The organism is Haloferax marinum (assembly GCF_009674625.1).
Classification (GTDB): domain Archaea; phylum Halobacteriota; class Halobacteria; order Halobacteriales; family Haloferacaceae; genus Haloferax; species Haloferax marinum.
On the sequence record NZ_WKJQ01000001.1, the window covers coordinates 1 to 225,961 of the forward strand.

A 225,961-nucleotide genomic window follows, 5' to 3' on the forward strand; every position below is an offset into this window, starting at 1 on the left:
ATGACCGACCTGCCCGGCGGGTGGACGCTCTGGAACGACGAGCCGCAGGGACGACGAATCCTCGCGTACCGTCCCGACGTGTTCAACGAGTCGTCGTTCCCTGCGGAGTGTATGCCGACCATCTTCGTCTGGAACGGGTCGCGGGCCAAGCGCCCCGGTGCCTCGCAGATTCGCACCGAAACGTGGCACGCGGTCCTCTACATGGAACCCGAGATAGAGGCGTACGTCGAAGCGTTCGACTCGCGCGAGGCGGCCGTCGAGGGAGCGACCGAAATCGCCCGTCGCTTTGCAGCAGGCGAAATCGAGTATCGGAGCGCCTACCAGATTCCCCGCGAGGAGTACTTCGAGAAGCTCGACGAGTTGACCGGGCGGGAGCCTTAACCCCCCCGCGACTGAACGGAGTGGCATGACCTCCGTCACACTCATCGGGGCCCGCCTCACCGACCCGGGCACCGAATTCGTCTATCGCGGTGAATCGAGCGCCTGTGAGGGCTGTCCCTACCGACGACAGTGTCTCAACCTCACAGAGGGAGTTCGGTATCGCGTCATCGGCGTCCGCGAGAACACACAGGTTCTCGACTGTGCCGTCCACGAAGAAGGCGTCCGTGCCGTCGAAGTCGAAACCGCGGCCGTGCGAGCGAACGTCCCGTCGAAGGGAGCATACGCCGGGAGCAAAGCGAGTCTCCAAGGGTCGTGTCCCCACACGGAGTGTCCGAGCCATCAGTACTGCGTCCCCGAAGGTGCCGACTTCGACCAGGAGTACCGCATCAGCGAAGTCATCGGCGACCCGCCGCACGAACACTGTTATCTCGACCGGAACTTGACGCTCGTCGAATTCGAAGCGGCCGACGAGTAGACCGACCATTTTCACGCCACTACCATCTCGGATTCCATGACGACAGCAGTGTACTTCGACCTCGATTTGACGCTCCTCCAGTACACCGACGACTTCGAGACGATATTCGAGCGGTCGGTCCCGGACGCACCCGACGGTGCCTACGAGCGATACGTCGAGGTACTGTTCGAGACGTTCGACGACCTCTCGTCGACGCCGTATCGTGAGGCGTTCTCGGCCATCGTCTCCGAGTTCGGCGTCGATTCCGACCCGAATACACTAGCGACGCGGCACCACGAACGTGAACTCGAGGCCACGACCGTTCCCGAATCGACACGGCGTGCACTGGAAACCGTCGCTGCTCGGCGACCCACTGGAATTCTCACGAACGGAGCGCTAGCGATGCAACAGGCGAAACTGTCACGGCACGATATCGGCGACTGTGTCGATGCAGTCGTCGTGTCGAACGACCCCGACGTCGCCGCTCGAAAGCCCTCGACTGAAATCTTCGACGTCGCCGAAGCGGCACTCCCCGCCGACGAGTACATCTACGTCGGTGACACGTACGACGAAGACATCGTGGGGGCACGCCGTGCTGGGTGGGACGCGATTCACGTCGGTGACGACGGTCCAGCGGGCGACGCTGCGCGGGTCGAGTCGGTCGAAGACGCCGTCGCTCGAATCCTCGGGTGAGCGGCGAAAAGAGGATGGAGTGGGCTACGGAAGCGTGCCGACTTTCTCGCCGGCGTATCCGAAGATATCGCTGTACCCGTACGCGGAGAGTAAGATGGGATAGAAGTCGTTCTCTGCTTCGAACGCCTCGTCGTCGGCGCGGGCGAACAGTTCGCCCGCCTCGACGGGTTTGAAGTTGGACGCGAGAACCTCGTACTGCGTCGCGTCCGGTTTCGGGAGTCGTTCGAGCAGTTTGAACACGTCGAGGCTGTTCTCCTCGGGCGCGGCGAGTTTCAGTCGGTCGTCTTCCGTCTGTGACTCGACGGTACTGCCACCGTTGCCAGCGCTACCGGCGATGACTGGCGCAGGCAACACGTTCGTCGCCGTGAGGAACGCTCGGATGAGCCAGTAGGCGTTTTCGGCCGCCTCGTCCGACTTCTGGAGGCCCGCTTCGACTTCGATGGTGTGAGCGTGCTCGATGAGTCGGCCTTCGGCGAAGTTGTTGGTCTCGACGGCGACGTCGACCGGGAGACGGGGGAGAATAGACCGAGCGATCGCGTCGACGGTGTCGACGATGGCGAACGGTTCGGCGTACGACTGTGTCGAGTGGATAGAGAAGGCGGTCGTGCCGCGAACCTCACGTCCCAAGTCGTGAGCGAGTCGCCGTTCGTGGTTGTCGGCGTGTGGGTCGCCAGGGAACGCACGGTTGAGGTCTTCGTCGAGATATCGGACGTCCTCTTCGAGTGCTCTCTCGTTGGCGATGATGAGTTTCACCGGGCGTTCGACGTCTGGGTCTTCCGCAACGAACCGTTCGATGGCGCGTGCACCACACGGTTCGTCACCGTGAATCGACCCGACGACCGACACTTCCGGGGTGCCGTCACCGAGTTCGTAGATTCGCATTGCCCGTTCCTAGAACTAGAAGGTAAAGGCCTTTTAGATTTGGTCGACTGTCGTCTCGCTAAGACATTCTCGTCGAAATGAGTCGTCGTCTACCGGTCTTCAGTGGTCGAGTTGCGCGGCGTACTCGTAGTCGACAGGGTACGCCGTCGCCTGCTGGCCGTCGAGTGTGATGTGCCACCCGTGGAGTACCGACGGGTCGTCGAGCGCCGCCCGGAGCGTCGCTCGAACGTCGTCGACGTTCACGCCGTAGAAGTCGCTCGGGGTGCCGCGGAGATACTGTAAGGCGGTTTCGAACAGCGAACGCATGCCGACGTCGTTCTCGAAGTCGAAGTGTTTGTACGCGCCTGCTGCGACCTGTACCATCCCGTGGAGGAAGGCGCTCTCTGTGGTTCCCGCGCCGTAGTTGTACCACTCGTCTTCGAAGCAGTCGTGACTCTCGTGAAAGTCGCTCGCGTTGAAGAGGCGGACACCGTGTTCGACTGCCCGTCGAAGCGTCGCGTGCTCCCACATCCGGGTGTCCGCGTTCCACCCCGAGGGGTTCCCGAGTGGCGGGGCAACACTCGGGTCACGGGTGTGTTCGTCCATGGACGAAGTCAGGTCACCAATCCCAGTAATTCCATCGGTGGGAGGATGTGTGCGCGGCGGGTTTTAGATGGTTGCAGACCCACGTTCGAGTATGAGTGAGTCCGTGACTGAGTGCGCGTACTGTGGCTGTGACGTCCACCGACACGACCCGGTGTTCGTCGAGGAAGTAGACGGGGGAGAACGCGTTTCGGCAGGTGCATTCTGCAACTACGCCTGTCTGTCGTCGTACATCGACGCCGAAGGCCTCACTATCGGAGCGACGTGCGAGGTCCCGTCCGAGTGACCGCCTGCTGAGTGTCCACAGTCGCCCGCCGCGATGCACGCCATATTTAGGGACAGTCAGGAGAGTGTACGGCGATGGCACTCGCATCAGCGCTCGTGGCGGGCGGCATCGTCGGCATCCGGCACGCGCTGGAAGTCGACCACCTCACCGCCGTGACCACGATGGTCGAAGACGACGGACAACCGAGTTTCGTCGGTGCTTCGTGGGGAATCGGCCACTCGCTTCCAATCGTCGTGGTCGGCCTCCTGTTCGTCGCACTCGGAGTGCGATTACCGGCGTCGGTGACCCACTTCTTCGAACTCACCGTCGGTGCGGTGTTGGTCGTCCTCGGCGTGCGGATGCTCTTTCGCGCCGCGGGCGTGTCGGTGCCGACGCTCCGCGACCACGACCACGACGAGCGACGGCACAACCACCTCTCGTTCGGTGACGTCGCCCTGGGGACGAAGCACACGCACGTCCACGACGAGTCGTTCGCAGTCGGCGTCCTCCACGGATTCGCCGGAAGCGGGGGGCTCGTCGTCGTGATGGTCTCTGCGGCACCGGGGATGGGGCAAGCCATCGCGTTCCTCGCGGCGTTTTGCCTCCTGACAGTCGCGACGATGGCGACGGTCTCGGTGTTGTGGCAGCGCTCGATGGCAATCGGCGGAACCAGACTCCTCCGGGCCACAGCAGGAGTCGTCGGTATCGCCGCAGGGGGACTGCTCGTCGTCGAGCAACTCGGCGCGTTGGGCTGACGAGAATCGAGTTACCTGGTGTCAATTGCCACGGTTCGAGGTCCCCAAAATCGGGTAGTTAGGATGTTCCTACCGGCCGAATCGACGCCTCAACCCTCAGTATTTTCAGAGATTCTTAGTTGTAAAACTTTCTTGGTTTACAGATTATCTGCCAAAAATGACATTCTTCTAATCGATACATAACGAAGTATCAACGCGTTGACGAGCAACTACTGACCACCGCACCTGACTACCTGGGCAACTCGGGTCACGGGTTGCACGAGGGGCGTGGTGTCAGTGGAATTCACTATGACGGAAAAACCAACCCCGGAAACGGACGACCGACTGAAGATCGACCGACGCACGATGCTCAAAGGCGGCGCAGCAGGCCTCGGCCTCCTCGCGCTCGGCGGCATGGGCGCTGGCTCGGCAGTCGCAAGCAACGGTGCAGACAAGATCTACGTGGGCGGGTCTGTGTTCGAAGAGCACTCGCTCGACACGAAAACCGACGGGAAGACTTCAAGTGGCCCGTTCACGCTCCTCTCTGGCTCGATCAAGACGTCGACCCCAACCGACCTCATCCTAATGGTGCAGGTCGAAAGCGCCCTCTGGACGAACATCAAGACGACTGGCAAGGACACAGAATCACAGGCGAAGGCAGGGCTGACCTGCTGGATAGAAATCGACGGCACGCCCGTTCCGGTGTCCGACGATTACATGGTCGACTCACCGTACAATCCGGTCTACGGTGACAGACAGGCGGCCAGCGAAGTCGTGTTCAACAAACGCGACTTCAAAGTCGAACAGAACTTCCTCGGTGCACTCGAAGAACTGACTGAAGAGGATGTCGAGTACTATCTCTCGCTCTTCATGGAAACCCGGAGTTCACACGGATTCAACTGGGTGGCTCTGAACATCGATTCGGAGTACTTCCCGGCCAACGATGGCAAATTCCACGATATCGAACTCAAAGGCCGCCTCGACGTCTACCGCGACGACAACAACGCGTACGCGAAGGCAGTCGTCGGCCCGCGAACCATGATTGGGTTCCCCGCCAAACTCGCCAACGACGCGTCCATCTAATCGCCAACCAGCACTCGACACGAGAGTGGCGAACGACCACCCCGTCCTGACATACGACGGTCGGTCCCCCTTGCCCCCGAGTCTGGCGATATGCGGCATTCACTTTTGAGCGACAACTTATCTAACGACGCTGAGCGAACAGCTCGTCCTCCTAGCAACACGAAACTGGATAGTATCGCCTCCGTAGTTTCCACCGATTCGCGTTCGAAAACGGCTTTCGTACAACATTTATAATAGCAAAGACTGAAAATCAAATACGACTCGCTCAGAGTCGAAACCGCACTGTCGCGGTCACGCGCGAGGGTAGCTAAGTCAGGAAAAAGCGGCGGACTCAAGATCCGCTCTCGTAGGAGTCCGTGGGTTCAAATCCCTCCCCTCGCACTTGTGCCGACGAATGAAATGAGGAGTGCCAAGTGCGGACGAGGGATTTGAACGTCGAGACGAGCGTCTATGAGTCTCGGAAGTTCAAATCCCACCCCTCGCACTTCTCTCGAACACCAACCTCCGAGAGACCTCCGGGTCTCTCGGTCTGGTGAGAGTGGATGCGTCCAGGGGGATTTGAATCAGGGAGAAACTCGGTTCGACCGAGGTTCACGCGAACGAAGTGAGCGTGAGCACGTGAGACAACCGTCTCACGAAGTTCAAATCTCTCCCCTCGCCTCCCCGCACTCACTCTACGGAGCCGTCGAGCCCTCGCCCAGCACCCACGCTACTGCATACATCTCAGAAGTATTACCACCGTGTAGAAGCGCTCGGTCTGCTGAATGTGGGTATTAGTGGCACACCGAGACACCGCCCGGCAGTGGGGGTTCGTCATTCGTCACCAACAGACCGGGTTTCTCGTGAAAACCGACTCACTGCGCACCCCTGGCGACCACAGGTAGACACACAGATTCACACGAGACCAAGACGACGAAGACCAGTTGAGAGGTCTAACTTTCGTTCAGACCGAACATTCAGGAGTTTATCAGAAACATTCATTATGTTATCGCGCATACTATAGTGTTGCCGGAAGCGCAAGGACGCACCGGATGACCAAACCGAATCCATTGGATGGCGGGATAACCGTCAACGATGGTATGCATCGCAAGATGCAGAGGAATGGGATCGACACGAACACCGAGTCTTTCGTAAAAGGAAGACGAGGTCAAAGTGCCGAAGAGGAACCGAAACGACCCCGATAACCACTCTGCGAGTGAGTGGCAGGAAAGCCAAGTACCGGACCACGAGGAATCGGAGTTCGGGAAGTCGGTGGAAACCGAAAAAGGCTGTGAGGGTTGTGGAAAACGTCTTCCGTCCGGGTTCTAATTGCGGATTCTGGCGTTTTACGTTATCTGACTCCCGAGCGACGGGTCCGTTTTTCAGTCGTCGTCAGACGGCTCGAGCAGTTCTGCAAGTAAGCGAAGGTACTCTGAAGCGACGACTGGTTCGTCCGCCGCGGTCCGTTCGGCGGCGTCGATACCGTGTTGGAGTCGCTCGAAAACGGGACCCGGTGGCACTTTGTGTTCGACGGTCCGAGACGCGCTGGCGAGACGTTCCAGTGCAGTCTCCGTATCACCACGCCGGACGGCGTCCCGTGCGTCGTCGAACGCTGCGGTGAGCGAATCACGGACGCTCACCGGGAGGTCACTTGTATCGTTCACCACGTATCGGTAGACGATTCAGCCAGATAAACAAACGGGCCGGCGTCACGGGGGCGGCGGTCACTGGACTCCGGCGGTCACTGGACTACTGTCGGCCACGGGGCCGGCACGCAGGCCGCCGACACGCTGGAATCGTCGACAGTCGATGGTTATACCACACTGCCGAGTACTGTCACGGGTATGAACGAAATCGATGCCCGTGCAGACCGTGCCCAGCGCGCGGCACGTGATGGCGGTGCAGTCGCACGGCGTGCGTTCCGAACGGGCGTCCCCGTCGAGACGAAAGATGGAAAGACGGACGTCGTCACCGAGGCCGACCGGGAGGCACAGCGCCGCGTCGTCGAGCGTATCCGTGGCGCGTTTCCGGGCGACGCAATCGTCGGTGAGGAAGAAGACGAACTGAAAGACGTTCCAGACGAGGGGCCATCGTGGATTATCGACCCAATCGACGGGACGAACAACTTCGTGCGCGAGACTCCGGTCTGGGCGACTGCCGTCGCCGCCGTTCTCGACGGTGAACCCGTCGCCGCCGCGAACTTCCTCCCCGCGTTCGAAGACTTGTACGCCGCCGACGACGAGTCTGCGTACCGAAACGGCGAACAGATAACCGTGAGCCAACGCGACGACCCCGAGACGTGTACCGTCTGTCCGACGTTCTGGTGGGATTACGACGCCCGCGACGAGTACGCCGCCGCGACCCGCGCTATCGTCACCCGGTTCGGTGACCTGCGACGGTACGGAAGCATGCAAGTCGCGCTCTCGTTCCTCGCGGATGGTGCTCTCGACGGCGTCGTCACCAACAAACGAGCGAATCCGTGGGACTCCGTCGCGGGTGTCCACCTCGTGCGTATGGCTGGTGGGACAGTCACCGACCTCGACGGCAACGAGTGGAGGCACGACGCAGCGGGACTCGTCGCGTCGAACGGTCACGTCCACGACGCAGTCCTCGAATCTGCCCGCGAAATAGCAGACTCGTGACTATTCGTACACGTTCGGTCGTATCCGCAAATTCGAAGTGAATCCCTCCAGTACTGGAGGTATGGAACTCGACGCCACGGACCGGGCTATTCTTCGTCTCCTGATGGAGGACGCGCGAACGCCGTTCAGTGAGATTGCTCGCCAAATCGATATGTCGAGTGCGACCGTCCACGACCGAGTTGGACGGATGGAAGAGGCAGGTGTCATCCAGGGATATCACGCTCACGTCGACCCGCGGAAGGTCGGTCTGGGGACGTCTGCACTCGTCGGTTTCCGCGTCAAACAGGGGCGCGAGAAAGAAGCACTCCAACAGCTCCGCGAGATCGAAGGCGTCCAAGAGATCAATCTCACGACCGGTGAGTGGGACGTGATGCTTCGGGTCTACGCCGAAGACACCGACGCGCTCCGCGAACTGATGTTCGACCACATCGCAGAACTCGAGGGCTTTTCTCGCTCGCAGACGATGGTCATCCTCGGAACCGAGTACGACGACCCCGTCTTACCAATCGACGAACCCGACGACGAACCCTGACCGCGCGACCGACCGTGCCCGACTGTCTCGAGGCACCATCTCGAGGCACCATCGACCTGGGCGAGGAAATGCGTCGAGACTGCGAGAGACCGGAACCCTAAACAGTCCCGCCGTCGGGGTTTCGGCTATGTCAACGGTAGCAGAGCAAACTGGTCTCGACCCTGAGCGTCTGTGGGGCGCTGGCGTCGTGGCTATTCTCGTCGCACTCGTCGGCGGGTCGCTCGCGTTCCCTCGCGTCGTCTACGACGGCTTCATCTGGAAATACTTCTGGGGGCCGGTTCAAGCCGACGCGAACTCGGCCGTCTGTGCAACTCGAGCGACCGGCGTCACGGAGTACCTCGGTAGCTCGTCGGCGTGCGCTGCAGCGGCCCAACCGGTCGCGTATCCCGGCTACACACTCGTCTCCGAGGTCGGATACATGGTCACGCTCGTCATCGCACTCACGGGCGTCGTCTTCTTGCTCCGTCGCCTCGAAATCGGTGAACGACCACGGTTCTTCTACTCACTCATCCCGTTCATGTTCTTCGGCGGTGCGTTCCGCGTCGTCGAAGACGCGAACGACACGCCCGGAACCGTGGACGCGCTCATCTCCTACCCAATCAACACGCTGGTCATCAGCCCGGTCATCTACGTGACCGTCTTCGCGATTACGCTCGTCGCCGTCGTCGGAAGCGTCTTCGCTGAACGCGCGGGTATCGTCGACGACTACGTGAAACCGCTGTTCGGTGCCGGCACTGCCGTCCTCGCAGTGACACTCGCGTACCTCCTGTTCATCGGTATCACGGGCACGAACGGCGCGACCTTCTACCCGCAGGTGCTCGTCGTCATCCTCCTCGGCGCGACGGTCGTCGCCGCCGTGACGTGGGTCCTTCTCGAACGCTACGCGCCCGAAGTCAACGCCGGGACCGGACTCATCGGACTCGTCATCATCTGGGGTCACGCCGTCGACGGCGTCGCAAACGTCATCGGACTCGACTGGATGACTGCGCTCGGTGCTGGAAACAACCTCGTTCCGAAACACCCCGTGAACAAAGCCGTCGTCGACTTCACCGCTTCGACGCTCCCGGAATCCATCCTCGCCATCACTGGCGACGCGTGGCCGTTCTTACTCGTCAAACTCGTCGCGGCGACGGCCGTCGTCTGGGTGTTCGACGAACAGATATTCGAGGACAGTCCGCGCTACGCCATCTTGCTCCTCATCGCCGTCCTCGCCGTCGGTCTGGGGCCAGGGACGCGTGACATGCTTCGCGCGACGTTCGGGGTCTGAGGCTCGACTATCCAGACGCTCGCTGTTTTTCGACCCGACGAAGGTTCATATACGAAACCGCGGCCAGCAAGCCTATGCGCTAACGCTCAGCGCGCGACGACTCGCGGGTGTCCGACACACCGTCGCGCGACTCGAATCGTGTCGGCTGTCAGCCTTTCTCCTTACGGGAACGGGTGGAACTCCCGGTCTAACCGAGGTTCGAAGCCGAGTTCGCGCGGGACGGACTCGGCGCGGTCGGCGAAGAACGGGTCACCGATGAACAGTGGTTGGGCGTCCGGAATCAGCACGCGCACTGCCTCGAAGCCCAGGCGTTCGACGTCTCTCGGCGTGGTTCGGGCGACGTAGGCGTCGAGACCGGCGTCAGCGACGCGTTCGACGACGGCATCGAGTTCGTCTGTCCCGTCGGGGAGCTCGTCCGGTCCAACCGAGTCGGCAGGGAGGGTCGCGTCGGGTGTGACGAACTCCTCGGCGGCGTCTGGAAAGTCGGCGTACGTCGCGATTGCACCGCCCTGTTGTGCTGCCTGCTTTGGACCCATCGCACGGAGTTCGGTCCAGTTCTGGAGTGCCTCGGCGAGTGCCGACCGAGCGGCACTGGTTGCGTCGAGGTTGGCACCAGACCCCATCGCGAACTTCGGCCACTCACCGTCGCGGTGGACGGCGACGGCGACGACAGGCACGTCCACGTCCTGTGTCACCAACAGCGCCGTCACGTCGAGGTCTTCCGACCGTGCCCGTGCGGCCAGCGTCTCGAATCCCTCGTCGCTCACGTCGAGGCCGAGTGGGTCGAACGACGAGTACCACGCGAGCATCGTCGCGTCGCGCTCGATGGTCTCGTAGAGGCCAGAGAGAATCGCTTCGGTTCCGGAGTTTCCGAGGCCGAGCCCCGTCGTAATCGACGGCTTGTGTCGGTCGTTCGGCGGGGGGTAGTGGACGAACTCCGCGGGGAGCGAAACCGTCTGTTCGGTCGCGAGATGTTCGCCTTCGACCCACTGAATCGGTTCGTTCGGGTCGGGAGCACGATAAGAATCTGGACGGACGAACCGACTCGGTGGAACAGCCCCTGGTCGAGAAGCCGCAGGTCCGACGGCGAACTCACTCGACCGGTAGACACCCGCCGAGTAGCGTTCGAGGGCTTCTCCGAGTGCTTTCATGTACGCGTCGTCCCACCCTGCGGCCGCGCCACCGGCGAGTTCTGCCGCGCGGGTATCCGAGTACACTGTGGTGTCTGCGGTCTGCGCCATGTAGTACGGAAGCGGGAACGACTCCCGCTCGCCGACCTGTGTGACGATTCCGAGGCGGTCGTCGACGGCCATCTCCGCGCGCGAGAGTGCGTCGTCTAACTCGACTGCACGAAAGTCTCGGCGGACGGTTCGGTCGCAGTCTGTCGGCGATGGCGCTGGCAGAAACGAGCGCTCTCGGCCGGGAACTTCGACGACGGTGCCTGCGATGTCGTCGCCAGAGAGGAGCGAGACGCCGCGTCGGCCGGCGATGGCACCAGCGAGTCGAACCGCCGCCCGGTCGCCCGATGGTCGGCCACTCGATTCAGTCGTCGACGCGACGCGAGCGCGAAGGTCGTCGAATCCACCACTCGTCCGGTCGAACGCCGAGACGGCGGCGTCGAGGTCTGAGACGACGTGTCCGCCGACGCCGCCGATTTCGACCGCGATCCACCGCTCGGATGCGGCGTCTGCCGCGTCGAACGCGTCGTTCCCAACCGGTGCGACGACGAATCCGAGGTCGAACTCGTCGAACGATTCAGGGGACGTCTCGGAGACTGTGGCGTCGATGTCGGAACAGGCCGCGCGAATCGACTCGGCGGCGGGCCCGCTCCCGACGAGTCCGATGTTCATGGGAGCGACGAAGAACGGCGGAGAGAAAAAGCGAGGGGTCTCGCGGTTGTGTCGCCTCCGAGTGGATTACGCTTCGAGGAAGTCCAGTGCGACGTCAGCGAGTTCGTCGATGTCGGCGTCGGCGAGTGTGTCGTCTCCGAGTTTCAGACGGAGGCGTGGACGGCCAACGTCGATGGGAACCTTCTCGGTGTCGATGAGGCCGAGTTCTTCGAGTTTCGTCTTCGTCCGGGAGAACGTCGCCTTGCTCGCGATGCCGACGTCTTCGCCCCACTTGGAGATGTCGTAGAGAAGCACTTCGTTGCGTGCGGCGACGAGGAGCGAGATGGTCACTTCGTCGAGGCCGTCGCCGTCACCGCGGGCAGACGAGAGTGACGAGAGAACGGCGTCGAAGTCGTCGAGCGTCTCTTCACCGATGTCTTCTCCGAGCGTCTCGCGGACGCGGGAGAGCGGTGGCGTGCGGAGTTTGAACTCGGGTGCGTCTTCCCAGTGAGACCGGTGTGCCTCGAGTGCCGTGTGGACGAACTCTTCGTCGTCGGTGACGAGACCAGCGACCTTTCCGCCTGCGCCGACGAGGGCGACGACGGTGTTCGGCGTGACGAACAACGTGTTCTCGACTTCGTCGTGGGCGGTCCGCATCGAGAGCACGTCTTCGGCGACGAGGTTCGCTGCGTTGGAGGCGACGATGAAGTCGTCCATGACGTTTTTCAAGACACTCTCTTCGGCGACGAGACGAATCTTGGGGATGTCTGTGCCGAGGGAAGTCGAGACGGTCACGAGTCCTTCGATGACGTCGGCAGTCGGGTTGGCGACTAAAACTTCGTCCGCTGTCGAGGTGAGGACGGATTCGATGATATCCTCGACCCCCTCAGCGAGCAAATTAGAACGAATAGCCATGGTTTGAATATCGCCACAAATCTATTTAATATTAACGCAAATTCACTCTCAGTATGTATGCGGTATCGTATTGTAACAACTATTTCGCAGGCGAATTGAGCGTCTCGTCTCAGAAATTTTACTTCTGAACGGTGTAGGAAAATTAACCCTGCTATCGGGTGCGATTCCGTGGACGACTCTGCCGGGTCCACGCAGGTGTCTCCTATCGAGTACGATGACGAGACAGGTCAGTATTCGACGAGCTCTACGCGTTCGTGTATTTGTCACCTCGTGTCACGGTCGACATGTGCAAATCGGTGCAACACAACACCGGCAGGTGCGGCCAAATGGGACACATTTATGCCCTAATTGGGCAGGTACTACACATGGACTACAGCCACGTCCGCGACGTCGACCCTGCTGTGGCAGACGCCCTCGAAGGAGAGGTCGAACGCCAGCGCGACACCCTCGCGATGATCGCATCCGAGAACCACGTCAGCGAAGCGGTCCTCGAGGCACAGGGGAGTGCCCTGACGAACAAGTACGCCGAAGGATACCCCGGCAAGCGCTACTACGCTGGCTGTGAGTTTGCCGACGAGGTCGAGAATCTCGCCATCGACCGCGCCAAAGAACTCTGGGGTGCAGAACACGTCAACGTGCAACCGCACTCCGGGACGCAGGCGAACATGGGGGTCTACCTCGCGATGCTCGAACCGGGCGACAAGATTCTCTCGCTCGACTTGACCCACGGCGGCCACCTGAGTCACGGCCACCCCGCGAACTTCACGGGGAAACTCTACGACGTCGAACAGTACGAAGTCGACGCCGAGACGGGATACATCGACTACGAGCAACTCGCGGAGAAAGCCGAGGAGTTCGAACCGGACATCATCGTCTCCGGGTACTCCGCGTACCCGCGCGCCGTCGAGTGGGAGACGATTCAGGACGTCGCCGACTCGGTCGACGCGCTCCACCTCGCAGACATCGCCCACATCACGGGTCTCGTCGCTGCGGGTGTCCACCCCTCGCCCGTCGGCATCGCCGACTTCGTCACGGGGTCGACGCACAAGACCATCCGCGCCGGCCGCGGTGGTATCATCATGTGCAAAGAGGAGTACGCCTCGAAGATAGACAGCGCCGTCTTCCCCGGTGGGCAGGGCGGCCCGCTCATGCACAACGTCGCCGGCAAGGCCGTCGGCTTCAAGGAAGCGCTCCAACCCGAGTTCGAAGAGTACGCCCAGCAAGTCGTCGACAACGCGAAAGTCCTCGCCGAGACGTTCGAAGACCACGGTCTCAGCGTCGTCTCCGGCGGCACCGACACCCACCTCGTCCTCGTGGACCTGCGTGACTCCCACCCGGACCTCACCGGCGGCGACGCCGAAGAGGCACTCGAAGCGACGGGCATCGTCCTCAACGCGAACACCGTTCCCGGCGAGACGCGCTCGGCGTTCAACCCGAGTGGCATCCGCGCCGGCACGCCCGCACTCACGACCCGTGGCTTCGGCGAAGACGAGATGCGCGAAGTCGGCGAACTCATCGTGAAGGTCGTAAACGCTCCCGAAGACGACGACGTACTCGCTGAAGTCTCCGAGCGCGTGCAGGAACTCTGCGACGCCCACCCGCTGTACGAGTAACGTCGCTCGTCGTTTCGTTCTCCGTTTTTCTCTCGTCTCCAGTGAGTCGTGTGTCGCCCCCGACACACCGACCCGCCTTTTTGTCGATTCCAGTCGTATCTGGACTATCCCGATGCGAAGACGCACCCTCCTCAGTTCGTTCACGGTGGCGCTCGCCGCAGTGGCCGGTTGTACGTCTCCAGGTGGGACCGAAGATATGACCGACGACGAGACGACAGCAGCGACCCAGACGCCCGACGAGCCCTCAGACGACCCGGCTACTACTTCAGAGACGACCGAACCCAACGGTGGCACCACCACGGACGACACCGGCGGCGGCACGGACGACACCGGCGGCGGTTCCGACGAACTCGACCTGCGCGAGGCGAACGTGATGGGCGTCTCGCTCGAGCAGTCGGGCAGCGACTACCGATTCTCGGTGACGCTCCTCCACGACGACGACGGAGAGGATGGCTACGCCAACTGGTGGGTCGTCGAATCACTCGACGGAACCGAACTCGGCAGGCGAGAACTCTTGCACGCCCACGGGACACAGGAGTTCACTCGCTCGGAGACCATCGCGATTCCGGAGGAGACGACGTGCGTGGTCGTCCGCGGTCACGACCAGACCCACGGCTACGGTGGCCAGGCGATGCTCGTGAACCTCGAAACTGGGACGATGCGGACGGAACGACAGGGGTCGGAACCCAAGTCGTTCGCCGACGCGACGTGTTGAGTCGCCATCGACCGGACGAGTTGTAGAACATCTTCGCAGAGTAACACTATTACCTGCCGGACCCAACGTTCGCCAGACTATGGCACCGATTCGTCGCCTCGTTCTCGACGTGTTGAAACCGCACGCACCGTCGAAGGTGGAGTTAGCCCGTGAAGTGGCGTCTGTATCCGGTGTCAGCGGGGCGAACGCCTTGCTTCTCGAGACAGACCGCGACGTGGAGAACGTCAGACTCGTCGTCGAGGGCGACGACATCGACGTCGAGGCAGTCGAACACCGAATCGTCGACCTCAGCGGGACAGTCCACTCCATCGACGAAGTCGTCGCCGGCGAACAGATGGTCGATTCACGAGATATCCCGCAGGACTGGTTGCCACCGTGACGCCGCAGCGACTCGTTTCCGTACTCGGACAAGAGCAGGTTCGTGCCATCTCTCGTCGCTACTTCGTCTCCAACGGATTCGACGGTGCACTGACCTGCATCGGTGTCGTCATCGGCGCGTTTCTCACTGGCGTCACCGACGGCCAGATAGTGGTGAAAATCGGCCTCGGCGCGGCCATCGGCCTCACCACGTCGGGCGTCTGGAGCGTCTGGGAGATAGAACGCGCCGAGAAGTTGGCCGAACTCGACCGCATCGAAGACGCGATGTTGACCGACCTGAGCGGCACCGCGGTCGAACGCGACAAAGTCATCGCCCGCGGAATCAACGCCGTCGCCAGCGGACTCGGACCACTCGTCAGCATCGTCGTTCCACTCCTTCCGTTTCTCGCCGTCGGGTCGCTGTTTACCATGCTGACGGCGACGGCCACCTCCGTCGCACTCGGGACCGGGATTCTGTTCACCTTCGGGTCGTACATGGGGTCGATTTCGGGGCAGCGATGGTACGTCGCAGGGGTTCGAATGGCACTCGCGGGCGTCGCGGTGGCCGCCGTGAACCTGTTGTTCGGCGGGTGAGTCACGGGGAAAATAGGCACGAATGTGGATATTTACTCTGTTTTGAAACGTAGAATAGGCACGATTCCGAATCTTTGAAATGGTCGGGCCTCACACCCACAGGCAATGACGACCATCATCGACGGGAACGCCGTCGCAGAGGAGATCCGGTCCGGGCTGACCGACGCCATCGACGCCCTCGACGACGCCGGCGTGAAACCGGGACTCGCGACGGTGCTGATGAGCGACGACCCTGCGAGTGAGACGTACGTCGCGATGAAACAGCGCGACTGCGAAGAAGTCGGTATCGAGGCGTTCGACCACCACCTCGACTCGGACACTCCTGCGGACGAACTCTACTCGCTCGTCGACGACCTGAACGAGGACGACGACGTGCACGGCATCCTCGTGCAGATGCCCGTCCCCGACCACGTCGACGACCGGACGGTCCTCCGCCGCATCGACCCCGCGAAAGACGTCGACGGCTTCCACCCCGAGAACGTGGGCCGCCTCGTTGCGGGCGACGCGCGCTTCAAACCCTGCACACCCCACGGAATCCAGAAACTTCTCGCTTCGGTCGACGTCGAGACCGAGGGGGCAGACGTGGTCGTCGTCGGCCGGTCGGACATCGTCGGCAAGCCGATGGCGAACCTGCTCATCCAGAAAGCAGCAGGTGGCAACGCCACGGTGACCGTCTGTCACTCCCGCACGAAGGACCTCGCCGCGAAGACACGACAGGCCGACATCGTCATCGCCGCCGTCGGCGTCCCCGAACTCGTCACGGGTGACATGCTCTCGGAGGACACCGTCGTCATCGACGTGGGCGTCAACCGTGTGGACGCGGACAACGAGAAAGGGTACGAACTCGTCGGTGACGTGGAGTTCGACTCCGCCAAGGAGAAGGCGAGCGCAATCACGCCCGTCCCCGGTGGCGTCGGCCCGATGACGCGCGCGATGCTCCTCTGGAACACCGTCAAAGCGGCCGCAGAAGCCGAAGACGTCGATATCGACCTCCCCTGAGTCGGATGGAGAGACAGATGGGGGCACCGCCGGGTATCGATGGCGAGTGGACGATAGACGACGACGGTGTCGTCCAGCGTCGCAACCGCCGTGACCTCGACGCCGACACGTTCGACCGCCTCGCCACACGAATCCGTGACGGCCTCGACTGGGGCGTCGCCGGGTTCTGTGACCGAGATGGGTCGATTCTCCTCGTCCGGCAGGACGGCAAGTGGGTCCTCCCCGGCGGGGGCGTCGAATCGGGCGAGTCGAAGACAGACGCACTGGTTCGAGAGATTCGGGAGGAGACCGGTCTGGAGGCGACTATCGAGACGCTTCGAGTCGTCACAGAACAGACGTTCACGCACGGCGACGACGCCGTGACGTTCCACTTCGCAATCTACGACGTCGCCGTCGACGGCGAACTCACCGACGACCCCGGACTCGAAGACGAGGCGATAGCCGACGTCTCGTGGTTCGAGACACCTCCCGAAGACACGCTCGACCGACCGCTAGTCGCGTTTTTACGGTCCCGCTGACGCAGGCGTTCTCCTCCGGCACATCTTCTCCTCCGGCACATCTTCTCCTCCGGCACATCTTCTCCTCCGGCACATCTTCTCCTCCGGCACATCTTCTCCTCCGGCACATCTTCTCCTCCGGCACATCTTCTCCTCCGGCACATCTTCTCCTCCGGCACATCTTCTCCTCCGGCACGTCTTCTCCTCCGCTTCGTTCTCGTATCCTATCGTCGATTGGTACTCTCGTATCCTGTCTCTGGTCGGTGCGACTGCTACTCGTGTGTCGCGATGAGCAGTCTCTCGTCTTCACGGCGGACACAGAACCGGACGTCGGCGTCGATATCGAAACTGTGTGCCGAACGCTCGGAGACGAGCAGTTGCGAGAACGCCTCACCACAGGCAGGGCAATCGACACCGTCGCGGTTCTCGACGAGCATGGTGTCGCCGTCGTCGCGGAGCAGTTTCACACGGTGGCGGACCTCGTGGACGTCGAATCCTGTGGGCATCGTCTGCGAAGAGTCGTCTGGGGGCAAAAGCGTTCGGTGAACAGCGGGAGCGTGAGCCGATTCACGCCACTCTTGGCGTCGCTCGCGGTGGTTAGAGGAGCGCCGAGAGTTGGTCGCGTGCCGACGCGAGGGCGTCCAGGTCGTCCTCCGTGAGGTAGGTGTGGATACCGCGAGCGACGTCGACGAGCGTCTCGGACTCCGAAATGGAGATGTCTCCTTCGAGCGCCTCGACGCGTTTGAGGTGGTTCGAGAGCGTTCCGAGTGTGGTTCGTGCTTCTGGGTCGGGGTGCTCGTCGAGCCACGTCGTCAGGTCGTGATGGTATGCTTCGATGGCGTTGGCGTAGGCGAGCCCACGGGCGTCGGCCAGTGAGTTCGGAACAGAAGTCGGGTCTGGACGAGTGCCTTCGTCGGCCCCGCGAAGCAGGTCGATGACGAACAGTTGCTCGTCGTCGGTCGGCCGGTTCGACCGTGCGACGACGTCGACGGCGTGGAGGAGTTCGTGGGCGGCCAGCGAGGCGTCGTCGAGCGGGAGGAGTTCGCCGCCGTGGATGTAACCGACTTTTCGTACGTACTCTCTGAGGTCGGATTTCAGCGCCGGTGCGGCGTCACGGATGGTCCCGTCACCCACTGCGCTCCGGTGTTTCGAAAGGTCCAGCGTCGCCTGTGCGGCGGTGTGGTGTTTTCTGTCTCCGACGCCGACGCTCCGCATACTCCCACAGTTCGGACACGACACGCTCCCAGTCTCGTAGTAGGACCACCGCCGACCGCAGTCCTTGCACTCTCGGTCGCCGCGTATCTCCATATCGCGCTGTTCGTTCCGCCGGCGCAAAAACACGACGACACTCGGCCGAAGCGGGCCGGGAGTGGCATCGGTTCACGAGAACACAATAGTTAGAAAATTAACATGAATGGCGAGGCTACATACGGCAGGGGGACCAGAGGCGACACATGCGCAGCGAAGCGGAAGTCCGAGAGCAGTACGAATTTCTGAAGGAAGAACTGGAGTCCGAGGATATGCGACACGAGGGCGTTCGGAAACTTCTCACGCATTATCGGCGAGCGCTCGGGTGGGTTCTCGAAGAAGAGCACATGTGACGTCGGGAGAGACGCGGGGGACGGGACTGTTCGTACCCGGTTTGTATGAGGTACGCATCGGTCACGTCGATATCGTTACCGTGTACGTATCGTTCGTATCGATATCGTCACCGTGTACGTATCGTTCTGTTGTCAATGATTGTCACGCGTCGTTATCTTTAAGTAAAACCGAACGGAAGCGGTAAGTGACGCTTCGCTTTGGAGGGCCGAAGCGTCAGCGGGGACCAATTCAGGGCGGCATGCCGTGCCGGGTTTTTCCGGCACGGCTTGCTTTCCTTCTACACGAAACCTACTGACCAAGAGCTCCTACGCTTCTCAGAGCCCCTGCGTCTATTCAGTCTCGACGACGCTCGACCAGCGTTCGACGAGTTCCATCACAGACCCCAAATCGTGATACGTCGTGGCATAGTTTGACAAGAGCCATCCACTCACGAACATATCCAGAAGTCGAAACTGAAATTCCAAATAATTGGTAAACGGTGATACACAATTCGAAGACTCATTTTCGGAGTCTAGAGGCCGTAGTTGTACTGAATCTTCGATTGATGCCGATATATTTATTTGAATTAGACAAGAACATACGGTTCGAAATTACCGATGTACGACCTGACAGGATTCCAGCGAGACCTTCTGTACGTCATCGCGGGACTCGAAGAACCCCACGGCCTCGCTATCAAAGAAGAACTCGAAGCGTATTACGAAAAGGAGATTCACCACGGCCGTCTCTACCCGAACCTCGACACGCTGGTCGAGAAGGGACTCGTAGACAAAGGACAGCGTGACCGACGAACCAACTACTACACGCTCACGCGTCGTGGTCGCCGTGAAATCAAAGCACGAGACGAGTGGGAAGCAGAGTACATAACTGAAGACTTCGAAGCCTGACGTCGTTCGACGGTCGTTCAGCCGTCGAGACCGGCATCTGACGGCGGCCGGGAGTCCCGACTCGCCCGTTCTTCACCGCGGTCAGCCAACTCGTCGGTAATATCGAAGTCGTTCTCGCGGTCTTCTTCTCCCGACCGATTTTCGTCTTCTGACGAGTCGTCGGCGTCTCGGTCCAGTTCCATCGAGGGTCCACCGACGAGATAAGCCGGGTCGACCATGTACGGCCGGATCGGTTTGCCGGCCAGCAACTCTGGAAGGACGAGTCGTGCGAAGTTCACGAGCAACACGAGAATCATCGGCATGAGGAAGATACCGTACCAACCGAAGAGGAGCGGACCGAACGTATAGGCAATCATCACGGCACCGACGTGGAGACTCCGTCCGGAGACGTACGGTCTGAGCACGAGGTCCGGAATCGTGTCGACGACGACGAACGAAACGGCCGCAAAGAGAACGACGAACCACAGTCCGGGTGGGTTCGCAACGAACGCCTGACCGGCCATATACAGCGTGACGGGGACGTAGACGAGTTTCATCCCGACGACGGGGATGAGACTCGCGATGCCGGCGAGCAGTCCGACGAGTGCCGGTGCAGGAATGTTCACACCCGGTGGTGCGGCGACGTTCAGAAGCGAGTACGCGATGACGCCGATAGTCCCCGTGAGAACTGCGTTGAGGATGTTTCCGAAGAAGATGTTGTTGAAGTCTCGGTCGACGGCGCGGAGATACGCTTCCAAGATTCCTTCGTCGTCCGCGAACACCGACCGGCCCCACCGACCGAGTTTGTGTCCATCACGGAGCAGATAGAACGCGAAGGCGATCATGATGAACAGGTGGACTGCACCGATTCCGAGGAAGGCAACGGTGTCGGCGGCGACGGTGAGGGAATCGAACACCGACGAGGCGGCACTCGGCGTGAGGAGTGACTGAAAGTCGTACGCCAACAGCGCCTGTGGACTCGCGATACTCTCGACGATTTCGGGGTCGATACCGTAGGCGGCGAGGCTAATCTGAGCGTCGTCGGCAGAGAGTTGGTTGGCGTATTTGACGAACTCACGGAGCGCGATGGTTGCGGAGTACGCCATGAGTCCCAACACGGGAAGGGCGAGTGCGAACATCGCCACCGTCGCCGCGAGACTTGGTGGCCGAACTCGCCGTCGGATGCGGCGGTAAATCGGGCGCGTCGCGTAGTAGATGAACAGGCCGAAGACGAACGTGCCGATAAACGAGTAGACGATGTAGATGAACGCACCCGCGAGGGCCGCGGCCACGGACCACCACATTACGCGAGAACGTTCTATGTCACGAAGCGCCATAGAGTATGTCCGACAGGGAAAGGCCAAAAGCCTATCGTGGACCCGACAGGTTCCGTCACACGGCCCTCAGCGACGCCGATGACTGCCGAACTGGGCGTGTCGAAACCGGAAGACGTCGGGGTGCTGTCGCCGATTTTGCCCCATTAATAACGAATATCTTAACATACGGGTCTCCGTAGCGGCCCGCATGGACCGAGAGACGGTGGTCCCCCACGTCGATTCGATGCCCGGCGAACGGGCGAAAGAGTGGGCCTCGTACCACCAGGAACACGCCGCACCGAGTACATACGTCTACGACTTCGTCTGGGACATCACCGAAGACGCAGAAGGCCCCTTCTGTACCGACGTAGATGGCAACGTCCTCCTCGACTTCACGAGCCACGTCGCTGCTGCGCCCCTCGGTTACAACAACCCAAAGCTACTCGACCGGATGGCGGAGTTCGACCTGGTCGACCCGACCAAAATAGCTGGACAGGACTTCTACGTCAGCGACGGGTCGTCGCCCGGCGAAGAGGAGTTGCCCGGTCCCGCCGCTCTCATGGACAAACTGGCGGACCTCACGAGTCACTACGGGATGGACACGGTGTTCCTCTCGAACTCCGGTGCCGAGGCCGTCGAGAACGCCATCAAAATCGCCTACGACAACTCCGGTGGCGCCAAATACGGCATCACGTTCGAGGGCGCGTTCCACGGCCGAACGCTCGGCGCGCTCTCGCTCAACCGGTCGAAATCTGTCTACCGCCGCAACTTCCCCGAAATCTCCGGTGTCTTCGACGTGCCGTTCTGTGACGACCGGTCGTGTACGGCCGAAACCTGTTCGTGTGGTTTCTTCCCCGACCCCGAGTCGGCCGTCTCGAAACTCCGACAGAAACTCCACCCCAAGAAGGGCAACGTCGACGCCTCCGAAGTCTCCTACGTCATCGTCGAACCGATTCAGGGCGAAGGCGGCTATCGCTTCCCGTCGGACGCCTTCGCCGACGAACTCGCGTCAGTCGTCGAGGACTACGACCTGACGCTCATCGCCGACGAGATTCAGACTGGCGTGGGTCGAACCGGTGAGATGTGGGGCGCAGACCACTACCCGATGGAACCAGACATCATCACCGGCGCGAAGGGACTCCGCGTCGGCGCGACCATCTCGAACTCGGACATCTTCCCCGAAGAGAAGAGTCGCCTCTCCTCGACGTGGGGTGCCGGCGACATCCTCTCCTCCATGCAGGGTGTGTTCACCCTCGAAGCAATCGAAGAGTACGACCTGATGGACAACGCCGTCGCCCGTGGGCGTCAGTTCAAAGAGACGATGCGGGACGCTGCACCCGATGCGGTCGTGGACGTCCGCGGCAAGGGCCTCCTCCTCGGTGTCGAGTTCGACACCCACGAGCGCCGCAACGCCGTGCTCGAAGCGGCGCTCAAACGCGGTCTCCTCACCCTCGCGTGCGGATACAAGGTCCTCCGTATCCTCCCGCCGCTCGACGTGACCGAACGCGAAATCGACATCGGTGCAGAGATGCTCCTCGACGCAATCGAGGACGTGTCGTAAGCCGGCAGACTCGTCTTTAGCCGCTCGTTTCGACGCGAAGCAGTGGGTCGACCACGTCGCCGAGATTACGCATCATTTCCCCGCCGACGAGGTAGTACACGGACGACTCGACGCGGTCTTGCCACGCGGGCCTCCCGTGGTCGAACCTCCCCGTGAGTCCCACGTCGCCACCGCGGATAATGCTCGCCGCCTCACTCGCGACGACGCCTGCAAAGTTCGAATCGTACTCGCTTCGCGTCGCCCGAAAGTCGCGCATCGCCCGTCGCTTGGCCCGAAACGTTTGCCCGGAGTCGTAGTCGGTGTCGTCGGGGTCCACGTCGAGTTCAGAGAGGGCGACGTCGTGGGCCTGTCGCGCGAGGAGTGCGTTTGCAGTCTTCACGACGCGAAGCACAGTCAGGTCTCGGCGGAAGTCCTCACCGTAGGACCGGAAGTCGTTGTCGAAACACAGCGTGTACAACTCCCAGCGGGCAGCCCCGTAGGGCGACGACTGGTCGAGTTCGAGTTCGTCTTCGAATGTCGCCCGCATCTCGTCGCGCCTCGGATACCGGTCGAGTTCGGCGAGGAGGCCGAGCACCGCGTCGTCCAGTCGCTCTCGACGTGGTTGTGGGTCGTCTCCGAGGCCCGAACGATACTGCTCGCGGTAGTGGCGTGCGTTCTCGAGTCGCTGTTCCGCTTTCAACTGTGACCCCCACGTGCTCGCGAGTCCGTGCGGTGAGTAGTCCTCGACCGAGTCGGGGTCGCCGCCGGTGTACGTCCCACTCCAGTTCGAACTGACGCGGGCAAATGACAGTTCACGTTCGATAGCGTAGAGATACCCGAGGTCGCGGCCGGGGTCGGTGACGCGGTACTCGGAGATGGAGTCGGCGACGTCGTCGGTCGCCTCTCGCAGTTCACGGCCGCGTTCGAGACGGGCGTTCGGGTTCGCTTCGCCGAGCACAATCTTCGCGTAGCCGACGGTCTCGCCGGCGTACAGGAGTCCGGAGGTCGCCGAACGGAGTCGGTCGCGGGCGCTTCGTTCGTCTCTGGCGGATTCGAGGTGACCACCCGCTGGCGACCCGCGAAGGTGAAAGCGCATATCCTCGTCGACCGAATCGAGGTCGACTCGCGAACGCAACTCCTTCGCCCGTTCGACCGTCTCCTCGAGTCGTTGTACCGCCTCGTCGGCGTGTTCGTCGCTCACGGGTGGCCGCCAGACGTAGTTACTCGACGGGTCTGGATACATCGTCGTCAGCGTGTCAGTCACCGAGTCGGGGAGCCATTCGGGGGCGAACCAACCGACTCCGGCGAGGACACTTCCGCCACCGAGGAGGCCGAGGAGTTGGCGACGTGAGAGTAAAGCCCGATGGTCGTCGTCTGGGGAGGTGGGAGGACGTTGCTCGTCGGGGGTCATACGGCGAATCTCGAAACAAACTCGTGTAAATGTGTTGGCTCTTCGTCAATTCTCGGAGGGTGACCTACGTCCAGCGGTCCAATCCGGTCTGCGTGACCGACTCTTCGATACGCTCGAATCCTCGTTTGACTTCGTCGGCGTCGACTTCCCAGGTCTCGGTGACGTACTCGCGGGCGGCGGCCACGTCCGGGTCGATATCGGTGGTGTAGTCGTAGTCGTCGGTGACTGGTGGGTCGAGGAAGAACTCGCGGACTCTGTCGGCGTTCGGGATGGTGTCGCCGCGTGCTTCGAGGACGGCCCACAGGTCGCCGTGTTCCTTGACGAGTTTGACGGCCGTCTTCGGGCCGACACCGGTGATTCCCTCGTTGAAGTCAGTCCCACAGAGCATGGCGATGTCCACGAGTTGCTCGTAGGTGATGTCGTGTTTGTCGAGGGTTCCTTCGAGGTCCATCAGTTCGGGGTTCCCCTTGCTCGTGAGTTGCCGGAGCGTGTACGGTGCGCCGAACAAGAGCGTGTCGTAGTCCTCGCTGCCGACGTAGTCGGCGTCGCCCTTCCGGGCCATGTAGGACGCCTGTGCCTCGCCTTCGGCGGGTGCTTCGACGACAGGGACGTCGAGGAGGCGAAGCAGTTCCCTGCTGGTGTCCTGAATCGTCTGGGTGAGTCGTTGGGTTCGAGCCTCCATTCGCGCGGCCTCGACGGCATCGCCTGCCTCACGCGCTTCTTCGAGGCGTTCTTCGGCTTTCTCGCGCTGTTCGCGTCGCTTGGCAACCTCGTCGTCTTTCATCTCCGTGACGCCACCGTCGAAGACGAACACCGGCGTCAAGTCGTGTTCGAAGAACTTGGGAAGCCCCTGGACGATACCGACGAGGTTGGCGACTTCTTCGCCCTCGCTCGTCGTGTACTTCTCGGAACTCGTCCACTTGACCGTCGTCGTGAGATAGCGGTACAGCCAGTTGTGGGCGTCCACGGCGACGACGCTCCCAGCAACCTCGTCGAACGAGATATCAGAGAGTGCCGCGAGCGTCCGCAAGTCTGCGTTTCCCATTTGCCGGACGTTCGGGGGGCGAGGGTTTCAATGGTACGAGTGCCGGTGGCTGAAAAACGAGTGTCGGCGAGTGGGCAGCCGTATTCAGGAGTCTTCAGACGGTATCGACGGTGGGTCAGTCCCTTCACGGGTTGCGAGAAACGACCGCTGTCTGTCGTCCAGGTCACGGGCGCGGTATCGGTCCAGTCCTGACTGGTACGTCTCCCGTGAGACCGACGCCGGTGTGTCTGCTGGCCGTTCGAGTACCAGTTCGGCCATCCCCGTCTCGCGTCCCGTCCACCCGAACCCAGCTTTGTGACACGCCTCGTAGGCAAAGGGATTGTTCGTGGCGATACGGACTGTCTCGTACCCCTGTTCTGCGATAGCGTCGGCAGTCTCTCTGAGCAGTTCGGGGCCGAGTCCCGCACCTCGTCTGTCGCGTCTGACGGTGACGTACCGAATCCACAGGGTCGTCGGGTCGGTTCGGTCTTCGTTGAACGCGACGGCCGCGACGACGTCCTCTGCCAGCGGTGGGAGCGAATCTGGGCCGCCAGTCGGCGACGGTCGTTCGTCGTCGAGCGGTGGGAGTGGGTCGTCGTCTCGGAGCACTGCCTTGCCAGTCTGTGCCGTCACGAACTTGCCGGCGTACGCGAACCGTCGGTAATCGAGGCGAAGGCGCGGCCCGTCGTCCGGCCATCCGAGTACGACAAACTCCATAGGTAACCGAGTCGCTCGTCGCGCAAGAACCTTCCCCGGTCGGTGTGTCTGTGTGTTCATGCACGGTGTCGGCGACGTCCGATTCTTCGACCGAATCGCCCCCCTCTACGACCTCGTGATGCCCGCCGCCGAGGCGAAGACACTCAACGAGGCACTCGAACGCGCCGACATCCCCGTCGAACGCGTCGTCGATATCGGCGGTGGCTCTGGTCGGGCGACACTCGCACTCGACGTCACCGACCGTGTCGTCTTCGACGTCTCCGCAGGGATGCTCAGGCGGGCACGCGGGCGTGGCCTCGACTGTGTCCGTGGGGACGCGCGTTCGCTCCCGTTCGCCGACGATTCGGTCGACGCGGTGACGGTCGTCGACGCGTTCCACCACATGCCGAACCAGCAGTCAGTCGCCGAAGAAGTCTACCGTGTTCTCGAACCCGGTGGCGTCTTCGCAATCAGCGAGTTCGACCCGGAGACCGCCCTTGGACGCGGACTCGTCCTCGCCGAACGCGTCGTTGGGTTCGGGTCGACGTTCTTCGCACCACCTGCGCTTACGCGGCTTCTCGAACGAGTTGGTTTCGACGCGACGGTGCTGGAAACAGGATTCGAGTACACGGTCGTCGCGAAAAAGCGGGAGAGCCATTAGGGGGGCCACGAATTCACGCATATGGCAACTTCGACGTCCTTCCTCGAGGAGCGACTCGATGCCGGGGCCTTACCGCTCGCCGTGGGCGACATCCTCGTCATCTTCCTCCTCGTGACCGTCGGCGTGATTCAACACAATGGCGTGTCGTACCTCTCGACCGACCCCGTCGCGTGGGTCCTCACTGCCGTGCCGTTCATCGTCGCGTGGGGCCTCGTCGCACCGCTCCTCGGTGCGTACTCCCCTGGTGCGGCCGAGTCCGCGAAGTCGGCCGTCCCGCTGGGCATTCGCTCGTGGCTCGTCGCCGCGATTCTCGGTGCCGTGATTCGCTGGACGCCGCTGTTCGACGGCGGTGCAGACCCCATCTTCATCGGTGTGATGCTCGTCCTCGGGTCGATTGCACTGGGTGTGTGGCGAACCCTGTACTTCCGTCTCGTCTAACGAAAAAGTCGAATTTTGGCCGTCGCTTCCGTGTCAGGCAGGCGCCGGCCGTTTCCGTAACAGCGTCAGACCGAGGAGCGCCGCCACCGTGGCGAACCCGGCGAGGACGACGAAGAGCGCTGTTGGCGTCGCGACGGCGAGGATGAATCCCGCGACTGCCCCACCGAGTGCGCCGACGCCGAAGACGCCGAGATACGTGAACCCGTAGGAGAGGCCACGGAGCCCCGCCGGCGTGTACTCGGCGACGGTTGCTTGGTAGAACGGTTGGACCATGAAGAGGAAAAAGCCCAACAGGGCGCAGATGGCGAGCAGTGGGAGGGTCCCGAGACTCGCGACGGGGAAGAACGCGAGTGCGACGACTGCGAGTGCAGAGAATCCGACGACGAGACCACGTTCGGTTCTGATTCTGTCGGTGAGCTTTCCGCCGACGTACTGCCCGAAGACACCGACCGTGAGGAGTCCAGCGTAGACGTAGAGTTCGACGTCGAGCGTCGGCGTCGCGCTGGCCGACCCAGCGAGGAGCGAGGCGGGCAGCAGCGCCGAAATCGGAATCGGTTCGATACCGAGAACAGACCCGATGAGGTCGGGGAGGAACGTCGTGACGCCACGGTAGTAGAGGCCGGAGAACATCACCAGCGTGAAGACGAGGGCGAACCCGCTGGCGAAGAGAAGTTTCGACTGTGAGACGAACTCACTGAACGAGGAGACACCCGTCTTTGCTTTGTTGGCGGCGTTCCCACCGTCGGCAGTGGCGACGGCCGCTTGCTCTTCGAAGTCGGCACGAGTCGCGAGCACGGCGGCGAGAATCGCCGGAACGGCGAGGATGCCAGCGACGAGATGCCAGTCGAAAAAGAGCAACAACAGCGCCGTCAGAAACGGACCGAACCCGATGCCGATGTTTCCAGCGATGCCGTGGTAGGCGAATCCAGTCCCTCGTTCTTCGACACCCGTACTGATGAGACTGAGGCCTGCCGGGTGGTACACACTCGCTGCAGCGCCCCAGACGAGGAGTGCGATGGCGACGACGACGAGGTTCGGGGCCGCCGCGAGGAGGACGAACGAGCCAGCCATCCCGACGAGACAGCCGACGATGAGTCGCTTCGACCCGAGGCGGTCGACGAGAACACCTCCCGGAAGCGCACCGAGGCCGAACAGCGCAAAGCCGAGGCCAGCCATCACGCCGAGGGATGCAGTCGTGACGGGGATTGCTGTGAGACCGAGGTCGATAGTGGTGTACTCGCGAAGCCAGATAGCGACGAAGATGGGGATAGACAGTTCGTACGTGTGAACCATCCCGTGGGCGAGCATCACTAGAGCGGTGATTGCGCGGTCGTTTCGATTCACGTGGACTCGCACGAGTCCAACACGGTTAACGGTGTGTAGTCGCGGCAGATGTGTCCCGCTCGAAAGGTGTGTACTGAATGTTCAAACGATGCAAGACAGATTTTTTCACACTCCTGATTATCATTATTATTTATAATACCGTCGCAGTATAGCGATTATTTTCTCATAAGTTATGAGAATGTGTTATCGAAGCCATGCCAAGAATATCAATCATCTATGGAAAAGAACTATACCAGTTACACTCGTATAATAATATATATTATGACCGGATATTACGACTACATTCTTGGGCTCATCCCGCTCGCACTCGTCGGCATCACCGCATCACTCGTCGTGTTCGGGTTGCAGTTGACCACGGCAGTTCCGATGGCAGCGGGAGTTTCGGCGCTCCTCACCGGACACGCACTCTTCGTGAACGGCCCGACGTCTCCGACGCCGATTGCCCGACACACCGACCAATCCGGTCCTGCTGACGCAGCTCCCGCATCGCCCGTTCTCGACGCAGACTAACTCCAGACGCTGCACCGGCCATCCGATGGCACGGCCCGCAGGGTTTTGACCGCAGGTCTCGTTTTACCGAACATGACAGAGACGTTGTTTCTCACGAGCGACGACGTGAGTGGGCTGGCGACGCCAGCAGAGTACGTCGAGGCCGTCCGAGAAGGCTATCGACAGCGGGGAGACGGCGCGCCTGCTGAACCCCGGACGAAGTTGCTGAACCGCGACCCGCCGGGGATGTTCACGACGTACGCAGCGGTGCTTCCGGATACCGGGGCGATGGGTGGGTACATGTACTCTGCCGGGTTCGGTGCGACGGACGCGTGGTTCATGACGCCGCTTTTCGACGCCGAGTCGGGCGAACCGCTCGCACTGCTCGACGGCGCGAGTATGAACCCGTTCAAGACCGGTGCTGCGGGTGGTGTCGCGGTCGATGTACTTGCCCGCGAAGACGCCTCGTCGGTCGCACTCATCGGAAGTGGCGCACAGGCACGCGGCCAAATTCGAGCAATCGACGCGGTTCGTGACCTCGAATCCGTCTGGGTCTACTCTCCGACGAAAGAAAGCCGCGAACAGTTCGCCGGCGAGATGGACCGTCATCTCGACGCCAGCGTCGCCGCCGTCGCCTCCAGTGCCGCCGCCGTCGAAGGGGCAGATATCGTCGTCACGGCGACGACCGCGTCTGAACCGGTGTTCGACGGTGACTTGCTCGAACCGGGGACACACGTCACCGCCATGGGGCAGTACCATCCGAACAAACGCGAACTCGACACGACGACCATCGAGCGGGCGAAGTACGTCCCCGACCTGCGCGAACGTGCGACGATGGACGCCGGGTCGTTCCTCGCCGCCGTGGAGGAAGGCGTCGTCGACGAAGACCACATCTACGCCGAACTCGGAGACGTCGTGGCCGAAACAGTCCCCGGCCGAGAAGACGACGAGGAGATAACCGTCTTCGACAGCGGTGGAACTGGTATCGAGACGGTCGCTGCCGCCTACATGCTCTACGAGAAGGCACGCGACGAAGGCCTCGGGACGGCTATCGACTTCTCACCCGCGAGCGAATCACTCACCGGTGAGTGAGGGAACACCCGGTGGAGAGTTTCCCGTGTACTCAACTCGGTGGAGAGTTTCCCGTGTACTCAACTTGGTGGAGAGTTTCCCGTGTACTCATATCGTAACGCGGGCAGTTCGCTCGACGGCGTCGATGACGACCGGTACCAACGCCAGTGCGCCCGTCACACCGATTACGGGCAGGATGATGCCCGCCCAGAACCACCCGAACTCGGCCTGCATAGCCGCGCCGACGAGTGCAGTTCCACCGACGACGAGACTGTAGTACGCAGACCGAACAGGGAGTGTCGGCAGATGTCCGGGTCGGGGCCACGTCCCCGTCGAGACGTACTCACCTCGGTAGGTCCCGACTGCTGCGGCGCTCGCGACGAGTGCCGCGGTTCCTGACAAGGACACCGCTTCTGGAGGCGTCGCGGCCAAGAGCAACCAGAGCGTCGGAATCGCGAGCACCGACACTTCCCACGCGGCGAAGAACACCTGGTCGAGCCATCGGTCGACCCGTTTGACGGTTTTCGTGAACGTACCCGATGCCACACTAGACTCTCGGTGTCAGCCGTCTAAACGGTTACTTCGAGAAAAGTGAGCGTCAGCAGAGACGGGAGAATTTGGTGTTTACTGTAGAGACAATTGGGTGCTCACTGTAGAGAAGATTGGGTGCTTACTGCAGTCGATAGCGCAGAATCGCGGCGATGCCGCCGAGGTTCTTCAACTGCTCGCCGGGTTGGAACTCGGCGGAGAACACGGTCACTTCGCCGCCCTTCTGTTCGACCGAATCGATGATGTCGTTGACGTCGATATCCCAGTCGCCTTCGCCCTGCCGTTCGGCACGGAGCCGTGAGTCGAGGAGGAGGAGGTGCTCGATAGCGCCGAAGTCGGCCGCTTCTGCGACCTGTTGGACGCCGTAGGCCGCTTTCGCACCAGTCGAGATGTTCTCCATCAACTCGTCGATGAGGTTTGCCTCCTCTGCGATGCGCGTCTGTTTCTGCACGTCGTCGACGGCCCCTCGTTTGAGTACCTCGTGGACGCCGCGGTCACCGACACCGGCGGTGTCGACGGTCGTGACGATGGTTTCGGCCACTGCGGCGTAGTTCTCTTCGAGATAGTCCATCGCGTCGTTCTTCGTGAATCCGGGTCCGGCGAGGATGATGGCGTCTACATCGAGGTGTGAGAGGGCCGACCCGAGTTCGTCGAACAGTTCCGAGCGCGGCCGGGCGTACTCACCTTTCCCCGTGGGTTTCGTCAGTGAGGCGTACTCCTCGGTGCCGTACTGGGCGACGGTGTGGATGTAGGCCGCGCCTTCTTCGACCGTCGCGATAGCCACGTCTGGGTTCTCGGCGGCCGCTTCGGCCGTCTCGATGCGGTCGATTTGGTCGGCTTTGAAGTGTTTCTCGATGGTAATCTCGGCCCGCTCTTCGACGTTGAGCGTGTGGTGGTGACCGAGTTGGTCCTCACGAGAACACGAGACGATGACGCCACCGACACGGAGACGGTTGGCGAAGCGGGCGAACTCGATGTCATCGACTTCGATGGTCACGTGGAGGTGTTCGCGCTCGCCGCCGGTGTCTCGCATCTGGTCGTCGGCGCGTTGGATGCGGCGTGTGGTGTCACCGGAGACCAAATCACCCGGTTCGAGGACGTACGAGAGGTGCCAGAGGTCGTCGACGTTCTCGGGAACGAGCGTGATTCGCTCGCGCCCTTCCTCGCCCCGACCGCGGCTAGAGATGCGCATATACGTCCGGTCGTCGCGGAACGGAAAAGAGTCCTGCTATCGCGGTTACAGCGCTGACTGCTTGGCGAGACCGTCCGCGTAGCCTCGTGCCCAGAGGTAGTAGGTCGTCACCTGAACGTAGAACAGGATGAAGACGCCGACGAGAACGAACGAGAGGAAACTCCCAATCGTCCCCAGCACCGCTGAGACGACGATTGCGAGGACCCACGCGATGGCGTATTCGGACGTGAATGCGCCTTTGAATATCGTTCGGAAGTCGAACCCTGCGCCGAGACGACCTTCGAGTGCGAAGTTCGCCCCCGCAGCGGGGACGAAGTACGCGACGAGAAGGGAGAGGGCGAACACGAGCAGTGCTCCGACGACGGTGAGGAGAACGAGACCGATATTGAGGCCGGGGTCGGGTTGTGGTGCCGGGACTGTTCCCGCTTGCGTGGTCGTCTCGGCGATAGAGAACGTGCCAACAGCCAAGAGTACCGCGAAGATGGTCGTCGGGATGATGGCGACGAGTGACCACGCGAGCGTCACGGCAAACAGTTTCACCCCATCGACCACGAGGCCACCCCAGTCGGTGAACGACGGTGCCGCTCTCTCGCCTTCAGCGGCCGCCCGCATCGCCCGGACGAAGTAGCCTTGGAGGATAAACAGCGGAACGATGAGAAAGAACAGGAGCGCGAGGACGCCACCGATGATGGTGGTTGCGACCCAGTCGTCGCTTCGCTTGACAAACTGCAGTGCGTCGGAGAGCATCGTGCGAAGATGTCGCTCCGCTATCGGCTTAGATATTCCGTCGAAAATGTGAGTTCTTACTGACCGGTCAGACGGCGGGTTGCTGGCCGGGCATCTCGTCTTCGCCCATCATCTCGATTTCGTGGAGTTCGCCCCACGTCTTGCCGATGATGTAGTAGGCGGCCACAGCGGCGTAGAACGTCACGAACGCGCCGACGACGAAGCCGAGTACCGGGATGATGTTGAGGATGCCGACGACGATCGACGACGCGAACAGCACCACGAACGCCATGAGCCAGGCAGTTGCGTACTTACCCGAGGTGAGGATGGGGCGGAGCGTGTTGAACTCGAACGCCGCACCCATGCGGTCGGTCTCGGCGTAGTTGGCGAGTGCCGCTGGGATGAGGTACAGCGCGATGATGCTGAGGAAGAACGCCACCAGCAGGCCAAGCAGCGTCACGATGCCGCCGAAGGCACCCGCGACGTCAGAGCCGCCGCCGGCGACGATACTGACGAAGCCGGCGAAGCCGAACACCAGTGCGATGATGGCTGGGATGAGTGCGTACACGAACGCGATGGCAAAGCCCTTGACGCCGTCTACGAGCATGTCTCCCCAGTCGTCGAACTCTGGCGGGGTTTCGTCGCCGCGCATGGTCGTTCGGACGACCCGGAGCAGATAGCCGATGACGATGAACGAGGGGATGATGAGGATGCTCAGCAGGCCGAGTACACCGCCGATGAGGACTGTCTTGACCCAGTCTTCTCCGTTACGGAGGTAATTGATTGATTCTGAAATCATTGGAATTCACCGAGCGCTGTAACCCGCTGCCGATCGTCGGACCGGCCGGTCACGTGGGGTTCACATACACTCGAAGATACATTACGGCGAGTAAGTATATAATATTGCACACTACGTTCACGAATAATGTACAATTAACCACTGATTCACGGGTTTTTCACTACTTCACCGAGACAGTGCATATCAGGGTGCGCGCTTTCACTCCCTGTCGAGGACATCGTCGTTGACGTCCACTCCAATTCGACTCGTACCACTCCACAGCACCCTACTCTCGACACTCGGCAGTCCTACTCGGAGGCTATCGGCGAGTTCCTCAGAGAACGTGTCTACAGTGGCGCGGTTGGAGATGTCGCGTAAGAACGAACGTCGACTGTGGCCCAGTACGCGCAGCGTTATTCTTCGACGATGTCGCTTCCACCCGGCGGGAGGAACTCCTGAATCTGGTCAGGGGACGCAATTTTTCTGACGAACGATTTGTCTTCGAACCGCTCGCGGAGTCGTCGGTAGCAGAGCTTCGCCGCGTCGTTTTGCGCGTACTGACCGGGTGTGAGCGTCAGCATCGTCTCTGCACGCGTCTCGATTGCCGACGGCGGACCGCCGATGACGCGCGTCTCGTCTTCGCACTGGATGCCGACGGCGACTTTCGCGGGAATATCCTCGAAGTACCGCCGGTCGCCACGGATGACGAAACTCCCTTTTTCTATGTACTCGCCCGACTCTGGCGTCTTCGACACCTGTGACGGTTCGACCATGTAGGCGTCGTCGGCGAAGCGCCCCTCTTTCCAGATAGAGGAGTACGACACGGCGAACTGCGCGGCCTCACGGAGCGTCTCCTCTGAGAAGTCGACCTTCTGTCCGGGTTCGCTCGGCCCGGTCGCTTTCAGAAGCGTCACCGGCCCACCGTGTGCCTGCGTGTGGAAGAAGCGGTCGTGTTTGTCCATGTACTTCTTCACTAACTCCTCGTTCTGGTCGGCGTTGCGTCCGCCGACGACGAGGTAGCCATCCGAGGTGTGGAACCAGCGGAAGCGCTCGTACCACTGCTCCGAGGATTTCACCGGGACCGACCGGAGCGACAACCAATCGGTCTCTTCGGGTTCGTCGTCGTCGTCCTCGTCCTCTTCGTCGTCGGCCGACCACTCGTCGCGGCGACGTTTGACCTCCTCGAGTTCCTCCCGCGTATCTTCGATGGCCGCGAGCGCACCCTCCTTTTTGTCTTGAATGCGCTTTGCTTCGGTGTACAGACGGTTCGCGTTCTTTTCGACACCCATCGACACGTCGAGCGTCACGGACGTGTCGTCGAGTGCGATGGTGACCGTCCCGTTCGCACCGTCTACGTCGGTGACTGCCTCCGCTTCCGGAATCCCCTGTTCGGCCCCGTCTTCGAGCGTCGTCGCGATGTCGTCCCACGGGACGCCCTCTTCTCGCGCAGAGCGAACCGTCGAGAGCACGTCGTCTACCAGGTCGTAGTTCGCATAGAGGAGTTCTGCGCGCTGGCGCTCCTCGTTCGCTTGCTCGTCGAAGCCCTCGATAGCCTGTTCTTGCTGGTCGATGATGCGCTGTTGTTTGGCGATTTGTTCTTCGAAGTCCGGGCGGTTCGAGGTGGCTTCCTGCTCGTCTGCGGTCAGGTCGAGACGGAAGAAGTACTCGTCGAGTGCCTCGTTGAAGGTGTCGTAGGCCTCTTCGTCGAAGCCCTCGTTTTGGTGTTCTTCGAGCGGGAACGGCGTCACGTCGACGACTGTCTCGTCGTCGTCGAGGTAGATTCGCGGGTCGAACTCGCCGGAACGAACCTGATGGCGGAGTTCGACGATGGCGTCGTAGATGTCGTCGTAGTCGTCGCTCGTCGCGTCTGCGATGTCGAGCGTCTTCTCGACGCCTGCGCGAGTACAGATTTCTTCGGCGTAGAGTCCGCCGAGGTTGAGTTGGGTCGCGATGGTCCGGACCACGTCGGTGTCGGACTGGTCCATGTGGCGGCCGAGCGCGTCCCGACTGATGGTCAGGGGGTCGAGTCGAGAGGAGGGATACTCGTACTGCGACCCCGGTGCGACGGTTCTGGACTTGAGTCGAACCGTCTCCAAACTGCGGACGACTTCGCCCGTCTCGTCGAGGATGGCGATGTTCCCCTGCCCGAAGAGTTCGACGACGATTTTCGTGTTCTCGTCGCCGCGTTCGAACGTGAACGTGAGGATGCGGTCGAACTCGTACTGTTCGACGCCCGCGAAATCGGCCCCGCTGAGTCGGTTGCGGAGCATCATCGCGAAGTTCGGCGGCCGACCGGGTGCGTCCGGGACGTGTTCCTGTGCGGCGAGGTGTGCGCGCTTTATCTCGCCGACTTCCAAGAGGAGTTCCAGACGACCACGGTCGAAGTCCCGCATCTTGAGGCGAAGCAGGTCGTCGCCGTAGAGGTACGCCTTGTCCACCTTCGCTCCCTCGTACCGGTTCAACTCGGTGACGAGGGCCGCGAGGTCGACGCTCGTGAGTTCCCGCTTCGGGTCCATGGACTCGCTTTTTGCCGGCGAGGGAAAAGGGGTGTCGTTTCGGCAGGTCGGTTCGAAGAGGAGAAGACACTTATCACCGAGACGATATGTGACGGACGAATGAAGTCTCGCGTCTTCCTCGTCGCCCTCCTCGTCCTCACCGTGCTCCCTGCGGTGATGGCCCCAACCGCTGCCAGTTCACCTCCAGAACCGGTCTGTGGTGTGTGTAGCGACCCGTTCGAAGGTGCGGCCGAACGTGCCGGTATCGACCTCACCGTCGAATCCAGCCATCTACACGTCTCAGTCGATGACGACGGAACGGGTCACTGGACTGCCCTCGTCGAAGTCGACGAACAGTCTGCTGAAAGCTTCCACGAGAACCCCGACCAACTCGACAGCGTCGTCCGCCAGACGCTCGAGAGCCATCGTGTGTTCGTCGACGACCCACAGAACCTCGACAGTCGAATCCACGACCGAACTGTCATCGTCACCTTCGATATCCCCGAGATGGCGTATCGAGCCTACGGCGACGTACTACTCATCGATTACTTCAACGCCGACGGCAACACGCGGTCCGTCTACGTCGACGCCGACGAATTCACCGTCCAGGGTCCCGACGGAACCTTCCTCGTCAACGACCCGCCGAGACTGCACACTGGCTTCGAGAAGTCAGTGACGTGGATTGGTGGACCGGAAGACAACCTGTACATCGACGACGAAACCTACCTCGCCTTCGGTCCAGACTACAGTCTCTCGACACGGATTGCTGCCGACGCGAGCATCGTCGCCGACTCGTCGTCGTACCTGATTCCGGACCTCGTCGGTGCCGCGTTGGTTCCGACGTTTTTGATGGGCCTTGGTGTCGTGGGTATCCAGTATCTCACGCGACGATTCGACACAGGTTCGAAATCGGTTCGCTCGCTCGGCTATCTCATCTCGGGGCTCGGAGCGGTCTGGGTCGCGTTAGTCGCGCTCGGGATGTCCACCGACGGTCTCAGCGCGATCGCGTGGACCCTCGGCTTGCAGTTCGTGGTCTTGGGTCTCGTCGCTGCAAGACGGCCAGACGTGGTCACGTTCTGGCGACTCGTCGCCGCTGTCGTCGCCCCGCCCGTTGCAGTGGCCGCGCTCGTCTCACTCTCCACGGAGACATCCCAGCTGTGGGGCGTTCCGAGTGCGCTCTCACTCGGGATGACGGCCGCGTTATTCCTCCCGTTCGGATACGCTGCCCGGCGAGGACTGGAGTGGCGTCCATTCACTTTCGCTATCGTCGCCGCGCCTGTCGTCTTCACAATCCAAACGCTTCCAATCGGTGGCTATGGCTCTGCACCGGTATTCATGGCGATACTTCTGTCCGGGTGGGCGCTCCTCACACTCGCCACGGGAACGCTCGTCTACCGACTCGGATGGGCGCTCGGTGAGGAGACGTCCGAAGGGTCGACTCCGCAATCGTCAGGTACTCGCCCGCAGAACCACCAGACATGACCGAGACAGAGGTCCGCGTCGCGACCACCGACGCGGAACGCGAGGACGCGTTCGCCGTCCGGAAAGCCGTCTTCGTCGACGAACAGGGCGTCGACGAGGAGTTGGAGTGGGACGAGTACGACGACCCGGAGTCGGACGCCGTTCACTTCGTCGGCTATCGAGATGGCGAGGCAGTCGGTGCCGCACGACTCCGCGAGTACGAATTGGGTGTCGGCAAAGTCGAGCGCGTCGCAGTCCTCGAATCAGCTCGTGGTGAAGGATGGGGCAAGCGACTGATGGAGGCGCTGGAAGCAGAAGCCCACGAACTGGGATTCGAGCGACTCCTCCTCCACGGACAGACCTCTGCCGAGGGGTTCTACCACGGACTCGAGTACGAGACGACGAGCGACGTGTTCGACGAGGCGGGGATTCCGCACGTCACGATGGAAAAGTCGCTGTAGGCGACAGTTGGAGACGAAGGGGACGGCAGTCGAGTCGTCAGTCTTCGTTCGACACCGATTTTCTGACGGGTTGGCTCCGGCGTTCGTTCCGAAGTTGGAACCCGTCTGCTTCTTCTCGGGCGAGGAGTTCGCGCTGGGGGAACGGGATTTTGATTCCTTCGCGGTCGAACGCCAGTTTGACCTTTCGGAGCACTTCGGCTTTCGCCCGCATCCGTCTCGGGGCCGAGGGGTTCGTAATCCAAAACAAGAGTTGCAGGCCGATAGACGAGTCCTCGAAGGCCTTCGGCATCACCTGTGGTTCCGGAACGCTCTCGACGAACTCGAGGTCGGTCAGCGCCTCTTTGGCGACCGTCTCTGCGTGTTCGATGTCGGTCTCGTAGTCGATTCCGACGTCGAGTCTGAGGCGGAGGCGGTTCCGTTTCGTCCGATTCGTAATCTTGGCGTTCGTCACTCGGTCGTTGGGGAAGACCACCGTCTCACCGTCGGCGTTGCTCAATCGCGTGTTGATGATGGTGATGTCGGTGACGATGCCCTCTGCGTCGTCGATTTGCACCCAGTCTCCGAGTTCGAACGGGCGCGAGAACATCAGGACGAACCCGGCGATGAGAGAGCCAAGTGTCTGTCTGGCGGCCATACCGACGACGATGCCGAGGAACCCAGCACCGACGAGGAGGCCACCGATTTCGAACTGCCAGACGGTGAGCGTCGCCATCGTAACGGACAAGAGGACGACGACTTGCAGGACACGGAAGGCGATTCCCTGCTGGTGAGCGTTGATTTGGTCGGAGTTCTTCGCGTACTGGTCTAACTGGTCTTCGAGGATGTTCGTCCCGGCTATCGCCCCTGCGAAGAGGACGAGTGTCACGCCGATTTTCGCGAGGTTCGGAATCGCAATCGTGAGAATGGACGCGACGTCGTCGGCGAGCCCGGTGAACCCCCACAACAACAGCAGCGACAGACCCATACCGACGAAGATACCGGCTTGAAGCGTTCGCACCACGACAGTGGCCGGGAACATCCACGCCACGTCTGAGACGGCGTCTGGAACCTTCGGATGTGCGAGAACGCGATTATTGAACTCTCTCCGCAGTCGTGAGACGAGGCGCGGAGCGAGGAACAACGCGCCCCCCAATGCGAGTCCGACGAGTGCGGCCGAGATGCCGATTCGTTCCTCTGTCGAGACGAACTGTGCAAGTGTCGAACGCAGATTGTCTACCCACGTCACCATACTGCCCTGTGGCCCCCCTTCTCAGCCATCATACCAGTCAGGCTTGTGAGACAACAAAAACGTGGCGGAGCGTCACCAAACAGTGAACATCACAGATGCCGACTTTCCCCGCCCTCCGGCGCTACCGAACGGCTCACAGCGCTGTCGCCGAACACTTTCTTGGCAATATACTGTTCAATTTATCTGATATTTCAGACACTAACCGAGTTGTAACTAAGCACTCGACACCAGTACATCAGGTGCTCGTCGAAGAGCGAGAAACCCATGAAAGACGTCACAAACTCATTATCGAGACGGAGTGTTCTCCGAAAAGGCGCGATACTCTCGAGTGCAGCAGTACTCGGTGTCGGCGCAGCGGGGACTGCCGCCGCCGATGGACACAAGCCGGACTTCAGCCCGCGGGTCTGGGGCGATGGAGTCCCCTGGGGGACGAAAGTAACCGGCGAAATCAAGAACCCAAACGAGAACTCACTCGACAAGTTCTTCGTGATAACGAATCCGGTGACCGGTAACCTTCCTGCTGGGACCGCACCCGTGTCCGAAGCAGCACCGAGGAACCCGGATTACAACGGTGGTCGCTGGTGGACACACACCGTCGAATGGACAGAAGCAGGAGCCGATTTCCACGGTCCGACACCACCGCTTCTCACCCGGTACGGTCCCGACGACGACCCAGAATCGATTCTGTTCCACTACAATCTGGGCCACCTCACCATCAGTGAGGGGTCACCTGCAGGTGGGCCACCGGACTACTTCCGGTGTCCACTACTCCCCAACAAAGAAGAGTAAGAGACCGCTGGTCTCTCTTTGCTGTACGGTCCCGATACGAAGTACAACCCCACTTTTCCCGAGGTTCGCGTCGCTCACCTCGCAAAACCGACCCTCGTGAGCGATAGCAAACGAAGGCTCGTGAGACGCACGTGTCTCACGGTGGAGAAAAAACCGCCACCGAAGCGACAACTGCTGTTACAACCGCTTCGACACGTAGGGGCCGTCCTGATGGTAGCCGAGTTTCTCCTTGTAGTACTGCCGGACACCGATTCCTGAGATGACCGAAATCTTGTCGAACCCGGCGTCTCGGGAGAGTTCTTCGGCGTGAGCGAGGAGTTTCTTCCCGAAGCCTTTGTGCTGCCACTCACCCTGGTCGCCGATGCCGACCTCGGAACCGTAGACGTGGAGTTCACGGACGAGCGCGGCGTTCTGGAGTTCCCGACGGACCGGGTTGCCGGGGAATCGCAGGCGACAGAAGCCGATGAGGAGGTCCTCGACGGGGTCTTCGAACGAGATGAAGTGTTCGGTGCCGCCGGCCGCCTCGTAGGTCATCACGTCGAGTTCGACGCGGTCCATATCTGGGTTGGCCTCGTTCATCCCGACTTCGCGGGCACGGATGTCACGGGGGACGATGCCCTTCTCTTCGGCCCGCTGGGAGGCGAGTTGACGAAGGTTGGACTTCCAGACGCCGGCGTCGATGAAGTCCGCGGGGATGTCGCGCTGGACGCGCTGGAGACGCGTGTACTTCGGAATCATGCCCATGACTTCGGCGACGATGTCGGCCGCTTCCTCGTTGTTCAGTGGTTCGTACTCGCCGCGACGCCACATGTCGTAGGTGATGGTGTCGCGGACGATGAGCGTCGGGTAGATTTTGAGGTAGTCCGGCCGCCAGTCGCTGTTTTCGAACAGTTGACGGAAATCTTCGAGGCACATCTCGCGGGTCATCCCCGGTTGGCCCGGCATCATGTGGAAGCCGACCTTGAACGCCGAGTCGCGGAGACGACGGTTGGCGTCGATAGACGCCTGCACCCCGTGGCCGCGGTGCATCTCGCGGTTGATGCGCTCGTAGGTCGTCTGGACGCCGACTTCGACTTTCGTCGCGCCCAAATCGAGCATCCGGTCTATCTGTTCGGGGTCACACCAGTCGGGTTTGGTCTCGAACGTCGTCCCGATGTTGCGGATGTCGTTCGTCTCGTTCTCCGCGATGACGTCTTCGATGTACTTGAACTCGACATCCTCGGGGTCGGGTTTGAACGACTGGTTCTCTTTGGGGGCTGGTTCTTTCGAGAGGTCGTAGTCGTTCATCGCTTCGAGCGCCCGCTTGACGAACCACTCTTGGTAGTCGTGACTGCGGGCAGTCATCGTCCCGCCCATCAAGATGAGTTCGACTTTGTCCACCGGGTGGCCGATGTGTCGGAGCTGTTCCAGGCGGAGTGTCACCTGCCCGTAGGGGTCGTAGTCGTTCTGGACACCACGGGCAGCGGCGGGTTCGTGACCGGTGTACGACTGCGACGAGGAGAACTCGCTCGCCGGCCCACCGGGACAGTAGAGACACTTCCCGTGCGGACACATGTGCGGCGAGGTCATGATGGCGACCGGCGAGACCCCGGAGGCGGTTCGAACGGGCTTGCGCCGAACGACTTCTTTGACCTCTTCGCGGCGGTCTTTTGGGGCGTGCTGCAGAATCTCGGTGTTCTTCGGAACCTTCGGCGAGGAGTGCTCCGAACACGCGTCGAGTTTGGCTGATTCGAGGTCGTCGCGGTCGACTTCGCCCGCGAGGATGCGCTCGACGAGCGCTTCGCAGGTCCGTTCGAACGCCTCGGATTCGGTCTCGGCGCTCACGGACTCACCTCCCGAGTGGCGACGTGGTGACGGTTCATGGGCGCGAATCAGAGCGTTTCGTGAATAAGCGTGTCGCTCACTCGGTGGTGTGGACGTTGATAGCCCGTGGTCCACGGCCGGCGACTTGCAGTTCGAAGGCGACACGTTGTCCTTCGTGAGGGAACTGACCGTGGACGTCTGAGCGGTGGAAGAACACGTCTTTTCGCGGACCGTCGCGACTGATGAACCCGAAATCTTTCCGTTCGTGGAAGAACCGAACCGTTCCCGTTTGCATACCGAGACCACAGACGCAACCGATATAGTTCTGTTACCCAACGGTTATATGACACGTTTGAAATACATAGTAGATAGTGGCAGACGTGACGACGTGTACATATTTTGAATCGGCACACTGGAACGAGCGACTTCGAGTGCACGTTGACACGGCGTGGACGATCGAGACGGTCCTCTACTCGGTTAGTGAGGTCGAAGATCCCGAGGCGACGCTTCAGACCGTTGCCGAGACGCTCACCGACGGGGAGATGTCGGAGTTACTCGAAACGCCGGTCTCGACCGTTCTCGACCACCCAGAATGTCCGCTAGACATCACGACAACGACTGCCGTAGACGTGTGGGAAGAGACGGTCGACCTCCCGGAGACGTGTGAACGGACTGTGGTCGAAGACGGTCTCTGCGCAATCCACACGCCGGCAGACCACGGTTGCAACACCGAAGGGGTCGTGCAACAGGTCGAAAGCGGCCAAACGACGTTCGTGGGAGGTCGATTCGACACGCTCGACTTTTCCGACCAACGGCTCAGTACAGACGATGCCTCGACACTCGACTTCGGGTTCTCGACAGTGGGCGTGGTCGATTTCTCGGGGAGCATCGTCGAAAACGACCTCTCGTTCGATGGCGCGCGCCTCGGACAAATAGACGCGATGGATGCGAAGTTCGTCGGAAACGTTTCGTTCGTCCTGGCTGACCTCGGTGTCGACGACGGTGAAAAAGAACTCCAGTTCGGAGACAACTTCGCACAGTTCGCGGGTGACGTACGGTTTCACGAAGCGACGTTCGAGCGGAAAGCCGACTTCAAACACGCCCGGTTCCACGGGGCGACGAATTTGAGCGTGGCGACGTTCCGGAAGGACGCGATGTTCAACGGTGCAACGTTCGACCGCGACGCGATATTCATGGGGAGTCGGTACGATGGAAAGGCCGACTTCAGTAAAGCGGTCTTCCACGGGTTGGCAGACCTCGTCGCCCGTTTCCGGTTCAACGCGATGTTCAACTACACTCGTTTCGAGTCACGGGCCAACTTCAGTGACAGTCACTTCGCTGGAAAGGTCGACTTCTGGGCAACGGTCTTCGGTGGGAAGGCGACGTTCGACTACGTCGAGTTCGACGGTTACGTCAGTGCCAAAGAGGTTCGGTTCGAAGACGCGACGAGTTTCGAGGGCTCTTCGTTTCAGGAGGTCACGTTCGACAGTCCTCTCACGGTCGAGACGTTGAACCTGGCGCGGACCACGATTTCAGACGGCCGGTTCACGTTCGACCCGGACGTGCATGCAGTGGTCGATTTGACCAAGGCAACGTTTGGTGACGTCGATGTCGAGTGGAATCGCCCCCACGAGGAGTCACCACTCGAACGGCTCCATTTCGACCGAACCACCTTCGACGGTTTCGATTTTTCAGCGTATCACGACGGCCTCAGTGCCAACTGGGATTTCATCCGCCCCTCGATGCTGGGAAGAGACACCGACAAACCGGAGGTTCGCGAAGAGACCTTCCTCAAGGCCAAGAACGGGGCCAAAGCGGTAGGTGATGACCGGGCAGCAAGCGAGTTCTACCTCCGTGAGATGCGGGCACGGCGAGACGGATATTGGACCGTGATGTTTGGAACCGGCCCGTTGAAAAAGCGCGCTGCAGCAGGAACGAAATGGGCGGGGAACCGCTTTTTCGACATGGTGAGTGGGTACGGAGAACGACCCTCGAGAACTGTACTCACCTCGGTTGCTGCGGTGTGTCTCTTCGCGGGCGCGTACTGGAACCTCGGCATGGAACTGCCAGGGGAAAGCGTCGCGTCATATCTGACGTTCAGTTTCCAGACGTTCGTCGCACTCCTGTTTGGTGGTGTCCCCGAGGCACAACCGGTCGTAATCCGGTTCGTCGTGGCAGTCGAGGCGTTCACGGGCGCGTTCGCGATCGCACTGTTCGTGTTTGGCCTGACGCAGACGATGCGACGGTAACCACCGAGAGGGAGTCTCGGGACAGATGGTTCGCTGAGGCCGCGCGTAGGTTCGACTACGACGCTTTCGCCGGGGGCTACAGTTCGACCCGCCGAATCACCTCGACGTCGTCGAGAGCGTACTCCGTGAGCGGGAGCGACACGAGTTCGAACGCGGAGATGGTCGTCGTCGGAACGTCGACCGCTCGGTTCTGTTCGACCCACGACAGCGCGCGCTCGAATCCCGCAGTGGTCTCGAAGTGCGCGAGCGAGACGTGTGGGACGTAGTCGTCGCCTTCGTACTGAAACCTCGGCACGTCGTCGAGTGACCGAATACGGTCGTGAATACACCTGAACTGACCGTGAGCGTGTGGTTCCGCGAAGACGACCGACGGGAACGCGTTGAGTCCCCGAATGGAGACGTCGAACGGGTCGATATCCGCCGTCACGTCTTCGATTCTGTCTGCGACGGTATCGAGCGTCTCAGCAGTGATTTCGTCGGGTTTCTCACCAGACTCGCTCGGCCCGAAGCCGACGAGTTTGAGCGTCACGTGGAGCGTGTCCTCGTCGTCGAGCGAGACACCCGGAATCGACCCGAGTTCGCTGCGAAGGGGTGAGAGTGCATCGAGAACAGCGTCGTCGTCGATACGCACCCAGCAGATGTACTCCTCGGAGAGACCACGTGCACGCTGGTCGGCAACGCTACCGCTCTGGAGGATAGGGTCGGTCGTCTGTGTTCGCGACCAGACGGCGTCGTAGTCGGGAGAAGACGAATCCTCGGTCATCTTCGGGGAGAGGCCCCGAACGGGCAAAAAGATGAGGAGGAAGTCTGGATTAGGACTTAGAACTGCTCGGCCGCGGCGTCGAGGACTGCTTCGAGGGCCTCGTCGCGTGCGCCCGAGAGGAACTCGATGCGGCCTTCACGGATGCCAGCGGCGGCGAGGCCGGCGGCAGGTGCCTTTTCGACGGCCGACTCGACGACTGCGCGGAAGTCGAGTGCGCCCGTGGCACGCAGGTAGAGTTCGTCGGTGCCGAGCGTGACGGTCACGAATCGGTCACCGTCGCGGGTGCGGCGGTGGAGTTCGTCGACGAGGAGTTCCGTCGGCGGGAAGTCGAAGCGGTGACTGTAGGCGTCGGAGTCGAGGACTGCGACGGAGATCCCGTCGACCTCGCGGTGTTCGAGGTTCGCCTGTGCCGTCTCGATTTCGTCTTCGAGTTTGATGCGGAACTGTTCGGAGACGTGGCCAGCGAGGGCCTCGTCGGCGTCGAACAGGAGGTCGGCGATGAGTTCGCGCTTGTCCTGGTACGACTGGTAGTAGGCTTCGAGTGCGATGGCCTCGCGGAGTTCGCGGACGAGGTCGGCGTCGAAGCCGTGGTCTGCAGCGAGGTCGAGATACTGCTGTGGGCAGTTCTCCCAGTAACTGACTGCGGGGAGGTGCGAGACGTCGTCGCGGACGTCGTCGTTGATGGCGGCGGCGAGCGTCGCGGTCAGCGCACCAACGGAGAGGTCGCTCGCGTCGGCACCTTCGCGGGCCGGGTTGACGAGCACGTCGACTTCGTCGACGACTTCCTCGTCTGCGGGAGCGGCGTCGACGACGACGCGCTCTGCTCCGTAGACACCGAGCAGGCCGAGACCGTCGAGCGATTCGGCAGTCGAACCCGCACCGAGGAGAAGCACGAGTGGCAGTTTCTCGTCGTGGCGGTCACGGTCTTCGAGCATCCGCGTCACGTCGTTCGTGGCGGCGTCCATGCCGTAGACGGCCTCTTCGAGCGGTCGGCGAGTGAAGTAGTGGTACTCTGCGTCGTCGCGAGGGTGTTCTGCGCGGATGAGCGGGAGCACAGCACGTTCGACGGCCGCGCCGGCGACGTAGCCGTCTGCGGTCGCCGTGTGACGGACGACGATGGGGCGCGATTCGAGGACTGCACGGCGAATCGCTTCGGCGGCGTCGAGCAGCGACTTGCCGACGGAAGCGACCGGTTCGTGCTCGACGAGCGGGGCGATGGCCTCGGGTCGTGCCTCGTCGGAGAGAGCGTCTGCGAGACGCTGAGAGACCGTCTCGGCCTCGTCGCCACCGAGAATGGTCAGTTCTTCGGTCTCGATTTGGAGTTCGCCGCGGCGGCGTTCGACTTCGCCGTCGATGCGGACGAAGTCACCCACTTCGACGCTGGGGTACGCGCGGACGCCTGCTTCGACGAAGGCGGCACAGTCGGCAACGGCCGTCTCGTCGCGGAGTTCGAACACCGTCGGGCCGCCAGTCTGACGGACGCTGGCGATCTCGCCCTCGACGCGGACGACGTCGCCGACGTGGTTCTCGATGTCGTCGAGTGGCACGCGTTCGATGTCGGCCGCTTCTTCGGTCTCGACTTCGGGAGCGGGTTCGGCTTCGACGGCCTCGTCGGCCTCGTCGGCCTCAGACTCTGCGATGTCGTCGACGACGTCTTTGGCGGTCGGCGCACGACCTTCGGCAGACTCGTCGGCGGCCTCAGTGGCCTGTTCTGGTTCCGGTTCTGGTTCCGGTTCTGGTTCCGGTTCAGGTTCGGGTTCAGGTTCCGACTCTTGTTCGACGGAGTTCGTCACCGCGCCGGCGGGCTTTGTCTTCTTGCCCGCGACTGGCTTCGTCTTGATGACTGCCGAACCGCCGCGGCCACGTTCTTTCTCGATGGGTTCGCCGTCGTGGTCGCCGTCGGGGTCGTGAATGCGAGCGCCGCGGAACTCGGATTCGGTCTCTCGAATCGACCAGCCGAGGTCCACGTTACCGTTGTCGCGGACGTTCTTGACCTGGACGAACACGTCGTCGCCTGGTTCCCAGGTGAGTGATTCTAAGCGTCGGTCGAGTTCGCTACGGTGAAGTAATCCAGTGACGTTGGGTGCGAGGTCCACGAAGACACCGAAGTCGGCGTACCCGTCGACGGTGCCTTTGTAGAAACGGCCGGGGACGAGTTGGTGGGGACTATTGCCCCGGAACTCGAACCAGACGTCCTCCTCGTGCGTAATCCAATCCATTGGATTTAGCAAACAACCCCTAACTAAAACGATTGTCGAAAAGCGCTCAGGCTAGACAGACGCGCGTGTGACCCAAATTCTGGGGGTCGACCCGTGAAAACTACGCCAGAGAGAGCGCCGCGACGAGATTCGAAAACGCCCGAAATCCGCCGAATGCGTAGCCAAAGACGACGCCTGCCGGGACAGCAGACCCCAGCGCCGCCTTGGCGAGCGACGTCTGGTGGACTTCGCTGATGCCGATTGCAAGCAGTGTGGCACCATACACCGCACAGACGAGGCGCAGTCCTGGCAGCGGAACGCTGGCGAGTGCACACGGTGCGGCGGCGTACGCGATGACCTGCACCGTCTCGCTCACCCCCGCTCGTCGCGAGAGAAGCGGGATGAGAAGCGCCGTCTGAATCGCGGCCGTCAGGTGAAGCAACGCCGGTGCGACGAACAACGCGACGACGAGGAGCGCAACCACCGCAGAGATGACGGGACCACCCTCGATGGCGGGTATCGACGCCGGGACGAAGGCGTACTGGAGGCCCTGATAGACGAGCGCGACGGCGATGGCGAACAAGAGCCCCGGTGCTTGGTCGCCGGGGGCGACACCGTCACGGAAGAACTGACGGGGGCGGACGAGGACGGCGACCCACGCACGAAGGATGCCGGTGACGCCACGGTCACGGCCTTCTCGGGGAGTTTCGACCCAAGTAGTCACGCTAGCCTCTAGTCACGCCGGAGTGTATGACAGTTCCGGCATCGGGCCTCGTAGGACTCTTCGGCACCGACGAGAATCGTCGGGTCGTCAACGTGGGCGGGTTCGCCGTCGATGAGGCGTTGGTTCCGCGACGCGGGTTCCCCGCAGATGGTACAGATTGCCTGTAACTTGTCGACGTACTCCGCGAGTGCCATCAGTTGTGGGAGTGGTTCGAACGGTTCAGCGCGGAACGTCTGGTCGGTTCCAGAGACGACGACGCGCTTCCCGTCGGCCGCCAGTTGCTCGCAGACGTCGACTAACTCGGTAGAGAAGAAGTTCGCTTCGTCGATGGCGACGACGTCCTCCCCGTTGAGTTCGTCGACGATTTCCCAGACGTCCTCACCCTCGGACGGGACGATACTCGCTTCCCACGAGCGCCCCGCGTGCGACCCGACGGTCGTCTCGCCGTATCGGTCGTCGAGTGCAGGTTTGAAGACGGAAATCTCCTGGCCGGCGATTTCCGCCCGCCGAAGGCGTCGAAGCAGTTCCTCTGTCTTCCCCGAGAACATGGACCCAGAGATGACCTCGATCCATCCACTCTGCGTGATGGCGTGCATACGTCCAGAGGGAGACAGGCAGGGTCAAAACGATTGTTCATCTCCGGTGACCATCACAGTAGACTGACAGTCTGTCGTGGTGTAGTGTCGAAACCGTCGAACACGAACACCGGCCGTAGTCCGGGCCTAACACGACGAGAATAGAGAACGCGAGAGTCGGTATCTCGTGGCCGAGGGTCGGTATCTCGTGGCCGAGGGTCGGTATCTCGTGGCCGAGAGTCGTGTCTTCAGTCGTCGGCACCAACGTTCTCGTCGCTCTCGAACGTCGATGGTTCGGGTTCGATGTTGGCGTACTGGACGGTGTCGCGGCCGAGGCGTTCGATTCGGTCACGCAGGTCGTCGTCTGTGAGTTCGTCTCCATCGAACTTCGACGAGACACGTGGAATCGCGGCCTGGTGCGGGAGTACCCACGCGTTCAGCGACCGGCAGACAGACCGAAGATGGTCGAGCGCCGTGACGGGGAACGACCCGCCGGCGACGGCGAGGAGACCGACCGTCTTGTGGCCGAACTCGTCGAACCCGCAGTAGTCGAGGGCGTTCTTGAGGACACCCGAGTACGACCCGTGATACACTGGTGTCGCGAGGATGACTGCGTCTGCCTCGTCGACTTTCCTGACGAACGCGGCCGAGTCACCTTGTTCGTCGTAGTCGGCGTTCAGCGGCGGGAGGTCGTACTCACGGAGGTCGATGAGTTCGGTGGTCGCACCGACGTCCGCCGCGCCGTCGAGGGCGTACTGGAGCGTCATTCGAGTGAAACTGTGGTCGCGGAGACTGCCCGAAATGGCGACCACGTGTGTCTGGTCCATGTGCACTCTCATCGGGCCGGGGGTAAAAATGCCGTCGGCCAACTGCACGGGTGCCACACGGGCACAACAGGCAGGTTCCTCGGCGACGAAGGTGTCGTATGAACGTCGTCTTCCACGTGTCCAGCGGGACCCTCGCAGAAGTACGCCACGCGACGAACAACGTCCGAAACCTCCTCGGAGACGAGACGACCGAGACCGAGACGGTGACGCTCCTCGCCAACGGTGATTCAGTCTACTTCTTTACCGCAGACTCACCCATCGCCGACTCCGTCGAATCGCTCGTCGAAGTAGGTGTTCGCGTTCGAGTCTGCCGAAACTCTATCACGGGACGCGACATCGACGCCGGTGAACTCGTGGAGGGAATCGAACTCGTCCCGTCGGGTGTGGGTGAGGTCGTAAAGCGACAGGCCGCGGGCGATGCGTACGTGAAAGTGCCGTGACCGAATTATCGACGAAGTTGAACAGTCGTCTCGTCGTCGCGTTCCGCGAGTTCGACCAAGCCGTCGTCGGCCAAGTCCGCGAGCAGTCCGCGAAGCCACTCCTCGCCGGTCTTACCGCCGTAATCCACCCGAACACGTGGACCGAGTTTTTCTAAGGTCAACTCGTCGTACTCGCCCAGAATCCGCACTACCCGTCCGCGCATCTGCCGTCTGCTCCCTTCGAACTTCGGCTGTGTCGGCACGTCTGGAGCGGTGAAATCGCCCGTCTCGTAGGCGTGGCAGAACTGTCGCCACGGACACCCGGATTCGTCACACGTCGGCGTCTTTCCGCAGGCCACCCCGCCGAGTTCCATGATGGCGTTGTTCCAGACACGAGATTTCCCGTCGGGCATGAGTTCCGACGCTGCCGACTCGAACGCCACGTCGTCGTCTGGGACGGCGAACGCTCGGTGGAGGACGCGCTTGACGTTGGTATCGACGACTGCGTCGCCGTTGTTGAACGCGAAAGAGGCGACTGCGTTGGCGGTGTACGGGCCGACGCCCATGAGTTCCGAGAGGCCGTCTGGAGACTGCGGATACTCGCCGTCGAAGTCCTCTACGACCTGCTGTGCGGCCTCGTGGAGATACTTCGCCCGGTTGTTGTAGCCGAGACTGTGACTCGTCCAGAAGGCGACGACGTCCGCTCTGTCGGCGTCTGCGAGGGCCGTGACTGTCGGCCACTCGTCGAGGAACGCCTCCCACGCTTCGACGACGCGCCCGAGTTGGGTCTGTTGGCTCATCACCTCGGAGACGAGAATCTCGTAGGGGTCGTCGGTACGCCGCCACGGGAACTCCCGGTGGTCGGCTTCGTACCACTCGACCAGCGCCGTCTGGACTGCGTTGCGGTCGAGGTCGGAGGGGAGTGGAGACTCCGCGTCGCTCATCGCCCCGGCTTAGGACGGGGTGCGTTTAGCCGTGGCGATGCCGGGTGGAGGTTCGTCTGCCGAGTGGTCGGTGAATAATTCGACTGAAGGCCAGACGACTGAGTTTACGAAACCCACTTCGTAGGTGTCGCCTTCGTAAGTCACGATTACCCCCCGTCGGGAGAGTCGTTCGTCGTCGGGAACTGAGTATGTTCGCTCTTTGAGCCCACTGAACCCCTCGGAAAGTGGCTCACATTCGGTCACTTCCTCGTCGAGTGCTTGCTCGAACACCTCGCGTTCGGCATCGGGAAGGCCATCGAACGAAACGACGAACTGCTCGCGGACGAACGCAACGAACGCAGGCTGGTCGTCGGCGACCTCGTCGAGCGTGTACCTGAACGTCTCCTCTTCGACCGATTGGGTCTCACCGACAGTGACACGGTAGGGTGCTCCGTCGTAGCGAACCCAGACGGTCCCGGAACTAATCAGCCGAGACTCGGCGTCGTCGGGATAGACGTGGGGATATCCACCGACTGTAAAACCGTGTACGCCGTCACTCCCGCCGACTTTCTCGTTCGGATACGCGGCGAGGAACGCCTTTTGGTCCGACTGGGGGAGGCCGGGGAATGCGATGACAGTGGCACCGAAGGGAGGCGATGTTTCCCGGTCGTACTCGATGCGAACCTCTCGAGCAGTGCGTTCTCTCGTCGCCGTGACGGTGCGTTCGACGCGGTAGTACGACCCCTCGTGTTCGACGTAGATTCCCTCCCGCAATGGCGGATGGTGGTAGGTCGTATAGGTGGTCTCACCTTCGCGTGCGGCGGTTACGATGATTCGGGAGGCGGCATCCGCGTGTTCATCTCGTGGTTCTTCAGTGGCTAACTCAGCGAGTTCGCTATCCGTGAGCGGTCGCACAGAGAGGGAGTAACTCGATGTGCAACTTCCACCGCCAGAGGAGAGAACCCCTGCACACCCGGCGAGTAGAGAAGAACTGGCAGCAACGCTGCCCAGGAGAGCGCGACGAGATAGTGTCGGAGGCATAGGAGCCAGTACCGCCATCGCGCATAAGTGTCTTCTGTGGAACAGAAATGTGACCAGAGGAGGATGGAGAACATCTCTGAGAAGGTTGTGGTGTTGTGGAAAAGAGAGGGAAAATTGGTGGAACGGGCCGAGTGCCGGGGGATAGGGGAGGACTGCGCCTTACATCACCGAGACGATTGGGCAGTTGACCGTCGCCGCACCGGCGGCGAGTTGTTCTGCCATCGTGGCCGAGTCGAGGTCCGAGACGCTGTCGAACTCGGCGTTGTCGTAGATGCTCACCAGCCACAGCGGTGAGTATCCAGCGTCACCAGGCACCGTGGCGACGACGTTGTGGGTCTGGTCGCTTCCGTCCTCGGTCACGAATCCGGACGCGGGTCCGCCACCGTCCTCGCCGGGGTTCACGTTGAACGTGACGTAGATGGGTGAGAGCGGCACGCTCTCACCACTCAGCGTGAGCGGTGCTTCCGTGAACTGGAAGTACGACACGACTTTGCCCTGGTACCAGCCTTCGACGAGGCCTGCGTCTTCGTCGCCGTATCGCATCGAGGCAGTCGACCCATCCGGGACGACTGGGCAGTTCACGAGGATGTCGGTCGCTTCCATCTCGTAGCCCGCCGCGCCGATATCTGCCAGACTCGTCACGGTGTTCGCTTCGTAGTCTTCGGGAACGGTCACTTTGTGGACGTGCCAGAAGTCGTTGTAGCCGTCGTCACCCGGAATCACGTCGATGACGTTGAGTTGCCCCTCGACTGGCGTGTCTTCTCCCTCGCGGAAGAGTGCGTAGATTGGTGCCGGCGTCGTGGACTGGACGTCGAAGTTGTAGTAGCGGACGACTTCGCCGTCGGGGCCGAGCCCCTGCGTGATGAAGGGGCCGTGGTCGAAGTCGACCGCTTCGTCCGCTCCTGGGAGGCCGTTTTCGTCGGTCCGAACCATCAGCGTGCCCGCCGCTTCACTGAATCGGTCGACTGTCGCCCGTGGTGCTGACGCGGGGTCGGTCGGCATCATCCCGTCCATCGACCCGCTCTGTGTCGTGGTCTCTGTCGTCGTCTCGGTGGTCGTCTCGGTCGTTCCACCGTTTCCACTACCGGTCGAGCCAGTACAGCCTGCCAGTAGGGTCGTTCCCGCCAATCCTGCGGCGACGAGGAACCGTCGTCGTGTCGTGTGTTGTGACATCGTCGAGAGAGCAGAGTTCCCCACGAGGGATATCGATTTTTTCAGTTCTGACCGCAGTTCAGACAGAATCGGTACGTACTCTCTTTCGACTCTCTACCAAATTCGTCTCCGAACACGTCGTCTGACTCACTTCCGTCGAGTCGGTTCGCCCACGCTCGGTCGAAACGCGTATCCCCCTGACGAACCCATCGCCGGGCGATGACACTCGACGAACTCACCGACGACGTCGAATCGGCGTACAGCGACCTCGGGACCGACCTCGAGGTCTCGTTGGACCGCGAGACGCGCCACGAACTCGCCATGCTCGTCGCGCTCTACGACACCGACGACGTGAGCGAACTCGTCCGCCGTGGGATTCACGCGCTCTTTCAGTCGGAACTCGACCGTGGCAAACTCGACTTCCACTTCCGACAGGGCTACGACGTCACCTACGACGAGTATCTCGCCGGCATGACCTACGACGAGATGACCGGCCAGTCGCAGGCCCCGCCGCGAGACGACGTTCGTCGCTACCAGATGTAGGCGTCGCTCGTCGCTACCAGATGTAGGCGTCGCTCGTCGCACCCGACGCGAATCCCGTTGTAGCGGTCGGTTCAGCGCATCTCGATTTCGACCGACACGTCGCCGGTTCTGACGTAGCGAGTGGGGTCGCCGGCGACGACGTCGAACGTCCGCAGGAGTATCACCAGTCGCTGTTCTCCGACGGTCGCTCGAAGGACCACGCCCTCGCCAGTCACGACGACGTACGGCGGTGCGGCCACTGGTGGTGCCGCCATCGGTCGCCCGGTTGCAGTCACCGCGTCGGCGAGCGCCCGTGGAAGTCGTGAGAGAGCACCGGACCCGTCGAGCGCGTGGGCGAACGGCGGGACGACTCGGTCACGGTCGGCCACCGAATCACCATCCCACTCGGCGGCGACGGCGTCTGCGCACTGTCCGACGACGCGCAGGAGTCGGTCGTGTTTCTCGTGCAGAACTCGCTCCGCCTCGTCGAGGCTCGCCGAGAGTGGTGTCGTCCCGTCTGTCACAGGTCGGGGTGGGGTCGGCATGGAATATAAACCTCCGGCCCTGGCGATGGCACGATACACTGGTCGACTCGGGCGGCGAACGCAAAAACAGCGTGTCGTTACGCTCGGTGCGTAACCACCGTGGTCATCTCCGGCGCGCCAAGAACACGGTCAAGACGAGCAGCGCACCGACAGCCCCGACCACTCCGAATCCGGGGACAGACCCGAACGTTGGCTTGTCACTCACTGCGTAAATCCGGTTATCGTCGAACGCGTCTGAGCCACTTTCGTGCCACTCTGCGGTATTGCCGTCGACCGAGTCAGCGTTCGAGTCGGTGATTTTACCGGGCATCGTCAAGTAGTAGTCCACAGCAAGTCCACTCGACAGAGATTTCTCGAAATCCGTCTCCTCCTCGGCAGCAGCAGTTTCGTTGACGAACGTCGTGTCTTCGTAGACTATCTTCCCGTCCTCACTCGTTATCTCGATACCACTGTCCCCATCGGGAACGAAGTTCCGTCGCGTCATCGTCAGCGTGACTCGGTCACCACGATACGCTTCGCTAACTTCGACGTCCTGTCGCTCACTTTCGTCGAACTCTGCGAGCATCGATTCTGTCACGTTGTCGTAGCCATCCTCCTCAGCAGACTCTTCGAGATAGCCGTACGCGGTTCGTGACATGTTGATTTGGTACGTCAACTCCGAGACCTCACCGTCTGCAGTGACCTCAGAGTGGACGGTCACCTGTGCACAACCCGCGAGAACCAGTAAGAGTGCAAGACCAGCGAGACCTGCCAACTCCCTGTTTGAAACAGTCATATCGTCGATTTTCTAATCGTACAAACATAAGATGGACGATATTTCTCGTCGGTCGATAACTCAACTACGGACAACCGTGGTGCGTCGGACCAGTAGCCACGACTCGGGGTGAGCCTCCACGTCGGGGTGTAGACGACACACCACAGCGTTCCCGGACGATTTTTCCCGTCGCACACCCCGAATACGAACATGGATATCGCAGACATCGAGGAACTCATCGAGTCGAACGTCGAAGACGCCGAGGCGACCGTCTCGCGTCCCCGGTCGTACGACGAGAACCACGAAGACGACCACTACGCCGCGCTCGTGATTTCGCCCGCCTTCGAAGGCAAGTCGCTGGTCCAGCAGCACCAACTCGTCTACGACGCCCTCGGCGACCACATGACGACGGACATCCACGCGATGGAGCTCAAGACCTACACGCCCGAAGAGTACGAAGCACTCGAAGAGTAACCCCAGTCGGGCCGACGTCGATGACGGGGCGAGAGCTATTCGTTTGTGAGTGAATTCCGCCGGTTCGTGCCAATAACAGGCATGGACCAATGGATTTTACCTGACGCCACGACGACGCCCAAATCATGGGAGACGATGATTACCGAATCGAACAGGACAGTCTCGGAGAGATGCAGGTTCCGGCGAACGCCTACTGGGGTGCACAGACCCAGCGCGCAGTCGAGAACTTCCCCATCTCGGGGATTACGTTCGGCCGACGGTTCGTCCGCGCACTCGGTGTCGTAAAGAAAGCGGCCGCACAGGCCAACCGCGACCTCGGCATGATCGACGACGACGTGGCCGACGCCATCGTCGAGGCGGCAGACGAAGTCATCGCCGGCGAACTCGACGACCAGTTCCCGGTCGATGTCTTCCAGACCGGTTCTGGTACCTCGTCGAACATGAACGCCAACGAAGTCATCGCCAACCGTGCCGCCGAACTCATGGGCAAGGAGATCGGCGACCGCGTCGTTCACCCGAACGACCACGTCAACTTCGGCCAGTCTTCGAACGACGTGATTCCGACTGCGATGCACGTCTCTGCGCTCGAAGCAGTCGAGAAGGACCTCCTCCCCGCGCTCGAGACGCTCGCCGCCGCCCTCGGTGACAAAGAAGACGAGTTCGACGGCGTCGTCAAGACCGGCCGGACACACCTCCAGGACGCCACCCCTGTTCGTCTCGGACAGGAGTTCGGTGGCTACCGCACGCAGGTCGAAAAGGGCATCCGCCGCGTCGAGAACGTCCGCGAACACCTCGGCGAACTCGCACTCGGTGGCACCGCCGTCGGGACGGGACTCAACACCCACCCCGAGTTCCCCGCGAAAGCGGCCGAGTATATGACCGAAGAGACCGGCGTCGAGTTCCGCGAGGCCGACAACCACTTCGAAGCGCAGGCCGCCCACGACGCGATGGCCGAAGCACACGGCGCACTCCGCACCGTCGCTGGGTCGCTCAACAAGATTGCGAACGACCTTCGCCTGCTCGCCTCCGGTCCGCGCAACGGACTCGGCGAACTCGAACAACCAGAGAACCAGCCTGGGTCTTCGATTATGCCCGGCAAGATCAACCCGGTCGTCGCCGAGGCAGTGAACCAGGTTCACAAGCAGGTCGTCGGTAACGACGCCGCCGTCGCCGCGGGCGCGTCCGAGGGCCAAATCGACCTCAACCTCTACAAACCCGTCCTCGCGCACAACTTCCTCGAGTCGGCGAAACTCCTCTCGAACACCTCTGAAGTGTTCGCCGAGCGCTTCGTCGCCAAACTCGAAGCCAACGAAGACCACTGTGCCGAACAGGTCGAACAGTCGATGGCGCTGGCGACGGCGCTCAACCCGGCTATCGGCTACGACAAGGCGTCGAAAGTCGCCAAGAAGGCACTCGCAGACGGGAAGACGGTCCGGCAGGTCGCCGTCGACGAAGGCTACCTCACCGAAGAAGAGGCCGACGAAGTCCTCGACCCCGAGAAGATGACCCATCGGGGCATCCTCGGCGACGACTGAACGCGACACCGCCGACAGTTTTTTGACAGTTGTTTTGCGCGGGCAGTGCATCCACCCGGTCTCAGTTTCGAGACAGGTCTGTCGCTTGTTTAGGCTGTTCAGCCGTTGTTTTTACTCGGTGTGCGGTAGCAATCACCATCCCGCGTCTCCGTGTCAGTCGTGAGCGGGGCATGAACTGTCACGAAATCTCGAAAATCGGTATTTTGAAGCCTGATTTCGACGATTATACGAATATGGCCGGACTGCAAGAGCAGCGGGCCCGCGGGCGAGACATGTTGGAGTGTCGAGGTTGTGGGGCCGTATTCCCGGAGGCAAGAGCGACGAACGATGGGTGGACGTACGTCTGTCCGGAGTGTGAGCAGGTCGAAGGCATCGGTGAAGGCCTCCGCAGACTGTAACTGACGCGGAACACACCGACGGCAGACTGAATCCTTTTTTACTCCCCCCGTACCGAAGGAGTACCAATGAGCGAGTACGACTACGAGGACCTCGGTCTCGTTGCGGGGCTGGAGATTCACCAGCAACTCGACACCGCGACGAAACTGTTCTGTGGGTGTCCCACGGAGCTCCGAGAACCTGACGACGCGGCGCGGACGTTCACGCGCTTCCTGCACCCGACGAAGAGTGAACTTGGCGAACTCGACGACGCCGCCCTCGAAGAGAGTCGCGTCGAACGCGAGTTCGAATATCTCGCCTACGACACGACGTGTCTGGTCGAAGAGGACGACGAACCACCGCACAGTCTCGACAGCGAGGCACGCACGGTCGTGATGCAAATCGCGTCGCTCCTCGACATGGACGTCGTCGACCAGGCGCACGTCATGCGAAAACTCGTCATCGACGGGTCGAACACGTCTGGCTTCCAGCGGACCACCCTCATCGCACAAGAAGGAGAGATTCAGACGAGCGAGGGTCCAGTCTCTATCGTGGACCTCATGCTCGAAGAGGAGTCCGCCCAGCGCGTCGAAGAACGCGGCGACGACGTGCTCTTCAGTCTCGACCGTCTCGGAATCCCGCTGGTCGAAATCGGAACCGGCCCGGACATCTCGTCGCCCGAACAGGCACGCGAAGCAGCACAAACCATCGGCATGCTCCTGCGCTCGACTGGCAAGGTCAAACGCGGCCTCGGGACCATCCGACAGGACGTCAACGTCTCCATCGCGGAGGGTGCGCGCGTCGAAATCAAAGGTGTCCAGGCGCTCGACCAAATCGACGAAATCGTTCGGTTCGAAGTCGGGCGACAGGCCGAACTCGTCGAGATTCGCGACGAACTCCAGTCCAGAGACGCATCCGTCGGCGACGTGACCGACGTGACCGGCGTCTTCGAAGACTCTGACTCCGGTGTCATCCGCGGCGCACTCGACAGCGGTGGCAAGGTGATGGGCGTCAAACTCGCTGGCTTCGACGGCCTCGTCGGCCGCGAACTCCAACCCGACCGCCGCCTCGGCACCGAGTTCTCCGACCACGCCAAGCGTCACGGCGCGGGCGGTATCTTCCACACGGACGAACTGCCGGCCTACGGCGTCACCGACGCCGAAGTCGACGCGCTCCGCGAGGCAGTCGGTGCAGGCCCGGACGACGCAGTCGCTATCGTCGCAGACGACCCCGAGACAGCCGACCTGGCTATCGACGCCGTCGCCGAACGCGCGGAAGTCGCCATCGAGGACGTCCCCGAAGAGACGCGCGGTGCCAACGACGACGGGACGACGCGCTACCTCCGTCCGCTCCCCGGTGCGGCCCGCATGTACCCGGAGACGGACGTCATCCCGGTCGAACTCGACCCGAGCGACGTCGAGACGCCCGAACTGCTGACCGAGAAAGTCGACCGCTATCAAGCGGAGTTCGGCCTCGACGCCGGCCTCGCCGAACAGGTCGCCTATGGCCGCAAGATGCCGCTCTTCGAGCAGGCAATCGACGAAGGCATCGACTCGACGTTCGCGGCGGGCTTGCTGGAATCGACGCTCACCGAACTCCGCCGTGACGACGTCGCAGTCGAGGAACTCTCTGACGACCACCTCCTCGCCGTCATGCACCTCGTCGAAGACGGTGACCTCGCCAAAGAGGGTGTCAACGACGTGCTCTCGACCATCGCCGAGAACCCGGACCTCTCGGCCGAAGAAGCGGTCGAAGAAGCAGGTCTCTCCGGGGTCTCCGAGGACGAAGTCCGCGAGGCAATCGCAGAAGTCGTCGAGCGCAACGCCGACCAGGTAGAAGAACAGGGAATGGGCGCGTTCTCTGCGCTCATGGGCGAAGCGATGGGCGCACTCCGTGGCAAGGCCGACGGTGGCGTCGTGAGCGACGTCCTCCGCGAAGAGATTCAAAAGCGAGCCTGATTAGGCGACACGTTCGACGAAGCAACTCGTCTTCGTCCTGCTGGAATTGTTTTTCTCCCAACGTGCGCACGCTTAATTGTCTTTTTCTTGTCCAAATGTCCGGTACTGTCTGGGAATTCGTGACATGTCTATAACTCCTTTTCACACCTATCATACGCGGGATATGACTACTCCAGAAATTACCCGACGAGGAGCACTGCGGCTAACTGGTGGACTTCTCGCACTCGGTGCGATGAGTGGGACTGCAACCGCCAGAGACCACCACTACGGGAACGGAAACGGCGTCGGAGCGTTCCTGAACGCGAAAGCACAGTTCAAAGACAGTCCGATTTGGACCTCTGGCGTCGCGAACATGAAGCGCCAAGACGTGGTCGAAGTCGACGTGGGCGTATTAACTCCGCTCGACCTGCCGGAAGGCTTCGCACCGCCGGATGTCGATGTCGAAGGGCCGTTCAAATTCGGACCCGAAGCGATTCTGGTCTCAGCGGGGACGACAGTCAAGTGGGTGTGGACTGGAAACCCGTTCGAGTTAGTCGACCCGAACAACCCGTGGGCCCACGACGTGGTGTCACTCGAGATGGTCAACGGAGCTCCCCTGTTCCAAAGCCCATTCCAGGGGACTGGAACCTACGAATACACGTTCGACGAACCGGGAACCTACCTCTACTACTGTACCCCACACGGATACCCGTACGAGGACGACAGCGGGTTCGAACTCAACCTCATCGGAATGCGCGGGGCAGTCATCGTGACTCGTCGGTAATCCCCCGTCTCTTCTTCACACGCCCGGTCCACACGCGCCGGGCGACGTACTCGACTCCCGTGACCAGCAGAACGACGGCCACGAACGTCGGCCCGAAGAAGACGAACATCCCCAGCGCGTCGGACTCGCCGCGGACGTGGAGGAACGACCACCAGACGAGTTCGGCTTCGACGCCGGTCTCGCAGAACAGTGTTTTTACTCGTCCGACTGACAGTAGATAGTCAGCGTGCCGGATGAAGAGTAGTTCACTGACTGGAGAGACTCGACTTCGTCAAGCGGCCCATCGTGGTCGAGGTTTAGGCTGAGTGCGTACTCAGGAGTGATGTAATAGACCGCTCTCCCATAGTAATCCGCGTGTAGGCCGTCCTCTTCCTCAGTGTATCCAGAGTGCTGGATACCAACCAGATAGCCGTCACCTGCTGGCTCAGTGAGCCGAGACAGCGTTGTTGCACCGATAGATATCGTCGTATTCTCGGTGGAATGCGTGAGAATCTCGTTGTATACTAGTGCATAGTGGTAGTTCACAACGAAACCTTCCGCACTCTCTGCAGTCACAGTGCCCGGATACGCTGGATAGGGTTCCGGCTTCAAATCCCCCTTCGGTGATGGCTGGGGAGGCTCGAAGGACTGTGTGCACTCACCGGGACCGGGTGTCTCGAACGGGAGTGTCGGTTGGTCGGGTGTCGACGAGTCGGTCGTCTGTGATGGCGACGACGCCACATTTGGGCCGCCGCCACCCGTACACCCTGTAAAAAGCACCATCGCAGCAACCACGAGCGAGAACCAACTCGGAGAATACATCATTCATCTAACAATGTGGGTCTTGTAAGTGCCTTCTGGTCGCCAGGATACTACGATTCCTGAGAGGCGGATGAGTACAAAGACACACCTCACTCTCTCACGTCACAGAGCGCTCACGACCACGAGTCGCCCGATTCCAGAGTCGCCGCCCGACGTACTCGATTCCGGTCACGACGAAGACGAGAATCACGAACACCGGCCCGAAGAAGACGAACATCCCCAGCGCGTCGGACTCGCCGCGGACGTGGAGGAACGACCACCAGACGAGTTCGGTCACGAGAAAGAGGCCGACGAGCGGGACGACGAGTCCGTATCGGGTGTACAACCGCGCAGTACCGTAGACGAACCCAGTCAGGACGAGGAGTGAAAACACGAGAATTCCGACCACGGCAGTCGGATTTTCGGTGACTGCCGGCGGGAACGTGTCGGTGAGGGCTCTGGCGATGGCCCAGACGGTGAGTGTCGCGGTCGCGTAGACGACGCCGAGGAGTGCAGGAAGGAGTCGGTCGCGGGCGATTCGCTTCTGGTTCACATACACGACCGCCACGAGAACGAACCCGACAGCAGACGCGACTGCGTGGGTCGCAATCTGACTGCCGAGCACGGGGTCGGGCGTTCCGGGCATCTCACTGCACCTCGATTCGCGTCGCAGACCTGTTGGCAATCGCGTTCAGTCGCTCGACACGCTCGTCGGTCGAGGGGTGCGTCGAGAGCAGTTCCGAGATGGGGTCTTCCATCTCGACTTCGCCGTAGACCCACAGCGGCGACATCCCCCACTGGGGTTGTGCCGCGCGCTCGAGTTTCCTGAGTGCCGACGCCAGTGCCAGCGGTTTCCCAGTGACTGCGGCGGCCCGCGCGTCGGCGGCGAACTCTCGTTTTCGAGATTGCGAGCGGACGAACACGGTGAACCCGAATCCGAGGAAGCCGACGATGGTGTCCACTCCGATTCGGATTCGCCCTGGAAGCGTCCGATGCCACTCTCTGGGTCGGCCGCGAATCCACGCCGTCCCCAGCGCGATTCCCGTCGCGAAGAACGTCACCGGCGAGACGAAGAAATAGCCGATGCCGACGAGTGTCTGGCCCATACTGGCGACGAGCGACTGCGAGAGGCCGTCTTTGCGTTCGAGGTGGGCGAGTTCGTGCGCGAGCAACGCCTCGAACTCGTCGACGTCGAGGAGGCGAAACAGCGCGGTGTCGAGGACGATGACGTCGCGGCCGAGTGGGTCGAGCGCCATCGCGTTGGGGGCGGTGAACCGCGCGAGTTTGATCTCCGGCGGTTCGACGCCCATCTCGTCGGAGAGTCGGTCGAGGAGGCGGTAAATCGCAGGCGACTCCGACCGGGTCAACTCGCGGGCGTCGAGTTGGCCGAGCAGTTGGAGCGTCCCGAACCGGAAACTCAGGTAGCCGAGGACGACGACGACGGCTCCGCCGACGAGTGCGCTCGTCACTGGGTCGGGGCGGAGACGCCACAGCGTCACCACTGCAAACGCACTCAGTGCGCTGAGGAGGAGGTACGAGACGAGGACAGCGAGGCCGATGAGCACCATCGGCCCGCGTGACCTGCGGGGAGACGAGGCCATTCGGGGAGTACCTACGCTCGCCAGGCGCAAACCGTTATCGGGCGTCGCGGTTGCACACACCGCTACTTTCTCGACACCCCCGGACGAAGCGGAACGCATGCGATTCTTCGAAGACCTCTCGGTCGGCGACATCTACGAGTACGGTGAGTACGCGGTGACCGAAGACGAGATTCTGGAGTTTGCCGAGCAGTACGACCCACAGTGGTTCCACACCGACCCCGAACGCGCCGAAGCAGAGTCGATGTACGGTGGCGTCATCGCCAGCGGGTGGCACACGACGGCGATGACGATGCGACTGAACGTCGATGGCTTTCTCGGTGATTCGGTCGCACTCGGTGCGAAAGGCGTCGACGAACTTCGGTGGTGGAAACCGGTCTATCCGGGCGACACCCTCAGTATCGAAAACGAGGTCGTCGACAAGACGGTCGAAACCGAAGACCGGGGGCTCGCGAAAATCAAGACGACCACCTTCGCGGAACGCGAGTCTGGCGAAGTCGAGAAGGTCTGTTCGTTCGTCGGACTCGTGATGGTCGCGCGGCGTCCAGAGGAGTAACAGAACGTCGAGACTGGACGCGCTCAGTCGTCGGTGAAGCGTTCGGGGTGCCGGGCGCGTTCTGCGGCACGACGAAGCACGCCGGTCAGCGTCGCCGCCTCGCGTTCAGTCGGGTGGGCACGGCCGACGAGTCGGCGCATCATCCGCGACGTCTTCTCTCGTTTGTGTTCGCGGTAGTCGATTGCGTCGAGTAAGTCGTCGAAGAATTCGTAGATGACGTCTATCTCGGCCTCGGAGGCGCGTTCGCGCTCCACGTCGGGGAGTTGCGTCTCCTCGACGGTGAACCGGCGGAGTTCGTACATGAGGATGGTCGCCGCCTGGCCGAGGTTGAGCACGGGATACCGACCGTCTGCAGGGATACAACACACTTCGTCGAGCATCGCGATCTCCTCGTTGTCGAGGCCGGTGCCTTCGCGGCCGAAGACGAGCGCCGTCTTGGTCTTCACCGTCTCGAGCGAGTCGGCGAGTTCGGCGGGGGTCTTGAACGGGTAGCGGATGTGCCGGGTGGAGTCTTCGTGCGAGATTGCAGTGGTTCCGACGGTGTGGAACTCCTCGACGACTTCCTCGAGCGTCGTCTCCGTCGCGTTCGGGAGGACGTCCTCACGGGCGTGGCCGGCGAATCCGTACGCCTCGCCGTCGGGGTCCAGCGGTGGCGGGTTGACGAGTCGGAGGTCGTAGATGCCGAAGTTCTTCATCGCCCGAGCGATGGTTCCGACGTTTCCCGGCGTCTCGGGTTCGACGACGACTACGACGAACTCGTGGTCGGAATCGGTGTCGTGTGTGTCGCTCATTTCGTCGGGTAGTCCGTGTCTAAATCGAGGTCGTCGAGGTCGTCTTCGTCGATGAGGTTCGAGTCGTCGGCGTCCGCGTCTGGGCCGTAGTCGCGGAGGTTGATGCGCTCACCTTCGAAGCCTTCGACGAGTCGCTGTTGAATCTCGGCAGGGTCCGGTGGCGACGGCAGGTGGTCGGGGTCGGTATCGACGTACTCCAGTCCGGCGTAGCCTTCGGGGGCGCGGCCACCGTCTGCGAACCACTCGTGGAACGCGTCGGCAAAGACGTCGTCGCCGACGAAGTCGCGGCCACCCTCCTCGCGGAACCAGTAGAGGAAGTCGGGTTCGTGGTGGTCACACAGGAGGACTTCCTCGCCGGGTTCGCCGTAGACGATTCGTGCCTGTCGGCACTGTCGAATCTCCTCGTCACCGTGGACGAGATAACACCCATCGCACGGTTCTTCGACGAGCGTGACGAGTCGGACGAGGCGCTTGCGAGCGTCCTCGGGGATGTCGTCGAGCGGTTTGAACTCCCCGTCGTCGGTGAATATCTCGGACTCCTCGAATCGCCATCCACGGAGTCCCACGCTGACCTTCGCCATAACTCGGGGTAGCCAATCGGCGGATAAAAATGGCGTGATGCGACCTCACGTCGCGAGACAGTCCCGAACAGCGGTCGTCGCCGCATTCGTCTTCCCGAACAGCGGTTGTCGCCACGAACAGAAGTCGTCGCCACGGGTGTCTTCGACTTCCCGCCAAGCGTTCCGCGACCGGTCGGCATATGTTCGTGTGGTCCAACCGACGAGTATGCGAACCGTCGATGCGGCAGGACTCAAAATCGGCGACGACTATCCGCCCCGAATCATGGGCGTGCTCAACGTCTCCAACGAGTCACCGTACAAGCCGAGCGTGTTCAACGACCCGACCGAGGCCGCCGAATACGTCGACCGGACCCTCATCGACGAAGGTGCCGACATCGTCGATATCGGCCTCGAATCGGCAAACAAACGCCTCGACGTGCTCTCGGCCGACGAGGAACTCGAACGCCTCGACACGGCGCTTTCGGTCCTCGACCACGTCTCCGGTGACGCCGTCTTCTCTATCGAGACGCGGTATCACGAAGTCGCAGAAGCGGCCCTCGAAAACGGATTCGACATGGTCAACGACATCTGCGGGTTCGCCGACCCCGAGATGCCGAGGGTGTGCGAGGAGTACGACGCCGCCGTCGCCAAGATGGCGAGTCCCCCGGACCTCACTCGCCCCGGTGCTATCGAGGAGGTAGACGACATCTACGACGCACTCGAACTGAACGGCTTCACCGACAAGACCATCGTCGACCCGGCGTTCGGCGGCTGGTCCGAAGCCAAGACACTCGCACAGGACCGAGAGACCTTCGACCGCCTCCGCGAGTTCCGTGGCTACGGCTATCCGATTTTGGTCTCTATCAACCGGAAGAACTTCCTCCGCGACGTCGCCGGCCGGTCGACCGAAGACGCACTTCCAGTCAGTCTCGCGGCCACGTCGATGGCCGTCGAACGCGGCGCACACATCGTTCGAACCCACGACGTACAGGAGACGCGCGACGCGGCACTCGTCGGCCACGAGTTCAAACGCCGTCGCGTCCGCGAACCGGGCGACGTGTCCGTCGAAGAACTCGACGTGACGACACCTGGCGAGGCGAGGCGGCATCTGGACCGACTCGGCGCACGGAACGACGTCGCAGACGAGTGTGTCACCCACGTGTTCGAACTCGAAGGTCTCTCGGACGAAGAGCGAGAGAAACTCGCAGGTGTCGCTGGCGACGCGGGAGCGATCTTCGTCAGTGCGGAGACAGGCGGCCTCCTCGTCGGGACACCCGCCGCACTCGGCCGCATCTCCGGCCTCGTCAACGAGGCGTCAGACGCTCTCGAAGGCGCGTTCGACACCATCGAACGCAGCCTTCACAGGTAGTAAACGACCAACTGAACGTCGATTCACACGGGCCTCGTGTGGATGTCTCACAATGGCACAAATCGGTCGATTTGTATGACGTTCGGCATACTTTGACCGTTCGACTAAGAGAAAACTTATACCATCCGACTCTAAAACGGTCCTGTGGACGCCGGAAGGGCACGCGGGTAGGGGTACACGAGTGCCATTCCGGCCCATACAGTTACACTCCAGAGCTACAGCACTGTGAGTATCAACTATGCGATTTACAGAGTGGGACCCCGTTTACACGCAGATTCTCGACAGTTTCGGGTTCGGCAGGGAGGGTGACGAAACGGCCCGCGACGTCCTCGCGTCGTTCGTCTCACCGTTCGACAGGTCTCGTCTCGCGTGGGAAGGAAAGACGGTTGCAATCTGCGGCGCGGCCCCGACACTCGACGACGAACTCGCACGCGTCGAGGATGCGGATATCGTCGTCGCCGCCTCGACGGCCGCCGATACTGTCCGTGAGGCGGGCTACGACCTGGACTTGATGGTGACCGACCTCGACAAGAATCCTGAGACGGCAGTCGAGTTGACCGAATCTGGGACTCCGGTCGCCGCCGCCGCCCACGGCGACAACATCCCACAGATTCGTGAGTGGGTGCCGAAGTTCGACACCGACCACGTCCTCGGAACCACACAGGCCGAACCCCGTGGCCCCGTGGTCAACTGGGGTGGCTTCACGGACGGTGACCGGGCGGCCTTCATCGCAGACGAACTCGGCGCAGCGAGACTCGTCTTCGCTGGTTGGGACTTCGACGACCCCACTGTAGACGAGATGAAAGCACAGAAACTGGCGTGGGCCGAGCGCCTATTAGGCTGGCTCGAACACCGTCGAGGGGAGCAGTTTTCCGTTCTCGACGGAAGACGAGACGATATCGAGCCACTGCCGTAGCGTCTCGACTACGGCAGCCAACAGACGCTACCGCGTGTTGTGTGGCGGTGTTCCCGCCTCGGTATCGGTGCTGGAGACGGTTGGCGTCGTCTCGTCTACGACTGCGTCGAAGAGTTCGGCGTCACACGCCAGACAGGTGACCGTGACGTGGCGCTTTTTCGTCGTCCCCGCGTCGCTCACTCGCTCGGTGTCCACGTCGACAGACCCCTCACAGGTCGGGCACCGGTGGAGACTGAGACGAAGCGCACCAAGGACGCGGTTTCGGTCTGCCGTCGAGAGCTCCCACCACTCCGGGTAGTGGCGCCGGAACGTCATGACCGCGGTCAAGTCGGCGACGAAGGCGGCCCGAGACGTCCACCGACCGATATTTCCACCGTCTAGTTGTGCGAACAGTCCTCGTTCGTCCCATCCCATCTCGACGCGGGCGCGCTCGACACCCAACAGGTCTGCGAGGGCGTTCCGGTCGTGTTCTCGCCCATCCATCCCGGCCATTCGTCGCTGCCAGTCATTAGAAAACCGGCTCGAGAGGGCGAGGTCTCCGGAGGTCCCCTCGGTGAAGATTCCTGCGGCGTGGAGGTCTGAGACGAGGTCGACCTCTCCGTCGAGGGCGAGCGGTGGAGAGGACTCTGCTGCCGGCAGTTTCGGCAGTCGCGACCGCCGGAACTCGAGCACTGCAAACCCGAACACGACTGCTGGTGGGAGCACGCCGAAGGCCACACCGTACGGTGACCACACGAGCCATCCGAGTGTTCCACAGACAACTGTCAAGAATAGTAGAGGTAAGGCGATTGGGCTCCCGAGCAGTGGCTGGTGTATCTCGAGGCCAAGGGAGAGTCGTCGCCCAGACATACTGCATAGAAAGTGTTCTCACCGTATAGGTATGGACTGGGTACATCAGATATGAAGAATGTAAATGTGTGGACTTATCTGAATTCAGTTCATAATAGTACGTTACCGCAGAGCGTCAGCGTTACGTACTACTATCTGTCGAGGGTCGTCCGGTTAGACACTGAACAGGGTAGTTCTCTCGGTGGGAACGCAGCAAAGTAGGGGGGCATTTGTGGATAAATTCCAGCGTAAGTCCGTGCCTGCCGCTACATTAACGGTTCTTCCGTCCTGAAGCGCGGTTATGCACCTGTACTGGCACCGGCGTGATTTACGAATCGCCGATAATCGAGGATTGTCGAACGCCGCCAGCGACGACGTCGCCCCGCTCTTCGTGTTCGACGACGCGGTTCTCGAACACGCCGGTTCGCCACGCGTCAGGTATCTACTCGACGCACTCGCCGAACTTCGCGCGTCGTACCGTGCTGCTGGAGGTGACCTCCTCGTCGCCCGAGGCGACCCGAAGACGCTCGTTCCTGAAATCGCGACGGCACTCGGCGCAGACCGAGTGGTCTGGAACGAAGACTACTCTGGAGTTGCCAGAGACCGTGACGCCGCGGTTCGGCTCGCACTCGACGATGCCGGTATCGCTCGCGAATCAGTTCACGACGCCATATTCCACCCTCCAGGGTCGATTACCACGAACGCAGGCGACCCCTACTCGGTGTACACCTACTTCTGGAAGAAGTGGCGTGACCGTGAGAAACCCGACCCGTACCCAGAACCCGACGACGACGTAATTGCCGACGTGGAGACGCTCCAGTCGGTCACACAGTCGGTTCCGGACGTCACTGTCGGTGACCTCCCGACGATGGCCGACCTCGGCTTCGACGAACCGACTGCCGACGTGATTTCGGCCGGAACCGCGGCCGCACGCCGGCGACTCGAGGCGTTCTGTGACGACGCAATCTATCACTATGCAGCTGACCGAGACTACCCGTCTCGGGAAGGCACCTCGAAACTCTCGACGGACCTGAAGTTCGGGACCATCGGTATTCGAGAGGTGTACGCCGCCACCGCCGAAGCCAGGGAAGGTGTGGGTGGCGAGCGAGACGAGTCCGTAGAGGAGTTCCAATCACAACTCGCGTGGCGCGAGTTCTACACACACGTCCTCAGGTTCAATCCACACGTCGTCTCGGAGAACTACAAGGAGTTCGAATACGACATCCAGTGGCGCGACGACCCTGCCGAGTTGGAAGCGTGGAAAGACGGTGCGACAGGCTATCCAATCGTCGACGCCGGGATGCGCCAACTGAAGGCCGAGGCGTACATGCACAACCGCGTTCGCATGATCGTCGCCTCGTTCCTCACGAAGGACCTGCTGTGTGACTGGCGACACGGCTACGCACACTTCCGCGAACTCCTCTCGGACCACGACACGGCGAACGACAACGGTGGCTGGCAGTGGGCCGCCTCGACAGGTACTGACGCCCAACCGTATTTCCGCATCTTCAACCCGATGACGCAGGGCGAACGCTACGACCCGGACGCCGAGTACATCAAACAGTACGTGCCTGAGTTGGAAGGCGTATCCGCCGATACCATCCACGACTGGCACGAACTGAGCGACACAGAACGCGAGCGTGTCGCACCCGACTATCCTGCACCCATCGTGGACCACGCCGAACGACGTGAGATGGCACTCTCGATGTTCGAAACGGCCAGAGGCGGCGACTGACCACAGTCGTTCGGTCGCAGTCGTCACGACCGGTGGCGAAACGCTATCGTCTCGCCCCGCGAGTGGCTATCCATGCACGTCGCTATCCTCCTCTACGACGGGTTCGACGAACTCGACGCAGTCGCCCCGTTCGAAGTGTTCCAGAACGCGGGGGCGTTCGGTGCTGACTGTACTGCCGAGTTCGTCACACTCGACGAACGCGAGTTCGTGACTGCGAGCCACGGCATGCGCGTCGGTGTCGATAGCGTCCTCGACCCGGAAACCGACCACCCTGACCTCCTCGTCGTTCCAGGCGGCGGGTGGAACTCCCGCGCCGACCAGAGCGCCTGGGCAGAAGCCGAAAAGGGTGAGATTCCCGAAGCGATAGCGACGCTTCACGAAGGCGGCAGTATGGTCGCCGGTGTCTGTACGGGTGGGATGCTCCTCTCTCGAGCGGGTATCCTCAGTGGGCGACCGGCAATCACACACGCGGGCGCACTGGACGACTTGCGTGAGACGGACGCTGAAGTGGTTACCGCCCGCGTCGTGGACGATGGTGACGTCCTCACCGCCGGTGGTGTCACGTCCGGCCTCGACCTGTCGTTACACGTCGTCGAACGAGAGTTCGGGAGCGAGGTCGCCACTCGTGTCGCCAGCGAGATAGAGTACGAACGCCGAGACACCCCGTTCGACGGCTGACACGTACGGGAATTACCGGCAATCTAATCTGTCGAAATCGGCAGACTGCGGGGTGCGAGGCCTTGTTCTGTGCTACCATACCTCTCCTCAAGTTTTAACAGGATTCCGCCCTACCCTCAGTACGGAGGTTATTACACAATGAGCTACGAACTCGACCCGCTTCCGTACGACTACGACGCGCTCGAACCCCACATCTCCGAACAAGTCCTGACCTGGCACCACGACACCCACCACCAGGGCTACGTAAACGGATGGAACGCCGCTGACGAGACGCTCGAAGCGAACCGCGAGGCAGGCGAGTTCGGTTCGTCCGCCGGCGCGCTCCGCAACGTCACCCACAACGGCTCCGGTCACATCCTGCACGACCTCTTCTGGCAGAACATGTCGCCGGAAGGCGGTGCCGAGCCGTCGGGTGCACTCGCAGACCGCATCGCGGAGGACTTCGGTTCCTACGAAGCCTGGAAGGGCGAATTCGAAGCCGCAGCAGGCGCTGCCGGTGGCTGGGCACTTCTCGTCTACGACTCGTTCTCGAACCAGCTTCGGAACGTCGTCGTCGACAAGCACGACCAGGGCGCACTCTGGGGCAGCCACCCCATCCTCGCGCTGGACGTCTGGGAACACTCCTACTACCACGACTACGGCCCGGCCCGCGGTGACTTCATCAGCGCGTTCTTCGAGGTCGTCGACTGGGAAGAGCCGTCGGCCCGCTACGAGCAGGCCGTCGAACTCTTCGAGTAGACCCGCACATCCTGACAAACCTTTTTAGAGAGTCGCAAACTCCCGACCAGCGGGTGCGCTGTCGTGCGAAGAGACTCACGAGAACAAGAAGACAGAACAGAGCGAGAAGACAGACCCGACCAGTCAGTCGAGTGCTTCGGCAGGAGTGGTGAGACGCGAGAAATCGAACTCGTTCGACAACGCCTGGATGCGGTCGTTCAGCGTGGCAAAGTCACGGCCCGAACTCCCCCGGTCGAAACTGGCGAACATCCCGACTGGACCGTCACCGACGAACGTCCGAAACTGTTCGAACGTATCGAATCCTCTCACCGTGTAGCCGTAGTCGGCGTAGTAAAGCGCCTCGTACGTATCTCTGGTGACGTAACCGAACCGTTCGTTGTCGATGAACTTCGCGACGTCGACGGTGTCGATCGCGTCGGCCACGTCCGCTCGGATGTACAGATGTTCGTATCCCTGTCGGTCGAAGACCCACAAGTCTCGAAGTGCGTCTCCACCGAACGCGCGGACGGTTTCGACGATTCGTGAGGCGGCATCACTCATCGCTCTCGTGTCCCACTCACCATTGATAAGCATTGGCATGAGAACGGCTCTCCCGCTATCGAAGTTTACTCGTCTAGTAGTTGCCAGTTCCACGCCGTCGTCTCTCGGCGGAGGGTCGTCGGGGTTTTGCCGGTCCGCAGAGAACCAGTCTGTATGCCCAAGCCGAAAGACGAGTTCGATACTCTCTATGGCTACCTGTTGTACGACCCAGAAGACGTTCTCGACCCCGACTACATGTACACTGTCGACGAAATCGCTCGGATGTTACAGGGTCTCGACCCGACCACCGAGCTCAGCGAGGAGACCGAAGACCGCCTCATCGAGTGGACGATTCCGTGGATTATCCAACACGAAGAGAAGTTCGTCATCAACGACCCGCGCGGCGACGACCCAGGATACTTCGGTCTTCACCCAGACGCCGTCGCTGAAGACGACGAAGAGTAGAACGAGCGATTCGGCCTGCGCCGTCGCCACTCAGCGATTCACTCGAGCGGCCTGCGACGCCAGTTCGAGGTCGTCCTGTGGTCGAGTGACGATACTCGGACCGTGACCGGTGTGTATCTCGGTCACTTCGTCGCCCGCAACCTCTCGAAGGCGGTCGATGCTCTGGATGAGTACCTCACGGTCGCCTTCTGGAAGGTCGGTGCGGCCGAATCCGCCGTTCGCAAAGACGAGGTCGCCGGCGAAGCAGACGCCCGACCCACGCGAGAAGAAACAGAGGTGGTCGTCTTTGTGACCCGGTGTGTGGATGGCTTCGTACACGTCGTCGCCGATTTGGATGCGCTCGCCGTCTTCGATTCGGTTGTCGACGGCGAGATTACCTGCGTCGTACCCCCACGTCTGGACGTCGAACGCCTCGCGGAGGGCGTCGACGTTCCCGACGTGGTCGGGGTGCGTGTGCGTGAGATAGACGGCGTCGAGGTGGTCGGTCACGTCGCTGACCGCCGAGACGATGTCGAAGTTTGCACCCGCATCGACGAGCGCCGTCGTCTCTCCCTCCACGAGAAAGGCGTTGCTCGTGAAGACGCGAATCCCCTGTGCGAGGTTGCGAATCATAACACATGGTAAGACGAGTGGGGCCTTTCCTGTTGTGGGCCGAAACCGAATCATCGTCGCTTCCAACCATTCTGTCTGAACAGGAGTTTTCCCGAAAATCTATAGCCTGCCATACCATGGTATGGTATAATGAGCGAAGCCCGTGCCCCAGACAACTCCAAAGACACCGTCACAATCGTCAAGGACGGGGATTGGTTCGTCGCGACAGACGAGTCTACGGGCGTAGCCAGTCAGGGAAAGACTCGCCCTGAAGCACTTGCAATGCTTGCTGAGGCAATAGAGCTCCACGAGTCGCCGCTCCCTGCTGATGTCGATGAAGAATCTCTCGAAAGTTCTGACGCACCCTGGTTCTGATGAGGACTCGCTCGCGCGTGCGTGATTTTTAGTACCCACACCTATTGGCATACTATCGTGTCACGACGGACCTACAGCGGCCAAGAAGTCGTCAAGGTCCTCCGGAAGATGCGATATCGTCCTGCTGGACGAACCGGGAGCCACGTCCGTCTCGTGTACAAGCACCCAGATGGGGATGTCCGCCGTGTGACCGTGCCGATGCACAAAGAGATTGCAGTAGGCACGCTGCGGAAGATTGCGGAACAGGCCGGCGCAAAGGACTTCGACAAGTTCTGCGAGTGGATTGACGACCTCTCGTAGTCGGTTCGTCTGTTAGAGCACACCACCGGCAATCACGAACGGATGGAATGCCTTTAGTAGGACTCAACCAAGACCAAGAACCGACTCTGGGGACCCCACATGCGCCAATACCTCGACCTCGTCACCGACGTTCTCGGCACCGGCACGCACAAACCCAACAGAACGGGTGTAGACACCATCTCTGGGTTTTCGAAGCACTACGAAGTCGACCTGCAGGAGGGCTTTCCGCTTCTCACCACGAAAGACCTCTCAGGGTTCCGCTGGAACTCGCTCATCCACGAACTGCTGTGGTATCTCTCCGGCGAAGAACACATCAAGAACCTCCGCGAGGAGACCGGTATCTGGAACGCGTGGGCGGACGACGAAGGGCACCTCGATACGGCTTACGGGCGCTTCTGGCGACGGTATCCGGTCCCCGAAGACGGCCTGCCGGGTGAGGCGTGGCCCGACGCCGACCAGCACTGGATGAACGACGAAGGAACGTTCGACCAACTCGCGTACGTCCTCGACACGCTCGAAGAGAACCCCAACTCCCGGCGGATGGTCATCAACGCGTGGCACCCCGCGAACGCCGCCGTCTCGACCCTTCCGCCGTGTCACTACACGTTCGTCTTCAACGTGCAGGGCGACGAACTCAACCTTCACCTGACCCAGCGCTCGGGCGACATCGCCCTCGGCGTCCCGTTCAACCTCGCGGCGTACGCCATCCTCGCGCAGGTCGTCGCCCAACAGACCGGGTTCGAACTCGGCAAGTTCGCCCACACTATCGTCGACGCACACGTCTACTGCGGAACCGGCGAGCGCGGTGCGTGGTACGGCGACAACCTCGACGAACTTCAGGCCCGTCTCGCAGACGTCGAATCCCGCGAGGAGTACCTCGACGTGCGTGACTGGTTGCTCGACGCCGCACCTGCCGAAGCAGAAGGCGAGGAGGACTACGACCACGTCCCCGGACTGCTCTTGCAGGCCGCAAGAGAACCGCGCGACTGCCCGACGCTCGACGTCGCCGACGTCCCTCTCTCGGACCTCACGTTCGACGATATCGTCCTCCGCGACTACGACCCCGCCGACGGGATTCGCTTCGCGGTGGCCGAATGAGCGACGAAGACGGCGACCAGTCGGCGACGGCGAGCGAAGATTCGATTCAGTTCGTCCTCGTCGCCGCCGTCGCAGAAAACGGCGTCATCGGACGCGACGGCGACATGCCGTGGCACCTGCCGGAAGACCTCAAACACTTCAAAGAGACGACGATGGGCCATCCCGTCGTCATGGGACGAAAGACCTACGAGAGCATCGCTCGGCAACTCGACGGCCCGCTTCCAGGGCGGCAGAGCGTCGTCCTGACGAGTCGTGACCTCGACCTGCCGGACGGTGCACAGACTGCCGCGTCGATAGCCGAGGCAGTCGACGCGAGCGTCACCGTCGCGAACGAGATGGGCGTCGAGACGGTGTACGTCGTCGGCGGTGCGACGGTGTACGAGCAGTTCCTCGACCGCGCGTCGAAGCTCGTCCTCACCGAACTCGACGACACGTACGAGGGCGACACGCGCTTTCCCGACTGGGACCGAGACGAGTGGGTCGAAACCGACCGCGACACCCGAGACGGGTTTTCGTTCGTCGAATACGAACGCCGTGAGGCGCAGTCGTGAGCGACGCCCACGAGACGCGGTGGGAGTACAAAATCGTCCGAACGGCCGACGGTGGCCTCTTCAGCGGCGACACCGCACCGATGGAAGACGCACTCGACTCGCTCGGTGGCGACGGCTGGGAACTCGTCGATACCATCTCCGACTCCCGCGGTGCAGGCGCGGGAAGCGGACAGACGGCGCTCGTGTTCAAACGGCCGAAGTGACGCGATTGACTGGTCGAGTTAGCCTTCGAGCGGCCGGTAGAGCGGATTCGACCCGTCGTTCTCGATGGTCACCATCTCCTCTCCGTCGAAGACGATGGTCAGCGACTCGTAGTCGCTCGGAATCGAGACGACGGCGTCCATCGTCGTCCGCGGCGTGCAGTCGTCTGACGGCGGCTTCTGACTGTCTTCGTCCGGACCCGTCGTCAGTCGGTAGACGTACTCGCCGTCTGCGACCGTCTCGACGGTTCCGTCGATTCTGACGCTCGGCGTCTCGTGTGTGAACGTCCGGTTGAACGCGAACGTCGTCTGCTCACCAGCAGGCATTCGGACGACCCACGACGACGGGGCAGTCTCGTCGGGGGCGAGACAGCCAGTGGCAGCAGAGATGGAGGACGTGGGTGAAGTCGTAGTCTCCGTCGGCGTGACGAACGCGACAGAGGCACCGCCGAGCACGACGCCGACGACGAACACCGCGACGAGGGCGGTCAGAGAGTAGGAAGACATACGTAATCTGACGGCTCGGAGACGAATAATAACAGAGTGAGGGACGGTATCGAGGAACTAGCCGAGACTACCCTCCATCTCGAGTTCGACCAGTCGGTTGAGTTCGACGGCGTACTCGATTGGGAGTTCTTTCGTGATGGGTTCGATGAACCCCGAAACGATCATCTGCTTGGCTTCCTCGTCGTCGAGGCCGCGAGACTGGAGATAGAAGATGTCTTCGTCGCCAATCTTGCCGACGGTGGCCTCGTGTGCGACGTCGACTCTGTTCTCGTGAATCTCGATGTGGGGCATCGTGTCCGACGTCGAGACGTTGTCGAACATCAACGCGTCACACTCGACAGAACACGACGAGTCGGTCGACCCGTGTGCGATTCGGACGAGACCGCGGTAGTTGGTCCGGCCGCCACCCCGTGAGATAGATTTCGAGACGATGGTGGATTTGGTCTCCGGAGCGTTGTGGTAGACTTTTGCGCCGGTGTCGATGTTCTGGCCCTCACTGGCGAAGGCGATGGTGATGTGGTTGTCCGACGCACCGCGACCGTTGAGAATCGTCGCGGGGTAGAGCATCGTGACTTTCGAGCCCATCGACCCCGAAATCCACTCCATCCGTCCGTTCTTGCCGACGATAGCGCGCTTCGTGTTCAGGTTGTACGTGTTCTTCGACCAGTTCTGGACGGTCGAGTACTGCACGTGCGCCCCCTCTTTGACGAAGACTTCGACACACCCCGAGTGGAGGTTGAACGCGGAGTATTTCGGTGCGGAACAGCCCTCGATGTAGTGAACCTCTGAGTTCTTCTCCGCGACGATGAGCGTGTGTTCGAACTGGCCCATCCCGGCGGAGTTCATGCGGAAGTACGCCTGGACCGGCATGTCGACGGTGACCCCCTCGGGGACGTAGACGAACGACCCGCCGGACCAGATTGCACCGTGGAGTGCGGCGAACTTGTTGTCACTCGGCGGGACGCACTTCGTCATGAAGTACTCCTCGACCAAGTCGGGGTGTTCCCGGACGGCTTTGTCCATATCCATGAAGATGACACCCTCTTTTTCCCACTCCTCGCGCATGTTCTGGTAGACGATTTCGGACTCGTACTGGGCTCCGACGCCCGAGAGGGCGTTCTTCTCGGCTTCTGGGATGCCCAGTTTGTCGAACGTGTCTTTGATATCCTCTGGCAGGTCGTTCCAGTCACGAACTCCGCCGCGGACTTCGACGTCGGGGCGGATGTACGGGACGATGCTGTCGACGTCTACTTCCGAGAGGTCGGGTTGCCCTGGCCACCCAATCGGCATCGGCATCGCGTCGAACATCCGCAAGGCACGGAGGCGGCGCTCCAGCATCCACTCCGGTTCACCCTTGTCTTCGGAGATGACCCGGACGGTCTCTTCGTTGAGACCCTTTTCGGCCACGAACGCGGCCTTCTGTTCCTTCTTGAAGTCGAAGCGGTTCTGGACGTCCGCCTCCTCGAAGTGCTTCTCTTGGCGAGTACTCATAACACCAGTCTAGGGGTTCTCTGAGGATATGAGGGTGCCTCCTACGTGTAGGCCGGAAGAGAGTCTCTCCCGCCAGAATAACCGGTATTTGTGGGACAGAAGACCGCGACACGCACCTACATTTATCCTGTTAACCGTCGTAATATCGACACCCTCGACCGGAGACCTCCTATGACAGCTTCAACACTCGTCGACCGGATTCGCCAACCCGAATACACCGGTGAGAACCGATGTATGCCCTGTACCATCGTGAACGTCGTCATCGCGGCCGGACTGAGCCTCCTGCTCGGATTCGTGTGGGCACCGCTCGTCGTCATCTCGTTCGCCATCTTCGTCGCCGCCATCTACACCCGTGGCTACCTCGTTCCGGGGACGCCCACGCTCACGAAGCGGTACTTCCCGGACCGCGTCCTCAGGTGGTTCGACAAGGAGCCGTCGCCCACCGAGATGGGCGTCCAAAGCGACGTCGGACTGGGTACTGGCGAGAAACCATCGTTCGACGTCGAGGCAGTGTTGCAGGAGGCCGGCGCGCTCGAACCCTGTGAGGACATCGACGACCTGTGTTTGACCGCCGACTTCGAATCCGAGTGGGCTCGAGAAATCGAGCGAACGGACGACGCGGCCGTTCGGAAGCGCCTCGCGTCCATCCTCGGCGTCGACGAAGAACAGGTCACACTGAAACAACGGGACCGATGGTTCGCCGCCGCCGTCGACGGAGTATACGTCGGTCAGTGGGATTCACACGCCGCGCTCACCGCCGACGTGGCGACCGACGTAGCCCTCGAACCCCGACTCGACGGCTGGGACGGGTTCGGCAACGACCAACGAAGCGCGCTGGCGAGGGGACTCCGAATCTACCTCGATTCGTGCCCTGACTGCGGTGGAAACGTCGAGTTCGGAGAGGAGACGGCAGAGTCCTGCTGTCGGTCGTGGGAGGTCCTCGTCATTCGATGTGACGACTGTGGAAGTCGGTTGTTCGAGATCGACCTCTCGGAAGTCGAAGAAGCACCAGCCTGACGGTATCCGACCGACCCCGCTGCCGTCTCGTCGCGACGAATTACCCACACCCAGCGGTGAAGATTTGCCGCAGTGACACCTATCTCTCCGTATGAGCAAAGCCCGCTTCGAAGTGTACACCGACGCCCACGGTGAGTACCGATGGCGTCTCGTCCACGACAACGGAAACATCCTCGCCGACTCCGGTGAGGGCTACGCGTCGAAACAGAAGGCCAAACAGGGTATCGAGAGCCTCAAACGCAACGTTCCAGAGGCCGCCGTCGTCGAAACGTGACACTGCAACTGCGGAGCGGTCACGTGAACCCCACTACACTGCCGGGTGTGGAGGCTTTTTCCGCCTCCGGAACCGACCACGTGGTAATGACGAACATCGCCTTCCAGAACGAGGTCGTCGTTCGATGAACCGAAACGACAAACAGGCGTACGACCGCGGTACGTCGCTGTTCTCTCCAGATGGCCGAATCTACCAGGTCGAGTACGCCCGAGAGGCGGTCAAACGTGGTGCGCCGGTCGTCGGCATCCGGACGACCGATGGCGTCGTCCTCGTCGGCCAGCGGTCGTCTCCGTCGTCGCTCATGGAGACCAAGAGCATCGAGAAGATTCACAAACTGGACGACCATCTCGGTGCCGCCAGCGCCGGCCACGTCGCCGACGCCCGCAAACTCATCGACTTCGCCCGAACGACTGCACAGCGTGAACGACTCCGCTACGGCGAACCAATCGGTGTCGAAGTGCTCACGAAGGCAGTCACCGACGACATCCAAGAGAGCACGCAGTCCGGCGGCAGGCGTCCGTACGGTGCGGCGCTCCTCATCGGCGGTGTCGAGAACGGACGAGCACGCCTCTTTGCGACCGACCCCTCCGGGACGCCGCAAGAGTGGAAGGCAGTCGCCATCGGTGGCCTCCGCAACGACATTCAAGAGGCACTCGAAGCGGGCTACACCGACGACATGACGCTGCAAGACGGCCTCGCACTCGCCCTTTCGGCGCTTCGAGAGGCGAACGACGAACTCTCCGCAGAAGACGTGAACGCCGTCATGCTCTCCGAAGACGGCTACACGGAACTCGACGACGAAGCGGTCGCCGAAGCGTTCGCGGACGCCGCTCCCGACGAAGACGAGGCGTAGATGCCGGACGGGGGCGTGGTGACGCTCGACCGCATCGCCGTCTATCCGGTGAAGTCGCTCGACCCCGAGTTCGTCGCGAGCGCCGACGTCGTCGAAAACGGTGGTCTCTCCGGCGACCGAGAGTACGCTCTCTTCGACGACGACGGTAACTACGTCAACGGAAAACGAGAGCGGTCGATTCACCGAATCCGAAGTTCGGTCTCACTCGACGACGGGACGATTCGACTCACGGCACCCGACTGCGACGACTATCACGGCCCGATAGACGCCGCAGACGAATGGCTCTCAGACTACGTCGGCTATCCAGTCGAACTTCGCCGCGACCCGGCAGGGGGGTTCCCCGACGACACCATCGCCAGCGGCCCGTCTATCATCTCGACAGCGACTATCGAAGCAGTGGCGTCGTGGTTCGACGGTATCGACACCGCCGAGATGCGTCGCCGTCTCCGGCCGAATCTCGAACTCGACGCACCGGCCCCGTTCTGGGAAGACCACCTGTTCGACGGGCGAGCGACGCGCGTCGAATTCGAGGTCGGGGCAGTCTCGTTCGAGGGCGTCAACCCGTGCCAACGCTGTGTCGTTCCAACCCGTGACCCCGACACCGGCGACGGAACGCCGGGGTTCCGAGAGACGTTCGTGACGAAGCGCCGTGAGACACTCCCCGACTGGTCCGGTGGTGACTGGTTCGACCACGACTTCCGCGTCATGGTCAACACTGTCGTCCCCGAGTCGTCGTGGGGCGAGACGCTCACCGTGGGCGACGCCGTCGTCGTCGGCGACGTCGTCGTAGAGTGAAAGCCCCGCCTTCACCTCGTATCGACGCCGCTCTCACCACCCACTAAACTTGTCGCGCCGGTAGAGGTCGAGTTCGCTGACAGTCGAGTCGTCTTGCAACGCCGCGAACCGAATCGCGTTCGCAATCTCTTCTGGTTCGGTGACTTCGCCGGCCTCGAACCGTACTTCGAAGGCTTCGCCGTCTTCGGACCCGAACTCGGTTCGCACTTCGCTCGGATTGACGACGGTGATACCGACACCAGCGTCGCCGACCTGTCCTTCGAGACTGTGTGCGAAGCCTCGGACCCACCACTTCGACGCGGCGTACACCGGGTTGAACGGGCGTGGATACTGGCCGGCAAAACTCCCGACGAAGATGAGGTTCCCTGCGGTCTCGCGGAGGTGCGGCAAGGCGGCCCGCGAGATGTAGAAGACGCCGTCGACGTTCGTATCCATCATCTGGCGGTACTCGGTAGTCGTCATCGACTCCACGTCGGACCCGCGTGCGAGGCCGGCGTTGTTCACGACGACGTCGAGTCGGCCGAACTCGTCGAGAGTCTGGTCGAACGCCGCCTCGACGGCGTCTTCGTCGCGGACGTCCGTCGGAACGACGAGTGTCTCGACGCCGTACTCGGATTCGACGGCTTCCGCGATGCTGAGCAGTCGGTCTTCTCGACGGGCGAGGAGGACGAGGTTCGCGCCCACCTCCGCGAGAGCGTGTGCGGTGGCTTCGCCGATACCCGCGCTCGCACCCGTGACGAGTGCAACTCGGTCTGTGAGATCGTCGCGCATACGAGTGGATGTGATGGGCACGACAATCAACGGTTCCCTCGACGTGGCCGTTTGCCGCCACTTTCGACCGACACGACCACTCCGGAACCGACCGCCGGCACCAGCGTCTTTACGTCGTCTCGGTCGGTTGAGAGAGGCATGTTTACACTCACCGGCGGTCGGGTCGTCGACGTCGATGGTTCCCGCGTCGCCAACGTCGTCGTCGACGAATCGACTGGGCGAATCGAGTCGGTCGGAGACGACGTCGAAGGCGAGGTACACGACGTCTCGGGGTCGGTCGTCGCACCCGGACTCGTCGACGCACACGTCCACCTGATGATGGATGGTCGCCCCGACGTCGCTTCGTATCGGCGTGACACGGTCGAACGCGCGTGTTTCCGAGCGACTGCAAGCCTCCGACAGACCCTCGAAGCAGGCGTGACGACGGTCCGTGACCTCGGGTCGGCCGGGAACCTCGCGACGAGTGCCAAAGTCGCCGTCGCCGATGGCGACGTTCCCGGTCCGCGCATCCTCGCAGCAGGCGAGAATATCGTCATGACCGGCGGCCACGGCCACTGGTTCGGCCGCGAGGCAGACGGCCCAGACGAAGTCCGAAAGGCCGCTCGAGAGCAACTCAAACGCGGTGCAGACGTGGTCAAGTGCATGGCGACCGGCGGCGTGCTCACGGAGGGTGCCGTCACTGGCGCGCCCGAACTCACCGAAGACGAGATGCGCGCGCTCGTCGAGGCCGCGAGTGCCAAAGGCGTCCCGACGGCGGCCCACGCTCACGGGGAACAAGGCATCAAAAACGCCACCCGCGCCGGCATCACCAGCATCGAACACGGGATGTTCATGGACGAAGAAGCAGCGGCGCTCCTCGTCGACAACGGTACCTACTGGGTTCCCACGGCCTCTGCAGTCCGCGAAATCGTCGAGCACGGAACCGAGGCCGGAATCCCTGCAGAGGCGGTCGCCAAAGCCGAAGACGCCGCCGAGCGGTTCGAAGTCGCGTGGGAACACGCCCTCGACGCCGGCGTGAAGATTGCGATGGGGACCGACGCCGGGACGCCGTTCAACGACCACGGCCAGAACGCGCTCCGCGAGATGGAACTGATGGTCGAATACGGTCTCTCACCTGCCGAAGCACTCGAAGCGGCGACGGTCAGCGCCGCCGACTTACTCGGGCTGGACGACGTCGGAAAGGTCTCCGAGGGCTACGTGGCCGACCTCGTCGTCCTCGAAGCCGACCCGAGCGAAGACGCGTCTGCGTGGCGGACCGTCGAGCAGGTGTACCGCGACGGGTCGAGAGCGGTCTAATCGCAACACGGCAGTGGGTGTCACGGTTCCCCAGAAACGACAACCTTTTACGAAACCACGCGATAAATGAGAATGTACCAACGTGCTCTGTTGGTGTAGTCCGGCCAATCATATCACCCTCTCACGGTGATGACCAGGGTTCGAATCCCTGACGGAGCACTTCTCTCGAACACAACCCTCCGAGAGACCTCTGGGTCTCTCGGGCTTGTGAGAGTGAATGCGGAGGAAGGGATTCGAATCAGGGAGCGACCGCAGTGAGCGACCGTGGTTCGAATCCACGTCGGGTCCGTTCGATATTCGACCTCACTCCCTCGACGACGTCCCACTCGTCACTACCCGTAGAAATCCCGTCACACCCGTGAGCGGGTGTCTCTGACCAGTATCCACAGTTCTGGATGCGCTAGTCTCGTCGAAAAAACAGGGCGTCGCACAGGTTCGAATGCCCGCGTTCGACCGACTCACCCCGTGACCGACACCGGGACGTCCGATTCGAGGATGACCGTCTGTGTGACGCTCCCGAAGATGGCTTTTCCGGCGGGCGACCGCTTGCGCCCGCCCATGACGATGTGGTCTGCGTTGACTTCGTCTATCAAGTCGAGAATCCCGTCTTCCGGCGGGGCACTCGCCTCAGCGATAGTGACGTTCACGTCGTAGTCTTCGAGGTGTTCTCTCGCTCGTTTCACAGTCGTGACGCGACTCGGCGTCTGCATCGCGGGCGGTGCCTGTCTCTCTTCGCCGTGGAGGACGTGCGTCAACACGACTTCGACGTTCGAGAGGTCGTACGGTTGGTTGGTGACGAACCTCGCTTGCCGAAGCGCTCGATTCTCGTCGTTGTCGATGGGAACGAGTACGCGGTACATACTGTGAAATGGTGTCCGTTGGTCCGTCCATGGGTACCCTCGAAACCGGGGGCGATTTTTAAACCCCGCCGGAGCATCGCCGTAGTGCTCGGTTCCGCAGATATTTGACCACGGCGCAACTACGCAAACGAGGATGTTACTCGTGGGAACGGTGGTTGCGGACGCAGCCACCATCATCGAAGACGGAGCAGTGGTCGTCGACGGCGACCACATCGTTGCAGTCGGTGACCGAGCGGCGCTTATCCAGACGTATCCGACTCACGAGCGCCGCGAGTTCGATATCGTCGCACCGGGACTCGTCGGCGGGCACGTCCACTCCGTCCAGTCGCTCGGGCGGGGAATCGCAGACGACACCTCGCTGCTCGACTGGTTGTTCGACCACGTCCTCCCGATGGAGGCCGGCCTCGACGCCGATGGAATGCGCGTCGCCGCCGAACTCGGCTATCTCGAATGCATCGAGTCGGGGACGACGACGGTCATCGACCACCTCTCTGTCCGCCACGCCGACCAAGCCTTCGAAGCGGCGGGTAAGATGGGAATCCGCGGCCGTATCGGGAAGGTGTTGATGGACGCGAACTCGCCCGACGACCTGCAGGAAGACACCGACGCGGCACTCGCAGAGTCCGAGCGACTCATCGAGCGCTACCACGACTCCTTCGGCGGCCGTCTTCAGTACGCTGTCACACCACGATTTGCCATCACCTGCTCGGAGGAGTGTCTCCGTGGCGTGCGCGAACTCGTCGATGCCCACGAGGGAGTTCGAATCCACACCCACGCGAGCGAAAACCGAGAGGAAGTTGCAACCATCGAAGCTGAGACCGGGATGCGCAACATTCACTGGTTGGACGAAGTCGGCATCACCGGCGACGACGTCGTCCTCGCACACTGTGTTCACACAGACGAGAGCGAACGTGAAGTGCTCGCAGAGACTGGCACACACGTCACCTACTGCCCGTCGTCGAACATGAAACTCGCGTCGGGCATCGCACCCATCACCGACTACCTCGAACGCGGCATCAACGTCGCCCTCGGCAACGACGGCCCACCGTGTAACAACACGCTCGACCCCTTCACGGAGATGCGACAGGCCAGTCTCCTCCAGAAAGTCGACTCACTCGACCCGACGAACACACCTGCTGCGACGGTCTTCGAGATGGCGACCCGAAACGGTGCGAAAGCCGCCGGATTCGACCGTGTTGGACGCCTCCGCGAAGGGTGGAAGGCAGATATCGTCGGCCTCACGACCGACCTAACGCGCGCGACGCCACTGCACGACGTCATGTCGCACCTCGTCTTTTCGACCCACGGCGACGACGTGGTCTTCACGATGGTCGACGGCGAAGTGCTCTACGACGACGGCGAACACGTCCGTGCAGACGCTGACGATATCCGTCACCGCGCACGCGAGTACGCGGCGACTATCGAGTCGGTCGCACCCGAACACTGACGCCCTGGGGACCGACTGCAGTCATCGTCGCTCTGTCCTCTACCGTCGTTCTGCCCATTATCGTCGCATCTATCTCTCCCCACGTCACCACCCACTGTATGGCCGTTCGCCTCCGCGCCGCGACGGAGTCCGACCTCCCTGCTATCCGCGCTATCTACGAACCGTTCGTCGAACAGACCGCGATTACGTTCGCCACCGAACCGCCGACTCTCACCGACCTCGAAACCAAACTCCGGAAGAAGACACACCACCCGTGGTTGGTCTGCGAACTCGACGGGTCGGTCGTCGGATACGCGTACGCGGGGCCCATTCGAGAGCGTGCGGCCTACCAGTGGGCGGTCGAGACGTCGGTTTACGTCGACCCCGACTTCCAGCGCCGCGGCGTCGCTCGTGGGTTGTACACGGCGCTCTTCGAGATTCTCGAGCGACAGGGCTACGTCACCGCCTACGCCGTCATCACGACGCCGAACCCGCCCAGTATCGCCTTCCACGAGTCGTTCGGCTTCGAACGCGCCGGCCGCTTCGAGCGCATGGGCTACAAACACGGCACGTGGCACGACGTGGAGTGGTGGGCGCTCGAACTCTGTCCGCACCCCGACGACCCGGACGAGCCGCTCTCGGTGGAGACGGCACAGACTCGTCAGTGGTGGAACGAAGCGCTTTCGCGCGGTGTCGACGCGGTCGGAGACACCACACAACAGTAACGAGTTGTCGACAGACTCGACAGTGAGTTACGCGCGTGCTTCGGCCGACTCGCTCTCTGTGTCGGGTTCGTCGCTGTCGGCGTCGGTAGTTCCCGTCCGTTCGAGGACGTAGCGTTCGACTGCGGCAGAAAGCATCGATTGCCAGTCGTCGAACTCGGTGTGTGTATCCACGTATCGGTCCCACTTGTGGGTCGGAATCGACTCGAACGACTCCTGGTCGGAGACGTCGAATCCGCTGTCGTCGACGAACTTGTCGATAGATGTCGAATCAGTGTGTGACTCGACCCACGTCGGCGGGAACAAGTCTGCGAGTGTCACTTCGCCGCCGAGACCCCCTATCTCGACGTCGAGTGACGCTGCTGACGTTTCGGCCTCACCCATACACCGCCCCTGAAGCCGAGTGTATAACGGTGTTACGGTTGCGGTCAGTGAAGGTCAGTTCGTAGAGATAATCTCGACCACGTCACGGTGCCCAAGTTCGTGGTCTGACCCGATTTGGCGCTTCGAATGGCAGTCGATGCCGTGGAGGAGTCCGTCACCGATGTCGGAGTGGAGGTGGTACGCGAAGTCTTCCGTGGTCGACCCGTCGGGGAGGATGAAGCAGTCGCGGAAGACACCCTGCGAATCGGACTTCCCGTTCGCACTACCGGGGAAGATAGCGATTGCGCCCATCACGTCGAACAGCGCCTTCTCGAGGGACTGTTGGACGCCCGTGCCGCCGTACTCGTTGATGAACGCACGAATCTGTTCGAGACCCGCTTCCTGTTCACCGCTCACGTCACCGACGATGTCGAAGTCGTCGGCACCGGGCCGGTACTCGACGACGCCACCCTCGTCAGCGTTCTTCAGCGCTTTCTCCGCGTGCGCGCTCGTCGGCGTGAACGTGAGGTGGTCGTACGCTGGGTCCGCGGTAATCTCCTCGAAGTTCTCCTGCGACACTGGCTTGTCCATCTTGTTCGCCGCGATGATTATCGGTTTCGTGCGCTTGCGAATCTCGCGGGCGAGGGCTTCTTTGTCCTCGTCTTCCCACTCGTCGGGGTCGAGACCGATGTCCAGCGAGAGGATGACCTGCTTGATCTCGTCTTTGTTCGTCTTGAACGCGGACATCTGCTCTGCGAGGTCGACTTCGATATCTTTCTCCTCGCCGTGGTAGCCAGAGCGGTACCGCTCGATACCCTTCTCGAGGACGCCCAGATACCACATGTCGAGTTCGTCCTCGAGGAAGTCGATGTCTTCGCGAGGGTCGTGACCCTCGGTTGCCTCGCCTTCGATGTCCGTCTCGCCGGAGAAGTCGACCACGTGAACCAGCACGTCCGCCTCGTTGAGGTCGGTCAGGAACTGGTTACCGAGGCCCTTCCCCTCGTGTGCACCGGGGATGAGGCCCGCCACGTCCACGAGTTTGACTGGGACGAACCGCATCCCGTCGTCACAGTACCCGACCGAGGGCGTACACGATTCGTCGAACTCCGGGGCCGCACACTCGACGCGAACGTAGGCTTCACCGATGGAGGGGTCGATCGTCGTGAAGGGGTACGCGCCTTCCGGCACGTCGTTCATCGTCGCCGCATTGAAGAAACTGGATTTCCCGACGGAGGGTTTTCCGACGAGACCGATCTTGTAACTCATTCGTTGGTCGGATTGCCGAGTCCAACGCTAATAACGGTTCGACGTTCGACCGCGCTATGCGTGGAATTATCACACTTGCAGGGCCGTAGGAGGCGGTTCTGGGAACTCGACCCCGAGGGACGACAACCCAACGACCGGGTTGCAATTCGACTCGGCAGCGTTTCGGAGGCTCAGCCGAGACTACAGCTCTCTCCGTCCGGTGCACATCCCTCTCCGTCTGGTGCACGTCTCTCTCCGTCCGGTGTGCATCCCTCTCCGTCCGGTGCATCTTTGTCCTCACGTCTCTGACTCCCGCTGATGACCGATTCGGACGAGGCGAGGACGGACGACTCGACGACGGCCGACGAGACACAGGCCGCAGACACCTTCGGCGTCGGCATTCAGGTCACGGAGACCGAACTCCGCTTCGTCGTCAACGTCCCGTCCGACATCGACTCCGGATGGACGGACCCCGACGCCTTTCAGCGACTCGTCGAGCGCATCACGTGGGACGTCCTCGACCAACAGAACGTCCTCCGAACCATCGCCTCGAACGCACCCGACGGTGAGACAGTGTTTCTCGGGACTGTTACGCTCCGCTCCGACGAGACTCTCGTAGACCATTCGCTTCGGTCTCCGTCGTTCGACGAAGCGTGACCACCCAGTTTTCGAGATAGCCGTGAACGACCCAGAACCGACGACCGAAACGGCGATTCGAGCGATGCAAGACGCGGCGCTCTCGCGTGGACTGACAGACCAGACGCAGGCGAGACAGTCGTTCGCCCTCGCGGGGGCACTGGAGACCGCCAGACGGGAAGCGACCACTGCGACGTTCGACAGCGGCGGTGTGACGCTCGCGGCGTCGCTCGCGTTCGTCTCGACGGTATTCGCCGAACGGAGACTTCGGGACTCGCTTCGCTCTGCGGTCCGTGTGACCGACGACTCGGCGTGGTATCCGAGTGGTGTCCCTGCTCGTGTGGACGACGAACTCGTGGTCGTCGGTGCGACGCTCGCAGTCGAGCGACTCGACGTGTCGGCGTCGAGAGTGAGTACACTCGGCGATATCGACGTCGAAAAGATAGAACCGGCCGAGTAATACTCTCGGCCGGGAAAAGGGGGCGTCCGAAGTCGAACCGTTAGTTTTCGTTGCCGTTGCCGCTACCGTTGCCGTTGTTCGACTTGTCTTCGTCGGTGTTCGACTTGTCTTTGTTCTTGTCGTTGCCCTTCTCGTCGTTGCCTTCTGCGTTAGCGCCCTTGTTCGCTTTTTCCGGTGGGCCCTGCTTGTCGTTGCCCTTGTCCTTCTTTCCGGCGTTGTCTGGACGTTTTTCGTCCGCCTTACCTGGGTTGTGCTCGGTCACGTACTCCGAGACTGCCTGTCCCATCGGCCCTTCGATGGTGTTCTGCTTGAGACGCTCGATGAACTTGGTGACGAGGTCACCGAACGGGTCGTCTTCCTCGACTTCACCGCCTAAGACGACCGTCTTCGAGACGGTTGCGCCCTCGTATTCGGCGGTCACTTCGACCGTCGTGTTGTTCTGGAGTGGGGCAGCGAGTTCGACCGTCCCGTTCCCGTCGGTCTCGTAGTCGCCAGCCTCCGTGTAGTCACCGCTGACGGTGACGTTCGCACCCTCGACGGCCACCTCGTCTTCGGTGACGTCGATGACGACGGTCGTGTTGTCGACCTCTTCGACCGACAGTGCGAGGTCGTCGCCCTCGACACTGACGGTGGTCTCAGCCGTCAGGTCACCACTCGTCGCGGCGAACGTGAGGTTCGTCGTGTTCGCCGGTTCGGCGACTTCGACGGTGCCGTTCGAGTTGGTCTCGTACGTGTCGTTTTCGTAGTCGGTCCCGTTGACGTCGACCGACGCACCTTCGACTGGTTCATCGTACTGCGTGACGGTCGCAGTCAGCGTGTCGTTGGCGTCGTCCTGTTCGACGGAGACGTCGAGAGACTCGTTGAGCGGGATGAGCTCTCGGGAGAGTTCTGTCGTGTTGTTCCCGTCTTCCGTGGTCACGTTCAGCGTGACGGTCACGCGCTCGGACGGGTTCGGGAGTTCGAGGGCGCCCTCGGCGTCCGTATAGTGCGTGCCGTTTCCGCTGTAGTTACCGCTCGACTCGACGACGACCGTTGCGTTATCGACGGCCGTCTCGTCTGTATCGTTCTGTGTCACGGTCACTGTCGCGTTGCCCGTCTCAACGTCCTGCGTGACGTTGACCTGGAGGGACTGCTCGTCGCTTTCTGCGGCGACGGCCCCGGGGACCATCGCGACGGTCAGCATCGCAATGACCATGACTGCCGTGGTGAGTTTGCTGCCGCGCATGCAACCCCTTCTTCTAACCCCGATACGGTAAAAGGGGTCAATCGTGACTTCGGTTTTCGCTGAATTTCACGTTATTTTACCAGTGTGGAATCGGGCTTTCGTCTGTCGATTTCGCTCATTTTCGCTCCCGATTTCGTCGAACGAGGGACGGCACCCTGGGTTCTAGGCCGGCCGTCGGTTGGTCTCGGACTGACGTCGGTTGCACACGGCCTGATTGCACATATCCCGACCACCGCCTGCGCATCTCTCGACGACTGTCGGACGAACCTGTCTGTTTGGGTCGTCGAGGACGCGACAGAGTGGGAGGGAGAGAGATGTCTCTCAGAGAGATGTGTACGTTGTCGGTTGTCGGAGACGACTCTCTGTAGGCTGTCGGAGACGACTCTCTGTAGGCTGTCAGAGACGACTCTCTGTAGGCTGTCAGAGACGACTCTCTGTAGGCTGTCAGAGACGACTCTCTGTAGGCTGTCAGAGACGACTCTCTGTAGGCTGTCAGAGACGACTCTCTGTAGGCTGTCAGAGACGACTCTCTGTAGGCTGTCAGAGACGACTCTCTGTAGGCTGTCGGAGACGACTCGCAGTTACACTCGTCGTGACCGCGTGACGGCCTCTCGTCGAGACCGCGTGCTGCGGCTCACGGATGAGTGATACGCGAGTGGAGATTCCACTCGCCATAAATGAAGAAAGCCCACCGGAGGAATCTCCGGTGGGCTTTCTGAGTATGAATAGGGGCGGCGAACTGGATTTCCCAGAGGATCGCTCACTCCAGTACTGACCAGAACGCAGGTGAGCTTAACTGCCGTGTTCGGGATGGGTACGGGTGGAACCTCACCGCTCTGGCCGCCTTAAATCCGATCGACGGAATCGAACCGTCGCCATACCAATATCGGTGGCGTCGAATCTGACTTAATGTACGTGCAATCCAGTTTGCGCCTGGACCCGTTCCCGGATCTCAGTGCGTATGAATGTGGCTTGGTCTGTTAGTGCTCGCGGGCTGAACGTCTCGTTGCCTCGACGCGTACACCCCGAGTCTATCGAACTCGTCTTCTACGAGTGACCTCAGTGGAACTTCTTTTCCGTGTAGGTTTCGAGCTTAGATGCTTTCAGCTCTTACCCTGCGGTGCGTAGCTGCCCGGCAACTGCCCTCTCGGACAACCGGTACACCAGTGGCACCCATTCGTAGTTCCTCTCGTACTATACGAACGTTCACGTCATGTTCCTAAACACCCCCAATAGATAGCAGCCGACCTGTCTCACGACGGTCTAAACCCAGCTCACGACCTCCTTTAATAGGCGAACAACCTCACCCTTGCCCGCTTCTGCACGGGCAGGATGGAGGGAACCGACATCGAGGTAGCAAGCCACCGGGTCGATATGTGCTCTTGCCGGTGACGACTCTGTTATCCCTAAGGTAGCTTTTCTGTCATCTACGGGTCCCATGAATGAACCTCGTAGGTTCGCTAGACCACGCTTTCGCGTCAGCGACACTCGTTGGGAATGTCACTGTCAGACTTCCGTATGCTCTTGCGCTCTTCCACGAGTTTCCGACTCGCGTGAGGAAATCTTTGGGCGCGCTCGATATCTTTTCGAGCGCGTACCGCCCCAGTCAAACTGCCCGGCTACCGGTGTCCTCCGCCAGGAGTGAGAGTCGCAGTCACTAACGGGTAGTATTTCAATGTTGCCTCGGTGGCCCGCTGGCGCGGGTACCTGTGTATCGGCTCCTACCTATGCTGCACATTAGCGACCACGTCTCAGCGACAGCCTGCAGTAAAGCTCTATAGGGTCTTCGCTTCCCCTTGGGGGTCTCCAGACTCCGCACTGGAACGTGCTGTTCACCGGGCCCAACGTTGGGACAGTGACGCTCTCGTTGATCCATTCATGCAAGCCGCTACTGAAGCGGCAAGGTACTACGCTACCTTAAGAGGGTCATAGTTACCCCCGCCGTTGACGGGTCCTTCGTCCCATTGTAATGGGTGTTCAGATACCCGCACTGGGCAGGATTCAGTGACCGTACGAGTCCTTGCGGATTTGCGGTCACCTATGTTGTTACTAGACAGTCGGAGCGTCCGAGTCACTGCGACCTGCTCGATCAAGAGCAGGCATCCCTTATCGCGAACTTACGGGACTAACTTGCCGAATTCCCTAACGTCGGTTGATCCCGACAGACCTTGGCTTGCTCTGCCAGCGCACCTGTGTCGGATCTCGGTACGATTATCTTGCTCGTCTTTTCACGGGCTCTAGGTACCGCCGAGTTTCCCTATCTCACCATTCTTTCGCTTCGTGCCATTACGGCTTCCACGAAGTTCGGTGATTCGACGGGGCGAAGGCCCCGCTCGGTGTTCCCTAAAGCGTCGACTTTTAATGCAAGATAGTACTGGAATATTAACCAGTTTCCCTTTCATCTAATTCGAGTTACGGTTAGACTTAGGATCGACTAACCCTCGGCTGATTAGCAGTGCCGAGGAACCCTTGCGCGTAAGGTCGTCGGGGTTCACACCCGACTCTCGCTGCTACTGAGACCATGATTTTCTTTGCTGCTCGGTCCACACGAAGTCTCCCCCGTGCTTCCACCCAAACAGTATGCCAACCTACGGAATCGTACTATGAGTACGCCGCTAGGTCTCGGAGATGGATTTGAGCCCCGATCATTTTCGACGCCTCGAACCTCGGCCGGTAAGCTGTTACGCTTTTCTTAGAGGGTAGCTGCTTCTAAGCTCACCTCCCGGCTGTTTAGGGCTCGAGACAATCTTCAATCGCACTTAATCCATACTTTGGGTCCTTAACCTAGCTCTGGGTTGTCTCCCTCACGGTGCACAAGCTTACCCCGCACACCGGACTCCCTGAGTCTACGACGTCTGTAAGTTCGGAGTTTGACAGGGAAGCGAACTCCTCTCGGAGTCCGGATTCCCAATCGGTCGCTCTACCTCACAGACTATCTCATCAGAGGTCATGCTTCGACATGTTTCGGTTGGAACCAGCTGTTGCCAAGTTCGATGGGCCTTTCACCCCTACACCAGAGTCACGAGAGGGTATTGTAGGACACCAACTCTAACGGGCCTCCACGCAGCTTTCGCCACGCTTCACCCTGCTCCGGCGTAGATCACTTGGTTTCGGGTCGCATCCGGTTGGCTCCCCGCCCTTGAAGACGGTGGCCCTGGTCAAAGACTGCGGCCGTATCGGTTTCCCTATGCCTCCGGGGGTTCACCCCTTAGACTCGCCAGTCAGATGCACTCCATGGTTCGTTTTTCAAAACGTACGACGTAACATCGGCTTCGTCTGAGTCTTACTGTGAGATCGCTCTCGGTTCATTCGTCAGACGACCTTGTATGCTACATCGCTCTATCGCCAACTGATTTCAAGCCCTATTGCACCGCCCTTTTCGGGGTGCTTTTCAGCGTTCGCTCACGCTACTTGTTCGCTATCGGTCTCGAGGAGTGTTTAGTCTTCGCAGTTGATGCCTGCGTAATTCACGAGGGATATCCAACCCCCGCTATTCTGGAACAACCCCGGAATCGTTCACTCACACTACGGGGTTTTCACCCTGTATCACGCTCTGTTCCAAGAGACTTCGTGTGAGATCCAGATTCGTTATGGGTAGTCCGTACACCACATTGCCCGAAGGCTTCGGTTTGGACTGTGTCGCTTTCACTCGCCGTTACTCACGATATCGCGGATTGCTTTCTTTTCCTGCTCCTACTAAGATGTTTCAATTCGGAGCGTTCCCCATTGCGCAAGGCAATTGCGTGGGGATTCCCATTCGGAGATCCTCAGTTCTTTCCCTCCATGCGGGTCCCTGAGGCTTATCGCAGCTTGGCACGTCCGTCATCGGCTCTCGAGCCGAGCTATCCACCAGCTGGCACAGTAGCCAGTTGATATAGTCACTGTGACCCGGAGAACGGGTCCAGTGGACGCCTGGATTGCACGTACATACGGTTTCATCAAACGCCCAGTAGTCTTCTGGCGCGTTTTCGACCCTTCCCAACCACGCTTGCGCGGGATGGTGCATCAGTCGTCAATGTCCATCACATCGTATCGTCGTCCCACACTTAAGGGGCACGATTCAACGAGCGTTGAACATTGCTTACCATGGACCCACAGGGATTCGAACCCTGGGCATCCTCCTTGCAAAGGAGGCACTCTACCACTGAGCTATGGGCCCGTGTCAGCCCTAGTAGTTCTAAGGTGTCCGAACGGATGTGTTCGAACTCGGAAATCGAAAGTGAGCCACCCCGTCGGGGTGGTCTCGGTCGTTAGGAGGTGATCCAGCCGCAGATTCCCCTACGGCTACCTTGTTACGACTTAAGCCCCCTTGCGAAGCCCAGATTCGACTATCGTGTGATAGCCTCATCCGGACCTCACTCGGGTGCTTTGACGGGCGGTGTGTGCAAGGAGCAGGGACGTATTCACCGCACTCTTATGAAATGCGATTACTACCGAATCCAGCTTCATGAGGGCGAGTTTCAGCCCTCAATCCGAACTACGATCGAGTTTCGGAGATTAGCGTCCTCTTTCGAGGTAGCAACCCATTGTCTCGACCATTGTAGCCCGCGTGTAGCCCAGCTCATTCGGGGCATACTGACCTACCGTTGCCCGTTCCTTCCTCCGCTTTAGCAGCGGCAGTCCTTCTAATGTACCCAGCCAGTCGAAACTGCTGCTGGCAATTAGAAGTGCGGGTCTCGCTCGTTGCCTGACTTAACAGGACGCCTCACGGTACGAGCTGACGGCGGCCATGCACCTCCTCTCTATAGCGTCGTGATAAGGTCATCAACCTGATCGTCATCACTATAGTCGGAGCTGGTGAGATGTCCGGCGTTGAGTCCAATTAAACCGCAGGCTCCTCCGGTTGTAGTGCTCCCCCGCCAATTCCTTTAAGTTTCATCCTTGCGGACGTACTTCCCAGGCGGCTCGCTTCTCGGCTTCCCTACGGCACAGCACAGGCTCGTAGCCTGTGCCACACCTAGCGAGCATCGTTTACAGCTAGGACTACCCGGGTATCTAATCCGGTTCGAGACCCTAGCTTTCGTCCCTCACCGTCGGATCCGTCTTCTCGAGGTGCTTTCGCCATCGGTGGTCCGTCCAGGATTACGGGATTTCACTCCTACCCCGGACGTACCCCTCGAGCCTTCCGGTCCCAAGCCACGTGGTTTCCACCGGACGCCCGCCAGTTAAGCTGGCGGATTTCCCGATGGACCTTCGTGGCCGGCTACGGACGCTTTAGGCCCAATAATATCGGTCATCACTTGAGCTGCCGGTATTACCGCGGCGGCTGGCACCGGTCTTGCCCAGCTCTTATTCCCCGACCGCCTTACAGTCGGGAAAAGCGAGGACTATATGCCCTCGCACTTGGGGTCCCCTTATCGCACTTGCGTGCAGTGTAAAGGTTTCGCGCCTGCTGCGCCCCGTAGGGCCCGGAATCTTGTCTCAGATTCCGTCTCCGGGCTCTTGCTCTCACAACCCGTACCGATTATCGGCACGGTGGGCCGTTACCCCACCGTCTACCTAATCGGCCGCAGCCACATCCTACGGCGCCTGAGCGTTTGGGAGAGTCGGCATTCCAGCGTGACTCCCCTATGAACTATTAGCCTCAGTTTCCCGAGGTTATCGTTCTCCGTAGGGTAGTTTGACCACGTGTTACTGAGCTTTCCGCAACGAGTCTAAGCTCGTACAACTAGCATGGCTAAATCGGACCCCAATAGCAATGACCTCCGGCAGGATCAACCGGAATGGGTCGCGACCATTTAAACCTGGTCGCGGGGTGTTGGCGGGTGAATGGCAGCGTATTGCTGTCAAATCACCGTTCAAAGGTCCGAGTTCGGGGACATCCGTTCGGATGTCACCGAACTACTAGGGCTAACATCAGATACCGTCTTGCGGCGTACCGCAGGGGCGGAATCCTCATTTCCTTCGGATTTGAATCGAGGTGGTTCGAGGGTATAAACCCGTCGAACCGCGCTCGACCCAACCCGTGAATCGGGACGCGTTGAAACGCCCCGAAATCGCGTTGTGTCTTTCGCATTCTTCCGAAATGCCTTGGACCACTTAAGGCCGTCGTATCATCGGCGCACCGGGAAGGTGTGTCATCCCGGAGTGCGCCAGACGACCTTGGGTCGGGTGGCGTTCGGACGAAGCCTTCGGGGGGAGTGCCCCCGTGCGCTTCTTCACATTACTTCGAATGGCACGGTTGCATTTAACGCCGTTGATTTAGTGGCTCTGTGAGAAAAATAGACACGAGGGGAGTGATAACTTCACACGCGCACAGTTCTGACATCAGCTTGGTGGGCCAAGTGAAATCAATTCTGCGTCGAGTGAAAACAAGTATTAGTTTCGCGCGCGTGCGATAGAGAGACGGAACGGACTCAGTTGAAGTCGGTTTATAACGGGTCGATTTATAAGGAAGGAGGTATGATTAAAAAGCGAGCAATGAGTGGGCCGGCAGACTCCATCGAGATTCAGAACGTAGTCGCATCGACCGGGATCGGTCAAGAGCTCGACCTCGAAGCCCTTGCCGACGACCTTCCCGGTGCTGATTTCAACCCAGACAACTTCCCAGGCCTCGTCTACCGGACGCAGGAACCGAAAGCAGCGGCGCTTATCTTCCGCTCTGGGAAAATCGTGTGTACCGGTGCAAAGAGCATCGACGACGTGCACGAAGCACTGGGTATCATCTTCGACAAGCTCCGGGATCTGAGCATCCCTGTCGACGAAGAGCCCGAAATCACAGTTCAGAACATCGTCTCCAGCGCAGACCTGGGCCACAACCTGAACCTGAACGCACTCGCTATCGGCCTCGGTCTCGAGGACGTCGAGTACGAACCCGAACAGTTCCCCGGCCTCGTCTACCGCATGGACGAACCGAAAGTCGTCATCCTGCTGTTCGGTTCCGGGAAGATCGTCATCACGGGCGGCAAGCAAACCGACGACGCAGAGACGGCCGTCGAAGAGATCGTCGAGCGAATCGACGCACTCGGCCTTCTTGGGTAACGCGCTCGGACGAACTCACTTTCTTCTGACCACGCTCCGGTGAGCCACAGGTCCAAAAGTGTAAAAAGTCCAACAACCAAATGGCTCAGTATGAGTGCGCGGGAGGACGTGGCGTTTCTCGTCGGGTCACAGAGCAGAGTCTCGATACTACGAGCACTAGCAAACGGGCCACGACGTCCGACGAACCTCGCGAAAGCGTGCAACTGTGCCCGTGAAACCGCACAGCGGACACTCGCAGGGTTTCGTGAGCGCGGGTGGGTCCAGAAGTCCGACGGGTTGTACCGTCTCACTCCTGGTGGGGAGATGGTCTTCGAGCGGTACGACAGTCTCATCGACACCGTCGAATGTGCAGACCAGATGAGCGAATTTCTGACGAACGTCGGTGGTATCTCCAACGAATTGCCACCCGACGTCTTCCAGCAGTTGAACGTCACCACCGCCGTCGACAACGACCCTCACGCGCCCATCAATCGCTACCTTACAGTCCTTGGTGACGAACCAGTAGACCAGTTCCGTGGTGTCTCACCTATCGTGAGCCGTATCTTCAACGAGGCAGCAGAGCAAGTAATTGGGCCGCAGACGGAGATGGAACTCATCATCGACCGGGATGTGCTCGAACGGTCGATCGCAGAGTATCCCGATGCCTACGAGCTCGGGAAAGAACTCGACCAGTTCTCCCTCCAGGTCGTAGACGAAGAAATCGAGTTTGGCCTCCTTCTCGTAGATGGCCACGGAGCGGTGGCCTCACACGACGACTATGGGAACGTCGTCGCTCTCGTCGACGGCGACACTCCCGAAGTCGTGACCTGGGTCGAAGGGCTGTACGAGTCACTTCGTGCGAAGGCGTCTCCCGTAGAGTACGACGAGTTAGCAACGTAGCGAGGGAGACGAAGACACGACTCATCGACTGTGACACCCCCGGTCACACGTGATATTTCCAATCACATCCTCTTGCAATAAAATATAAGGTGGCGCTCGTCTGAGAAGTAAGTGCCGCGTCGCAGAAGTCTCCATTGGCGATTCGGCTCTCCACGGAGACCGGGTGGTGGATGCCCCTGCCCCTTCAGACGTCCGCGCCTTCGGTGAGGACGTCTTTCACCACGTCCGGGTCTTCGAGAAGTTGGTGTTTGGTGTAACTCCCCTCGGCACTGCCGCCGCTGTGTTTGGACTGCTCGATGATGTCGAGAAACGCGTGTTCTTTCAGCAGGTCACGGACGCGCCGGAGTGAGAGACTATCGGAGCCCTGCTGTCGGCAGATGTTCTCGTAGACTTCGTACACTCGACTCGTTCGGAAGCCGTCTTGTTGCTGGTTCGACAGCGAGAGAATCGCGAGAGCCTGCAGAACGTACCGTGAGTGAGGAGTCGAACCTCGGATGAGTTCACGGAATCGGTCGGTCTCCGCGCGCTGGCGCGCCTGCGTGACGAAGTTCTCTTTGACGGTGTTGGCACCCATCGACTGTGCAATCTCACCGGCGTAACGGAGGATGTCGATAGCCTTGCGAGCGTCTCCGTGTTCGCGGGCGGCGAGTGCTGCAGCGCGAGGTATCGTCGACGGGTCCAAGACGCCGTTTCGGAACGCGTCACTGCGTGCGTCCATGATGTCGCGAAGTTGGTTGGCGTCGTACGGTGGGAAGACGAACTCACGCTCACAGAGGCTGGATTTGACGCGTTCGTCCATCCGGTCTTTGTACTGAATCTTGTTACTGATGCCGATGACGCCGAGTTTGCACCCCGAAATCTTTCCAGCCTCGCCCGCCCGCGACAGTTGCATGAGGATGTCGTCGTCGCTCAGTTTGTCGATCTCGTCGAGGATGATGAGGACGACGTCGTAGAGTGAATCGAGGATACGCCAGAGACGCTTGTAGTACGTCGACGTCGAGAGCCCCTTGTCGGGGACTTTGATACCCGTTACGGCGGGGTCGTTGACGCTGTCGGCAATCGTCTGGACCGCCTGCGTCTCGGTGGTGTCCTGTGCACAATCGACGTAGGCGAACGTCGCTTTCACCCCCTCTTCTTCGGCAGTATCGACCAGTCGTTGAGAGACGTACTTCGCACAGAGCGACTTCCCAGTACCCGTCTTTCCGTATATCAACACGTTACTCGGACTCTGTCCGAAAATCGCAGGATTCACCGCCGTCGCGAGGTTCGAAATCTCGTCGTCGCGACCGACGATGCGACCCTCTCCAGGGAGATGGTTAATCTCTAACAACTCCTTGTTGGCGAAGATGGGGTCCTCCCTGGTGAAGAGGTCGTCGCTGGCGTTAGGCATGTTCGCAACACACCACGTTTCCGGTGAAAGGACTTACCATTTGTCGCAGGACACACACACCACATTTCCGGTGAACGGTGACGAACCTCCGTTTCCCGTCCACACGAAACCGAGGTTTGGGTTCACCGGAAACATGGTGTGGTGAGGGGTTTGAAATATCATCACTGCTTGGAGGGGGCCCACGTTACTCGAGGAAAAGACGAATTCGGGCGAACCTACCCACTGTTCTGGAGACCGGCCACAGTACAGGGAGACCGGCCACAGCACAGAGACGTCTCGACGACAGCCGAGACGAGTCAGACGTAACTGATGAACAGTTTCAGACGACTCAGTAAGTCGCAGTTCGGCGTTGCCGCAGTGCGTACAGACGTCACGAGACGAGAGTAGCATCGGCCGGAAGAACTGGGTACTTCGAACCCTAGTCAACTACCCTCGTGTGGTCAACCGCCCTCACCCTCGTGTAGCCAACTGCCCTCGGAGGTACACAGACAACCCCAAAATCGCGTCCCTGCTTCGATTCGAGCATTACTCGAGAGTCGAGTAATTATCTGTCTGCGAGTGTATCAATGGACTTTTACACAAATAAACTATTTAATAGTTTCTAGACTCTCTCCAAAACAGCCTGTGCTGAGGAACGTGACTCCGCCCATCGTCGCACACACAGAAGCGATTGAGAGACGACAACACCCACCGGAAACGTGGTGTCTTCCGAGGACCGACACACCTTACGAGAATCCCTACGCTGGTGGTCTGTAAGAGACGATTTCACCGGAAACCCGGTGTGCAGCATATAAGTGGTGCGATTCGACGTGAGAAGACCATCTCCCAGCAAGCGTTCACGCTGGACAACCGCTGATTTCGGTCGTCTTCGGCCCCGAGTTGCCCGCTCGTCCATTCACCGGAAACCCGGTGTGTCTGTTCCCGACCGCGCACAGCCGATTCCCGATATCTTCCCAGTCCCCTTCGGCGGTTTCACCGGAAACCCGGTGTCTGTCAGCGCTATAACGTTCTTCACCCGCGGCCGGTCCGACACACGACGTCTCGACTCACGGTGAACGGGCGATTCATCGGAAACGTGGTGTCTCTGCCCCTCTCCCGTCACTCTCGCGTTTCACCGGAAGCGAGGTGTGGTGAACCGTACCGAAATCGCCCGAACGATTGCTTTCGGGCCGAACGGATACCCGACATCCTCTCGAGTCGATTCACCGGAAACGTGGTGTGGAACCAACTGACGTAGAATCGTGATTCTCAGTCGTGACTGATAGTGCCGTTCTCGTGGCGTCAATGCAATTACCCTACAGTGCGAACTCACTGTCATGCGTGCACTCGGCCGGGCGTGGGCGCGCCTTCGCGAGGCCCTCAGCAAGACAGATGGTGGTCAGGCGTGGTCACTCGAATGGTCACGTCGAATCGAGACTCGGTGGTCGTGTGGGGAGGAACTCATCGACTGCTTCCGGTTCGACGACGGGTACGTCACCACTGTCCAGTACAAACGACAGGAGGTCAAGTGGCAACTCACGCCTGGACAGGTTCCACTCGCAAGTGCTCTCGCGATGGCCAGACTCTATCTCGAACACCGACTGACTCCACAGACCGACCGTGACGGCCGACCGTTTATCGGCCTCGCGGACCACGGTCCGGTCCAGGTGTTCGAGGAGATTCCACCGGAACCCGTCGAGTACGTCTATCTCGACGGGATTCGGACGCTCGAAGAGTTCCCCGACTTCATCACCGTCGACGAGAATCTGCGGTCAGTCTTCGAACGGATGGTCCCTGCCCAGTCGAGAACCCCGCGGTAATCGGCGGAAGTGTGTTCCATTCGGTGTGAACGTCTCACAGCAATCTCGCTCAGTTCTTCCGCTCTCGTGTCGCAAGCCGTTTCCCCGTCGCGTTCGTACCCGAGTTGATGACTGCCGAGGACGAGGAACCGACTGTCCATCCAACCGAGCAGGACGGGTCGGACGCGAGTTCCGAGGGGTCGGACACGAGCGCAGATAGTAACGAAAGTTCCGACGACTCTGGTGCGAGTGCCGACGACCTCGCCGCGAACGCCGACACCGTCACTCCCGTCGGTGCTGGCGGCAGTCCCGACCACGACGTGCTCGACCGACTCAGCGACGTGACCGACGCCGAGGTTCCGAACGACACCGAACAGCAGGCCGACGGTGTTTCACTCGCGTCGTTCTACGACGCACTCGAAGCAGAAGGGCGACCAGTCGTGACGGCACAGCAAGTCGCCCGTCGACTCGAGGTGTCGCAAGCGGACGCGATGGACGGATTGGACGCACTCGTCGATGCCGGTCGAGTCGAGAGAGTGAACGTCGAGACCGACCCGCTCGTGTGGTACCCGACCGAGTGGGGAAAACTCGCGTCTCGCGAGCGCGTGGTCTTGTTCCCGAAGCGACGCGAACTCGTCGTCGACAACCCCACACAGTACACACGCGCGCGACTCTCGCAGTTCGCCCATCTCGTGGACACGACGGGTGACCGCGAGGGCAGAGGTCGGGGATATCTCTACCGAATTCGACAGGAAGACGTGTGGCAGGCCCCCTTCGACGATGTCGGTAACCTCATCGCCATGCTCCGCTCAGTGGTTCCCGAGCGGTCGCCGCACCTCGAAGCGTGGATCGAAGACCAGTGGAAGCGTGCCCACCAGTTCCGCCTGTACACCCACGAAGAGGGATACACCGTCCTCCAAGCGGCGACTGAGAGCCTCATGGGCAACGTCGCCCTCCAGAAACTCGACGAAGACCAAATTTACGCACCGATTTCAGATACCGAAGCGTGGGTCAGAGACGAGAACGTCGCGGCCATCAAACGAATTCTCTACGACGCAGGCTACCCAGTCGAAGACGACCGCGACCTCGAGGAAGGCGACGCGCTCGACGTCTCGCTCCACGTCGAACTCCGTGAGTACCAACGAGACTGGGTCGACCGCTTCCTCGACCAGCACTCCGGCGTCCTCGTCGGTCCGCCCGGTGCAGGAAAGACTATCGCCGGTATCGGCGCGCTCGCTGCAGTCGGTGGCGAGACGTTGATTCTCGTCCCGAGTCGCGAACTCGCTCGACAGTGGCGCGAAGAACTCCTCACCCACACCGACTTCGACCCTGACCAAATCGGGGAGTACCACGGCGGAAGCAAAGAAATCCGCCCGGTCACCATCGCGACCTACCAGACCGCAGGGATGGACCGCCACCGCTCCCTATTCGATTCGCGTCGTTGGGGACTCATCATCTACGACGAGGCACACCACATTCCCAGTCGTGTCTTCCAGCGCAGTGCCGACCTGCAGTCCAAACACCGACTCGGCCTCTCTGCGACGCCAATCCGCGAAGACGACAAAGAAGCCGAGATATTCACTCTCATCGGCCCGCCCATCGGCACCGACTGGGGGAAACTCTTCGACGCAGGCTACGTCCAAGAGCCGGAAGTCGAGATTCGCTACGTCGGATGGGAAGACGACATGGCCAGAAACGAGTGGGCCTCTAGCGACGGCCGAGAACGCCACATGCTCGCCGCGATGAACCCCGCGAAGGTCTTCGAGATACGTCGACTCCGCGCTCGCCACCCCGACTCGAAGACGCTCGTCTTCGTCGATTATCTCGACCAAGGAGAAGAGATCGCGACGGCACTCGACGTTCCGTTCGTCAGCGGGGAGACGCGCCATCACCGCCGCGAGGCGTACTTCGAGGCGTTCCGCGACGGTGACCTGCAGACGCTCGTCATCTCCCGCATCGGTGACGAGGGCATCGACCTGCCGAACGCCGAACTCGCTATCGTCGCGTCCGGTCTCGGCGGGTCACGCCGACAGGGGTCCCAGCGCGCCGGGCGAACTATGCGACCGGCCGGGAGCGCACTCGTCTACGTGCTGGCGACTCGCGGCACCAGCGAGGAAGACTTCGCCCAGCGTCAGATGCAGCACCTCGCGGGGAAGGGCATTCGCGTTCGTGAATCGAACTCTGGTGAGTCCGCCCACGACGACGGACTCGGTGGGGAGGCCAGCGAACCGGTCGGTGACGACTCGGACCACGATGACTCGGACCACGACGACTCGGACCACGATGACTCGGACCACGACGTCGACGCGGGCCAAACTGAGTAATCGCGGTGGGGAAGACTCTCGAATATCGACGTTCTGTCGTGCAGTTATCCGCGTGGAATGAGAATTCTTAAGTCTAATCGTAGATTCAGACTCTCTTACCCGCTCTTAGCTCAGCCTGGCAGAGCAGCCGACTGTAGATCGGCTTGTCCCCCGTTCAAATCGGGGAGAGCGGACTTCTCCTGCGAACAACGTGAGCAGTGAGACGTCCACCTCGACACGATTTGAGCAGCGAGCAACTCTCTGAGTTGCGAGTGAGTTCAAATCGGAGGCTCGCGATGCTCGCCACGAGCACTCGCTCGTTTCACTCACGAGTGTGGGGAGAGCGGACTTCTCACGGAACTTCCTTCAAAAATCGTCGCCGGCGACTCAGACGGCCGAGAGCTGTTTCTGCTCGGCCAGTTCGAGGTACGACAGCTCTGCATCGGGCATCTTCGGTCCAGTCAGTTCTCCCTGGCGTTTCAGATAGTCGGTCCACCCGCGTGCGTTTTCCACCGAGTCGAACTCGATGACCACCACGATTTCGTTCGGGTTGTCGGCTGATTGAAACAGTTGGTATCCCTTCCCGCCGTGTTCAGCACGAAGCGTGTGATACTCGTCGAACGAGGATTTCCACGCGTCGTAGTCGTCGACAGTCGATTTCACGTGTAGGTATGCCATCCACTCCACCGTGTTAACAGTGGACGCGGGAGTGGATATACGTAGCAGGTTCCGTCTCAGGAGGCTAGCTACTCCTCTGGAAGTCTGCAGACGTTCGGTGCGTCGTCGCCGATTTGGTTGTCTTCGACGACGTTGCCAGTCGATAGGTCGTCGATTCTGATGGGCAAGTCGCCGTTCTCGCGGATGACGTTCTCGCGGATGACGTTGTTGTCTGAGCCCCCGCTCTCGACTCCTGAAACCTCTCGGCCTTGGAGTTCGATTCCATCGCCGCCGTTCTGTCGGATGAGGTTCCCGACGATTTGGTTCTCGTCGGCATCGAGGAGGAACACACCGTCCTCGCCGTTTCCGATGATGCGGTTTTTGGAGATGGTAGAGCGATCAACACGGAACTCGAAATTGATTCCATCTCCCCCATTTCGTAAGATGTCGTTTTCTTCGATGACAATCTCTGTCGAAATCCCGTCGACAGCGACTCCGTATCTCTCGTTTTCGATGAACCGGTTCTTTCGAACGACGTTACCTAATGTTTCGAAGATGAACAGGCCACCCCCGTTTTGATAGAAGAGATTATCCACGACTGTGGCATCCTGACAGAAGAATAATCCCAGTCGGCTGCCGTTGTAGTCGAAGCGGTTGTCCTTGAACAGGAGGTCGGGGGCGAACTCGAAACCAGCGATGCCCTCGTTTCTGGTGATTCGATTCCGCAGGACTCGAGTCCGTCTCGCACCTTCGTCTTGGAAGAACACGATGTCGTTCTTCGCGATGACGTTGTCTGCGATGGTGAGGTCAGTGACACTGTAGAGCCGCAACGCTGCCTCACAGTGAGTAATCTTCACGTGAGATATCGTCCCGTTTCTGTTGTCGCTGTATTCGATACCGGTTTCGAATCCCGTCACGATGAGATTCTTGACCGTGCAGTTGAGTGTGTCATCACTGAGGTAGAGACCAGCTCTGATACCGGTGCTCTGGTAAACGTTTTTCCCAGGTCCTTTGATGGTGTGGCCGTGGCCGTCGATGGTGACATCGGGTACCCCCTCTTTGACGACGATGACGGTCATCGGATTGTTCACGACGATATCCTTCGTAAGCACGTAGTACCCTGGCTCGGTAATCTCAGTCGGGCCATCGATTGGAATCGCGTCGCTCGGCACCCCACCACCGCCATCTCCTCCTGCGGCCGCACTCCCAGCAACACCTGACAGTCCCAGACCAGCAAGTGCAGTCGCAACTGCCCCCCTGCGAAGGACATCTCGGCGTGACAATCCACGATTCTGTGTCGAGCGTTCAGAACCCATTCGTGTAGAATGCGGCCGCAACCGCATTGTTATAATTGAGTTTTTGACAATTAGTGGTGTCTGAAGAATCTTACTCGGCGAATAACTGTGGTACTGGTATGTTACCGGAGCGTGACGCTCTCACGGGCACGTATCTCTGTCATCCGCAAAACTCGAAGCCGAGTCGAAGCCTGCAGGCCAGAACGGACTCACGCTCCAACACTGACTGGAGTAATCATACCAGAACATATCAGTATTACAACTGCTTATCACAGATGCGTGCGTAATCGCACGTATGACTACCCTCTCTTTGACACCGGAGTTAGTGACGGTACGAACAGAAATGAACGACCACAGGACGATGACCGTCGAACTCCACGAGACGAACGAGACGCGCCACCTCGTCGAGTACGAGACCGAACAGATTCGGGACACGCTGGCGTCGCTTCCCGTTGGGTCTCGAATCCCTGTCGAGATGGTCCGTGCTGGCTCACGCTCGAACGTCTGGAAAGTCGTCGGTCTCCACGGCCGCCGCTCCCACGGCCGTCGGTCCCCCACTGCCAACCACTCTCTGACGACTGCTAACTAACCGCTTTCAGACACGGCGGACCCGAGCCCAACCCGTTCGTCTCTGTTTCCTGACTCCATTTCCGACGACTGAATCGAGAGCGCTCCCTTCATCGCAGAGTCGCTACTTTCTATCGCCGAACTGCCGGCCTTCGTCGCCGAACCACTATCATCCACCCTCGAACCACTATCGTCCACCCTCGAACCACTATCGTCCACCCTCGAACAACCATCACCCACCGTCGAACCGCCGGTGCTATATCCTTCGCCCGTCTCCCGAACGCCAATGACTGTCGTCGCCGAGATAGCCATCCGATTCCGCGACCACGACGCCTTTGGCCACGTGAACAACGCCGTCTACGCGACCTACTGCGAACAGGCACGCGTCGAGTACTTCGAGAGAGTCCTCGACGTTCCCGTCTCAGAACTCGACATCGTCGTCGCACACCTCGAACTCGACTACCGGGCACCCATCGAGGGAGTCGGAACTGTCGAAATCGAAATCGAGGCAGGCGAACCTGGTGGAAAGAGCTTCCCGCTGTTCTACGAACTCTCCTACGAGGGCGAGGTGGTTGCGACGGGAAAGACCATCCAGGTTGCGATGGACGAGTCGGGCACTCCCACACGCGTCCCGGACTCGTGGCGTGAAGCGATAGCGAATCAATCCTAACTCGCCCCAATGATCCGGGCGACGTGACTCCGTCTCTCTGAGCATCCCGTCTCTCTGAGCACCCTATTTCTCCGCGTTGACCCGGTATTCTCGACAATCCGACGCGACGTAACCCAAGAATCGGACGACAATGTCGAGTCCGCGGAATTAAGTAGTCTGCCAGTAATCTCAGAGTATGCCCCAGGGAGCACTCAAAGAGCGTCCATCTGTCGGCGATGCGGTCGACCTGCAAACTCGAGCAGGGGAACGCGTCCTCTACATCGGTCGCGACCGGCCGATTCGTATCAGCACCGGACACCGACTCCTCCACCACGATGGGAAGTGTAGTCGTCCCCACGGCCACAACTACGAAATCGCCGTCCGCGTGGTCGGAGAACTGACCGACGAGGGATGGGTCGTAGACAAAGGTGCGGTCACCGACGTCATCGACGAGTGGGACCACCGTTTCCTCCTCGAATCGGGTGACCCCCTGGTCGAAGCGTTCGAACAGTCGGGCGACGCCGACGGAACCATCGTCCTCGACGCGCCGCCGACGGCCGAAGTGATGGCTGTCGTTCTCGAAGAGAAACTGGAAGCGGCGCTTCCAGACAACGTCTCGGAGGTTTCGGTCGAAGTGCGCGAAACCGCGGAACTCTGCGCTGGCTACTGATGCCCGTCTCAGATTCGGTTTCGCGACCCGACACCGACGCCGACGGCCAGCGCCTGCCTATCAACGAACTGTTCGCGTCGCTTCAGGGCGAGGGAAAACTCGCCGGCGTCCCGAGTACGTTCGTTCGGACGAGTGGGTGCAACCTCCGGTGTTGGTTCTGCGACTCGTATCACACCTCGTGGGACCCGACACACGCGTGGATGGCCCTCGACGAAATCGTCGCAGAAGTGGAGACGCTCGCTCCGACGCACGTCGTCGTCACCGGTGGCGAACCGCTGATTCACGGCGAGACGGCAACGCTCCTGTCGGAACTGGCCGACGACTACCACCTGACCGTCGAGACGAACGGGACGCTCGAAACCGACGCACCAGTCGACTTGGCGAGCATTAGTCCGAAACTTGCCTCGTCGACACCGACGGCCGAAAACGCACCGACAGACACCGACACTAGCGTCTGGACGGAGCGTCACGAGTCGGCCCGTATCGACCTCGATTCGCTGGCCTCGCTGGTCGAACACGCCGAGGACTTCCAACTCAAGTTCGTCGTCACCGGCCGCGACGACATGGCCGAAATCGAATCACTCGTCGAAGACGTCCGAGGCGTCGCGAAACGAGAGATTCGAGATAGCGACGTACTCCTGATGCCCGAGGGACAGACCCAAGCCGCGCTGGCGCACACGCGAACGGCCGTTGCCGAACTCGCCGCCGAGTTTGGCTACCGATACACGCCTCGCCTACACGTCGACCTGTGGAACGACGCGCCCGAGACCTGATTGCTCCCACATTTACTCCTGAAACTCACTACTATGACAGACGACACAACTCACGACGAGAAACGCGCCGTCGTCCTTCTCTCCGGCGGCATGGACAGTGCGACGACTGCCTTCGAAGCCAAGGAGCGTGGCTACGAGATTTACGCGCTCCACACGTCCTACGGCCAGAAGACGGAGTCGAAAGAGTACGACTGCGCCCGTGCACTCGCCGACGAACTCGACGCCCGTGACTTCCTCCACATCGAGACGAGTCACCTGAAACAAATCGGTGCTTCGTCGCTGACGGACGACTCGATAGACGTCGAGGACGCCGACATGGACGCAGACGAGATCCCAACCTCGTACGTCCCGTTCCGAAACGCCAACCTGCTGTCGATGGCCGTCTCGTACGCCGAAGCCAACGAGTGTGAGGCCGTCTTCGTCGGCGCTCACTCCGAAGATTACTCGGGGTACCCCGACTGCCGGCCAGAGTTCTTCGAGGCGTTCGAGGCGATGGTCGACGTCGGCACGAAACCCGACACGCACATCTCGCTCGACGTCCCGTTCGTCCACGACTCCAAGACCGACATCGCCCGACGCGGCCTCGACCTCGACGTCCCGTTCGAACACACGTGGTCGTGTTACCGCGCCGAAGAACCGGCCTGCGGGACCTGTGACTCCTGTGCGTTCCGTTTGCAGGCGTTCCAGAACCTCGGCGAGCGCGACCCGATTCCGTACGCTGAACGACCCGACTACGTCGACGCCGCGTAACCCTCACTTTTGACGCTTTCGGACGAACTGCCGGGTATGAGCGACGAGAAACGTCGGACTGCGAGCCACTTCGGCGCGGCCGCCGAGTCGTATTTCGAGAGCGACGTCCACCGACTCGGAGCGGACAGACGGACGCTCGCTGCGTGGTGTCGAGACGCGACTCGAGCACTCGACGTCGCAACCGGCGGGGGTCACACAGCGGGTGCAATCGCCGAGATGGGCGTTCCCGACGTCGTCGCCAGCGACGCGGCCCCCGAGATGGTCGCCACTGCGGTCCGTGAGTATCCTGTCGTCGGTGTCGTCGCGGACGCCGAGCGACTCCCGTTCGGAGCGCAGACGTTCGACGCCGTCTCCTGTCGCATCGCGGCACACCACTTCCCCGACCCGGAAGCCTTCGTCGCGGAGGTTGCTCGCGTTCTCGAACCCGGCGGTGTCTTCGCGTTCGAAGATAACGTCGCACCCGAAGACCAGGCGCTCGCGACGTTCCTCGACGGTATCGAACGCCTCCGCGACCCGACGCACGTCGAACTCTATCCGGTCTCGCAGTGGCGACAGTGGTTCGAAGACGAAGGGTTGGCCGTCGAAGCAGTCGAGACGGCGAAACTCACGCTCGACTTCGACGACTGGACCGACCGAACTGGCGTCTCACCCGACGACGAAGCAGAACTCGAACGTCGCTTTCGGGAGGCATCGCCGGCGGCAACCGACCTGTTCGAAGTCGAGTTCGACGGCGACGCTGTCGTCTCGTTCGCCAACCCGAAAGCACTGATTCGGGCGCGAAAACGGTAACCACGAGGGAGGCCGGTGTGCACTCGCCCGCGACAGGCCCAAACTCTCACTTCGCTCCAGAACGTCATGTTATACCATGGCACGAGTAATCGTGGTCGGTGGTGGTCCCGCAGGACTCTCAGCAGCCCTGTTCACGGCGAAGAACGGGTTGGACGTCCGGTTGTTCGACACGGACAAGACGTGGCTCCACAGTGCGCACCTGTTCAACTACCTCGGCATCGAGTCGAAAGACGGAACCAAGTTCCTCGAAGACGCCCGCGAACAGGTCGAAGGGTTCGGCGCGACACTCCACGACGCGGAGGTGACCAAAGTGGTGCACTCCGGCGATGGTTTCGTCGTTACTGCCGATGGTGAGGAACACGAGGCGGAGTACGTCGTCCTCGCGACAGGTGCGAAGCGTGACCTTGCAGAAGGAATCGGGTGTTCGTTCACGGGCGAAGACGTCGTCGAGGTAGACGTGACGATGGAGACGAGCGTCGAGAACCTGTACGCTACGGGGGCGATGGTCCGCGCCGAAGAGTGGCAAGCCATCATCTCGGCGGGTGACGGGGCCGCCGCGGCGCTCAACATCCTGACGAAAGAGAAGGGAGAACACTTCCACGACTTCGACACGCCGGACGACGCCGAGTAATCGGCCAGAGCGGTGCGTCTAGGACTCGACGAGCAAGACCCCGATGACGACCAACGCACCGCCGGCGAGCGTCACGACCGTCACGGGTTCGCCGAGAACGATTGCACCCAGAGCCAACGTGCCCGCGGGTTCGATGGTGCTGACGACGCTCGTTCGACTCGCACCGATACGTGACAACCCGGCGAAGAAGGCGAGTATCGGGACGACGGTCGCGACGACGGCGATTCCTCCGATGACGAGCCAGGACTCTCCGGTCGTCGGAATCGAGAGTTGTCCGGTCGCGCTTCCGAAGGCGAGGAACGAGACAGTCGCCGCCGGGAGGACGTGCGCGGTGAGCGTCTGTGAATCGACCGTCGAGAGCGTCTTCCGACTCACGACGATGTACGTCGCATAGACGATGGCGGCGAGGAGAACGATGAGGACGCCCCGTGGGTCGACGCCCGCTGGCTCTGCACCCGTGATGAGGACGACACCGGCGAGTGCGACGACGAGTGCCGAGATGGTCCGTCGCGTGACGGGTTCGTCGAGAACGGCGACGGCGAGCGCCACGACGAACACCGGGTAGGTGTAGAGGACGATACCGGTGAGGCCGGCCGTCAGGTACTCCAACCCGACGAAGTAGAGGAGGCTCATCGTCGCGTAGCCGAAGCAGCCGAGTCCGAGGCCGACGACGAGGGCACGCCCAGAGAGCAGGCGGAGTTTTCCACGCGCACCGAGCCACACCCAGACGAGTACCGTCGCCAGCAGGAACCGAAACGTCAACACCGTCGGAATCGACAGCCCTGCCGAAGTAGCGAGTTTTCCGAAGATACCGAGCGTGCCGAACCCGAGTGCCGAGAGAACGACGAGTGCAGTCCCGAGTCGGTCGGTCATTACCGACCCACGAATTGCCCACGGCTAAAGCAATTCGCAAGCGGTAAGCGTCCACCCTCCATCGTGCGGTGTGTGACCGCGTCTACACACGACGCCCCTATCTCGCCGTTTACGGGTCTCGGCGTCGCGATTCTGGCCGTCAGTACGAGCGCGATTCTCGTCCGCTGGAGTAGCGCACCGAGTCTCGTGAAGGCGTTCTATCGCGTCTTGTTCACCGTTGGCCTCCTCGCTCCGGTGGCGGTCGTCCGTCACCGAGATGCTTTGGCCAGCATCTCCCGACGTGACCTCGTGGCGGCGAGCGGTGCGGGGGTCGCACTCGCCGCACACTTCGCGTCGTGGTTCGAGAGTTTGAATCACACCACGGTCGCTGCCAGCGTCACACTCGTGCAGGCGCAACCGCTGTTCGTCGCCATCGGTGCGTGGGCCTTCCTCGACGAGCGCGTGAGTCGCAGGACGACCATCGGCATCGGTGTCGCGCTCGTGGGGATGGTGGTGATGTCGCTGTCCGACCTGCTCACCGCGAGCGGTGCGCCCAGACCACTGTTCGGGAATGCGCTGGCCGTCGTCGGTGCGGTGACGGCCGCCGCGTACGTTCTCACCGGTCGGAGCGTCCGGAGTCGAGTCGCACTCGTTCCCTACGTCGTCGTCGTGTACAGCGTCTGTGCGGTCGTTCTCCTCGTCGTCGCCGTCGGTCGAGGCGACCCACTTTCGGGCTATCCCACTCGCGAATGGCTCTTGTTCTTCGGGATGGCTATCGGCCCCGGTATCTTCGGCCACACGGTCATCAACTGGGCGCTCGCACACATCGAATCGAGCGTGGTTTCCGTGTCGCTTCTCGGAGAACCGGTCGGAAGCACCATCCTCGCACTGTTTCTCCTCGGTGAGATTCCCACACTCCCGACTATCCTCGGCGGTGCTGTGGTTCTCGCTGGAATCTACGTCACCGCATCGTGACCGAACACCCCGGTTTCTCGTACTGTAGCCCACATTGAAATCTGACTTCTCCCTGTCCTTACCTCAGTATTTGGGGCCGGTCACTCTCGTCTGTTATCGGAGCTGATAACCGCGACACAACGCTCAAGGACGTGACTGAGTGGTACACTGTATGGACGACGGCCAGGGTGTAGACGTACGTGTCCTCCACGTCGACGACGAACCGAGTCTCACCGACCTCGTCTCGATATTCCTCGAACGCGAAGCGGGCGACGTAGACCTCTCGGTGACGACGTCGAACTCTGGAACTGACGCGCTCGAGCGACTCCGCCAAGAGCGAATCGACTGTATCGTCTCGGACTACGACATGCCCGGTCTCGATGGGTTAGCGTTTCTCCGAGCGGTTCGCTCCGAACACCCCGACCTCCCGTTTATTCTGTTCACTGGCAAGGGCTCCGAAGACGTGGCCCGCGACGCCTTCCAGGTCGGCGCGACCGACTATATGCAGAAAGACACTGGCACCGACCAGTACACCGTGCTCGCGAACCGAGTAATCAACGCCGTCTCTCAGTACCGTGCGAAAGCTGCCTCCGAACGATACGGCACGGCCATCGAAGTGCTCGATAGCGGCGTCTACTCGCTCGACAGCGATGCGCGGTTCTCCTCGGTCGACGGCGTCTTCTGCGACCTCACTGGATACGCTCGCTCGGACATCCTCGGCAAGCGGTTCACCGACATCGTCGACGATTCCGCCGACGAAATCACCGAGGCGTTCGAGACTGTCGCCGGTTCCGACGGCCCCGACACGGAACGGTTCGAGGTCGCTCTCTCGCCCGGTCCGAACTACCCATACGACGACTTACTCTGTGAGGGGCATCTCGCGGCGCGACCCTCGGAAGACAACGAAGTAGGCGTCATCGGAACGCTTCAGGACGTCACAGAGCGCCGACGAAGTCGTGACAGAATCTACTACGAGACGCGCCTCAAGGACGCAGTCTTGGACACGTCGACGTCGCTCATGGGGGCCGAAGCGGACGAACTCGGCACGAAAATCGAGTGGACGCTTCAGACGGTCGGTGAGGTCGCCGACCTCGACCGGTGTTCGGTCTACCTCTACGACGACGAGACGAACGTCGCGGCTCGAATGCACGACTGGCAGGATGGCTCCCACACCGACCATCCAGACCGTATCTCGCTCGAAGACGCTCGCTGGTTGGTCGAGCGCTTACACCGCTTCGAGAACGCGTGCTTGCACAGTGTCTCTGACCTCCCACCGGAGGCGTCGAACACGAAACAACTACTCACGACTGCCGAGACCGGTGGGTTCGTCGTCGTCCCGATGGTCTCGAAGTGGTCGCTCGTCGGCTTCGCCGTCTTCGACGTGGTCGACGACGGTCGGTCGTGGACCGACACGGAAGTCGATTTGCTCCGGTCGGTCGGGAACAACATCACGCACACGCTGGCGAGGCAACGCCGAGAACGAGAACTCCGCCGGCAGAACGACCGCCTCGAAGAGTTCGCCTCGGTCGTCTCACACGACCTTCGGAACCCCCTCAACGTCGCGAAGGGGTTCGTCGAACTCGCTATCGACGAAGAAAACGTGGTCCACCTCGACAGGGCACTCGACGGTATCACCCGTATGGACACGCTTCTCAACGACGTTCTCACACTCGCCAGACAGGGGCGGAAACTCGGAGAGACGGACTCTGTCAGCCTCGAGCGCGTCGTAAACCGGGCGTGGAAGGCAGTCGATACCGGTGACGACGCTGTCCTCGTCATCGAAGACGACCTCGGGCGGACACCGGCAGACGAGGGGCGACTTCAACAAGCCTTCGAGAACCTGTTTCGGAACGCTGTCGAACACGGTTCGACAGGCAGTCAGGCAAGGCCTGACGACGCCGTCGAACCGTGTTCGACGAGCAACCAGCCTTCGACTGGTGATGCGGTGGAGCACGGTTCGACAGACGAGGCGTCGGCGTCGTCTTCTGTCACCACGGTCCGCGTGGGACCGACACCGACCGGGTTCTACGTCGCAGACGACGGCCCCGGAATCCCCAGTAACGAACGCGAGGTCGTGTTCGAACACGGCCACACCACCTCCGAGTCCGGAACTGGGTTTGGGCTCTCTATCGTCGAGAGCATCGTCGAAGCCCATGGCTGGGACGTCTCTGCGACTGCCCCCGAACCTGACCTCGGTGGCGCTCGGTTCGAGTTCGACTTCGGAACCGTCCGCTCGGAGGTCGAGCCTCGATTCTCGTTCAGCGACGACTGACGCACCGAAACCGCAGTTTACCTGTCTTCGACCGCCGCTTTCGTCCGCTTGTGGCGCTCGCGGAACATCGGTTCGAATCCGACTCCTCCGAACAGTCCAGCGGCGTCTCCGAGCGGCCCGAATGGCAACTCGTACTCGACGCGGTCTTCGATAATCGTCTCCTCACCGTCGGCGGCGAAGCGGTGTGTGTGGACCCATTTGCGGAACGGCCCGCCGACCATGTCGTCGCGGAACCACGCAGTCGTCTCACCCTCTTGTCGGTCGAGAATACGCGAAACCCACTGTTGGCGTGGGCCGACGCCGAAGGGTCGCATCGACATCTCGATTTCCGTCCCGGCGACGAGTCCGGCTGCGTCGTCTGTGCCCTCGGGAGTTCGAACGGCGACGATTTCGAGGTTCATCCACTCCGGTGTGAGCGCTTCTAGCCCCGAGATATCAGAGTGGAACTCCCAGACTCGTTCCAGCGGGGCAGCGACGCGGGTTCGACGCTGGTAGACCGGCATACACCATCATTAGTCGCCCGACGGAATAGACGTATTGGCGAAACTTGAGGTCTGCCGGAGACGGACTCACTGGAAAGAACGGTGGCGAAGTAAACGGAGAATAGTGGCGAAGTAAGCGAAGAGCGACGGCGAAGTGGGCAGAGAGGCCGTCGCTCAGCGTGTGATGAACCCGCGCGGAAATTTGGATGGCACGAACCGCGCGGGCGTGCAAGGGCAACACTCGGCCGCACTGGAATTCGGGTTGGCTGTCGGATGCGACCGATTGTCGTCGGTTGCCACGACAACTGTCGCGGCGGAAAATGCTACCCGAGGGAACACCTTAATAATTTTGCACGTTTTGCTGAACGTCTCGAACCACGAACAGAGTTGGTCGGCCCGAACTACGAACAGAGTCGGTCGGTCAGTTCCCAGAGGCGACTGCCCACTCAGGCGTTCCAGACGTCGGTTTCGGGGTTGAACGCGAGCCACGCGAACCACAGCATCGGTGAGTACTCGTTTGCTCGGCTGAGTCGTGCGTCTTCGTGCGGGCCGTCGAGTGCGACTCCCGTCTGGACGTTCCACCGTGACCCACCACCGACTAACTCGTCGCCGTCACGCGCGAACCGGTACGTCGTTCCGTCGATTCGTCGGTCGTACGCGACCAGTGAGTACCCCGGTGCAGTCGTGACGACGACGGGGACGCTCCCGACGGTATCGATGACGACGCCTGCCCATCGAACACGAGTCTCTGCGTACGCGCGTGCGGTGTTCCCGTCGCGGACGCCGACGACTAACTCACGATTCGAGAGGCGGGTGTCGCCGTCGGCACTTCCCGGTGCCATGTCGGGGTACGCGTCCCACACTCTCGCCCACTGGTCGTAGAGGTCGAATCCGTAGTTGAACCGGACCTCTCCGACGACGGTATCAGAAACTGGCGGGGGAAGCAACACCGTCGTCTCCGGGACGGCGTCACGCCACTCGCCCCACGTCGTCACCGTCGCTGGGAGAAGTTCCAACCGCGTTTCGGTCGCTGGTCCTCGAATCGCCGTCGCGAGAAGTTGACTCCAGAGGCTCTCTGTCGCCGTGTCGTACATGACGAGATTGTCGTTCCACAGATAGCCTGAGACGCCGAAGTTCGCCTCGCGACCGTCGACGCGACGAGTTGCGACCATCCCACTCTGACAGAGCGGGCAGTACGTGACGAGCACCGGTCGGTCACCGAATCGGTCGTTGACGACTTCGTGCCAACTCAGTATCCGAAGGGGGTACGCGCGGGCGTCGCCGTCGAGTTCGACGCCCACGACCAGGTCGTCGTGGCCGAGTTGCGGGCGGTACGTTCCGCCATCGAGTTCGATTTCGACGTCGTCCCAGTTCGGGGCGAACGCTGGCGACGTAATCGCAGGGATGGCGTCTCTCGCAACTGATTGGCGGAGGTCAGACTCCGAGACTGGGAGTAAAATCGACCGCGAAATATGACGTACTGGGTCGTCGTCCTGCGGTGGTCGACTGTCTCCCTGCGGTGGTCGACTGTCTCTCACGGCGCTTATTCCGCACCCCGCAAGCGACACTCCTGCGGTCACTGCGAGGGCGAGAAACGCCCGTCTGTCCATGTCTGACGTTATCGACCAATAGAAAAAGCGGTCGAGGTGTCGGGCATCCGTCTCGCACGACCTGCCGGCGTTCTGGTGACGAGTTCGCCGCGTGCAGAGGTGAGTATCCCGGACCCGAGCGGTTCGACGCTTAGAGCGTGAACCGCGAGACGGTCGTTCCTGCCTTTTTCAGGTCGGTGTGCGTCGCGGCGGCGACGGTCACCTGATTCTCTCCGTACTCGATTGCGACTTCGACTTCGAACGTCTCCTTCTTGGGTTCGACGAGCGTCGTCTCGCCGGGCGTTTTCACCGCGACGACAGCAGCATCGGTCTGTCCGGAGACGACGAGTTTGTCGCCTTTGAAGCGCGTGCTGACGCGCAGACTCGGGCCAGATGGCCGGTCACGCTCGACGTAGCGGTCACGCACGAACGCTGGCGTCTCGACGGGTTCGCCGGCGTCGACGCCGTGTGCGAGGCGGACGAACTGCGCCATCGACCACGCCAAGGGCGTCGCACTGCCGGTCCCTTCGCCGAACTCCCAGTTGAAGGCCGTCGAGTGTTCGCGGTCCCACACCTGTTCGGCTAGCATCCGGCCGGAGTTGGCGAACGCCGCCATCGTCCGAAGGAGGTTCGCCGGCGCGAGTTCTCCGTCTTCCGTGCCTGCGACGAGTTCGTACTCGCCGCGCTCGCCGGTGAAGATGGGCCAGAGACGACCTTTCCCTTTGGCGTCGATGGACCACGGTGCACCCTCTTCGTTGCGCTCGCGTTCACCGTAGCCGTCACCGTTGTACCGGTAGAACGCCGGGCCGTGCGGCGTATCGACGCGAATCGTCTCGTCGACTTCCTTCAACGAGTTCCGAATCACTTCGTCGTCGGCCGGTTTGATACCGAGACGAGTCAGTTCGAGGAACCCGGCGTCGATGACCTCGCGTTCGTCCAGGGTCGGTCCGTTGTTCGCCAACGTCCGGAGGTGTCCCGCGTCCGGGTCACCGTCTCGGGTGATGCGGACGTAGTACGGCGTGTTCTCGTGCCGGTCGGTTCCGGTTCGTGTCGCCGTCCAGTCGTCGACGCGCGCTGTCCAGTCGTCAGACAGTGCGAGCCAGACGAGTGCGTCTGCGTCGTGACCTTCGTCGAGTGCGATAGCCGCGGCACAGGCGAGTCCGGCGATTTCGGCCGCGATAGACGACGGCGAATAGCCGGCCTCTTCTTCCCACCGCTCTTGTGCCGTCGGCGGGCCGTTCCGGGCGACGTAGTTGGCAGAGCGCTGGACGTTGACGTAGTCGTATCCAACGTCGTCGAAGGTGACGCCGTGTTCGTTGAGCATGTAGGCCATCACCTGTGGGAACGAGATGTTGTCCATCTGTTCGCCGCCCCAGCGGGTTCGTCCGTTGAGGTAGGTGTTCTGCGGGATGAAGCCGCGGTCGTCCTGCTGGTTCGTGTAGATGTACTCCAGCGCGTCGATGGACGTCTCGATGTCGCCCACTGCTTCGAAGACGGTGAAGACCTGATAGAGGTCACGCGACCAGACGAAGTTGTAGCCGTACCCTTTCGACTCCTCTGCGGGGACGACTTCCCCCCACGGGACGGACGGCGACGCGATACCCGCGCCGAGGAACGTCTTGTCTTCGACTGCTCGGAGACTCATCAGACACGTCTTGTACTGGGCGGTGAGGTCTTGGTTCGACGCGACGGACGCCGGGAGGTCTTTGTCCGCGAGGAAGTCGTCCCACGTCTCGGCGTAGGCGTTGCGAACCGTCTCGTAGCCTCGGGTGAGCGCACCGGCGGCCTCACCGAGTGCGGCAGCGGTGTCGGCGTGTTCTGCAAAGCCGAGTGCCAACGTCTCCGAGAGGTCGGCACCGGTTCCGATTCGACCGACGAGGACGACGTTTTCGTCGTCGACGCGTTCTTGTGGGGCCGGAAGTTCGCCCTTCGAGAAGAACTCGGCGAGATATCTCGACCCGGCGACGCCCACCGTCGCCCACTCGAATCGCCCGGCAGTCGTCAGCGCGATGGCGACGCTGTACTCTTCGCCCTCTTCGTTGATGAGGAGCGTCTCGCGGCCGTCTCCGGCGTCGAACGCGCCCGCGTCACGGGCGACGAGGTGATAGCTCCCGAGTTGACCGAGGCGAATCCCTCGGTCTTTCGTCCCGGTGTTGGCGAGGGCGGTGTCCGCGACGGTGTACAGTTCGTACTCGCTGTCGTCGAATGCTTCGAACTGAACGTCTGCGAGCATCGCGTCGTGTTCGGGGTCGATACTGTACTCGACGGTGAGTTCCCACTCGTGACCCCGGCCGTCGCCCGTCTCGGTGATGACGTGCCGGAAGATGAGTGCGTCTTCTTCGACGATTTCGGCGCGTCGTTCGACCGTGTCGGCGTGGTCGTCACGTCGCGTCTCGTTGTGCGTTCGCGCCGTGTACTCGGCGTTCGGGTCGGTGTCGACGACGAGGAAGTCGAGTGTCCGGAGGTTCATCAGGTCGACCCGCGGGAAGCGAACTTCCGTGAGCGCGCCTTCGGTCAGCGTGTACCAGAGGCGCGAGGGGTCTTCAGTCCCGTGGTCGGCGACGGTTCCGATACCGTACTTCTCGCCGGTCGTCCACCGTGGTCGGTTCTCGGGGCCGGTCGGCGCGGGTTTCGGTGCAGGAAGCGCGTCCATCTCCGCGAGGATGGCAGTGGTCTCCATCCGGATGGCGTGCGGCCACCCAAGCGGTGTCGCGCTGTCGAACGTCCCGTCGTCGAACACTTGCTCGGCGAGATAGCCTGCGTCGGTCGAAAGCGGGCCGTCCGGTTGCAGCAGTTCGTAGAGGTTCGTCGCGCGCTCGACGAATCGGCGCCCATCTTTGCCGATTCGGTCGCAGAAGACACCGAACTTGGCGGCGGCGTTCGCACCCCACGCCGTGGCGACGGACCAGACTTTCTCGCCGTCTTGGCCGCCGGTACGCCAGTAGTCGTCTTCGAACCGTACCAATCCGGCGACGTCGCCGCGGGGGTTCCGGTAGAGTCCCTTCAGCGTCGCCGCCATGTGTTTGACGAGGCGGGTGGCCGTCTCGTCGTCGATCTCTTCGATGTCGGCGTAGGCGTCCATCGCATCCACGAGCGCGAACGTCGCCGAGTCGAGGCGTTCGTCGACGTCTCCGTCTTTGTCTAGACGAAGTCCGTACATTTCGCGTTCTTTGGACCACAGTTCGTCGAGGCCTTCGTAGACGGCAGTCGCCTGCTCGTGGGCGTGGTCGCACAACTCTTCGTTGAGTGGGGCGGTGGCGACGGTCGCGTACGCTTGCAGGAACGTCGCGGCGGTGTGCGTGAAGCGGCCTTCCATGTTCTCCCACGCGTTCTGACAGACGGTGGGGAGGCCGTCGTCTTCGAGACTGCTGTCGAGACCGGAGATGCCGGCCGCGATGGTCGAGCGAATCTCCCCGACGAGTGCGTCGTCGAGTTCGCCACGCCGTTCTGTGAGGAGCGACGCGAGATAACTCAGGACGGCCGCTGTTTGGTCGGCCTGATACTCTCTGTCGCCCGCACCTTCGACACGGCCGTGTGCCCAACCGGGCGCGATACTGCCATCGACGGCCCACACGCGGTGTGGCCACGTTCCGTCATCGAGTTGTGTGTTGCAGTAGAACGCCGCACTCGACGCGAGACGGTCAGAGAGGTCGAGACCGAAGGCGTCGTCTGCGTGAGCGAGCGCCTGCGAAACTTCTGCGTCGTCACGGAACCACGTGTATCCGTACCCGCCCGAGTGCGCGTAGAAGGGGTCGAACTCGGGGCCAGCGATGCGTGCTCCACTGGGAGCGGTCAGAAGCGACAGTGCCCGGAGGTCAGACCGGACGATTCGCTCGCGTGGCGTTCCTTCGGGGACGAACACTTCTGCTCGCTCGCGTGCTGACGCGCGTAGTTCGTCGGCCGTCGCGTGCTGGAGTGCGCAGTGCTGGAGGTCGGTGAGTGCGTCCTCACGGTTTACTTCGCTGTGGTCCGACAGTTGGGTAACGAGCGTCGTTCGCGCGGCCCGTCCGCTCTGTTCGAGCGGAGCGCTGACGACGACGTCGCCGGACAGGTGTGTGTCTTCGTAACTCTTGAGGACTGCCTCTCGTGGGAAGTCGAACACGTCGTCCGAGAGCATCTCGTCGAATCGCTCGGGAATCTGCCCGCGAACGTCGTCGAGGCCTGTCGACGCGGTGACGTAGTCGTGTTCGTCTCTGTGGAACACTTCGACGGCTTGCGTTCCGTTCGGCCCACCCGCCTCGTGGATGAGGCGGCCGACCTGTGTCTCTCTGCCTTCTGGTGCGAGCGTGAGGAACGCAGTCAGGTGGGCGTCCGTCGGAATCGCCCCACGGAGTTCGACGTGTGTCACGTGCGCGCGGCCGAGCGTGAGGTCGTACTGGTGGACGGTGTACTCACCGGCGTCGTACTCGGTCTCGACGAGACTCGTCTCCCGGTAGTAGTGTTGCCGGACTGATTCGAACTCGTCGAACCAGTGTGTCTCACCGTCTGTCTCGATACCGAACCGTGAGCGGTCGATTCCATAGAGACCGGAGAGCGAAGATGAGTAGTCGCGGAGTGAACCATCGAGGCCGACGTAGACAAGTCGGTCCCCATGGCCCGAGAACGCGCCGTCCGAGGTTTGACGTTCCTCTGGGAAACGCTCACCTCGGGCACGCTTGAATTCGTTTAACGCGGTCCGAAGTCGCATAGAGGTAGACGTTGGCCCCGAACCATAAGTATTGGCCGCTCACCCCTCTTTTTACCTCTATTCTTAGTAAACTTTCGTGCCCTTTGCAGAGGCGGGGAAGGAGACGTCTGTCGACTAAACAAGTATTCTCACGGGAGTAAATACAAAGTCACCCGGTACATTCTGTGTACATATGCATCACCCAGGACCACCGCAGTTCATGGCTGTCGGTGAGTCGGTACAACTCGCCCCTCGCGACCCCGAACCCGACGCAACCTACAGTTGGCACGTCCGAAGCGCACCCGAACGAAGCACTCTCGAACTTCCGAAGGACGACGCAGTCGTTCAGTTCGACCCAGACGCCGCCGGAACGTACGTTCTCGAACTCGACGCACCCGACGGAACGCACACGCTGACCGTTCGGGTGTTCCCCGGAACGTACCTCCCCGCAGGTTCCGTTCGAAGCGGTTCCAGCGGGATGAGCGGATACAGCGGCTACAGTGGTCAGAGCGGTTCTGCTCGACCGACCCAGTTCAGCGGCGGCGCGTCCGGGTCGGGAAGCGGCGCTGGCGAGGCACAGGCAGGAGATGGCGGTCGGCCACGCATCCGCCTCGACGCGGCCATCGAAGACGACGTCGTCGTCGTTCGCGCGGACCCACAACCCAACCCGAACAGCGACACCGACCGCGACGACCTGGTCGTCGAGTTCGTCGTCGACGACAGAGACGACGTCGACGAGTCGGCCGTCGAGACCGATGGCTGGGAACTCCGTGTTCCCCTCTCGGCTATCGGTGACCGACTGCGCGTCCACGCCGTCTCCCTCGACGAGACGTACAGCGTCCCCGACACCGTCTCCGTCGAACGCGACGCGATGACCGACGGTGGCCTCGCAGAGGCCGAAACCGAACCGGTGAGTCAGGCCGATGGCTCGGGCCCGCAGTCCGCGTCTGTCTCCCGTCCCAACGACCCGCCGAAGTGGGCACAGGAGGTGACGCTCTACGAGATTTACGTCCGCGGCTACGCCTCGGACGACGACGAGGCCGAAAACACGTTCGAAGCACTCGAAAAACGACTCGACTACCTCGAATCGCTCGGCGTCGACTGTCTCTGGTTGACCCCCGTCCTCCAGAACGACCACGCGCCACACGGCTACAACATCGTGGACTTCTACTCGATTGCCGAAGACCTCGGCACCCGCGAGGACTACGAACAGTTCGTCGAGGCGGCCCACGACCACGGGATGAAGGTGTTGTTCGACCTGGTTCTCAACCACTCCGCGCGCGAACACCCGTATTTCGAAGACGCCTACAAGAACCCCGACTCGGAGTACTACGACTGGTACGAATGGCAAGACAGCGGCGAACCGGGCACCTACTTCGACTGGGAATTCATCGCCAACTTCGACCACCGAAATCTCGACGTTCGACGCTACCTCCTCGACGCCGTCGACATGTGGGCCGAAGTCGTCGACGGGTTCCGCTGTGACATGGCGTGGGCCGTCCCCGACACGTTCTGGCAGGAGATTCGTGACCGCGTCAAGTCGAAAGACCCCGAGTTCCTCCTTCTGGACGAGACCATCCCGTACATCGCGGACTTCCACGAGGGCATGTTCGACATGCACTTCGACACGACGCTGTACTTCACGCTCCGACAGGTCGGCCGCGGCGACGAACCGGCCGAACGCATCCTCGACGCCATCGACCAGCGCGCAGAAGTCGGGTTCCCCGACCACGCGGCGTTCATGCTCTACCTCGAGAACCACGACGAGACGCGCTACATCGTCGAGTGTGGCGAGTCCGAAGCGATGGCCGCCGCAGGTGCGCTCTTTACGCTCCCCGGCGTGCCGATGGTCTACGGTGGCCAAGAGATTGGCCAGCGCGGCCGACGCGACGCACTCGCGTGGAAGCACGCCCGCGAGGACATCCGCGACCACTACGAACGCCTCATCGAAGTTCGAGACGAGACGCCTGCACTCGGGTACGACGGGTCGTTCCGCCGCGTCGACTACGAGGTAGACTCCGACCGCGTCGTCGCGTTCGTCCGCGACCACGACGACGGGTCGTATCTCTGTGCGCTGAACTTCGGCGACGACCCCGTGACCGTGGACGTCGGTGACCTCGACGTCGAGGCGACCAACGTCGTCACCGGCGACTCCGTCGCCGCCGAGGGTGGCATCCGCGTCGACGACGTCGCAATCTGTCCCCTCGCGTAAGCGCCGTTGGGCACCCGCTACCAACTGTCCGACCACCCGTTACCAACTGTTCGACCACCCGCTACCAACTGTTTGACCACTCACGATGAGCACGACCGATGGCACCCCGACGCTGCTGACCGACCGAACCGACGACCTCGTCTCGTGGCACGAGACGGTCGTTGCGAACCACGACGACGACTTCGAGGCCGCAAAAGAGCTCTCGGAACGAGTCGGTGCGCACGTAACTGACAACCGAGACGGCGCCGTCGAATTCGGGTTCTGGACGCCCGAACTCGTCGAATCCGGCACACCCGAAGACGCAGTCGAACTCGAGATACTGACCCCGCCGACGGACGTCGACCCCAGTGACACCGACCATCGAGCGGTCACGTTCCAGCGCGACCGAATCCCGATGGAGCGCGTCGGTGAGTATCACTGGGCAGTCGTCGAAGGCGTCCGCGCGGGAACGCGAGACACGCTCGGGTCGCTCTACCAACTCGTCTACGAGGACGCCGATGGCACGGAACACACGATTCAGGACCCCGTCTCGTACTCCGTCCCGTTCGGTGCGTTCGCGCCAGCAGAGGTGTACGACGTCGGCGTCCTCGACGAGACGCGCGCCGACCGCGACTACTTCCAAGCGCTCGGCACCGACGAGGAACCCGTCTCCACGACCGAAGACGACGGCCTCCCACGTATCGACCCCGCGACGAGCATGCTGGAGATTCACCCCGGCACCGCAACCGAGCGCGGGTCGCTCGCCGGCCTCGCCGAGGTGTACGAAGATATCGCCGCAACACAGCGTGCTGGCGAGGAACTCGAACCGTGGCAACGCGCGTTCGCCGGCTACGACGGCATTCAGGTGATGCCGGTCGAACCGCTGACCGAAAACGAAGACGAACACGACTTCTGGTCGGTCGAATCCGACACCGGAGAGAGCCTGACTGTCGAAGTCGCTCGCCCAGAGATGATTAACTGGGGCTACGACATCGTCGTCAGCGCCTTCTCCGCGCCGAATCCGGCCATCCTCGAAACCGGCCGCCCCGACGAACTCGTGGACTTCATCGCCGCCTGCCACGACCTGCCGCGACCCATCAAAGTCGTCTTCGACGTGGCACTCGGTCACGCCGACGACCGGGGTGCCGAACTCCTCGACGACCGCTACATTCTCGGCCCAGGGATGTACGGCAAGCACCTCGACTACACCGAACCCACTGCACGCGCCATCTTCCTCGAGATGCAGCGTCGCAAGATGGACTTCGGTGCCGACGGCATCCGCGTCGATGGTGCACAGGACTTCACCTCGTACGACGAGGGTTCGGGAGAGATGTACCACGACGACGACTTCCTCGCCGAGATGGACCGCGTCACGCAGGAAGTCGCCGGGACGGAGTACCGCCCGTGGATGGTCTACGAAGACGGACGCCCGTGGCCACGCGAAGACTGGGAACTCGCGTCGTCGTACCGGGCGCTCATCGAACAGCACCCACACTCGTTCCAGTGGTCGCCCATCACCTTCGCGCACAACACGCCCGCGTTGCTCACCTTCTGGGCGACGAAGTGGTGGCGCGTCCGCGAAGTCGGCGAGTTCGGCGGCAACTGGTTGACCGGCGTCGCCAACCACGACACCGTCCGCCGCGGGACACAGATCGACCCGACGGTGGAGTTCAATCAGTCGCCGGTCAACCCCTACCTCGGCGACGACTACCCAGAGACGCTCGACGAAGCGTACGACAACGCCGCGTCGTCGATGCTGTTCCACTGCTTCCTGCCGGGCGTCCCGATGGACTTCGTCCACGCCAACATGCGCGCCCCGTGGGGCTTCATCCGGGACACCGACCCGACGTGGAACGTCAAAGTCGTCTCCGACGAGTCGAAGTTCCTCTACTGGCAGGTGCGCGACGAAGACTTCGAAGACGACCGGTTCTTCCCCCGCGTCAAAGACCTCGGCTTCGAGTCACGCGAGGAACTCCTGACGTTCATGAACGCCCTCTCGTCGGCGGTCGGCGCGACAGACTACGACCTCGACGTGATGGCGGACATGCTCTCGGCGATGGAGCAACCGCTGGGCGAGGACCTGTCGGCCGCGGACCTCGAAGCCTACGGCTACGCGTGGATGCGCGACATCCACGAGTTCGCCAATCTGAGTCACTGGCACGACGCGCAGGACGACGAACGGTCGGCCTACCGCCTCGAAACCCGCGAGTTCAGGCACGACCGCCCGTGGTTGCTCGCGGACTTAGACGAGGACGTCGACTACTTCACCTACCGACACCCGACCGACGGGACGGTCCTCTACTACGGGTTCCGCACGTCCCCGGACTCTGAGGAACAACTCCTGTTCGCCGCCAACATGGAGGGCGTCCCAGTCGGTGTCTCGCCCGCGTATCTCGCCGCCGACGCCGCCGAAGACGAGAACGCTCCCGACATCCCGACCGACGGGTGGGAACCAGCGCTCGTCGCACCCGGTGTCGCAGAATCGACCGACGTCGAACTCGGCAACGGCGACGCTATCGTCTGGCGACGCGAACCGTAGGCACTCGTTTCACCTTGTAGGCACTCAGCCTACCCTGTCTGCCTTTTTCTCGCTATGTTCGGCTCGTGGTTCGACGAACCTCACGGGGCGAACGGTTTACTCACGTCGGCCCGTATCACGTCTCTATGCTCTCAGTTGGTGACACCGCACCAGATTTCACAGTCCCCATCGCGGGCGGCGAGGTGTACAACGACATTAGTTCGTTCACACTCAGTGAGGCGCTCGGCGACGGTCCTCTCGTCTTGGCGTTCATCCCGGCGGCGTTCACCAGCGGGTGTACGACCGAGATGTGTACGTTCCGCGATTCGATGCACCGCTTCGACGCCCTCGACGCGCAGGTCTACGGCCTCAGTGTGGACCTCCCACCTGCACTGAACATCTTCATCCAGCAGGAAGGACTCAACTTCCCGCTGCTCTCGGACTGGCGACACGAGGTTATCCACGACTACGGCGTCGTCCTCCCCGATATGTACGGCCTCTTCGAAGTCGCCAAACGGAGCATCTTCGTCCTCGATTCGACGGGTACGGTGACGTACCGCTGGGTCGAAGGCGACGGAAAGACCGACTTCGGCGCGGCAATCGACGCCGTGTACGACGCAGTCGCCGAGACTGCCTCTTCGTAACTCGCCCGACGACGGCGACGCTCTCGTCTGGCGACGCGAACTGGCGTCGTTCGCTGCTGCATCGCCGATTCGCCGTTTTCCCGTCTCTCCGCTGTTCTCTCGGTCGGCTGTCCTAGGTGGGTGTGGCCCCGTTCTGGTATTTAAAATCGCGGCTGTGTTTCACCCTCCGGACTCGGACACCATCTTTTCAGACCAGATACAACTCCGCCAAAACACGTATCATAGCGTCTCGTGAGGTGACGACATGGTTCAGCCGAAGACGAGGAGAACCGTCGCGTGGACGCTCCTCGTTCTGGGAGTGATTGGATGGGTTTCCACCAGTGGACAACTACCCGGTGGCCCGGCGATGGCCGCCCACTCGTCGCTCCGCGCCCAGAGTGAATTCGAAGCAGTGGTCAGATTAGCCTCACTCGGCCTCGTGTTGGTCGGCAGTGTTGGCGTGATTGCCGACGTAGTCAGGCAGTAACTCTGTCCCACGCTTCGCTGGCTACTCGTCTCACCCCGAGACTCGTGAGCCACGTCTCACCCTTGTCCGTCCAGCAGTCGCCCGACCCACAACCCGAGTGCCACCGCTCCGACCAGAACCGGAATCGAGTAGACGGGACCTGATGGGACGACGAGAAACGACAACTCGGCGACGACGATGGCGACGAGGAGGCCAACGATTCGCGCACGGGTGATGGTACTCACACGACGCTGTGGACGCGTTCGCTCACGAAATCTCTGTGTATTGGCCCGAGAGTCGGGTCACTCCCCACCGGTTTCATACGCCATCGACACTCGGTAGCCACTCGTTACTCGGCGCGTGATAGTCACTCGTTACTCAGCCGTGTCTCTCGCGTCTACTGGCGAAAAAAATCGAATATTGTGGAGGAACAGTCGTGGCTAGGGCAGCAACACGCCGTCGAGGACGTGAATCACGCCGTTCGACGCCATGATGTCGGTGCCGATGATGCCCGCCTGTCCGTCGTTCAGTTCGGCCCCGTCGACATCGATTTTCGCACCGTTTAGCGTGGGCAGTTTCGACACCGGTAGGACGGACTGGGCCTTGCGCCGGCCGGGGACGACGTGGTAGAGGAGAATCTCGGCCAGCGACGCACCGACTGCCGCTTCGAAGTCGATGTCACCGACGTTGTCCGGGGTCACACCCAGTGCGGCGAATGCCTCGTCTGTCGGTGCGAAGACGGTCAGCTGGCGGTTTCCGCTGAGCGCGTCGACGAGTCCGGCCTCGACGACTGCGGCTACCAGCGTGTTGAACTCGTCTGGGTTCGACCCAATCGCGATGTCGACGATAGTGGTTCCATCACGTGGTGGTGCGGCACTTGCGATACCTGCGCCACCTGCGAGCAACAGTCCTGCGCCACCAATCGTCTTCAGTGCTTGCCGCCGGTCTGGGTTAAACGTCATGTTCGAACAGTTAGATGTCGCTTTTGGAATTAAGTTATGTACCTTACTAGTTAGTAGATGGTGAGAAATCGGGGTTTAACGGTATCCTGAAGCGGATATTCAGTTTTTCAGTACTGTTTCGAACCGCTCCTCTGTTCGGGATATCCGTTCAGTTCGCCGCTGTGACGTTCGTCTTCACTTCCATCGCGTTCGTCTCTACTCCCGTGGCGTTCGTCTCCACTTTCACTCCCGGCAGATACGCCCCATCGGGACCGACCCACTCGCCTTCGGTTCCGCAGTCGGTCGTCAGTCGGCAGACACGCGTCTCGGGTGGCCAGATGACGCGAACCTCGTCACCAGTTCGCTCGACAGAGACGGTCTGCCGGTACGTCACGGTCTCACCGAAGTCGCCAACGTAAGTGACGAGGAGGTCGACCTCGCTCGCACCAGGTGGAATCGACAGGCGCTCTGGCCCGGCGGCCAGTGGATAGTTCGTCACGGACACACCGCCCGACGAAATCGACCAGTCGACCGTCAGGCCGTCGCCAATCGGCACGTCGTACCGAGCGTATCCGGACTCGGTTTCGAGTCGGACGGACACCGTGTTACTCCCGGCCGGCCGGCCGAGTGTCGTCGTCGCGTCGACTCGGTCACCCGAGAGCACGTCCAACCGTGTCAGTTCCGAGTCGACCGGTTCCACCGCGCCGGACCACGAACCTCTGTAGGTGAACCGATACGGTGTCCGGTTCGTCGCGTCGAGGACGGTGAAATCCTGTTCGGCGCCGTCGTCGATGGCGTAGACGACCGGTCCGTCGAATCCGGGGTCGTTGCGGAGGGTCTGGAACGGATGTGCAGACCAGTCGCCGTAGGGGTCGGGGTGGAACACGAGCGCCTTCGACGTATTGTCTTTCCCACCCGGAATCGACACGGTGAGCGGCGGGTCTTCGAACCCGGTTTCGACGAGTGGTTCGTACGTCGCCGCCAGATTGTCGGTCCGAAGGCGGTTTTCGTCGTAGGGAGTGGCGGCGGCGTCGAGGGTGACTCCACCGGCGACGAGCGCAGAGACGAGCACGACCGAGAAGACGACACCACGGGCCTCGGAGGCAGGGAAGCGGCGGTGGGCGAGTCGCCGTAACAGGCGAGTGAACCCGACGATACCGGCCGCCCCGAAGGCGACGAGTGGAACGAGTGCGTCGAAGTGGTAGAACGGCCCGAGGAGGTCGATGAGGCCGTTTCGGAGGCCGTTGTGCGTCCCCCAGAAGTAGGCGTTGCCGGCGAATACGGAGACGAAGATACCGACGAGGATGGTCGCCAGCGCGTCGTCGGAGAGTTCGGCGAACTCCCGGTCGCGTCCGCCGAGGCCGTGATGTCGCCGTCTATCGGTGCCTCTGAGACTTCGACCAGTCTGGAAGCGCCACCACCGCTGGGCCGTGAGTCCGAGGCCGACAGCGGCGGCCACGGTTCCGACCCACCCCATCGGTCCCCAGCGAGTCAAGAGTAACTCGAGTGCGACGAGCGTCGTCTCCAGACCTATCGCGGGCGTGAAGACGATGTCGTAGCCGAGTATCGCTCGGCGGCCGAATCCGATGCCGTCTCGCGGGGCGAAGGCGATGTACGGGAACGTGAGCAGGTCGCCGGTGACGACGGCGTTGTACGCGAGGGTCAGGCCGACGAAGGCGAGTCCGGGGAGTGCGATTGCGACGTACCGGCGGAAGACGGCCCAACCCGTCCCGGCCCGCCACGCACTGGTGAGCGCCCACAGCGAGTGGGCGATGAACGGAAGCGCGAACAACACGGCCGTGTAGGGCCGGGCGAAGAACGCGATACCGACGAGCGTGCCCGCGACGACGGCGTATCCCGACGAATCACGGCGTGCTGCACGGACGTAACAGACGGCGAACGCGAGGTTGAGCATCGTCGCGGGAGCGTACGCGAGAAAGGTCGCAGACGTGAGGAGGAACAGGGGTGAGACGCCGAGCAACCCCGCCGCAATCGCGCCGGTCTGGCGGTCGAAGACGTCTGCGGTGAGTGTGTAGACGAGGCCTGCGTTCGCGGCGGCGACGGCGCCCAAGACGAGATTCGGGAGGCCCACGGCGAGTCCAAGGGCGAACAGTGCGGGGACGACGGGGGAGTACTTCGAGTACATCTGGACGCCGCCCGGAGCGCTCGCCGTCTCTTCGACGACGAAGAACCACGGCCTGACCGCCTCTGCGAGCGCGCCGGGGTAGAGGAACAGTTTCCCTTCCAGAAGCATCGCGGCCTGTGTGAGATAGACGCCTTCGTCGTCGTTGACGGAGTGGTACGGAAAGAGGTCGACCGCGAACCACGTCACCACGAGTCCGACGAGCAGTGAGACGGCGAGTGCGACCGCTCGTCGGCGGTTTCGCTGGCGGTCGAAGTCGAGTGAATCCAGTAGGTCGAAACTACCGGAGAAGTCGAAATCGAGGTCGATGTCGGAGAGTCGCGGCCCGCGTCGCCCCATCCTCAGTCTGAGTAGAGGCCAGTCTCGGGGCGCTGTTCACGGGGGAACCACGCGAGTTCGTGGCCGGCGTCGAGCGTCACTTCGACGCGGCCGTCGGTCGGGACCGTCTCGTCGTGGTTGTGCATACACAGCAGGTTGTCCCCGCCGTCCAGTTCGACTTCGTAGAGAATCGTCGGGCCGAGATACCGCTTGCCGACGACTTCGCCGTGGCCCGGACCGTCGCAGGCGTGGGCAGAGACGTCGTCGGGGCGGACGAGGATGTCGATGTCCGTCTCGTCGTACTCGGGGGCGAGTCCGTGCAACTGGTCGCGTTCGACCGACCCGAGTTCCGTCTCGATGCGGTCGCCCGAGATGCGACCGGGGAGGAAGCCTGCGTAGCCGAGGAACCCAGCGACGAACCGCGATTCGGGGTGCTGGAAGACCTGTTCGGGTTCGCCGATCTGTTCGAGGTCGCCGTCGTTCATCACGGCGACGCGGTCGGAGATGGACATGGCTTCTTCTTGGTCGTGGGTGACCGAGATAGCCGTCACACCCGCCTCCTTGAGGATGCGGCGAACTTCCTCGCGCATCTTGACGCGAAGGTCGACGTCGAGGTTCGAGAAGGGTTCGTCGAGGAGCAGAATCGACGGTTCGGGCGCGAGCGAACGGGCGAGGGCGACCCGCTGTTGCTGGCCTCCGGAGAGTTCGTCCGGGTAACTCGCACCTTGTGTTTCGAGGCCGACGAGGTCCAGCAGTTCTCGGACACGAGCGTCGCGTTCGGCGTCGTCTAACTCCTTCAGTCCGAAGGCGATGTTCTCTGCGGCAGTGAGGTGCGGGAACAGTGCGAACTCCTGGAAGACGACGCCCACGCCACGCTCCTCGGGCGCGACGAACGCCTCACTGCTCGAGACGACGCTTCCGTTCAGTCGAACCTCGCCGCCGTCCGGATGGTCGAGACCGGCGATGAGGCGGAGTGTCGTGGTCTTGCCACACCCAGACGGCCCGAGGAGGGTGAGAATCTCCCCGTCTTCGACGCTAATCGACAGGTCGTCGATGACCGTCTCTGCGCCGTAGGCTTTGGAGACGCCGTCGAGTTCGAGGACAGAGTCGGTCTCTGCGTTCGTGGGTTGGTTTTCTGGCGAGCGTTCGGCGGTTGAAAGTGTACTATTTGACATCGTATCCCTCTTGCGTGATGATGACGAGCATCGAGAGCCCCGAGACGAACAACAGGATGAGTGCGGGCACTGCGGCCTGCCCGAAGTATCCTGCCGCGTACGCGGTCCAGATGTGCGTCACGAGTGTTTTGAACCCGGCAGGACGCAGCAGAAGCGTCGCCGGCAGTTCCTTCATCGTGGTCAGGAAGACGAGCGCCGCGCCGCCGAAGAGGCCGGGCGCGACGAGGGGGAGCGTCACGTGCCGGAACGCCCCCGATGGCGTCTCTCCGAGCGTTCGTGCCGCTTCCGGAAGCGCCGGGTCGACGCGCAAGAACGACGCGCGGAGCGACCCGACTGCCTGTGGGAGGAACCTGATAACGTAGGCGAAGACGAGGAGATAGAGCGTCTGGTAGATGGGCGTCGCGTACGAACTGCCGAAGAAGACGAGCGCGAGGCCGAGGACGACACCCGGAACCGCATACCCGACGTACGTCGCCCGCTCGAACACCGAACTCATCCGCGACGGGTGGCGTGCGGCGAGGTAGGCGACGGGGAGTCCGGCGACGGTCGCCGCGCCGGCGGTCGCCGCCGCGACGAGGACGGAGTTGAACGCGTACTCGGGTTGGAACGCGAGTGATTGGCTCGTCTCGGCGACGCCCTGTGCGAACCACGTGAGCAGGATACCCAGCGGGACGACTAGTGCGACGGCGGCGACGAGGGCCGCGAACCCAATCGCGGGGTACTTCCAGCGACCCAGTTCCATCACGTTCCCCGACCGGCCACCGGTGGTGGTGCGTTCTTCACCCCGAATCTGCGATTCGAGTGTGAGGATGAGGAGCGTCACGGCGACGAGTTGAAGCGAGAGGAGCGTCGCGGTGTCCCGGCCGAACGACCCGAACTCCACGTAGATGACGCGAGTGAACGCGTCGAACTTCATGATGGCGGGCGTCCCGAAGTCAGAGAGCGCGTAGAGCGCGGCGAGCAGTCCGCCCGCGGCGACTGCTGGCCGAATCTGGGGGATGGTCACCCGCTTGAACGCCTCCCAGCGGGTGTGGTTCAGTGTCCGCGCGGCGTCGATGAGCGTGGTATCCATCGACTTCAGCGCGGCACGGGTGGTGATGAACACGTACGGGTACGTGTAGAGCGTCAACACCAAAACGGCTCCGGGAAGCCCGTATATTTCCGGAAGCGACTCGACACCGAAGGGTGCGAGGAGGCGCTGAAAGACGCCGCGTGGCCCGAACGCCGAGACGAACGCGAACGCGCCGATGTAACTTGGGATGACGAGTGGCAGGGCGATGACGATGGTCCAAAAGCGTTTGAACGGGAGGTCGGTTCGGACCGTGATGTACGCCAGCGGAACGCCGAGGGCGATACACGCGGTGGTCACGAGGACGACGAGGACCGTACTGTTCAGGAGTACTTCGACCGTCGTCGGCCGAGTGACGAGTTCGAGTGCTTCGACGAATCCGACGTCGAGGGCAGTCTTGACGAGCCACAGAAGCGGGATAACGACGGCAGCGGCGACAGCGGCGCTCGCAACGGTCAAGCCGAGCGGTTGCTGCTCTTCGCCATCGCCGGTCTTCGTCTGCTGTTCTGTGGCCATCAGTGATTCACCCTAAAGCACGCCCACCTCACGCAAGAGTCGCACGGTTCCCTCCAGGTCGGATAGCTGGGTCAAGTCCAGCCCTTCTGGGGGGTTGAGCTCGTCGATGCTGGGGAGTTCGCCGATTGGGTCGACTCCCGAGACGAGCGGATACTCGAACGTCGTCCGCGCGAAGTAGTCCTGTGCTTCCGCAGAGAGCAGGTGGCGGACGAAGTTCGCTCCGAGGTCCGCGTCGTCTGCGGTGTCGAGGACGAGTGCGCCGGCGACGTTGAAGATAGAGCCAGCGTCGCCCGAGGTGAAGGCGGTTCCGAGGGGGGCGTCGGTGCGGCCCGCGAGGATGCGCTGGATGTAGTAGTGGTTCGCGAAGCCAGCACCGACTTCACCGTCTGCGACGGCCTGTGAGACGAGGAACTCGTCGTTGTACTCGGTGACGCCGAGGTCTTGCATGCCTTGGAGCCACTCTTTCGTGGCGTCGTCGCCTTCGAGGACGCGCATCGCGGTGATGAACGCTTGGAACGACGAGTACGTCGGTGCCCAGCCGATGTTGTCACGGAACGCTTCCGTCTCGGGGAAGGCCATGATGTCGTCTGGGATGTCGGAATCCGCGAACTGGTCGGTGTTGAACGGGACGGTCCGAGCACGGCCAGAGGTCCCGGTCCACTGTCCATCGGGGTCGTGGAACTCGTCGCGGACGAGGTCGAGGACGTCGGTGGGGAGGTCCTGTGTCCGGCCTTCGTCTTTCAGTGCGCCGAGAGACCCCGCGTTGACGGAGAAAAACACGTCTGCGGGGCTGTTTTCGCCTTCGGTCAGAATCTGATTGACGAGTTCGGTCGCCGAGTTGTACCGCGGTCGGACGGTGAAGTCGTCGTAGTACTCTTCGAAGAACGTGATGAGTTCTCCGACGAGCGCTTCGCCGCGCCCGGAGTAGAGTGTGAGCTCACCCGAGAGGTCCGGCATCTCCGAAATCGAGACGCCGCCGGTTATGTCGCGGTCGCCGAACGGTGACCGCCCAGAACCAATCTGACTGACCGATTCGTCACCAGTAGAATCCGTCTCTGTCTCGTCTTCTCCGCCGAGTCCGGTACAGCCGGCGAGCGACCCGAGACCGACTGCCGCCGCCGCCGCGATGAACCGGCGACGACCGTGGCCGCGAGGCTCCCGGTCGTAGTCTTCCATACATAGATTTAGGCTGCCCTAAATCATTTATATCTACCGGTTGGTTCCGAATCCCGAGAATGGAGTGTCCAGAGCGCCTCAGTCGTCAGCAGGAACCGCGGCACGTGGTGCAGTCAGTTGGTCTAAGCACTCTAGCCACGCTTGCATGTGCTCCCCGACGTAGTTGAAGAAGTCGCCGTTTCGGTAGTCAGACCAGTCGCCGTCGGCGAGTGCGTCCGCCATCGCTTCGAACACGCCTGCGTAGGTGTCTGCGTCGCCACCGACCTCGTCGACGATTTCCCAGAGGTGTTCGTTGAGTTCGAGGCCCGGAACCTCGTTGTTCAGGTCGTCGAAGGTCGGCCGTGCGGCCTTGTTGTGTTCGCAGAGTGGGTAGCCAGTCAGGATGTCTTTGCCGAGTACGTCGGCGGCGCGTTTGAGGAAGACACCCGACCAGATGTCGTCGAATCGACCGACTTCCCACTCGTTGTCGTCCATCGGTAACTGGTAGAACGCCGGGATGACTTCGCGTTTGAACGCGAGGTTCATCGAACAGACGGTGAGATACTGTCCCGGTTCGGCGACGAAATCACCGTCGAAGTCGTCGAAGTCGGTTCGCGTCTGTGCTTGGCCTTCGAGGTCACCGTCCATCAGGATACGGACGGCGTCGAGGTCGGGGACGTTCGTCCACAGTCCCTGTGAGGCGACCACGTCGCGGAGGTCTCGGATGTCGGTTTCGACCGTCTCGTCCATCGCCGAGTAGGGGTAGCCACGGGGGTAGAGTCCGTGTTCGTCGACGTTCTGGTAGAGGACGTTGACCCACTGCTCGTCGCTCGACACCGACTCGACTTCGTCCTCGCGGTGGAGATTCTCCACGTGTCGGCCGAAGAAGTCCCACTCGTCGTGTGGGAGCGTATCGTCGTCGATGAAGACGCCGTAGTCGTACTCGGGGTGGGCCCACATGTAGAGCAGGCCGAAACTCGTCTGGGCGTGGCTCGCCGCCGGAACGAGATGCGAGAACTCTTCGATTTCGTTTTCAGCGTACCACTCGTCGCGTGCCGACTCGTCGAAGACAGCGCCAGCGACGCCTTCGTCGTCGAGCATGGCTTCCATCCCCTCGGTGTCGCAGAAGTCCTCCGTCACGAGGAGGACGAACAGACGGTCGAGGTCGAACCCGTGTTCGCGGGCGTTGTGGAAGTACGAACGCATACACTCGTACTCACGGATGGTCGGTACGACGACACAGATGTCCGGTTCCATCGCCTGTATGATTTTAGGCGGGCCAAAAATATCTATTGGTCCGCGACGAGACGGTTCAGACGACCGATAGCTTGTCGAAAACCGCCGTGCGACGCCGTTTCACACACGACAGTTTGTGTCTCACGCACGCATATCCCTTCAGACAGCTATCACGTTCTCATGAACCGGCGAAACTTCCTCCAGTGCGCCGCACTCGCCGGCGTCGGGTCGGTCGCAGGGTGTACGTCGCAGCTTTCTCAGACCGTTCTCACACCGGTCGTCGACTCGGACGACTTCGAGACACACCTCCACTTCGGCCCGCAAGCCGACCGTGTTGCCACCGCGACGTTCCGAACCCACGGGGGCGTCGCCACCGGGCAGACACCGCTCCGGTTCACGCTGTCGCACCGCGACGGGACACGAGTGGAATCGATGTCTGTCTCTGCCACCGCTCTCTCAGACGACTCCGAGCACCCGACACCCGTCGCACTCGGCCTCGAAGGCGACGTTTTCGGTTCGACGACGACGTTCTCCCGGATGGCCGACGGCACGCCTATCGTCGAGTTCTCCGACCTCGGTGATGGCGGCCGTGACAACGTCCATCTCGACCTCTGGTTCAGCCCCGACGACACGCCCCCGACGGAGTGTGCCGTCAGCGTCGTCGCCGATGTCCACGAGACTGGCTCGTTTGGGAGCACCTACAACTGTCACGGGGGACGGTGTTGTCGCTTCGAGGTCTGTAATCTGCCGTCAGAGAGTTGGTCTGGTCTCGCCGCGCAGTTTTTCTTCGTCGAGTGCCGACGGACTGACATGGACGTAGACGCCGTCCTCATCTACGACGGTGAGTGCCCATACTGCTCTCTCGCTGCGACTGCGCTGAAACAACTCGACGACGTGGAGGCCATCTCCTGGTACGACGACGCCGCACAGGCGTTCTTAGCCGCCCAGTTCGAAGACGTCCCCTTCGCGATGGTTCTCGCAGACCGGCGCGAAAACCGCGTGTACGCCGGCCGAGCAGCAGCGAAGGAACTGTCCACGAGGGCAGGCATGCCAACTCTCGTCGGCAGTCTCGTCCGCGACAACTACGAGACGATCGCCCGCGTCGTCGGCGTCGCGAGTCGACGAGGGAGGGACCCGGACGACGTACACAGTCGGTATCCGATGCACCCCGACGCCCTCGACGTCTTCGACGAACTCGCACGACACGCCGAACCGCGGCCCGCCGCACTTTCGTAGGGCTCCCTCGAACAGACTCCTGTGACCGTTTACTCGCTCGCACCTGGTGACCTCGGCACTGACGACGACCCGGTCGAACTGGACACACGTTCGCCCCGAGGGACGTACGCGCTCGTCTTTCGCGTCCCCGAAACGACCATCGAAGTCGGTGCGCTCGGCGAGTGCGAACTCGACGCCGGCGGATACGTCTACGTGGGGAGTGCGTTCGGACCAGGTGGACTCCGACGAGTGCTCAGACATCGCCGCGTCGCTTCTGGGGACCACGACGCCCGGCACTGGCACGTCGATTATCTCGGCGGGCATACCGACGTCGAACTCGCTCGCGTCGTCTGTGCCACCGACCACGACGTGGAGTGCTCCGTCGCGTCTGCGCTCGATGCGGCCGCTCTCTCTGGATTTGGGTCGTCAGACTGCGACTGCGAAGCACATCTCGCTCGGTTCGACGACGTCGAGACAGCGGCGTCGCTCGTCGAATCGGTGTTTCGTCGGAAAATTTGAAAGGGGAAGTCCAGTCCCCTTTCGACTGCCCAAACCGGACCGGGCACCCCGGTTTGGCAGTGTAGCCGGTTGTCAGAGGCACCCCGGCGTGATACTATACACGACGAAGTGACTTTACCTCATCTCTCGACTAATCTCTTCACGAGTTGAACACTAGTATATAAATGTTTTTATCACTTATACACAGACTGCCGATTCTGAACCAATTTAAATACCTCGACGTTCATGGATGTTGACATGGTTGCGCCCGACCACAGTGACGTGTTCGACGTACTCAGGTCGAGGGCAGAGATACTCGTTGCGCTCTCTGGGGAGGGCAAATCACCGGCCGACCTATCGGCCGACCTGTCGGTATCCCGGTCGACAATCGACCGTGGTCTTCACGAACTCGAACGTGCCGAGTTCGTCGAGGTCGCAGATAGCGTCGCAACGTTGACGCTGTCCGGTCGGTTGGCGCTGGAGACGTACACGACTCTCGTCGAAGAGTTAGACGAAATCGGGTCGGTCGCTGGTGCACTCGAGTCGTTGCCATCAGAGATAGCGGTCGACCCAGTGATGGTCAGGGGCGGCAGTGCCGTCGTCGCTGCGTCCCCTGACGACGAGCGACCACTCGACCAACTGCGCTCGTTTATCGAGGGTGCGACGTCGATTCGCGGGTGTGTCCGAGAGTCCGCAGAAGCACAGGTCGAGTTGTACTACCAGCGTGTCGTCGAAGACGACGTTTCCGTCTCTCTCGTCGCAACAGCGGACGTCGTCGGACGACTCATCGGCACGCGTCGTCCACAACTCGCCGAACTCCTGGGGACCGACTCGTTCACGCTACGAACGACCGATACGCTTCCGTACTCGCTTTTCGTCTTCGAACTTCCCCGGCGGTCTGTCGCGGTCCTCGCACTCTACGACGCGGGCCGTCTCGCCGGTGTCGTTTCCAGCGACTCGCCCGACGCGGTGGCGTGGGCACACGACCAACTCGACCGCTGGTGGAACGAGTCGGACTCCCTCCCACTCTCGACCGACGCCGAAACCGACACCGACACCGCGGCCGAAACCGACGCTGACGCCGCCGCCGACGAGTAACTCTCACCGTCCACTCTTGCTTCGTCGTCCAGCGGTTACGGGCCGACCCCAACGACTTACGAGGGTCGGGTCGAAGTGGTGGCAATGACCGCGACGTTTCCCCCGATTCCCTATCTGGAGTGGATTCGCAGGCGTGTCGACGAAGCGACGTACGACCTCGCAACGAGCGACCTCAGAGTGACGTCCGACGACGGCGGTGTCGTTCCGACCGTCCTCGAAGGCCTTCCTGACCCCGAAGACGAGACCGAGACGCTCGAACAGCAACTCGCGATTCGGTACGACGTCCCCGAGTCGAGGGTCCTCGTCACGGCCGGCGCGTCGAGCGCGAACTACCTCGCGGCCTGTGCGTTACTGGACCGTGCTGCCCACGACCTCGAGGAGGCCGAAGACGACCAGGCTGACGACGAACAGCGCACGAACAGACCGCAAGTGCTCGTCGAGAAACCGGGGTACGAACCGCTCAGTGCCGTTCCTGAGGCGCTGGGTGCTCGCGTCGACCGATACGTTCGGCCGCCGGAGTACGACTACGACATCGAACCACGGCGAATCCCTGCCGCAGCGTCGGAGTCGTTCGCCTACGCTATCGTCACGAACCGACACAACCCATCTGGCCGCCTCGCCTCCCGTGTCGAACTCGCGGAGATGGCACGTGTCGCGGCCGATTCCGGCGGCCACCTCCTCGTCGACGAGGTGTACGCCCCGTACGTGGCGCCGGCGCAGGATGGGCCGTTCGGCGGTGTCTCCGCTGCGGGTCTCCCGAACGTCGTCACTACCGGGTCGCTCACGAAGTTCCACGGCCTCGGAGGGCTCCGAATCGGGTGGATGATTGCCGGGCCCGAACTCGTCGAGCGGGCCCGGTCGGTGTCGATGTACAACCCATCTGTTGCCGACCCGAGTCGGAAACTCGCACGCCGCGCGCTCCACAACGGCGAGAAGATAGCGACCGCGGCCCGCGACCAACTCTCGAAGAACCACGACCGGTTGGCGTCGTTCGTCGCAGACCGACCGACGCTCTCCGGCCGAATCCACTCCGGCGGGACGTTCGCGTTCCTCTCACACGACGAACTCGACGGCGACGAAGTCGTCGACGCAGCGTGGGAGGCAGGTGTCCTCGTCGTTCCTGGTCGGTTCTTCGACGACCCCGAGTCGTTCAGAATCGCACTCGGCGGCACTCCCGACGAGATGGACGCCGCACTGGACGCGTTCGGAAACGTGCTGGACGACTTGGTGAACTGAACCGCTCTGACCGAGTTCGTGACACGAACGCTTCGGTTCCACGACAGTCACGAATATTGTAAGACGGAGGGAAGAGGTCTCAGGAGACGAGAATCTACGTGCGTTGCTATGTGGATACAACCCATCGATACACGGTGCGATGAGTGACGTATCAGTCTCTACAGCGGAACGACAAATCGACGAATCGGTCCCCGAAATATCTCGGAGACAGACCGGCAGACGCCGTGCTCGACGACTCCTCGCTGCTGTCTTCGCCGTGGTCACCTACTGGACGGTCATCCGGCCCCGAATGCTGAACTGGGGGGCGACGCCTACAGAAGTCAGGCGACCGATGGCCGGCGACGCCTTGCTTCCAGAACCCGACGGTGAATCGACGATGGTCATCAGCATCGACGCCCCACCGGAGGACATCTGGCCGTGGCTTCGACAACTCGGTCAAGGCCGTGGGGGATTCTACAGTTACGAGTGGGCAGAGAACCTCGTTGGTCTCGACATCCACAACGCCGACGAAATCATCGACGAGTATCAGGACATCTCCATCGGTGACACGGTTCGACTCGGCCCCGACAATCACCTCGAAGTCGCGGCAATCAGCGCCGAGCGCGCACTCGTGCTCAAAACCCCCAACCAACCGCCGTGGTGGGTCTGGTCGTTCGTCCTCGACCCGGTCTCCGAGACGGAAACTCGACTCGTCGTTCGCTCGCGGATTCGGTTACCCGACAACCCGGTTGCACGGGTCGCGAGTCAGCTAGTACTCGACCCGGTGTCGTTCGTGATGACACGCGGAATGCTCCGCGGCATCAAGGAGCGAGTGGAATCCGCTGGCCGTGAAAAGGAACTTCTCGACGTGTAGCAGCTCTCGAAACCTATTTTTCTGTAGTGGTGCGTGTCGTGAGCGAGTCGGCTCTGTCGGTCGGAGTGCACGTTCTCGTGCGGCACTGGACGCGTTCGGCACCGTACTGGACAGTCTCTAACGACGGGACGACGCACAAAAATCGAGACGAGTATCGAGGGTTAATTTTCGGCGTTTGGGTGGCAGTTCTCGCCACTGTTACGGGGTGCTTTCAGGTTCCCCTCGTCGATTTCGTTGTGAATCGAGTTGGCGTGGTCGGGGTGGAAGCTCTTTTCTCTAACCGGGTCTCGGAGGTTCGGGTTGTGGTCGAACGCGGTCTGTGATGCAGGACTGTCCGCGTCTGGACGGTATGGGTAGTGCGGTGAGGCGTACTCGTCTTCGCCGTTCCCCTGCCCTGGAATCTTACACGCTGGATTGTGCGCCGCTGCCGGGCCGACGAAGAGGACCATCGAACCGACGACCATCAACGCGACGAAGATGGCGATGCGTCGACGTGACCCAAGTCGAATAACTGTTGACAACACTGACATTACGGAATACACGACGACGGCGACCCGCTTTGTAACGAACGAGTTATTCAGCAAAAACATCCTATTATTCCGATACGTCTCGGGGATTCCGGTGGAAATCCGGGTTAATAATCACACGTTGAAGACTGTCCAGTCCTCACGTTTGTCGTAATTTTCTGAAGAAAAAACGGGGGCGCCGTCAGATGACCGAACGGTGATAGCTTCGAGTACCGAACGGGACCTCCGTTCGAGAGGAGGTGGTTATGGATGGCCGCCCACGTGTGGATGACCGCCCACGTGTGGATGGCCGCCTACGCTTCGAGAGCGCGGGCGAGCATCTCGACCGGATGCGGCGGTTCTTCGTCGACACCCATGTCTTCGAGTTGGGACCGGCACGACGCACCCGGTGCGACGACGACGTCGCCCGGACTCTCTGCGACCTGGTCCGAGAGGATGTCGCCAATCGCCATCGACATGGAGTAGTGTTCTTCTTCGTAGCCGAACGACCCGGACATCCCACAACACGTCGAGTCCAGTGGGTCGACGTCGTAACCCGCACGGCGGAGGACGCCCACCGCGTGGTGGTCTTTCTTCGTGGACTTCTGGTGACAGTGGCCGTGGTACGTCAGGTAGTCGTTCTGCGGGAGGAACGAGAGAGACTCGTCCAGTCGGAACGTGTCGAAGAACTCCATGATGCCGTAGGAGTTGGCGGCGACTGCCTCGACGTCGTCGCCGGAGAGCAAGTCGAGGTAGTCCGACTGGAACATCACGGCGTCAGAGGGTTCACAGAGGACGACGTCCCACCCGTCTTCGACGAACGGGGCGAGGACGTCGACGTTCTGCCGTGCGTCGTCACGTGCCTTGTCGAGGAAGCCCTTCGAGTGCGGCGGTCGGCCGGACCCGGCGACACCGTCGGGGACGCGGACGTGGACGTTCGCCGCTTCGAGCGCCTCGACGGCGGCTTTCCCGACTTCGGGGTGGTTGTAGTTCGTGTAGGTGTCTGGGAACAACAGCACTTTGCGTTCGGCTTGTTGCTCTGCGACCTGTGTCGCACCGCGCGACTCGAACCAGTCGACGAAACTCGTCGAGTGGAACTTCGGCAGCGAGCGCTCCTTGGCGATGCCGATGGTCTTTTCCATCACCGTTCGCGCACCGGGAATCTTCGTCGCGGTGTTCGCCAGCGGTGCGAACGTCGACCCGAGTGCGGACAGCGAGTCGATGTTGGCGAAAATCTTGTCGCGGAGACTCGACCCGTTGCGCTGGTGGTACTCGTGGACCACCTCGGCTTTCATCTTCGCCATGTCGACGCCGCTCGGGCAGTCTTTCGAACAGCCCTTACACCCGACACAAAGGTCCAGCACCTCGTGCGCGAACTCGTCGGTGAACATCTCGTCTTCGGGAAGGCCACCGCTCATCGCCTGACGGAGCATGTTGGCACGACCACGCGTCGCCTGAATCTCTTCTTCGGCGGCACGGAAGGTCGGACACATGACGCCGCCGACGGTGGATTGCTGGCCTCGACAGCCAGCACAGCCGTGGCAGAGTTCGACCATGCCTTCGAAGCCGTTGTCGTTGTCCCAGTTGAGTGTGGGGTCGAATCCGGCGTCGAGGTCGTAGTCGGGCGAGAACCGGAGGTTCTCGGTCATATCGTAGTCGCCACAGATGTTCCCCGGATTGAGTATCCAGTTGGGGTCGAACGCCGTCTTCAGGTCGCGGAAGACGTTCCAAAGGTGGTCACCGTACAGTTTGCGATTCCACTGCGTTCGGGCGCGCCCGTCGCCGTGTTCGCCGGAGACCGACCCACCGTACTTCACGACGAGGTCGGTCACTTCGTCGGCGATGGCTTCGAAGGTCTCGACGCCTTCGACTGTCTTCGTGTTGATGAGCGGGCGGATGTGGAGCACGCCTGGGCCCGCGTGGGCGTAGTAGGACGCGAAGGTGTCGTGGTCGTCGAGGATGTCCTGGAAGTCAGAGACGTACGCCGGAAGGTTCTCCGCCGGGATGGCGGTGTCTTCGATGTACGCGATGTGCTTCTCGTCGGTCGTCCGCGAGAGCAGAATCGGGAGTCCCGACTTGCGCATCTTCCAGAACTTCGCGCGGGTGTCTGCGTCGTGAGCCTCCATGAAGTCGGTCGCGACGTAGTCGTTTGCCGTCACTGAGTCGGCCCCGCCGTCCGGTTCGAACTCGGTTTCGGTGGTGTCGGGAAGTCGGTCTGCGACGAGATTCGCTACCTTTTGTTTTCCTTCCTCGTCGGAGTCTGCGTAGAACTCGACGAGGAGTGTCGAGTCCGTTCCCTCGGGGAGCATCCCGACGACGTCTGTGAACTCGGCCGTGTCGCGGGCGAGGTCCAAGAGCACGTCGTCCATGACCTCGACGGCCGCGGGTTCGTGTTCGAGGATGGGCGCAACGTCGCGCATTGCGTCGATGACGTCGTCGTAGGTGAGCAACGCGACAGATTTGGTCTCCGGAATCGTCTCGAGTGAGATGGTCGCCTCCGTGGCGATGGCGAGCGTTCCCTCGCTCCCTGCGATGAGGCGGGCGAGATTGACGCGCCCTGCTTCCCACTCGTCGTCGATGCCGGTGTCGTCGGGCGTCCGTCGCTCGCCGCGCATCTCGTCGACGAGCATGTCGAGGTTGTATCCCGAGACGTTGCGTTTGAGGTCCGGATATCGCTCCGAAATCTCGTCTGCCTCGTCGTCGAGAACCGAGACGACCTGCGCGTAGATTTGGGCTTCGAGCGACCCGTCTGGGTCGGCCGCCTCGCGGAGTTCGTCGACGCTCATCTCACCGAACGTCGTCACCGTCCCGTCTGCGAGGACGACTTCGAGTTCTTCGATGTAGTAGTCAGTCTTCCCGTACTTCAGGGAGTGCGCACCGGTCGAGTTGTTCCCGATAGCACCACCGAGCGCGGAGCGGTCACCCCACGCCGGGTCGGGGGCGAACTTCAGGCCGTGGGGAGCCAACTCCTCGTTCAGTTCACCGAGTCGAACCCCGACTTCTGCACTCGCCGTCCGCGCGTCGGGGTCGATGTCGGAGACACCGCCCATGTGACGGACGAAGTCGAGAACGACCGCCTCGTTGACCGTCTGTCCGGCGAGACTCGTTCCGCCGCCGCGCGGGAGAACGGGTATCTCTCGTTCCGCGCAGTACTCCATCACCGCCGCCACGTCTGCCGTCGACTTCGGCATGACGACGCCGATGGGCATCTTCTCGTACGCCGAAGCGTCTGTGGCGTACAGCGTTCTCGAATAGGTGTCGAATCGCACGTCGCCCTCGACGATGGATTCGAGGTCTTCGACCATCCCCGGCCGTTCTACCTCGTCGTTGACGTAGTCGTAGTTGCCCTCGAGCGAGGGGTCTGCGGCCGCTTCGTGCGTGTTGGATGCCATTGATTAGCTCTCTAGTAAGTCGATGTGTCTGAAACAATAAAGACACCCTCGGATGGGTGTGTCTTTGGTTTGCGAACGGTGCATCGTGGAAACGTCCACCGGTTAGAACACGCCGGGGAACAGCACGTAGCTGAACAGCAGCGTGAGGATGCCAGTGAACGTTCCGTAGTAGACCAGCGGGATGAGTTCGAGACGGATGACTCGACCCTCCTCGCCGACGAGGCCGACGACTGCGAGCGCAGCGACGACGTTGTGGACGGCGATGAGGTTCCCGATAGCGCCACCGACTGCCTGTGCGCCGAGCATGACCGTCTTGGGCGTGCCAATCTGGTCAGCGACACCGTACTGGAAGGTGCCGAAGAGGATGTCGGAGACGGTGTTCGACCCTGCGAGGAACGCGCCGAACGCGCCCACGTACGCGGCGAAGAACGGGTACGCACTACCAGCGATGCCTGCCATGCCCTCCGAGAGGACGATGAGCATACTGTCGTCGCCCGTCGCCGCGCCGGACTGGAGCATAATCTGGACCGTCGCGACGGCGAACAGCAGTGCGACGACTGCAGGTCCGACCTTCTCTATGGTCTCGCTCCACGACGCTTTGATATCCTTGCTGTCCATTCCGTGGACCGGAATCGTCACCAGGTGGACGGCGATGAACACCGCACCGGGCAGGTAGAGGAACGCGAAGTCGTTTCCGAGTCCCGTCCCGAGGATGTTGCTCCATCCGACGGTGAACAGGTCCATGGTGATGAAGGCCTTGACGGGGTCGACGACGCGCGTGACGACGAGCAGGAGCGCGACGAGCGCGTACGGCGTCCACGCTTTCAGCAGCGACATCTGCCCGGCAGATGCGGGCATGCTGGACTGCACCGACCCACCGTCGGCGGCGACGGTGGCGTTGCCGCTCGTCGACTCGCCGGGTTCGATGTCACCGACCCAGTGGTCGGGCCATGCGGATTCGGGACCGAAGTCCCACTCTTCGTCCGGGTGGAAGAAGCCAGCCTTGAGCGCGCTGACCGTCACGGCGAGGCCGACCATCGACCCGAGCAGCCCTGGGAACTCTGGTCCGAGGAAGTACGCCGTGAGGAAGTACGGAACCGAGAACGACGCCCACGCGAACAGCGTGAGGGGAAGTACTTCGAGCGCCGGCTTGATCGAGCGCTCCTCACCGAAGAAGCGCGTCATCATGGCGACGCCGATGAACGGGAGGATGATGCCGACGATGACGTGGCTCATCGCCGCGAAGACGGCGATTTGGCTGACCCACGCCGCGATAGACTCGTAGCCTCCGGCACCGAGTACTGTGGTGCTAATCGATTCGACACCCTCGAAGATGTCGATCATCCCGATGATGAGTGGCGTCCCGACTGCACCGAACGTAATCGCCATGAGGTTCCCCGTGAGGGCGACCACGACGGCGGCAAGCGGCGGGAAGCCGAGTCCGACGAGAAGCGGACCGACGATAGCTGCGGGCGTCCCGAAGCCGGCAGCGGCCTCGATGAACGAGCCCATGAGGAAGACGAGCAGGACGACCTGCACGCGGCGGTCCTCACTGATGGACGCGAACCCGTTGTTGATCGAGTCGAACGCGCCCGTCTGCTTGAGCGTGTACAGAAGCAGGATTGCACCGAAGACGATGTACAGGATGTTCGCTGCCGTGATGAACCCGTTAATCGTCGCGGCCGCAATCCACGTCGGCGTCATGCCCCAGCCGACGATACCAGCGCCAATCGCGACGATCCACGCAACCGGCATCGCCCGTGTCGCGGGCCAATACCGACCGACCATGAGATACGCGATTGTCAGCAGTGGCAACAGCGCGATGAGTGCGTCGGTCGCACTAACCATGCTGTTCACCCCCGCAGTTCGTTCCAGCCATTTCCGTTCCAGATTCGTGCCTGATGCGGTGCATCGTGGAACGACCATCACATCTTTTGTGATAAATATCTATCGTTGGTTTCTATTCGTGACAGTTTCGTTGCCTCGTCGAACTTGCCTTCGACGAGCCAGTGCACACGACTGCAATCCTGTATATTGAGGGCTGAAACGAGAATTTAGCCCCTTCAGTCGCTCTCGCTGACGTTTTCGAATTCGATAGTATTTCGTGAATCAGTCGGCTGAGCACCCAGTATATTCGTGTGAATTGGCCAGTGTACTCCTGTGAACTGGAGTTGCACATGTGTGCAAAGGCTTTTACCCTCGTGTGCAGAGGTCGAACCATGGAGGAGGAGTCTCGCGCGCGTTCCCGAAACGAACACGGACAGTACGTGGGACGCATCGAGTTGGACGACGTTCTGGCGGTGTTCCGCGCCCGCGAAGACGCCGCTCGTCCACTCACTGCGACCGACGTGATGGAGGCTCTCGACTGTTCCCGCCGGACTGCACACAACAAACTGAACGAACTCGAAGAAGGCGGTGAGCTCGCGACCAGAAAAGTCGGCGCTCGTAGTCGTGTCTGGTGGGTTCCGCTGACCGGCGACGCGCACGCGGCGACTGCTTCTTCGAGCGCCGTCGGCGACAGTTCGACAGCCGAGACGACGGGTGACGCCGGGACTGCCACCGAAGAGGCAGGTTCGGACCACCCACCTGCAATCTCGGCCGCCATCGAACAGGCAGACCTGCCGGGAAGCGGCCCGATGCTGGACGCGCGACGCGAAGCACTCTCTGCCGCGTACGAATATCTGACCGACCACCCAGAGGCGAAGAAGGCGAACTTCCTCCGCGACGTCTACTACGACTATCCCGCTGGGTTCGAATCGCCAGAGGGGTGGTGGAACGCGATTCAACCGGCACTGAAACAACTTCCAGGGGTCGACCCGCCAGAAGAACGTGGACACATCTGGCACTTCCTCGGTGGGTGAGCGCCAGTCGAAGGGAGCGTCGGCACCCTACGAATTTATGGCGCGTCAGTCCAGATTCTCGGCCAACGGTCTGATGTCAACCGATTCCCCGGATGACGGACTCATTTCGGAGTGTGGCTCCCAATGAGCGATAGCCGAGTCGACGCGGACATCTCCGACTCCTCACCGGGCGAATCGACTGCCCCCCCAGACGACAGACACGACGACGACCAATCACCGGGATTCTCCGGTGGTGACGACGTCTACGCCTCGGAAGTCGAAGGGAAGCAGTATCGCGGCACGTGGTATCTCCCGCTTCGATACGACGACTTGACCGAGTCTCCCGAGACGGAGGAGTATCCAGAACAGGGAACTGGCGGGTCGTTCCGCCTCACCGACCTCCCGCGTGTCCCTCGCGTCGGGCACGTCGTGGGTCCATCTGCGATTATGCTCGGTGCCTCTCTCGGCAGTGGTGAGACGCTCTTTTGGCCCGTCTTGACCGCGCAGTTCGGGTGGATGGTCTTCTGGGCGTTCATCATCGGCGTCTTCACGCAGTTCGTCATCAACACGGAACTGCAGCGCTGGACGCTCGCGACGGGTGAGAGCATCTTCCGCGCCTTCGCGCGCGTGGGAACATATTGGCCGTGGGCGTTCCTCGTCGGCGGCCTGGTCAGTCTCGGATGGCCTGGGTGGGCCGCCGGTGCCGCACAGGTGGGCACGACGGCCCTCGGGTTGAGCGGGTCGGTTGGCGTCTTCGGTTTCTCTATCGCGACGTGGAAACTCATCGCCGTCGGCTTGATGGCCGCCATCTGGCTCTCGTATCAGACGTCGTCGGTCATGTACAACGCCGTCGAAGTGTTCCAAATCGGCCTCTTGTTCGTCGCCATCGGGGCGACACTGATGCTCGTCGCCGTCACCGGGTCGTGGGTCGAGTTCGCCAACGTCCCCGACGCTGCACAGGCAGTGGGTGAACTCCCGGAGGGAATCGATATCGCCGTCTTCCTCGGTGGGCTCGCCTTCGCCGGTGCGGGTGGCTACCTCAACCTCTCACAGAGTCTGTGGATGCGAGAGAAAGGCTACGGGATGGGCAACTACCAGGGCCGGGTGAAGAACCCGCTTCGCGGTGACGACCCCGAACCGATCGAGCGCGACGGGTTCACGTTCCGTCCGACGGTGACGAACCTCCGCCGGTGGCGCGGGTGGTGGCGGGTCGTCCAACTCGAACACTTCCTGACGTTCGTCGTCGGACTACTCGTCGTCGCCCCCGCGCTGATGAGCGTCGCCATCCGGTACGCACCGGGGACGACGACAGACGCGATTCAGATGTGGCTTGGAAACGTCGTCCCGGTTCTCGGCCCCGTTGGGTCGTTCCTCGTCTTCGCTATCCTCTTCGTCGCACTGTTCACCACCGAGTACGCCATCGTCGAATCGTTCGTCCGCAACAGCGCGGACGCACTCTACGAAGCCTACGGCCGCGAGGCTGGATGGGACCTCCCGAAGCTTTTCTGGCGACTGCTCACCGCGTTTTGCCTCTGGGGCGTCGTCATCATCCTGGTCTTCACCTCGCCGTTCGAGGGGCGCGAACCGTTCTTCTTCCTCGTCGTGGGTGCGGCGATGTCGGGCGTCATGATGTGGCCTTACACCGCGCTCGTCCTCGTGATGAACACGACGCGACTCCCCGAACACATCCAACCCGGTTGGGGGCGTGTCGTTGCGATGTGGTGGGCGACGGGGTTCTACGGCTACTTCAGTGTCCTTCTCATCGGCACGACGCTGTCGAGACTCGGACTGAGCGCCTTCGAGACAGCACCGTCCATCCTCGGAAGCGGCGTCGGCGGGTACGCACTCTGGGCGGCGTACCTGCTCGTCCAGGGGTACACCGTCGGGAAATCCGCGGCCGGCAAGCGCGACGCCGCAGGCACCGTCGCCGACGCCGACGAAGCGACCGGATGGTTCTCGTAAGCCCTCGACCTCGATACCGGTAGTCTGCCTTCGACCTCGCCATCAGTACGCTACCCTCCACCTCGCCACCAGTACGCTACCCTCGACCTCGCCACCGGCACGCTGTGTTTTGATGTTTGAACCCGAAGAACGATTAGCTGTAACGAGAAATTTCGTGTTATGTCAACCGGCACGGTTGCAACGTTCGAGGACTCTCTCGAACGACTCGAAGTGGGCTGGACACACACGTCGCCGTCGGAACTTTCTGCCGTCCTCCGTGAGGTCTGTGCAGACCCGACCGTCGGCGTCGAACTGCCCTACGACGGCGTCGAACTGCCGTCGTGGGTAAACACCGACCCGACTCCTGCAGACCTTCGCGCGGCGAAAGCGGGTGTCACGGGCGTCGGCATCGCGATTGCAGACTATGGGAGCGTCGTCGTGCAGGGCACACCCGACGGCACGGAGCCTGTGAGTCTGTTCGGTGATTTGCACGTCGCGGTCCTCCGCGAATCCGACATCGTCTCGGATATGGCCGACGCGTTCGAGTGGGTGGGCGAGGAGTTCCGGAGTGGGCACGACTCCGCAATCATCGCCACCGGCCCGAGCGCCACCGCAGACATGGGTGCACTGGTGAAGGGTGCACACGGTCCCAAAGACGTTCACGTGGTGATTCTCGATGAGTAAGTCACGAGAAGCGAAAGCCGCGAAGATTCGGCAGTTGATAGAGACGGAAGGCGACGCCGTCAACACGAGTACCCGCGGATTCAACGAGGGGCGGTACGAGGCGGTCCAGTCGCTCGACGACTACGAGGGACTGAAGGCCGACGCACGGGCCATCAAAGAAGACGCCATCGAGCGCCTGCCAGACCTCCTCGACCAACTCCGAGAGACCATCGAGGCGAACGGCGGGACGATGTACATCGCCGAGGACGCGGCGGACGCCAATCGCTACGTCCGCGAGGTGTGCGAAGACAACGACGCCGAGCGCGTCGTGAAGTCGAAGTCGATGACCTCCGAAGAAATCGAGGTCAACGACGAACTCCAGTCGGCAGACATCGACGTCGTAGAGACGGACCTCGGTGAGTGGGTGTTGCAGGTCGCCGACGAAGCGCCCTCGCACATCGTCGCCCCCGCCATCCACAAGTCGCGTGAGGCCATCGCCGACCTGTTCAACGAGACGTTCGAACCGGAGGAACCGCTGGAGACGGCAGAAGAACTCACCATGTTCGCGCGCGAGCACCTCGGCGAACTCATCGAAGGCGCGGACGTGGGCATGACCGGCGCGAACTTCATCACCGCCGACACCGGGACGATGGCGCTCGTCACGTCCGAAGGGAACGCCCGGAAGACGGCCGTCGTTCCGGACACGCACGTCGCCGTCGCCGGTGTCGAGAAGGTCATCCCGTCTGTCGAAGACCTCCAACCCTTCATCGAACTCATCGGAAAGTCGGGCACGGGGCAGAACATCACCTCGTACATCTCGCTTCTGACGCCGCCGGTGGAGTCGCCAACGGTCGACTTCTCCGACCCGGACACGCCGATTACCGAAGGCGAGACCGACCGTGAGTTCCACCTCGTCCTCATCGACAACGGTCGGTTGGCCATGCGCGACGACGACCAGTTGCGCGAGACGCTCTACTGCATCCGGTGTTCGGCGTGTTCGAACGTCTGCGCCAACTTCCAGCACGTCGGCGGCCACGCCTTCGGTGGAGAAACCTACTCAGGCGGCATCGGCACCGGGTGGGAAGCGGGCGTCGAAGGCCTCGACTCGGCCGCCGAGTTCAACGACCTCTGTACCGGCTGCAGTCGGTGTACCACCGCCTGTCCGGTGAACATCGACATCCCGTGGATAAACACCGTCGTCCGCGACAGAGTCAACCACGGCGAGGTATCCGAAGTCGATTGGCTCGTCGAGGGCCTCACTCCCGACGAAGAACCCGGTGGTGTCAGTCTCCAAAAGCGCTTCTTCGGCAACTTCGAGACGGCCGCCAAGGTCGGAAGCGCCTTCGCACCCGTCTCTAACTGGGTTGCCCAGTCGTCCGTCTCGCGGAACCTCATGGAGCGAACGCTCGGTATCGACGCCCGACGTGAACTCCCCGCGTTCCAGCGCGAGACGCTGAAAGATTGGTTCGACGCGCGCGACTCCCGCGTCCAGAACCCGACGCGAACCGCCGTCCTCTATCCCGACGTGTACACGAATCACGTGCAGGTCGAACGCGGCAAGGCCGCCGTCCGAGCACTCGAAGCACTCGGCGTCGACGTCGTCGTTCCCGACGTTCGCTCGTCTGGTCGCGCACCGCTGTCGCAGGGCATGATTGCCACCGCCGAAGACCACGCCCACGACGTGTACGCCGGGCTTGCGGAGTACATCGACGAGGGTCGAGACATCGTCGTCATCGAACCGTCTGACCTCGCGATGTTCGACTCCGAGTACGAGAAGTTCCTCTCGGAGAAGTCGTTCGAGCGACTCTCGGAGCAGAGTTTCGAGGTGATGGAGTACGTCTACGGCCTCCTCGAAAACGGGGCCGACGCGGACGCGCTCGCACAGACACAAAGCGAGAAGGTCGCCTACCACAGTCACTGCCAACAGCGAACCCTCGGCCTCGAAGGCCACACCGAGGCCGTCCTCGCCGAACTCGGATACGACGTCGCGACCTCTGACGTCGAGTGTTGCGGGATGGCGGGGTCGTTCGGCTACAAGTCGGAGTATTACGAACTGAGCATGGACGTGGGGTCGGACCTCAAACGCCAGTTCCAGACCGACGAAACGCACGACAGAACCGTCGTCGCGAGCGGCACGTCGTGTCTCGAACAGCTCGATTCGCTCCTCCGGCGGCCGACGCAGCATCCGGTCGAACTCATCGCGCCGGGTCGGTAGTCCACCACCAGGTCGGAGCGATTTCGTCGATTTTTACAGTCGGTGTCCGACGTCTGTCTGCCGCGTGTCTGCGGTCGGTGCCGAACGCTACGAACTATTAAGACCCGGCATCCCAATTTGGCGGATATGGACGGGACGCCCGAAGAGATAACGACGCTCGTAGGCCGTGAGGTCTACTCGAACAACGGTGTGTTCGTCGGTGAGGTCGAAGACGTCCGCCTCGACTTAGACCACGAGACGGTGACTGGCCTCGCACTGACGGCGCTGAACAACGAACTGTTCCGAAACCAAATCGAACCTGGAAAGGGCGTGCTCATCCCGTATCGATGGGTCCGCGCGGTCGGTGACGTCATCCTCATCAACGACGTCATCGAGCGACTGAAGAATCCAGAAGAAGACGAAGAGTCACTCCTCGCCTGAGGTTCGTCGGCCGTTTCGTACAGAGACGGTCGATTAACTCCCGTTTCCGCTCTCGCTGCCCTCCACACCCATCGCACGGAAGAGCTTGCGCTTTACTGCTTCTTCGGTCAGTTGTAAGAGCGTGTCACGGTTGTCGTCGTTCGACTCGATACCCGTGAAGATACCGAGCGGAATCTCGACAGAGCCCTGTGTAGAGTGGCCGCCTGCCTCGCCGATTCCGGTGAAGGCGTCACTCAGAATCTTCCCGATGTTCATGCGGATGTCCTTCGACCGCGCGGCGAGGTAGATGGTGTCGTCCGCGATACCGAAGACGGCCGTCGTGGTGATGCCTTCGAGGTTCAGCAGGTGTTGGGCCGCCTGCGTGAGCGCGTCGCGGTCACGGATGAATCCGGCGTTCGAGACGAGGTGCGAGCCCTGTACCTCCCGGTTCTGGATTGCTTCGGCCAGCACGTCGAGCGTCTCGGGCGACATCGACGGCGACTCGACTTTCTCCAGTGTGTCGTGGTCGGCAAACGGATAGAGATACGCGGCGGCGGTCAGGTCCGCAGGGGTCGTATCGCGCTTGAAGTCGAGCGTCTCGGCGCGGATGCCGTACAGGAGCGCCGTCGCGACGGCCTTCGAGGGGCTGAGGTCGAACTCCTGGATGTACTTCGTGAGGATGGTCGACGTAGAGGAGACGTTCGGTCGTACGTCGGTGAATCGGGCGTCGATTCCTTCGTCGGGTTCGAAGTGGTCGATGAAGACCGTGATTTCGGCCGCGCCGAGGTCGGGCATCCCGGACTTCATGTGGTCGACGAGCGCCACCGCCCCGTACTCTTCGAGCGGTTTCGCGTCCGACCGCGGGGTGAGTTCGATGCCGAGGATGTTGACGAACGCGCGGTTCTCCTGGTGGCCCATGTCGCCCGAGTAGAGGATGTCGGCCTCGATGTCGTACTCTCGGGCGATTGCCTGCAGTGCGATCGCCGACGCGAGCGAGTCCGGGTCGGGGTTGTCGTGCGTCAGGATGGCCATCCCGTGGTCGGTCTCACGGAGAATGTCGGCCAGTTGCCGGGCTTTGTACTCCAGTTCGCCCGACTCGACGCTCCGGAGTGCGGAGTCCGCGATGACCTCCGAGGGGTTGATGACCACGTCTGCGCCGAGCGTCGTCAGTTCGTCTTCGGAGACGGGGTCCGACGCGCGGACGACGATGAACTGGTCGTCACCTCGGTCACGGATGGTCGAGACTGCCGCTTTGTTCGCTTCCACGTCAGACGAGAGGATGAGGATGACGTCCCGGTCTGCGACGACGTCCGCGAGTTCTGGTTCGGCGATGTTGGTCGCCTGCGCGTTCAAATCCTGGTCGCGCAGGGCTTCGACGCGGCTTTCGTCCTTGTCGAGGATGAGGACATCTTTTCCTTCATCCGTCAGTTCTTCGGCCACAGCGTGCCCGACGCTCCCGCAGCCGAGAATCGCATACGTGGACATCGAAGAGACACTGACCCCTGCACTCATTGTTGCCCGCTACTCAGCCCGGACGACACTTAACACCACCCGTTTGTTACCTCTCAGTGGGTGTGTGCGTCCCTGCCGTCGTCGTACAGAAAGGAAAGTCATTTTACCTACCACGGGTTACGGGAGATTGCAAGGGCCGGTAGCTCAGTTAGGCAGAGCGTCTGACTCTTAATCAGACGGTCGCGTGTTCAAATCGCGTCCGGCCCACTACCTTCCTTCCCAAGATTACTCGGTCAGTGACGAGTGCTCCACTCGTTTGTGCTACGACTGCGCGATTTGAACTAGGGAGCGGAGCGAACGTCGTGAGCGGAGAGAGTGGAGTTCAAATCGCGTCCGGCCCACTTCCTTCCTTCCCGAACCTACTCGACGACCCGTGGGTCTCTTCGTCTCAGGTACGTGGTGAGCGAGTAGCCCCGCATCGCCGGACGACTTATCCCCACTCACAGAGAGCGATACACCATGAACCAGAGCGACCGAACCGAACTCGTCCTCGTCGGTATCACGCTCCTCGTGGCGATGGTCGCTGGACTCGCCATGGGCGTCGGCGACCACTTCAAACTGGACCGGTTCGTCGCGTCGATAACCCCCGATTTTGGTGTCCTCTTCGGCGCCGACGTCGTCGGAGGCGCAGTGCTCGTCGTCCTCTTTTTGTTCGTCGCCACGGGTGCAAAAATGCTGCTCGGCCCCTGATTACTCGAAGGCGACCCACGAGTTTCCGCGTCCCGGTGAGTGTGCCATCTGCAGGGGCATCTCCATCCCCGCGCGTGCCTGTTCGAGTCGCGCCCGGAGTTGTGGCGAAGCGTACTCCACCACCGTTCTGAGTTCACCACTCCCGACGACGCGTACCATCATCGCGCCGTGGTCGTTCATTGCTCGCTCGATTCTGACCAACCGTGTTTCGGCACCCTCAACCAGCGGGTTGCTGCCGTACTGTTCCATGTTAACGCATCGTTCGAATAGACCAAAAATCGAATCCCTACTATCAATGGGTACTCACATGATTCGAGAAGTTCAGCGGTCGCTCACAGACACCACCGGTGTCGACGTCGCTTCTCGACGTCGCTTCTGACAGCCAGTTCGCCGAGTGACACACTCGGACAGGCGTTTCGGAACTTCTTTTCGGCGGTTACCCGGATTCCACCCATGGACCGCACCCGCCTCAGGTTTTGGGCCCTCTATCTCACCCGATTCGCCGGTGGATTTGGATTCATCACCCTCGTGACCCTCCTCCCGAAGTACATCAACGACCTGAATCCGACGGCAGTGGTGTTGCCAGAACTCGCCATCGGTGGGCTCGTACTCGGCGGCCTCACGCTCTCGAAGGGGTTCGTCATCGGGATGTACACGACCGGATTCACGCTCGCACAGACCGTCGCCGTCGTTCCGCTGGCGTGGGCCGGTGACAGATACGACAAACGCCTCGTTCTCGCGGGGACCGTCGGTCTCGGTGCGGTCGTCTACGCGCTGTTCCCGCTCGTCGATTCGAGCCTCTCGTTCGTCGTCGCCCGTGCAGCACAGGGCATCGCGGTGACCGGTGCGGGCCTGATGTCACTCGCACTCGTCGGCGAACTCGCCCGCGATGGCACGCGTGCAAATCACATCGGGAAGGCGAACGCGGCCCGATTCGCGGCGTCTATCCTGGGGAGTCTCAGTGCCGGATTCCTCTACGACGCGTTCGGGTTCACACCGGTTTTCGTCGTCATCACGGTTCTGTTGACCATCGCCGTCGCCGCCATCTGGGTGTTCCTCCCGCCGGACGAGACGACCGTCCACGGTTTTCCCTTCACGAACCTCGCGCTCAACGAACGCATCCTGACGATGGCGACGTTCCGCGTGCAGTACGCCGTCGCCGTCACGCTCGTTCGGACGTGGGTTCCGATTTACGCCGGTGTCTCTGCGGCGTCGGGTGGCCTCGCCTACGGCGTCACCGCCGTCGCTGCCACCGTCGTCGCGGAGAAGTTCACCAATATGCTCTGTCAACCGTACACCGGCCGTATCTCTGACCGGTACGGACGCGCACGATTCGTCTTCGTCGGCGGCGGTCTCTACGGTCTCGTCGCTCTCGCTGTTCCCTTCTCGCCGGCGATTGGTGGGGCACTCGCTCTCCCGGCCGCCTTCCCGATTCTCGGCCCGCTTTCGCCGGCATTCCTCCCACTCGTCGGCCTCGCAGCACTGCTCGGTGTCGCCGACAGTCTCCGCGAACCCGCGAGTATGGCACTCTTCGCAGACGAAGGAACCGGCGGCGAAGGCGTCGCCAGCAGCTTCGGCATTCGCGAACTTCTCTGGCGACCGGGTAGCGTCGTCGCCCCACTTCTGGGCGGGTTCCTCATGGTCGAATTCGGTATGGAGTGGGTGTTCTACGTCGGCGGCGCGTCTGCTCTCACTGGTGTTTTCGCGTTCCTCGGCGTCCTCGTGTGGTCCCACGGAACTGGCGCGCTAACACAGTGGTGAGCAGGGGAACCTCGTTCGCGTGTCGGCTCTGGCCTCGTCTTCGTATATAACCGTTCACCTCTGCGTGCGCCAACCTGTTCGATTTACGTTCGTGGCAACCGTACAACATTTGAAGGACGATGGATTTCGACGAGTTCACCGGAGAGATACAACACAGACTCGAACTCCCCGGAACGGGGGAGACCGTCCGTGCGATTCGCGCGACACTGATGACGCTCGGCGAGCGCATCCCGGAGGGGTCGGCCGAAGACCTCGCTGCGTCGCTCCCGATAGAGATCAAGTGGTACCTGACCGGTGCCGTCCACGAACACGGTCAGCGCTTCGATTGGTCGGAGTTCGTCTCGCGAGTCAGCGATATCGAGGGTGAAGACCCACCGAAAGCAGCGTACCACGCCCAGGTCATCGTGGACCTCGTAGGGACCCTCGTCCCACCCTCGGACCTGCAGCAACTGCGTGACCAACTGCCCGAGAGTGAAGCCGACGAAAACTGGCGCAAACTCTTCGCGGTCGTCGACAGCGGTGGGTGGAGCGAGCACGAAACGTAGGGACCCCACCGAGAGACGACTCTCGACGGCCACCAGAGAAAGGTCAAAAACCCCACGGTGTGAGGGGGAGACCACATGTCTGAACCCACGTTTAGTGGCGTACTCTGTCCACTCGTCACACCGTTCGAAGACGGAACCGTCGACGAAACCAGTCTCACAGCCCTCGTCCACTGGCTCGTCGACCGCGACATCGACGGTGTCGTCCCCTGCGGCACGACGGGCGAGTTCGCGAGTCTTTCACGGGCGGAGTTCCGAACGGTCGTCGAGACGACCGTCGATGCTGCCGATGGCCGTGTCCCCGTCGTCGCCGGTGTCGCAGGAACGGACAGCTCCACCGTGACCGACCGAATCGAGTTCGCCGCCTCCGTCGGCGCTGACGCGGTGCTCCTCACGCAACCGTACTTCCACACCGCTCCCACACCGGCGGGCGACCTACGATTTTTCGAGATGATAGCCGAATCGAGTCCACTTCCGCTCGTCTTGTACAACATCCCCGCCTGCACCGGCCAACCAATCGCACCGGAGACGGTCGCCGAACTCTCTGAGAACGACGCCGTCGTCGGTCTCAAGGACTCTAGCGGCGACTTCGACTACTTCCTCGAACTCCTCCGAGTGACCGACGACCAGTTTACGCTCCTCGAAGGCTACGACCAGCACTATGTCTCGGGTGTCCACGCCGGCAGCGACGGCGGTATCAACGCGCTCTCGAACGTCGTTCCCGAGGTGTTCGCCGAGATTCGTGACGAGGCGTTCGCAGGCGAGACCGAATCCGCCCTCGAACTCGAACAAGACGCGTTCCCCGGCCTGTTCGGCTACTGTATGGAGTACGGATTCGCGACAGTTGCGAAAGTCGGTCTCGAACACCGCGGCGTCATCGAGTCGGCCGAGGTTCGACCGCCACTCACGCCGGTTCCAGACGACGTTGCCGAGGAGATATCGACGCTCGTCGCTGGTCTGGCTGACTAAGCGGCCATTACAGGTGTCGGTTACTCTCCTCTGGGGGTTCCCGATGCAGACGTGGAGGCACGCGAGATGGACTGCGAGAAACCCGAAACCCAGACACCCTATTTTGTATAGCAGTACGTGATTTATTAGTCCCATCTCGCCCATTTCGCATCCACTGACGCTCGGGCTAAGGTCAATATGGTGTCAACCGTATCACAAACTATGGACCACCTCGAGACTCCGTCCCTCCATCGACTACTGACGTCCCCCGTCGGCCGACTCCTCAGTTCTCGGCCGGTCGAGGTACTCAAGACCCGGTCGCTTCCCCGCGAGTTCGCCGTCGTCCGCGCCCGTGCTGCTGCCGACGTCGCACTCGGTGAAGGCCCCGAAGCGTTCCTCCGAGAAGTCGACGCACCGCCCGCCCCGCACCTCCACGACAGAATCGAACGCGCCCTCGCCCAGTACGCGACCGTCCGCGAAGAGTACGACGAGACGATGGAACGGTGGAACAGCGTCTTCTGGGGTGGATACGAGTCGCTCCCGGACGAACGCGTCGAGATAGAACGCGACCGACGAGAAATCGCACAGCGTCGCGCGAAACCAACCGACATCTTCGGCTTTCTGGCGAAAGAACATTTCGTGCCATCGGTGAAATTCGAGACGCCCGACCCCGACGATGCACGCTCGCGCTGGCACCACGAACTCGCCGAACCCGAGCGCCTCTACGGCTTTACCGAGTCGAAGGCCAGCGAGGAGTTCCCCCGTATCGAACGCTCTGCGACCGTTCGCGGACCGGGAACCGTCGAGTTCTTGCTCCGTTTCACGTCGCCATCGCCGCACATCAGCGACGACGCCACCGCCCGAGTGTACGAACCGGCCGACGTGGACGGCGACCTGCCGACTATCATCTTCCACTCCGGGTGGGGGATGTTCGACGACCAACTCGTCTACTGGCCCGAAGAAGAGTACCTCGCGCGGACGCTCGCACCCGAGGGCTACCGGGTCATCCTCCCCGACGCACCGTGGCACGGACGGCGCGAACCCCTCGGTCACTACAGCGGCGAACCCTACATCGCACGCGCGCCAGTCGGATTGTTCACCCTGTACTCCGCCGCGGCGCTCGAAACGGGCGTCCTCGTCGACTGGGCCAGAACCGAAGGTGCACCCGTCGTCGGCGTCGGTGGTGTCAGCCTCGGCGGCACGATTGCGCTCCACGTCGGAGGCCGGTGTGGTGACTGGCCAGAATCGATGCGTCCGGACCTCTTGTTCCCCGTTGGGGCACCCGGTGCAATCGACCAGACGCTCCTTTCGGGGTCGCTCACCCCACTCCTCGGTATCGACAAGGCTCTCGACGCCGCTGGCTGGACTGGAAAACTCCTCCACGAGTTCGCACCGCTGTTGAACCCGCCGAAGACGCCGTGTCTCGACCCTGCACGGGTGTTCACGTTCATCGGTTCACACGACGATTTGGCACCGTCGCAGACGGCACGCGCACTCTTCGAAGAGTGGGAGATTCCCCGACCCAACCGTACCGAGTGGGAGTGTGGGCACTTCGGTGTGATGGCGAATCTAATCCGCCGCGACGAGTTCCAACAGACGGTCGCACGAGAACTCGACAGGGCGGCACGAGACGAACGAGCGAGGACAGTCTCGGTCTGAGAAACAGTCGAAAACGAGTGACGAGACCCCTTCGCGGATGGGTCGTTACTCGTCGAGGAAGTCGGGTTCCGGACGCTTTTCGGCGTATTCGCTCTCGAGGTGGTCGCGGAACTCCTCGACGCTCACGTCTTTGGCTTCGCGCTCTTTGCGGTCACGCACCGAGATGGTGCCTGCTTCTTCTTCGTCGCCGCCGACGATGACCATGTAGGGGACGCGGTCGGTCTGTGCCTCGCGAATCTTCCGACCGAGCGTCCACGAGCGGTCTTCGATTTCGACACGGAAGTCGCCGAGTTCGTACTGCAACTTCTTCGCGTAGCCAATCTGGTCGTCCGAGATAGGCAGGATACGGACCTGCTCGGGGGCGAGCCAGAACGGGAACTTGCCGTTGAAGTGCTCGATGAGGACCATGAAGAAGCGCTCGTAACTGCCGTAGAGCGCGCGGTGAATCATCACCGGTTGGTGGTCCTCGTTGTCTTCGCCCGTGTAGGTCAGGTCGAAGCGGTCGGGCATGTTGAAGTCGAGTTGGACCGTCGGGCCGTCCCACTTGCGGCCGAGCGCGTCCTTGAACGCGAAGTCGATTTTCGGCCCGTAGAACGCACCGTCACCCGCTTCGATGCCGTAGTCGATGCCGCTGTCGTCGAGGACGGCACGGAGTTGCGTCTCGGCCTGCTCCCAGATTTCGTCGCTGCCGACGGATTTCTCGGGACGCGTCGCGAGCGCGACTTCTGCGTCCAGCCCGAACGTCTCGAAGACGGTCAGGATGTTCTCGATGATGAGGTTGATCTCGTCTTCTATCTGGTCGGGGCGGACGAACAGGTGGCCGTCGTCGATGGTGAACGACCAGACACGCGAGAGACCCGAGAGTTCGCCGCGCTGTTCTTTCCGATACACCTTGCCGTCTTCGAAGTAGCGAACCGGCAGGTCACGGTACGACCAGGACTTCTGGTCGAAGATGGTCGCGTGACCGGGGCAGTTCATCGGCTTCAGACCGTACTCCTCGTCGTTGACGTCGAGGAGGAACATGTCGTCGACGTAGTTCTCGTAGTGGCCCGACTTCTTCCACAGTTCCGTCCGGAAGAGGTGCGGCGTCTCGACGGGGTCGTATCCGGCGTCGAGGTTGAGTTGGCGCGCGTAGTCCGCGAGTTCGTCGAGGATGCGCTTGCCGTTCGGCATGTAGAGCGGCAGGCCCGGCCCCGTCGTCTCGTCGATAGCGAAGAGGTCCAGTTCCTGGCCGAGTTTGCGGTGGTCGCGCTCTTTGGCCTCTTCGCGCATGTCGAGGTAGTCTTCGAGGTCGGATTCGGACTCGAAGGCCGTCCCGTAGACGCGCGTCAGCGTGTCGTTCTCCTCGTCACCGCGCCAGTAGGCAGCCGAGATGTTCAGCAGTTTGACCGCGCCGATGTCGCCCGTCGACTCGACGTGCGGACCCTTACAGAGGTCCTCGAACTCGCCTTGCTGGTAGAAGGAAAGTTCGTCGTCGTCGGCCGCCTCGGTCTCGAGGATGTCGCGCTTGTAGGGGTTGTCGGCGTACTTTTCGAGTGCCTCCTCACGGTCGACGAGGACGCGTTCGATGTCGAGGTCCTCCTCGATGATGTCGCGCATCTCGTCTTCGATGGCGTCGAGTTCCTCCTGTTCGAGTTCGACGTTCGTCACGTCGTAGTAGAATCCGTCGTCCGTCCACGGGCCGATGGTGAGTTTGGCTTCGGGGTGGAGACGTTGGAGTGCCTGTGCGAAGACGTGGGCCGCCGAGTGGCGGAGTACGTCGAGATATTCGTCGGACTGGTCGGTGACGATGACGAGTTCCGCGCCGTCTTCGAGCGGCGTCTCTTTGTCTACGAGTTCGCCATCGACGACGCCGGCAACGGTGTCCTTTCCGAGACCGGGGCCGATTGCGAACGCGGCGTCTCGCACCGTCGCACCCTCCTCGACGGAGAGTTCGGACCCGTCTGGGAGGGTAACAGCGATATCACTCATACGCGCACGAAATCGACGGGGGGGAATAAGTGTTGTTGAGACAGGCACGAAAGACGCCTCGAGGAGGCCGAAATCGTGCAAATTGCTAACATTCGAAACGCACGAATTGGCGGCAATCGACGCGATTAGTTGCGCGCTTCGGGTGTCGATTCACCGATGCGCCGGCCCGACGCCGTTTCGCGTTGGATAGCTGCGGTCTCGGTGGTCTCCAGTTCGTCGACGAGTGTCTCCAACTCCATCGCTTCGTCCACGAGCGAATTCGCTTCTGCCGTCACGGTAGTTGCGAGTTCTGTCTGCTCGTCGGCCATGGCTGACGCTTCGACGGCGTGCGTCCGCGTCTCGTCCGCGATGCGGCGAATCTTCTCTGTCCGCTCGTCCACGTCGGTGACTGCGGCGGCTTGACCGTCAGCGGCGTCGCGAATCGCCCGCACCTCGTCGTCCATCGTCTCGGCGTGGGCCGCGATGTCGTCGAGCGTTCCGAGGGCCGCTTCGACCGTCTCGCCGCCCGCAGCGACGAGGTGGTCGAGTTCTTCTATCGCTTCGACGGACTGCATCGTCTGGGCTCCGACGGTGCCGACGAGTTCGTGTATCTCTTCGGCGCTCTCGTGCGCTTCGTCGGCCAGCGATTTGACCTCCTCTGCGACGACGGCGAACCCTGCGGCCTCGCCGCTGTTGGCGTGCGCCGCTTCGATGTTTGCGTTGAGTGCGAGGAGTCGTGTCTGGGTCGCGACCGCTCCGATCGTCGTCGCGACTTCGTCCATCTCTTCGACGTGCGCTTGTAACTGCGAGACTGCACGGAGCGCGCGTTCGGTCTGGTCGCGGATGTCGTCGAACGTGTCGAGTCCGTCTGTCGCGGCCTCGCGCCCGTGTTCGCTCCGACTGGCGACTTCGGCGGACGTCTCCGTGGCGACGGCGGTGGCTTCTCTCACCTGCTCGATGGCCGTCGACAGTTCTGTGACTGCATCGGCGATGTCGTCGAGGTGTTCGGTCTGTCTGACGGCGTCCGAGGCCATGGTCGTCACCTCTTCGTTGACCGTTCGACTTCGGCGCTCGACAGTCTCGGAACGCCCGGCGACGGCGTCACTCTCGTCGGAGACCGTCGCGGCAAACCCTTTCACGCTCGCTATCGTCGGTTCGAGCGAATCGAGCATCTCGTTGAGCGACTCACCGACGCGTCGCATGGCGTCGCTTTCGACGTCGGTATCGACGCGCCGGGTCAGGTCGCCTGCGGCACACGCCTGCATCGTCTCGCCGTACGACGACGCGACGCGTTCGAGGCGGTCGTTCGAGTTCTCGGCCTGCTTTCGGTGACGGTCTCCCTCGTCGAGTGAGCGCCGAAGGGAGTCTCGCATCCGTGCGAACGACTCGTACAACGCCCCGATTTCGTCGTTTCGCTCCGTCGTGAGGTCGACGTCGAGGTTGCCACGCTCGATAGCGACCATCTTCTGTGATAACTCGTCGACCTCGCGAAACACCGTCAGCGCCGCCGCACCGATGACTGTCATCGTCACGATGGTGGCGACGAGCGTCACTCCCAACAGGAGCGTACTCCCCGTCTGGACGTACGAGAAGACGGCGACAGACCCGCCGGCGACGCCAATAGCACCGACTCCAGCCCCGATTTTGAGTTTGAGGCCACCGAGCGAACTGCCCAACGAACGAGACATATGCCTCGATTAGTCAATTCGATTGAAATATCTACGTGTAATAGTATCAACGCTGATAATCACTGCTCAGACCCAAAGTACCAATTGGGTTGCATGCAGATGCAGGGGTATGCGACTTTCTCGACAGAGTGGCGTCTTCATGCATATCACGTCGCTCCCTGGCTCTCACGGCATCGGTGACCTCGGTGATGGTGCTCGCGAATTCGTCGACTTCCTCGCCGACGCCGACCAGTCGATGTGGCAGTTCTGTCCGCTCGGACCGACCTCGCCCGTGATGGCTAACTCTCCGTACCAGTCGTCGTCGTCGTTCGCCGGCAACCCGCTGTTCGTCGACCTCACGGACCTCGTCGAACGCGGATGGCTGACCGAAGACGACCTCGAACCTGTGCCGGAGTTCGACGACCACACCGTCGAATACGAACGCGTCGGCAACTACAAGCGCTCGCGTCTTCGGACCGCGTTCGACCGGTTCGAGGCCGACGCGACCGACGAGGACCGCGCCGCGTTCGACGCCTTCTGCGAGCGCGAAGCGGGATGGCTGGAAGATTACGCCCTCTTCGCGTCGTTGAAAGACGAGTTCGAAGGCGCGTGGATAGACTGGCCCGAGGAGCTGAAGACGCGCGACGAAGATGCGCTCGCCCGCGCCCGCGAAGAACACGCGGATGAGATTCGCTACCGCGAGTTCGTCCAGTTCTGTTTCGACCAACAGTGGCACGAACTCGCCGACTACGCCGACGAGAAAGGCATCACTCTCGTCGGTGACCTCCCGATTTACGTCGCTCTCGACAGCGCCGACGTGTGGGCCGCCCCCGAGGCGTTCGACCTCACGGAGTCACACGAACCGGCCGTCGTCGCCGGCGTCCCGCCGAACCCGAACGACTCCGGGCAGCGCTGGGGCAACCCGCTGTACGACTGGGAGACACTCCAGCAAAACGGCTATGGCTGGTGGTTAGACCGTCTTCGTCGCCTGTTCGACCTCGTGGACGTCACTCGCATCGACCACTTCAAAGGTTTCGACGAGTACTGGGCCATCGACGCCACCTCAGACGACCCTGCCGACGGTGAGTGGCGAGACGCACCGGGTCACGACTTCTTCGAGACGGTCGAACGCGAACTGGGCGACCTGCCCTTCATCGTCGAAGACCTCGGCTTCCTCGACCCCTCGCTCGTGGACCTCCGCGACCGATTCGCCTTCCCCGGCATGCGCGTCCCGCAGTACGCCGACTGGTGCCGAGAAGGCGACATGTACCAACCGATGCACTACCCCGAGAACTCGGTCGCCTACACCTCGACCCACGACACCGACACGTTCGTCGGCTACTACCGGTCGCTGGACGACCACACGCGCGACTGCCTCCACTACAACATCGGTGCTGACGGGTCGGAGATTCACTGGTCTATCATCGACGCCGTCTGGAACTCGCCGGCCGTCCTCGCGTTCAGCACGATGCAGGACATCCTCGGCCTCGACTCCCACGCCCGATTCAACACGCCCGGAACACAGACCGGAAACTGGGAGTGGCGCATCACGACCGACGGACTCGACTCTGACGTCGCCGGTCGACTCGCAGAACTGACGGACCTCCACATCAGAAACTGAGTTCTGTCCGCGAGGCTGAGACGTTCTGCCCTCGACGCTGGGACGTTCTGTCCGCGCCCCCGAAAATACAGTTCTCGACGCTCGACGCGGCACATCTGAGGTTATCTCGTTTGGAAGCGTACGTTCTCACATGGACATAGACGAGAACGCGACACACGGCGGTGCGCACGAAATCGACGTCGAAGTGACCGGGCGACGACTGCTCTCACCACTCGAATCGATACTCGGGACCGACACGAAGACGGTCTACGGCGACCCCGTCACCGTGGGTGAGAAGACGGTCATTCCGGCCGCGAGCATCACGTACGGCATGGGGATGGGTGGCGGGACGGGAACCGACGAGACTGGCGAGGAGGGCGGCGAAGGATTCGGTGGTGGTGGCGGCGTGAGAGCGACACCGATTGGCGTCGTCGAAGTGACCGCCGACGAGACGAGATTCGTCAAGTTCGGGACCGAACGCCGACTCGCGGGCATCTTCGCACTCGGAGTCGCTCTCGGACTGGTACTGGGTCGCTTGCGCCGGCGCTGAGCCGTCTTCCCGTCGTTGAGCTGCCGCCCCCGTCGTTGAGCAGTCGCTCCCGTCGTTGAGCAGACCACGCCCCATTTGGGAATCCGTCACTCGACTACACCTTTTTGCGTCGTCCACTCCACGGAATCGGTATGTCTCGACGTCTCGGCCTCGGTTCCTTCGTCGCCGGACTACTCGCCGCGGTTCTCGCCGGCCTGATTCGAACGACGACGCCACTGTCAAACATCGCGGTTCCCGACGCCGACGTGCTTCTGGCGAAAGGGTTGTCGGCACTCGCCGTCGTGTTGGTCACGTACGGATTCTACCGCCTCCTGATGTCCGTCTTCGTCGCTCGAATCTCCGATAGACGCCGAGCGCACGATCTCCGAAACGTCCTCAGACTCACTATCGGCATCGTCGCCCTCGTCGGCGTCCTCGGCGCGTTCACCGACCAATGGCTCGGTGTGCTCGTCTCCTTCGGTGTCATCGGCTTCGCCATCACCTTCGCCCTGCAACAACCGATTCTCTCGCTCATCGGTTGGGTCTACGTCGTCATCAAGCGGCCCTACGCCGTCGGCGACCGCGTCACCATCGCCAACGTCTCCGGCGACGTCGCCGAAGTGGACTTCCTCGTCACGACGCTCTGGGAGACGGGTGGCCAACTCACGTCGAACCAGCCGACTGGGCGAACGGTCACCGTCCCGAACTCGCTCGTCCTCTCGTCGGAAGTCGTCAACCACGGCGCGTTGTTCGACCGTATCTGGACCGAGGTCCCCGTCCAGGTCTCCTACGAGACGGATATCCCGTTCGTCCGTGACATCATGCTCGACGTGGCCGAAGAAGCGTTTGGCAACGAGACGCGTGCAGCGATACAACGATACAGGCACCGACTCGACGAGTCACCGCTGGATTTGGACGTCCCGAAGAGCCCTACGGTCAACATCTCGCAATCTGAGTCGTGGGTCGTCCTCACGCTTCGCGTCCTCGTCCCGCCGAGAGGGGCACAGAACGCTCGGAATCACCTGTACGAGGGTATCTTGGCACGCCTCGACGAGCACCCTGACCGCGTCGGTTTCCCGGTCGGGCGCAATCGCTAACTCTCGGTCGAGTCGGCTGTTGCCGACGACTGCCCCGTCGGCATCGAAACCCGCAAATCCCCCTGGGCCAACGTGGAACCGATGGAGACGGGTGTCATCGACCTCGCGGACATAGACGGCGCGTTCGACCTCCAGTCCACCTTAGAGAGCGGTCAGTCGTATCTGTGGGACCGGCCGGATGGTCGAATGTACGAACGCGACGCGGCCTACGGTGGTGACGCGTGGTATCAGACGGTCGTTCCTCCGCTCGACGGAGTCTCAGACGAGACGGCCGTCGTCCGAGCGCGCCAGACTGATGGAACCCTCCAGTGGGAGTCGAACGTCGACGCCGTCCCGATTCTGACGCACCTCTTGCGCCTCGACGACGACCTGGACGAAATCGTCGATGCGATGCCTGACGAACCACTCGTCCGCCGGGCCTACGAGGCCTATCCAGGGATGCGAATCGTCCGCGACCCACCGTTTGGCTGTCTCGTCTCGTTCATCTGCTCGGCGCAGATGCGCGTCTCTCGAATCTTCGGTATGCAAGCACGCCTCCGCGAGACGTACGGCGAGGCAGTCGAGTTCGACGGCGACACCGTCTACGCGTATCCGACGGCCGAGCGTCTCGCGGCGACCACCGAGGCCGAACTCCGTGACCTCAGTTTGGGCTACCGTGCGCCCTACGTCCAGCGGACTGCCGAGATGGTCGCGACGGGCGAGGCGACGCCCTCGGAAGCACTCGGGCGCGACTACGAGGACGCACGCGACTACATGACGACGTTCGTCGGCGTCGGCGACAAAGTCGCTGACTGCGTGCTGTTGTTCTCGCTCGGCTACCTCGAAGCCGTGCCGCTCGATACGTGGATTCGGAGCGCGATCGAGGACCACTACCCCGACTGTGACCGCGGAAACTACACGGAGACGTCGCGGGCGATTCGCGACAGACTCGGCGGCGGATACGCGGGGTACACACAGACGTACGTCTTCCACTACCTCCGGTCTGGCGGCGAGTGAGTGCTTCCCGGAAGGGTAGTGAGTGCTTCCCGGAAGGGTAGTGAGTGCTTCCCGGAAGGGTAGTGAGTGCTTCCCGGAAGGTCACCCCCGTGTAAGGTCGTAGAGTCGATGTGTGTAAGAGAGTGGCAAGAAGGTTGATACCTCTCGCGACACAAGTTTAGGGGTATGATGGACTGCAGAGTCGTCGTCGAGGCCGCGGTCCCAGTGTACGACGTGGAGACCGAAGACGAGGCGATTCGTATCGCCATCTCCAAGACGGGTGAGATGCTCAACCCGGACCTCAAATACGTCGAAATCAACATGGGTTCCCGTACCACTCCGAGCGGTGAGTCACTCCCTCCAGCGTTCATCGCCGCAGACGAAGCACTCGTCGCGCTCGAACTGGAGATGACCGTGTTCAACGTCGAACAAGAAGAACACGCGTCACGAATCGCACGGAAAGAGATTGGACAACGCCTCGAAAATATCCCGCTGAAGGTGCTCTCTGTCGAGGTACTCGAAGACGACTCGGCGAACGCAGACGGCGAGGGTGACGAAGCGGCCGACGACGAGGAACTCATCCCAGAGTTCGACGACCTGGTCGAAGACCGCTAACCGACCGAGAGTTTTCGCTCCGCGCAGAGAGTTTTCGTTCCGTGCAGTGTGACCGTTCGTTCTGCCTGCTGGCGAGCGGTGACGCTCGCGGTTGGTGTGTGGTGGTGTAGTTGTGAGACGACGCTGTCGCTCGTGTCTCGTTGCTTCGTGGAGGAGAACGCGTTTCTCTTGTTCGTCGGTTCAGTCGGCTTGCGCGGCCACCGGTTCCGGTTCGGCGTCGCGCATAGCTCCTGTGATTCCTTTCGCCAGTTTAAACACGGCTGCTTTGTGGTCCGTCTTAGATTTGTGGATTGACGTCGGTCGAACGCCGAGAGTATTGTACTCGGTGAGCTCGATTTCGTCGTCTTCCCACGCTTCAATCTGTGTGTGTACCTCTGCGAGCAGGCCGTGCAGGTGGATGAGTTCCTGCTTCTTCATGAGCAAACCACGCTTGATACCGGAGGGATATAGTATTATCTTGAGTCACGTTAGCATCCGACTCTCTTAAACGGCCGATTATCGGTGTCTCGGGCGGGATTTGTGTTTGTGCGTTTTCAATTCGTTTGGTGTTTTGGGGGTTCATATCTCGATATGGGGCGAAAAATACAGAGTGCTTTATACCAATATGTACCGCGCGCAGTTCCCAGGGGTCGTGAGTATTTTACCCGGTGCCACTGGTAGGGTGGTGTATGGACTACGACGAACAACTGGACCGTGCGCTCTCGGAGGCTCCCGACGTGAACGAGGGTAGCGACCGATTCAGCGTTCCCGACCCGGTCGTTCGCCAAGAGGGTAACGCGACGGTCTACGAGAACTTCGCCGAGACGTACGACCGACTCGCGTGCGACGCCGACCACCTCCAGAAGTTCCTCCAGTCGGAGTTGGGGACGAGTGCCCAAATCGACGACAAGGGTCGTATCCGGTTCACTGGCGAGTTCAAACAGCGGCGAGTCGCCGAGGCGCTCGACGAGTACGTCGACGAGTTCGTCCGCTGTAGTGAGTGTGAGTCGCCGGACACGAAGTTCGTCACCGAACAGGGTGCGACGGTGATGAAGTGTGAGGCGTGCGGTGCGCTCTCGGCGATTCCTGACCTCTGACGACGACCCCCGATTTTCGCAGTTCTGTTAATCGAACTGCTTGAGCGTCTGGAGGTCGCGCTCTGTCCGCATAAACTCGGCAGTACGCCGTGTCGCCCCACAGGACTGACACGAGAAATTGTCTCTGTGAGCCGGGAGTGACGTCGGATTTGTCTCCCAGTCTTTTCCACATTCGGGGCATAAGAGCCGGACGAACGCTTCGACCATACCAAGATATGCTCCGGGAAGCCGGATAAATCTTGTTACGAGCTGGCACATTTCAGAAAAAGTATGGGCCACCAAGCCCACCGAGAACGATTAGGCGAACAGGTTTCCGTCCTGTACTTCCAGGAGCTCTTTGTACCGGTTGCGGATGGTGACTTCAGAGATGTCTGCGACCGCCGACACCTCGCTTTGGGTCACCTTCTCGTTGGTGAGGAGCGCGGCGGCGTAGACGGCGGCGGCGGCGAGGCCGACCGGCGACTTACCGGAGTGGACACCCGTCTCTTTCGCCCCGCGGAGGAGGTGTCGCGCCTGCCGCTCTGCTTCGTCCGAGAGTCCAAGTTCGCTGGCGAACCGTGGGACGTACTGCTCGGGGTCTGCAGGCTTGATTTCGAGTTTCAACTCGCGGACGATGTAGCGGTACGTCCGAGTCAGTTCCATCTTGTCGACGCGGGAAACCTTCTCCAGTTCGTCGAGCGAGCGTGGCGTTCCGGCCATGCGCGCGGCGGCGTAGAGGGACGCGGTCGCGACGCCCTCGATGGAGCGGCCGGGGAGCAGGTCGTCGTTGAGTGCGCGGCGGTAGATGACCGACGCCGTCTCACGGACGTTCTCCGGGAGGCCGAGAGCCGAAGCCATGCGGTCGATTTCGCCGAGTGCCTGCTTGAGGTTGCGCTCTTTGGAGTCACGGGTGCGGAAGCGCTCGTTCCACGTGCGGAGGCGTTGCATCTGCTCACGCTGTCGCGGCGACAGGGACTTGCCGTAGGCGTCTTTGTTCTGCCAACCGATGTTGGTCGACAGCCCCTTGTCGTGCATCATCTTGGTCGTCGGTGCGCCGACACGAGACTTGCTGTCTCGCTCGGCGGCGTCGAACGCGCGCCACTCGGGGCCACGGTCGACGACGGTGTCTTCGACCACGAGACCACACTCACCGCAGACGGTCTCGCCGTGGTCGTCGTCGTGGATGAGTTGGCCGCTACATTCGGGACAGACCTGGTCTTCGTCTCGCTGTCGCTCTTTGTGCTCGGTCTCTCGTGACTTGAGGTCTCGGGCCTTCGCGTCGGTTTCGTACGTTCGGGTGGTGGTGGTGTCGCTCATTATGGGAAGGGCTCGACCCCATGTCGGCCGGTAGTGAGTAAAGAAGACGAAAGAATAATCCGGCAGGGACGTGCCTTACCCGTAGTAAGGCCGAAAACTACTTAAATCTTTTGTCGATGGTATGTCCCCTAATCGCATGATAGTGGCCTTTTGTCCCGCGCGACAGGCCACATATCGAACTCGGTCGTGATTAATCAGGTAGTATATCTCTTTCGTCCAGTTACAACCAGTTCTCTCGCCGAAAGTAAACGAGTAAGATTCCCGAGACGAGAGCCATCCCCAGCATCGTCGCCACGTATCCGTACTCCCAACCCAGTTCGGGCATGTTGAACGCTGAGGCGGCGGGGTCGAAGTTCATGCCGTAGACACCGACGACGAGTGTCAACGGCAGGATGATGGTTGCGACGACGGTGAGTGTCTTCATCACCTCGTTGGTGGATTGTGAGAGTGTGTTCAGGTAGATGTCGCGGGCACCGCGCGCGAGGTCTCGGTACGTCTCGGTGAGGTCGACGAGTTCGACGAGTTGGTCGTAGACGTTCCGGTAGTACTTCTCTGTCGTCTCGCGGACGTGGTCTGGGTCGCCACGAGAGAGGACTCCTGCGGCCTCACGAGTCGGCCACACCGTCTTCCGGAACGAGAGCAGGTCGCGCCTGACAGCGTTCAACCCTTCGAGGACGGCCGGGTCCGGTCCCTCGAAGATGATGTCTTCGATGGTCTCTATCTCCTCGCCAATCTCGTCTAACAACTGGAAGTAGTCGTCGACGATGCGGTCGATGACGCGGTAAGCGACGAAGTCTGGGCCGAACCGGAGGAGTCGCGCCTCTTCGGACTCGACGGCGTCCCACACGCGATTTACAGACAATAGGTCGCGGCGCGTCAGCGTGACGAGCCAATCGTCACCGAAGCAGAGGCCGACCGGCCTCGTCTGAACCTCCTCTTCGAACACCTGTTCGCCCACTCTGAGCGTCGCTACGCGGACGATGACGAACGTGTAATCGTCGTACATCTCGGTTTTGGGGCGAGCGTCGGTTCGCACGTCTTCGACCGTGAGCGGGTGGATGCCGAACGCGTCGGCGACCCGGTCGAACTCCGACTCGTCGGTCGCGCGGACCCACGTCGTTCCGGCGGCGTCTCGTGCGTCCGACAGGTGGGCGTCGTCGTAGTTTGTCACTCCGCCGTCGTCGTAGACGAGCGCCGAAATCATGTGACGCCTCCGACCGCCCAGAGCGTAATGCCGACCATGAGGGCCGTCAGGGAGAACGCACGGCCGGGATACGCGATGAGCGTCCCCACGCCGTAGGCGACGACGGCGACTCCCGTCGTGGCGATTCCAGCAGTTCGCACGCGATTCATAGCATGACGGACCCGTGCTGGCGAGAAAAAGTCTCGCCCAGTGACACGCTGACTCGCAGAAATGAGTGCGGAAGAGGGGCGCGTGTGATTACGCAACAGAGGGGCGTGTGATTACGCTTCGGACGGGTGCTCGATAGACCGCATCATCTCGAGGACGTTGTCTTCTTCCCCACCGAGTTGCTGTGGGTAGACGCCGATGGCGACGATGAAGTCCTCGTCGTGACGGACTTTGGTCACGTGGACGTACACGTCGACCTGTCTATCGTTGGCGAACGTCGCTTTGGCGCTATACTTCGTCACGTTGGCTGGCTCTCCGAGAACCTGGACGTTCCGTGAACTCACTCGTTCCACGTCGGTGAGCCCGCGGTACTGACTCTCGACGAGTCCAACCAACTGGTCGTTGGAGTAGTCGCCGATAGGGTTCAGCGTCTCGCCAGCGACGTCCACCGCGGGCGTCGAGATGACGCTGAACACGCCCAGTTTTGCCTCGAAGAAGCCGAGGTCAATCTTCTTTTCGTAGGTCGTGATGTGGTTGCTGGCGACGACCCGCGGTTCCTGACCCGCGACGTTGAACGTCCGGTTTACTTCGAACGTCTGTGTTCCGTTCGTCTCGTACCCTGCGTTCGACGCGACGGTCGCGTCGGTCGTGGCGGGTTCAGATTCGAACCTGAGCGACTCTTCGCCGGTGAGCACGCCGAGACACCCACTCGTGAGAACGAGTGCGGTGAGCGCGAGTGCGGCGAACACACGTTTGGAGACCATAGTCTGGATTCCCGTTCTCCGGCTATAAGTTCGGCGGCCTGTGTCAGTCTGAAACTCCACGAGATTCGTTCTCGCGGCGGAGGACGCGCCCGCTGTAGAGGTAGTACGCCGGCGCGACGAAGGGGAGCGCGAACGCCGCGCCGAACCAGAGGTGGCGCGAGAACCCCCAGTCGATTCCCTGACTCTGCAGCGACTTGATGTCCGCACGGATGAGGCCCGCGTAGAACAGATGTGTGACGAGGTAGACGGCGAACGCTGGTTCGGGGCCGATGAAGAGCGAGACGACGGTGAAGCTGACGAACCCGATGGCGTAGATGGCGGGTAACACACCCCGGTACCGGCCGCGTGCCCGGCGGTCTTTCTGTTGCCGTTCGCGCTCGACCTTCCTCCCACGGCGGTACTCGTCGGCACTCATGTACGCACCGTGGCAGTGCCACCGAAAAAGTGGTTCGCTCTGCCGAACCCCGACTGTCAGCCGAGATATTTCACGTCGACGTCGTGAGCGACGTCGCTCGTCGGGAGTTCGATACGGTCTCGGAGGTGCGACCGGACCGAACGCCGCCACTCGGCTACGGCCGTCTTGTGTCGCTCGTGGTGGGCCTCCAGTTCGTAGGGGTCGGGGCGCGTCTCGTCGACTTCGGGATACGCCGGGGCCGTCGCTTCGAGGAACGCCTCGGGGTCGAAGTGAATCGGTGACGGGTCGGCGTAATCAGACGCCTCTCCGCCAGTGAGGTGAATCCGCGCGCGTTCTCGTGGGTAAAATGGGGGCGTCACGCGGATGACGACGTCTCTGTTTGCCCGACGGTTCGCCTCCAGTGCAGATACCAGGTCGTCGGTCGTGACTGCAATCGAACGGACGACAGTCGGGTCCGAGGACCCGTGTGTCTCGTTCAACCGCCGGCGCGACGACGGCCACTCACCGACGCGGGCCGAAGCTCGCCGCTACACTCTGGACACGTCGCACGGTACGACGCTGCGCTCACAGTGGTCTCGCACTCACGACAGACGTACGATGGCCTCTCCATCGCCATGTGGTAGGACTGTGTGTGTGTTAAACTTTACCACGGCACTTGTACACGTTTCAGACGACTCCAGGTCCGTGCCCTTTTACCTGAATGCGGCGCAACCCGCCACCATGACAGACGCATGGTTCGCCGGCGCGAACCCAGACGACCCTTCTTCCGGGGCCCACCGTATCCGCGAGGGCCGGGCGGACGCCCCTGCGGATTGGCCGACGACGGCCGTCGAAGACGGATTCGCCGCCGACGAGGACGACTACTACGAGAAACTCAGAGCGGCGACGCTCACCGCCGCCCGCGACGCAGTCTCCGAACGCGAACGCGCCGACGACAAGCAACTCGCCCACGCCGTCCGCGCGATGGACGACGCCGAACGAACGGCGAACGAACTCGCCGAGCGCGTCGTCGAATGGGCTGGCACGCTCTACGAGGACGTTCCACGTGGCCTCGACGGCGTCCGAGACATCGCCGCTCGCGACCCGACGACTGCGGCCGAAGAACGTGTCGTCTCGTACGCGACTCGCGCTGTCGACCTCCTCGACGAACGCGACGACCTGCAGACGTTCATCGAAGAACGCGCGCCCACTATCGCGCCCAACCTCTCTGAGATGGCCGGTCCCGTTCTCACTGCCCGCCTCATCTCGCTCGCTGGCGGCCTCGACAAACTTGCCAAGTCGCCGAGTGGGACTGTGCAAGTTCTCGGTGCCGAAGACGCGCTGTTCGCCCACTTGAAGGGCCGTGCACCCTCGCCGAAACACGGCGTCATCTTCACCCACGAGTACGTTCGCGGCACGCGTCGACAGGACCGCGGGTCGGCCGCTCGCGCGTTCGCTGGGAAGCTCTCTATCGCCGCCCGTATCGACTACTACTCGGGTGACTACCGCCCCGAAATCCACACCGAACTCGCCGAGCGGATGGCGACGATTCGTGCCCGCGCCGAGGAGGGAGACGAATGAGCGACGACCTGCCCGCAGGCGTCGAACGTCGGAGCTTCGACGGCCGCGAGCGACTCTCGACGCAGGGGACGCCGGTCTACGGCGAACCCACAGACGCCGATGGGTGGCGCGCGTGGGACGCGACCCGGTCGAAACTCGGTGGAATGCTCGAACTCGGGATGGACACCGGCCTCGTCGGCGGTGAGACGGTCCTCTATCTCGGTGCCGCCTCGGGAACGACCGTCTCTCACGTCGCCGATTTCGCTGGCCCAACCTACGCCGTCGAGTTCGCGCCGCGACCGGTTCGTGACCTCGTCGGCGTGGCGGAAGCCCGAGACAATCTCTTTCCGCTGCTGAAGGACGCGCGCGACCCTGAATCGTACGCGCACGTCGTCGAATCCGACGTCGATTGTCTCGTGATGGACGTCGCGACGCGCGGACAGGCGACCGTCGCCGTCCGAAACCGCCAGTTCTTGGCCGACGACGGCCGCCTCCTGATGGCCGTCAAGGCACGGAGCGAAGACGTGACTGCCGACCCCGACGACGTGTTCGACGACGTTCTCGACGAACTCGAACCGGCGTACGAAATCCTCGAGACCGCCCGATTAGACCGATTCCACGCCGACCACCTCGGTATCGTCGCTCGTCCGAAGTGACGAATCGACCCACTTTCGTTGTGGTTTCTCGACAGGAGTTGTGCGACGCGTTCGCCGCCGTCCACGACGTTTTTAATTAGGGACCACCAACGCGGTTGCGATGGAACTAGGGTCGGCGGACGCCTTCGATCGGATGGGTACACTCGGCATCGAAGAGGAATTCTATATCGTCGATGCCGATGGCCGCCCAACCTCGGGAATCGACGAATTGGTCTACGGACCGGAACCTCCGGAACCACTCTCTGGGCGACTCGACCACGAGTTGTTCAAGTTCACTATCGAGACACAGACGCCGCGTCTCGAAGCCCCCGCAGACGTGGCCGACGCGGTCACGTCGGTTCGCGAGACACTCGTCGAACACGCGTCGGACCACGGATATCGTATCGCCGCAGCAGGCCTCCACCCTGCGGCGAAGTGGCGTGAACTCGACCACGCGACGAAGCCTCGGTACCAGGCACAACTCGACCGGATTCAGTATCCTCAGCACCGGAACACCACTGCTGGCCTGCACATCCACGTAGGCATCGACGACCCGGACAAGGCTGTTTGGATAGCCAACCAACTTCGGTGGTACGTCGGACCGTTACTCGCGCTCTCGGCCAACTCGCCGTTCTGGAACGGGTTCGACACGGGACTTGCCTCGGCACGGGCCAAGATTTTCGAGAACCTCCCCAACACCGGGATGCCGACCGCGTTCGACGATTTCGAGGACTTCCTCCAGTTCGAACACCGGATGGTCGAGTACGGGTCGATAGACGACCGAGGCGAACTCTGGTTCGACGTTCGCCCGCACACGGGCCACGGAACCGTCGAAATTCGAACGCCAGACGCCCAGACCGACCCAGACCGCGTCGTCGATTTCGTCGAGTACGTCCACGCGCTCGTCTTGGACCTCGCAGACCGCTACGAGTCGGGTGAATCCGGCCACGATATCCGCCGAGAGATACTCGACGAGAACAAGTGGCGGGCGACGCGCCACGGCCGAGATGCGAGCTTTATCGTACCGGACGTCGACGGCGTGGTCGACCTCGAATCGTTCGTCGAAGCCGAGTCAGACCGCCTCGGCGTCGATGGCCTCCGGTCGCTGTTCGACGCCGAGTCCGGCACTGACATCCAACGCCGTATCCACGAGGAGTCGGGTCTCGACGAGTTGTGTGAGTACTTGACGCTCGAGTAGTGTTCTTGACTCTCGAGTAGTGTGCTCCCTCGTTCGTCTGTGCGCCCTCGTTCGTCTCCGTGACGCAGACCCGCTCACAGATGTGACGAGAAACCTTTTTTAGCAACTGTGTTTTGACCTTTCCCGTAACACAGATGTCTGCGAACGAGAGCACTGAGGGCCAAGTCGAATCGACGGACGAACACGAATCTCAGACCGCAGCAGACTGCGCCGTCTCGGAGTTCGACGACGGGTTGATAGACTTACTCGCGTGGGTTCTCGAGACCGAGACACGAGCGCGAATCTACGTCTTCCTTCGACAGAATCCGTACTCGACGAGTGAGGAAGTCGCAAACGGGACGGGGCTGTATCCCAGCACAGTCCGAGAGGCGCTCGCAGAACTCGCCGACGACGAGACTGTCGACCGACGTAAGCGAAAGAGTTCGGGCGCGGGGAACAACCCCTACGAGTACGTCGCCATCGCACCGAGCGAACTCGTCAAGGGCGTCACGACCCAGGTGCAGTCGCAGTTGAATGCGGTGTTCAATCTGGACCGCCGACTCGGCACCGATGGCTCCGAGGAGACCGACCCCGTCACGATTACTGTTCGCGAAGAGTGACTGCTCGGCCGTCTCTCTGTTGCACGCGAGAGACGCTCGGCACTCGTGTAACCCGACCCGCTTAAGTCGCGGGGCAACTACGGCGAGAGTATGCACGTCGCGTTGGGCGGGACGTTCGACCCTGTCCACGATGGACATATCGCGCTGTTCGAGCGCGCCTTCGAATTGGGCGACGTCACGGTTGGACTCACGAGTGACGAACTCGCACCGAAAACGCGTCACGTCGACCGATACGTCCGTCCGTTCGAGCAACGAAAGGCCGACCTCGAAGCAGAGCTTCGGCCACTGGCGGAGGCGAACGGCCGCGAGTTCGAGATTCGCGTCCTCGAAGAACCGACCGGTATCGCGACCGAACCGGGATTCGACATCCTCATCGTCTCCCCCGAGACGAAAACTGGCGGCAACAAGGTCAACCAGATTCGAGAAGAACGCGGGTTGAAACCCCTCGAAATCGAGGTCGTCGAACACGTCCCGGCAGAAGACGGCGACCGAATCTCTTCGACTCGAATCGTGAGTGGCGAAATCGACCGACACGGAAATCTCACCCCCGACCGTGAGGGCCGCGGCCGGACGCCACCTGACGCTAACGAATAACTTTCTGACCCTCGGTGCGTAGCCTCTCGTATGCGTCACCCGCTGTTCGCGAGCTTCGCAGTCGGACTCGCCGCCGCCCTCCTCGTCGGCATCGCCGTCACCGAACTGGCCGCGAGATGGATTGCCTTCTCACTGTTCGTCGGCATCCCTACGGGGGTCCTCGCTGGCATCATCGTCATCGCCGTCACCTACGCACTGTTCACTCGTCGCGGCACCTCGACCGTCGAGACCACCGACTGACGCGCAGTTCGACAGCACCAACGCTGACTGACTACCAACTCGGTGGCCGAAAGCCGGCCTCGGTGAGCAGGTCCTTCCAGCGTTGTTGAATACTGAGTCGTGAGACGTCCATCGCGTCCGCGACGGCAGACTGAGAGCGTTCTTCACCCGCGATGAGCGCGCCGGCGTAGAGACTCGCCGCGGCCACCGCCTTCTTCGAGCGGTCTTCGTCGGGGAGTTGCGTGAGGAACATATCCGAGGCGTACGAGCGTGCCTCGCTACCGAGTTCGAGACTGTCGGCGGCGGCGTCGATGCGGGCCAACCACTTCTCGTTGTCTCGTTGGTCTCGGGCGCTGTACATAGTCGGCGTTGTAGACGGGAGAACATAACCTCCGCGGCGAACGACAACTTGATAGGTGGTTTGTGGTAAGGTGGAAGTGCGCGCGGGTAGCCAAGTGGCCAAAGGCGCAGCGCTTAGGACGCTGTGGTGTAGACCTTCGCAGGTTCGAACCCTGTCCCGCGCATTTTCTGTCCGAACGGACGCGAACGTAGTGAGCGACAGTGAGGGCGAAAATCGCAACAAAGGGTTCCGAACCCTACGAGACGAGCAACGCGAGTCTCGGTCCGGTTCGAACCCTGTCCCGCGTCACCCAAACACCCGTCTCTCCCCAATCGCTATTTTCACAACGAATAACCACCCGAATCTATCAGGGAATTCGCTCGACTCACAACCGAGAATCGCACGCCACACGTCAGACACGACACAACCCTTTTTCTCACCCGGTGTGTGTGTCCACCAATGGCGGCGTTATCTGAGTTATTAGGCGACATCGTGATGGATGTCGATGGGCTGTTCCTCTTCACCCCGAGCCACTCGCACTACGAGCGGTTCGAAGAGGCCGAGGTCCCGACAGTCGTCATCGCTCCCGAGAACACGGTCGACGCGGAGACGTTCGTGGAACTCCCGCTGCAGTTCCAGAACGTCAAAGACCGGATTCGGTTCGGTGTCGAGGGTGCGATGGAACAGAGTATCGTCGAGGCAGGTGACACCATCGCCTGCAACGTGGGCATCTTCGGCGGCGATCCAGACACGGTCGTCAGGGTTCGTGTCGAAGAGAACATGCGGTCTGGCATCTACGACCTCTTCGCCAACTCGCGGGCGGACCCCGGTGTCATCCGTGACGTGTTCGAGGTCGCCATCGAACTGGGCAAGAAGGGGCAGAAAGGCGAACCAGTCGGGGCGCTGTTCATCGTCGGCGACGCTGGCAAGGTGATGAACAAGTCCCGTCCGCTCTCGTACAACCCGTTCGAGAAGTCGCACGTCTACGTCGGCGACCCCATCGTCAACGTGATGCTCAAGGAGTTCTCCCGACTCGACGGCGCGTTCGTCATCTCCGACTCGGGGAAAATCGTCTCTGCGTACCGCTATCTCGAACCCTCCGCCGAGGGCGTCGACATCCCGAAGGGACTCGGCGCGCGGCACATGGCCGGCGGTGCTATCACCCGCGACACCAACGCGACGGCCATCGTCCTCTCGGAGTCTGACGGTCTCGTCCGGGCGTTCAAGGGCGGGAAGATGATTCTCGAAATCGACCCGGAGGACTACTAAGATGGTGGGGTCCGTCCAGCCCCTACCTCTCCAGTCAATCGGTAGCATCGTCGAACGAATCGTCCAGACTGCCGGAGTACGGTTTCTCGGTGTCCTCGCCATCCTCGCCCTCGGGTTGGTGCTCGCGTACGTCGCCGGGTCGCTCGTCCAGCGACTGCTCATCAGGGCTGGCGTCCCCGACGCGATCGAGGGGACGGCCTTCGAGCGCGCCGCACGCGACTTCGACACATCGACGATCGAGATTCTGTCGTGGTTGACGCGATACTTCGTCTTGGGAATCGCGCTCGTCGCCGCCCTCTCGTTCGTCGGCGTCAACTACGTCGACCAGTTCTGGGGCCTCGTCCTCGCCATCCTCCCACAACTGTTCATCGCCATCTTGGTTCTCATCGTGGGCATCGTCGTCGGTGACAAAATCGAACTCCTCGTCGCCGAGCGGTTCCGTGGCGTGAAACTCCCACAGGTGAACATCCTCCCGTCGCTGGCGAAGTACACCGTGTTCTTCCTCGCGTCACTCATCGCGCTCTCACAGGTTGGTGTCGCTATCGCGGCACTCATCGTCCTCCTCGGCGCGTACCTGTTCGGCCTCATCGTCCTCAGTGCCGTCGCATTTCACGACCTGCTCAAGTCCGGCGCTGCGGGGACGTACCTCCTGTTCATTCAACCGTATAGCATCGGCGACGAAATCGTCGTCGGTGAGATACACGGCGTAGTTCAGGAGTTCGACATGTTCGTCACCTACGTCGAGTCAGAAGACCGGGAGTATATCCTTCCGAACGCACGAGTCTTCGACGAGGGCGTCGGACGAATTCGCTAACGATAGCGTCTATCTCTTTAAGACAGCGACTGCCGTCAGACGCACGCACGACGCCGTTGGGGCCTCTTATCAATATGACGCCATAACAGTTTAGAAGAGGACCAGAGATTCTCTTATATCGGATTCACTGCATGCGATGAAGAAAAACCTCCCACCACTCGATATTCCGGCACCCACTCCACGGGCCAGTGAGGCCGCCGAGACGCTTCTTCGGGGGTTCCACTATCAGGATTTACGGGAGACGCATCTCATCGCGTGCGATTTCGATGCGGCACAGATTGCAGCCAGGCGCGCAACGGAGAAAATGTCAGAGTCGTTTCAAATCGACTTTCCAGACGTCCCCGCTGCCGACGCGAAACAAGCCGGAGAGCTGTTCATGCGCGCACTGTTTCTCCAAGACGAAATAGAAAATCGCGCAGCGTTCTACGAGTGCCTCTCGGGACCAGTCCCGGAGGGTGTGTTCGTGGACGTTGCTGAGGCGGTACCTGGGATGTCGATCAACGACGACCCACGGTGGGAAGACGTCCGGATACTCCTCGAGCGCGTCTGTACCCAACTCGGTATCGACACTGAATACGCGGTCCTCCACGCTCGGTTTTGGCGACTCCACGGACAACGCCGCGACGGCTGGCGGACCATCGCGCGCCGTGCCCATCGAATCAAACTCGCTCGTATGATTCCAGCCGCGACTGCCACCGACATCGACGACCTCTCGGAGTACTTCCTCGCCGGTGTCGACGCCCACGACAACTGGTGCCGAAACGACCCAGAACGTGACCTCTCGTTGACGACCGATATCGTCGGCCGCTACTACCAACGCATCTTCGAACTGCGGGACGACGGATAATCTGGCAGTCGAATGACCACGGATAATAAGTAGTGGTGGGGTAATTCTATCGCAAGAACAGCATGGTAGATACTGGTGTGTATCGTGAAGCGTTTCGAAGCGCGGACATCCCCATGCTCATCGCGGACACGAACTTCGCGTTCCGCGACATCAACGACGCCGGCCTCGACTTTCTGGGGTACGAGTACGACGAGATAATCGGAGAACCGGTGGGTCTCATCGCAGGCAACGAAGAGTCGTACTACGAAATCATCGAACACATGCTCGACGAAGAGACGTGGTCGGGCGAGTTCATGGTGCGCCGAACAGACGACAGAGTCGTCTACGGAAACGGCTTTGCGACCCCGATCGTCATCGAGGGCGACGTACAGGGATTCCTCGCGTTCTTCCTCGACACCACGAAACAGCGTCAGTACGAGAACGTCTCGGAAGTGCTCAGCAGACTCCTTCGGCACGACCTTCGGAACGAACTCAACGTCGTCTACGGGTACACACAGCAGGTCGCGAGCAGAATCGACGACGAACGAGCACTCGAAGAACTCCAACTGGTGCAGGACAAAGTACTCGATATCGTCCACAAGTCCGAACGAGCGCGTGACCTTCGTGACCTCCTCGAACGCTCTCACGACCGGTCCAATCGCCCCGTTCGCCTCGACGTCATCTTGCAGAAGAAAATCGTCGATGCGACCATCGAGTTCCCGAGTGCGGAGTTCGAATTCGAGAGCTTCCCGAAGGTGGAAGTCATCGCAGACGACTTGCTCGGTGAGGCAATCGAGTGTCTCCTCGAAAACGCCGTCACACACAACGACAAGGAGACGCCACAGGTCGAAGTTTCCCTCGAACGAGCGGATGGCGACGTCTACATTCGCGTCGCTGACAACGGTCCTGGCGTCCCTGAAGAACAGCGAGACCTCATCTTCGGCCGCGAAGAGTACGACCAACTCCACCACGGAACGGGCATCAGTCTCTTCTTCGCGGACAACGTGATATCGTCGTACAACGGTGACCTCTGGGTCGAAGACGACGACGAAGGCGCAGTCTTCTGTATCTGTCTCGAAGAAGACAGGCCCGCACTCAACTGACCGACGGTCACACCAGCGTTCGTCTTCTATTCGGACTCTGACTCCGACATCGGCCGTGCCGGCACGCCTGCCACGGTCGTTCCTGGCGGGACGTCACGGGTGACGAGCGAGTTCGCTGCCACTTGTGCACCCTCACCGATTCGAACGCCGGGGAGGATGGTCGCCTTCGCCCCAATCATCGCTCGTTTTCCGACGACGACTTCGCCGGTTCGGTACTCGTCTTGGAGGAACTCGTGACAGAGGATGACCGAGTCGTAGCCGATTATCGCGTGGTCTTCGACGGTGACGAGTTCGGGCCAGAACACGTCCGGTGTCGCCTCCAACCCCCACGAGACGCCGGTTCCGACGGTCACACCGATACGCCTGAGTGCCCAGTTTCGAACGCGGAGCGACGGGGCGACGCGGGCGACGAGGACGAACAAGTAGTTGAGCATCACGCGCCAGACCGGTTTGGCGTCCGTCCAGTACTGTAGCGAGTTGAGGGGCCCCGGTGTCGGATGGTGTTCGATGCGCTCGTGTCGGCGGGTGGAGTCGTCGGTCACGGCAGTCGATTAGACGGGGAGGGTAAAAGCGCCCACGCCGTGGGGCAGGAAAAATCGAACGTCGATTCCGGCCGAATTACTCGCCGCGAATCTCGTTCATGTGGTCGATACGACGCTGGACGAGCGCTTCGGTGCCGATGTCGTGACGGATGTGGAATCCATCACCGGCGTCGACGAGGGCGCTTTCGGCTATCTGTTCGGCCTGCGCGATGCTCTCGGCGTGGCCGACGACGGCGAACGACCGAGAGGTGGTCGTGTAGAGACCGTCTTCGCGGGCGTCGACGCTGGCGTAGAACAAGAGTGCGTCACTGCCTTCGTCCACGTCCACCGTGATTTTCGCGCCGGCTTTCGGGTCGGTTGGGTAGCCTTCCGGGACGGCGTACTTACAGACCGTCGCTTTCTCGGCGAACTCGAGTTCGGGGAGCGATTCGCCCTCGCGAGCGGCCACGAGAACGTCGATAAACGGTGTTTCGAGGACAGGTAGCGTGTTCATCGCCTCTGGGTCACCGAACCGGGCGTTGAACTCGATGACTTTCGGCCCCTCGCTCGTGAGCATGAACTGGCCGTAGAGGATACCTTTGTAGTCGGGCATGGCGTCGACCACCGCATCGATGACTTCGACGGCCGCTTCGTAGTCGCCGTCGGTCATGAACGGGAGTGACTGCGTCACGTCGGTGTAACTGCCCATCCCGCCGGTGTTCGGTCCTTCGTCGCCTTCGTAGGCGCGCTTGTGGTCCTGGACGGCCGGACTGACGCGGAACTCGCTGTTGGCGACGAACGCCTGAATGGTGAACTCCTCGCCGACGAGTCGTTCTTCGAGGACGACGCGCTCGTAGTCGGAGTCACGGAGGTACGCTTTGGCACCCTCCTTGTCGACCTGGTCGCCGATGACTTTCACGCCCTTGCCACCGGTCAGGCCGGCAGGCTTGACTGCGAGGTCACCGTCGTACTCGTCGATGTAGTCGCACGCCGCCTCCACGTCGTCGAACGTAGCGAAGTCCGGGTTGCCCGGAATCTCGTTCTCGCGCATGAACTGCCGCTGGAACGCCTTGTCCGTCTCGATGCGGGCCTCTGCCTCTTGCGGACCGAACGTGTAGATTCCCGCCGCGTCGAGTGCGTCTGAGACGCCCGCCGCCAACCCTGACTCGGGACCGACGATTGCGAGCGTCGCACCGACGGATTCAGCGTACGCGACGATGTCGTCTGCCGCCGTCTCCGAGATTGTCTCGAATCCCTCGGCCAGTTCGGCGATACCAGGGTTTCGGTTGCTTGCACAGGCGTACAGGTCGCAGTCGGGGGCCAGCGCACGGGCAATCGCGTGCTCGCGGCCGCCGCCACCGACGAGAAGGACGGTCTCGCTCATACTCGCATACCCTGCACACGAGAGTGTAAAGATTGTCCTTCAATCATGGGTAAATGAGCACGATTGTGCACAGAGTTTGGTGCGTCGTCCCGCCCCAGCGCCGACCCGCTGACGGTGGTCCAGTTAGCCGTCTCCACGCCGCTTTAGTTCTCGGAGTGCCGTACTCGAACTATGACCGACCCGGTGGGACGCAACCGACTCGACGAGGAGCAAAGCCCGTACCTCCGCCAACACGCGGACAACCCGGTCAACTGGCAACCGTGGGACGAGACGGCCCTCGAAGCGGCCCGCGAGGAAGACAAACCCATCTTTCTGTCCATCGGCTACTCGGCGTGTCACTGGTGTCACGTCATGGCCGACGAGAGCTTTTCGGACCCCGACATCGCGGCGGTCCTCAACGAACAGTTCGTCCCCGTGAAGGTCGACCGCGAAGAACGCCCCGACCTCGACCGTATCTATCAGACTATCTGCCAACTCGTCACTGGTGGCGGTGGCTGGCCCCTCTCTGTTTGGCTCACCCCACAGGGCAAGCCGTTCTTCGTCGGCACGTACTTCCCACCGGAACCACGCCGTGGCGCGCCAGGGTTCCGAGACATCGTCGAGAGCTTTGCAGAGTCGTGGCAGACAGACCGCGACGAGATAGAAAACCGCGCCGACCAGTGGACTCGCGCAATCTCCGACCAGTTGGAGGAGACGCCTGACCAACCCGGTGAGACACCTGGGTCGGAGATTCTCGACACGATGGTTCAGGCGGCCCTCCGCGCTGCCGACCGCGACCACGGCGGATTCGGCAGCGGTGGCCCGAAGTTCCCACAACCCGGCCGCGTCGACGCACTGCTCCGTGGGTACGCGCTCACCGGCCGTACCGAGGCGTTGAAAGTGGCACGAGAAGCACTCGACGCGATGGCGAACGGTGGGTTGCGAGACCACCTCGGCGGCGGTTTCCACCGCTACTGCGTCGACCGCGAGTGGACCGTCCCGCACTTCGAGAAGATGTTGTACGACCAGGCCGGACTCGCACCACGTCTCCTCGATGCCTACCGCCTGACCGGAACCGACGAGTACGCCACCGTCGCACGCGAGACGTTCGAGTTCGTCCGCCGCGAACTCACCGACGACGACGGCGGTTTTTACTCGACGCTCGACGCCCAGTCCGGCGGCGAAGAAGGGACGTTCTACGTTTGGACGCCAGAAGACGTGCGAAGTCTCGTTCCAGAACTCGAAGCAGACCTGTTCTGTGACCGCTACGGCGTCACGCCCGGCGGCAACTTCGAACACAAGACGACCGTGCTGAACGTCTCTGCGACTATCGAGGAACTCGCAGACGAGTACGACCTCTCGGAGTCCGACGTCGAAGAACGTCTCGCGAAAGTCCGCAAGGCGCTCTTTGCGGCCCGTGAGGGGCGAGAGCGCCCCGCCCGCGACGAGAAGATTCTCGCCGGGTGGAACGGCCTGATGATTTCGGCGTTCGCACAGGGTGCTGTCGCACTCGACGACGACGCCCTCGCAGACGACGCTCGTCGCGCCCTCGACTTCGTGCGCGAGACTCTCTGGAACGAGGACTCTCAGACGCTCGCACGCCGCGTGATGAACGGCGAGGTGAAAGGCGACGGCTATCTCGAAGATTACGCCTTCCTCGCCCGCGGCGCGTTCGACCTCTATCAGGCGACCGGTGACCTCGACCCACTCGCGTTCGCGCTCGACCTCTCGCGGACGATGCTCCGCGAGTTCTACGACGACGACGCCGGAACGCTCTACTTCACGCCAGAGAGTGGCGAAGCGCTCGTGACGCGCCCGCAAGAAGCGACAGACCAATCGACGCCGTCGAGTCTCGGCGTCGCCACGTCGCTGTTCTTGGACCTCGAACACTTCGCTCCCGACGCCGGATTCGGGGAGGCGGCCGACGCCGTCCTCGAGAGTTACGCCAACCGCATCCGTGGCGGTCCCCTCGAACACATCTCACTCGCGCTCGCTGCCGAGAAAGCCGCCAGCGGCGTCCCCGAACTCACCATCGCGGCCGACGACGTCCCCGCCGAGTGGCGTGAGACGCTCTCGTCTCGGTACTTCCCAGGGCTCGTCGTCTCGCGTCGCCCCGGAACCGACGACGAACTCGACTCGTGGCTGGACGAACTCGGCCTCGACGAAGCGCCGCCAATCTGGGCCGCCCGTGAGGCCACCGACGGTGAACCGACCGTCTACGCCTGTGAGAACTTCACCTGCTCCGCGCCGACCCACGAGTTAGACGAGGCGCTGGCGTGGTTCACGGCGGGCGAAGACGCCTAAGCCGCCAGAACTGAAGGCTAAGCGCTCGCTCGAACTGAAGGCGCAGACTGCGCTCGTTCACTCGCTTTCTTCAGTCGATTCGATACCCACGACGACGCCTTCTTCGTCGGTCTGATACGACGGGAGATACACCGTTCCGTCGCTAGCCGCGGCCGCATAGCCCATCTTCCCGGAGAGTTCGACAGACCACACTGGGTCACCGGTCGATGGGTCGAGCGCGTAGGCGACTGCTGGGTCGCCACTCTGTGGATTGCCCGTCGAGGCGACGACCGCGTTCGCCGTCGCTGTCGGGTGTGTCCGAAGGTAGCTATCGGCCTCGAAGCGCCAGCGTACGTCGCCGGTCTCACGGTCGAACGCGACTGTTTGTCGGCCACCAGTGCCGAAGACGCGCTCGTCGTCGAGGGCGAGTCGCCTGACTCGGACTTCTCCGGTCGGTTGTCGCCAGCGGCGACTGCCGTCGGCTGCGTCGATGGCTTGGACGGTGTGCGACCCAGCGAGGTAGAGCGTCTCTCCGGCGGCACTGACGGTTCCGAAGTTCTCGCCTCGGGCGACTTCCCACTCCACACCGCCGGTCTGCACGTCGAGGGCGACGACGAGTGACGATTCGTCGTCTGCCGATTCGTCGTCTCCCTCCGCGAAGAAGATAGAGCCGACGTAGACTGTCCCATTCACGATAGTCGGGGTCGAGAGGAAGGAGTGGCCCTCCTTACTGTAGCGCCACAGTTCTTCACCTGCCGTGTCGAAGGCGACGACTTCCTCCTGCCGAGTGAGGCAGATGACGCCGTCTGTGGCGACCACGGGGCGGTTCACCGACCCGCGGAGGTCGGCGTGCCACCGGACCGTTCCACTCCGAGCATCGACGGCGTAGAGGCTGTGTCGTCCTGCGTCGCCAACGTAGACCGACCCACGATAGACGACCGGTGGACAGCCTGCGTAGCCACCTCCGGGGCCATCGAAGACGGTTCGCCAGCGCTCGTCGCCCGTCTCTCGGTCGAACGCGAGTAGTGCCCCGTCGTAGAATCGGTCGCCGTCAGCACTGACGCCGGCGGCGAGATAGACGGTGTCACCGACGACCGCAGGTGTCGAAACTGGGCCGTCGTTTTCGATTCGCCACGTCTCGGTTGGGTCGGTCACCGAGACGGAGGGTACACGGCGCTGATTCGCAGGTGTCGGGCCCTGTTGGGCCCACGCGCTGTCGTCGTCTTCGCCGGGGAGGGGGTCGGTCTCTCGTGGGCCGCCAAATGCGGGGGCAGTGCACCCAGCCAGTGCTGCAACACCGAGAGACGCGAGGACCTGTCTTCGTCGCATCGAGTCGGCGTACTCGGCCGTGTTCTATCAACACATCGACACTGTCGAGAAGAACTCGTCGGGGTCAGTTAGAGTTGGTCGGCGAGGAAGACGGCAATCGGTACTGCTTCTTCTTCGACGAACCTCGCCAGTTCTTCACCGTCTTTCTCGACGACGACGGTCGGGATGAGTTCGACGTCGTACTCGTCGAAGAGGGGTCCAACCTTCGACCCGTCGTCGGCCTTCTCGACCGGGTAGTGTTCGATGTTCTCCGCAGAGACGCCGGCGGCGTCGAGGGCCGCGGCGAAGTCGGGGAGTTGGCTTCGGCAGTCGCCACACCAGTCGCCGCCCCAGACTTTGAACGTGTAGTCGTCCGCGCCGAGCGTCGCGACGGCGTCCTCGTAGGACGCGGCGTCCCACGCGGGGTTCGGTTGCATCGTTTCGAGCGTTCCAGCTTCGGCCATGCGACGCTGTACCGTCTGGACCGATTTAACCAGTGCGCTCCCGGCGGTGCTCGCCACCAGCCAACAGGCCACTGCCACCCGTGGACGAGGGTGGACGTGGCACCACACGAAACAGTGGCCGATTCCACCGACTCCGCCAGTCGTTTACGCACGCACTGAGTACTCCGGGGCGATGGACGACAGTATCCTCGATACTATCGGGTCGCCGCTGGTCCGTGTCGACTCCCCCGAGGGGTCGACGATTGCGGCGAAGATAGAGTCCAAGAACCCCGGTGGGTCGGCCAAAGACCGGCCGGCACTCGCCATGGTCGAGGCGGCAGAGGAGGCCGGCGACATCGAACCCGGTGACGCACTCGTCGAACCGACGTCTGGGAACACGGGAATCGGACTCTCCGTGGTTGCGGCGGCGAAAGGCTACGACCTGACTATCGTCATGTCGTCGTCGATGTCCCCGGAGCGTCGCCAGATAATGCGTGCCTACGGCGCGACTATCGAACTCGTCGACGGCGACATCTCCGACGCCAAAGACCGGGCCGACGAACTCGAAGAAGAAGGGATGTACCAACTCCGCCAGTTCGAGAACCCTGCGAACCCCAACGCACACTACCGGACGACTGCAGAGGAGATTCTCGACCAGATTGGCGACAGAGAAATCGACGCGTTCGTCGCTGGTATCGGCACTGGCGGCACTATCTCCGGAAACGGCCGCCGACTGAAAGAGGAGTTCCCGTCGATGGACGTCGTCGGCGTCGAACCTGCCGCCAGCGCCGTCCTCTCGGACGGAGAGATGGGCGACAACCAGTTCCAGGGTATGGGCCCTGGGTTCGTCAGTCCGAACCTCGACACCGACCTCCTCGACGACGTCGAAGTGGTCGAATTCGAGGATGCGACCGCCGAGTGTCGTCGCCTCGCCCGCGAGGAGGGTATCCTCGTCGGCCAGTCCTCTGGCGCGTCACTCCTCGCGGCGAAGCGCGTCGCCGAGCGTCTCGCAGACCCCGAAGCGAACGAGGATGAGAACCCACTCGTCGTCACTGTCTTCTGGGACTCTGGCGAGCGCTACATGTCGACCGGGATGTTCGACTAACCACCTCGGTGTTTCTTGCCCGGCGTGTTAGCCGCCGAATTCGTCTTCTGCCACTCGGACGACGACCGTCTCGTCGACGTCTCTGAGGTCGTACGAGGGGACCGCTCCATCGACCCGAGTGACGTACATCGGTTCGACGAGTCGCCCATCTTCGATGCCGTAGATTGCCAGGTTGTCACCCGTCTCTTCCGGCCGAACGTCACCGTCGCGCACCTGTCGAGCGAGCGCACGAGAGAGCCATTCGTCTTCGGAGATAGACGGTTCGAGGACGAGAGAGAACGCTGCGAAACGAACGAGATACCAGTTGAGGTCGTTCAGGAGCGAGACTGCCGCACCGATACTCACGGTATCGACGGCTAACGAGTTTTCGAACGGTTCCGTGATGTCGTACGTCGAAAGCGCCGCACGGGCGGTGTCTCTCGACAACAACTCGTACTGGAGGTGGCTCCCTTCGGACCCGACGATACAGACCTGCGTCACGTCGAGATGGACGGGACGGGTTCGGTAAAGCGGTTCCGGTACTTACGCGTGGGCAGTCCACTCGTCGGCACAGGCTTCGTCACAGAAGACGAAGCGCTGGCGCTCGAAAGAGAGCTTTCCGGGAGTGTCGATTTCGCGGTCGAGAACCACCTGGTAGTGGTCATCCTGCATGTCGACGCGGCCGCGACACGCTGCACACCGCTCGACACTGTCGGCCCAGTTGCGCCGTGCTGCCCGGTGGACGACGCTCCACTCGGGGTCGGGATAACTGCGACTGGGACGCGAGGTTCGCGACATAGAAAATCTGTCGGGCTCGACGTAGATAAATCTAATTTTGTACAATTGTACATGCGGAATCAATTAGTATAGTCTCTAATCCACGACTGTGGTGGCCATTTGAACACTTCTCGTGCCACCAGTTCTCGAACGAGTCGGTAGCACACAGCAGTCGCGTCGCGGCGGGGTCCGCGTTCAGTCGTCTCGTACGGACACGAGTTGACGGTTCTGTGCCGCAGCGACCACGAGTTCGAACAAGTCGTCGGGTTCGGCCGCTTCGACGGCGGACAGCGAGGCGTTCGTCTCGGGGAACGAGGGGGCGACTCGTTCACACCCGACCGGGAGCGTCGAGTCGGTGTAGGTCCCGAGTTCTCGCGCCGCTGCGACGATATCTGTCTTGTCGCGGGTGAACAGTGGTCGATGGACGGGGTAGTCGACGGCGGCCTCTGTCACCGCGATGTTCTCGCCGGTCTGACTCGACTTCTGGCCCAGCGATTCGCCAGTCACGATGGAGTGGGCGTGTTCGTCGTTCGCGATTTCGGCCGCAATCGCGAGCATCACTCGTCGAAGCGAGAGCATCCGCGTATCTTCGACGGTGTCCATCAGTCGCTGGACCACGTCGTCGCCCGGAACGACGTGGACACGCATGTCGAAGTTCGGGGCTCTCCGGGCGATGGTTCGGACCGTCTCGAGTGCGCGGGCACGGTGGTCTGCACCACCAAACTCCCCCAAATCGACGTAGACGGGGACGATTTCACAGCCTCGGCGCAGCATCTCCCACGTCGCGACGGGCGAGTCGATACCACCCGAGACGAGCGACACTGCCTTCCCTTGGGTGCCCAGTGGCAGGCCTCCCGGTCCGTCGAACCGTCGAACCGAGATGTACGCCGCCTCCTCACGACACTCGACTCGGTACGTCCGCTCTGGGTCGTCCAAATCGACGGGTGCGCCGGTGGCATCAACGACGGCAGTTCCTGCCTCGCGTGCGATATCTCGCCCCGAGAAGTCGTGGGCGTCTTTCGGCCCGACTCGGTCTTCGTCGATGGCGAAACTCGCACCATCGGGGTGGTCTGCCGCCAACTCTCGACAGACCGCGACGATGTCGTCGAGTTCCGGGTCGCAGACGACGCTCGGTCGGGCCCAGACGACACCGGGGACTTCGGCGCACGCTGCGGCGACCGCTTCGGGGGCTGTCGGGTCGCGGACGATAATCCGCGACCACTCCCGTTCGACGCGGCCTGAGAGCGACCGGTCGTCGAGGACTGCCTGCACGTTCTCCTGTAGGCGGCCCTCCATCTTCGCCCGAACGCTCGAACTCTTGGTTCCCACCTCGCCGTATCCGACGAGGACGACGTGCGCCGTCTCGTTCACACGATGCGTTCTCTGTGGGTCGCCTTCAGCGTCTCGTTTCGAGTGGTAGCACTCGGTGAGAGAAGAAAAACGAACAGAACAGGGGTTCGCGTTCCTGCTCAGAACGTCGAGAGTTCGCCTTCGATAGTGCGCCGGGTGATGTCGGTCACGTCCGCGAGTTCGCGGTCGATGATTGCGACGACTTCGTCTTCGATGTCGGTGACGGTGACGCCGTCGTCGGTGATGACTTTCGCGTCAGCGACGTGCGGTTCGTCGATGGGGCGGCCAATCTGCGAGAGCAGTCGAACCTGCAGGTCGCGGATGCCGTCGACTTCGGCGACGACAGTCTCGGCGATGTGGGTCGAAAGCAGGTTGTAAATCTTCCCGATGTGGTTGACGGGGTTCTTGCCGGACGTCGCCTCCATACTCATGGGGCGGTTCGGCGTGATGAGGCCGTTTGCGCGGTTACCACGGCCGACAGACCCGTCGTCACCTTGCTCGGCGGACGTGCCAGTCGTCGTGAGGTAGATAGAGCCTTCTTCGTAGTCGTCGGCGGTGTTGACTTCGACGTTGACCTCGCGGTCGGTGTACTCGCTGGCGAGTTCGGTGACGTAGGCGCGGACGTCGTCGACGGCGGCGATGTAGTCGTCCATATCGTCGATGTAGGCGTCGACCATCGCGGCGGCGACGGTGACGTCGATGACGTCGCCCTCGCGCTTGCCCATAATCTTGATGTCCTGTCCGAGTTCGGGGTGGTCGCTTCCGTAGCGTGCGCCGTTGAGTGCGCGTTCCGTCTCGAGGACGATTTGCTCGGTTTCGGTGAGGGGTGCGTGGCCGACGCCGAAACTGGTGTCGTTGGCCATCGGGACCTCTTGGGTCTCTTCGCCGAACACGTCTTGGAGGTCGCCGGAGCCTTCACCCAGTTTCACGTCGACGATGACGTCGGTGCCGACGTCGAGTTCGGGGAGGTTCTCCTTCAGGTAGTCACGGGCGGCGCGCAGGGCCGTCGCATCGACGGGGAGTTTCTGGTCGTCGTACTCCTTGGTCGCACGGCCGACGATGAGCAGATAGATGGGTTCGATGACTTCGCCACCGCCGAACGCGGGTGCGGCAGTGCCAGCGACGAGTTGCGTCTCGTCGGTGTTGTAGTGGAGCACCTTCCCGACGCGCTCGAGATAGAGATTCGAGAGTGCGCGGGAGACACTCTCTGCGATGCCGTCACAGATAGAGTCGGGGTGACCGATTCCTTTCCGTTCGACGATTTCGACCTCTTGGTCCTCGACCGCTCGCTTCTCGGCGGATTCGAGGCGGATGTTCCGATCAGTCATTATCCAGACGTACCCAGTGGGCCGTTCTATAACTTGCGGAAACCTTGCTCCGATTGTATATTACTGACAAACATCTTTGGCCGAAACGACCCGGTGTCACTCCTCGGGGGCACCGAGTAACATCCCGAGGTAGGACGTCCGAATCTGGTCGTCTGGGTCGAGACCGAGTGTCTCGAGGACGGAAAACACTCCCTCGCGGGCCTCGTCCACACCGGATTCGACTTCGATTTCGACTTCGACGAACTCGCCGAGGCCGGAGACGGCGTCGAGTGAGATGGTGTGTTCGTCGAGCACGAACCGCTCGCGCTGTTTTTCCACCGTCGCCGCGGGGTCGAAGCCGACGGCAGTGAAGATTTCGCCCATCGTCTCGCCGTCGTCGACACCGGTTTCGTACTCACGGCGTGTCTTCGACGACTCGTCCACGAGTGGCCCTTTGTAGGTGACGTTGGTCTCTTCGGCGACGACGGTTCCCGATTCGTATCGTGACTCGTGCCGGAGCCGGAGCGCCTCGTCGGTCGCTGCGAAATCTTTGTGCGGTGCGTCGTAGTAGGTGTCGACTTGCGTGACGCGATTGACTTGCGTCGCCCCTTCTGCTTCGAGACGTTCGCGGACGACTTCGTGGTCGGCGCGGACCTTGACCTCGACTTCGTACATACTCGCGGCGAGGTGTGACATCGACAAAAGGGTGGTCTCTCCGGGCCACCTCCCGGTTTGGTCTCGCCTTCCCGGTTCGGTCTCGTCTCTGTGAGCGGTGTGGTATCGGGTCTCTTCGGCACTTCTGGGCCTTCCTCCACCCGATTCGACGCATCTGGATGCGTGACCCGGTCTGCGGCGGGAAACGTGATTCTTAAGGGTCACACGAATCACGTAGGGTGTATGAGCGACGAACCGCAGGCGGAGGCCGAGCAGGTCGATGAAGAGGTCGAGTCTGGTATTCAGGACGGCGACTTCGTCCGCCTCGCATACACAGTTCGAACGGTCGATGACGGCGACGTCGTCGACACCACGAGTAAGGAAGTGGCCGAAGAGGCCGAAATCGACGTCGAGGGCTACGAATTCGAGCCTCGCGTCGTCATCGTCGGTGCCGGTCACGTCTTCCCCGAAGTCGACGACGCCCTGATGGGCGCCGAAGTCGGCGACGAAGGAACCGTCGAGATTCCGGCCGCCGACGCGTTCGGCGAGTACGACGACGACGAGGTGCGCACGGTCAGCGCCAACAAGATCGACGAAGACGACCGCTACCCCGGTGCACAGGTCCAGATCGACGGCGAACAGGGCCGTCTCGAGACCATCATCGGTGGCCGCGCACGCGTCAACTTCAACCACCCGCTCGCGGGCGAGGACCTCGAATACGAGTACGAAGTCCTCGACATCGTCGACGACCGTGAAGAGCAGGCCGCTGGCCTCCTCGGCATGTACCTCCAGCAGGCCCCCGAGGTGTGGGTCCAGACGGACGAAGTCGAAGAAGAGCAGGTCGTCGAGTCTGACGACGACGACGAAGACGCAGAACCCGAGACGGAGACCGTCACCGTCGAGAAGGACACGCTGTACATCGAAGCGACGCAGCAGATGACGATGAACCAGCAGTGGATGTTCTCCAAGCAGCAGATTGCGCAGGACATCATGCAGCGTCTCGACATCGACCGCGTCATCGTCCAGGAGACCATCGAGGGCGGCATGGGCGGCATGGGCGGCCTCGGCGGCATGATGGGCGGCGCAGGCGGCGCTGACATCGAAGAGGCAATCGAAGACGTCGACATCGACGCCGAAGAACTCGCCGCGGAACTCGACGCCGAAGAGACCGAAGAGTAAGCGAGTCACTCCGCCGCTTCTCGACTTCGTGAACCGGCGGCTTCTTGATTCTCGCCTTCCGACCGCCAGGTAGCTATGGCTTCGTCAGACGCTGCGGCGGCGATGGACCTCCGTGACCGTTCGGACCTGTACGTCGCACTCGTCGCTGGACTCTGTACCGTCGGTCTGACGCTGGCGCTCGAATACGGTGCCGGTGTCGAGGTGTCGTTCGTCTATCGGCTCTCACCACTCGTGCCGTACTTCGCCTTCGTCTTCACTCGCGGCGCAGCGCTCTCGACTCGCGCGTGGATGGCACTCGTCGCGGCCGTCACACTCGGCACGTTCGGCTTCTTCGCGTTCTAAAGGCGCTCGGGATTAGACGATGTGACGTTCGGGATTAGGCGATGTCGCGACTGGTGTCGACTGTCACCTGGTCGGCGAGTCTGAGTTTGATGGTCTCGCTGAGTGCCTGCCCACCGCGGAACTTCGGAACGGCCAGTCGGTTCTCTATCTCCGACGTCTCGATCTTCGTCGAGAGGTCGAACACGATGTCGGCCATGTGTTCGGTCAAGTCGCGGTTCTGCGGGACCGACTCGCCCTTGAGACCGTGGAGGACGGTGAGCCCGCGCGTGTTGACCATGTGCGTCTGGAGGCCGTTGAGGAACTTCCGATAGCGTGGCACCTCGTTTCGTTCGAGGATGTCCACCACGTCGATGATGAGGTTCGCGCCTTCGGGTAAGTCGCGGACGAGTTTGTTCGCCGTGTCGAGCGGCGCGTCTCCGCCGACGTCGCGAATGGTCGGATTCCCCGTTGGATTTGGACAGCGTTCCAGTGCGTCGCTGACGGCGACTTCCGACCGGAGCGTCGTAATCCACAGCGTCCCGCGCGTCCTCGTCAGTTCGTTCAAGAAGAGCTCTGACTGGCTTGCAGGGTCCGCCGCGAGGAGGACGACGCTCCCTGCGGGGATGCCACCGCCGAGTTGACGGTCGAGCACGTCGATTCCTGTCGCCAGCCGAGACATACACACTACTATGAGAGTCAACCATATTATGTCTTCAGGCCGATCGTGTCGGAAATTCTACTGTATGCGGCACGAACTGGTGGCTGGGCGAGGACGGGTGATGCTTCGTCGGGAACCGTCCCGAGGACCGGTGCGCCGACGAGTTCTTCGACCGCACCCGGTGCGAGGCGAGCGCGAGAGACCACAGTTCCAACGACTGGCGTCCCGAGCGCGCGAGCCATCGCCGCCGTCTTCGCAGCGTCGCGCAGGGCAGGTGCGCACAACTGGGTGACGACGACGACTGCATCGGCGACTCGGAGCGGTGTCGCTGCGTCGGGGCCTGCCCCGGCGGGACAGTCGACGACTGCGTGTCGGTTGTCGTCTGCGACAGTTCGAAGCCATCGCTCGAAGGCGTCGTCGTCTATCCCAGGTGGCGGCGAGAGAACCGATACCGTCGGGTCGTCAGGGTGTCGTCGCGGTTCGAGTGTTTCATCGTCAGTTCGTTCGACTCCGGCCATCGAGTGGAGGTTCGGCATGTCCCGGTCTGCGTCGACTGCGAGAATCTCCTCGTCGAACGCCCGTGACAGGCCGAGTGTCGTCGTCGTCTTTCCGGTGCCGCCTTTGCCGCCCGCGATTGCCAACATAGCACGGGCTGGTCCCGTGTTCGTATTTGAAGCTACGGCGACAGCCGAATTCAGAGAAAACAGCAGCGTCCGAAACAACAACGTCCGGATTAGTCGTTACAACAACCGCGTCCGGGTTAGTCGTTACAACAACCGCCGGCCTCGCCACCGAAATCGACGGCGAGCGGTTCGGAGATGGCTTCGTTGACTTTCTCCAACTCGCCGACCATCTCGGCTTGTGCGAGGAGATACTCTTCCATCACGGGCAGGGAGTGGAGTTCGTCCTGTGCGGCCTGTACCTTCTGGAGGCCTTCTTGCGTCGCCTCGCCCAGTTGTCGGGAGACGTTGAACTCCTCGCGCAGTTGGTTGAACTCGGCGATGAGCTCTTGTGCCTCGTCGTCGGCTTCCACCGCCGCCTTCGCCTCTTCGTACTGTTCGTACTTGGGGTGGTCGGCGATGGCTTCGCCCAGTTCACGGCCGAGTTCTTCGAGCCGCGTCGTCTGCGTGCTCATAGCCGCGCGTTAGGGGCCGAGCACTTTCAACCTGCCGAAGGGGGACGTACTCGTGTGGTCAGGCGTGTGTTTCGACGAACGAGACGACGTCTGCCAACTCGCCGGGAGAGACACCGTGGGGTGCGTCGTACACCTGTGCAGTCACGTCCGCACCGAGTTCTTCGAGTCGCTCTGCGGCACGTTCCGCCCGGAACGACGGGATGATTTGGTCCATCGACCCGGCGGCGACGAAGACTGGCTTGTCCGCGATTCCATCGGGTTCGAGTGTCGCGTGCGTCTCGGCGAGATAGCCGTGGAGGGCGACGACCCACGCGTAGTCGTCGGGGTTCTCTATGAGCAACGAGAGACTCGTAATCGCACCTTGACTGAAGCCGAGGAGGCCGATTCGACCTGGGTCGAGGCCGTACTCGGTAATCGCCGCGGCGATGGACTCACGGACGAGTTCGCGCGAGCGCTCGTACTGTTCGGTGTGGGGTTGACTCTCGTGTAATCCGCCGGCCGACAGGTCGAGTTCGTACCACGTGTAGCCGCCCTGTAGTCTGTCGGGTGCGCGGAGGCTGACGACGTGGAGGTGGTCCGGGAACTCCCGTGAGAGTTGGAGTAAGTCCTGTTCGTTCGACCCACGGCCGTGAAGCAAGACGACGGCGGGGGCCGGCCCACCGACCGGTTCAGATGGCTCGACGTGGACGTGTTCGAGCGGAATCTCTGTCATGGCCGCCGCTAGGCCGCCGGAGTTCTTGAATCCCCGAGTGACGGCAGGGTAACCGGGTCAGAGGATAACTGGGAACCGGGTCAGAGGATAATCGGGTCCTAGTCGCGTCGTCGTCGGACGCCGAGTGTCGCACCGCATCCTTTGCACATCCAGAGGTCGTTCGTCCGCCGTCCAACCATGACATGCCGTTTTTCCATGGTGGTTATCTCGGGGATGGTCTCGCCACGCTTCATGTCGTCGGCCCCACGGATTGGGGCCCCACAGGCCGGACACTCGGTTAGTTCGTGGTCGCCGGCCTCGTGGACGTGCTCTTCGTGCGTGTGACCTTCGTGAGAGTGTTCGTCGTGCCGCTTGCTGTCGCTGGACATACATCACATACGACAGCCAGCTAATAAGCCGCATTGCGGTCTGGTTCCACCGGCGCACACCACAGCGAGGTATCCCGATTGACCGGTTCGTTCACAGTGTGCTCGGGAGACGAACTGGTCGTATGCGGGTGTGTGACGCCCATTCGTAGGGAAGCGCCGCCGTTATACCTCTTCATCGGTAAGGGTGGTCCAATGAGTCAGGACGCCTCCTCGGAGGGAGACCTCCGGAACACCGGGATGTCACTCAAACACGACCGGGAGTGGGACTACGAACTCGAGCGAATCATCGACGCCATCGAAGAACGCGACGCCAAGCGCGTCGGCCTGCAGTTCCCCGAAGGCCTCAAGCGCCGTGGCCCGGCCGTCGCAGACGACCTCCGACAACTCTGTGACGACGACGTGACGTTCCTGCTCTCGGGCCAGCCATGTTACGGCGCGTGTGACCTCGACACCTATCTCATGCGCCGAACCGACGTGTTCGTCCACTTCGGCCACTCTCCGATGAAGGAGTCTGACAAGATTATCTACGTCCCCCTGTTCTCCAACGTGGACCCCTTCCCCATCATGGAAGAGGCCTTAGACGAGATTCAGGGCGACGAAGTCGGCCTCGTCACCACCGCCCAGCACATGAACCGCTTCGACGACATGTGTGATTGGCTCGAAGAGCGTGGCTACACCGTCCAGACCCGCAAGGGCGACGACCGACTCACCTACGAAGGGCAGGTGCTCGGATGCAACTACGCCTCCGCAGACATCCCGGCCGACGACGTGCTCTACGTCGGTGGCGGGAAGTTCCACCCACTCGGTCTCGCGATGGAACACCCCGACAAGAACGTCGTCATCGCCGACCCCGTCAACAACGTCGTCACCCTCGCGGACACGCGGAAGTTCATGAAACAGCGCTACGCCTCGGTCCACAAGGCGATGGACGCCGAGAAGTGGGGCGTCATCTTCTGTACGAAGATTGGACAGGGTCGGATGGAGATCGCCGAGAAGATTCTCGAAGACAACCCGAACGCCTACCTCATCACCATGGACGAAGTGACGCCAGATAGGCTCAGAAACTTCGCGATGGACGCGTTCGTCAACACGGGGTGCCCGCGCATCACGACCGACGACGGCCCGCGGTTCCACAAACCGATGCTCACGCCCCAGGAGTACCGTATCGCGGTCGGTGACGAACCGCTCGACTCCCTCAAGTTCGACACCTTCCACGGCACGTGGTAAGGCGACAGGGCGACGCTCGCCCGTCGCCGTAACGCCGCGGTCGTCCGAACTGATTTTCGACTTCGTTTCTGCTCTCCTCTCATCCTGTCTTTGCTCTCCTCTCATCCCTCTATTTCCTCTCTGCTCCCCCTCATCTCACTCTCATCCCTCTATTTCCTCTCTGCTCCCCCTCATCTCACTCTCATCCCGTCTCTCCTCTCCCCACAAACTTGTCAGCCAAAGATCCTTTGAACTCGTAGTGTCACGGCGTAGTATGGTCCCCTCTCGAAAATCCCTCACCGCGGGTTTCGGACTCCTCAGCCTACTCGTACTCGCAGGTGTCGCGTCTGCACAGCCCTCCGAATCTGTGGCGCAGGCCTCTCCGGCCATCCGCGCTAGCATGAGTTTCGTCGTCAATCTCGTCGTCGGCGGTATCCTCATCGCCGTGCTACCGGCGTACACCCGTAACGCCCTCGGCGAGATACGGGACGACCCCGGTGGGTCGTTCATCTGGGGCCTCGGAATCGGTATCGGTGGTCTCATCGCAATCATCGTCCTCGCGATTACCATCATCGGACTCGTCGTCGCCATCCCTGGAATCCTGCTGTTCGTCGCGCTCTCCGCCGCCGGAAGCGCGGTTGCAACTGTCTTCCTCGGGTCCACCGTCGCCCGTCTGCTCTCGAACAGCAGACCTCCCCTCAGTCTCTCACTGGTGATTGGTGCGCTCGTCACTGCAGCCTTCTCGGTCGTTCCCCTCGTCGGTGGTCTCATCCTGTTCGTCGTCGAGACTGTCGGCTTGGGCGTCGTCGGACGAGACCTCTATCGGTCGTGGTCCTGACCCCCGCACCACTTCCTGACAACAGATAGTCACGACTCACCACAACATTCAGGGTAGCGGTGGCGAATGAGTCAGAAAGATGCCGACGACCCACCTCTCCGTCCTCGGACTCGACGTCCAGCGGGTCGTCACCCCGCTCGAAACCGGCGACTTCGGCGCTGACCGGGTCCGTCTGGTCCGTGACGAAGCCGACCCCGAGCAGGGTCGCGACCCGGACGATTGTGCCGCAGGTCCGATGCGAGCGCGCGCACGCGTCGCCCGGACTATCTCTGAGACGCTCGGTCCCCAGTTCGACAGCCCGCTCGACGAAGTCAGACTCCCGTTCGACGCGCCCTTCGTGGAGTTGTACGCCGCGACGACCGACCTCTTGCGGTCGTCTGTCGCCGACGGCGACGTCGTGGTGAATCTCACCAGTGCACCGCCACAGGTTGCCGCCGCGTTCTACGCGGCCCGCACTGCACTCGTCGACACCGGCGTGACCGACGACGACGCGATTACACTCTTCACCGTTCCGGCGGACGAACGACTCGACTTGGCCGCCGTGTCTGCCCTCCGAGCAGTCGTCTCGAACGTCGAGACGACGACCACGGCGCTCGACGAGTTCGCTCACGTCGCGGACGGTCCGGCCGCCACGGCCGTCGCTCGCCCGCTTCGAATCGCCCTCTCGGACCTTCGAAACGCACTCGCCGAGGCGAGCGGCGACTCTCGTGGGTCGCGCCGGCGACCCTCTTACACCACTCGGTCGAAAGACGACTCCACGCTCGACTCGATGTCGGCTTACGTCGGTCGCGCACGCGAACAACTCGCAGACTTCGTCGAGAGTGACCAACCCACCCCCGACCCATCGGACACGCGCGACCCGAACGTGGTGCTCGACGCGCTCGATTCGTGGCTCGACGCCGAAACTGCACTTCTCTCTCCGGTCGAAGACGACCCGCGAGAGTTACTCGCCCGCTTCCGCGAGAGTTGTGACGCCCGATTCGGGAAGTTCGAAGACGACGCGACGATTGTTCTGTTCGAGACGATAGACCGGTTCGAAGAACAACTCGACGCGTATCTGGACGCTCGGACGAAACTCTCGGAGGCCTACCGGCCTGTCTCCGAGGCGATGGGTGAACTCACAGAGGGGACTGCGACCGCCGCTGACCGTCTCGACGACTTCCGCGACGCTGGTGTCGCTCGAGGAGAGACACCGCTCTCGGTCGATGGCCACTCACTCTCGCCACTCGGTGACCTCGAAGCAATCGCCCTTCACGTCTTGACGACCGGGCCGCCGCGGTCACGCCCCCGAACCCGAAGAGCAGTCACCGCGCACCTCCGCGAGCGTGCGGAACATCATGGCATCGTCGCCGGCGCTCGCGACGAAGAATCGTGGACTTCGTTCGAGGCGTTCTGTGTCGACATCGCTCGCAACGGAGGCCAGGCAGACGCCTTCGAGAAACGACTCTCGAACGCGCTCCGTCCACGCCTCGACGTCGCCGTCGAAGCACTGCTCGCCGATGGATACGTCCGAATCCGTGAGCGCGAGACAGGTCGCGACGCACTCGAACCGACCGATTCGGCACATCTCTGGTCGAAGACGACAGATTGGGACGAGTTCCGAGAAACCGTCGTCGACGACGTCCTCCGCGACTGCGTCGAACGAGAACTCGACTGACTTCCTGTTTCGCACACCGATTTTACGTTTCTCGTTCGATGAACTGGACGGCCTCTTCCGGCGTCGCACACGAGCGGAAGCCTTCTATCGAGCCAACCGAGTGGGTTCTGATACCGGCCACTGGGCGGTCGAACACGTTGCCGAAGCCGATTTCCGAGAGCGTGCCGCCTGACCCGTCGATGGCGACGACGGCGTCGCCGTTCAGTACGACGAGGGTGTTTCTCGCGTGTCCGAGTCCGGTCGCGATGCAGGTGTCGACGTAGTCGTTCGCATCGCTTCGGTCTTCACTGGGGAGGATTCCGATGGTCGCCCCGCCGGCGTCTTTCGCGCCGCGGCACGCTGCTTCCATGACGCCACCGAGTCCGCCGCAGACGACGGTGTGGCCTCGCTGTGCGAGCAATCTGCCGACCTCTTCGGCGAGTGTTTCGACCGGTTCGGGAGCGACACTCCCTCCGACGACGCTCACTCGCATGGACGCAGTTCTCCGTCGTGGCCGTGCTGACGTCCAGCGTCTCGTTTCTGTTTCGACATGTAGACGACCACCCGTCCGGAGTGCATAAAAATCAGGGGACAGTTCGACCGCCTACGGTAGAACTGAGAGATGAGGAACTGAGAGATGAGGAACTGAGAGATGAGGAACTGAGAGACGAACGTGTCAGAACCAGTCAACCTGCGGTACGTTGTTTTCGACCGGTGAGACCGGTTCCCAGGAACTGCATGCACGCATCGTCTGGGCCATAGACGAGAAATCTGCCGTCTTCTTGTGTGATTTTAGCATGTTATGGTGTAACGTGACGCAGTTGTAAATATCTTCTCGGGGGGATGACCTTATATTCCAAATACTGGTTCGAACACTATCGAGACGTATGTATCTCGGACTCTTCGTGGACGCTCGGTGTGCAGGCCCTGGCTTGGCATGTCGAGAGCGCAACGCTTAGTCCCCCAGCGGATGGAGACGTGGATATGACGCGCAGTGATTGGAGCGACTGGCTTCCTCGGGCGGTCGAAGCGGCCGACCCCGAGACGGTCGCCATCTGGTATCTCGGTTGCAACGGGTTCGTACTGAAAGGGAGTGCGGGGACGACGGTGTTCATCGACCCGTACGTCGGAATTGGCTCTCCACCGCGGACTGTTCGGATGATTCCGATTCCGTTCGACCCGGAAGACGTAACCGAGGCCGACGCAGTCCTCGCTACGCACGAACACACCGACCACGTCCACGGCCCGAGTCAGGCACCCATCCTCGAAAACACGGGCGCGACGTTCGTCGCCCCCGACGACTCGCTCTCCGTCGCGTACGACGACGAGGCGTGGTTCGACGACTACGACCTCTCCGAAGACCAGTTCGAAGAGGTCTCCGAGGGTGACACCATCGAAATCGGGGAGTTCACCGTCCACGTCGAACCTGCGCACGACCCCGACGCGACGCACCCCGTCTCGTACGTCTTCGAACACGAGTCGGGGACGTTCTTCCACGGCGGCGACACCAAACCGGCCGCGGAGTTCACCGATATCGGCGAGCGATACGACATCGACCTGGGTGTCCTCGCGTTCGGGACCGTCGGAAACATCGCCGACAAGCAGACGGGCGAACCCGTCCGGACGAAGTGGTACAACGACGAAAACCAGATTATCGAGGCCGCGAGCGACCTCGACCTCGACCGCCTGCTCCCGTCGCACTGGGACATGTGGAAGGGTATGACCTCGGACCCGAAAGTTCTCCACCACCACGCAAAGAGCTTCGCCGCACCGCGGTCCCTCGAACTCGTCGAGATTGGCGACCGGGTCGACCTGTAGACACAGGTCCTGCGAAACCTCTCATAGTTGCAAACACTCACGAATCGGATACTGTCGAATCGATAGCCCGCGTCGAGGTCGGGTGTATCTCCCCGGTTGTTTTATAATGCATGTGGGGGAAGTGCGGGCTATGAGCCACGAGCCCGAAGAGGTACTCTCTGTTTCCGATGGTGAGGTCACAGTCGAAAAGACATTCGCCGCGGACGAGTTCCCTGTCCCGGCAATCAAGTTCGTCATCTCCTCGAATCGTGACGACTCCACGCGCATCCGAATCATCGACCGAATTCCCGAGACGTTCTCGATGGAGAGCGTCGGTTTCCACCCAGACTACGACAGCGAGAACTGGACCGCGTACAAGGACCACCGCGTCGAGTACGAACGGACGCTCGAAGCCGACGAAGAACTCGTCACAGTCTACGGAATCCGTCTGAGCGACGGTCACGAGCGGTCGGACTTCCTCGAAGAACCGACGCTCGAACGAATCCCGGTCGATGGCGGTATCGACCCGGACGACATCGACGACATCCTCGGCGAGGACCGAAGCCAACTCGTCCGCGACGTCCTCTCCGGGAAGCGCGACCCGATTCAAGACGAGGCTGACCGAGACGCCATCGACGAGTCTGATTTCGGTGACGAGCCATCTGACGAAGACCTGGCGGCCGCCTTCGAATCTATCGGCGAAGACGACGCGGACGCGGACGCGGCCGACTCGACAGACGATGCCGCAGAACCAACCGTCGCGGATACAGACGCCGACGCCGAATCTGCCGACACAGACGTCGAAGACGACGACGCCGTCGTACTCGGCGCTGCTGGAGAAGACGTCGAGGAACTCCCGTCTGACGCGGAGATTCTCACCGACGAAGACGACGCGGATGTGGACGCGGAAGACGAGATGGACGCGGACGTGGAAGACGAGGTGGACGTAGAAGACGACGCGGACGCGGACGCCGAGGCCGACGTCGCCGACGACTCGGCGGTCGATACCGAAACGACCGCTGGAGTGTCCACGCAGGAAGAAGAACCTGTTTCGGAAGTCGAGCGCGACGACGAGGCAGCCATAGAATCGTCTGGCGAAGCAGAAGTAGAGACCGACTCCGACGACTCACAGACTGCCGTCGCCGAAACCGTCGAATCGGACGACGACACGGAAGCCGACGTCCCGGACGTCGGTGAAGCCGAACTCGACGATGGTGAAACCGACGACACACAGACCGACGCCGACACCACCGTCGCTGTCGAGGCCACGGGTGGACTCGTCGCTGCACTCGCCACGGAGATTCGTGAAGGCGAGGCAGACGACGATGACCTCGCCGTCGTCCGTGAGGCCGTCGAAGTCGAGGCCCGCCGGAGCACCGACGTTCGCATCCAGCGCCTCCAATCACAGGTCGAAGACCTCACGGCGTACTCCGACGCACTCGCTGAGTTCATCGACGAAGAGGGCACGGGTGAGGAACTCGTCAGGGAGTTCCGTGACGAGATGGCCGACTTCCGCGAAGATATCGAGGCGCTCGACACGATGGTCGACGAGGCTGTCGAATCGGTCGACGACACGGCATCGCGTCTCGACGCGGCCGAAGAGACGCTCGCAGAAGTCGACGGCCGGAGCGAAACCGTCGAGTCGAAGGTCGCCACCGTCAGCGAACGAGTGGACGACCACGACAGCCATCTGGACGACCACGACGGCCGCCTCGACGACCACGACGGTTGGCTGGACGCTCACGACGGCCGCCTCGACGACCACGACGGTCGACTGGACGACCACCAGCACGACATCGACGCAGCCACGCGCAACATCGACGCCGGTTCGAACCGCCTCGATTCGGTCGAAGAGACGCTCAGCGAACGGGCCGAAGAACTCGGTGCGCTTCACGAGAACCTCGACCAACTCACGGGTCGCCTCGACGAGACGGTCGACCGGCTCGACAGCGTCGAAAGCGATACCGAAGACGCACACCAGACCGCCTCGCAACTCGACGCCGAAATCGGCGAGATTCGAGAAGATATCGCGTCGCTCGACGGCGACATCGTCGAGGCGCGAGACTCGCTCGATTCGAGACTCTCCGACGTCCAAGAGCGTATCGAGAGCCTCTCTGACGTCGAAGACGAGGTTGCAGCGATTCGAGCAGACGTCGACGAACTGAACGAGGCAGTCGACGAAGTCGAAGAGTTCCGCGAGCGACTCGCAGGCGCGTTCGGCAGCGGATTCGGTGGCGGGTCAGACGACGCCGACGACGCCGAGTAGTCGCACGATTTCTCTTCGGTTTACTCTCTCACAGTTACGTTTTCCCGAAGCGCAACCTGTTTAGCGGGCCACCACGACGTTCCGATGATGACAGAGACGGTGCGCGTCGCCGTTCCGCGGAAGGGCCGCCCCCTCGAAGCAGTGCTCGAACGGTTCGCCACGACCGACAGCATCGCCGAGGTGGCAGACGAAATCACCTCGACGCTCAGATTCGAGAAGTCCGTCACGAAAGGCCATACCCATCCGGAACGAGACGTGTACGAGCGACTCGCAGATTACAGCGACCTCGCGGACGACACGTCGCCAGAGTACACGCTCTTGCGTGACGATCGAGAGGGAATGCCACGGCGCATCGTCTTCGACAGCGTCGCGTTCGAAATCGACGGCGTGAACATCCATCTCGTCGGGCGCGAAGAACCGTTCCGTGCGCTCCGAACTCACGAGTTCGGCCTCGGATTCGACAGCGCAGACCTCGTGCTCGAAGAGGTAGTCACACTCGAACCCGACGGACTCGGCAGCATCGACGACGTGAACGCCCGTATCGACCCGATGGACACCGACGTTCGCGTCGTCTCGGGTCTCGGAGACACCGTCTACCACACGCTCATGGCAGACCCCGAGATTCTGCCACCCGGTTCGGACCTCGACCGTGACTTCGTCGCCGACTACGCGGGTGACCTCTGTATCTCGCCCCGATACGAGCGACTGGTCGAAGCAGTGCTCGGAACCCGATGTCTCGACGACGTGACGTTCGCGTACCCCGACGAAGGCCCCGAAGAGGAGGCCGCAATCGCGGAGACTGGCCTCGGTGTCTACCTCACGATGACTGGTTCGACCGCCCGCGAACACGGCCTCGTCCTCGGTGAACATCTCTTCCCGAGCGAGACGGTGTTGATGGAGAACGTCGCCGAGGCGACTGACGCCGCCGAGACAGTCAAAGACGCTATCGAGTCGCCGGACCTCGAGACTGAACTCCGGGTCTGACCGGCCCGTTTCGACTACGTTTCGCCGCAGTGCATCAGCGTCGAGAGCGCCGTCGACTGTATTCCACCATCACTGTCCAGCGAGACGACGGTCTCATCTCGGGCGGTAAAGAGGCATCTAAGGGTCAAACGACTCTCTGTGTCAATTCCACAGTTCTCTTCCGAGGGACCGTTTCCGACCATCGAAGTTCTCTGACCCCCACCGATTGGATATAGCGACATACGATTTATACGTCGCACTCCAGACACTCGATTCACTACTCAGAGGAGTGAATAAATATTGGATTCGTACGTTTCACGCACTCTATCGCCCCAATTGTGGGTGTACGTGTCGATGATGTCGCCAGCGACGTCACCACGGAGGTATTTGACGATGCCTCGGTCTCCGGTCCGGTCCCGGAGATGTGTGGTGAAGAAGTGCCTGAAGTAGTGGGGGGTGACGTTCTCTTCTCGGTCTCCACCCCTGCGGTACCACCCGGCATCGGCAGCATGCGAGGTGACGATGTGGTGGACTGCGTCGGGTGTCAACCGCGTCCCCCATCCTGAAGCGGTCCCGACGAAGAGCGGTTCGGCAGCAGCGTCTGTATCCGGCCGAATCGCAAGCCAACGGAGGAGTACGGTCTCTAACTCGTCGTCGACAGGGACGACTGTCGAGCGTTTTCGCTTGTTAGACGCGGTTCGTTCTTCGCCGTTCGAGACCGTTCCAACACTCGGTTCCGACGAGACGTATATCGATGGACCACGGCCGTCGAGTGCGGCACGGGTCGATACACCGTCTAACGGTGTCTCGACGGAGAGCGAGACGTCCCGCAGGTCGAGGTTACACAGTTCACCGACACGCATCCCGGTCTTGAGCAGCGTCACGACGAGTGCGTGCTCCAGTGGATGGCGTATCTCGTGGACGAACCCCCGCATCTGTGGGACCGAAACCTCTCTCCGGGCGGGATTCGTGTCGATCTTTTCGTCCATCTCTTCCATCACGAGACTCATCGGATTCGAGTCGAAGACCCCGACTTGCGACATGTAGGCGTAGAATCGGTGGAGATAGGAGGCGTACGTGGCGATGGTGCTGGACGCGACAGCACGGTTTCTGAGCGTGTGTATCCACGCCATACAGTCGCGATGGCTGGCTTCGTCCGGCGACTTTGCAGTTCCAGTGGGGTTCCGAGACGGGTCTCCGAGAAACGCTTCGAATTCGCGGAGGACACGTTCGTACGCAGTTCGGGTTCGGTCGGTCTTCCCGTGATAGGTCATATCCTGAAGGAAATACCCGACTGGGTCGTCGACGTCGGCCGGTCGTTCAGCGGCCATCGTCCTCCGCGAGGGTGTAGCCACCATGGCGTCCACTGTACACGACTCGCCCCGACGACTGGAGCTCTTGGAGGGTCGATTCGAGGCGGTCTTCGATGTCGTCTGTCAGTGCCGACACGAGTTCGTCCCACGAGAGATGAGATTCGGCCTCGAGTGCGTCGAAAATTCGGATAGAGAGCTCGTCGTTATTTTCGATAACTTCTTGCTGATTTGAACTTCCGTTTTGGAACCCTGTTTTCCCCCCGTCGACCCCAGGGGTCGTGGCCGCTTCATCGCCCCTCACTGGAACGTCGAAACTTGCTCGGCCAGCCTGTACCATGGTTCTGACAAATTCGCTCTGACTCATGTCGAGCCGGGCGGCGTGGTCCTTCCAAACCTCCTTCTGGTGGGCCGGAACGTAGGTGAGAACTGTCGCCCGGTCGCCGTCGTCGCTCATGGACGGTTCGACTCGGTGGCCGATATTCAATCTACCGGCACTATCACGAATAAGGGACTTTATCTGAAATTCTACTATTGGATTTCTGGCCTAAATTCCGGCTTATCCTGATTTCTACATCCCTAAAATCGACTATTTGATAGCAGTATTCCTGATAAGTAAATCCGCTCGTATCTCTCGATTTCGGGTGTCTCGAGCCGATCTACGGGGGCCACCTCATTGTGTTTTCTCGAGAGCGTCAGAATCTTTCGGAATCGATCTCAATTTTGGAAACCATCTCGGAAAATGGACATCAATCTTCACTGCGTTTACCCTTGGAGTTGGTGTGGAAGGATGCCTTTCCACGGGTTTCGTTATTCCACTATAAAACATTCTGAAATATTATATGTTGGCTGATGTCGCTCCTCGAACGATGGCTCAGAGCTGTCGATGTAGTCCGCCCAAACCTCGAAATTTAAATTGCCACAATCAACTGCTGATTCAAGCTTCGGTTATCTTGGATTCAAGGTAGTCCAGAGACACCATTATTTCAATCAAACACATCCTGATTTATATCGGATATCTTTCGACTTCTTCAAGTCAAAATAAACTAGCGAAAAACACTGTTGTATTCACAGAGATTTGATTCGATATTTTGTGGTTCGAGAGATGGCGTTTAGCGGTTGGCTGTTGTTTAGACAGTACAAGTCCGACACCCCCTGTTTCCGAAAAACATGGCTCCGAGATGAGTACAACAGTTCGAGACAGAGGTCGGGTGTCGAGTACCGAGGCACACTCCAGTACGCGGTCTCTTTGGCCTTCGACGAGGGTCGACGAAGAGAAACTACGCACCAACACGAAGTCGCTTAGACGGCCACTGAGGCGTTTCTCTCCGTCTTCTGTGGTTGGGTGCCAAATGAGGCGTACCGCCGCCGTGACGACAGCAGCGTACGAATCGTGGTGTTCAGGTTGACACTCCGACCTCGCCAGTCGGAGAACTCGACACGTGTCTTCGTTCGAAGTAGAGTCGAACCTGCTCGGCAATCCTCCAGGGGTCAACCCCCGGAGTCAGGCGTCGAGCTGTGGTCTCCCGATCTACTATCTTCGTAGTCACTCCCTTCGGTTCGTGGTGGACCTCCCCGGACGTACTCCAGTCCAAAGCGACGTCTCGTCGAGGTTCAGTCCCCAAACTGCCAGCTTGTCGCTTCGATGGGCTGAAGTGCTTATTTCAGACTGATGAGCTCGTGTGAGTATCGATTTGAACTGTCCGACTCCAAACTTGTATATTGTATATCGCTATATCCAATCGCAATAACCGAGTGCTACCCCAAGTAACATCCAATTGTCACGATTCCAAGCACGTTCGACTGCTTCATCGCGGCAGCAGACAGTCCTGTGACCACGATTGTGAACTTGCTCTGGGACCACCTTCCCTGAAAATCACCCGCTTGGATGGTCACCACACCGATTTCACACTTCGACGCGCGCTATCAACTCGGGGGTGTCGTTCGCCGGACTGTTCACCCGCGTCGAGACCGGATAGGCGGTCAATCCGTCGTCTGGATACGGGTCGAGTAGCGTTTTCACCTCGTCGGGGTCGCCGTGAAGCCACGTCTCCTCCTCGTCGGGTGCGAGGACGACGGCCATCCGATTGTGAAGCTTCGAGATGAGGTCGTTCGGTTCGGTCGTGATGATGGTGAATGTCTCCAGTGGTTCCTGCTCGCGAGAGGGGCCACTCGCCCCGAACTCACCGAGTCCAGTCTGTTTCGTCTGGGGTTTCCACCGCTCCCAGAGGCCGGCCATCGCAAACGGTCGGTCGTCTTCGAAGGCGACCCGATACGGTTGTTTCGACCCACTGGACGTCTTCGTCCACTCGTAGAATCCGTCGGCAGGGACGAGACACCGACGCGACTCATAGGCGGCGGCGAAACTACGCTTCTCGTCGACCGTCTCCGCGCGTGCGTTGATGCGGTCGTTCCCGACGCTGGCGCTGTCTGCCCACGAGGGGACGAGACCCCACTTCAGGAACCGAAACTCGTCGGGAGACTCGTTCGTGACGACGGGGAGTTCCTGTCCCGGCGCACAGTTGTACCGTGCCTCTAGTGGACGAGTCGGCTCTGCGCCGAACCGCTTCTGGAGGTCCTCAGGAGGCGTAAATAGCGAATAACGACCACACATGGGTCAAAAATACGTGTGGTGTGGGTAAAATCCCCGCGGCGTATCGGCGACGCTTTTAGGGTGTCGCCACTCCCCCGATACGATATGCGAATCGAGAACAGTTTCATTCCCGTCCGTGGGGTGGGCGAACGGACGGAACGAAACCTCTGGAAATCAGGGGTCACACACTGGGACGAGTTCGACGCATCTCTCGTCGGGAGTAAGACGGCAGACCGAATCGAGTCGTACATCGCAGAGGCGGCAGAACACCTCGACGACGGCAACGCTCGGTTCTTCGACGACTCGTTCCCGTCCGGCGAGCGCTGGCGTCTCTACGAGAACTTCCGTGACGAGACGTGCTATTTCGACATCGAGACGACCGGGTTGTCGGCCGAACGCGACGATGTCACCACCGTCTCCTTCTATCGAGACGGCGAGACGACGACACTCGTTCAGGGAGACACCTTGACTGCCGACGCGCTCACCGAGCAGTTCGTCGATGCCAAACTCATCGCCACGTTCAACGGCGCGCGGTTCGACGTGCCGTTCCTCGAAACCTCGTTCGACGTCGACATCGACGTTCCACACGTGGACCTGATGTACCCGTGCCGGACGCTCGACCTGACCGGCGGTCTGAAACAGATCGAGAAAGACGTCGGCATCGACCGCGACCGGCCAGATATCTCGGGCCGCGACGCGGTTCGACTCTGGCGTGAGTACGAACGCGGTGACGACGCAGCACTCGACACGCTCGTCTCGTACAACCGAGAAGACACGGTCAATCTCGAACGGCTGATGGAGACTGTTACTGGCCGTCTCCACGAGCGAGCGTGCGACGGTCTCGAGACGACGTTCGCCTGAAACACTCGATTCGGTAGTATACTCGAAACCGCGTGGAACTCGGTTCGCCTGGGTGCTTGCGCGAACGGACGAAGACCGAAACACCGCCTTTTTGCTCTCCGGGCGTTTCCCGCCGCACGTGACTGATAACCCCGACGCTGAGGACGCCGGCGCGACGGAAGATGTCGACGGAGGCGACGACCCCGTAGATGCCGAGGAAGTGACCAATGCCGAGGCAGAACACGCAGCAGATGGCGGGATGCACGAACAGAACGGGAACGGCGACGAGACGGTCCCGCACGTCGAACTCAGTCTCTACGAACTGTCTGTTCGTGTCAGCGGCCAATCTGACGACAAACTCGAAGACGTCGAGCAGTCTGCGACCCGTCTCATGGAGTTCCTCATCGACCAGACGAAACAACTCGAAGACCAACCCGACACGCGCGGCCTGAGCTGATACCAGCTGTTTTTGGCAAACCTAAAAACTCAAGTCGGGGTAGCGATAATCTCGCGTAATGAGTACGTACACCTTCGACGACGTCGCCGTGGTGATGGGGACGTACAACGAAGAACAGGCCATCGGCTCCGTCTTGGCTGACATCGACCGAATCACCGATGGACGAGCGGAAGTCGTCTGCGTCGATGGCTCTGACGACCGGACCCCAGAGATAGCCCGAAAGATGGGTGCGCGCGTCGTCGAACAAGAACCACAGGGCTACGGCGTCGCGGTCGAGGCGGCAGTTCTCGCTCCAGACCGACCCGTCGTCGTCACGACGGACTGTGACGACACCTATCCGATGGAGTATCTCCCGAAGTTCCTGGACCTCATCAACGACGGCTACGACGTGGTCTCTGGCGACCGAATCTCCAAGGGTGCCGAGACGATGCCCCGGCTCAACCGTCTCGGAAACGTCGCGTTCGCTCGTATCGCTAGTTTCCTCATGGGTGCGACGGTTCACGACACGACGACCGGAATGCGAGCGTACCGCCGTGACCTCCTCCACGACATCGACTGGACTGAGAACACGGGTCTCTCGGCAGAACTCCTCATTCGCCCCGCGATGCGAGGCTACAAGATTGCCGAAGTTCCGATTCCGTATCGCGAACGCGCCGGTGAGACCAAACTCGACCCGTTCGCCGGCGGCGCGGCCATCGCGAAATCCATCGTGAAAGTCTGTCTCGAAGAGCGACTCAGACTCTGAACTGACCGTTCTCTGTTCGAACTACCGACTCACTGGCTCTGCCGGTCGTGCGAATCGACACCAGACCGCACGTCGTTCATACATCGGTCGAACGAACTGAGAGTATGAACCGTCGTCGTTTCCTCGCCGCGCTCGGTGTAACGTCCGCACTCGCAGGGTGTCTCGGAGACGACCCACCTATCGCAGGCGACGCTGACTCGACAGATACCGACGAGACTACCACCGGCCGTACCACAGACGAACCGGCGCGGACTACTGCCGGCCCATTCGACCTCCCAATCCCCGAAGACGAACTCCGAAGAGGGGCACCGAAAGACGCCATCCCGGCTATCACGGCCCCTGTCTACTCGGACGATTGGTCGGGATTCGACGAAGTGAACGTCGAACTCCAAGACTCCTTCGAGGTGGTCGGCGTCGAACTCGACGGTATCGCGCGGGCCTACCCACTGGCCATCCTGAACTGGCACGAAATCGTCAACGACACCTTCGACGGCCGCCCCGTCGTCGTCACCTACTGCCCACTCTGTGGGAGCGCCGTCGTCGCGGACCGACTCGTCCAGGGCGAACCGACCTACTTCGGCGTCTCGGGACTCCTCTGGATGTCTGACCTCGTGATGTACGACGACCGGACGAACTCGCTGTGGAGTCAGGTACTCGCCACAGCGATTCGGGGTGAACTGACCGGCGACACACTGTCACTTCTCCCGGCGACTATCTCGACGTGGGGTGAGTGGAAGGCGTCGCATCCAGACACCGAAGTGCTCGTCCCACCTCCTGTTTCGGGAACGATTCGCGGCCGGCAGACCCGCCAGTATGCCGTGAATCCCTACACGAGCTATCAACAGTCCAGCTCTATCGGCATCGGATTCAACGACGAAGTCGACGAGCGCATGCACCCCAAGACGTCCGTCATCGGCATCACGGCCGATGGTGTCGCGCGCGCGTATCCACTCGACCCGGTGTCGAAAGCAGGCGTCGTCAACGACGACGTCGGAAGCCTTCCAGTCGTCGTCGCGGCGACGATGGACGGAACGCTCGCCGCGTACGTCCGCCGAGTCGATGGGTCGGTGCTCGAATTCGAGCGTGATGGGGAGGTTCTCTCCGCGGACGGGTCTCGCTGGGATATCGTCACTGGACGCGCACTCGACGGTCCCCACGAAGGAACGGTCCTGAATCGTGCCAACGACCGCTCGCCGATGTTCTGGTTCGCGTGGGCTGACTTCAACCCGGAGACGGAGATTTACGGCCAGTAGGTTCGTTGCCGTGGTGGCCGTCGCGACGCCCGACGAGGAGTACGTCTATGAAAAAGCAGGGACGGCGTGGGCGAGTACGCCGGACGGTTCAGCGAGATTGGTTACGCCGAGTTGGGATTCGGCGAGATTGGTTACGCCGAGTTGAGGATGTCGCGCACGCGACGCGGTTCGCCAGTGAGCGAGGGTTGCTTTTCGACGATTTTCAGCACCTCGTGGTCGGTCACGTCGGGGTAGGATTTACCGATAGCCTCTTCGATGAGTTCCTTTTCGAGTCGGAACTCCGTGCCTTCGTAGACCACGTCGACACCATCGTCGTCGAAGGAGAGAATCGTCATATCCGTCCTTCCTCCCTGCACGTATTTAAACGCACGTTGTCACCGGCGAAACCGACTGACGCAGGCGCGTCAGACGTGTGTCTTGCGGGTCGTTTATTATGGCCGGCGTGTTGGGTCCGGGTGTGTCACTGGGTACGGACCCGCTCGAAGCGCTCGAAATCCCTGACGAGACGACCGTCGAGGAACACGACCTCGTAACCGACGGCGACGTCGTCGTCGGTGGCCAAAGCACCATCGAGTTCGGTGTTCGCGGCCGGAACGTCTTGGCCGGCGAACGCGTCACCTTCGGCGGCGATATCGAGGCAGAAGGCGACTGCCGATTGGACTTGCTGGACGACGTCGCTGGAAACGTCCTCGTCGGTGAAGACGCGTATCTGGGAGAACGCGTTCACATCGCGGGGCGACTCATGGTCTCTGGCGACCTCGATATCGGTGACGACGTCGACATCGAGGAGGGATTCGAGGCCAACGGATGGATCGTCATCCGCAACCCGGTCCCGACGCTCGTCTTCTACTTCATCGTCCTCTCGCAACTGCTCAGACTGGGGGAAGACGAAGCGGCCGACGAACTCGCCGAGACGTTACAGGGCGAGTCGCCGAACGACCCACTCATCATCCCCCGAAACGCCACGGTCTCCGACGACGCGTGGCGTGTCTCGACGCCCGCAGATATCGGGTCGTCGTGTCGCATCCACGGAAACATCCGCGCCCGGTCTATCGACCTCGGCGAGGACAACAACGTCTTCGGGAGCCTCCGCGCCCGCAACGACATCGTCGTCGGGTCGGGCACTCGAATCCACGGCGACGTGACCACTCGAAACGGCGAAGTCGTCATCGAAGAAGGTGCACGCGTCCTCGGCGACGTCTCCTGTAAGGACCTCTTGCTCGAACAGGGGGCTCTCGTCGACGGGACGATGCGCGCCCGCGGTGAGATGCGTATCCACCGCGACAACTTCGGCCGCGACGCCGAATGAGTTGGATAAGAACAGTCGCTGTTTGAGTCTACCCAACGTTTAGGCCATCTGCTGGTGACTGTCGTGTATGGACAATCGACTGAGACTTTTCGCGGTTGCCCTCCTCGTGGTTCTCGCAGGATGTACTGGCGGCGCCAATATGGGCGGCGCTGACGGCGGCGGAGAGAGTGTCAGCATGTCTGCTGACGTGACGGGCGGTGAAGAAGTCGAACAGGCTGGCAGTGGTGGCGACGAGTTGCCGCAAGTGCAACAGCGCGCCATCATCAAAAACGGCCGGCTCAGCCTCACCGTCGAGCAGTTCAACACCTCACGCGACGACGCCGAAGCGCTGGCGGAGTCCTACGGTGGCTACGTGAGTGACTCGAACGAGCGCGTCGTTCGGCAGAGTGGCGGCACCTACCGCGCTGGCGAACTCGTCGTCCGCGTCCCCTCCGAGAACTTCTCGGCGTTCGTCGCCGACGCGAAGACGCTCGGTGAGGTCGAACACGTCGATACGAGCTCCGAAGACGTCACCGACCAACTGGTCGATATCGAGGCCCGACTCAGCAACCTCCGTGCCCAGCGTGACCGCCTCCGTGAACTCTACGAGGACGCGAACACGACCCAAGACGTGCTCGCGGTCGAACGACGCCTCACCGAAGTACAGACTGAAATCGAACGACTCGAAGCGAGACAAGAGTCGCTCGAAGACCGTGCTGCGCTCTCGACGGTTCGAATCTCACTCTCAGAGCGACCACCGGGCCCAGCGCAGTGGTACGACACGCCCGTCCTCGAAGCGTTCTCTGAATCGGTCAACGGCGTGTTCGTCACGCTTCGAGCGATGGTCGTCGCGTTCGCGTACGCTGCACCGTACGTCATCGTCTTCGGTGGGCTGTTCGCCCTCTTCGGCGGTGGTGCGGTCGTCGCCGGGCGCGCAGCACTCAAGCGAATCTCCTAGCGACTTCCCGCCCGTCTCCGATTTTTTTTTCTCGTCTCACGGGGAGCGTTTTTCCGCCTCCGCGACGTTCGTCCACGCATGCTCTCACTCGCACTCGCCGGTAAACCGAACGCCGGCAAGTCGACGTTCTACACTGCCTCGACGCTCGCGGAGGTAGACGTTGCAAACTATCCGTTCACGACTATCGACGCCAACCGCGGTGTCACGCACGCGCGGACACGGTGTCCCTGTCTCGACCGCGACGAACGTTGTGGGAACTGCGAAGACGGTATTCGGTACGTCTCTGTCGAACTCGTCGACGTTGCCGGCCTCGTCCCCGGTGCGCACGAGGGCCGCGGCCTCGGTAACCAGTTCCTCGACGAACTCACGAACGCGGACGTCATCGTCAACGTGGTCGATGCCTCCGGCGGCACGAACGCAGAAGGCGAACCCGTCGAAGTCGGGACGTTCGACCCCGTCGAAGAAGTCGATTTCATCGAAGAAGAACTCGAACAGTGGTTGGCGGGTATCGTCGAACGGAATTGGGAGACCGTCGTCCGGAAATCTCGCTCGCCAGATTTCGACCTCGACGACGCCCTCGCAGACCTGTTGACTGGTGTCGGCGCGAGCGAGTACGACATCCAGGCCGTCCTCCGAGAACTCGAGTACTCCCCGAATCCTCGCGAGTGGACCGACGAAGACCGTCTCGTCCTCGCGAGAGCGATTCGCCAGCGGACGAAACCCATCATCCTCGTCGCCAACAAGGTCGACATCGCACCCGAGGAGAACCTCGAACGACTCGCTGCAACTGGAAAGCCCGTCATCGCGGCCACCGCAGACGGAGAACTCGCGCTCCGCCGGGCACGAGAGGCCGGCATCGTCGACTACCATCCCGGTGACGACGACTTCGAACTCGTCGGTGACGTCAGCGGCGCCCAACAGAAGGGACTCGAACGAATTGGTGACTTGATGGCCGAACACGGCGGGACCGGTATCCAGAACGCCATCGACACGGCGGTCTACGACGTCCTCGACCACATCACGGTCTACCCGGTCCAAAACGAGTCGAAGTGGACCGACGGGACGGGGAACGTCCTGCCGGACGCCTTCTTGCTCCCACGGGGGTCGACGCCACGTGACCTCGCGTACGCAGTCCACTCCGACATCGGTGACGGCTACCTCCACGCGGTCGACGCGAAGTCGAAACGCCGAATCGCAGAAGACCACGAACTCAGTGAAGGCGACGTCATCAAAATCGTCTCGACGGCCAAATAACTGGCAGAGCGCTGTCTTTCTCTCCGTTTTCGTGTGGTGTTCTACCGAGTAGCAGTGTGTCGGCCTCGCCACCCATACACCATATATTGCTATACAGAATTGGCTCTGTGAGCGCAATATCTATCGACCCCAATTTCACCACGCTGAGTGTCCTGTGCACCGACGTCGTTTGCGCCGCCTCCTGACGCAAACGTTTCAAAATCTGTGACAAGTGTTGACGGTGCTCGCGCACGTTCTCTCAGTATGGTGCGACACAGGGGTTTGGTTGGACACAGGGGTATGGTGCGACACAGGGTACCTCACGCATGGTGGTGGGAGGATGTCTGAGACGGTCACACTCGGGTTCACGGGAGACGTGATGTTGGGGAGACTCGTGAACCAGCGGCAAGAACACCGTCCACCGCACGCCGTGTGGGGGTCGATGCGAGAGTTGCTCTCGGAGCTCGATGGTCTCTTCATCAATCTCGAATGCTGTCTCTCGACGCGGGGGCGACCGTGGACCCTCACACACCACCCCTTCCACTTCCGTGCCGACCCAGCGTGGGCGATTCCAGCATTGCAGGACGTTGGCGTCACGTGGACGGCGCTCGCCAACAATCACGTCCTCGACTTCGGTGAAGACGCCCTGGAAGATACGTTCGTGGCCCTCGAATCGGGAGGTATTCCGTACGGCGGTGCCGGTCGAACCGAGGCCGACGCGTGGCAACCGAGTCACGTTCGCGTCGCTGGACTCGATATCGCGTTCGTCGCCTTCACCGACAACACGCCGGAGTTCGCCGCCGCCGCCGACGAACCGGGCACGGCCTACGTCGAAATCGACCCGAACGACGAAGCGTGTCTCGAACGCGTCGGTGACGCACTCGCACGTGCTCGAGCGGGCGACCCGGACCTTCTCGTCGTCTCGTCGCACTGGGGGCCGAACATGCGTGAGTACCCACCACCATCGTTCCAGCAGTTCGCACGATGGCTGGTCGAACACGGTGCCGATATCGTCCACGGCCACAGCGCACACGCGTTCCAGGGCGTCGAACTGTTCGACGACTCGCTCATCCTCTACGACACGGGCGACTTCGTCGACGACTACGCAGTCGATTCGGTGTTGCGAAACGACCGGAGCTTTCTCTTCGAAGTCGAAGTGACCGAGACGGGAGTCGTCCAGAAGCTTCGGATGGTCCCGACCGAAATCGCAGAATTCGCCGTTCACGAGGCATTTCCAGCGGTGGCGACGTGGTGTCGTGAGAAGATGGTCGAACGGTCGTCTCCGTTCGACACGGTGGTCGACGTCGAAGACGAGGCGCTCGTCGTCCGCCTCCCGCAGTAATCCGGTTCGAGGGTCTTCCCGTCAGAGCGCGAACGCTGATACCTGTTGTCTGCGTACGACTGTGTATGGCAACTGGCTCACAGGTCTTCGTGCGGTCACGACTCTCTACGTCGGAGACGCGCGTTCTTCTCGGAATCGGTCTCGCTATCGCGCTCGTTGCGGGCCTGGTCTTTCGTATCGTGGGACATCTGGTGTTGGACCCGTCGAACCCGGTGGTCGTCGCTGCCATCTTCGTACTGACTATCCCCTTGATGTGGGGACTTGCTGTTGCCGTGTTCCGCTGGCGCGGCCTCGACGGAGTAGAACGACGTGAGGGCGCTGTCCTTCTCGTCGTCCCAGGAATGCTTGTCGACGCGGTTTCGACGGCGTTGTTTTCGGTCGTCTACCCGAATATGAGCCTCGCCGCTGCCGGACTCTTTGGCGGACTCTTACTCTTGGCCTACGCGACGGTGTTGGTCGCAGGATTTCTCTCTCGGTGAGGTACTGTCGTTGCAATCACCCGACGACTGCGAAGAGACCGACGACTGACCGGTCCTGTCGACACTCGCTCTAAATAGAAGGGCCGGCCCGTCGTGGGCCGAGCGTTTAGTCGTCGGACGACGTTCCGAACGCGGTCGGAACAGTCGTGTCAGCGTGTTCTGAGAGGTAGTACGCGACGCCGAAGAGGACGACGACGCCTGCCGCGAGGAGCGGAATCGCACCGACGCCGTATCCACTCGCGAGAAACAGACCCGTCGCGATGGTACCGGCCAAGACGGCGTACGGAATCTGCGTGTTCACGTGGTCGACGTGGTCTGCACCGGCGAACATCGACGACAGCACCGTCGTGTCGCTGATAGGCGAGCAGTGGTCACCGAAGAGCGACCCGGTGAGGATGGCCCCGATTGCACCCGGCAGGGGTGCGCCGAGGTTGAACGCGAGGGGCACTGCGACGGGGAACATGATTCCCATCGTCCCCCACGAGGTGCCGATGGAAAAGGAGATGATTGCCGCCGCGAGGAAGACGATTGCCGGGAGGAGTTCCGGCGTGATGACGCCTTCTGCGACGCTGACGACGTAGGGACCGACGCCGAGTGCCTCACTGACCGAACCGATGGTCCACGCCAACGAGAGGACGGCGACGGGGAACATGACCATCTTGAACCCCTCGAAGATGGAGTCGCTGATGGCTTCGAGTTCGACGCGGGCGTGCCCCACGAGGATGGCGAGCAACAGCGCACACGCCGAGAAGACGCCCCAGAGGATGGAGTCTGCCGTCGCGGCACCTTTGAGTGCTTCGACGGGTGCCTTCGTCGGCCACCCACCGGAGTAGAGCAGACCGAACCCAGTCACGAAGACGAGGGCGACGATTGGCGCGGCGAAGTACCACCAGCGCGAATCGACGTGGTCCGGCGTGACGATGTCTTCTTCACGCGTCTCGATGAGCGGGTCGGCGTCGTCGCCGAGAACTTTCCCTTCTTCTTTGGCGCGACGTTCGGCACGCTTCATCGGACCGAAGTTCCACCCCATGCCGATGAGGATGAACACGAGCACCACCGCCAGCAGACTGTAGAAGCGGAAGGGGATGCTCTGGAGGAACACGACGAACGCGCTCTGGTCGATGCCGAGCGCCGTGAACTGTTCTTTGATGAGGCCGACTTCGAAACCGACCCACGTCGAGACGACGGCGACGCTCACCACCGGCGACGTAGTGGAGTCGAGGATGTACGCGAGTTTCTCACGACTGATGTCGAACTTGTCGGTAATCGGTCGCATCACCGACCCCGTAATCATCGTACTCGCGTAGGAGTCGACGAAGATGAGCATCCCGAGGACGCCCGTCCCGAGTTCCGCCTGCTTTCGGGTCTTGATGCGGGCGATGATGCGCTGTGCGAGCGCGTTCATTCCACCCGAGAGGAAAATCATCCCCAGCATCGCCCCCGAGAGGAACGTAAACAGCAGGAGTTTGCTGTTGAACGACGCCGTGACGTTGTCTATGACCAACTGGAGTGAGTGTGCAACCCCACCGACTGGGTTCCACCCAACCAAGATGGTCGCACCGATCCAAATTCCGGTAAACAGTGACAGGAGTACTTGCCGACTCACCAGCGTCAACACGATGGCGAAGAGCGCTGGGAGCAGACTGATTACTCCGTACGTCTCTGCGGGCATGACAATCGTTTTATCACGGATTCAGGAATTTAACGGTTTTCACTCACTATCGAACAAATAAAACGAACGAAATGTGGTTCGTTGTCGTAGTTCGGGCTTCGAATCAGCGGGCAGTCTCGTGGTTTTCTCTCACACGACCGCGTCGTACGCCTCGCGCATGATGTCGATAGCTTCACGCAGCGAGTCGGTGTCCGTCGCGTACGAGAGTCGAGCGTACCCCGCGCCGTTCTCCCCGAACGCGTCGCCGGGGACGATGATGACGCCTCGGTCGATACACTCGTCGACGAAGCCCTCGGGAACTTCGGGCATGGCGTAGAACGCACCCTTCGGCGTCGGGACACGCAAGCCGATGTCTTCGAGGCCATCCACGACGAGGTCACGGCGTTCGCGGAACGTCTCGGTCATCTCGTCGATACGGTCTTGGGGACCGGTCAGTGCTGCTTCGGCGGCGAACTGTGCCGGCGCAGAGGCACACGCCTGGACGTACTGGTGGACACGAACCATTCGTTCGACCCGCCGTGACGACCCGTAGACCCATCCGAGACGCCAGCCAGTCATGGAAAAGAGCTTCGACGCCGAGTTGACGACGACGACGTTGTCCGTCTCCGCGAACTCTATCGGTGACCGGTGTTCACCGTCGAAGACCGTGTACTCGTAGACTTCGTCGGAGATACAGAGCACGTCGTGTTCGTCCGCGATGCGGGCGAAGGCCTCGATGTCTTCCGGTGGGGAGACGGCACCAGTCGGGTTGCCGGGACTGTTCACGACGAACGCCGCGGTGTCTTCGGTGATGGCCGCTTCGACGTCGTCGGGGTCGAGCGTCAGGTCGTCACGGAGGGGGACGGGGACGGGTTTGCCACCGGCGAGTTTCGTCAGCGCGTCGTACGAGACGAATCCGGGGTCGGGGATGATGACTTCGTCGCCCTGGTTCACGTGGGCCTCGATGGCGATGTGGAGGGCTTCGCTCCCGCCGGCGGTGGCGATGACGTCGTCGGGGTCGAGGTCGATTCCCTGGTCGCGACGGTGCTTCGCCGCGATTGCTTCGCGGAGACTCTGCAGACCCTTGTTCTCGGTGTAGCCGTCTGCTTCGCCCGACTCGATAGCCTCGATGGCCGCCTGACGAGCGTGGTCAGGTGCGGGGAAATCCGGTTGCCCCAGTCCGAGGTTGATGGCGTCTTCGCCCGCCGCCTCGAACACCTTGCGAATGCCACTGATAGATATCTGCTCCACTCGGTCGGAGAAGTGTGTCATACCCTATCCGGCGTCGGCATTCGGGATAGTTCTTCCCACGCACACTCGCCCCAAATCGTCACGCTGACGACGATTTCGACACCACTCTCCGGTAACAAACTCCGGTATCTGTGAGAGGTACATTCGTCGAATTCTCTGTTTCCAAGGGTTTGGAGCGGTTCGTGTGGTGTCTGCGGTGGTTCTCTCGGTGACCCACGACGCGTCTATCATTACCGCGTGCGTCGCCCGAATAAGGGTGTAGTAAGTACAGGGGTGTAATGACTGAGGCACCACGACCGACTTCGACAACTCGTAGAAGATTCCTGCAGACCACCGGACTCGCGGCAACCGCTGGGTTTGCAGGCTGTCTCGGAGGGTCGGGTGGGAGTAGCCTCGACGAACTCAACGTCGCCTACATGCCCATCTATCCCGACATGCAGTACTTCGTGATGCAAGAAGAGGGCATGTTCGACGAACTTTCTGTTCCCGTGTCGGGCAAGAAGTTCTCCGACGGGCCGAGCATCGTGCAGGCCTCCGCGAAGGGTGACTTCGACGTGATGATGTTCGGTATCGTTCCGGCGATGATTGTCGTCGACAAGGGGATTCCCGCGAAGATTACGGCGGCGAACATCAAGAACGCGATGAAGATTCTCGCGAACGACGAGTTCGCCGCGCTGTACGCCGAACACGGCAAGGAAGCGTTCACGAAGTTCGAAGAACAGAAGGGCCGCAAGTTCACCTTCGGCACCTTCCCGCCGGGGTCGGTTCCGGACATCCTGCTTCGCTACTGGGTCCAGAACACGCTCGGACTCGACCCAGAAGAAGACGTGAACATCAAAGGACTCGGCGGCGCGGCGGCGGTCCAGCAGGCGCTTCTGTCGAACAAGATAGACGGGACGAGCATCATGGAACCCGTCCCGACCGTTGTCGACGCCAACGACGCACCTTTCCAATCTATCGCGTGGGCGGGCGACTTCATGCCCGGCCAACCGGCCGCGGTGACGCTCATGCACGACCGACTCCGCGAGGAGAACCGTGAGATTGCGTCCGAGTTCGTCCGCCTGCACCAGAAGGCCACGCAGTTCGTCGCCGACAACCCGCAGAAAGCGGCCGAACACGCGAGTACGGTCATCGGTGAGAGCGCGCTGCCGGTCGGGACGGCTACGGAAGCGCTCGACTCGCGTGCTTCGGACTTCATCACGAACCCGCACGACATCGAAGGCGGGGCGAAAATCTTCGCAGAGTACGCCCAGACGCTCGGCAAGACGGAGGCACAGTTGACCGTCGACGAACTGTTCGACTACGGCGTCTACGACGAACTATGAGCAACGACGAAGTCAACGCGAACGTGGCGTTCTCGGAGACCGACGAGCGAGCGCGACTGCTCGACCGTCTCGCCCAGTTCTCCTCGGAGCAGACTGGGCTAGCCTTCGCAGGGTTCGCTGGCTTCCTCACCATCTGGTACGTCGCCGCGCTGTTCCAACCGACGTATCTCCTTCCGTCGCCGGTCGAAGTGTTCGCGGCGTTCGTCACGGAACTCACTGCCCCGGCGACGCTGGCGATTCCACTCACAGGTATCGAACTCCCCGCGACGCGCCTCCTCGCCAAACTCGTCCAGAGCCTCTATCACTACGTTCCGGGCCTCCTCGTCGGGACGACGCTCGGTATCTCCGCAGGCATCGCGATGGGGTGGAACGACCGCGTCGATAGCGTCTTCACGCCCGTCACGCGCATCTTGCGACCGATTCCCCCGCTGGCGTGGATTGGCTTCGCCGTCATCTGGCTCGGCGTCAACCACAAGGGTGCGACGTTCATCGTCGCCATCGGGTCGTTCTGGATAAACTTCTACAGCGCCTACGGCGGCGTCGAAGGCGTCTCCGCAGACCTCAAAGAAGTCGCGGCGACCCTCGGCGTCGACGACGACCTGACCATGATTCGGAAGGTGGTCGTCCCGGCCGCCAGCCCCTCGATTATGACTGGGATTCGGACGAGCATCGGCCAGTGTTGGATGATTGTCGTCGCGGCCGAACTCATCGTCGGCGTCGGCGTCGGCTACGAGATTCTCAACACGGCGCAGAACCTCGCGATGGACGTCTCCGTCGCCTACATGCTCGTCATCAGTCTCGTCTTCCTCGTGAGTGACGGCCTCTTCCGCCGGGTCGAACGACGGGCACTGGAGTGGAGAGCATGAGCCAAAAACACCAATCCGAGACGACCGTCGCCGTCGAATCGCTCGACAAAGTGTACGAATCGGACAGTCGGACCGTCAGAGCGCTCTCTGACGTGAACTTCGCCGTCGAAGAGGGAGAGTTCGTCTGTATCGTCGGCCCGTCGGGGTGTGGAAAGACGACGCTCTTTCGCGTCATCGCCGGCCTCGAAGAGGCGACTGCCGGCGGCGTCACACTCGACGGCGAACCCGTCACCGGCCCCGGAACCGACCGGGGCATGGTGTTCCAGGAGTACGGTCTGTTCCCGTGGCGAACCGTCTCCGAGAACGTCGCGTTCGGCCTCGAAGAACAGGGCGTCGAAGAACCGACGCGCTCGGCCCGCGTGGACGAGATGCTCCGCCTCGTCGGCCTCGACGGATTCGCCGACGCCTACCCGAAGGAACTCTCCGGCGGGATGAAACAGCGCGTCGGCATCGCTCGCGCCCTCGCCGTCGACCCCGAACTCCTCCTCATGGACGAACCGTTCGGCGCAGTCGACGCCCAGACCCGCGACATGCTCCACGGCGAACTCCTCGACATCTGGGCGGAGACGGACAAGACCGTCCTCTTCGTCACCCACGACGTGGAGGAGGCGGTGACGCTCGCAGACCGCGTGGTCGTCATGGCCGCGAATCCCGGTCGTGTCCGCGAAATCGTCAGCGTCGATATCGACCGCCCACGAGAGCGAACCGACCCCGTGTTCGCCGAGTACGTCGAGCGGATTCGCGGTCTTATTGGGGAGTAGACATTTATTCTTCGCCACGCGACGTTTTCTCGTGCCTTCCAGACGACAGGTCCTCGCAGGCGCAGTTGCCGGGCTCGGGATGCTCGCATACGGTGGCAATCACCTGTATCAGTCCTCCCGCCCGATGCTCTATCTCAGACTACGGAACTACGACGACGAACCGCACACTGTCTCCACCCGTCTCGTCCGACGAGACGCGACGGAGTTGAGCGAGGGAACGGTCTTCACCGACACGACGCAGTTGGACGCGCGGGACGATGGTGAGGAACACGTCCCGTGGGCGAAGGTTTTCACACGCGCACCTGCTCGCCCGTACATCGTCCAGGTCGAACTCGCACAGGATGGGTCGTCCGAGGAGTTCACGTTCATCCCCGATTGCGAACGTGGAAACTACGGCGCTGACGAACCGGAGGTCGTCATCGAGATTACCGACAGTGGCGACATCCGAATGGAACGCCAGTGGTGTGGTTCAGACTCACTGTGGTTTTAACCCGTGTTAGTCGCCTACTCCCGCGCCTCTCGCAACTCCTCGACGTGCGAGTCGATGACCGACAGCGTCGCGTCGGCGTCGACGTAGCCCTTCTCGTACTCTTTCACCGCGCTGTTGTAGTCGCTCAGGAACTGTGCCACCGCGTCGTCCAGTTCGTCGCTCATACACGTCCGTTGCTCCGCCATCTGATTTGAACCTTCGGCACTCGTTCGGGGGACGAACGACATCCCCTCGCAGCCGTCGATTTATCACCTCCCCTCGCCAACGCGGCAGTAGTGACTACCCTCCGCTTCGAGGACGGAACCGTCCACGTGCAGACCGACGACGCCGACGCTGCTGCTGCACTCGACGGGCTGTCAGACGTCGAATCCGACCCACGAAGCGGCGGCTATCGCGCGCCCGCGATGCAGTACGTCGCGATTCGTGCCGCCCTCGACGCGGCCGGAATCGACTTCGACGACCGCGTCGCGGGCGCAACCGAGACGGACCTCTCGCTTTCGACCACCTACGACCTTCGGGAGTACCAACAGGCGGCCCTCGACGCGTGGCTCGACGCCGACAGTCGCGGCGTCGTCGAACTCCCGACGGGCGCGGGAAAGACCGTCCTCGCCGTCGGCGCGATGGTGGCCCACTCGGTGCCGACGCTCGTCGTCGTCCCAACCATCGACTTACAGGACCAGTGGATTAGGGAGTTAGAGACCGAGTTCGACGTGCCAGTGGGCCGGTTCGGCGGCGGCGAACAGAAACAGGAAGCCATCACGGTTTCGACGTACGATTCAGCGTATCTCCGCGCCGACGACGTCGGTGGCGACTTCGGACTCGTCGTCTTCGACGAAGTTCACCACCTCGGCGGACAGGGCTACCAGGACATCCCGCGATTCCTCACGGCACCCGCTCGACTCGGCCTGACGGCGACGTTCGAACGACCGGACGGCGCACACGAACAGGTCGCCGAACTCGTCGGCCCGCGCGTGTACGAACTCGACGTAGACGACCTGGCGGGCAGCCACCTCGCAGACTACGAAGTCCGGCGCATCGAAGTCGAACTCACCGACGAGGAGCGAGAGACGTACGACGACGCGCAATCGACGTTCGTGAACTATCTGAAGCGCTCGGGGCTGTCGATGCAGTCGGGGAGCGACTACCAGAAACTCGTGATGCGTTCGGGGAACGACCCGCGGGCGCGGGAGGCCTTGCTGGCCAAGCAACGCGCCCGCGACGTGATGTTGAACTCCGACGCGAAGGTGGACAAACTCGCCCGACTCCTCGCCCGCCACCGCGACGACAGAATCATCATCTTCACCGCCTCGACGGACCTCGTCTACCGAATCTCACGTCGGTTCCTCGTGCCGCCGATTACCAACGAGACGGGAACGAAAGAACGCAGAGAGATTCTCGACCGGTTCCGAAACGGCACGTACGACACCGTCGTCGCGGCGAACGTCCTCGACGAAGGGGTGGACGTCCCGGACGCGAACGTCGGAATTCTCTTGTCTGGGTCGGGGTCAGAACGTGAGTTCACCCAGCGACTCGGCCGAATCCTGCGACCGAACGCCGACGGTTCGACGGCGCTGCTCTACGAACTCGTGAGCGTCGAGACGGCAGAAGAACGGGTCGCGGCCCGAAGACGGTGAGATTCAGAGTATCGTCACGTCGAGTTCGCCGCCACTGGCGAACGTGTCGTACTCCAGTGGGAACACGACACCGAAGGACGCTGTCTCGCCCGACGGGACTGTCACGTCGGTGTCTCGAATCGACTCGTCTCCATCGACGGTCACTCGAACTCTGACCGTCACGGTACGCTCCGACCCGGCGTCGTTGACGACGTCACCGAAGACTCGAAGGCGACCATCGTCGGTCGATTCGAAGTCGAACGTGGCGATTCGGACCGGTGGAATCTCCGGTGTCTGTCGCGGTTCCCCGGCCGGTGCCTCGGGTGGATTTCGAGGCCCCGTCGCGGTGGGGAGGCCACTCAGACACCCCGACGAGAGGCCGACTGCGACCAATCCGAGGAGGCGTCGTCGCTCCATACTGTGCGGTCCGTCGCGGGGGCCATGAACCTTGTCGTCCGTCGGTGCGCTCGGCGTTCGGTCGCACGGCCACCGTCGTTCGGTCGCACGGCCACTCGCCTCTCTGACCGCCTGCCCGAGGTGCTTTTGTGCGGTCCACTCCTCGTGTCGATAGTGCTGACGAAGGACCTCCTTCGCGTCTCGCGGGCAGGTGGTGGTTACCACCCGCAGTTCGCCGGCCGACAGAATCGCCCGCTCGCAGCGAAGACGCTCGGCGTCTTCCAGCGCCACGTCGGTGACTCTCGGGACGCGCTCGACGAGGCACTCACCGCGCTCGAATCCGAGGCCGACGACTTCAAACTCGTCCGCGGGTTCGCGTCACTACTCGACCGCGAAGCGGTGTTCGAGACACGGGCGGCGGTTCCGCCGGTCCGGGCACGTCGTGCGGCGTTCGAGGCGGCGATGGATGGCGGCGGCGTTGCGACATCCGAAGAACGTGCGGAGGCACTCGACCGTGCAGCGTCGGCGCTCGGAGTGACCGCCGACGCGGTGGACGCGTCGCTGACGGCCGACCGCGACGTCGAACAGGTTCTGGCCGACTTCGACCCGCGATGGACGCCCGACGAGTTGCTCGTGCAATATAACCTCTCGTTGGCTCAGACGGCTCTTTTCGACGCCACAGACGTCCGCGTTCGGAGTTCGGACCCGAAGGCGCTCGTCTCGGCAGTCAAGCGACTGCGACTGATGTACGAGATTCGGAAGACCGACGCTGGCCGCGAAGTCGTCGTCACTGGACCGGACGCACTGTTTCGACGGACGCGACGATACGGAACCGCCTTCGCCCGTCTCCTGCGGTCTGTCGCTGCCGCCGACGAGTGGCGACTCACGGCGACCATCGACGACAGGGGGCGTGAACGCGAGATGCACCTGACGAGCGACGACGTGTCGGTTCCGGGCGTCGAACCGATGGCCGAACCCGGATTCGACAGCGACGTCGAAGCCGACTTCGCCGCCCGGTTCCGCGGTCTCGACCTCGACTGGGAGTTGGTCCGGGAACCAGAACCGCTGGAGACGGGGACGAGCGTGATGATTCCCGACTTCGCCTTCGACTACGAGTTCGGCGACTTTCGGGTGTTCTTCGAGATAATGGGCTTTTGGACGCCCGACTACGTCGAGAAGAAACTTGGGCAACTGGACGACGTGGCGGACGTCGAGATGCTCGTCGCCGTCGATTCGTCACTCGGCGTCAGCGAGGACATCGAGGCCCGCGACCACCGGGCGATTCCGTACACCGGGTCCGTGCGTGTAAAGGACGTAGTAGACGTGCTTCGGGAGTACGAAGTCGAGTTGACGTCGGCGTCTGCCGACGCCCTCCCCGACGAACTGCGCCCCGACGACGACGCACTCTCACTCGAACAGTTAGCTACCGACCTCGGCGTGAGCGAGTCCGTCCTCGACGACGTGGCGTTCCCAGAGCACGAACGCGTCGGCCGGACACTCGTTCGCCAACGAGTCCTCGATTCGGTCGCGGAAGCGGTCGAAGCAGGGATGTCGCTCTCGGACGTGGAGTCGGTCCTCGATACACGGGGACTCGGCGACGCGAGTGCTGTTCTCTCACGTCTCGGATACCGCGTCGAGTGGGAAGGGCTGACCGGGGGAACGGTTCGGAAAAAGGACGAAGACTAACGGTCAGTCGAGTTTCGAGAGGTCTTCTTGCCGGCCCTTCGGGACCGTCGAGCGGAGTTCCCCGTGGAGATACAGGCCCACACCGAGCGGTTCGAGTTCGCCGGCGAGTTCGTGGGCGGCGACGAGATAGCCCCAATCGCCCTCCCAGCGGTCGAGTTGCTGGTCGTGGCCGGCGACGAAGGCTTTGGCTTCGCCCGGACCG

The 225,961-nt window shown here is 61.7% G+C and carries 227 protein-coding genes, 6 tRNA genes and 3 rRNA genes (1 of these 236 cut by a window edge); 132 read left to right on the plus strand and 104 right to left on the minus strand.

Annotated features, from left to right (window positions below):
• The 3 genes from GJR99_RS00005 to GJR99_RS00015 all read left to right on the plus strand — a co-directional run.
• On the plus strand, positions 1-381 hold a 381-nt coding region (locus tag GJR99_RS00005; protein ID WP_151108641.1), incomplete at its 5' end, for a DUF5820 family protein.
• Positions 382-406: 25 nt separating this feature from the next.
• Positions 407-856, plus strand: a complete 450-nt coding sequence (locus GJR99_RS00010; RefSeq protein WP_151108642.1) for a UPF0179 family protein — start codon at positions 407-409, stop codon at positions 854-856.
• A gap of 36 nt (positions 857-892) precedes the next feature.
• Positions 893-1,528 carry an HAD family hydrolase gene (locus GJR99_RS00015; protein ID WP_151108643.1) on the plus strand — a complete coding sequence of 212 codons (636 nt, stop codon included), beginning with the start codon at positions 893-895 and terminating at the stop codon, positions 1,526-1,528.
• A 24-nt stretch (positions 1,529-1,552) separates the two neighbouring features.
• Here GJR99_RS00015 and GJR99_RS00020 read toward each other — a convergent pair whose 3' ends face one another.
• Entirely contained in the window at positions 1,553-2,410 is an 858-nt protein-coding gene (locus GJR99_RS00020; RefSeq protein WP_151108644.1) for a M14 family metallopeptidase, read from the minus strand.
• A 99-nt stretch (positions 2,411-2,509) separates the two neighbouring features.
• Positions 2,510-2,995 carry a DUF309 domain-containing protein gene (locus tag GJR99_RS00025; RefSeq protein WP_151108645.1) on the minus strand — a complete coding sequence of 162 codons (486 nt, stop codon included), beginning with the start codon at positions 2,993-2,995 and terminating at the stop codon, positions 2,510-2,512.
• Between the two features lie 91 nt (positions 2,996-3,086).
• Between GJR99_RS00025 and GJR99_RS00030 the strand changes: the two genes are divergently transcribed.
• From GJR99_RS00030 to GJR99_RS00045, 4 genes are all read left to right on the plus strand, one after another.
• Positions 3,087-3,278, plus strand: a complete 192-nt coding sequence (locus GJR99_RS00030; RefSeq protein WP_151108646.1) for a hypothetical protein — start codon at positions 3,087-3,089, stop codon at positions 3,276-3,278.
• A gap of 74 nt (positions 3,279-3,352) precedes the next feature.
• Positions 3,353-4,012: a high-affinity nickel-transporter protein gene (locus GJR99_RS00035; RefSeq protein WP_151108647.1), complete on the plus strand. Its 660-nt coding sequence runs from the start codon at positions 3,353-3,355 to the stop codon at positions 4,010-4,012.
• A gap of 288 nt (positions 4,013-4,300) precedes the next feature.
• On the plus strand, positions 4,301-5,074 hold the full coding sequence (locus GJR99_RS00040; protein WP_151108648.1) for a hypothetical protein: 774 nt from the start codon (positions 4,301-4,303) through the stop codon (positions 5,072-5,074).
• A gap of 297 nt (positions 5,075-5,371) precedes the next feature.
• Positions 5,372-5,455 (plus strand) — tRNA-Leu (locus GJR99_RS00045).
• Positions 5,456-6,435: 980 nt separating this feature from the next.
• On the opposite strand, the gene GJR99_RS00050 is transcribed toward GJR99_RS00045, so the two are convergent.
• Positions 6,436-6,717, minus strand: a complete 282-nt coding sequence (locus GJR99_RS00050) for a hypothetical protein (RefSeq protein ID WP_151108649.1) — start codon at positions 6,715-6,717, stop codon at positions 6,436-6,438.
• Between the two features lie 180 nt (positions 6,718-6,897).
• Here GJR99_RS00050 and GJR99_RS00055 point away from each other — a divergent pair, with 180 nt between their 5' ends.
• The 3 genes from GJR99_RS00055 to GJR99_RS00065 all read left to right on the plus strand — a co-directional run bounded on the left by GJR99_RS00055 (position 6,898) and on the right by GJR99_RS00065 (position 9,494).
• Positions 6,898-7,695 carry an inositol monophosphatase family protein gene (locus GJR99_RS00055; RefSeq protein ID WP_151108650.1) on the plus strand — a complete coding sequence of 266 codons (798 nt, stop codon included), beginning with the start codon at positions 6,898-6,900 and terminating at the stop codon, positions 7,693-7,695.
• 61 nt (positions 7,696-7,756) lie between these two features.
• Positions 7,757-8,227, plus strand: a complete 471-nt coding sequence (locus GJR99_RS00060) for an Lrp/AsnC family transcriptional regulator (RefSeq protein ID WP_151108651.1) — start codon at positions 7,757-7,759, stop codon at positions 8,225-8,227.
• A gap of 127 nt (positions 8,228-8,354) precedes the next feature.
• On the plus strand, positions 8,355-9,494 hold the full coding sequence (locus GJR99_RS00065; protein WP_151108652.1) for a DUF63 family protein: 1,140 nt from the start codon (positions 8,355-8,357) through the stop codon (positions 9,492-9,494).
• 161 nt (positions 9,495-9,655) lie between these two features.
• Here GJR99_RS00065 and GJR99_RS00070 read toward each other — a convergent pair whose 3' ends face one another.
• Both GJR99_RS00070 and tbsP read right to left on the minus strand, forming a co-directional pair.
• Entirely contained in the window at positions 9,656-11,344 is a 1,689-nt protein-coding gene (locus GJR99_RS00070; protein ID WP_151108653.1) for a YcaO-like family protein, read from the minus strand.
• Between the two features lie 66 nt (positions 11,345-11,410).
• On the minus strand, positions 11,411-12,238 hold the full coding sequence (tbsP, locus tag GJR99_RS00075; RefSeq protein ID WP_151108654.1) for a transcriptional regulator TbsP: 828 nt from the start codon (positions 12,236-12,238) through the stop codon (positions 11,411-11,413).
• A gap of 365 nt (positions 12,239-12,603) precedes the next feature.
• Between tbsP and glyA the strand changes: the two genes are divergently transcribed.
• The 6 genes from glyA (at position 12,604) to GJR99_RS00105 (ending at position 17,034) form a co-directional block, all read left to right on the plus strand.
• Positions 12,604-13,851 carry a serine hydroxymethyltransferase gene (gene glyA / locus GJR99_RS00080; RefSeq protein ID WP_151108655.1) on the plus strand — a complete coding sequence of 416 codons (1,248 nt, stop codon included), beginning with the start codon at positions 12,604-12,606 and terminating at the stop codon, positions 13,849-13,851.
• A gap of 112 nt (positions 13,852-13,963) precedes the next feature.
• Positions 13,964-14,566, plus strand: a complete 603-nt coding sequence (locus GJR99_RS00085; RefSeq protein ID WP_151108656.1) for a hypothetical protein — start codon at positions 13,964-13,966, stop codon at positions 14,564-14,566.
• Between the two features lie 79 nt (positions 14,567-14,645).
• Positions 14,646-14,945: a DUF211 domain-containing protein gene (locus tag GJR99_RS00090; RefSeq protein ID WP_151108657.1), complete on the plus strand. Its 300-nt coding sequence runs from the start codon at positions 14,646-14,648 to the stop codon at positions 14,943-14,945.
• The gene (locus GJR99_RS00095) at positions 14,942-15,517 is read left to right on the plus strand and encodes a VIT1/CCC1 transporter family protein (RefSeq protein ID WP_151108658.1); all 576 of its coding nucleotides are present in this window, start codon (positions 14,942-14,944) and stop codon (positions 15,515-15,517) included. Before GJR99_RS00090 ends, GJR99_RS00095 begins: the two co-directional genes overlap by 4 nt.
• A 105-nt stretch (positions 15,518-15,622) precedes the next feature.
• Positions 15,623-16,516 carry a bifunctional methylenetetrahydrofolate dehydrogenase/methenyltetrahydrofolate cyclohydrolase FolD gene (gene folD, locus GJR99_RS00100; RefSeq protein ID WP_151108659.1) on the plus strand — a complete coding sequence of 298 codons (894 nt, stop codon included), beginning with the start codon at positions 15,623-15,625 and terminating at the stop codon, positions 16,514-16,516.
• Between the two features lie 5 nt (positions 16,517-16,521).
• Positions 16,522-17,034: an NUDIX domain-containing protein gene (locus tag GJR99_RS00105; RefSeq protein ID WP_151108660.1), complete on the plus strand. Its 513-nt coding sequence runs from the start codon at positions 16,522-16,524 to the stop codon at positions 17,032-17,034.
• 251 nt (positions 17,035-17,285) lie between these two features.
• Here the strand turns inward: GJR99_RS00105 and GJR99_RS00110 are convergent, their stop codons facing one another.
• Positions 17,286-17,519 (minus strand): DUF7385 family protein, encoded by a 234-nt coding sequence (locus GJR99_RS00110; protein WP_151108661.1) that lies wholly within the window; start codon positions 17,517-17,519, stop codon positions 17,286-17,288.
• Between the two features lie 91 nt (positions 17,520-17,610).
• Positions 17,611-18,321: a DUF7117 family protein gene (locus tag GJR99_RS00115; RefSeq protein WP_151108662.1), complete on the minus strand. Its 711-nt coding sequence runs from the start codon at positions 18,319-18,321 to the stop codon at positions 17,611-17,613.
• Positions 18,322-18,467: 146 nt separating this feature from the next.
• On the opposite strand from GJR99_RS00115, the gene GJR99_RS17315 reads away from it, so the two are divergent.
• Positions 18,468-18,614 (plus strand): hypothetical protein, encoded by a 147-nt coding sequence (locus GJR99_RS17315; protein WP_191967042.1) that lies wholly within the window; start codon positions 18,468-18,470, stop codon positions 18,612-18,614.
• Between the two features lie 597 nt (positions 18,615-19,211).
• Positions 19,212-19,499, plus strand: coding sequence for a PadR family transcriptional regulator (locus tag GJR99_RS00120; RefSeq protein ID WP_151108663.1), 288 nt, complete (start codon positions 19,212-19,214; stop codon positions 19,497-19,499).
• Between the two features lie 17 nt (positions 19,500-19,516).
• Here the strand turns inward: GJR99_RS00120 and GJR99_RS00125 are convergent, their stop codons facing one another.
• On the minus strand, positions 19,517-20,782 hold the full coding sequence (locus tag GJR99_RS00125) for an AI-2E family transporter (protein WP_151113769.1): 1,266 nt from the start codon (positions 20,780-20,782) through the stop codon (positions 19,517-19,519).
• Between the two features lie 220 nt (positions 20,783-21,002).
• Here GJR99_RS00125 and GJR99_RS00130 point away from each other — a divergent pair, with 220 nt between their 5' ends.
• The gene (locus tag GJR99_RS00130) at positions 21,003-22,355 is read left to right on the plus strand and encodes a class-III pyridoxal-phosphate-dependent aminotransferase (protein WP_151108664.1); all 1,353 of its coding nucleotides are present in this window, start codon (positions 21,003-21,005) and stop codon (positions 22,353-22,355) included.
• A 16-nt stretch (positions 22,356-22,371) separates the two neighbouring features.
• Here the strand turns inward: GJR99_RS00130 and GJR99_RS00135 are convergent, their stop codons facing one another.
• The 3 genes from GJR99_RS00135 to GJR99_RS00145 form a co-directional block, all read right to left on the minus strand.
• Positions 22,372-23,745 (minus strand): transcriptional initiation protein Tat, encoded by a 1,374-nt coding sequence (locus GJR99_RS00135; RefSeq protein WP_151108665.1) that lies wholly within the window; start codon positions 23,743-23,745, stop codon positions 22,372-22,374.
• Between the two features lie 64 nt (positions 23,746-23,809).
• On the minus strand, positions 23,810-24,790 hold the full coding sequence (gene fen / locus GJR99_RS00140) for a flap endonuclease-1 (protein ID WP_151108666.1): 981 nt from the start codon (positions 24,788-24,790) through the stop codon (positions 23,810-23,812).
• A gap of 84 nt (positions 24,791-24,874) precedes the next feature.
• Positions 24,875-25,486 carry a GNAT family N-acetyltransferase gene (locus GJR99_RS00145; protein WP_151108667.1) on the minus strand — a complete coding sequence of 204 codons (612 nt, stop codon included), beginning with the start codon at positions 25,484-25,486 and terminating at the stop codon, positions 24,875-24,877.
• Positions 25,487-25,544: 58 nt separating this feature from the next.
• Here GJR99_RS00145 and GJR99_RS00150 point away from each other — a divergent pair, with 58 nt between their 5' ends.
• Positions 25,545-26,126: a class I SAM-dependent methyltransferase gene (locus tag GJR99_RS00150; protein WP_151108668.1), complete on the plus strand. Its 582-nt coding sequence runs from the start codon at positions 25,545-25,547 to the stop codon at positions 26,124-26,126.
• A 21-nt stretch (positions 26,127-26,147) separates the two neighbouring features.
• Positions 26,148-26,564, plus strand: a complete 417-nt coding sequence (locus GJR99_RS00155; protein ID WP_151108669.1) for a DUF3054 domain-containing protein — start codon at positions 26,148-26,150, stop codon at positions 26,562-26,564.
• 33 nt (positions 26,565-26,597) lie between these two features.
• Here the strand turns inward: GJR99_RS00155 and GJR99_RS00160 are convergent, their stop codons facing one another.
• Positions 26,598-27,872 carry an MFS transporter gene (locus GJR99_RS00160; RefSeq protein WP_151113771.1) on the minus strand — a complete coding sequence of 425 codons (1,275 nt, stop codon included), beginning with the start codon at positions 27,870-27,872 and terminating at the stop codon, positions 26,598-26,600.
• A gap of 297 nt (positions 27,873-28,169) precedes the next feature.
• Here GJR99_RS00160 and GJR99_RS00165 point away from each other — a divergent pair, with 297 nt between their 5' ends.
• On the plus strand, positions 28,170-28,418 hold the full coding sequence (locus GJR99_RS00165; RefSeq protein ID WP_151108670.1) for a hypothetical protein: 249 nt from the start codon (positions 28,170-28,172) through the stop codon (positions 28,416-28,418).
• Positions 28,419-28,490: 72 nt separating this feature from the next.
• The gene (locus GJR99_RS00170; protein WP_151108671.1) at positions 28,491-29,489 is read left to right on the plus strand and encodes an ornithine cyclodeaminase family protein; all 999 of its coding nucleotides are present in this window, start codon (positions 28,491-28,493) and stop codon (positions 29,487-29,489) included.
• An 87-nt stretch (positions 29,490-29,576) separates the two neighbouring features.
• Here GJR99_RS00170 and GJR99_RS00175 read toward each other — a convergent pair whose 3' ends face one another.
• The 5 genes from GJR99_RS00175 to rqcH all read right to left on the minus strand — a co-directional run bounded on the left by GJR99_RS00175 (position 29,577) and on the right by rqcH (position 35,229).
• Positions 29,577-30,014 (minus strand): hypothetical protein, encoded by a 438-nt coding sequence (locus GJR99_RS00175; RefSeq protein ID WP_151108672.1) that lies wholly within the window; start codon positions 30,012-30,014, stop codon positions 29,577-29,579.
• A 124-nt stretch (positions 30,015-30,138) separates the two neighbouring features.
• Complete coding sequence (locus GJR99_RS00180) at positions 30,139-31,209, minus strand: mRNA surveillance protein pelota (protein ID WP_151108673.1); 1,071 nt, start codon at positions 31,207-31,209, stop codon at positions 30,139-30,141.
• A gap of 45 nt (positions 31,210-31,254) precedes the next feature.
• Positions 31,255-31,956, minus strand: coding sequence for a DUF4013 domain-containing protein (locus GJR99_RS00185; protein ID WP_151108674.1), 702 nt, complete (start codon positions 31,954-31,956; stop codon positions 31,255-31,257).
• 67 nt (positions 31,957-32,023) lie between these two features.
• Positions 32,024-32,734 carry a DUF4013 domain-containing protein gene (locus GJR99_RS00190; protein ID WP_151108675.1) on the minus strand — a complete coding sequence of 237 codons (711 nt, stop codon included), beginning with the start codon at positions 32,732-32,734 and terminating at the stop codon, positions 32,024-32,026.
• A 392-nt stretch (positions 32,735-33,126) separates the two neighbouring features.
• Positions 33,127-35,229, minus strand: coding sequence for a ribosome rescue protein RqcH (rqcH, locus tag GJR99_RS00195; protein WP_151108676.1), 2,103 nt, complete (start codon positions 35,227-35,229; stop codon positions 33,127-33,129).
• A gap of 99 nt (positions 35,230-35,328) precedes the next feature.
• Between rqcH and GJR99_RS00200 the strand changes: the two genes are divergently transcribed.
• Positions 35,329-36,690 carry a hypothetical protein gene (locus GJR99_RS00200; protein ID WP_191967043.1) on the plus strand — a complete coding sequence of 454 codons (1,362 nt, stop codon included), beginning with the start codon at positions 35,329-35,331 and terminating at the stop codon, positions 36,688-36,690.
• Entirely contained in the window at positions 36,687-37,130 is a 444-nt protein-coding gene (locus GJR99_RS00205; protein ID WP_151108677.1) for a GNAT family N-acetyltransferase, read from the plus strand. The genes GJR99_RS00200 and GJR99_RS00205 overlap by 4 nt, the downstream gene beginning before the upstream one ends.
• A gap of 37 nt (positions 37,131-37,167) precedes the next feature.
• Here the strand turns inward: GJR99_RS00205 and GJR99_RS00210 are convergent, their stop codons facing one another.
• Positions 37,168-38,358 (minus strand): mechanosensitive ion channel family protein, encoded by a 1,191-nt coding sequence (locus tag GJR99_RS00210; RefSeq protein ID WP_151108678.1) that lies wholly within the window; start codon positions 38,356-38,358, stop codon positions 37,168-37,170.
• Between the two features lie 264 nt (positions 38,359-38,622).
• On the opposite strand from GJR99_RS00210, the gene GJR99_RS00215 reads away from it, so the two are divergent.
• Complete coding sequence (locus tag GJR99_RS00215) at positions 38,623-39,147, plus strand: hypothetical protein (RefSeq protein WP_151108679.1); 525 nt, start codon at positions 38,623-38,625, stop codon at positions 39,145-39,147.
• 177 nt (positions 39,148-39,324) lie between these two features.
• Here the strand turns inward: GJR99_RS00215 and GJR99_RS00220 are convergent, their stop codons facing one another.
• Positions 39,325-40,971 carry a tRNA uridine(34) 5-carboxymethylaminomethyl modification radical SAM/GNAT enzyme Elp3 gene (locus tag GJR99_RS00220; RefSeq protein WP_225317581.1) on the minus strand — a complete coding sequence of 549 codons (1,647 nt, stop codon included), beginning with the start codon at positions 40,969-40,971 and terminating at the stop codon, positions 39,325-39,327.
• Positions 40,972-41,047: 76 nt separating this feature from the next.
• A complete protein-coding gene (locus GJR99_RS00225) occupies positions 41,048-41,245 on the minus strand; it encodes a cold-shock protein (RefSeq protein ID WP_151108680.1) in 198 nt (65 codons plus the stop codon).
• A 136-nt stretch (positions 41,246-41,381) separates the two neighbouring features.
• Here GJR99_RS00225 and GJR99_RS00230 point away from each other — a divergent pair, with 136 nt between their 5' ends.
• The gene (locus GJR99_RS00230; protein WP_151108681.1) at positions 41,382-43,199 is read left to right on the plus strand and encodes a pentapeptide repeat-containing protein; all 1,818 of its coding nucleotides are present in this window, start codon (positions 41,382-41,384) and stop codon (positions 43,197-43,199) included.
• Positions 43,200-43,275: 76 nt separating this feature from the next.
• On the opposite strand, the gene GJR99_RS00235 is transcribed toward GJR99_RS00230, so the two are convergent.
• The 5 genes from GJR99_RS00235 to GJR99_RS00255 all read right to left on the minus strand — a co-directional run bounded on the left by GJR99_RS00235 (position 43,276) and on the right by GJR99_RS00255 (position 48,286).
• Positions 43,276-43,962, minus strand: a complete 687-nt coding sequence (locus tag GJR99_RS00235) for a 2'-5' RNA ligase family protein (RefSeq protein WP_151108682.1) — start codon at positions 43,960-43,962, stop codon at positions 43,276-43,278.
• Positions 43,963-44,018: 56 nt separating this feature from the next.
• Positions 44,019-46,181 carry a DHH family phosphoesterase gene (locus GJR99_RS00240; protein ID WP_151108683.1) on the minus strand — a complete coding sequence of 721 codons (2,163 nt, stop codon included), beginning with the start codon at positions 46,179-46,181 and terminating at the stop codon, positions 44,019-44,021.
• A 100-nt stretch (positions 46,182-46,281) separates the two neighbouring features.
• Positions 46,282-46,830, minus strand: a complete 549-nt coding sequence (locus tag GJR99_RS00245) for a YIP1 family protein (protein WP_225317647.1) — start codon at positions 46,828-46,830, stop codon at positions 46,282-46,284.
• 62 nt (positions 46,831-46,892) lie between these two features.
• Positions 46,893-47,480 (minus strand): thymidine kinase, encoded by a 588-nt coding sequence (locus tag GJR99_RS00250; RefSeq protein ID WP_151108685.1) that lies wholly within the window; start codon positions 47,478-47,480, stop codon positions 46,893-46,895.
• Positions 47,481-47,707: 227 nt separating this feature from the next.
• On the minus strand, positions 47,708-48,286 hold the full coding sequence (locus tag GJR99_RS00255; protein ID WP_151108686.1) for an NADPH-dependent FMN reductase: 579 nt from the start codon (positions 48,284-48,286) through the stop codon (positions 47,708-47,710).
• A 98-nt stretch (positions 48,287-48,384) separates the two neighbouring features.
• Here GJR99_RS00255 and GJR99_RS00260 point away from each other — a divergent pair, with 98 nt between their 5' ends.
• Positions 48,385-48,726, plus strand: a complete 342-nt coding sequence (locus tag GJR99_RS00260; protein WP_151108687.1) for a DsrE family protein — start codon at positions 48,385-48,387, stop codon at positions 48,724-48,726.
• A gap of 5 nt (positions 48,727-48,731) precedes the next feature.
• On the opposite strand, the gene GJR99_RS00265 is transcribed toward GJR99_RS00260, so the two are convergent.
• From GJR99_RS00265 to GJR99_RS00275, 3 genes are all read right to left on the minus strand, one after another.
• Positions 48,732-49,649, minus strand: coding sequence for an HhH-GPD family protein (locus tag GJR99_RS00265; RefSeq protein ID WP_151108688.1), 918 nt, complete (start codon positions 49,647-49,649; stop codon positions 48,732-48,734).
• A 9-nt stretch (positions 49,650-49,658) separates the two neighbouring features.
• Positions 49,659-50,543 carry a hypothetical protein gene (locus GJR99_RS00270; RefSeq protein WP_225317582.1) on the minus strand — a complete coding sequence of 295 codons (885 nt, stop codon included), beginning with the start codon at positions 50,541-50,543 and terminating at the stop codon, positions 49,659-49,661.
• 285 nt (positions 50,544-50,828) lie between these two features.
• A complete protein-coding gene (locus GJR99_RS00275; RefSeq protein WP_151108689.1) occupies positions 50,829-51,842 on the minus strand; it encodes a hypothetical protein in 1,014 nt (337 codons plus the stop codon).
• Between the two features lie 198 nt (positions 51,843-52,040).
• Here GJR99_RS00275 and GJR99_RS00280 point away from each other — a divergent pair, with 198 nt between their 5' ends.
• Positions 52,041-52,364, plus strand: a complete 324-nt coding sequence (locus GJR99_RS00280) for a hypothetical protein (RefSeq protein WP_151108690.1) — start codon at positions 52,041-52,043, stop codon at positions 52,362-52,364.
• Between the two features lie 71 nt (positions 52,365-52,435).
• Here the strand turns inward: GJR99_RS00280 and GJR99_RS00285 are convergent, their stop codons facing one another.
• Positions 52,436-52,867: a hypothetical protein gene (locus GJR99_RS00285; protein WP_151113775.1), complete on the minus strand. Its 432-nt coding sequence runs from the start codon at positions 52,865-52,867 to the stop codon at positions 52,436-52,438.
• 124 nt (positions 52,868-52,991) lie between these two features.
• The gene (locus GJR99_RS00290; protein WP_151108691.1) at positions 52,992-53,663 is read right to left on the minus strand and encodes a hypothetical protein; all 672 of its coding nucleotides are present in this window, start codon (positions 53,661-53,663) and stop codon (positions 52,992-52,994) included.
• A gap of 189 nt (positions 53,664-53,852) precedes the next feature.
• Between GJR99_RS00290 and GJR99_RS00295 the strand changes: the two genes are divergently transcribed.
• The 5 genes from GJR99_RS00295 to GJR99_RS00310 all read left to right on the plus strand — a co-directional run bounded on the left by GJR99_RS00295 (position 53,853) and on the right by GJR99_RS00310 (position 58,747).
• Entirely contained in the window at positions 53,853-54,116 is a 264-nt protein-coding gene (locus tag GJR99_RS00295) for a BolA family protein (RefSeq protein ID WP_151108692.1), read from the plus strand.
• 125 nt (positions 54,117-54,241) lie between these two features.
• Positions 54,242-55,651 (plus strand): class II fumarate hydratase, encoded by a 1,410-nt coding sequence (locus GJR99_RS00300; protein ID WP_151108693.1) that lies wholly within the window; start codon positions 54,242-54,244, stop codon positions 55,649-55,651.
• Positions 55,652-55,884: 233 nt separating this feature from the next.
• Positions 55,885-56,049: an HVO_2901 family zinc finger protein gene (locus tag GJR99_RS17320; protein ID WP_191967044.1), complete on the plus strand. Its 165-nt coding sequence runs from the start codon at positions 55,885-55,887 to the stop codon at positions 56,047-56,049.
• Positions 56,050-56,115: 66 nt separating this feature from the next.
• Positions 56,116-57,984, plus strand: a complete 1,869-nt coding sequence (gatE, locus tag GJR99_RS00305; protein WP_151108694.1) for a Glu-tRNA(Gln) amidotransferase subunit GatE — start codon at positions 56,116-56,118, stop codon at positions 57,982-57,984.
• A 163-nt stretch (positions 57,985-58,147) separates the two neighbouring features.
• Positions 58,148-58,747, plus strand: coding sequence for a cupredoxin domain-containing protein (locus tag GJR99_RS00310; RefSeq protein WP_191967045.1), 600 nt, complete (start codon positions 58,148-58,150; stop codon positions 58,745-58,747).
• A gap of 195 nt (positions 58,748-58,942) precedes the next feature.
• On the opposite strand, the gene GJR99_RS00315 is transcribed toward GJR99_RS00310, so the two are convergent.
• From GJR99_RS00315 to GJR99_RS00325, 3 genes are all read right to left on the minus strand, one after another.
• Positions 58,943-59,521, minus strand: a complete 579-nt coding sequence (locus GJR99_RS00315) for a hypothetical protein (RefSeq protein ID WP_151108696.1) — start codon at positions 59,519-59,521, stop codon at positions 58,943-58,945.
• A gap of 124 nt (positions 59,522-59,645) precedes the next feature.
• Entirely contained in the window at positions 59,646-60,173 is a 528-nt protein-coding gene (locus GJR99_RS00320; RefSeq protein ID WP_151108697.1) for a hypothetical protein, read from the minus strand.
• Between the two features lies 1 nt (position 60,174).
• Positions 60,175-61,095, minus strand: coding sequence for a M48 family metallopeptidase (locus GJR99_RS00325; protein ID WP_151113777.1), 921 nt, complete (start codon positions 61,093-61,095; stop codon positions 60,175-60,177).
• 130 nt (positions 61,096-61,225) lie between these two features.
• On the opposite strand from GJR99_RS00325, the gene GJR99_RS00330 reads away from it, so the two are divergent.
• Positions 61,226-61,681 (plus strand): MaoC family dehydratase, encoded by a 456-nt coding sequence (locus tag GJR99_RS00330; protein ID WP_151108698.1) that lies wholly within the window; start codon positions 61,226-61,228, stop codon positions 61,679-61,681.
• 23 nt (positions 61,682-61,704) lie between these two features.
• On the opposite strand, the gene GJR99_RS00335 is transcribed toward GJR99_RS00330, so the two are convergent.
• Both GJR99_RS00335 and GJR99_RS00340 read right to left on the minus strand, forming a co-directional pair.
• The gene (locus GJR99_RS00335) at positions 61,705-62,472 is read right to left on the minus strand and encodes an RNA methyltransferase (protein ID WP_151108699.1); all 768 of its coding nucleotides are present in this window, start codon (positions 62,470-62,472) and stop codon (positions 61,705-61,707) included.
• Positions 62,469-63,053, minus strand: a complete 585-nt coding sequence (locus tag GJR99_RS00340; RefSeq protein WP_151108700.1) for a hypothetical protein — start codon at positions 63,051-63,053, stop codon at positions 62,469-62,471. Before GJR99_RS00340 ends, GJR99_RS00335 begins: the two co-directional genes overlap by 4 nt.
• Before the next feature lie 205 nt (positions 63,054-63,258).
• Here GJR99_RS00340 and folP point away from each other — a divergent pair, with 205 nt between their 5' ends.
• A complete protein-coding gene (gene folP / locus GJR99_RS00345; protein WP_151108701.1) occupies positions 63,259-64,401 on the plus strand; it encodes a dihydropteroate synthase in 1,143 nt (380 codons plus the stop codon).
• Positions 64,402-64,639: 238 nt separating this feature from the next.
• The gene (locus GJR99_RS00350) at positions 64,640-65,317 is read left to right on the plus strand and encodes a 6-hydroxymethylpterin diphosphokinase MptE-like protein (RefSeq protein WP_151108702.1); all 678 of its coding nucleotides are present in this window, start codon (positions 64,640-64,642) and stop codon (positions 65,315-65,317) included.
• Positions 65,318-65,344: 27 nt separating this feature from the next.
• Here GJR99_RS00350 and GJR99_RS00355 read toward each other — a convergent pair whose 3' ends face one another.
• Positions 65,345-66,166: a hypothetical protein gene (locus tag GJR99_RS00355; RefSeq protein ID WP_151108703.1), complete on the minus strand. Its 822-nt coding sequence runs from the start codon at positions 66,164-66,166 to the stop codon at positions 65,345-65,347.
• A 280-nt stretch (positions 66,167-66,446) separates the two neighbouring features.
• Here GJR99_RS00355 and GJR99_RS00360 point away from each other — a divergent pair, with 280 nt between their 5' ends.
• The 3 genes from GJR99_RS00360 to sod all read left to right on the plus strand — a co-directional run bounded on the left by GJR99_RS00360 (position 66,447) and on the right by sod (position 69,296).
• On the plus strand, positions 66,447-67,880 hold the full coding sequence (locus GJR99_RS00360) for a cryptochrome/photolyase family protein (protein ID WP_151108704.1): 1,434 nt from the start codon (positions 66,447-66,449) through the stop codon (positions 67,878-67,880).
• Between the two features lie 72 nt (positions 67,881-67,952).
• Positions 67,953-68,558: a DJ-1/PfpI family protein gene (locus tag GJR99_RS00365; protein WP_151108705.1), complete on the plus strand. Its 606-nt coding sequence runs from the start codon at positions 67,953-67,955 to the stop codon at positions 68,556-68,558.
• A 138-nt stretch (positions 68,559-68,696) separates the two neighbouring features.
• Positions 68,697-69,296 carry a superoxide dismutase gene (gene sod / locus GJR99_RS00370; protein ID WP_151108706.1) on the plus strand — a complete coding sequence of 200 codons (600 nt, stop codon included), beginning with the start codon at positions 68,697-68,699 and terminating at the stop codon, positions 69,294-69,296.
• 123 nt (positions 69,297-69,419) lie between these two features.
• On the opposite strand, the gene GJR99_RS00375 is transcribed toward sod, so the two are convergent.
• Complete coding sequence (locus GJR99_RS00375; protein WP_151108707.1) at positions 69,420-69,836, minus strand: DUF7522 family protein; 417 nt, start codon at positions 69,834-69,836, stop codon at positions 69,420-69,422.
• Positions 69,837-69,989: 153 nt separating this feature from the next.
• Between GJR99_RS00375 and GJR99_RS00380 the strand changes: the two genes are divergently transcribed.
• Positions 69,990-70,280, plus strand: a complete 291-nt coding sequence (locus GJR99_RS00380) for a DUF5827 family protein (protein WP_151108708.1) — start codon at positions 69,990-69,992, stop codon at positions 70,278-70,280.
• 30 nt (positions 70,281-70,310) lie between these two features.
• On the opposite strand, the gene GJR99_RS00385 is transcribed toward GJR99_RS00380, so the two are convergent.
• Positions 70,311-70,892, minus strand: coding sequence for an MBL fold metallo-hydrolase (locus GJR99_RS00385; RefSeq protein WP_151108709.1), 582 nt, complete (start codon positions 70,890-70,892; stop codon positions 70,311-70,313).
• A 129-nt stretch (positions 70,893-71,021) separates the two neighbouring features.
• Between GJR99_RS00385 and GJR99_RS00390 the strand changes: the two genes are divergently transcribed.
• The 5 genes from GJR99_RS00390 (at position 71,022) to GJR99_RS00410 (ending at position 73,398) form a co-directional block, all read left to right on the plus strand.
• Positions 71,022-71,246, plus strand: coding sequence for a type II toxin-antitoxin system HicB family antitoxin (locus GJR99_RS00390; RefSeq protein WP_151108710.1), 225 nt, complete (start codon positions 71,022-71,024; stop codon positions 71,244-71,246).
• 57 nt (positions 71,247-71,303) lie between these two features.
• Complete coding sequence (locus GJR99_RS00395; RefSeq protein ID WP_151108711.1) at positions 71,304-71,546, plus strand: type II toxin-antitoxin system HicA family toxin; 243 nt, start codon at positions 71,304-71,306, stop codon at positions 71,544-71,546.
• Between the two features lie 99 nt (positions 71,547-71,645).
• The gene (gene thyA / locus GJR99_RS00400; protein ID WP_151108712.1) at positions 71,646-72,644 is read left to right on the plus strand and encodes a thymidylate synthase; all 999 of its coding nucleotides are present in this window, start codon (positions 71,646-71,648) and stop codon (positions 72,642-72,644) included.
• Entirely contained in the window at positions 72,641-73,195 is a 555-nt protein-coding gene (locus GJR99_RS00405; protein ID WP_151108713.1) for a dihydrofolate reductase, read from the plus strand. Before thyA ends, GJR99_RS00405 begins: the two co-directional genes overlap by 4 nt.
• On the plus strand, positions 73,192-73,398 hold the full coding sequence (locus tag GJR99_RS00410) for a DUF4177 domain-containing protein (protein ID WP_151108714.1): 207 nt from the start codon (positions 73,192-73,194) through the stop codon (positions 73,396-73,398). The genes GJR99_RS00405 and GJR99_RS00410 overlap by 4 nt, the downstream gene beginning before the upstream one ends.
• A gap of 18 nt (positions 73,399-73,416) precedes the next feature.
• On the opposite strand, the gene GJR99_RS00415 is transcribed toward GJR99_RS00410, so the two are convergent.
• Positions 73,417-73,902 carry a hypothetical protein gene (locus GJR99_RS00415; RefSeq protein WP_151108715.1) on the minus strand — a complete coding sequence of 162 codons (486 nt, stop codon included), beginning with the start codon at positions 73,900-73,902 and terminating at the stop codon, positions 73,417-73,419.
• Between the two features lie 57 nt (positions 73,903-73,959).
• On the minus strand, positions 73,960-75,393 hold the full coding sequence (gene sufB / locus GJR99_RS00420; protein WP_151108716.1) for a Fe-S cluster assembly protein SufB: 1,434 nt from the start codon (positions 75,391-75,393) through the stop codon (positions 73,960-73,962).
• A gap of 171 nt (positions 75,394-75,564) precedes the next feature.
• On the opposite strand from sufB, the gene GJR99_RS00425 reads away from it, so the two are divergent.
• The 4 genes from GJR99_RS00425 (at position 75,565) to GJR99_RS00440 (ending at position 78,332) form a co-directional block, all read left to right on the plus strand.
• The gene (locus tag GJR99_RS00425; protein ID WP_151108717.1) at positions 75,565-76,410 is read left to right on the plus strand and encodes a hypothetical protein; all 846 of its coding nucleotides are present in this window, start codon (positions 75,565-75,567) and stop codon (positions 76,408-76,410) included.
• Between the two features lie 91 nt (positions 76,411-76,501).
• A complete protein-coding gene (locus GJR99_RS00430) occupies positions 76,502-76,684 on the plus strand; it encodes an HVO_2922 family protein (protein WP_151108718.1) in 183 nt (60 codons plus the stop codon).
• Positions 76,685-76,808: 124 nt separating this feature from the next.
• Entirely contained in the window at positions 76,809-77,537 is a 729-nt protein-coding gene (gene psmA, locus GJR99_RS00435; RefSeq protein WP_151108719.1) for an archaeal proteasome endopeptidase complex subunit alpha, read from the plus strand.
• Positions 77,538-78,332, plus strand: coding sequence for an MOSC domain-containing protein (locus tag GJR99_RS00440; RefSeq protein WP_151108720.1), 795 nt, complete (start codon positions 77,538-77,540; stop codon positions 78,330-78,332).
• Positions 78,333-78,365: 33 nt separating this feature from the next.
• Here the strand turns inward: GJR99_RS00440 and GJR99_RS00445 are convergent, their stop codons facing one another.
• Positions 78,366-79,103 (minus strand): SDR family oxidoreductase, encoded by a 738-nt coding sequence (locus tag GJR99_RS00445; protein ID WP_151108721.1) that lies wholly within the window; start codon positions 79,101-79,103, stop codon positions 78,366-78,368.
• Between the two features lie 138 nt (positions 79,104-79,241).
• Between GJR99_RS00445 and GJR99_RS00450 the strand changes: the two genes are divergently transcribed.
• Positions 79,242-80,399 carry a metal-dependent hydrolase family protein gene (locus tag GJR99_RS00450; protein ID WP_151108722.1) on the plus strand — a complete coding sequence of 386 codons (1,158 nt, stop codon included), beginning with the start codon at positions 79,242-79,244 and terminating at the stop codon, positions 80,397-80,399.
• An 84-nt stretch (positions 80,400-80,483) separates the two neighbouring features.
• A tRNA-Glu gene (locus tag GJR99_RS00455) sits at positions 80,484-80,558 on the plus strand.
• Positions 80,559-80,857: 299 nt separating this feature from the next.
• Here GJR99_RS00455 and GJR99_RS00460 read toward each other — a convergent pair.
• Positions 80,858-81,259, minus strand: coding sequence for a universal stress protein (locus tag GJR99_RS00460; RefSeq protein ID WP_151108723.1), 402 nt, complete (start codon positions 81,257-81,259; stop codon positions 80,858-80,860).
• Between the two features lie 133 nt (positions 81,260-81,392).
• Here GJR99_RS00460 and GJR99_RS00465 point away from each other — a divergent pair, with 133 nt between their 5' ends.
• Complete coding sequence (locus tag GJR99_RS00465) at positions 81,393-82,706, plus strand: 5'-deoxyadenosine deaminase (RefSeq protein ID WP_151108724.1); 1,314 nt, start codon at positions 81,393-81,395, stop codon at positions 82,704-82,706.
• 98 nt (positions 82,707-82,804) lie between these two features.
• On the plus strand, positions 82,805-83,410 hold the full coding sequence (locus GJR99_RS00470) for a GNAT family N-acetyltransferase (RefSeq protein ID WP_151108725.1): 606 nt from the start codon (positions 82,805-82,807) through the stop codon (positions 83,408-83,410).
• A gap of 27 nt (positions 83,411-83,437) precedes the next feature.
• Here GJR99_RS00470 and GJR99_RS00475 read toward each other — a convergent pair whose 3' ends face one another.
• Complete coding sequence (locus GJR99_RS00475; protein WP_151108726.1) at positions 83,438-83,791, minus strand: hypothetical protein; 354 nt, start codon at positions 83,789-83,791, stop codon at positions 83,438-83,440.
• 54 nt (positions 83,792-83,845) lie between these two features.
• Complete coding sequence (locus GJR99_RS00480; protein WP_151108727.1) at positions 83,846-85,036, minus strand: redox-regulated ATPase YchF; 1,191 nt, start codon at positions 85,034-85,036, stop codon at positions 83,846-83,848.
• Between the two features lie 297 nt (positions 85,037-85,333).
• Here GJR99_RS00480 and GJR99_RS00485 point away from each other — a divergent pair, with 297 nt between their 5' ends.
• Positions 85,334-85,672, plus strand: coding sequence for a hypothetical protein (locus GJR99_RS00485; RefSeq protein ID WP_151108728.1), 339 nt, complete (start codon positions 85,334-85,336; stop codon positions 85,670-85,672).
• A gap of 64 nt (positions 85,673-85,736) precedes the next feature.
• Complete coding sequence (locus tag GJR99_RS00490; protein WP_151113779.1) at positions 85,737-86,111, plus strand: hypothetical protein; 375 nt, start codon at positions 85,737-85,739, stop codon at positions 86,109-86,111.
• A 40-nt stretch (positions 86,112-86,151) separates the two neighbouring features.
• Here GJR99_RS00490 and GJR99_RS00495 read toward each other — a convergent pair whose 3' ends face one another.
• The 5 genes from GJR99_RS00495 to GJR99_RS00515 all read right to left on the minus strand — a co-directional run bounded on the left by GJR99_RS00495 (position 86,152) and on the right by GJR99_RS00515 (position 93,061).
• Positions 86,152-87,336 (minus strand): hypothetical protein, encoded by a 1,185-nt coding sequence (locus tag GJR99_RS00495; RefSeq protein WP_151108729.1) that lies wholly within the window; start codon positions 87,334-87,336, stop codon positions 86,152-86,154.
• Between the two features lie 726 nt (positions 87,337-88,062).
• Positions 88,063-88,184, minus strand: a 5S ribosomal RNA gene (rrf, locus tag GJR99_RS00500).
• A gap of 114 nt (positions 88,185-88,298) precedes the next feature.
• A 23S ribosomal RNA gene (locus GJR99_RS00505) occupies positions 88,299-91,210 on the minus strand.
• A 213-nt stretch (positions 91,211-91,423) separates the two neighbouring features.
• A tRNA-Ala gene (locus GJR99_RS00510) sits at positions 91,424-91,495 on the minus strand.
• 93 nt (positions 91,496-91,588) lie between these two features.
• Positions 91,589-93,061 (minus strand): 16S ribosomal RNA (locus GJR99_RS00515).
• Together the 16S, 23S and 5S rRNA genes with 1 tRNA gene alongside form the textbook arrangement of a ribosomal RNA operon.
• A 695-nt stretch (positions 93,062-93,756) precedes the next feature.
• Here GJR99_RS00515 and GJR99_RS00520 point away from each other — a divergent pair.
• Complete coding sequence (locus tag GJR99_RS00520; RefSeq protein ID WP_151113781.1) at positions 93,757-94,317, plus strand: TATA-box-binding protein; 561 nt, start codon at positions 93,757-93,759, stop codon at positions 94,315-94,317.
• 90 nt (positions 94,318-94,407) lie between these two features.
• Complete coding sequence (locus tag GJR99_RS00525; RefSeq protein WP_151108730.1) at positions 94,408-95,196, plus strand: helix-turn-helix transcriptional regulator; 789 nt, start codon at positions 94,408-94,410, stop codon at positions 95,194-95,196.
• A gap of 184 nt (positions 95,197-95,380) precedes the next feature.
• Here the strand turns inward: GJR99_RS00525 and GJR99_RS00530 are convergent, their stop codons facing one another.
• Positions 95,381-96,586 (minus strand): Cdc6/Cdc18 family protein, encoded by a 1,206-nt coding sequence (locus tag GJR99_RS00530; RefSeq protein ID WP_151108731.1) that lies wholly within the window; start codon positions 96,584-96,586, stop codon positions 95,381-95,383.
• A 1,316-nt stretch (positions 96,587-97,902) separates the two neighbouring features.
• On the opposite strand from GJR99_RS00530, the gene GJR99_RS00535 reads away from it, so the two are divergent.
• The 3 genes from GJR99_RS00535 to GJR99_RS00545 all read left to right on the plus strand — a co-directional run bounded on the left by GJR99_RS00535 (position 97,903) and on the right by GJR99_RS00545 (position 100,861).
• The gene (locus tag GJR99_RS00535) at positions 97,903-98,385 is read left to right on the plus strand and encodes a hypothetical protein (RefSeq protein WP_151108732.1); all 483 of its coding nucleotides are present in this window, start codon (positions 97,903-97,905) and stop codon (positions 98,383-98,385) included.
• Positions 98,386-98,492: 107 nt separating this feature from the next.
• Positions 98,493-100,688 (plus strand): DEAD/DEAH box helicase, encoded by a 2,196-nt coding sequence (locus GJR99_RS00540; protein ID WP_151108733.1) that lies wholly within the window; start codon positions 98,493-98,495, stop codon positions 100,686-100,688.
• 99 nt (positions 100,689-100,787) lie between these two features.
• Positions 100,788-100,861 (plus strand) — tRNA-Tyr (locus GJR99_RS00545).
• A 193-nt stretch (positions 100,862-101,054) separates the two neighbouring features.
• Here the strand turns inward: GJR99_RS00545 and GJR99_RS00550 are convergent.
• Together GJR99_RS00550 and GJR99_RS00555 are read right to left on the minus strand one after the other, a co-directional pair.
• Positions 101,055-101,345, minus strand: a complete 291-nt coding sequence (locus GJR99_RS00550) for an antibiotic biosynthesis monooxygenase (protein ID WP_151108734.1) — start codon at positions 101,343-101,345, stop codon at positions 101,055-101,057.
• A 68-nt stretch (positions 101,346-101,413) separates the two neighbouring features.
• Positions 101,414-102,640, minus strand: coding sequence for a right-handed parallel beta-helix repeat-containing protein (locus GJR99_RS00555; protein ID WP_191967046.1), 1,227 nt, complete (start codon positions 102,638-102,640; stop codon positions 101,414-101,416).
• A 274-nt stretch (positions 102,641-102,914) separates the two neighbouring features.
• Between GJR99_RS00555 and GJR99_RS00560 the strand changes: the two genes are divergently transcribed.
• The 7 genes from GJR99_RS00560 (at position 102,915) to GJR99_RS00590 (ending at position 107,448) form a co-directional block, all read left to right on the plus strand.
• Entirely contained in the window at positions 102,915-103,208 is a 294-nt protein-coding gene (locus GJR99_RS00560) for a hypothetical protein (protein WP_151108736.1), read from the plus strand.
• A gap of 264 nt (positions 103,209-103,472) precedes the next feature.
• Complete coding sequence (locus tag GJR99_RS00565) at positions 103,473-103,856, plus strand: acyl-CoA thioesterase (RefSeq protein WP_151108737.1); 384 nt, start codon at positions 103,473-103,475, stop codon at positions 103,854-103,856.
• A gap of 175 nt (positions 103,857-104,031) precedes the next feature.
• The gene (locus GJR99_RS00570; protein WP_151108738.1) at positions 104,032-104,505 is read left to right on the plus strand and encodes a 6-pyruvoyl trahydropterin synthase family protein; all 474 of its coding nucleotides are present in this window, start codon (positions 104,032-104,034) and stop codon (positions 104,503-104,505) included.
• The gene (locus tag GJR99_RS00575) at positions 104,505-105,278 is read left to right on the plus strand and encodes a 7-carboxy-7-deazaguanine synthase QueE (protein WP_151108739.1); all 774 of its coding nucleotides are present in this window, start codon (positions 104,505-104,507) and stop codon (positions 105,276-105,278) included. Before GJR99_RS00570 ends, GJR99_RS00575 begins: the two co-directional genes overlap by 1 nt.
• Positions 105,279-105,311: 33 nt before the next feature.
• Positions 105,312-106,028 (plus strand): 7-cyano-7-deazaguanine synthase QueC, encoded by a 717-nt coding sequence (queC, locus tag GJR99_RS00580; protein ID WP_151108740.1) that lies wholly within the window; start codon positions 105,312-105,314, stop codon positions 106,026-106,028.
• Between the two features lie 36 nt (positions 106,029-106,064).
• Entirely contained in the window at positions 106,065-106,817 is a 753-nt protein-coding gene (locus GJR99_RS00585; RefSeq protein ID WP_151108741.1) for a class I SAM-dependent methyltransferase, read from the plus strand.
• 76 nt (positions 106,818-106,893) lie between these two features.
• The gene (locus GJR99_RS00590; RefSeq protein ID WP_151108742.1) at positions 106,894-107,448 is read left to right on the plus strand and encodes an FAD-dependent oxidoreductase; all 555 of its coding nucleotides are present in this window, start codon (positions 106,894-106,896) and stop codon (positions 107,446-107,448) included.
• An 18-nt stretch (positions 107,449-107,466) separates the two neighbouring features.
• On the opposite strand, the gene GJR99_RS00595 is transcribed toward GJR99_RS00590, so the two are convergent.
• The gene (locus GJR99_RS00595) at positions 107,467-108,321 is read right to left on the minus strand and encodes a DMT family transporter (protein WP_151108743.1); all 855 of its coding nucleotides are present in this window, start codon (positions 108,319-108,321) and stop codon (positions 107,467-107,469) included.
• Positions 108,322-108,393: 72 nt separating this feature from the next.
• Here GJR99_RS00595 and GJR99_RS00600 point away from each other — a divergent pair, with 72 nt between their 5' ends.
• Both GJR99_RS00600 and GJR99_RS00605 read left to right on the plus strand, forming a co-directional pair.
• The gene (locus GJR99_RS00600; protein ID WP_151108744.1) at positions 108,394-109,275 is read left to right on the plus strand and encodes a DMT family transporter; all 882 of its coding nucleotides are present in this window, start codon (positions 108,394-108,396) and stop codon (positions 109,273-109,275) included.
• A 151-nt stretch (positions 109,276-109,426) separates the two neighbouring features.
• Positions 109,427-111,526 (plus strand): hybrid sensor histidine kinase/response regulator, encoded by a 2,100-nt coding sequence (locus GJR99_RS00605; RefSeq protein WP_151108745.1) that lies wholly within the window; start codon positions 109,427-109,429, stop codon positions 111,524-111,526.
• A 17-nt stretch (positions 111,527-111,543) separates the two neighbouring features.
• Here the strand turns inward: GJR99_RS00605 and GJR99_RS00610 are convergent, their stop codons facing one another.
• The 3 genes from GJR99_RS00610 to GJR99_RS00620 all read right to left on the minus strand — a co-directional run bounded on the left by GJR99_RS00610 (position 111,544) and on the right by GJR99_RS00620 (position 118,284).
• Entirely contained in the window at positions 111,544-112,029 is a 486-nt protein-coding gene (locus GJR99_RS00610) for an SRPBCC family protein (RefSeq protein WP_151108746.1), read from the minus strand.
• A 425-nt stretch (positions 112,030-112,454) separates the two neighbouring features.
• Positions 112,455-113,618 carry a DUF3179 domain-containing protein gene (locus tag GJR99_RS00615; protein WP_151108747.1) on the minus strand — a complete coding sequence of 388 codons (1,164 nt, stop codon included), beginning with the start codon at positions 113,616-113,618 and terminating at the stop codon, positions 112,455-112,457.
• Between the two features lie 130 nt (positions 113,619-113,748).
• Positions 113,749-118,284, minus strand: coding sequence for a glycoside hydrolase family 15 protein (locus GJR99_RS00620; protein WP_151108748.1), 4,536 nt, complete (start codon positions 118,282-118,284; stop codon positions 113,749-113,751).
• A 172-nt stretch (positions 118,285-118,456) separates the two neighbouring features.
• Here GJR99_RS00620 and malA point away from each other — a divergent pair, with 172 nt between their 5' ends.
• From malA to GJR99_RS00640, 4 genes are all read left to right on the plus strand, one after another.
• Complete coding sequence (malA, locus tag GJR99_RS00625; RefSeq protein WP_305037509.1) at positions 118,457-120,475, plus strand: alpha-amylase MalA; 2,019 nt, start codon at positions 118,457-118,459, stop codon at positions 120,473-120,475.
• 85 nt (positions 120,476-120,560) lie between these two features.
• Positions 120,561-122,993: a glucosylglycerol hydrolase gene (gene gghA / locus GJR99_RS00630; RefSeq protein WP_151108749.1), complete on the plus strand. Its 2,433-nt coding sequence runs from the start codon at positions 120,561-120,563 to the stop codon at positions 122,991-122,993.
• Between the two features lie 125 nt (positions 122,994-123,118).
• A complete protein-coding gene (locus GJR99_RS00635) occupies positions 123,119-123,616 on the plus strand; it encodes a redoxin domain-containing protein (RefSeq protein ID WP_151108750.1) in 498 nt (165 codons plus the stop codon).
• Between the two features lie 244 nt (positions 123,617-123,860).
• Positions 123,861-124,082, plus strand: coding sequence for a hypothetical protein (locus tag GJR99_RS00640; protein ID WP_151108751.1), 222 nt, complete (start codon positions 123,861-123,863; stop codon positions 124,080-124,082).
• Positions 124,083-124,138: 56 nt separating this feature from the next.
• On the opposite strand, the gene GJR99_RS00645 is transcribed toward GJR99_RS00640, so the two are convergent.
• The 7 genes from GJR99_RS00645 to GJR99_RS00675 all read right to left on the minus strand — a co-directional run bounded on the left by GJR99_RS00645 (position 124,139) and on the right by GJR99_RS00675 (position 132,635).
• Positions 124,139-124,306, minus strand: coding sequence for a hypothetical protein (locus tag GJR99_RS00645; protein ID WP_154325913.1), 168 nt, complete (start codon positions 124,304-124,306; stop codon positions 124,139-124,141).
• A 195-nt stretch (positions 124,307-124,501) separates the two neighbouring features.
• Positions 124,502-125,023: a fasciclin domain-containing protein gene (locus GJR99_RS00650; RefSeq protein ID WP_151108752.1), complete on the minus strand. Its 522-nt coding sequence runs from the start codon at positions 125,021-125,023 to the stop codon at positions 124,502-124,504.
• A gap of 148 nt (positions 125,024-125,171) precedes the next feature.
• Positions 125,172-127,484 (minus strand): ArnT family glycosyltransferase, encoded by a 2,313-nt coding sequence (locus GJR99_RS00655; RefSeq protein ID WP_151108753.1) that lies wholly within the window; start codon positions 127,482-127,484, stop codon positions 125,172-125,174.
• A gap of 2 nt (positions 127,485-127,486) precedes the next feature.
• Entirely contained in the window at positions 127,487-128,638 is a 1,152-nt protein-coding gene (locus GJR99_RS00660) for an ABC transporter ATP-binding protein (protein ID WP_151108754.1), read from the minus strand.
• Positions 128,628-130,223, minus strand: a complete 1,596-nt coding sequence (locus GJR99_RS00665; protein ID WP_151108755.1) for an ABC transporter permease — start codon at positions 130,221-130,223, stop codon at positions 128,628-128,630. The genes GJR99_RS00660 and GJR99_RS00665 overlap by 11 nt, the downstream gene beginning before the upstream one ends.
• Before the next feature lie 12 nt (positions 130,224-130,235).
• Positions 130,236-131,399 (minus strand): iron ABC transporter substrate-binding protein, encoded by a 1,164-nt coding sequence (locus tag GJR99_RS00670; RefSeq protein WP_151108756.1) that lies wholly within the window; start codon positions 131,397-131,399, stop codon positions 130,236-130,238.
• A 78-nt stretch (positions 131,400-131,477) separates the two neighbouring features.
• Positions 131,478-132,635 (minus strand): alpha-1 4-glucan-protein synthase, encoded by a 1,158-nt coding sequence (locus GJR99_RS00675; RefSeq protein WP_151108757.1) that lies wholly within the window; start codon positions 132,633-132,635, stop codon positions 131,478-131,480.
• 789 nt (positions 132,636-133,424) lie between these two features.
• Here GJR99_RS00675 and GJR99_RS00680 point away from each other — a divergent pair.
• From GJR99_RS00680 to GJR99_RS00700, 5 genes are all read left to right on the plus strand, one after another.
• Complete coding sequence (locus GJR99_RS00680; protein ID WP_151113785.1) at positions 133,425-133,850, plus strand: DCC1-like thiol-disulfide oxidoreductase family protein; 426 nt, start codon at positions 133,425-133,427, stop codon at positions 133,848-133,850.
• Positions 133,851-133,871: 21 nt separating this feature from the next.
• Positions 133,872-134,348, plus strand: a complete 477-nt coding sequence (locus tag GJR99_RS00685) for a GIY-YIG nuclease family protein (protein WP_151108758.1) — start codon at positions 133,872-133,874, stop codon at positions 134,346-134,348.
• Positions 134,349-134,585: 237 nt separating this feature from the next.
• Positions 134,586-135,425, plus strand: coding sequence for a helix-turn-helix transcriptional regulator (locus GJR99_RS00690; RefSeq protein WP_191967047.1), 840 nt, complete (start codon positions 134,586-134,588; stop codon positions 135,423-135,425).
• A gap of 84 nt (positions 135,426-135,509) precedes the next feature.
• Positions 135,510-136,661, plus strand: coding sequence for a pyridoxal phosphate-dependent aminotransferase (locus tag GJR99_RS00695; RefSeq protein WP_151108760.1), 1,152 nt, complete (start codon positions 135,510-135,512; stop codon positions 136,659-136,661).
• Between the two features lie 139 nt (positions 136,662-136,800).
• Positions 136,801-137,514 (plus strand): hypothetical protein, encoded by a 714-nt coding sequence (locus GJR99_RS00700; RefSeq protein ID WP_225317583.1) that lies wholly within the window; start codon positions 136,801-136,803, stop codon positions 137,512-137,514.
• Between the two features lie 161 nt (positions 137,515-137,675).
• Here GJR99_RS00700 and GJR99_RS00705 read toward each other — a convergent pair whose 3' ends face one another.
• From GJR99_RS00705 to GJR99_RS00715, 3 genes are all read right to left on the minus strand, one after another.
• On the minus strand, positions 137,676-138,044 hold the full coding sequence (locus GJR99_RS00705) for a hypothetical protein (protein ID WP_151108761.1): 369 nt from the start codon (positions 138,042-138,044) through the stop codon (positions 137,676-137,678).
• A gap of 290 nt (positions 138,045-138,334) precedes the next feature.
• Positions 138,335-141,412 carry an FAD-binding and (Fe-S)-binding domain-containing protein gene (locus GJR99_RS00710; protein ID WP_151108762.1) on the minus strand — a complete coding sequence of 1,026 codons (3,078 nt, stop codon included), beginning with the start codon at positions 141,410-141,412 and terminating at the stop codon, positions 138,335-138,337.
• Positions 141,413-141,514: 102 nt separating this feature from the next.
• Entirely contained in the window at positions 141,515-143,260 is a 1,746-nt protein-coding gene (locus tag GJR99_RS00715) for an L-lactate permease (RefSeq protein ID WP_151108763.1), read from the minus strand.
• A gap of 371 nt (positions 143,261-143,631) precedes the next feature.
• On the opposite strand from GJR99_RS00715, the gene GJR99_RS00720 reads away from it, so the two are divergent.
• The 5 genes from GJR99_RS00720 (at position 143,632) to GJR99_RS00740 (ending at position 149,491) form a co-directional block, all read left to right on the plus strand.
• Positions 143,632-144,273, plus strand: coding sequence for a helix-turn-helix domain-containing protein (locus GJR99_RS00720; protein WP_151108764.1), 642 nt, complete (start codon positions 143,632-143,634; stop codon positions 144,271-144,273).
• 123 nt (positions 144,274-144,396) lie between these two features.
• Positions 144,397-146,214 (plus strand): Nramp family divalent metal transporter, encoded by a 1,818-nt coding sequence (locus GJR99_RS00725; protein ID WP_151108765.1) that lies wholly within the window; start codon positions 144,397-144,399, stop codon positions 146,212-146,214.
• A gap of 159 nt (positions 146,215-146,373) precedes the next feature.
• Positions 146,374-146,877 (plus strand): LUD domain-containing protein, encoded by a 504-nt coding sequence (locus GJR99_RS00730; protein ID WP_151108766.1) that lies wholly within the window; start codon positions 146,374-146,376, stop codon positions 146,875-146,877.
• Positions 146,870-149,071: an LUD domain-containing protein gene (locus GJR99_RS00735; RefSeq protein ID WP_151108767.1), complete on the plus strand. Its 2,202-nt coding sequence runs from the start codon at positions 146,870-146,872 to the stop codon at positions 149,069-149,071. Before GJR99_RS00730 ends, GJR99_RS00735 begins: the two co-directional genes overlap by 8 nt.
• Before the next feature lie 126 nt (positions 149,072-149,197).
• Positions 149,198-149,491 (plus strand): PRC-barrel domain-containing protein, encoded by a 294-nt coding sequence (locus GJR99_RS00740; protein WP_058570725.1) that lies wholly within the window; start codon positions 149,198-149,200, stop codon positions 149,489-149,491.
• 33 nt (positions 149,492-149,524) lie between these two features.
• Here the strand turns inward: GJR99_RS00740 and GJR99_RS00745 are convergent, their stop codons facing one another.
• Positions 149,525-150,982, minus strand: a complete 1,458-nt coding sequence (locus GJR99_RS00745) for a DHH family phosphoesterase (protein ID WP_151108768.1) — start codon at positions 150,980-150,982, stop codon at positions 149,525-149,527.
• A gap of 133 nt (positions 150,983-151,115) precedes the next feature.
• Between GJR99_RS00745 and GJR99_RS00750 the strand changes: the two genes are divergently transcribed.
• Positions 151,116-151,189: transfer RNA gene (locus tag GJR99_RS00750), tRNA-Lys, on the plus strand.
• Between the two features lie 252 nt (positions 151,190-151,441).
• Positions 151,442-151,672, plus strand: a complete 231-nt coding sequence (locus tag GJR99_RS00755) for a hypothetical protein (RefSeq protein ID WP_151108769.1) — start codon at positions 151,442-151,444, stop codon at positions 151,670-151,672.
• Here GJR99_RS00755 and GJR99_RS00760 read toward each other — a convergent pair whose 3' ends face one another.
• A complete protein-coding gene (locus tag GJR99_RS00760) occupies positions 151,673-151,921 on the minus strand; it encodes a hypothetical protein (protein ID WP_151108770.1) in 249 nt (82 codons plus the stop codon).
• 204 nt (positions 151,922-152,125) lie between these two features.
• Between GJR99_RS00760 and GJR99_RS00765 the strand changes: the two genes are divergently transcribed.
• The 4 genes from GJR99_RS00765 to GJR99_RS00780 all read left to right on the plus strand — a co-directional run bounded on the left by GJR99_RS00765 (position 152,126) and on the right by GJR99_RS00780 (position 156,582).
• On the plus strand, positions 152,126-153,433 hold the full coding sequence (locus GJR99_RS00765) for an MFS transporter (protein ID WP_151108771.1): 1,308 nt from the start codon (positions 152,126-152,128) through the stop codon (positions 153,431-153,433).
• A 119-nt stretch (positions 153,434-153,552) separates the two neighbouring features.
• Positions 153,553-153,978, plus strand: a complete 426-nt coding sequence (locus GJR99_RS00770; protein ID WP_151108772.1) for a DUF2267 domain-containing protein — start codon at positions 153,553-153,555, stop codon at positions 153,976-153,978.
• 75 nt (positions 153,979-154,053) lie between these two features.
• Positions 154,054-154,944 (plus strand): dihydrodipicolinate synthase family protein, encoded by an 891-nt coding sequence (locus GJR99_RS00775; protein ID WP_151108773.1) that lies wholly within the window; start codon positions 154,054-154,056, stop codon positions 154,942-154,944.
• A 201-nt stretch (positions 154,945-155,145) separates the two neighbouring features.
• The gene (locus GJR99_RS00780) at positions 155,146-156,582 is read left to right on the plus strand and encodes an alpha/beta hydrolase family protein (protein WP_151108774.1); all 1,437 of its coding nucleotides are present in this window, start codon (positions 155,146-155,148) and stop codon (positions 156,580-156,582) included.
• Positions 156,583-156,627: 45 nt separating this feature from the next.
• Here GJR99_RS00780 and thrS read toward each other — a convergent pair whose 3' ends face one another.
• On the minus strand, positions 156,628-158,553 hold the full coding sequence (gene thrS / locus GJR99_RS00785) for a threonine--tRNA ligase (protein ID WP_151108775.1): 1,926 nt from the start codon (positions 158,551-158,553) through the stop codon (positions 156,628-156,630).
• 125 nt (positions 158,554-158,678) lie between these two features.
• Positions 158,679-160,220 carry a methyl-accepting chemotaxis protein gene (locus GJR99_RS00790; RefSeq protein WP_151108776.1) on the minus strand — a complete coding sequence of 514 codons (1,542 nt, stop codon included), beginning with the start codon at positions 160,218-160,220 and terminating at the stop codon, positions 158,679-158,681.
• A gap of 109 nt (positions 160,221-160,329) precedes the next feature.
• Between GJR99_RS00790 and malQ the strand changes: the two genes are divergently transcribed.
• The 5 genes from malQ to GJR99_RS00815 all read left to right on the plus strand — a co-directional run bounded on the left by malQ (position 160,330) and on the right by GJR99_RS00815 (position 165,015).
• On the plus strand, positions 160,330-161,820 hold the full coding sequence (gene malQ, locus GJR99_RS00795; RefSeq protein ID WP_151108777.1) for a 4-alpha-glucanotransferase: 1,491 nt from the start codon (positions 160,330-160,332) through the stop codon (positions 161,818-161,820).
• A 130-nt stretch (positions 161,821-161,950) separates the two neighbouring features.
• Positions 161,951-162,349, plus strand: coding sequence for a spore germination protein GerW family protein (locus tag GJR99_RS00800; protein WP_151108778.1), 399 nt, complete (start codon positions 161,951-161,953; stop codon positions 162,347-162,349).
• 131 nt (positions 162,350-162,480) lie between these two features.
• Positions 162,481-163,425 (plus strand): mechanosensitive ion channel family protein, encoded by a 945-nt coding sequence (locus GJR99_RS00805; protein ID WP_151108779.1) that lies wholly within the window; start codon positions 162,481-162,483, stop codon positions 163,423-163,425.
• A gap of 81 nt (positions 163,426-163,506) precedes the next feature.
• Positions 163,507-164,421 carry a DNA-3-methyladenine glycosylase family protein gene (locus tag GJR99_RS00810; protein WP_151108780.1) on the plus strand — a complete coding sequence of 305 codons (915 nt, stop codon included), beginning with the start codon at positions 163,507-163,509 and terminating at the stop codon, positions 164,419-164,421.
• A 168-nt stretch (positions 164,422-164,589) separates the two neighbouring features.
• Entirely contained in the window at positions 164,590-165,015 is a 426-nt protein-coding gene (locus GJR99_RS00815; RefSeq protein ID WP_151113789.1) for a DUF555 domain-containing protein, read from the plus strand.
• A 180-nt stretch (positions 165,016-165,195) separates the two neighbouring features.
• On the opposite strand, the gene GJR99_RS00820 is transcribed toward GJR99_RS00815, so the two are convergent.
• Positions 165,196-165,432 carry a UPF0058 family protein gene (locus tag GJR99_RS00820; RefSeq protein ID WP_151108781.1) on the minus strand — a complete coding sequence of 79 codons (237 nt, stop codon included), beginning with the start codon at positions 165,430-165,432 and terminating at the stop codon, positions 165,196-165,198.
• A 251-nt stretch (positions 165,433-165,683) separates the two neighbouring features.
• Here GJR99_RS00820 and GJR99_RS00825 point away from each other — a divergent pair, with 251 nt between their 5' ends.
• The gene (locus tag GJR99_RS00825; RefSeq protein ID WP_151108782.1) at positions 165,684-166,091 is read left to right on the plus strand and encodes a translation initiation factor IF-2 subunit beta; all 408 of its coding nucleotides are present in this window, start codon (positions 165,684-165,686) and stop codon (positions 166,089-166,091) included.
• A gap of 27 nt (positions 166,092-166,118) precedes the next feature.
• Here GJR99_RS00825 and GJR99_RS00830 read toward each other — a convergent pair whose 3' ends face one another.
• The 8 genes from GJR99_RS00830 to GJR99_RS00860 all read right to left on the minus strand — a co-directional run bounded on the left by GJR99_RS00830 (position 166,119) and on the right by GJR99_RS00860 (position 170,533).
• On the minus strand, positions 166,119-166,298 hold the full coding sequence (locus GJR99_RS00830; protein ID WP_082682085.1) for a DUF7836 family putative zinc-binding protein: 180 nt from the start codon (positions 166,296-166,298) through the stop codon (positions 166,119-166,121).
• A 90-nt stretch (positions 166,299-166,388) separates the two neighbouring features.
• A complete protein-coding gene (locus tag GJR99_RS00835) occupies positions 166,389-167,387 on the minus strand; it encodes a transcription initiation factor IIB (RefSeq protein WP_151108783.1) in 999 nt (332 codons plus the stop codon).
• 220 nt (positions 167,388-167,607) lie between these two features.
• Positions 167,608-168,591 (minus strand): magnesium/cobalt transporter CorA, encoded by a 984-nt coding sequence (gene corA / locus GJR99_RS00840; RefSeq protein WP_151108784.1) that lies wholly within the window; start codon positions 168,589-168,591, stop codon positions 167,608-167,610.
• Positions 168,588-168,740: a hypothetical protein gene (locus GJR99_RS17325; protein ID WP_191967048.1), complete on the minus strand. Its 153-nt coding sequence runs from the start codon at positions 168,738-168,740 to the stop codon at positions 168,588-168,590. The genes corA and GJR99_RS17325 overlap by 4 nt, the downstream gene beginning before the upstream one ends.
• A 111-nt stretch (positions 168,741-168,851) precedes the next feature.
• Entirely contained in the window at positions 168,852-169,502 is a 651-nt protein-coding gene (locus GJR99_RS00845) for a DUF6517 family protein (RefSeq protein WP_151108785.1), read from the minus strand.
• A gap of 43 nt (positions 169,503-169,545) precedes the next feature.
• Positions 169,546-169,917, minus strand: a complete 372-nt coding sequence (locus tag GJR99_RS00850) for a hypothetical protein (RefSeq protein ID WP_151108786.1) — start codon at positions 169,915-169,917, stop codon at positions 169,546-169,548.
• 56 nt (positions 169,918-169,973) lie between these two features.
• A complete protein-coding gene (locus GJR99_RS00855; protein ID WP_151108787.1) occupies positions 169,974-170,396 on the minus strand; it encodes a hypothetical protein in 423 nt (140 codons plus the stop codon).
• A complete protein-coding gene (locus GJR99_RS00860) occupies positions 170,393-170,533 on the minus strand; it encodes a rubrerythrin-like domain-containing protein (RefSeq protein ID WP_151108788.1) in 141 nt (46 codons plus the stop codon). The genes GJR99_RS00855 and GJR99_RS00860 overlap by 4 nt, the downstream gene beginning before the upstream one ends.
• Before the next feature lie 104 nt (positions 170,534-170,637).
• Here GJR99_RS00860 and GJR99_RS00865 point away from each other — a divergent pair, with 104 nt between their 5' ends.
• From GJR99_RS00865 to GJR99_RS00890, 6 genes are all read left to right on the plus strand, one after another.
• Positions 170,638-171,477 carry an NOP5/NOP56 family protein gene (locus tag GJR99_RS00865; protein WP_151108789.1) on the plus strand — a complete coding sequence of 280 codons (840 nt, stop codon included), beginning with the start codon at positions 170,638-170,640 and terminating at the stop codon, positions 171,475-171,477.
• Complete coding sequence (locus tag GJR99_RS00870; protein WP_151108790.1) at positions 171,474-172,112, plus strand: fibrillarin-like rRNA/tRNA 2'-O-methyltransferase; 639 nt, start codon at positions 171,474-171,476, stop codon at positions 172,110-172,112. The genes GJR99_RS00865 and GJR99_RS00870 overlap by 4 nt, the downstream gene beginning before the upstream one ends.
• A 100-nt stretch (positions 172,113-172,212) precedes the next feature.
• Entirely contained in the window at positions 172,213-173,289 is a 1,077-nt protein-coding gene (locus tag GJR99_RS00875; protein WP_151108791.1) for a glutamate--cysteine ligase, read from the plus strand.
• 134 nt (positions 173,290-173,423) lie between these two features.
• Positions 173,424-173,888 carry a winged helix-turn-helix domain-containing protein gene (locus tag GJR99_RS00880; RefSeq protein ID WP_151108792.1) on the plus strand — a complete coding sequence of 155 codons (465 nt, stop codon included), beginning with the start codon at positions 173,424-173,426 and terminating at the stop codon, positions 173,886-173,888.
• A gap of 90 nt (positions 173,889-173,978) precedes the next feature.
• Positions 173,979-174,482 (plus strand): phosphopantetheine adenylyltransferase, encoded by a 504-nt coding sequence (locus GJR99_RS00885; protein ID WP_151108793.1) that lies wholly within the window; start codon positions 173,979-173,981, stop codon positions 174,480-174,482.
• 30 nt (positions 174,483-174,512) lie between these two features.
• Positions 174,513-174,722 (plus strand): hypothetical protein, encoded by a 210-nt coding sequence (locus GJR99_RS00890; RefSeq protein ID WP_151108794.1) that lies wholly within the window; start codon positions 174,513-174,515, stop codon positions 174,720-174,722.
• A gap of 31 nt (positions 174,723-174,753) precedes the next feature.
• On the opposite strand, the gene GJR99_RS00895 is transcribed toward GJR99_RS00890, so the two are convergent.
• Positions 174,754-175,062, minus strand: a complete 309-nt coding sequence (locus GJR99_RS00895) for a transcription initiation factor IIB family protein (RefSeq protein ID WP_058570703.1) — start codon at positions 175,060-175,062, stop codon at positions 174,754-174,756.
• An 80-nt stretch (positions 175,063-175,142) separates the two neighbouring features.
• Here GJR99_RS00895 and GJR99_RS00900 point away from each other — a divergent pair.
• From GJR99_RS00900 to GJR99_RS00920, 5 genes are all read left to right on the plus strand, one after another.
• Positions 175,143-175,225 (plus strand) — tRNA-Leu (locus GJR99_RS00900).
• A gap of 275 nt (positions 175,226-175,500) precedes the next feature.
• Positions 175,501-176,310 carry a diadenylate cyclase gene (gene dacZ / locus GJR99_RS00905; RefSeq protein WP_151108795.1) on the plus strand — a complete coding sequence of 270 codons (810 nt, stop codon included), beginning with the start codon at positions 175,501-175,503 and terminating at the stop codon, positions 176,308-176,310.
• A gap of 1 nt (position 176,311) precedes the next feature.
• Positions 176,312-177,124: a mechanosensitive ion channel family protein gene (locus GJR99_RS00910; RefSeq protein WP_151108796.1), complete on the plus strand. Its 813-nt coding sequence runs from the start codon at positions 176,312-176,314 to the stop codon at positions 177,122-177,124.
• 136 nt (positions 177,125-177,260) lie between these two features.
• Positions 177,261-177,971: a hypothetical protein gene (locus GJR99_RS00915; RefSeq protein ID WP_154325914.1), complete on the plus strand. Its 711-nt coding sequence runs from the start codon at positions 177,261-177,263 to the stop codon at positions 177,969-177,971.
• A gap of 62 nt (positions 177,972-178,033) precedes the next feature.
• Positions 178,034-179,053: a sensor histidine kinase gene (locus GJR99_RS00920; RefSeq protein ID WP_151108797.1), complete on the plus strand. Its 1,020-nt coding sequence runs from the start codon at positions 178,034-178,036 to the stop codon at positions 179,051-179,053.
• Between the two features lie 26 nt (positions 179,054-179,079).
• Here the strand turns inward: GJR99_RS00920 and GJR99_RS17775 are convergent, their stop codons facing one another.
• Positions 179,080-179,595, minus strand: coding sequence for an acyltransferase (locus GJR99_RS17775; protein ID WP_151108798.1), 516 nt, complete (start codon positions 179,593-179,595; stop codon positions 179,080-179,082).
• A gap of 76 nt (positions 179,596-179,671) precedes the next feature.
• Positions 179,672-180,958, minus strand: coding sequence for a phosphoribosylamine--glycine ligase (gene purD / locus GJR99_RS00930; protein ID WP_151108799.1), 1,287 nt, complete (start codon positions 180,956-180,958; stop codon positions 179,672-179,674).
• Between the two features lie 171 nt (positions 180,959-181,129).
• On the opposite strand from purD, the gene GJR99_RS00935 reads away from it, so the two are divergent.
• Positions 181,130-183,241, plus strand: a complete 2,112-nt coding sequence (locus GJR99_RS00935) for a thioredoxin domain-containing protein (RefSeq protein ID WP_151108800.1) — start codon at positions 181,130-181,132, stop codon at positions 183,239-183,241.
• Positions 183,242-183,298: 57 nt separating this feature from the next.
• Here GJR99_RS00935 and GJR99_RS00940 read toward each other — a convergent pair whose 3' ends face one another.
• Both GJR99_RS00940 and GJR99_RS00945 read right to left on the minus strand, forming a co-directional pair.
• On the minus strand, positions 183,299-184,549 hold the full coding sequence (locus GJR99_RS00940) for an outer membrane protein assembly factor BamB family protein (RefSeq protein WP_151108801.1): 1,251 nt from the start codon (positions 184,547-184,549) through the stop codon (positions 183,299-183,301).
• Between the two features lie 68 nt (positions 184,550-184,617).
• On the minus strand, positions 184,618-184,992 hold the full coding sequence (locus GJR99_RS00945; RefSeq protein WP_151108802.1) for a thioredoxin family protein: 375 nt from the start codon (positions 184,990-184,992) through the stop codon (positions 184,618-184,620).
• Positions 184,993-185,164: 172 nt separating this feature from the next.
• On the opposite strand from GJR99_RS00945, the gene GJR99_RS00950 reads away from it, so the two are divergent.
• Complete coding sequence (locus tag GJR99_RS00950; RefSeq protein WP_151108803.1) at positions 185,165-186,076, plus strand: PLP-dependent cysteine synthase family protein; 912 nt, start codon at positions 185,165-185,167, stop codon at positions 186,074-186,076.
• A gap of 27 nt (positions 186,077-186,103) precedes the next feature.
• Here the strand turns inward: GJR99_RS00950 and GJR99_RS00955 are convergent, their stop codons facing one another.
• The 5 genes from GJR99_RS00955 to cyaB form a co-directional block, all read right to left on the minus strand.
• Positions 186,104-186,556, minus strand: coding sequence for a DUF5804 family protein (locus tag GJR99_RS00955; protein ID WP_151108804.1), 453 nt, complete (start codon positions 186,554-186,556; stop codon positions 186,104-186,106).
• Positions 186,557-186,598: 42 nt separating this feature from the next.
• Positions 186,599-186,853 (minus strand): hypothetical protein, encoded by a 255-nt coding sequence (locus tag GJR99_RS00960; protein WP_151108805.1) that lies wholly within the window; start codon positions 186,851-186,853, stop codon positions 186,599-186,601.
• A gap of 174 nt (positions 186,854-187,027) precedes the next feature.
• Complete coding sequence (thiI, locus tag GJR99_RS00965) at positions 187,028-188,203, minus strand: tRNA uracil 4-sulfurtransferase ThiI (protein WP_151108806.1); 1,176 nt, start codon at positions 188,201-188,203, stop codon at positions 187,028-187,030.
• A gap of 98 nt (positions 188,204-188,301) precedes the next feature.
• The gene (locus tag GJR99_RS00970) at positions 188,302-189,510 is read right to left on the minus strand and encodes a methionine adenosyltransferase (RefSeq protein ID WP_151108807.1); all 1,209 of its coding nucleotides are present in this window, start codon (positions 189,508-189,510) and stop codon (positions 188,302-188,304) included.
• Between the two features lie 96 nt (positions 189,511-189,606).
• Positions 189,607-190,164, minus strand: coding sequence for a class IV adenylate cyclase (gene cyaB, locus GJR99_RS00975; protein WP_151108808.1), 558 nt, complete (start codon positions 190,162-190,164; stop codon positions 189,607-189,609).
• A gap of 222 nt (positions 190,165-190,386) precedes the next feature.
• Between cyaB and GJR99_RS00980 the strand changes: the two genes are divergently transcribed.
• A complete protein-coding gene (locus GJR99_RS00980) occupies positions 190,387-191,322 on the plus strand; it encodes an FKBP-type peptidyl-prolyl cis-trans isomerase (RefSeq protein WP_151108809.1) in 936 nt (311 codons plus the stop codon).
• Between the two features lie 75 nt (positions 191,323-191,397).
• Positions 191,398-191,664: a hypothetical protein gene (locus GJR99_RS00985; RefSeq protein ID WP_151108810.1), complete on the plus strand. Its 267-nt coding sequence runs from the start codon at positions 191,398-191,400 to the stop codon at positions 191,662-191,664.
• A gap of 34 nt (positions 191,665-191,698) precedes the next feature.
• Here GJR99_RS00985 and GJR99_RS00990 read toward each other — a convergent pair whose 3' ends face one another.
• From GJR99_RS00990 to GJR99_RS01010, 5 genes are all read right to left on the minus strand, one after another.
• Positions 191,699-192,322, minus strand: a complete 624-nt coding sequence (locus GJR99_RS00990) for an RAD55 family ATPase (protein ID WP_151108811.1) — start codon at positions 192,320-192,322, stop codon at positions 191,699-191,701.
• Between the two features lie 26 nt (positions 192,323-192,348).
• Entirely contained in the window at positions 192,349-192,945 is a 597-nt protein-coding gene (locus GJR99_RS00995; RefSeq protein ID WP_151108812.1) for a MinD/ParA family ATP-binding protein, read from the minus strand.
• A gap of 116 nt (positions 192,946-193,061) precedes the next feature.
• Positions 193,062-193,436, minus strand: a complete 375-nt coding sequence (locus tag GJR99_RS01000; RefSeq protein ID WP_151108813.1) for a YlbF family regulator — start codon at positions 193,434-193,436, stop codon at positions 193,062-193,064.
• 58 nt (positions 193,437-193,494) lie between these two features.
• Complete coding sequence (locus tag GJR99_RS01005) at positions 193,495-194,148, minus strand: alpha/beta hydrolase (RefSeq protein WP_151108814.1); 654 nt, start codon at positions 194,146-194,148, stop codon at positions 193,495-193,497.
• 98 nt (positions 194,149-194,246) lie between these two features.
• The gene (locus GJR99_RS01010; protein WP_151108815.1) at positions 194,247-194,516 is read right to left on the minus strand and encodes a hypothetical protein; all 270 of its coding nucleotides are present in this window, start codon (positions 194,514-194,516) and stop codon (positions 194,247-194,249) included.
• 192 nt (positions 194,517-194,708) lie between these two features.
• On the opposite strand from GJR99_RS01010, the gene dph2 reads away from it, so the two are divergent.
• The 3 genes from dph2 to GJR99_RS01025 all read left to right on the plus strand — a co-directional run bounded on the left by dph2 (position 194,709) and on the right by GJR99_RS01025 (position 198,217).
• Positions 194,709-195,743, plus strand: a complete 1,035-nt coding sequence (gene dph2 / locus GJR99_RS01015) for a diphthamide biosynthesis enzyme Dph2 (protein ID WP_151108816.1) — start codon at positions 194,709-194,711, stop codon at positions 195,741-195,743.
• A gap of 253 nt (positions 195,744-195,996) precedes the next feature.
• Positions 195,997-196,560, plus strand: a complete 564-nt coding sequence (locus GJR99_RS01020; RefSeq protein ID WP_151108817.1) for a hypothetical protein — start codon at positions 195,997-195,999, stop codon at positions 196,558-196,560.
• A 79-nt stretch (positions 196,561-196,639) separates the two neighbouring features.
• Positions 196,640-198,217, plus strand: coding sequence for a hypothetical protein (locus tag GJR99_RS01025; protein ID WP_151108818.1), 1,578 nt, complete (start codon positions 196,640-196,642; stop codon positions 198,215-198,217).
• Between the two features lie 22 nt (positions 198,218-198,239).
• On the opposite strand, the gene GJR99_RS01030 is transcribed toward GJR99_RS01025, so the two are convergent.
• A complete protein-coding gene (locus tag GJR99_RS01030; protein ID WP_151108819.1) occupies positions 198,240-198,689 on the minus strand; it encodes a TIGR00725 family protein in 450 nt (149 codons plus the stop codon).
• Between the two features lie 491 nt (positions 198,690-199,180).
• Here GJR99_RS01030 and GJR99_RS01035 point away from each other — a divergent pair, with 491 nt between their 5' ends.
• From GJR99_RS01035 to GJR99_RS01045, 3 genes are all read left to right on the plus strand, one after another.
• The gene (locus GJR99_RS01035; RefSeq protein WP_151108820.1) at positions 199,181-200,014 is read left to right on the plus strand and encodes an MBL fold metallo-hydrolase; all 834 of its coding nucleotides are present in this window, start codon (positions 199,181-199,183) and stop codon (positions 200,012-200,014) included.
• Between the two features lie 130 nt (positions 200,015-200,144).
• Positions 200,145-202,259 carry a coiled-coil domain-containing protein gene (locus tag GJR99_RS01040; RefSeq protein ID WP_151108821.1) on the plus strand — a complete coding sequence of 705 codons (2,115 nt, stop codon included), beginning with the start codon at positions 200,145-200,147 and terminating at the stop codon, positions 202,257-202,259.
• 87 nt (positions 202,260-202,346) lie between these two features.
• Positions 202,347-203,243: a hypothetical protein gene (locus GJR99_RS01045; RefSeq protein ID WP_151108822.1), complete on the plus strand. Its 897-nt coding sequence runs from the start codon at positions 202,347-202,349 to the stop codon at positions 203,241-203,243.
• Positions 203,244-203,503: 260 nt separating this feature from the next.
• Here GJR99_RS01045 and GJR99_RS01050 read toward each other — a convergent pair whose 3' ends face one another.
• The 3 genes from GJR99_RS01050 to GJR99_RS01060 form a co-directional block, all read right to left on the minus strand.
• Complete coding sequence (locus GJR99_RS01050; RefSeq protein WP_151108823.1) at positions 203,504-204,553, minus strand: tyrosine-type recombinase/integrase; 1,050 nt, start codon at positions 204,551-204,553, stop codon at positions 203,504-203,506.
• Positions 204,543-204,989, minus strand: coding sequence for a DUF5805 domain-containing protein (locus tag GJR99_RS01055; protein ID WP_151108824.1), 447 nt, complete (start codon positions 204,987-204,989; stop codon positions 204,543-204,545). Before GJR99_RS01055 ends, GJR99_RS01050 begins: the two co-directional genes overlap by 11 nt.
• A gap of 1,449 nt (positions 204,990-206,438) precedes the next feature.
• Positions 206,439-207,146 (minus strand): SOS response-associated peptidase, encoded by a 708-nt coding sequence (locus GJR99_RS01060; RefSeq protein ID WP_151108825.1) that lies wholly within the window; start codon positions 207,144-207,146, stop codon positions 206,439-206,441.
• Between the two features lie 84 nt (positions 207,147-207,230).
• Between GJR99_RS01060 and GJR99_RS01065 the strand changes: the two genes are divergently transcribed.
• From GJR99_RS01065 to GJR99_RS01080, 4 genes are all read left to right on the plus strand, one after another.
• A complete protein-coding gene (locus tag GJR99_RS01065; protein ID WP_151108826.1) occupies positions 207,231-207,986 on the plus strand; it encodes a ribonuclease H-like domain-containing protein in 756 nt (251 codons plus the stop codon).
• 118 nt (positions 207,987-208,104) lie between these two features.
• Positions 208,105-208,422 (plus strand): hypothetical protein, encoded by a 318-nt coding sequence (locus tag GJR99_RS01070; RefSeq protein ID WP_151108827.1) that lies wholly within the window; start codon positions 208,105-208,107, stop codon positions 208,420-208,422.
• A gap of 58 nt (positions 208,423-208,480) precedes the next feature.
• Positions 208,481-209,167 (plus strand): dolichyl-phosphate hexose transferase, encoded by a 687-nt coding sequence (locus tag GJR99_RS01075; protein ID WP_151108828.1) that lies wholly within the window; start codon positions 208,481-208,483, stop codon positions 209,165-209,167.
• Between the two features lie 104 nt (positions 209,168-209,271).
• Positions 209,272-210,420: a DUF3179 domain-containing protein gene (locus GJR99_RS01080; protein WP_151108829.1), complete on the plus strand. Its 1,149-nt coding sequence runs from the start codon at positions 209,272-209,274 to the stop codon at positions 210,418-210,420.
• A 131-nt stretch (positions 210,421-210,551) separates the two neighbouring features.
• On the opposite strand, the gene GJR99_RS01085 is transcribed toward GJR99_RS01080, so the two are convergent.
• Positions 210,552-210,755, minus strand: a complete 204-nt coding sequence (locus GJR99_RS01085) for a DUF5800 family protein (RefSeq protein WP_151108830.1) — start codon at positions 210,753-210,755, stop codon at positions 210,552-210,554.
• Positions 210,756-210,877: 122 nt separating this feature from the next.
• Between GJR99_RS01085 and GJR99_RS01090 the strand changes: the two genes are divergently transcribed.
• The 5 genes from GJR99_RS01090 to GJR99_RS01110 all read left to right on the plus strand — a co-directional run bounded on the left by GJR99_RS01090 (position 210,878) and on the right by GJR99_RS01110 (position 215,720).
• On the plus strand, positions 210,878-211,729 hold the full coding sequence (locus GJR99_RS01090) for a polymer-forming cytoskeletal protein (RefSeq protein WP_151108831.1): 852 nt from the start codon (positions 210,878-210,880) through the stop codon (positions 211,727-211,729).
• A gap of 67 nt (positions 211,730-211,796) precedes the next feature.
• Complete coding sequence (locus GJR99_RS01095; RefSeq protein ID WP_151108832.1) at positions 211,797-212,666, plus strand: DUF4349 domain-containing protein; 870 nt, start codon at positions 211,797-211,799, stop codon at positions 212,664-212,666.
• Positions 212,667-212,744: 78 nt separating this feature from the next.
• A complete protein-coding gene (locus GJR99_RS01100) occupies positions 212,745-213,920 on the plus strand; it encodes a redox-regulated ATPase YchF (RefSeq protein WP_151108833.1) in 1,176 nt (391 codons plus the stop codon).
• 319 nt (positions 213,921-214,239) lie between these two features.
• Positions 214,240-215,241 (plus strand): CapA family protein, encoded by a 1,002-nt coding sequence (locus tag GJR99_RS01105; RefSeq protein WP_151108834.1) that lies wholly within the window; start codon positions 214,240-214,242, stop codon positions 215,239-215,241.
• 65 nt (positions 215,242-215,306) lie between these two features.
• A complete protein-coding gene (locus GJR99_RS01110) occupies positions 215,307-215,720 on the plus strand; it encodes a DUF5367 family protein (RefSeq protein ID WP_151108835.1) in 414 nt (137 codons plus the stop codon).
• A 106-nt stretch (positions 215,721-215,826) separates the two neighbouring features.
• On the opposite strand, the gene GJR99_RS01115 is transcribed toward GJR99_RS01110, so the two are convergent.
• Positions 215,827-217,392: a Na+/H+ antiporter NhaC family protein gene (locus GJR99_RS01115; protein ID WP_151108836.1), complete on the minus strand. Its 1,566-nt coding sequence runs from the start codon at positions 217,390-217,392 to the stop codon at positions 215,827-215,829.
• A gap of 129 nt (positions 217,393-217,521) precedes the next feature.
• Entirely contained in the window at positions 217,522-218,643 is a 1,122-nt protein-coding gene (locus tag GJR99_RS01120; RefSeq protein WP_151108837.1) for a pyridoxal phosphate-dependent aminotransferase, read from the minus strand.
• A 257-nt stretch (positions 218,644-218,900) separates the two neighbouring features.
• On the opposite strand from GJR99_RS01120, the gene GJR99_RS01125 reads away from it, so the two are divergent.
• Genes GJR99_RS01125 through GJR99_RS01140 form a run of 4 tightly spaced genes read left to right on the plus strand, consistent with a single transcriptional unit; the run spans position 218,901 to position 222,064 of the window.
• Positions 218,901-219,947, plus strand: coding sequence for an ABC transporter substrate-binding protein (locus GJR99_RS01125; RefSeq protein WP_151108838.1), 1,047 nt, complete (start codon positions 218,901-218,903; stop codon positions 219,945-219,947).
• Positions 219,944-220,813: an ABC transporter permease gene (locus GJR99_RS01130; RefSeq protein ID WP_151108839.1), complete on the plus strand. Its 870-nt coding sequence runs from the start codon at positions 219,944-219,946 to the stop codon at positions 220,811-220,813. The genes GJR99_RS01125 and GJR99_RS01130 overlap by 4 nt, the downstream gene beginning before the upstream one ends.
• Positions 220,810-221,574: an ABC transporter ATP-binding protein gene (locus tag GJR99_RS01135; RefSeq protein ID WP_151108840.1), complete on the plus strand. Its 765-nt coding sequence runs from the start codon at positions 220,810-220,812 to the stop codon at positions 221,572-221,574. The genes GJR99_RS01130 and GJR99_RS01135 overlap by 4 nt, the downstream gene beginning before the upstream one ends.
• Before the next feature lie 31 nt (positions 221,575-221,605).
• Positions 221,606-222,064 (plus strand): hypothetical protein, encoded by a 459-nt coding sequence (locus GJR99_RS01140; RefSeq protein WP_151108841.1) that lies wholly within the window; start codon positions 221,606-221,608, stop codon positions 222,062-222,064.
• Positions 222,065-222,078: 14 nt separating this feature from the next.
• Here GJR99_RS01140 and GJR99_RS17330 read toward each other — a convergent pair whose 3' ends face one another.
• Positions 222,079-222,228, minus strand: a complete 150-nt coding sequence (locus GJR99_RS17330) for a hypothetical protein (RefSeq protein WP_191967049.1) — start codon at positions 222,226-222,228, stop codon at positions 222,079-222,081.
• A 111-nt stretch (positions 222,229-222,339) separates the two neighbouring features.
• On the opposite strand from GJR99_RS17330, the gene GJR99_RS01145 reads away from it, so the two are divergent.
• Complete coding sequence (locus GJR99_RS01145; RefSeq protein WP_151108842.1) at positions 222,340-223,698, plus strand: DEAD/DEAH box helicase family protein; 1,359 nt, start codon at positions 222,340-222,342, stop codon at positions 223,696-223,698.
• Positions 223,699-223,701: 3 nt separating this feature from the next.
• Here the strand turns inward: GJR99_RS01145 and GJR99_RS01150 are convergent, their stop codons facing one another.
• Positions 223,702-224,094 (minus strand): transcriptional initiation protein Tat, encoded by a 393-nt coding sequence (locus tag GJR99_RS01150; RefSeq protein WP_151108843.1) that lies wholly within the window; start codon positions 224,092-224,094, stop codon positions 223,702-223,704.
• A 153-nt stretch (positions 224,095-224,247) separates the two neighbouring features.
• Between GJR99_RS01150 and GJR99_RS01155 the strand changes: the two genes are divergently transcribed.
• Positions 224,248-225,759 (plus strand): DUF790 family protein, encoded by a 1,512-nt coding sequence (locus GJR99_RS01155; RefSeq protein WP_151113793.1) that lies wholly within the window; start codon positions 224,248-224,250, stop codon positions 225,757-225,759.
• A 3-nt stretch (positions 225,760-225,762) separates the two neighbouring features.
• On the opposite strand, the gene GJR99_RS01160 is transcribed toward GJR99_RS01155, so the two are convergent.
• Positions 225,763-225,961: the 3' end of a DUF7122 family protein gene (locus tag GJR99_RS01160; protein WP_151108844.1), read on the minus strand. The gene runs 338 nt beyond the window's last position; the window shows 199 of its 537 coding nt (coding positions 339-537); the start codon falls outside the window, past its right edge — the gene reads right to left on this strand; the stop codon is at positions 225,763-225,765.

Bases quoted from the DNA above. Each gene is read 5' to 3' on its own strand.
- GJR99_RS00180 (WP_151108673.1), bottom strand. From the start codon at position 31,209: ATGCGCATCTCTAGCCGCGGTCGGGGCGAGGAAGGGCGCGAGCGAATC.
- GJR99_RS01055 (WP_151108824.1), bottom strand. From the start codon at position 204,989: ATGAGCGACGACGGCGACCGGGCGACAGTTCTCACCTACGTTCCGGCC.
- GJR99_RS00495 (WP_151108729.1), bottom strand. From the start codon at position 87,336: ATGCGCGGCAGCAAACTCACCACGGCAGTCATGGTCATTGCGATGCTG.
- GJR99_RS00090 (WP_151108657.1), top strand. From the start codon at position 14,646: ATGGCACCGATTCGTCGCCTCGTTCTCGACGTGTTGAAACCGCACGCA.
- psmA (WP_151108719.1), top strand. From the start codon at position 76,809: ATGAACCGAAACGACAAACAGGCGTACGACCGCGGTACGTCGCTGTTC.
- GJR99_RS00205 (WP_151108677.1), top strand. From the start codon at position 36,687: ATGACCGAGACAGAGGTCCGCGTCGCGACCACCGACGCGGAACGCGAG.
- GJR99_RS00365 (WP_151108705.1), top strand. From the start codon at position 67,953: ATGCACGTCGCTATCCTCCTCTACGACGGGTTCGACGAACTCGACGCA.
- GJR99_RS01135 (WP_151108840.1), top strand. From the start codon at position 220,810: ATGAGCCAAAAACACCAATCCGAGACGACCGTCGCCGTCGAATCGCTC.
- GJR99_RS00450 (WP_151108722.1), top strand. From the start codon at position 79,242: ATGTTTACACTCACCGGCGGTCGGGTCGTCGACGTCGATGGTTCCCGC.
- GJR99_RS00945 (WP_151108802.1), bottom strand. From the start codon at position 184,992: ATGGCCGAAGCTGGAACGCTCGAAACGATGCAACCGAACCCCGCGTGG.
- malA (WP_305037509.1), top strand. From the start codon at position 118,457: ATGCATCACCCAGGACCACCGCAGTTCATGGCTGTCGGTGAGTCGGTA.
- GJR99_RS01030 (WP_151108819.1), bottom strand. From the start codon at position 198,689: ATGCGAGTGAGCGTCGTCGGAGGGAGTGTCGCTCCCGAACCGGTCGAA.
- GJR99_RS00950 (WP_151108803.1), top strand. From the start codon at position 185,165: ATGGACGACAGTATCCTCGATACTATCGGGTCGCCGCTGGTCCGTGTC.
- GJR99_RS00300 (WP_151108693.1), top strand. From the start codon at position 54,242: ATGGGAGACGATGATTACCGAATCGAACAGGACAGTCTCGGAGAGATG.
- GJR99_RS01100 (WP_151108833.1), top strand. From the start codon at position 212,745: ATGCTCTCACTCGCACTCGCCGGTAAACCGAACGCCGGCAAGTCGACG.
- GJR99_RS00070 (WP_151108653.1), bottom strand. From the start codon at position 11,344: ATGAACATCGGACTCGTCGGGAGCGGGCCCGCCGCCGAGTCGATTCGC.
- GJR99_RS00200 (WP_191967043.1), top strand. From the start codon at position 35,329: ATGAAGTCTCGCGTCTTCCTCGTCGCCCTCCTCGTCCTCACCGTGCTC.
- GJR99_RS00835 (WP_151108783.1), bottom strand. From the start codon at position 167,387: ATGAGCGACACCACCACCACCCGAACGTACGAAACCGACGCGAAGGCC.
- GJR99_RS00210 (WP_151108678.1), bottom strand. From the start codon at position 38,358: ATGGTGACGTGGGTAGACAATCTGCGTTCGACACTTGCACAGTTCGTC.
- GJR99_RS01085 (WP_151108830.1), bottom strand. From the start codon at position 210,755: ATGACGATTCTCTCCTTCGACGACGATGGTGTCGACGTGGTCTACGAA.
- GJR99_RS00350 (WP_151108702.1), top strand. From the start codon at position 64,640: ATGCGATTTACAGAGTGGGACCCCGTTTACACGCAGATTCTCGACAGT.
- GJR99_RS00675 (WP_151108757.1), bottom strand. From the start codon at position 132,635: ATGGAACCGGACATCTGTGTCGTCGTACCGACCATCCGTGAGTACGAG.
- GJR99_RS00960 (WP_151108805.1), bottom strand. From the start codon at position 186,853: ATGTCGCGAACCTCGCGTCCCAGTCGCAGTTATCCCGACCCCGAGTGG.
- GJR99_RS00595 (WP_151108743.1), bottom strand. From the start codon at position 108,321: ATGACCGACCGACTCGGGACTGCACTCGTCGTTCTCTCGGCACTCGGG.
- GJR99_RS00385 (WP_151108709.1), bottom strand. From the start codon at position 70,892: ATGATTCGCAACCTCGCACAGGGGATTCGCGTCTTCACGAGCAACGCC.
- GJR99_RS17325 (WP_191967048.1), bottom strand. From the start codon at position 168,740: ATGAATCGCGTGCGAACTGCTGGAATCGCCACGACGGGAGTCGCCGTC.
- GJR99_RS00380 (WP_151108708.1), top strand. From the start codon at position 69,990: ATGCCCAAGCCGAAAGACGAGTTCGATACTCTCTATGGCTACCTGTTG.
- GJR99_RS00010 (WP_151108642.1), top strand. From the start codon at position 407: ATGACCTCCGTCACACTCATCGGGGCCCGCCTCACCGACCCGGGCACC.
- GJR99_RS00790 (WP_151108776.1), bottom strand. From the start codon at position 160,220: ATGTCTCGTTCGTTGGGCAGTTCGCTCGGTGGCCTCAAACTCAAAATC.
- GJR99_RS00340 (WP_151108700.1), bottom strand. From the start codon at position 63,053: ATGGCGAAGGTCAGCGTGGGACTCCGTGGATGGCGATTCGAGGAGTCC.
- GJR99_RS00540 (WP_151108733.1), top strand. From the start codon at position 98,493: ATGACTGCCGAGGACGAGGAACCGACTGTCCATCCAACCGAGCAGGAC.
- GJR99_RS00980 (WP_151108809.1), top strand. From the start codon at position 190,387: ATGAGCGACGAACCGCAGGCGGAGGCCGAGCAGGTCGATGAAGAGGTC.
- GJR99_RS00865 (WP_151108789.1), top strand. From the start codon at position 170,638: ATGACAGACGCATGGTTCGCCGGCGCGAACCCAGACGACCCTTCTTCC.
- GJR99_RS00640 (WP_151108751.1), top strand. From the start codon at position 123,861: ATGGTTCAGCCGAAGACGAGGAGAACCGTCGCGTGGACGCTCCTCGTT.
- GJR99_RS01125 (WP_151108838.1), top strand. From the start codon at position 218,901: ATGACTGAGGCACCACGACCGACTTCGACAACTCGTAGAAGATTCCTG.
- GJR99_RS00745 (WP_151108768.1), bottom strand. From the start codon at position 150,982: ATGAGTGCAGGGGTCAGTGTCTCTTCGATGTCCACGTATGCGATTCTC.
- GJR99_RS00135 (WP_151108665.1), bottom strand. From the start codon at position 23,745: ATGACCCCCGACGAGCAACGTCCTCCCACCTCCCCAGACGACGACCAT.
- GJR99_RS00485 (WP_151108728.1), top strand. From the start codon at position 85,334: ATGACCGATTCGGACGAGGCGAGGACGGACGACTCGACGACGGCCGAC.
- GJR99_RS00815 (WP_151113789.1), top strand. From the start codon at position 164,590: ATGGACTGCAGAGTCGTCGTCGAGGCCGCGGTCCCAGTGTACGACGTG.
- GJR99_RS00805 (WP_151108779.1), top strand. From the start codon at position 162,481: ATGTCTCGACGTCTCGGCCTCGGTTCCTTCGTCGCCGGACTACTCGCC.
- GJR99_RS00460 (WP_151108723.1), bottom strand. From the start codon at position 81,259: ATGTACCGCGTACTCGTTCCCATCGACAACGACGAGAATCGAGCGCTT.
- GJR99_RS01060 (WP_151108825.1), bottom strand. From the start codon at position 207,146: ATGTGTGGTCGTTATTCGCTATTTACGCCTCCTGAGGACCTCCAGAAG.
- GJR99_RS00190 (WP_151108675.1), bottom strand. From the start codon at position 32,734: ATGATTTCAGAATCAATCAATTACCTCCGTAACGGAGAAGACTGGGTC.
- dacZ (WP_151108795.1), top strand. From the start codon at position 175,501: ATGGCGGCGTTATCTGAGTTATTAGGCGACATCGTGATGGATGTCGAT.
- GJR99_RS00650 (WP_151108752.1), bottom strand. From the start codon at position 125,023: ATGACGTTTAACCCAGACCGGCGGCAAGCACTGAAGACGATTGGTGGC.
- GJR99_RS01025 (WP_151108818.1), top strand. From the start codon at position 196,640: ATGCCGACGACCCACCTCTCCGTCCTCGGACTCGACGTCCAGCGGGTC.
- GJR99_RS00720 (WP_151108764.1), top strand. From the start codon at position 143,632: ATGGAGGAGGAGTCTCGCGCGCGTTCCCGAAACGAACACGGACAGTAC.
- GJR99_RS00880 (WP_151108792.1), top strand. From the start codon at position 173,424: ATGTCTGCGAACGAGAGCACTGAGGGCCAAGTCGAATCGACGGACGAA.
- GJR99_RS00165 (WP_151108670.1), top strand. From the start codon at position 28,170: ATGACCGGATATTACGACTACATTCTTGGGCTCATCCCGCTCGCACTC.
- GJR99_RS00560 (WP_151108736.1), top strand. From the start codon at position 102,915: ATGACTACCCTCTCTTTGACACCGGAGTTAGTGACGGTACGAACAGAA.
- gatE (WP_151108694.1), top strand. From the start codon at position 56,116: ATGAGCGAGTACGACTACGAGGACCTCGGTCTCGTTGCGGGGCTGGAG.
- GJR99_RS00110 (WP_151108661.1), bottom strand. From the start codon at position 17,519: ATGCCCACAGGATTCGACGTCCACGAGGTCCGCCACCGTGTGAAACTG.
- GJR99_RS00255 (WP_151108686.1), bottom strand. From the start codon at position 48,286: ATGGACCAGACACACGTGGTCGCCATTTCGGGCAGTCTCCGCGACCAC.
- GJR99_RS17330 (WP_191967049.1), bottom strand. From the start codon at position 222,228: ATGAGCGACGAACTGGACGACGCGGTGGCACAGTTCCTGAGCGACTAC.
- GJR99_RS00765 (WP_151108771.1), top strand. From the start codon at position 152,126: ATGGACCGCACCCGCCTCAGGTTTTGGGCCCTCTATCTCACCCGATTC.
- GJR99_RS00730 (WP_151108766.1), top strand. From the start codon at position 146,374: ATGTCAACCGGCACGGTTGCAACGTTCGAGGACTCTCTCGAACGACTC.
- GJR99_RS01095 (WP_151108832.1), top strand. From the start codon at position 211,797: ATGGACAATCGACTGAGACTTTTCGCGGTTGCCCTCCTCGTGGTTCTC.
- purD (WP_151108799.1), bottom strand. From the start codon at position 180,958: ATGAGCGAGACCGTCCTTCTCGTCGGTGGCGGCGGCCGCGAGCACGCG.
- GJR99_RS00700 (WP_225317583.1), top strand. From the start codon at position 136,801: ATGAGTGACGTATCAGTCTCTACAGCGGAACGACAAATCGACGAATCG.
- GJR99_RS01045 (WP_151108822.1), top strand. From the start codon at position 202,347: ATGACAGAGACGGTGCGCGTCGCCGTTCCGCGGAAGGGCCGCCCCCTC.
- GJR99_RS00265 (WP_151108688.1), bottom strand. From the start codon at position 49,649: ATGAGCGACGCGGAGTCTCCACTCCCCTCCGACCTCGACCGCAACGCA.
- GJR99_RS01000 (WP_151108813.1), bottom strand. From the start codon at position 193,436: ATGAGCACGCAGACGACGCGGCTCGAAGAACTCGGCCGTGAACTGGGC.
- GJR99_RS01120 (WP_151108837.1), bottom strand. From the start codon at position 218,643: ATGACACACTTCTCCGACCGAGTGGAGCAGATATCTATCAGTGGCATT.
- GJR99_RS00775 (WP_151108773.1), top strand. From the start codon at position 154,054: ATGTCTGAACCCACGTTTAGTGGCGTACTCTGTCCACTCGTCACACCG.
- folP (WP_151108701.1), top strand. From the start codon at position 63,259: ATGCGAACCGTCGATGCGGCAGGACTCAAAATCGGCGACGACTATCCG.
- rqcH (WP_151108676.1), bottom strand. From the start codon at position 35,229: ATGGACCCGAAGCGGGAACTCACGAGCGTCGACCTCGCGGCCCTCGTC.
- GJR99_RS00360 (WP_151108704.1), top strand. From the start codon at position 66,447: ATGCACCTGTACTGGCACCGGCGTGATTTACGAATCGCCGATAATCGA.
- GJR99_RS00525 (WP_151108730.1), top strand. From the start codon at position 94,408: ATGAGTGCGCGGGAGGACGTGGCGTTTCTCGTCGGGTCACAGAGCAGA.
- GJR99_RS00940 (WP_151108801.1), bottom strand. From the start codon at position 184,549: ATGCGACGAAGACAGGTCCTCGCGTCTCTCGGTGTTGCAGCACTGGCT.
- GJR99_RS00375 (WP_151108707.1), bottom strand. From the start codon at position 69,836: ATGAGTGATGCCGCCTCACGAATCGTCGAAACCGTCCGCGCGTTCGGT.
- GJR99_RS00480 (WP_151108727.1), bottom strand. From the start codon at position 85,036: ATGAGTTACAAGATCGGTCTCGTCGGAAAACCCTCCGTCGGGAAATCC.
- GJR99_RS00740 (WP_058570725.1), top strand. From the start codon at position 149,198: ATGGACGGGACGCCCGAAGAGATAACGACGCTCGTAGGCCGTGAGGTC.
- GJR99_RS00570 (WP_151108738.1), top strand. From the start codon at position 104,032: ATGCCCCAGGGAGCACTCAAAGAGCGTCCATCTGTCGGCGATGCGGTC.
- GJR99_RS01050 (WP_151108823.1), bottom strand. From the start codon at position 204,553: ATGGCCGCTGAACGACCGGCCGACGTCGACGACCCAGTCGGGTATTTC.
- GJR99_RS00235 (WP_151108682.1), bottom strand. From the start codon at position 43,962: ATGACCGAGGATTCGTCTTCTCCCGACTACGACGCCGTCTGGTCGCGA.
- GJR99_RS00660 (WP_151108754.1), bottom strand. From the start codon at position 128,638: ATGTCAAATAGTACACTTTCAACCGCCGAACGCTCGCCAGAAAACCAA.
- GJR99_RS00860 (WP_151108788.1), bottom strand. From the start codon at position 170,533: ATGGCGATGGAGAGGCCATCGTACGTCTGTCGTGAGTGCGAGACCACT.
- GJR99_RS00575 (WP_151108739.1), top strand. From the start codon at position 104,505: ATGCCCGTCTCAGATTCGGTTTCGCGACCCGACACCGACGCCGACGGC.
- GJR99_RS00125 (WP_151113769.1), bottom strand. From the start codon at position 20,782: ATGTGGTGGTCCGTGGCCGCGGCCCTCGCGGGTGCGTTCATCTACATC.
- GJR99_RS17315 (WP_191967042.1), top strand. From the start codon at position 18,468: ATGCGCAGCGAAGCGGAAGTCCGAGAGCAGTACGAATTTCTGAAGGAA.
- corA (WP_151108784.1), bottom strand. From the start codon at position 168,591: ATGATTTCGGCGCTCGTCTACGACGACGGCGGAGTGACAAACTACGAC.
- gghA (WP_151108749.1), top strand. From the start codon at position 120,561: ATGAGCACGACCGATGGCACCCCGACGCTGCTGACCGACCGAACCGAC.
- GJR99_RS00035 (WP_151108647.1), top strand. From the start codon at position 3,353: ATGGCACTCGCATCAGCGCTCGTGGCGGGCGGCATCGTCGGCATCCGG.
- GJR99_RS00830 (WP_082682085.1), bottom strand. From the start codon at position 166,298: ATGGTCGAAGCGTTCGTCCGGCTCTTATGCCCCGAATGTGGAAAAGAC.
- GJR99_RS00605 (WP_151108745.1), top strand. From the start codon at position 109,427: ATGGACGACGGCCAGGGTGTAGACGTACGTGTCCTCCACGTCGACGAC.
- GJR99_RS00290 (WP_151108691.1), bottom strand. From the start codon at position 53,663: ATGACTGTTTCAAACAGGGAGTTGGCAGGTCTCGCTGGTCTTGCACTC.
- GJR99_RS00150 (WP_151108668.1), top strand. From the start codon at position 25,545: ATGCACGGTGTCGGCGACGTCCGATTCTTCGACCGAATCGCCCCCCTC.
- GJR99_RS00425 (WP_151108717.1), top strand. From the start codon at position 75,565: ATGACAGCTTCAACACTCGTCGACCGGATTCGCCAACCCGAATACACC.
- GJR99_RS00240 (WP_151108683.1), bottom strand. From the start codon at position 46,181: ATGGATTGGATTACGCACGAGGAGGACGTCTGGTTCGAGTTCCGGGGC.
- GJR99_RS01130 (WP_151108839.1), top strand. From the start codon at position 219,944: ATGAGCAACGACGAAGTCAACGCGAACGTGGCGTTCTCGGAGACCGAC.
- GJR99_RS00225 (WP_151108680.1), bottom strand. From the start codon at position 41,245: ATGCAAACGGGAACGGTTCGGTTCTTCCACGAACGGAAAGATTTCGGG.
- GJR99_RS00655 (WP_151108753.1), bottom strand. From the start codon at position 127,484: ATGGGGCGACGCGGGCCGCGACTCTCCGACATCGACCTCGATTTCGAC.
- GJR99_RS00440 (WP_151108720.1), top strand. From the start codon at position 77,538: ATGCCGGACGGGGGCGTGGTGACGCTCGACCGCATCGCCGTCTATCCG.
- GJR99_RS01105 (WP_151108834.1), top strand. From the start codon at position 214,240: ATGTCTGAGACGGTCACACTCGGGTTCACGGGAGACGTGATGTTGGGG.
- GJR99_RS00735 (WP_151108767.1), top strand. From the start codon at position 146,870: ATGAGTAAGTCACGAGAAGCGAAAGCCGCGAAGATTCGGCAGTTGATA.
- GJR99_RS00155 (WP_151108669.1), top strand. From the start codon at position 26,148: ATGGCAACTTCGACGTCCTTCCTCGAGGAGCGACTCGATGCCGGGGCC.
- GJR99_RS00825 (WP_151108782.1), top strand. From the start codon at position 165,684: ATGGACTACGACGAACAACTGGACCGTGCGCTCTCGGAGGCTCCCGAC.
- GJR99_RS00995 (WP_151108812.1), bottom strand. From the start codon at position 192,945: ATGTTGGCAATCGCGGGCGGCAAAGGCGGCACCGGAAAGACGACGACG.
- GJR99_RS00755 (WP_151108769.1), top strand. From the start codon at position 151,442: ATGAACCAGAGCGACCGAACCGAACTCGTCCTCGTCGGTATCACGCTC.
- malQ (WP_151108777.1), top strand. From the start codon at position 160,330: ATGCGACTTTCTCGACAGAGTGGCGTCTTCATGCATATCACGTCGCTC.
- GJR99_RS00680 (WP_151113785.1), top strand. From the start codon at position 133,425: ATGGACGTAGACGCCGTCCTCATCTACGACGGTGAGTGCCCATACTGC.
- GJR99_RS00885 (WP_151108793.1), top strand. From the start codon at position 173,979: ATGCACGTCGCGTTGGGCGGGACGTTCGACCCTGTCCACGATGGACAT.
- GJR99_RS00875 (WP_151108791.1), top strand. From the start codon at position 172,213: ATGGAACTAGGGTCGGCGGACGCCTTCGATCGGATGGGTACACTCGGC.
- GJR99_RS00020 (WP_151108644.1), bottom strand. From the start codon at position 2,410: ATGCGAATCTACGAACTCGGTGACGGCACCCCGGAAGTGTCGGTCGTC.
- GJR99_RS00800 (WP_151108778.1), top strand. From the start codon at position 161,951: ATGGACATAGACGAGAACGCGACACACGGCGGTGCGCACGAAATCGAC.
- GJR99_RS00555 (WP_191967046.1), bottom strand. From the start codon at position 102,640: ATGGGTTCTGAACGCTCGACACAGAATCGTGGATTGTCACGCCGAGAT.
- GJR99_RS00810 (WP_151108780.1), top strand. From the start codon at position 163,507: ATGGAGACGGGTGTCATCGACCTCGCGGACATAGACGGCGCGTTCGAC.
- GJR99_RS01005 (WP_151108814.1), bottom strand. From the start codon at position 194,148: ATGACAGAGATTCCGCTCGAACACGTCCACGTCGAGCCATCTGAACCG.
- GJR99_RS00565 (WP_151108737.1), top strand. From the start codon at position 103,473: ATGACTGTCGTCGCCGAGATAGCCATCCGATTCCGCGACCACGACGCC.
- GJR99_RS00550 (WP_151108734.1), bottom strand. From the start codon at position 101,345: ATGGCATACCTACACGTGAAATCGACTGTCGACGACTACGACGCGTGG.
- GJR99_RS00405 (WP_151108713.1), top strand. From the start codon at position 72,641: ATGAGCGACGAAGACGGCGACCAGTCGGCGACGGCGAGCGAAGATTCG.
- GJR99_RS00520 (WP_151113781.1), top strand. From the start codon at position 93,757: ATGAGTGGGCCGGCAGACTCCATCGAGATTCAGAACGTAGTCGCATCG.
- GJR99_RS00330 (WP_151108698.1), top strand. From the start codon at position 61,226: ATGCGATTCTTCGAAGACCTCTCGGTCGGCGACATCTACGAGTACGGT.
- GJR99_RS00260 (WP_151108687.1), top strand. From the start codon at position 48,385: ATGAACGTCGTCTTCCACGTGTCCAGCGGGACCCTCGCAGAAGTACGC.
- GJR99_RS00585 (WP_151108741.1), top strand. From the start codon at position 106,065: ATGAGCGACGAGAAACGTCGGACTGCGAGCCACTTCGGCGCGGCCGCC.
- GJR99_RS01080 (WP_151108829.1), top strand. From the start codon at position 209,272: ATGAACCGTCGTCGTTTCCTCGCCGCGCTCGGTGTAACGTCCGCACTC.
- GJR99_RS00335 (WP_151108699.1), bottom strand. From the start codon at position 62,472: ATGAGCGACACACACGACACCGATTCCGACCACGAGTTCGTCGTAGTC.
- GJR99_RS00780 (WP_151108774.1), top strand. From the start codon at position 155,146: ATGGACCACCTCGAGACTCCGTCCCTCCATCGACTACTGACGTCCCCC.
- GJR99_RS00895 (WP_058570703.1), bottom strand. From the start codon at position 175,062: ATGTACAGCGCCCGAGACCAACGAGACAACGAGAAGTGGTTGGCCCGC.
- GJR99_RS00820 (WP_151108781.1), bottom strand. From the start codon at position 165,432: ATGAAGAAGCAGGAACTCATCCACCTGCACGGCCTGCTCGCAGAGGTA.
- glyA (WP_151108655.1), top strand. From the start codon at position 12,604: ATGGACTACAGCCACGTCCGCGACGTCGACCCTGCTGTGGCAGACGCC.
- GJR99_RS00770 (WP_151108772.1), top strand. From the start codon at position 153,553: ATGGATTTCGACGAGTTCACCGGAGAGATACAACACAGACTCGAACTC.
- GJR99_RS00665 (WP_151108755.1), bottom strand. From the start codon at position 130,223: ATGGCCACAGAACAGCAGACGAAGACCGGCGATGGCGAAGAGCAGCAA.
- GJR99_RS00715 (WP_151108763.1), bottom strand. From the start codon at position 143,260: ATGGTTAGTGCGACCGACGCACTCATCGCGCTGTTGCCACTGCTGACA.
- GJR99_RS00065 (WP_151108652.1), top strand. From the start codon at position 8,355: ATGTCAACGGTAGCAGAGCAAACTGGTCTCGACCCTGAGCGTCTGTGG.
- tbsP (WP_151108654.1), bottom strand. From the start codon at position 12,238: ATGGCTATTCGTTCTAATTTGCTCGCTGAGGGGGTCGAGGATATCATC.
- GJR99_RS00465 (WP_151108724.1), top strand. From the start codon at position 81,393: ATGTTACTCGTGGGAACGGTGGTTGCGGACGCAGCCACCATCATCGAA.
- GJR99_RS00060 (WP_151108651.1), top strand. From the start codon at position 7,757: ATGGAACTCGACGCCACGGACCGGGCTATTCTTCGTCTCCTGATGGAG.
- GJR99_RS00870 (WP_151108790.1), top strand. From the start codon at position 171,474: ATGAGCGACGACCTGCCCGCAGGCGTCGAACGTCGGAGCTTCGACGGC.
- GJR99_RS00215 (WP_151108679.1), top strand. From the start codon at position 38,623: ATGAAAGACGTCACAAACTCATTATCGAGACGGAGTGTTCTCCGAAAA.
- GJR99_RS00250 (WP_151108685.1), bottom strand. From the start codon at position 47,480: ATGCACGCCATCACGCAGAGTGGATGGATCGAGGTCATCTCTGGGTCC.
- GJR99_RS00120 (WP_151108663.1), top strand. From the start codon at position 19,212: ATGTACGACCTGACAGGATTCCAGCGAGACCTTCTGTACGTCATCGCG.
- GJR99_RS00430 (WP_151108718.1), top strand. From the start codon at position 76,502: ATGAGCAAAGCCCGCTTCGAAGTGTACACCGACGCCCACGGTGAGTAC.
- GJR99_RS01115 (WP_151108836.1), bottom strand. From the start codon at position 217,392: ATGCCCGCAGAGACGTACGGAGTAATCAGTCTGCTCCCAGCGCTCTTC.
- GJR99_RS00690 (WP_191967047.1), top strand. From the start codon at position 134,586: ATGGTTGCGCCCGACCACAGTGACGTGTTCGACGTACTCAGGTCGAGG.
- GJR99_RS00105 (WP_151108660.1), top strand. From the start codon at position 16,522: ATGGAGAGACAGATGGGGGCACCGCCGGGTATCGATGGCGAGTGGACG.
- GJR99_RS00615 (WP_151108747.1), bottom strand. From the start codon at position 113,618: ATGGACAGACGGGCGTTTCTCGCCCTCGCAGTGACCGCAGGAGTGTCG.
- GJR99_RS00025 (WP_151108645.1), bottom strand. From the start codon at position 2,995: ATGGACGAACACACCCGTGACCCGAGTGTTGCCCCGCCACTCGGGAAC.
- GJR99_RS00115 (WP_151108662.1), bottom strand. From the start codon at position 18,321: ATGGAGATACGCGGCGACCGAGAGTGCAAGGACTGCGGTCGGCGGTGG.
- GJR99_RS00475 (WP_151108726.1), bottom strand. From the start codon at position 83,791: ATGGGTGAGGCCGAAACGTCAGCAGCGTCACTCGACGTCGAGATAGGG.
- queC (WP_151108740.1), top strand. From the start codon at position 105,312: ATGACAGACGACACAACTCACGACGAGAAACGCGCCGTCGTCCTTCTC.
- GJR99_RS01075 (WP_151108828.1), top strand. From the start codon at position 208,481: ATGAGTACGTACACCTTCGACGACGTCGCCGTGGTGATGGGGACGTAC.
- dph2 (WP_151108816.1), top strand. From the start codon at position 194,709: ATGAGTCAGGACGCCTCCTCGGAGGGAGACCTCCGGAACACCGGGATG.
- GJR99_RS00970 (WP_151108807.1), bottom strand. From the start codon at position 189,510: ATGACTGATCGGAACATCCGCCTCGAATCCGCCGAGAAGCGAGCGGTC.
- sufB (WP_151108716.1), bottom strand. From the start codon at position 75,393: ATGAGTACTCGCCAAGAGAAGCACTTCGAGGAGGCGGACGTCCAGAAC.
- GJR99_RS17320 (WP_191967044.1), top strand. From the start codon at position 55,885: ATGGCCGGACTGCAAGAGCAGCGGGCCCGCGGGCGAGACATGTTGGAG.
- GJR99_RS01040 (WP_151108821.1), top strand. From the start codon at position 200,145: ATGAGCCACGAGCCCGAAGAGGTACTCTCTGTTTCCGATGGTGAGGTC.
- GJR99_RS00320 (WP_151108697.1), bottom strand. From the start codon at position 60,173: ATGCCCGGAACGCCCGACCCCGTGCTCGGCAGTCAGATTGCGACCCAC.
- GJR99_RS01065 (WP_151108826.1), top strand. From the start codon at position 207,231: ATGCGAATCGAGAACAGTTTCATTCCCGTCCGTGGGGTGGGCGAACGG.
- GJR99_RS00705 (WP_151108761.1), bottom strand. From the start codon at position 138,044: ATGTCAGTGTTGTCAACAGTTATTCGACTTGGGTCACGTCGACGCATC.
- GJR99_RS00015 (WP_151108643.1), top strand. From the start codon at position 893: ATGACGACAGCAGTGTACTTCGACCTCGATTTGACGCTCCTCCAGTAC.
- GJR99_RS01020 (WP_151108817.1), top strand. From the start codon at position 195,997: ATGGTCCCCTCTCGAAAATCCCTCACCGCGGGTTTCGGACTCCTCAGC.
- GJR99_RS00185 (WP_151108674.1), bottom strand. From the start codon at position 31,956: ATGCTCTCCGACGCACTGCAGTTTGTCAAGCGAAGCGACGACTGGGTC.
- GJR99_RS00530 (WP_151108731.1), bottom strand. From the start codon at position 96,586: ATGCCTAACGCCAGCGACGACCTCTTCACCAGGGAGGACCCCATCTTC.
- GJR99_RS00490 (WP_151113779.1), top strand. From the start codon at position 85,737: ATGCAAGACGCGGCGCTCTCGCGTGGACTGACAGACCAGACGCAGGCG.
- sod (WP_151108706.1), top strand. From the start codon at position 68,697: ATGAGCTACGAACTCGACCCGCTTCCGTACGACTACGACGCGCTCGAA.
- GJR99_RS00670 (WP_151108756.1), bottom strand. From the start codon at position 131,399: ATGGAAGACTACGACCGGGAGCCTCGCGGCCACGGTCGTCGCCGGTTC.
- GJR99_RS00620 (WP_151108748.1), bottom strand. From the start codon at position 118,284: ATGCGACTTCGGACCGCGTTAAACGAATTCAAGCGTGCCCGAGGTGAG.
- GJR99_RS01110 (WP_151108835.1), top strand. From the start codon at position 215,307: ATGGCAACTGGCTCACAGGTCTTCGTGCGGTCACGACTCTCTACGTCG.
- GJR99_RS00590 (WP_151108742.1), top strand. From the start codon at position 106,894: ATGGCACGAGTAATCGTGGTCGGTGGTGGTCCCGCAGGACTCTCAGCA.
- GJR99_RS00280 (WP_151108690.1), top strand. From the start codon at position 52,041: ATGACACTCGACGAACTCACCGACGACGTCGAATCGGCGTACAGCGAC.
- thrS (WP_151108775.1), bottom strand. From the start codon at position 158,553: ATGAGTGATATCGCTGTTACCCTCCCAGACGGGTCCGAACTCTCCGTC.
- GJR99_RS00310 (WP_191967045.1), top strand. From the start codon at position 58,148: ATGACTACTCCAGAAATTACCCGACGAGGAGCACTGCGGCTAACTGGT.
- GJR99_RS00170 (WP_151108671.1), top strand. From the start codon at position 28,491: ATGACAGAGACGTTGTTTCTCACGAGCGACGACGTGAGTGGGCTGGCG.
- GJR99_RS00915 (WP_154325914.1), top strand. From the start codon at position 177,261: ATGAAGAAAAACCTCCCACCACTCGATATTCCGGCACCCACTCCACGG.
- GJR99_RS00040 (WP_151108648.1), top strand. From the start codon at position 4,301: ATGACGGAAAAACCAACCCCGGAAACGGACGACCGACTGAAGATCGAC.
- GJR99_RS00355 (WP_151108703.1), bottom strand. From the start codon at position 66,166: ATGTCTGGGCGACGACTCTCCCTTGGCCTCGAGATACACCAGCCACTG.
- GJR99_RS00990 (WP_151108811.1), bottom strand. From the start codon at position 192,322: ATGTCTCGGCTGGCGACAGGAATCGACGTGCTCGACCGTCAACTCGGC.
- GJR99_RS01010 (WP_151108815.1), bottom strand. From the start codon at position 194,516: ATGTCCAGCGACAGCAAGCGGCACGACGAACACTCTCACGAAGGTCAC.
- GJR99_RS00415 (WP_151108715.1), bottom strand. From the start codon at position 73,902: ATGTCTTCCTACTCTCTGACCGCCCTCGTCGCGGTGTTCGTCGTCGGC.
- GJR99_RS00845 (WP_151108785.1), bottom strand. From the start codon at position 169,502: ATGGTCTCCAAACGTGTGTTCGCCGCACTCGCGCTCACCGCACTCGTT.
- GJR99_RS00635 (WP_151108750.1), top strand. From the start codon at position 123,119: ATGCTCTCAGTTGGTGACACCGCACCAGATTTCACAGTCCCCATCGCG.
- GJR99_RS00295 (WP_151108692.1), top strand. From the start codon at position 53,853: ATGGATATCGCAGACATCGAGGAACTCATCGAGTCGAACGTCGAAGAC.
- thyA (WP_151108712.1), top strand. From the start codon at position 71,646: ATGCGCCAATACCTCGACCTCGTCACCGACGTTCTCGGCACCGGCACG.
- GJR99_RS00055 (WP_151108650.1), top strand. From the start codon at position 6,898: ATGAACGAAATCGATGCCCGTGCAGACCGTGCCCAGCGCGCGGCACGT.
- GJR99_RS00695 (WP_151108760.1), top strand. From the start codon at position 135,510: ATGACCGCGACGTTTCCCCCGATTCCCTATCTGGAGTGGATTCGCAGG.
- GJR99_RS00160 (WP_151113771.1), bottom strand. From the start codon at position 27,872: ATGCTCGCCCACGGGATGGTTCACACGTACGAACTGTCTATCCCCATC.
- GJR99_RS01150 (WP_151108843.1), bottom strand. From the start codon at position 224,094: ATGGAGCGACGACGCCTCCTCGGATTGGTCGCAGTCGGCCTCTCGTCG.
- cyaB (WP_151108808.1), bottom strand. From the start codon at position 190,164: ATGTACGAAGTCGAGGTCAAGGTCCGCGCCGACCACGAAGTCGTCCGC.
- GJR99_RS00030 (WP_151108646.1), top strand. From the start codon at position 3,087: ATGAGTGAGTCCGTGACTGAGTGCGCGTACTGTGGCTGTGACGTCCAC.
- GJR99_RS00610 (WP_151108746.1), bottom strand. From the start codon at position 112,029: ATGCCGGTCTACCAGCGTCGAACCCGCGTCGCTGCCCCGCTGGAACGA.
- GJR99_RS00130 (WP_151108664.1), top strand. From the start codon at position 21,003: ATGGACCGAGAGACGGTGGTCCCCCACGTCGATTCGATGCCCGGCGAA.
- GJR99_RS00275 (WP_151108689.1), bottom strand. From the start codon at position 51,842: ATGTCACAACACACGACACGACGACGGTTCCTCGTCGCCGCAGGATTG.
- GJR99_RS00145 (WP_151108667.1), bottom strand. From the start codon at position 25,486: ATGGAGTTTGTCGTACTCGGATGGCCGGACGACGGGCCGCGCCTTCGC.
- GJR99_RS01035 (WP_151108820.1), top strand. From the start codon at position 199,181: ATGACGCGCAGTGATTGGAGCGACTGGCTTCCTCGGGCGGTCGAAGCG.
- fen (WP_151108666.1), bottom strand. From the start codon at position 24,790: ATGGGAAACGCAGACTTGCGGACGCTCGCGGCACTCTCTGATATCTCG.
- GJR99_RS00710 (WP_151108762.1), bottom strand. From the start codon at position 141,412: ATGGCATCCAACACGCACGAAGCGGCCGCAGACCCCTCGCTCGAGGGC.
- GJR99_RS00445 (WP_151108721.1), bottom strand. From the start codon at position 79,103: ATGCGCGACGATCTCACAGACCGAGTTGCACTCGTCACGGGTGCGAGC.
- GJR99_RS00935 (WP_151108800.1), top strand. From the start codon at position 181,130: ATGACCGACCCGGTGGGACGCAACCGACTCGACGAGGAGCAAAGCCCG.
- GJR99_RS00920 (WP_151108797.1), top strand. From the start codon at position 178,034: ATGGTAGATACTGGTGTGTATCGTGAAGCGTTTCGAAGCGCGGACATC.
- GJR99_RS00470 (WP_151108725.1), top strand. From the start codon at position 82,805: ATGGCCGTTCGCCTCCGCGCCGCGACGGAGTCCGACCTCCCTGCTATC.
- GJR99_RS00760 (WP_151108770.1), bottom strand. From the start codon at position 151,921: ATGGAACAGTACGGCAGCAACCCGCTGGTTGAGGGTGCCGAAACACGG.
- GJR99_RS00535 (WP_151108732.1), top strand. From the start codon at position 97,903: ATGCGTGCACTCGGCCGGGCGTGGGCGCGCCTTCGCGAGGCCCTCAGC.
- GJR99_RS00725 (WP_151108765.1), top strand. From the start codon at position 144,397: ATGAGCGATAGCCGAGTCGACGCGGACATCTCCGACTCCTCACCGGGC.
- GJR99_RS00085 (WP_151108656.1), top strand. From the start codon at position 13,964: ATGCGAAGACGCACCCTCCTCAGTTCGTTCACGGTGGCGCTCGCCGCA.
- GJR99_RS00890 (WP_151108794.1), top strand. From the start codon at position 174,513: ATGCGTCACCCGCTGTTCGCGAGCTTCGCAGTCGGACTCGCCGCCGCC.
- folD (WP_151108659.1), top strand. From the start codon at position 15,623: ATGACGACCATCATCGACGGGAACGCCGTCGCAGAGGAGATCCGGTCC.
- GJR99_RS00390 (WP_151108710.1), top strand. From the start codon at position 71,022: ATGAGCGAAGCCCGTGCCCCAGACAACTCCAAAGACACCGTCACAATC.
- GJR99_RS00850 (WP_151108786.1), bottom strand. From the start codon at position 169,917: ATGAGTGCCGACGAGTACCGCCGTGGGAGGAAGGTCGAGCGCGAACGG.
- GJR99_RS00910 (WP_151108796.1), top strand. From the start codon at position 176,312: ATGGTGGGGTCCGTCCAGCCCCTACCTCTCCAGTCAATCGGTAGCATC.
- GJR99_RS00325 (WP_151113777.1), bottom strand. From the start codon at position 61,095: ATGGTGCTCATCGGCCTCGCTGTCCTCGTCTCGTACCTCCTCCTCAGC.
- GJR99_RS00985 (WP_151108810.1), top strand. From the start codon at position 191,398: ATGGCTTCGTCAGACGCTGCGGCGGCGATGGACCTCCGTGACCGTTCG.